At 62.8% G+C, this 224,871-nt stretch carries 210 protein-coding genes, 1 tRNA gene and 1 pseudogene (1 of these 212 cut by a window edge); 101 read left to right on the top strand and 111 right to left on the bottom strand.

Annotation, left to right across the window (positions count from 1 at the left end; translation table 11 throughout):
- Positions 1–41 precede the first annotated feature (41 nt).
- Entirely contained in the window at positions 42–803 is a 762-nt protein-coding gene (locus M1R55_RS13500) for a DUF4388 domain-containing protein (protein WP_249392259.1), read from the top strand.
- A 171-nt stretch (positions 804–974) separates the two neighbouring features.
- Here M1R55_RS13500 and M1R55_RS13495 read toward each other — a convergent pair whose 3' ends face one another.
- Positions 975–1,850, bottom strand: coding sequence for a prephenate dehydratase (locus tag M1R55_RS13495; RefSeq protein ID WP_249392258.1), 876 nt, complete (start codon positions 1,848–1,850; stop codon positions 975–977).
- A 145-nt stretch (positions 1,851–1,995) separates the two neighbouring features.
- On the opposite strand from M1R55_RS13495, the gene M1R55_RS13490 reads away from it, so the two are divergent.
- The 3 genes from M1R55_RS13490 to M1R55_RS13480 all read left to right on the top strand — a co-directional run bounded on the left by M1R55_RS13490 (position 1,996) and on the right by M1R55_RS13480 (position 4,076).
- Complete coding sequence (locus M1R55_RS13490) at positions 1,996–3,462, top strand: amidase family protein (RefSeq protein WP_249392257.1); 1,467 nt, start codon at positions 1,996–1,998, stop codon at positions 3,460–3,462.
- Positions 3,463–3,528: 66 nt separating this feature from the next.
- Positions 3,529–3,603: transfer RNA gene (locus M1R55_RS13485), tRNA-Val, on the top strand.
- Between the two features lie 269 nt (positions 3,604–3,872).
- On the top strand, positions 3,873–4,076 hold the full coding sequence (locus M1R55_RS13480; RefSeq protein WP_249392256.1) for a hypothetical protein: 204 nt from the start codon (positions 3,873–3,875) through the stop codon (positions 4,074–4,076).
- Between the two features lie 133 nt (positions 4,077–4,209).
- Here M1R55_RS13480 and M1R55_RS13475 read toward each other — a convergent pair whose 3' ends face one another.
- Positions 4,210–4,749, bottom strand: a complete 540-nt coding sequence (locus tag M1R55_RS13475; protein ID WP_249392255.1) for a metal-binding protein — start codon at positions 4,747–4,749, stop codon at positions 4,210–4,212.
- A gap of 116 nt (positions 4,750–4,865) precedes the next feature.
- Between M1R55_RS13475 and M1R55_RS13470 the strand changes: the two genes are divergently transcribed.
- Complete coding sequence (locus tag M1R55_RS13470) at positions 4,866–7,046, top strand: S8 family serine peptidase (protein WP_249392254.1); 2,181 nt, start codon at positions 4,866–4,868, stop codon at positions 7,044–7,046.
- 114 nt (positions 7,047–7,160) lie between these two features.
- Here the strand turns inward: M1R55_RS13470 and M1R55_RS13465 are convergent, their stop codons facing one another.
- Both M1R55_RS13465 and M1R55_RS13460 read right to left on the bottom strand, forming a co-directional pair.
- Positions 7,161–8,183, bottom strand: coding sequence for an MDR family oxidoreductase (locus M1R55_RS13465; protein WP_305880266.1), 1,023 nt, complete (start codon positions 8,181–8,183; stop codon positions 7,161–7,163).
- A gap of 264 nt (positions 8,184–8,447) precedes the next feature.
- Entirely contained in the window at positions 8,448–9,599 is a 1,152-nt protein-coding gene (locus tag M1R55_RS13460; RefSeq protein ID WP_249392253.1) for an ATP-binding protein, read from the bottom strand.
- Between the two features lie 194 nt (positions 9,600–9,793).
- Between M1R55_RS13460 and M1R55_RS13455 the strand changes: the two genes are divergently transcribed.
- A complete protein-coding gene (locus M1R55_RS13455; RefSeq protein ID WP_249392252.1) occupies positions 9,794–10,318 on the top strand; it encodes a hypothetical protein in 525 nt (174 codons plus the stop codon).
- 53 nt (positions 10,319–10,371) lie between these two features.
- Here M1R55_RS13455 and M1R55_RS13450 read toward each other — a convergent pair whose 3' ends face one another.
- A complete protein-coding gene (locus M1R55_RS13450; protein WP_249392251.1) occupies positions 10,372–11,322 on the bottom strand; it encodes a ring-cleaving dioxygenase in 951 nt (316 codons plus the stop codon).
- Positions 11,323–11,497: 175 nt separating this feature from the next.
- Entirely contained in the window at positions 11,498–12,679 is a 1,182-nt protein-coding gene (locus tag M1R55_RS13445; RefSeq protein WP_249392250.1) for an acetyl-CoA C-acyltransferase, read from the bottom strand.
- A gap of 318 nt (positions 12,680–12,997) precedes the next feature.
- On the opposite strand from M1R55_RS13445, the gene M1R55_RS13440 reads away from it, so the two are divergent.
- The gene (locus M1R55_RS13440) at positions 12,998–14,359 is read left to right on the top strand and encodes a glycosyltransferase family 2 protein (RefSeq protein WP_249392249.1); all 1,362 of its coding nucleotides are present in this window, start codon (positions 12,998–13,000) and stop codon (positions 14,357–14,359) included.
- A gap of 223 nt (positions 14,360–14,582) precedes the next feature.
- Here the strand turns inward: M1R55_RS13440 and glgP are convergent, their stop codons facing one another.
- Entirely contained in the window at positions 14,583–17,099 is a 2,517-nt protein-coding gene (gene glgP / locus M1R55_RS13435) for an alpha-glucan family phosphorylase (protein ID WP_249392248.1), read from the bottom strand.
- Positions 17,100–17,440: 341 nt separating this feature from the next.
- Here glgP and M1R55_RS13430 point away from each other — a divergent pair, with 341 nt between their 5' ends.
- Positions 17,441–17,899 carry a hypothetical protein gene (locus M1R55_RS13430; RefSeq protein ID WP_249392247.1) on the top strand — a complete coding sequence of 153 codons (459 nt, stop codon included), beginning with the start codon at positions 17,441–17,443 and terminating at the stop codon, positions 17,897–17,899.
- 134 nt (positions 17,900–18,033) lie between these two features.
- On the opposite strand, the gene M1R55_RS13425 is transcribed toward M1R55_RS13430, so the two are convergent.
- From M1R55_RS13425 to M1R55_RS13400, 6 genes are all read right to left on the bottom strand, one after another.
- Positions 18,034–19,722 carry a bifunctional UDP-sugar hydrolase/5'-nucleotidase gene (locus M1R55_RS13425; RefSeq protein WP_249392246.1) on the bottom strand — a complete coding sequence of 563 codons (1,689 nt, stop codon included), beginning with the start codon at positions 19,720–19,722 and terminating at the stop codon, positions 18,034–18,036.
- Positions 19,723–19,815: 93 nt separating this feature from the next.
- Positions 19,816–20,316: a DUF99 family protein gene (locus M1R55_RS13420; RefSeq protein WP_249392245.1), complete on the bottom strand. Its 501-nt coding sequence runs from the start codon at positions 20,314–20,316 to the stop codon at positions 19,816–19,818.
- 188 nt (positions 20,317–20,504) lie between these two features.
- Entirely contained in the window at positions 20,505–21,725 is a 1,221-nt protein-coding gene (locus M1R55_RS13415; RefSeq protein ID WP_249392244.1) for a PLP-dependent aspartate aminotransferase family protein, read from the bottom strand.
- Positions 21,726–21,837: 112 nt separating this feature from the next.
- The gene (locus M1R55_RS13410; RefSeq protein ID WP_249392243.1) at positions 21,838–22,938 is read right to left on the bottom strand and encodes a M23 family metallopeptidase; all 1,101 of its coding nucleotides are present in this window, start codon (positions 22,936–22,938) and stop codon (positions 21,838–21,840) included.
- Between the two features lie 64 nt (positions 22,939–23,002).
- Complete coding sequence (gene dtd, locus M1R55_RS13405; protein ID WP_249392242.1) at positions 23,003–23,461, bottom strand: D-aminoacyl-tRNA deacylase; 459 nt, start codon at positions 23,459–23,461, stop codon at positions 23,003–23,005.
- The gene (locus M1R55_RS13400; protein ID WP_064014509.1) at positions 23,461–23,772 is read right to left on the bottom strand and encodes a DUF1844 domain-containing protein; all 312 of its coding nucleotides are present in this window, start codon (positions 23,770–23,772) and stop codon (positions 23,461–23,463) included. Before M1R55_RS13400 ends, dtd begins: the two co-directional genes overlap by 1 nt.
- A 189-nt stretch (positions 23,773–23,961) precedes the next feature.
- On the opposite strand from M1R55_RS13400, the gene M1R55_RS13395 reads away from it, so the two are divergent.
- The 6 genes from M1R55_RS13395 (at position 23,962) to M1R55_RS13370 (ending at position 29,675) form a co-directional block, all read left to right on the top strand.
- Positions 23,962–24,729 carry a molybdenum cofactor biosynthesis protein B gene (locus M1R55_RS13395; protein WP_249392241.1) on the top strand — a complete coding sequence of 256 codons (768 nt, stop codon included), beginning with the start codon at positions 23,962–23,964 and terminating at the stop codon, positions 24,727–24,729.
- Positions 24,719–25,513: a hypothetical protein gene (locus tag M1R55_RS13390; protein ID WP_249392240.1), complete on the top strand. Its 795-nt coding sequence runs from the start codon at positions 24,719–24,721 to the stop codon at positions 25,511–25,513. Before M1R55_RS13395 ends, M1R55_RS13390 begins: the two co-directional genes overlap by 11 nt.
- A gap of 221 nt (positions 25,514–25,734) precedes the next feature.
- Entirely contained in the window at positions 25,735–26,829 is a 1,095-nt protein-coding gene (gene truD / locus M1R55_RS13385; protein WP_249394216.1) for a tRNA pseudouridine(13) synthase TruD, read from the top strand.
- A complete protein-coding gene (locus tag M1R55_RS13380) occupies positions 26,826–27,194 on the top strand; it encodes a hypothetical protein (protein WP_249392239.1) in 369 nt (122 codons plus the stop codon). Before truD ends, M1R55_RS13380 begins: the two co-directional genes overlap by 4 nt.
- Complete coding sequence (locus M1R55_RS13375; RefSeq protein ID WP_249392238.1) at positions 27,191–27,739, top strand: DUF3293 domain-containing protein; 549 nt, start codon at positions 27,191–27,193, stop codon at positions 27,737–27,739. The genes M1R55_RS13380 and M1R55_RS13375 overlap by 4 nt, the downstream gene beginning before the upstream one ends.
- Positions 27,740–27,812: 73 nt before the next feature.
- Complete coding sequence (locus M1R55_RS13370; protein ID WP_249392237.1) at positions 27,813–29,675, top strand: helix-turn-helix domain-containing protein; 1,863 nt, start codon at positions 27,813–27,815, stop codon at positions 29,673–29,675.
- An 8-nt stretch (positions 29,676–29,683) separates the two neighbouring features.
- Here the strand turns inward: M1R55_RS13370 and M1R55_RS13365 are convergent, their stop codons facing one another.
- On the bottom strand, positions 29,684–30,466 hold the full coding sequence (locus tag M1R55_RS13365) for a methyltransferase domain-containing protein (protein WP_249392236.1): 783 nt from the start codon (positions 30,464–30,466) through the stop codon (positions 29,684–29,686).
- 207 nt (positions 30,467–30,673) lie between these two features.
- On the opposite strand from M1R55_RS13365, the gene M1R55_RS13360 reads away from it, so the two are divergent.
- The 8 genes from M1R55_RS13360 (at position 30,674) to M1R55_RS13325 (ending at position 37,538) form a co-directional block, all read left to right on the top strand.
- The gene (locus M1R55_RS13360) at positions 30,674–31,528 is read left to right on the top strand and encodes a CoA ester lyase (protein ID WP_371827193.1); all 855 of its coding nucleotides are present in this window, start codon (positions 30,674–30,676) and stop codon (positions 31,526–31,528) included.
- The gene (locus M1R55_RS13355; protein WP_249392234.1) at positions 31,521–31,994 is read left to right on the top strand and encodes a MaoC family dehydratase; all 474 of its coding nucleotides are present in this window, start codon (positions 31,521–31,523) and stop codon (positions 31,992–31,994) included. Before M1R55_RS13360 ends, M1R55_RS13355 begins: the two co-directional genes overlap by 8 nt.
- 176 nt (positions 31,995–32,170) lie before the next feature.
- Positions 32,171–32,782 (top strand): NADPH-dependent FMN reductase, encoded by a 612-nt coding sequence (locus M1R55_RS13350; RefSeq protein WP_249392233.1) that lies wholly within the window; start codon positions 32,171–32,173, stop codon positions 32,780–32,782.
- Positions 32,779–33,549, top strand: coding sequence for an RluA family pseudouridine synthase (locus M1R55_RS13345; RefSeq protein WP_249392232.1), 771 nt, complete (start codon positions 32,779–32,781; stop codon positions 33,547–33,549). Before M1R55_RS13350 ends, M1R55_RS13345 begins: the two co-directional genes overlap by 4 nt.
- A gap of 133 nt (positions 33,550–33,682) precedes the next feature.
- Positions 33,683–34,561 (top strand): alpha/beta fold hydrolase, encoded by an 879-nt coding sequence (locus M1R55_RS13340; RefSeq protein ID WP_249392231.1) that lies wholly within the window; start codon positions 33,683–33,685, stop codon positions 34,559–34,561.
- Positions 34,562–34,777: 216 nt separating this feature from the next.
- On the top strand, positions 34,778–35,326 hold the full coding sequence (locus M1R55_RS13335) for a hypothetical protein (RefSeq protein WP_249392230.1): 549 nt from the start codon (positions 34,778–34,780) through the stop codon (positions 35,324–35,326).
- 207 nt (positions 35,327–35,533) lie between these two features.
- Positions 35,534–36,211, top strand: coding sequence for a response regulator (locus M1R55_RS13330; RefSeq protein ID WP_249392229.1), 678 nt, complete (start codon positions 35,534–35,536; stop codon positions 36,209–36,211).
- Positions 36,212–36,365: 154 nt separating this feature from the next.
- On the top strand, positions 36,366–37,538 hold the full coding sequence (locus tag M1R55_RS13325; RefSeq protein ID WP_249392228.1) for an ATP-binding protein: 1,173 nt from the start codon (positions 36,366–36,368) through the stop codon (positions 37,536–37,538).
- A 16-nt stretch (positions 37,539–37,554) separates the two neighbouring features.
- On the opposite strand, the gene M1R55_RS13320 is transcribed toward M1R55_RS13325, so the two are convergent.
- On the bottom strand, positions 37,555–39,123 hold the full coding sequence (locus M1R55_RS13320; RefSeq protein ID WP_249392227.1) for an NFACT family protein: 1,569 nt from the start codon (positions 39,121–39,123) through the stop codon (positions 37,555–37,557).
- 255 nt (positions 39,124–39,378) lie between these two features.
- The gene (locus M1R55_RS13315; RefSeq protein ID WP_249392226.1) at positions 39,379–42,003 is read right to left on the bottom strand and encodes an outer membrane protein assembly factor; all 2,625 of its coding nucleotides are present in this window, start codon (positions 42,001–42,003) and stop codon (positions 39,379–39,381) included.
- Between the two features lie 290 nt (positions 42,004–42,293).
- Between M1R55_RS13315 and M1R55_RS13310 the strand changes: the two genes are divergently transcribed.
- The 3 genes from M1R55_RS13310 to M1R55_RS13300 all read left to right on the top strand — a co-directional run bounded on the left by M1R55_RS13310 (position 42,294) and on the right by M1R55_RS13300 (position 45,236).
- Positions 42,294–42,932, top strand: coding sequence for a YggS family pyridoxal phosphate-dependent enzyme (locus tag M1R55_RS13310; RefSeq protein ID WP_249392225.1), 639 nt, complete (start codon positions 42,294–42,296; stop codon positions 42,930–42,932).
- Between the two features lie 55 nt (positions 42,933–42,987).
- Complete coding sequence (locus M1R55_RS13305) at positions 42,988–43,737, top strand: DivIVA domain-containing protein (RefSeq protein WP_249392224.1); 750 nt, start codon at positions 42,988–42,990, stop codon at positions 43,735–43,737.
- Between the two features lie 242 nt (positions 43,738–43,979).
- Positions 43,980–45,236, top strand: coding sequence for a cytochrome P450 (locus M1R55_RS13300; RefSeq protein ID WP_249392223.1), 1,257 nt, complete (start codon positions 43,980–43,982; stop codon positions 45,234–45,236).
- On the opposite strand, the gene M1R55_RS13295 is transcribed toward M1R55_RS13300, so the two are convergent.
- The 3 genes from M1R55_RS13295 to M1R55_RS13285 form a co-directional block, all read right to left on the bottom strand.
- Positions 45,196–45,924 (bottom strand): hypothetical protein, encoded by a 729-nt coding sequence (locus tag M1R55_RS13295; RefSeq protein ID WP_249392222.1) that lies wholly within the window; start codon positions 45,922–45,924, stop codon positions 45,196–45,198. The genes M1R55_RS13300 and M1R55_RS13295 overlap by 41 nt on opposite strands.
- Positions 45,921–46,718 (bottom strand): alpha/beta hydrolase, encoded by a 798-nt coding sequence (locus tag M1R55_RS13290; RefSeq protein WP_249392221.1) that lies wholly within the window; start codon positions 46,716–46,718, stop codon positions 45,921–45,923. The genes M1R55_RS13295 and M1R55_RS13290 overlap by 4 nt, the downstream gene beginning before the upstream one ends.
- 119 nt (positions 46,719–46,837) lie before the next feature.
- A complete protein-coding gene (locus M1R55_RS13285) occupies positions 46,838–47,041 on the bottom strand; it encodes a helix-turn-helix domain-containing protein (RefSeq protein WP_136366549.1) in 204 nt (67 codons plus the stop codon).
- A gap of 360 nt (positions 47,042–47,401) precedes the next feature.
- On the opposite strand from M1R55_RS13285, the gene M1R55_RS13280 reads away from it, so the two are divergent.
- Positions 47,402–48,175: a DUF554 domain-containing protein gene (locus M1R55_RS13280; RefSeq protein ID WP_249392220.1), complete on the top strand. Its 774-nt coding sequence runs from the start codon at positions 47,402–47,404 to the stop codon at positions 48,173–48,175.
- Between the two features lie 169 nt (positions 48,176–48,344).
- On the opposite strand, the gene M1R55_RS13275 is transcribed toward M1R55_RS13280, so the two are convergent.
- Positions 48,345–48,758 carry a hypothetical protein gene (locus M1R55_RS13275; protein ID WP_249392219.1) on the bottom strand — a complete coding sequence of 138 codons (414 nt, stop codon included), beginning with the start codon at positions 48,756–48,758 and terminating at the stop codon, positions 48,345–48,347.
- Positions 48,759–49,012: 254 nt separating this feature from the next.
- Here M1R55_RS13275 and M1R55_RS13270 point away from each other — a divergent pair, with 254 nt between their 5' ends.
- Positions 49,013–50,293, top strand: coding sequence for a DUF4384 domain-containing protein (locus tag M1R55_RS13270; protein WP_249392218.1), 1,281 nt, complete (start codon positions 49,013–49,015; stop codon positions 50,291–50,293).
- Between the two features lie 393 nt (positions 50,294–50,686).
- On the opposite strand, the gene nspC is transcribed toward M1R55_RS13270, so the two are convergent.
- The 4 genes from nspC to M1R55_RS13250 form a co-directional block, all read right to left on the bottom strand.
- A complete protein-coding gene (gene nspC, locus M1R55_RS13265) occupies positions 50,687–51,892 on the bottom strand; it encodes a carboxynorspermidine decarboxylase (RefSeq protein WP_249392217.1) in 1,206 nt (401 codons plus the stop codon).
- Positions 51,893–51,948: 56 nt separating this feature from the next.
- Positions 51,949–52,674, bottom strand: coding sequence for a 2-phosphosulfolactate phosphatase (locus tag M1R55_RS13260; protein ID WP_249392216.1), 726 nt, complete (start codon positions 52,672–52,674; stop codon positions 51,949–51,951).
- Positions 52,671–53,357 carry a ribulose-phosphate 3-epimerase gene (rpe, locus tag M1R55_RS13255; RefSeq protein WP_249392215.1) on the bottom strand — a complete coding sequence of 229 codons (687 nt, stop codon included), beginning with the start codon at positions 53,355–53,357 and terminating at the stop codon, positions 52,671–52,673. The genes M1R55_RS13260 and rpe overlap by 4 nt, the downstream gene beginning before the upstream one ends.
- A gap of 126 nt (positions 53,358–53,483) precedes the next feature.
- Positions 53,484–54,149, bottom strand: a complete 666-nt coding sequence (locus M1R55_RS13250; protein WP_249392214.1) for a YbhB/YbcL family Raf kinase inhibitor-like protein — start codon at positions 54,147–54,149, stop codon at positions 53,484–53,486.
- Between the two features lie 234 nt (positions 54,150–54,383).
- On the opposite strand from M1R55_RS13250, the gene scpA reads away from it, so the two are divergent.
- From scpA to meaB (M1R55_RS13235), 3 genes are all read left to right on the top strand, one after another.
- Positions 54,384–56,534: a methylmalonyl-CoA mutase gene (scpA, locus tag M1R55_RS13245; RefSeq protein ID WP_249392213.1), complete on the top strand. Its 2,151-nt coding sequence runs from the start codon at positions 54,384–54,386 to the stop codon at positions 56,532–56,534.
- 76 nt (positions 56,535–56,610) lie between these two features.
- Positions 56,611–57,135: a hypothetical protein gene (locus tag M1R55_RS13240; RefSeq protein ID WP_249392212.1), complete on the top strand. Its 525-nt coding sequence runs from the start codon at positions 56,611–56,613 to the stop codon at positions 57,133–57,135.
- A gap of 55 nt (positions 57,136–57,190) precedes the next feature.
- The gene (meaB, locus tag M1R55_RS13235; protein ID WP_249392211.1) at positions 57,191–58,156 is read left to right on the top strand and encodes a methylmalonyl Co-A mutase-associated GTPase MeaB; all 966 of its coding nucleotides are present in this window, start codon (positions 57,191–57,193) and stop codon (positions 58,154–58,156) included.
- Here the strand turns inward: meaB (M1R55_RS13235) and M1R55_RS13230 are convergent.
- The 3 genes from M1R55_RS13230 to M1R55_RS13220 all read right to left on the bottom strand — a co-directional run bounded on the left by M1R55_RS13230 (position 58,119) and on the right by M1R55_RS13220 (position 61,961).
- The gene (locus M1R55_RS13230) at positions 58,119–59,069 is read right to left on the bottom strand and encodes an adenylyltransferase/cytidyltransferase family protein (RefSeq protein ID WP_249392210.1); all 951 of its coding nucleotides are present in this window, start codon (positions 59,067–59,069) and stop codon (positions 58,119–58,121) included. The genes meaB (M1R55_RS13235) and M1R55_RS13230 overlap by 38 nt on opposite strands.
- A complete protein-coding gene (locus M1R55_RS13225) occupies positions 59,066–60,508 on the bottom strand; it encodes a nicotinate phosphoribosyltransferase (RefSeq protein WP_249394215.1) in 1,443 nt (480 codons plus the stop codon). The genes M1R55_RS13230 and M1R55_RS13225 overlap by 4 nt, the downstream gene beginning before the upstream one ends.
- Positions 60,509–60,587: 79 nt before the next feature.
- A complete protein-coding gene (locus M1R55_RS13220) occupies positions 60,588–61,961 on the bottom strand; it encodes an MFS transporter (protein WP_249392209.1) in 1,374 nt (457 codons plus the stop codon).
- A gap of 326 nt (positions 61,962–62,287) precedes the next feature.
- Here M1R55_RS13220 and nadE point away from each other — a divergent pair, with 326 nt between their 5' ends.
- Positions 62,288–63,127, top strand: a complete 840-nt coding sequence (nadE, locus tag M1R55_RS13215) for an ammonia-dependent NAD(+) synthetase (RefSeq protein ID WP_305880265.1) — start codon at positions 62,288–62,290, stop codon at positions 63,125–63,127.
- A gap of 50 nt (positions 63,128–63,177) precedes the next feature.
- Here the strand turns inward: nadE and M1R55_RS13210 are convergent, their stop codons facing one another.
- Both M1R55_RS13210 and M1R55_RS13205 read right to left on the bottom strand, forming a co-directional pair.
- On the bottom strand, positions 63,178–64,194 hold the full coding sequence (locus tag M1R55_RS13210; protein WP_249392208.1) for an SDR family oxidoreductase: 1,017 nt from the start codon (positions 64,192–64,194) through the stop codon (positions 63,178–63,180).
- 205 nt (positions 64,195–64,399) lie between these two features.
- Positions 64,400–65,323, bottom strand: coding sequence for a ferritin-like domain-containing protein (locus tag M1R55_RS13205; RefSeq protein ID WP_249392207.1), 924 nt, complete (start codon positions 65,321–65,323; stop codon positions 64,400–64,402).
- Positions 65,324–65,532: 209 nt separating this feature from the next.
- On the opposite strand from M1R55_RS13205, the gene M1R55_RS13200 reads away from it, so the two are divergent.
- Both M1R55_RS13200 and M1R55_RS13195 read left to right on the top strand, forming a co-directional pair.
- Positions 65,533–65,880 (top strand): histidine triad nucleotide-binding protein, encoded by a 348-nt coding sequence (locus tag M1R55_RS13200; protein ID WP_249392206.1) that lies wholly within the window; start codon positions 65,533–65,535, stop codon positions 65,878–65,880.
- 121 nt (positions 65,881–66,001) lie between these two features.
- Positions 66,002–66,685 carry an HAD family phosphatase gene (locus tag M1R55_RS13195; RefSeq protein WP_249392205.1) on the top strand — a complete coding sequence of 228 codons (684 nt, stop codon included), beginning with the start codon at positions 66,002–66,004 and terminating at the stop codon, positions 66,683–66,685.
- A gap of 3 nt (positions 66,686–66,688) precedes the next feature.
- On the opposite strand, the gene M1R55_RS13190 is transcribed toward M1R55_RS13195, so the two are convergent.
- On the bottom strand, positions 66,689–67,495 hold the full coding sequence (locus M1R55_RS13190) for a class I SAM-dependent methyltransferase (RefSeq protein WP_249392204.1): 807 nt from the start codon (positions 67,493–67,495) through the stop codon (positions 66,689–66,691).
- A 71-nt stretch (positions 67,496–67,566) separates the two neighbouring features.
- On the opposite strand from M1R55_RS13190, the gene M1R55_RS13185 reads away from it, so the two are divergent.
- Both M1R55_RS13185 and M1R55_RS13180 read left to right on the top strand, forming a co-directional pair.
- Complete coding sequence (locus tag M1R55_RS13185; protein ID WP_249392203.1) at positions 67,567–67,878, top strand: PadR family transcriptional regulator; 312 nt, start codon at positions 67,567–67,569, stop codon at positions 67,876–67,878.
- Entirely contained in the window at positions 67,875–68,441 is a 567-nt protein-coding gene (locus tag M1R55_RS13180; protein WP_249392202.1) for a hypothetical protein, read from the top strand. The genes M1R55_RS13185 and M1R55_RS13180 overlap by 4 nt, the downstream gene beginning before the upstream one ends.
- A 9-nt stretch (positions 68,442–68,450) precedes the next feature.
- Here the strand turns inward: M1R55_RS13180 and sdaAA are convergent, their stop codons facing one another.
- From sdaAA to M1R55_RS13165, 3 genes are all read right to left on the bottom strand, one after another.
- Positions 68,451–69,341, bottom strand: a complete 891-nt coding sequence (sdaAA, locus tag M1R55_RS13175; protein ID WP_249392201.1) for an L-serine ammonia-lyase, iron-sulfur-dependent, subunit alpha — start codon at positions 69,339–69,341, stop codon at positions 68,451–68,453.
- Between the two features lie 135 nt (positions 69,342–69,476).
- Positions 69,477–70,142: an L-serine ammonia-lyase, iron-sulfur-dependent subunit beta gene (gene sdaAB / locus M1R55_RS13170; RefSeq protein WP_249392200.1), complete on the bottom strand. Its 666-nt coding sequence runs from the start codon at positions 70,140–70,142 to the stop codon at positions 69,477–69,479.
- A gap of 431 nt (positions 70,143–70,573) precedes the next feature.
- Positions 70,574–71,356 carry a WecB/TagA/CpsF family glycosyltransferase gene (locus tag M1R55_RS13165; protein ID WP_249392199.1) on the bottom strand — a complete coding sequence of 261 codons (783 nt, stop codon included), beginning with the start codon at positions 71,354–71,356 and terminating at the stop codon, positions 70,574–70,576.
- Between the two features lie 102 nt (positions 71,357–71,458).
- Here M1R55_RS13165 and M1R55_RS13160 point away from each other — a divergent pair, with 102 nt between their 5' ends.
- Both M1R55_RS13160 and bshC read left to right on the top strand, forming a co-directional pair.
- Positions 71,459–72,133 carry a Crp/Fnr family transcriptional regulator gene (locus M1R55_RS13160; protein WP_064014464.1) on the top strand — a complete coding sequence of 225 codons (675 nt, stop codon included), beginning with the start codon at positions 71,459–71,461 and terminating at the stop codon, positions 72,131–72,133.
- A gap of 280 nt (positions 72,134–72,413) precedes the next feature.
- Positions 72,414–73,970 carry a bacillithiol biosynthesis cysteine-adding enzyme BshC gene (gene bshC, locus M1R55_RS13155; RefSeq protein ID WP_249392198.1) on the top strand — a complete coding sequence of 519 codons (1,557 nt, stop codon included), beginning with the start codon at positions 72,414–72,416 and terminating at the stop codon, positions 73,968–73,970.
- A 143-nt stretch (positions 73,971–74,113) separates the two neighbouring features.
- On the opposite strand, the gene M1R55_RS13150 is transcribed toward bshC, so the two are convergent.
- The 7 genes from M1R55_RS13150 to M1R55_RS13120 all read right to left on the bottom strand — a co-directional run bounded on the left by M1R55_RS13150 (position 74,114) and on the right by M1R55_RS13120 (position 80,833).
- The gene (locus M1R55_RS13150) at positions 74,114–74,674 is read right to left on the bottom strand and encodes a cyclin-dependent kinase inhibitor 3 family protein (protein WP_249392197.1); all 561 of its coding nucleotides are present in this window, start codon (positions 74,672–74,674) and stop codon (positions 74,114–74,116) included.
- Positions 74,671–75,681 carry a porphobilinogen synthase gene (hemB, locus tag M1R55_RS13145; protein WP_249392196.1) on the bottom strand — a complete coding sequence of 337 codons (1,011 nt, stop codon included), beginning with the start codon at positions 75,679–75,681 and terminating at the stop codon, positions 74,671–74,673. Before hemB ends, M1R55_RS13150 begins: the two co-directional genes overlap by 4 nt.
- A 63-nt stretch (positions 75,682–75,744) precedes the next feature.
- Positions 75,745–76,428, bottom strand: coding sequence for an NUDIX hydrolase (locus M1R55_RS13140; protein WP_249392195.1), 684 nt, complete (start codon positions 76,426–76,428; stop codon positions 75,745–75,747).
- Between the two features lie 58 nt (positions 76,429–76,486).
- A complete protein-coding gene (locus M1R55_RS13135) occupies positions 76,487–77,086 on the bottom strand; it encodes a transcriptional regulator (protein WP_249392194.1) in 600 nt (199 codons plus the stop codon).
- On the bottom strand, positions 77,083–77,295 hold the full coding sequence (locus M1R55_RS13130) for a hypothetical protein (RefSeq protein WP_249392193.1): 213 nt from the start codon (positions 77,293–77,295) through the stop codon (positions 77,083–77,085). The genes M1R55_RS13135 and M1R55_RS13130 overlap by 4 nt, the downstream gene beginning before the upstream one ends.
- Positions 77,296–77,310: 15 nt before the next feature.
- Positions 77,311–77,700, bottom strand: coding sequence for a DUF3208 domain-containing protein (locus M1R55_RS13125; RefSeq protein ID WP_136363998.1), 390 nt, complete (start codon positions 77,698–77,700; stop codon positions 77,311–77,313).
- 37 nt (positions 77,701–77,737) lie between these two features.
- Entirely contained in the window at positions 77,738–80,833 is a 3,096-nt protein-coding gene (locus tag M1R55_RS13120; protein ID WP_249392192.1) for an AAA family ATPase, read from the bottom strand.
- A gap of 268 nt (positions 80,834–81,101) precedes the next feature.
- Here M1R55_RS13120 and M1R55_RS13115 point away from each other — a divergent pair, with 268 nt between their 5' ends.
- Positions 81,102–81,827 (top strand): tetratricopeptide repeat protein, encoded by a 726-nt coding sequence (locus M1R55_RS13115; RefSeq protein WP_249392191.1) that lies wholly within the window; start codon positions 81,102–81,104, stop codon positions 81,825–81,827.
- Positions 81,828–81,916: 89 nt separating this feature from the next.
- On the opposite strand, the gene M1R55_RS13110 is transcribed toward M1R55_RS13115, so the two are convergent.
- A complete protein-coding gene (locus M1R55_RS13110; RefSeq protein ID WP_249392190.1) occupies positions 81,917–82,858 on the bottom strand; it encodes a diacylglycerol kinase family protein in 942 nt (313 codons plus the stop codon).
- Positions 82,859–82,954: 96 nt separating this feature from the next.
- Here M1R55_RS13110 and M1R55_RS13105 point away from each other — a divergent pair, with 96 nt between their 5' ends.
- Entirely contained in the window at positions 82,955–83,479 is a 525-nt protein-coding gene (locus M1R55_RS13105; RefSeq protein ID WP_249392189.1) for a VIT family protein, read from the top strand.
- Positions 83,480–83,623: 144 nt separating this feature from the next.
- Here M1R55_RS13105 and M1R55_RS13100 read toward each other — a convergent pair whose 3' ends face one another.
- Positions 83,624–84,829 carry an MFS transporter gene (locus tag M1R55_RS13100; protein WP_249392188.1) on the bottom strand — a complete coding sequence of 402 codons (1,206 nt, stop codon included), beginning with the start codon at positions 84,827–84,829 and terminating at the stop codon, positions 83,624–83,626.
- A 191-nt stretch (positions 84,830–85,020) separates the two neighbouring features.
- Here M1R55_RS13100 and M1R55_RS13095 point away from each other — a divergent pair, with 191 nt between their 5' ends.
- The gene (locus M1R55_RS13095) at positions 85,021–85,533 is read left to right on the top strand and encodes a hypothetical protein (protein WP_249392187.1); all 513 of its coding nucleotides are present in this window, start codon (positions 85,021–85,023) and stop codon (positions 85,531–85,533) included.
- A 91-nt stretch (positions 85,534–85,624) separates the two neighbouring features.
- On the opposite strand, the gene M1R55_RS13090 is transcribed toward M1R55_RS13095, so the two are convergent.
- From M1R55_RS13090 to M1R55_RS13070, 5 genes are all read right to left on the bottom strand, one after another.
- Complete coding sequence (locus M1R55_RS13090; RefSeq protein WP_249392186.1) at positions 85,625–86,155, bottom strand: isoprenylcysteine carboxyl methyltransferase family protein; 531 nt, start codon at positions 86,153–86,155, stop codon at positions 85,625–85,627.
- Positions 86,152–87,162: a methylmalonyl Co-A mutase-associated GTPase MeaB gene (gene meaB / locus M1R55_RS13085; protein ID WP_249392185.1), complete on the bottom strand. Its 1,011-nt coding sequence runs from the start codon at positions 87,160–87,162 to the stop codon at positions 86,152–86,154. Before meaB (M1R55_RS13085) ends, M1R55_RS13090 begins: the two co-directional genes overlap by 4 nt.
- Before the next feature lie 67 nt (positions 87,163–87,229).
- Complete coding sequence (locus tag M1R55_RS13080; RefSeq protein WP_249392184.1) at positions 87,230–87,958, bottom strand: histidine phosphatase family protein; 729 nt, start codon at positions 87,956–87,958, stop codon at positions 87,230–87,232.
- Positions 87,955–89,049, bottom strand: a complete 1,095-nt coding sequence (purM, locus tag M1R55_RS13075) for a phosphoribosylformylglycinamidine cyclo-ligase (protein ID WP_249392183.1) — start codon at positions 89,047–89,049, stop codon at positions 87,955–87,957. The genes M1R55_RS13080 and purM overlap by 4 nt, the downstream gene beginning before the upstream one ends.
- A 97-nt stretch (positions 89,050–89,146) precedes the next feature.
- Positions 89,147–89,881 carry a TVP38/TMEM64 family protein gene (locus M1R55_RS13070; RefSeq protein ID WP_249392182.1) on the bottom strand — a complete coding sequence of 245 codons (735 nt, stop codon included), beginning with the start codon at positions 89,879–89,881 and terminating at the stop codon, positions 89,147–89,149.
- A gap of 125 nt (positions 89,882–90,006) precedes the next feature.
- Here M1R55_RS13070 and M1R55_RS13065 point away from each other — a divergent pair, with 125 nt between their 5' ends.
- Entirely contained in the window at positions 90,007–90,996 is a 990-nt protein-coding gene (locus M1R55_RS13065) for a polyprenyl synthetase family protein (protein ID WP_249392181.1), read from the top strand.
- 363 nt (positions 90,997–91,359) lie between these two features.
- On the opposite strand, the gene M1R55_RS13060 is transcribed toward M1R55_RS13065, so the two are convergent.
- Positions 91,360–92,145 (bottom strand): N-formylglutamate amidohydrolase, encoded by a 786-nt coding sequence (locus M1R55_RS13060; protein WP_249392180.1) that lies wholly within the window; start codon positions 92,143–92,145, stop codon positions 91,360–91,362.
- Positions 92,146–92,227: 82 nt separating this feature from the next.
- Between M1R55_RS13060 and recF the strand changes: the two genes are divergently transcribed.
- Together recF and M1R55_RS13050 are read left to right on the top strand one after the other, a co-directional pair.
- The gene (recF, locus tag M1R55_RS13055; protein ID WP_249392179.1) at positions 92,228–93,307 is read left to right on the top strand and encodes a DNA replication and repair protein RecF; all 1,080 of its coding nucleotides are present in this window, start codon (positions 92,228–92,230) and stop codon (positions 93,305–93,307) included.
- Entirely contained in the window at positions 93,304–94,182 is an 879-nt protein-coding gene (locus M1R55_RS13050) for a DUF721 domain-containing protein (RefSeq protein WP_249392178.1), read from the top strand. Before recF ends, M1R55_RS13050 begins: the two co-directional genes overlap by 4 nt.
- Positions 94,183–94,505: 323 nt before the next feature.
- Here M1R55_RS13050 and M1R55_RS13045 read toward each other — a convergent pair whose 3' ends face one another.
- The gene (locus M1R55_RS13045) at positions 94,506–95,216 is read right to left on the bottom strand and encodes a uracil-DNA glycosylase (protein WP_249392177.1); all 711 of its coding nucleotides are present in this window, start codon (positions 95,214–95,216) and stop codon (positions 94,506–94,508) included.
- Positions 95,217–95,280: 64 nt separating this feature from the next.
- Positions 95,281–95,715: a hypothetical protein gene (locus M1R55_RS13040; RefSeq protein WP_249392176.1), complete on the bottom strand. Its 435-nt coding sequence runs from the start codon at positions 95,713–95,715 to the stop codon at positions 95,281–95,283.
- A gap of 368 nt (positions 95,716–96,083) precedes the next feature.
- Here M1R55_RS13040 and M1R55_RS13035 point away from each other — a divergent pair, with 368 nt between their 5' ends.
- Complete coding sequence (locus M1R55_RS13035; RefSeq protein ID WP_249392175.1) at positions 96,084–96,719, top strand: C40 family peptidase; 636 nt, start codon at positions 96,084–96,086, stop codon at positions 96,717–96,719.
- A 241-nt stretch (positions 96,720–96,960) separates the two neighbouring features.
- Here the strand turns inward: M1R55_RS13035 and M1R55_RS13030 are convergent, their stop codons facing one another.
- Both M1R55_RS13030 and M1R55_RS13025 read right to left on the bottom strand, forming a co-directional pair.
- Complete coding sequence (locus M1R55_RS13030; protein WP_249392174.1) at positions 96,961–97,626, bottom strand: outer membrane lipoprotein carrier protein LolA; 666 nt, start codon at positions 97,624–97,626, stop codon at positions 96,961–96,963.
- 98 nt (positions 97,627–97,724) lie between these two features.
- Positions 97,725–98,834 (bottom strand): hypothetical protein, encoded by a 1,110-nt coding sequence (locus M1R55_RS13025; RefSeq protein ID WP_249392173.1) that lies wholly within the window; start codon positions 98,832–98,834, stop codon positions 97,725–97,727.
- Between the two features lie 102 nt (positions 98,835–98,936).
- Between M1R55_RS13025 and M1R55_RS13020 the strand changes: the two genes are divergently transcribed.
- From M1R55_RS13020 to miaB, 6 genes are all read left to right on the top strand, one after another.
- Complete coding sequence (locus tag M1R55_RS13020) at positions 98,937–99,422, top strand: LEA type 2 family protein (protein ID WP_249392172.1); 486 nt, start codon at positions 98,937–98,939, stop codon at positions 99,420–99,422.
- 46 nt (positions 99,423–99,468) lie between these two features.
- Positions 99,469–100,689, top strand: a complete 1,221-nt coding sequence (locus M1R55_RS13015; protein WP_249392171.1) for an amidase — start codon at positions 99,469–99,471, stop codon at positions 100,687–100,689.
- 60 nt (positions 100,690–100,749) lie between these two features.
- Positions 100,750–101,589, top strand: a complete 840-nt coding sequence (locus M1R55_RS13010; RefSeq protein ID WP_249392170.1) for a hypothetical protein — start codon at positions 100,750–100,752, stop codon at positions 101,587–101,589.
- 14 nt (positions 101,590–101,603) lie between these two features.
- Positions 101,604–101,831, top strand: a complete 228-nt coding sequence (locus M1R55_RS13005) for a hypothetical protein (RefSeq protein WP_249392169.1) — start codon at positions 101,604–101,606, stop codon at positions 101,829–101,831.
- Positions 101,828–102,013, top strand: a complete 186-nt coding sequence (locus M1R55_RS13000) for a hypothetical protein (protein WP_249392168.1) — start codon at positions 101,828–101,830, stop codon at positions 102,011–102,013. Before M1R55_RS13005 ends, M1R55_RS13000 begins: the two co-directional genes overlap by 4 nt.
- Positions 102,014–102,464: 451 nt before the next feature.
- Entirely contained in the window at positions 102,465–103,844 is a 1,380-nt protein-coding gene (miaB, locus tag M1R55_RS12995) for a tRNA (N6-isopentenyl adenosine(37)-C2)-methylthiotransferase MiaB (protein WP_249392167.1), read from the top strand.
- A 244-nt stretch (positions 103,845–104,088) separates the two neighbouring features.
- On the opposite strand, the gene M1R55_RS12990 is transcribed toward miaB, so the two are convergent.
- From M1R55_RS12990 to M1R55_RS12960, 7 genes are all read right to left on the bottom strand, one after another.
- Positions 104,089–104,955: a carbohydrate ABC transporter permease gene (locus tag M1R55_RS12990; protein WP_249392166.1), complete on the bottom strand. Its 867-nt coding sequence runs from the start codon at positions 104,953–104,955 to the stop codon at positions 104,089–104,091.
- Complete coding sequence (locus tag M1R55_RS12985) at positions 104,955–106,076, bottom strand: carbohydrate ABC transporter permease (RefSeq protein ID WP_249392165.1); 1,122 nt, start codon at positions 106,074–106,076, stop codon at positions 104,955–104,957. The genes M1R55_RS12990 and M1R55_RS12985 overlap by 1 nt, the downstream gene beginning before the upstream one ends.
- A 158-nt stretch (positions 106,077–106,234) precedes the next feature.
- Positions 106,235–107,485: an ABC transporter substrate-binding protein gene (locus tag M1R55_RS12980; protein WP_249392164.1), complete on the bottom strand. Its 1,251-nt coding sequence runs from the start codon at positions 107,483–107,485 to the stop codon at positions 106,235–106,237.
- Positions 107,486–107,543: 58 nt separating this feature from the next.
- Positions 107,544–108,968 (bottom strand): ROK family transcriptional regulator, encoded by a 1,425-nt coding sequence (locus M1R55_RS12975; protein ID WP_249392163.1) that lies wholly within the window; start codon positions 108,966–108,968, stop codon positions 107,544–107,546.
- A 346-nt stretch (positions 108,969–109,314) separates the two neighbouring features.
- Positions 109,315–110,856, bottom strand: a complete 1,542-nt coding sequence (lysS, locus tag M1R55_RS12970) for a lysine--tRNA ligase (RefSeq protein ID WP_249392162.1) — start codon at positions 110,854–110,856, stop codon at positions 109,315–109,317.
- 296 nt (positions 110,857–111,152) lie between these two features.
- Positions 111,153–111,644: a GreA/GreB family elongation factor gene (locus M1R55_RS12965; protein WP_249392161.1), complete on the bottom strand. Its 492-nt coding sequence runs from the start codon at positions 111,642–111,644 to the stop codon at positions 111,153–111,155.
- A gap of 192 nt (positions 111,645–111,836) precedes the next feature.
- The gene (locus M1R55_RS12960) at positions 111,837–112,997 is read right to left on the bottom strand and encodes a sugar MFS transporter (protein ID WP_249392160.1); all 1,161 of its coding nucleotides are present in this window, start codon (positions 112,995–112,997) and stop codon (positions 111,837–111,839) included.
- A gap of 165 nt (positions 112,998–113,162) precedes the next feature.
- Between M1R55_RS12960 and M1R55_RS12955 the strand changes: the two genes are divergently transcribed.
- The gene (locus tag M1R55_RS12955; protein WP_249392159.1) at positions 113,163–113,330 is read left to right on the top strand and encodes a hypothetical protein; all 168 of its coding nucleotides are present in this window, start codon (positions 113,163–113,165) and stop codon (positions 113,328–113,330) included.
- A gap of 66 nt (positions 113,331–113,396) precedes the next feature.
- Here the strand turns inward: M1R55_RS12955 and M1R55_RS12950 are convergent, their stop codons facing one another.
- The 3 genes from M1R55_RS12950 to M1R55_RS12940 form a co-directional block, all read right to left on the bottom strand.
- On the bottom strand, positions 113,397–114,425 hold the full coding sequence (locus M1R55_RS12950; RefSeq protein ID WP_249392158.1) for a hypothetical protein: 1,029 nt from the start codon (positions 114,423–114,425) through the stop codon (positions 113,397–113,399).
- An 87-nt stretch (positions 114,426–114,512) separates the two neighbouring features.
- Positions 114,513–116,798, bottom strand: a complete 2,286-nt coding sequence (locus M1R55_RS12945; protein ID WP_249392157.1) for an endonuclease MutS2 — start codon at positions 116,796–116,798, stop codon at positions 114,513–114,515.
- 216 nt (positions 116,799–117,014) lie between these two features.
- Positions 117,015–119,297 carry a bifunctional (p)ppGpp synthetase/guanosine-3',5'-bis(diphosphate) 3'-pyrophosphohydrolase gene (locus M1R55_RS12940; protein ID WP_249394213.1) on the bottom strand — a complete coding sequence of 761 codons (2,283 nt, stop codon included), beginning with the start codon at positions 119,295–119,297 and terminating at the stop codon, positions 117,015–117,017.
- Between the two features lie 722 nt (positions 119,298–120,019).
- Here M1R55_RS12940 and M1R55_RS12935 point away from each other — a divergent pair.
- Positions 120,020–120,877 carry a glucodextranase DOMON-like domain-containing protein gene (locus tag M1R55_RS12935; protein ID WP_249392156.1) on the top strand — a complete coding sequence of 286 codons (858 nt, stop codon included), beginning with the start codon at positions 120,020–120,022 and terminating at the stop codon, positions 120,875–120,877.
- A 1-nt stretch (position 120,878) separates the two neighbouring features.
- Complete coding sequence (locus M1R55_RS12930; RefSeq protein ID WP_249392155.1) at positions 120,879–121,769, top strand: DMT family transporter; 891 nt, start codon at positions 120,879–120,881, stop codon at positions 121,767–121,769.
- A gap of 35 nt (positions 121,770–121,804) precedes the next feature.
- Here M1R55_RS12930 and M1R55_RS12925 read toward each other — a convergent pair whose 3' ends face one another.
- Positions 121,805–123,073: a DUF4127 family protein gene (locus M1R55_RS12925; RefSeq protein WP_249392154.1), complete on the bottom strand. Its 1,269-nt coding sequence runs from the start codon at positions 123,071–123,073 to the stop codon at positions 121,805–121,807.
- 260 nt (positions 123,074–123,333) lie between these two features.
- On the opposite strand from M1R55_RS12925, the gene M1R55_RS12920 reads away from it, so the two are divergent.
- Together M1R55_RS12920 and M1R55_RS12915 are read left to right on the top strand one after the other, a co-directional pair.
- Positions 123,334–124,494: an ABC transporter permease gene (locus M1R55_RS12920; RefSeq protein WP_249394212.1), complete on the top strand. Its 1,161-nt coding sequence runs from the start codon at positions 123,334–123,336 to the stop codon at positions 124,492–124,494.
- Entirely contained in the window at positions 124,491–125,204 is a 714-nt protein-coding gene (locus M1R55_RS12915; RefSeq protein WP_249392153.1) for an ABC transporter ATP-binding protein, read from the top strand. Before M1R55_RS12920 ends, M1R55_RS12915 begins: the two co-directional genes overlap by 4 nt.
- Before the next feature lie 103 nt (positions 125,205–125,307).
- Here M1R55_RS12915 and M1R55_RS12910 read toward each other — a convergent pair whose 3' ends face one another.
- From M1R55_RS12910 to M1R55_RS12900, 3 genes and pseudogenes are all read right to left on the bottom strand, one after another.
- A complete protein-coding gene (locus tag M1R55_RS12910; RefSeq protein ID WP_249392152.1) occupies positions 125,308–126,801 on the bottom strand; it encodes a tripartite tricarboxylate transporter permease in 1,494 nt (497 codons plus the stop codon).
- Positions 126,801–127,328 carry a tripartite tricarboxylate transporter TctB family protein gene (locus M1R55_RS12905; RefSeq protein WP_249392151.1) on the bottom strand — a complete coding sequence of 176 codons (528 nt, stop codon included), beginning with the start codon at positions 127,326–127,328 and terminating at the stop codon, positions 126,801–126,803. Before M1R55_RS12905 ends, M1R55_RS12910 begins: the two co-directional genes overlap by 1 nt.
- A 104-nt stretch (positions 127,329–127,432) precedes the next feature.
- Positions 127,433–128,396, bottom strand: a pseudogene (locus M1R55_RS12900) (Bug family tripartite tricarboxylate transporter substrate binding protein).
- 362 nt (positions 128,397–128,758) lie between these two features.
- Between M1R55_RS12900 and M1R55_RS12895 the strand changes: the two are divergent.
- Both M1R55_RS12895 and M1R55_RS12890 read left to right on the top strand, forming a co-directional pair.
- Positions 128,759–130,345, top strand: coding sequence for a sensor histidine kinase (locus M1R55_RS12895; RefSeq protein ID WP_249394211.1), 1,587 nt, complete (start codon positions 128,759–128,761; stop codon positions 130,343–130,345).
- Positions 130,342–131,052: a response regulator gene (locus tag M1R55_RS12890; RefSeq protein ID WP_249392150.1), complete on the top strand. Its 711-nt coding sequence runs from the start codon at positions 130,342–130,344 to the stop codon at positions 131,050–131,052. The genes M1R55_RS12895 and M1R55_RS12890 overlap by 4 nt, the downstream gene beginning before the upstream one ends.
- Before the next feature lie 1,052 nt (positions 131,053–132,104).
- Here M1R55_RS12890 and M1R55_RS12885 read toward each other — a convergent pair.
- From M1R55_RS12885 to M1R55_RS12875, 3 genes are all read right to left on the bottom strand, one after another.
- Positions 132,105–132,542 carry an inorganic diphosphatase gene (locus M1R55_RS12885; RefSeq protein WP_249392149.1) on the bottom strand — a complete coding sequence of 146 codons (438 nt, stop codon included), beginning with the start codon at positions 132,540–132,542 and terminating at the stop codon, positions 132,105–132,107.
- Positions 132,539–132,922: a hypothetical protein gene (locus M1R55_RS12880; protein WP_249392148.1), complete on the bottom strand. Its 384-nt coding sequence runs from the start codon at positions 132,920–132,922 to the stop codon at positions 132,539–132,541. Before M1R55_RS12880 ends, M1R55_RS12885 begins: the two co-directional genes overlap by 4 nt.
- Before the next feature lie 122 nt (positions 132,923–133,044).
- The gene (locus tag M1R55_RS12875; RefSeq protein ID WP_064014413.1) at positions 133,045–133,551 is read right to left on the bottom strand and encodes a hypothetical protein; all 507 of its coding nucleotides are present in this window, start codon (positions 133,549–133,551) and stop codon (positions 133,045–133,047) included.
- Positions 133,552–134,118: 567 nt separating this feature from the next.
- Here M1R55_RS12875 and M1R55_RS12870 point away from each other — a divergent pair.
- The 5 genes from M1R55_RS12870 to M1R55_RS12850 are packed head-to-tail and all read left to right on the top strand — an operon-like array spanning position 134,119 to position 137,166.
- Positions 134,119–134,475, top strand: a complete 357-nt coding sequence (locus M1R55_RS12870; protein ID WP_249392147.1) for a hypothetical protein — start codon at positions 134,119–134,121, stop codon at positions 134,473–134,475.
- 29 nt (positions 134,476–134,504) lie between these two features.
- Positions 134,505–134,930, top strand: coding sequence for a hypothetical protein (locus M1R55_RS12865; protein ID WP_249392146.1), 426 nt, complete (start codon positions 134,505–134,507; stop codon positions 134,928–134,930).
- Positions 134,931–134,932: 2 nt separating this feature from the next.
- Positions 134,933–135,145, top strand: a complete 213-nt coding sequence (locus tag M1R55_RS12860; RefSeq protein WP_249392145.1) for a helix-turn-helix transcriptional regulator — start codon at positions 134,933–134,935, stop codon at positions 135,143–135,145.
- Positions 135,138–135,884, top strand: coding sequence for an ATP-binding cassette domain-containing protein (locus tag M1R55_RS12855; protein WP_249392144.1), 747 nt, complete (start codon positions 135,138–135,140; stop codon positions 135,882–135,884). The genes M1R55_RS12860 and M1R55_RS12855 overlap by 8 nt, the downstream gene beginning before the upstream one ends.
- A 43-nt stretch (positions 135,885–135,927) precedes the next feature.
- Positions 135,928–137,166 (top strand): ABC transporter permease, encoded by a 1,239-nt coding sequence (locus tag M1R55_RS12850; protein ID WP_249394210.1) that lies wholly within the window; start codon positions 135,928–135,930, stop codon positions 137,164–137,166.
- 110 nt (positions 137,167–137,276) lie between these two features.
- Here M1R55_RS12850 and M1R55_RS12845 read toward each other — a convergent pair whose 3' ends face one another.
- Positions 137,277–138,980, bottom strand: a complete 1,704-nt coding sequence (locus tag M1R55_RS12845) for a PRC-barrel domain-containing protein (RefSeq protein ID WP_249392143.1) — start codon at positions 138,978–138,980, stop codon at positions 137,277–137,279.
- A gap of 101 nt (positions 138,981–139,081) precedes the next feature.
- Positions 139,082–139,216, bottom strand: a complete 135-nt coding sequence (locus tag M1R55_RS31750; protein ID WP_256566001.1) for a hypothetical protein — start codon at positions 139,214–139,216, stop codon at positions 139,082–139,084.
- Positions 139,217–139,352: 136 nt separating this feature from the next.
- Between M1R55_RS31750 and M1R55_RS12840 the strand changes: the two genes are divergently transcribed.
- The 4 genes from M1R55_RS12840 (at position 139,353) to M1R55_RS12825 (ending at position 142,252) form a co-directional block, all read left to right on the top strand.
- Positions 139,353–140,150 carry an AAA family ATPase gene (locus M1R55_RS12840; RefSeq protein ID WP_249392142.1) on the top strand — a complete coding sequence of 266 codons (798 nt, stop codon included), beginning with the start codon at positions 139,353–139,355 and terminating at the stop codon, positions 140,148–140,150.
- Positions 140,147–141,241: an enolase C-terminal domain-like protein gene (locus M1R55_RS12835; RefSeq protein WP_371827110.1), complete on the top strand. Its 1,095-nt coding sequence runs from the start codon at positions 140,147–140,149 to the stop codon at positions 141,239–141,241. Before M1R55_RS12840 ends, M1R55_RS12835 begins: the two co-directional genes overlap by 4 nt.
- Positions 141,242–141,335: 94 nt before the next feature.
- Complete coding sequence (locus M1R55_RS12830; RefSeq protein ID WP_249392141.1) at positions 141,336–141,611, top strand: hypothetical protein; 276 nt, start codon at positions 141,336–141,338, stop codon at positions 141,609–141,611.
- Positions 141,612–141,697: 86 nt separating this feature from the next.
- The gene (locus M1R55_RS12825) at positions 141,698–142,252 is read left to right on the top strand and encodes a Uma2 family endonuclease (RefSeq protein WP_249392140.1); all 555 of its coding nucleotides are present in this window, start codon (positions 141,698–141,700) and stop codon (positions 142,250–142,252) included.
- Positions 142,253–142,333: 81 nt separating this feature from the next.
- On the opposite strand, the gene acnA is transcribed toward M1R55_RS12825, so the two are convergent.
- Complete coding sequence (gene acnA / locus M1R55_RS12820) at positions 142,334–145,042, bottom strand: aconitate hydratase AcnA (protein ID WP_249392139.1); 2,709 nt, start codon at positions 145,040–145,042, stop codon at positions 142,334–142,336.
- A 302-nt stretch (positions 145,043–145,344) separates the two neighbouring features.
- On the opposite strand from acnA, the gene M1R55_RS12815 reads away from it, so the two are divergent.
- On the top strand, positions 145,345–145,527 hold the full coding sequence (locus M1R55_RS12815) for a hypothetical protein (protein WP_249392138.1): 183 nt from the start codon (positions 145,345–145,347) through the stop codon (positions 145,525–145,527).
- A gap of 104 nt (positions 145,528–145,631) precedes the next feature.
- Here the strand turns inward: M1R55_RS12815 and M1R55_RS12810 are convergent, their stop codons facing one another.
- The 3 genes from M1R55_RS12810 to gatC all read right to left on the bottom strand — a co-directional run bounded on the left by M1R55_RS12810 (position 145,632) and on the right by gatC (position 148,337).
- Positions 145,632–146,687, bottom strand: coding sequence for a type III polyketide synthase (locus M1R55_RS12810; protein ID WP_249392137.1), 1,056 nt, complete (start codon positions 146,685–146,687; stop codon positions 145,632–145,634).
- Positions 146,688–146,754: 67 nt separating this feature from the next.
- The gene (gene serS / locus M1R55_RS12805; protein ID WP_249392136.1) at positions 146,755–148,047 is read right to left on the bottom strand and encodes a serine--tRNA ligase; all 1,293 of its coding nucleotides are present in this window, start codon (positions 148,045–148,047) and stop codon (positions 146,755–146,757) included.
- Positions 148,047–148,337 carry an Asp-tRNA(Asn)/Glu-tRNA(Gln) amidotransferase subunit GatC gene (gene gatC / locus M1R55_RS12800; RefSeq protein ID WP_249392135.1) on the bottom strand — a complete coding sequence of 97 codons (291 nt, stop codon included), beginning with the start codon at positions 148,335–148,337 and terminating at the stop codon, positions 148,047–148,049. The genes serS and gatC overlap by 1 nt, the downstream gene beginning before the upstream one ends.
- A 79-nt stretch (positions 148,338–148,416) precedes the next feature.
- Here gatC and M1R55_RS12795 point away from each other — a divergent pair, with 79 nt between their 5' ends.
- The 3 genes from M1R55_RS12795 (at position 148,417) to M1R55_RS12785 (ending at position 150,804) form a co-directional block, all read left to right on the top strand.
- Positions 148,417–148,737, top strand: coding sequence for a barstar family protein (locus tag M1R55_RS12795; RefSeq protein ID WP_249392134.1), 321 nt, complete (start codon positions 148,417–148,419; stop codon positions 148,735–148,737).
- A gap of 93 nt (positions 148,738–148,830) precedes the next feature.
- Positions 148,831–149,439: a hypothetical protein gene (locus tag M1R55_RS12790; protein ID WP_249392133.1), complete on the top strand. Its 609-nt coding sequence runs from the start codon at positions 148,831–148,833 to the stop codon at positions 149,437–149,439.
- 141 nt (positions 149,440–149,580) lie between these two features.
- A complete protein-coding gene (locus tag M1R55_RS12785) occupies positions 149,581–150,804 on the top strand; it encodes a toxic anion resistance protein (RefSeq protein ID WP_249392132.1) in 1,224 nt (407 codons plus the stop codon).
- Between the two features lies 1 nt (position 150,805).
- Here the strand turns inward: M1R55_RS12785 and M1R55_RS12780 are convergent, their stop codons facing one another.
- Entirely contained in the window at positions 150,806–151,369 is a 564-nt protein-coding gene (locus tag M1R55_RS12780) for a hypothetical protein (protein ID WP_249392131.1), read from the bottom strand.
- 102 nt (positions 151,370–151,471) lie between these two features.
- Here M1R55_RS12780 and M1R55_RS12775 point away from each other — a divergent pair, with 102 nt between their 5' ends.
- Complete coding sequence (locus M1R55_RS12775; RefSeq protein WP_249392130.1) at positions 151,472–151,759, top strand: hypothetical protein; 288 nt, start codon at positions 151,472–151,474, stop codon at positions 151,757–151,759.
- A gap of 12 nt (positions 151,760–151,771) precedes the next feature.
- Here M1R55_RS12775 and abc-f read toward each other — a convergent pair whose 3' ends face one another.
- The gene (gene abc-f / locus M1R55_RS12770; protein WP_249392129.1) at positions 151,772–153,658 is read right to left on the bottom strand and encodes a ribosomal protection-like ABC-F family protein; all 1,887 of its coding nucleotides are present in this window, start codon (positions 153,656–153,658) and stop codon (positions 151,772–151,774) included.
- A gap of 118 nt (positions 153,659–153,776) precedes the next feature.
- On the opposite strand from abc-f, the gene M1R55_RS12765 reads away from it, so the two are divergent.
- Both M1R55_RS12765 and M1R55_RS12760 read left to right on the top strand, forming a co-directional pair.
- Entirely contained in the window at positions 153,777–155,393 is a 1,617-nt protein-coding gene (locus M1R55_RS12765; protein ID WP_249392128.1) for a FecR domain-containing protein, read from the top strand.
- The gene (locus M1R55_RS12760) at positions 155,377–156,873 is read left to right on the top strand and encodes a CHASE2 domain-containing protein (RefSeq protein WP_249392127.1); all 1,497 of its coding nucleotides are present in this window, start codon (positions 155,377–155,379) and stop codon (positions 156,871–156,873) included. Before M1R55_RS12765 ends, M1R55_RS12760 begins: the two co-directional genes overlap by 17 nt.
- A 165-nt stretch (positions 156,874–157,038) precedes the next feature.
- Here the strand turns inward: M1R55_RS12760 and M1R55_RS12755 are convergent, their stop codons facing one another.
- From M1R55_RS12755 to M1R55_RS12680, 16 genes are all read right to left on the bottom strand, one after another.
- Positions 157,039–158,499, bottom strand: coding sequence for an NADH-quinone oxidoreductase subunit N (locus M1R55_RS12755; RefSeq protein ID WP_249392126.1), 1,461 nt, complete (start codon positions 158,497–158,499; stop codon positions 157,039–157,041).
- Positions 158,500–159,924: an NADH-quinone oxidoreductase subunit M gene (locus tag M1R55_RS12750; protein WP_249392125.1), complete on the bottom strand. Its 1,425-nt coding sequence runs from the start codon at positions 159,922–159,924 to the stop codon at positions 158,500–158,502.
- Positions 159,925–160,078: 154 nt separating this feature from the next.
- The gene (gene nuoL, locus M1R55_RS12745) at positions 160,079–162,010 is read right to left on the bottom strand and encodes an NADH-quinone oxidoreductase subunit L (protein ID WP_249392124.1); all 1,932 of its coding nucleotides are present in this window, start codon (positions 162,008–162,010) and stop codon (positions 160,079–160,081) included.
- Positions 162,011–162,018: 8 nt separating this feature from the next.
- Positions 162,019–162,321 (bottom strand): NADH-quinone oxidoreductase subunit NuoK, encoded by a 303-nt coding sequence (gene nuoK, locus M1R55_RS12740; protein ID WP_249392123.1) that lies wholly within the window; start codon positions 162,319–162,321, stop codon positions 162,019–162,021.
- Positions 162,321–162,950, bottom strand: coding sequence for an NADH-quinone oxidoreductase subunit J (locus tag M1R55_RS12735; RefSeq protein WP_249392122.1), 630 nt, complete (start codon positions 162,948–162,950; stop codon positions 162,321–162,323). Before M1R55_RS12735 ends, nuoK begins: the two co-directional genes overlap by 1 nt.
- Positions 162,947–163,486 carry an NADH-quinone oxidoreductase subunit NuoI gene (gene nuoI / locus M1R55_RS12730; protein WP_249392121.1) on the bottom strand — a complete coding sequence of 180 codons (540 nt, stop codon included), beginning with the start codon at positions 163,484–163,486 and terminating at the stop codon, positions 162,947–162,949. Before nuoI ends, M1R55_RS12735 begins: the two co-directional genes overlap by 4 nt.
- A 72-nt stretch (positions 163,487–163,558) precedes the next feature.
- Positions 163,559–164,137 carry a DUF1963 domain-containing protein gene (locus M1R55_RS12725; protein WP_249394208.1) on the bottom strand — a complete coding sequence of 193 codons (579 nt, stop codon included), beginning with the start codon at positions 164,135–164,137 and terminating at the stop codon, positions 163,559–163,561.
- A gap of 90 nt (positions 164,138–164,227) precedes the next feature.
- Positions 164,228–165,400: an NADH-quinone oxidoreductase subunit NuoH gene (gene nuoH, locus M1R55_RS12720; protein WP_249392120.1), complete on the bottom strand. Its 1,173-nt coding sequence runs from the start codon at positions 165,398–165,400 to the stop codon at positions 164,228–164,230.
- The gene (nuoG, locus tag M1R55_RS12715) at positions 165,400–167,610 is read right to left on the bottom strand and encodes an NADH-quinone oxidoreductase subunit NuoG (RefSeq protein WP_249392119.1); all 2,211 of its coding nucleotides are present in this window, start codon (positions 167,608–167,610) and stop codon (positions 165,400–165,402) included. The genes nuoH and nuoG overlap by 1 nt, the downstream gene beginning before the upstream one ends.
- Positions 167,607–168,947 (bottom strand): NADH-quinone oxidoreductase subunit NuoF, encoded by a 1,341-nt coding sequence (gene nuoF / locus M1R55_RS12710; RefSeq protein ID WP_249392118.1) that lies wholly within the window; start codon positions 168,945–168,947, stop codon positions 167,607–167,609. Before nuoF ends, nuoG begins: the two co-directional genes overlap by 4 nt.
- Positions 168,944–169,558, bottom strand: coding sequence for an NADH-quinone oxidoreductase subunit NuoE (gene nuoE / locus M1R55_RS12705; RefSeq protein WP_249392117.1), 615 nt, complete (start codon positions 169,556–169,558; stop codon positions 168,944–168,946). The genes nuoF and nuoE overlap by 4 nt, the downstream gene beginning before the upstream one ends.
- A gap of 440 nt (positions 169,559–169,998) precedes the next feature.
- Positions 169,999–171,234, bottom strand: a complete 1,236-nt coding sequence (gene nuoD / locus M1R55_RS12700) for an NADH dehydrogenase (quinone) subunit D (protein WP_249392116.1) — start codon at positions 171,232–171,234, stop codon at positions 169,999–170,001.
- A 106-nt stretch (positions 171,235–171,340) separates the two neighbouring features.
- Entirely contained in the window at positions 171,341–172,123 is a 783-nt protein-coding gene (locus M1R55_RS12695) for an NADH-quinone oxidoreductase subunit C (RefSeq protein ID WP_371827109.1), read from the bottom strand.
- Entirely contained in the window at positions 172,111–172,647 is a 537-nt protein-coding gene (locus M1R55_RS12690) for an NADH-quinone oxidoreductase subunit B family protein (protein ID WP_064014384.1), read from the bottom strand. Before M1R55_RS12690 ends, M1R55_RS12695 begins: the two co-directional genes overlap by 13 nt.
- A 151-nt stretch (positions 172,648–172,798) precedes the next feature.
- Positions 172,799–173,131, bottom strand: a complete 333-nt coding sequence (locus tag M1R55_RS12685) for an NADH-quinone oxidoreductase subunit A (RefSeq protein WP_249392115.1) — start codon at positions 173,129–173,131, stop codon at positions 172,799–172,801.
- A gap of 408 nt (positions 173,132–173,539) precedes the next feature.
- Positions 173,540–173,998, bottom strand: a complete 459-nt coding sequence (locus M1R55_RS12680) for a hypothetical protein (RefSeq protein WP_249392114.1) — start codon at positions 173,996–173,998, stop codon at positions 173,540–173,542.
- An 85-nt stretch (positions 173,999–174,083) separates the two neighbouring features.
- On the opposite strand from M1R55_RS12680, the gene M1R55_RS12675 reads away from it, so the two are divergent.
- The 5 genes from M1R55_RS12675 to M1R55_RS12655 all read left to right on the top strand — a co-directional run bounded on the left by M1R55_RS12675 (position 174,084) and on the right by M1R55_RS12655 (position 181,710).
- Positions 174,084–174,746 carry a carbohydrate kinase family protein gene (locus tag M1R55_RS12675; RefSeq protein ID WP_249392113.1) on the top strand — a complete coding sequence of 221 codons (663 nt, stop codon included), beginning with the start codon at positions 174,084–174,086 and terminating at the stop codon, positions 174,744–174,746.
- An 86-nt stretch (positions 174,747–174,832) separates the two neighbouring features.
- On the top strand, positions 174,833–175,978 hold the full coding sequence (locus M1R55_RS12670) for an acyl-CoA dehydrogenase family protein (protein WP_249392112.1): 1,146 nt from the start codon (positions 174,833–174,835) through the stop codon (positions 175,976–175,978).
- Between the two features lie 162 nt (positions 175,979–176,140).
- Positions 176,141–178,384, top strand: coding sequence for a phospholipase D-like domain-containing protein (locus M1R55_RS12665; RefSeq protein WP_249392111.1), 2,244 nt, complete (start codon positions 176,141–176,143; stop codon positions 178,382–178,384).
- A 255-nt stretch (positions 178,385–178,639) separates the two neighbouring features.
- On the top strand, positions 178,640–179,812 hold the full coding sequence (locus tag M1R55_RS12660) for an LCP family protein (protein WP_371827108.1): 1,173 nt from the start codon (positions 178,640–178,642) through the stop codon (positions 179,810–179,812).
- Positions 179,813–180,090: 278 nt separating this feature from the next.
- The gene (locus M1R55_RS12655) at positions 180,091–181,710 is read left to right on the top strand and encodes an alpha-amylase family glycosyl hydrolase (RefSeq protein ID WP_249392109.1); all 1,620 of its coding nucleotides are present in this window, start codon (positions 180,091–180,093) and stop codon (positions 181,708–181,710) included.
- Positions 181,711–181,856: 146 nt separating this feature from the next.
- On the opposite strand, the gene M1R55_RS12650 is transcribed toward M1R55_RS12655, so the two are convergent.
- On the bottom strand, positions 181,857–182,609 hold the full coding sequence (locus tag M1R55_RS12650) for a serine/threonine-protein kinase (protein ID WP_249392108.1): 753 nt from the start codon (positions 182,607–182,609) through the stop codon (positions 181,857–181,859).
- A 165-nt stretch (positions 182,610–182,774) separates the two neighbouring features.
- Between M1R55_RS12650 and M1R55_RS12645 the strand changes: the two genes are divergently transcribed.
- Both M1R55_RS12645 and lepB read left to right on the top strand, forming a co-directional pair.
- A complete protein-coding gene (locus M1R55_RS12645; RefSeq protein WP_249392107.1) occupies positions 182,775–183,587 on the top strand; it encodes a patatin-like phospholipase family protein in 813 nt (270 codons plus the stop codon).
- A 246-nt stretch (positions 183,588–183,833) separates the two neighbouring features.
- Positions 183,834–184,610, top strand: coding sequence for a signal peptidase I (gene lepB / locus M1R55_RS12640; RefSeq protein ID WP_249392106.1), 777 nt, complete (start codon positions 183,834–183,836; stop codon positions 184,608–184,610).
- A 100-nt stretch (positions 184,611–184,710) separates the two neighbouring features.
- Here the strand turns inward: lepB and M1R55_RS12635 are convergent, their stop codons facing one another.
- The 5 genes from M1R55_RS12635 to M1R55_RS12615 form a co-directional block, all read right to left on the bottom strand.
- Positions 184,711–185,040, bottom strand: a complete 330-nt coding sequence (locus M1R55_RS12635) for a DUF503 domain-containing protein (RefSeq protein ID WP_249392105.1) — start codon at positions 185,038–185,040, stop codon at positions 184,711–184,713.
- Positions 185,041–185,045: 5 nt separating this feature from the next.
- Positions 185,046–185,261 (bottom strand): heavy-metal-associated domain-containing protein, encoded by a 216-nt coding sequence (locus M1R55_RS12630; RefSeq protein WP_249392104.1) that lies wholly within the window; start codon positions 185,259–185,261, stop codon positions 185,046–185,048.
- A 19-nt stretch (positions 185,262–185,280) separates the two neighbouring features.
- Positions 185,281–185,787: a DUF1999 domain-containing protein gene (locus M1R55_RS12625; RefSeq protein ID WP_249392103.1), complete on the bottom strand. Its 507-nt coding sequence runs from the start codon at positions 185,785–185,787 to the stop codon at positions 185,281–185,283.
- A gap of 101 nt (positions 185,788–185,888) precedes the next feature.
- Entirely contained in the window at positions 185,889–186,794 is a 906-nt protein-coding gene (locus tag M1R55_RS12620; protein WP_249392102.1) for a ribokinase, read from the bottom strand.
- Positions 186,795–186,812: 18 nt separating this feature from the next.
- Positions 186,813–187,397 (bottom strand): nucleoside deaminase, encoded by a 585-nt coding sequence (locus tag M1R55_RS12615; RefSeq protein WP_249392101.1) that lies wholly within the window; start codon positions 187,395–187,397, stop codon positions 186,813–186,815.
- Positions 187,398–187,692: 295 nt separating this feature from the next.
- Between M1R55_RS12615 and M1R55_RS12610 the strand changes: the two genes are divergently transcribed.
- From M1R55_RS12610 to M1R55_RS12540, 15 genes are all read left to right on the top strand, one after another.
- On the top strand, positions 187,693–189,420 hold the full coding sequence (locus M1R55_RS12610) for a long-chain fatty acid--CoA ligase (RefSeq protein WP_249392100.1): 1,728 nt from the start codon (positions 187,693–187,695) through the stop codon (positions 189,418–189,420).
- A gap of 143 nt (positions 189,421–189,563) precedes the next feature.
- A complete protein-coding gene (locus tag M1R55_RS12605; protein WP_064014365.1) occupies positions 189,564–189,950 on the top strand; it encodes a PleD family two-component system response regulator in 387 nt (128 codons plus the stop codon).
- 220 nt (positions 189,951–190,170) lie between these two features.
- Positions 190,171–192,522, top strand: a complete 2,352-nt coding sequence (locus tag M1R55_RS12600; protein WP_249392099.1) for a transglycosylase domain-containing protein — start codon at positions 190,171–190,173, stop codon at positions 192,520–192,522.
- 100 nt (positions 192,523–192,622) lie between these two features.
- Positions 192,623–193,009: a penicillin-binding protein gene (locus tag M1R55_RS12595; protein WP_249392098.1), complete on the top strand. Its 387-nt coding sequence runs from the start codon at positions 192,623–192,625 to the stop codon at positions 193,007–193,009.
- A 220-nt stretch (positions 193,010–193,229) separates the two neighbouring features.
- Entirely contained in the window at positions 193,230–193,916 is a 687-nt protein-coding gene (locus M1R55_RS12590) for a cytochrome c biogenesis CcdA family protein (protein ID WP_249392097.1), read from the top strand.
- 87 nt (positions 193,917–194,003) lie between these two features.
- Positions 194,004–194,693, top strand: coding sequence for an ABC transporter ATP-binding protein (locus M1R55_RS12585; protein WP_249392096.1), 690 nt, complete (start codon positions 194,004–194,006; stop codon positions 194,691–194,693).
- Positions 194,683–195,456, top strand: a complete 774-nt coding sequence (locus M1R55_RS12580; RefSeq protein WP_249392095.1) for a heme exporter protein CcmB — start codon at positions 194,683–194,685, stop codon at positions 195,454–195,456. The genes M1R55_RS12585 and M1R55_RS12580 overlap by 11 nt, the downstream gene beginning before the upstream one ends.
- Positions 195,457–195,581: 125 nt before the next feature.
- Positions 195,582–196,187 carry a tRNA (adenosine(37)-N6)-threonylcarbamoyltransferase complex dimerization subunit type 1 TsaB gene (gene tsaB / locus M1R55_RS12575; RefSeq protein WP_371827107.1) on the top strand — a complete coding sequence of 202 codons (606 nt, stop codon included), beginning with the start codon at positions 195,582–195,584 and terminating at the stop codon, positions 196,185–196,187.
- A gap of 279 nt (positions 196,188–196,466) precedes the next feature.
- The gene (locus M1R55_RS12570; RefSeq protein WP_249392094.1) at positions 196,467–197,711 is read left to right on the top strand and encodes an ABC transporter substrate-binding protein; all 1,245 of its coding nucleotides are present in this window, start codon (positions 196,467–196,469) and stop codon (positions 197,709–197,711) included.
- A 234-nt stretch (positions 197,712–197,945) separates the two neighbouring features.
- A complete protein-coding gene (locus M1R55_RS12565) occupies positions 197,946–198,878 on the top strand; it encodes a carbohydrate ABC transporter permease (protein WP_249392093.1) in 933 nt (310 codons plus the stop codon).
- A gap of 1 nt (position 198,879) precedes the next feature.
- Positions 198,880–199,725 (top strand): carbohydrate ABC transporter permease, encoded by an 846-nt coding sequence (locus M1R55_RS12560; protein ID WP_249392092.1) that lies wholly within the window; start codon positions 198,880–198,882, stop codon positions 199,723–199,725.
- 137 nt (positions 199,726–199,862) lie between these two features.
- On the top strand, positions 199,863–200,990 hold the full coding sequence (locus M1R55_RS12555; protein ID WP_249392091.1) for an LLM class flavin-dependent oxidoreductase: 1,128 nt from the start codon (positions 199,863–199,865) through the stop codon (positions 200,988–200,990).
- 285 nt (positions 200,991–201,275) lie between these two features.
- Positions 201,276–202,850 (top strand): ABC transporter ATP-binding protein, encoded by a 1,575-nt coding sequence (locus M1R55_RS12550; RefSeq protein ID WP_249392090.1) that lies wholly within the window; start codon positions 201,276–201,278, stop codon positions 202,848–202,850.
- A complete protein-coding gene (locus M1R55_RS12545; protein WP_249392089.1) occupies positions 202,847–203,929 on the top strand; it encodes an ABC transporter permease in 1,083 nt (360 codons plus the stop codon). Before M1R55_RS12550 ends, M1R55_RS12545 begins: the two co-directional genes overlap by 4 nt.
- Positions 203,922–204,812 carry an ABC transporter permease gene (locus M1R55_RS12540; protein ID WP_249392088.1) on the top strand — a complete coding sequence of 297 codons (891 nt, stop codon included), beginning with the start codon at positions 203,922–203,924 and terminating at the stop codon, positions 204,810–204,812. Before M1R55_RS12545 ends, M1R55_RS12540 begins: the two co-directional genes overlap by 8 nt.
- Before the next feature lie 23 nt (positions 204,813–204,835).
- Here the strand turns inward: M1R55_RS12540 and M1R55_RS32120 are convergent, their stop codons facing one another.
- The 3 genes from M1R55_RS32120 to M1R55_RS12530 are packed head-to-tail and all read right to left on the bottom strand — an operon-like array spanning position 204,836 to position 205,721.
- Positions 204,836–205,018: a transposase gene (locus M1R55_RS32120; RefSeq protein ID WP_371827091.1), complete on the bottom strand. Its 183-nt coding sequence runs from the start codon at positions 205,016–205,018 to the stop codon at positions 204,836–204,838.
- Positions 205,019–205,059: 41 nt separating this feature from the next.
- Positions 205,060–205,317, bottom strand: a complete 258-nt coding sequence (locus M1R55_RS32115) for a hypothetical protein (protein ID WP_371827192.1) — start codon at positions 205,315–205,317, stop codon at positions 205,060–205,062.
- Positions 205,317–205,721, bottom strand: coding sequence for a transposase (locus M1R55_RS12530; RefSeq protein ID WP_249392087.1), 405 nt, complete (start codon positions 205,719–205,721; stop codon positions 205,317–205,319). Before M1R55_RS12530 ends, M1R55_RS32115 begins: the two co-directional genes overlap by 1 nt.
- Positions 205,722–205,900: 179 nt before the next feature.
- Between M1R55_RS12530 and M1R55_RS12525 the strand changes: the two genes are divergently transcribed.
- Complete coding sequence (locus M1R55_RS12525; RefSeq protein WP_249392086.1) at positions 205,901–206,764, top strand: transposase; 864 nt, start codon at positions 205,901–205,903, stop codon at positions 206,762–206,764.
- A gap of 725 nt (positions 206,765–207,489) precedes the next feature.
- Here M1R55_RS12525 and M1R55_RS12520 read toward each other — a convergent pair.
- Both M1R55_RS12520 and msrP read right to left on the bottom strand, forming a co-directional pair.
- Complete coding sequence (locus tag M1R55_RS12520; protein ID WP_249392085.1) at positions 207,490–208,170, bottom strand: sulfite oxidase heme-binding subunit YedZ; 681 nt, start codon at positions 208,168–208,170, stop codon at positions 207,490–207,492.
- Between the two features lie 28 nt (positions 208,171–208,198).
- On the bottom strand, positions 208,199–209,215 hold the full coding sequence (gene msrP, locus M1R55_RS12515; RefSeq protein WP_249392084.1) for a protein-methionine-sulfoxide reductase catalytic subunit MsrP: 1,017 nt from the start codon (positions 209,213–209,215) through the stop codon (positions 208,199–208,201).
- A gap of 446 nt (positions 209,216–209,661) precedes the next feature.
- Between msrP and guaA the strand changes: the two genes are divergently transcribed.
- Both guaA and M1R55_RS12505 read left to right on the top strand, forming a co-directional pair.
- On the top strand, positions 209,662–211,194 hold the full coding sequence (gene guaA / locus M1R55_RS12510; protein ID WP_249392083.1) for a glutamine-hydrolyzing GMP synthase: 1,533 nt from the start codon (positions 209,662–209,664) through the stop codon (positions 211,192–211,194).
- A 63-nt stretch (positions 211,195–211,257) separates the two neighbouring features.
- Positions 211,258–211,932, top strand: coding sequence for an MBL fold metallo-hydrolase (locus M1R55_RS12505; RefSeq protein ID WP_249392082.1), 675 nt, complete (start codon positions 211,258–211,260; stop codon positions 211,930–211,932).
- An 83-nt stretch (positions 211,933–212,015) separates the two neighbouring features.
- Here M1R55_RS12505 and M1R55_RS12500 read toward each other — a convergent pair whose 3' ends face one another.
- The 4 genes from M1R55_RS12500 to M1R55_RS12485 all read right to left on the bottom strand — a co-directional run bounded on the left by M1R55_RS12500 (position 212,016) and on the right by M1R55_RS12485 (position 217,768).
- Complete coding sequence (locus M1R55_RS12500; RefSeq protein ID WP_249392081.1) at positions 212,016–213,200, bottom strand: BMP family ABC transporter substrate-binding protein; 1,185 nt, start codon at positions 213,198–213,200, stop codon at positions 212,016–212,018.
- 213 nt (positions 213,201–213,413) lie between these two features.
- Positions 213,414–215,387, bottom strand: a complete 1,974-nt coding sequence (locus M1R55_RS12495; protein WP_249392080.1) for a hypothetical protein — start codon at positions 215,385–215,387, stop codon at positions 213,414–213,416.
- A 300-nt stretch (positions 215,388–215,687) separates the two neighbouring features.
- The gene (locus tag M1R55_RS12490; RefSeq protein ID WP_249392079.1) at positions 215,688–216,797 is read right to left on the bottom strand and encodes a phosphohydrolase; all 1,110 of its coding nucleotides are present in this window, start codon (positions 216,795–216,797) and stop codon (positions 215,688–215,690) included.
- Between the two features lie 173 nt (positions 216,798–216,970).
- Complete coding sequence (locus M1R55_RS12485) at positions 216,971–217,768, bottom strand: enoyl-CoA hydratase-related protein (protein ID WP_249392078.1); 798 nt, start codon at positions 217,766–217,768, stop codon at positions 216,971–216,973.
- Between the two features lie 359 nt (positions 217,769–218,127).
- On the opposite strand from M1R55_RS12485, the gene M1R55_RS12480 reads away from it, so the two are divergent.
- From M1R55_RS12480 to M1R55_RS12470, 3 genes are all read left to right on the top strand, one after another.
- Complete coding sequence (locus M1R55_RS12480) at positions 218,128–218,508, top strand: hypothetical protein (protein WP_249392077.1); 381 nt, start codon at positions 218,128–218,130, stop codon at positions 218,506–218,508.
- Positions 218,509–218,615: 107 nt separating this feature from the next.
- Positions 218,616–219,668 (top strand): MerR family transcriptional regulator, encoded by a 1,053-nt coding sequence (locus M1R55_RS12475; RefSeq protein WP_249392076.1) that lies wholly within the window; start codon positions 218,616–218,618, stop codon positions 219,666–219,668.
- On the top strand, positions 219,665–220,597 hold the full coding sequence (locus M1R55_RS12470; protein WP_249392075.1) for a complex I NDUFA9 subunit family protein: 933 nt from the start codon (positions 219,665–219,667) through the stop codon (positions 220,595–220,597). The genes M1R55_RS12475 and M1R55_RS12470 overlap by 4 nt, the downstream gene beginning before the upstream one ends.
- Before the next feature lie 536 nt (positions 220,598–221,133).
- On the opposite strand, the gene M1R55_RS12465 is transcribed toward M1R55_RS12470, so the two are convergent.
- The 3 genes from M1R55_RS12465 to M1R55_RS12455 all read right to left on the bottom strand — a co-directional run.
- The gene (locus tag M1R55_RS12465) at positions 221,134–222,561 is read right to left on the bottom strand and encodes an MATE family efflux transporter (protein ID WP_249392074.1); all 1,428 of its coding nucleotides are present in this window, start codon (positions 222,559–222,561) and stop codon (positions 221,134–221,136) included.
- A gap of 254 nt (positions 222,562–222,815) precedes the next feature.
- Positions 222,816–224,165 (bottom strand): aminotransferase class III-fold pyridoxal phosphate-dependent enzyme, encoded by a 1,350-nt coding sequence (locus M1R55_RS12460; RefSeq protein WP_249392073.1) that lies wholly within the window; start codon positions 224,163–224,165, stop codon positions 222,816–222,818.
- A 119-nt stretch (positions 224,166–224,284) separates the two neighbouring features.
- Positions 224,285–224,871, bottom strand: partial view of a pyridoxamine 5'-phosphate oxidase family protein gene (locus M1R55_RS12455; protein ID WP_249392072.1) — the 3' portion only. 37 nt of this gene lie beyond the right edge of the window; 587 of the gene's 624 nt are visible here — the last part of the coding sequence; its start codon lies beyond the right edge, outside the window; it ends in the stop codon at positions 224,285–224,287.

Below are 224,871 nucleotides of genomic sequence, written 5' to 3'. Positions count from 1 at the left end.
AAACCTGTGAAAGTCTCTGTTAGGCTTCACCCTGCGCATCTATGACCAAATCTACATCCAGCCTTGAAACCTTTGACTTTTTGGAATTGCTGTATATGCTTTCCGAAAGCAGCAAAACAGGCGCTCTTTCTGTGCATCGGCCAGATGGTCTTTTTCAGTGCTGGCTCGAACAAGGGCGGGTGCGCCACCTCGAATTTGAAGGTGTCGAGGGCGTGCCCGCCTTGGTCAACTTGCTGCTTGACGCACAGGGGCGATTTCATTTCGATGACGGCCTGACCCACCCTGCGCCCCGCCTGGACGCCACACTGGACGAGGTGGCGTTTGAAGCGCTGGATGGTTCGCCAGAACACACGCCGCTCTTTGATGGCCCCGCCCGCCTGCCCTCACCGCAGCGCGTGGCCGCCATGCGCTGGACACTGCAAGAACAGGACGTGTTGCGCCAGGTCGAGGCCCAGCGCCCCCTGTCCGACCTGACAACCGACCCCGCCGCCCGCCGGATGCTGGCAAAGTTGATCAGGATGGGCCTTCTCACGCCGCGCAAATCCCGCGTGGCCCGCCTGAACGTGACGGTCACCCGTGAAGTCCGCGGCGTGGTCGTGATCGACGACCTGATCCTGAAGCGCTGGAAGGATGACCTGGTGCGCCCTCCGCAACACATCGCTATTCGCGACGACACTGGAAAAATCCACACGTTGCCTGTGCGTGGCGGCCTCGATCTGGGCGCACAACTCCTGATTCCCACCGATCTTCTCATGAGAACCGGGCTGCGGGCCGGAGACAGCGTGCTGGTGCGCCCTGTCTGATTCGGCCTAAGAGCAGGTTGAATAGGGGTTCGGGCAGTGGTTCTCCGGAAATCGACCTGAAAAACTTACTGTCGGGATTCAACCGGAGTCTATAGGAGTAGAGCTAAACCTGTTCTACACGCCACCCGGGAATGTATTCGACCCTTTGAAAACAGACTCCAAGTTTGGAACTTACCCCACCGTATGTTGCGCTACCGGGTAACTGCCGATAATCCGGGCATAACTGGCCTTCCGCAGCACCCCGGCCAGCGCCTGAGCCACTTTCGGATCACGGGCGTCGCCCTCGATGTCTATGTACATCAGGTAGCTCCAGGCCCGGTCACGGCGCGGGCGCGACTCGATGCGCGAGAGGTTGAGGCCGCGCAATTCGTTCAGGGTTTCTACCAGAAAACCGGGTGTGTGGCGTACTGCGAAAATCAGGCTGGTTTTGTGTGGCACGTCCGAAATTTCGCCCTCATGCCGGGACAGGATCATGAATCGCGTGTAGTTGAACGATTCGTCCTCGATTTCGCGGGCCAAGATATTCAGGCCGTACAACTCGGCGGCGCGGGCCGAGGCGATCACGGCTTCATCGCGTGCCCCCCGTGCAGCCAGGTCTTTGGCGCTGCCCGCCGTGTCGTGGGCAGCCACGGGCTGAAGGTTGTGCTTGCGAATCAGCCCCGTGCATTGATCAAGCGCGGGCTGCTGCGACGATACGCGCCGCACGTCCTCCAGTGCTACGCCCGGCAGCGCCATCAGGCAGTGGCTCACGCGCACCACCACTTCACCGATCACGTGCAGTTCGGTATCCGAGAGCAGGTCTATGGCCTGATGAATGGCCCCCATTAGGCTATTTTCGACAGGCAGCACGCCAAAGTCGGCCTCGCCCGATTCCACGGCGCGGGCCACCTCATGAAAGGTAGGATAGCCGCGAGTGTGCGCCGTGTTGGGGACGGCATTCAGCGCCGCAATTTCGCCGTATGCGCCGGGATTGCCCTGAAAAGCCACCATAACGCCCTGCGGTGCTTCAGTAGGTTCAGAAGTGTGACCGATCTCGCCGTGACTCATGCCTGCGAGGCTAGCGCACAGACCGCCGCCGTGCCGAAAGTGGTCTGGAATTGGGCCAGAGGTGAGACTCTAAGGTGAAGACCGCTCGGCCCCAACTTCTTCATTCAGTACACAATCATTCTGGCTCCGGTCTACACTTTTACCCGTGTCCCTAACTTCCCTTTTGCCCGATCCGATCCTAGATCTCGACGTGTGTGCGTTGGCCGCCGCCACGCGCCGGGGCGACTTGACCGCCAGCGAGGTAACAAGGGCCTATCTCTCGCGCCTGAATGCACACAATCCGCGCCTACACGCGGTCATTACTGTAAATCCACAGGCCGAAGCCGACGCCGCGAAACTGGATACCTTGCCGGAAGCCAAGCGTGGGCCGCTGCACGGCGTGCCGCTGCTGATCAAAGACAACATTGACGTGGCGGGCCTGCCGACCACCGCCGGAAGCCTGCTGATGCTGGCGCACATTCCGCCCACCGACGCGCCGCTGGTGGCACGGTTGCGGGCGGCGGGCGCGGTGTTTCTGGGCAAAGCCAACCTGACAGAGTGGGCCAACTTCATGACGCTGGGGATGCCCAACGGGTTTAGTGGCGCGGGCGGCCAAACGGTGAACCCGTGGAACGAGGTGCTGCCGGGCGGCGGCGTGCGCGATACGGGCGGAAGCTCCAGCGGCAGCGGCGTGGCAGTGGCGGCCCGGCTGTGTGCGGCGGCCATCGGCACCGAAACCAGCGGCAGCATCGTCAGTCCAGCGCACCAGAGCGGCGTGGTGGGCGTCAAACCCACCGTAGGGCTGGTGCCGCGTACAGGCGTGGTGCCCATCAGTTCCAGTCAGGATACGGCTGGCCCGCTGACCCGCTCGGTGCGCGACGCGGCGCTGCTGCTGTCGGTGATGGCTGGCCCCGACGAACAGGACGCCGCCAGCCGCCGCCTGCCTGTGCCCGACATGGTTCTTGCCAGCAATGCCCTAGAAGGCGCCCACATCGGCATTATTCGGGATGAGCCGCACCTGACGCCTGAAGAAACGGCGGCCTTGGCGGTGGCCGAAACCCACCTGAAGGCGGCAGGCGCGACCCTGCACGACCTCAACTTCCCCACCCGCGCCGAGGTGGCGGGCTGGCATCTGGAGGTGCTGGAATACGAGTTCAAGGCGACCCTGAATGCCTACCTGAGCGGCGTGCAGCACGGCCCGCACTCCATGGCTGACCTATTGGATCAGATTGATGAAGACCCGGCCCGCCTCGCCCCCTACGGCCAAACGCTGCTGCATGCGGCCAACGGCACACGCGGCGACCTCAGCGAACGCAGCTACGCGCACGCCCGCCAGCGCGACCTTGACCTGAGTGCGACACGCGGCCTGGACGCCCTGTATGCCGAGGGTCTGGACGCCATCGTGTTCCCCGGTATTCACGGCTACGGGATCGTCGCCAAAGCGGGCTATCCCAGCCTCGCGCTGCCCGTGCCGCTGCAAGGCGCGCCCCCCTGCGGCATCCTGCTGACCAGTCCCGCCGGAAGCGACGCCCGCCTGATGGCCTTGGCGGCCCACCTGAATACGGCCCTTGGCGGCGTGCAATTCCCGCCCGATCCCGCTCTCCCCACTGCAACGCCCCAGCCCACCGCTTGACGTTTTGCGCCGCAGTCCCTACCATGTGGGGCCGGATGATCCTGAAAAGGGGAGTCCAGTCGGGTGGGGCGGTTAGCTCAGCGGTAGAGCTTTCGCTTTACACGCGACGGGTCGGGGGTTCGAATCCCTCACCGCCCACCACAAAACCTCGCTTCTGGCGGGGTTTTTTCGTTTGGTCATAAGATTCTGGCGTAACGCGTGCGTAACCGGTGGCCGTTTCCAGCGCACCGTACTAGGAAGCCTCTTCACTTTGTGCTCCACCATCAATATTACTCACCAAAATAAAGACTCGATAAATGACCCTTTATGGAGAAAAGTCTGTTGAGGCGGGACTTTAAGGTCAGGGATAGCCTCAATCGGGCTGGGAACTTGCGCTTTGTCCTCAAAAAAGGTTTAGAATGTCTGAACACATGACACATCTGAAGCTTGAAGAGTTGGTTTCTTACTTCGTGCTGGCGCAACCAAAAGGCTATAACCTCTTGAGCGAACGTGATTTTGTGAGATTGATCGAAGACATCGGACTGGAAGACGCCAACGAATTCAGGCAGATCATCGTGCGCCAACTGCATGAGGGCCGCAATATTCACGTCATTTCAGCCATACTCGCTGCCTGAGCCTGCCCACACATTGCCATTCACGCCGCCCGGAGAGGGCGGTTTTTTTGGCCTGAATGGCAGAGCTCAGTTTGTGGAGAAAAGCCAGCATAAGTCGGTTTTTTCAGGCACAAATTTCTCTCAGCGTCCGCCCCTAAAAACGCTTGCGAATCTTCCTCATGCTGTGCCGCATCCCATGATCGGGGCGCACGCCATCGGCCATCAGGTGCAGCCATTGACTGAGGTAATAGCCGAGCAGCAGCGGCCACAGCGCAGGCCAGAGTTCTGCGACGTTCAGGGTTTGCGGGAAGGTGGGCAGGCGCACACCGGGAAAGACCAGCGAGATCAGGCCGACCCCGATGCCCACCATGATGGCGAGGTAGGCCAGCCGGGTCAGCGGCCCCACCACCCACGTATGAGAGATACCCCGGTGACTGAAGATCATGCCGTAAGGGGCCCACAAAAAGCCCAGCACGCCCCAATAGCGTTTGCTGTTCACGTGGCCCTCGGCCAAATCCAGATCGGGCGAGAGCAGGAAGGTTCCGGCGGCGTAGGCCAGCGAGAAATACACGGCTTGCGTGGGCGAAACAGCCACGACGTTTTGGGCCGAAGCCAGCAAAACGCCGCCCGCCAACACGGAATACGCGGCAACATTGATCAGATTATGAACTCGTCCACTGGGCACGCCGCCCATGATGCATGCTGAGGCACAGGTTTGTCCGTGCAGATTCGGAGGTCGGCGCGCATGTTGCCGGGCTATGGTGCGATTTTGTCAGTCTGGCGTAACACCAATATGCGAATCTAGGGGCAATGAACCGCTCTGTGCCTCTGCGTTTGCCTCTGGCTGCCCTGCTGACCCTGTCGCTGATGGCCTGCACATCCGATCCAGCCCCAGTGGTGCCTCCGCCCGTGGTGGTCGTGCCGCCCGAAGTGCCCGTGACTCCGGCTCCCGGCCCCAGCCGACTCAGCAACCAGACGGTGAACCTTGGTACGGCGCTGTCGGGCACAGCCACGCAGAGCTTTAGCGGCACCTGGAATGTTCGGAATGTTCCCGATTGGCTAGCGGTCTCGGCAACAGCGGGCACCGGAGACGTGAATCTGACCGTAACCGCAGACCGCGTGCAGATGGCGGCGGTGGCGGCCAATGTGCCCACTCTCAGCGGCGATCTGATCCTCAGTTGGGCAGCGGGCACGGCCAGCGGCACCGTGACCTGGAGGGTGACGGCAGACAACTACACCCTGACAGGCCGCGTGCTGGACGGCGCGGCGGCCCAAAGCCTGAGCGTGAGTGGAGCCGATATTCAACTGGGCGAAAAAGAGATAGAGACTCCGGCATTGACCGATGCACGGGGCGTAATCGTCAAGTACCGGGCCACCACCGCCCACAACGCCGTGTTAGACGGCAAGACTCTGAATGCTCAGACCCTCGGAACGCAGCTATCTCCGGGGCAGTTCCAGGGCTTGCAACGCTCTGCTGACCTGCTGAACCGCTTGGGAATCTCGCCCGCCCAGCGCCGGAATCTGGGTGGCCGCGAACTCCTGCTTCAGACGGCTGAAGTTGCGCCTGCGCTCGCTGCACTCCGGGCCGATCCGAATGTGGAATACGCTGTGCCCAATGCCGTGTTGCGCCAGCAGGCCGCCGCGCCCGTGATTCCCAGCGACCAGTACGCGGGCTTGCAGTGGGCCTATCCGCTGATGGGCTACGGGGCCGTGTGGCGCGACATGCAGGGCGGCGCGTACACCCGGCCCATTACGGTGGCGGTCATCGATTCCGGCGTGCGCTTTGATCATCCAGATCTGGCGGGGCAACTGTGGCAACCGGGCGAAGGTGCGCTGGACGTGCTGAGCGAAGCAGGCAACGGCGACGGCAACGGTCTGGACACCGATCCTACCGACCCCAGCACACCGGAGCGGGTACAGAATAGGGCGGTAGACAGCCACGGCACCCATGTGACCGGAATCATCGCCGCTCGCTGGGGCACGATTGCGCCGGTGGGCTGCCCCGCGTGCAGCACCAGCGGCGTGGTCGGTGCGTCGTATCTCGCGCCCATCAAAGTGCTGCCGATCCGGGCCATCGACGTGAACGGCGACATTACACTGGCCGACGTGACCCTCTCGGTGCGCTACGCGGCGGGCCTGAGCGTGCCTGCAATCACCACCAACCCTCACCCGGCACAGGTCATCAATCTGAGCCTCGGCGGAGAGATCAGTGCTGCCGATGCCGCGCCCATGTGTGACGCCATTGCCGAAGCCCGCACTGCCGGGGCGTTGGTGGTGGCCGCAGCGGGCAACGGCGGCAACACCGTGCCTACCTATCCCGCCGCGTGTTCGGCAGCCGTTTCGGTGGGCAGCGTGTCGCTTTCGGGGGCCAGTGCGCCAGAGCACGCGCCCTACAGCAGCGCCTACGACGCCGTGCAACTCAGTGCGCCCGGAGGCACCGACCCCAACAGCCCTACCTCTTTCAATGGCGGCACGTTCAACGGAGCCGCCTTCCCCGACATGATCCTGTCTACGGGTTGGGATTATGGCCGCAATCAGCCCGCCTACATGGCCGAAGCAGGCACGAGTCAGGCCGCGCCGCAGGTGGCTGCCCTGGCCGCCCTACTGCTCAGCAAAGGCGTGACCACGTCGCCCGCCGATACCCTGGCCCGCCTGAACGCCACCGCCACCGACCTCGGCGCAGCAGGACGCGATCCCCAATTCGGCTCCGGCATGATCAACGCCGCCGCTGCCCTGAACGCGCCCGCCACCAGCAACAGTGTGGGCTTGCGCCTGCAAGACTCGCTGGGCAACTCCTATCAGCCTGTGCTGGACAGCCTGGGCCGCTTTACCGCCCTGCTCCCCGACGGCACCTTTCGGGTGGTGGCAGGCCGCGACCTGAACAGCAACGGCGTGTACGGCGAAGTGGGCGAAGCCAAGCAGGAACGCAGCGGGAACCTTGGCCCGAACACGCCCACTACCGATGTGGGAACGCTGACGGTGGGGAACTGAAGCGGGGGTGGCCTAGCAGCCTAAGGAGCTAAAGATGAGGGTCTAAGGTGTTGGGGCGGAAGCGTTTGCCCTTCCTTAGACCCTTTACCCTTAGACCGCCCGAAACTTATCTTCTCAGCCCCCGACCTCGATGACCACGCGCCCGCGCACCTGTCCGGCCAGAATCTGCTGGGCCAGCGCGGGCACGTCTTCTAGCGGGTGAATCTGGGTCATGGCCTGCAACTGTTCGGCGGGCAGGTCGCGGGCCAGGCGTTCCCATGCAGCCTGGCGGCGGGGCATGGGGCAAGTCACCGAATCTATTCCGATCAGCATGACGCCGCGCAAAATGAAGGGAAACACGCTGGTCGGAAGGTCGCTGCCGCCCGCCAAGCCGCAGGCCGCCACTGCGCCGTGCGTACGCGTCGAGGCGATGGCTCCGGCCAGCGTTGCGCCGCCCACGCTGTCTATGACGCCTGCCCAGCGCTCCTTTTCCAGCGGGCGTTTCAGGGCAGGCAAGTCCTCGCGCCCGATAACGTTGGCGGCCCCCAGGCTCCGCAAATAGTCGGCCTCGGCGGGTCGGCCTGTGCTGGCCGTCACAGTAAAACCTGCGGCGGCCAGGAGTGCGACGGCCACGCTGCCTAAGCCGCCTGCCGCGCCCGTGACCAGCACCTCTCCCCTGTCCGGCGTCACGCAGTGATCTTCGAGGGCCAATACCGCCAGCATGGCTGTAAAACCCGCCGTGCCCACGCTCATGGCCCACTGGGGGGTGGTTCCGGGTGGCAGAGGCACCAACCATTCGGAGCGCACCCGCGCCCGCTGAGCATAGCCGCCATCGGTGCGCTCGCCCTGGCCCCAGCCCGTCAGAATCACAGCGTCGCCCGGTTGCCACTGGCCCGATTCGCAGGAGATGACCTTGCCGACCAGATCGATGCCCGGAGTCATCGGGTAACTGCGGAGCACGCCGGGTTTGCCTGCCACCGCCAGCCCGTCTTTGTAGTTCAGGCTGGAATACTGCACCTGTACCAACGTGTCTGCTTCAGGCAGGGCCGACAACGGCAGAGTTTGAAACTCGGCCCGAATGCCCGCCTCATCTTTCACCATCCGCAGGGCGCGGAATCCTTGGTTCGCATCTTCAATCGTGGCTCCAACTTGGGTCATAAATGCTGTCTCCTTGGGTAGAGGATCAGCCTAACGCGCCGCCGCCCCAAACGCGAAGAACCGTATGGAGAAGGTAAAAACGGGGGCGCAGTGGAGCCGTCTTCCACCCTGCAGCCCTATTTCCCTTCTCCATACAGGCCTAGAGCAGCCCTCCGAATTACGCCACCGGAAAAACAGACTTCCGGTCGCTCCATTCTCCGTACTGCTCGTCTAAATTCACTCGCTCCGCTCGGTCATAAAGAAGGTCTCTTTATGACAAATGCTCTAATTCAGCAATTCGGCAAAATCCTCGTCGTCGCCGTCCTGAGCCAGTGGCAGCGTAAAGGTAAAGGTCGCGCCCTTGCCCCGCTCGGATTCCACAAAAATGGTGCCGCCGTGTTCCTCAATCGCCAGCTTGCAAAAGGCCAAACCCATCCCGGTATCAAAGCGCCCATGCAGCGTCAGGCGGCTCTGCTCGAAAGCGGCGAACAGGTTGGGAATATCGTCGGCGGGAATGCCCTCGCCATCGTCGCGGATCACGAATTGCACGTCCTCTTTGCCCTGCCGCACGATCAGGGTAATCACGCCGCCTGTGGTGGTGTGCTTCATGGCATTGCTGATCAGGTTAGCCATCACGCGGCGCAGAATTTCGGGGTCTGCGCTGGCGGGGCTGAGGCCAGGTTCCACTTCTACCCGCACATGACGGTCACGCAGGCCGCTGCCCACATCGCCGCGCGAGAGTTCGATGACTTCCAAAAACATCGGGCTGAACATCAGTTCGCGGCGCAGGTTCATCTTTCCGGCCTGAATCTTGCGGACATCCAACATATTCACGGCGAGGTGCAGCAAATGCTGGGTTTCGTCGCGGGCCACTTTAATCAGGTCGCGGGAATCGTCGGGCACACGGGAATCGTCTTCTACAACTTCCAGCAGGCCCATCACGGCGGCAATCGGGTTCTTCAGGTCGTGCACCAGCATATGCACCAGCTGATCCCGAATCCGTTCCTCGTGTTCCCAGGTATCCATGCGGCGCTGCAACTGCGCTACCCGCTCTTGGGTTTCGTGGTGCTGCTGTGCCCGCCACAGCATCGTTTTCACCTGCGTGGCGACTGCCTCTACTGGCGTTGTATCGCTGATCAGGGCGTCGGCTCCGGCGACCAACAGCGCCCCCAGCCCCTGCGTGCCCACTGCCAGCCAGTGTGTGCCCGCCAACTCTGCCCGTTGCCGCAGGAGCGGGAGCACCTGCGCCAGCGGCACACCGGGCGTATCGGTGTACAGCAGCACCACATGAGGCGGCCTCACATGCGCTTCACGTAGAAGGGTCTCGGCATCACTGATGTAAATCACCTGGGCAACAGGCAATGCAGAAGCGAGAAGTGACGCACGGGAACGATCCCGCGAGACGACGAAAACAACTTGAGAATCAACGGAAGCCATGCTTAGGCGCAAGTGTAGCGCGGCTTTCCCTGATGTGGGGCATGAGGGAAGACTTAAGAGGCCATAAATGACGGCTTGTTCACGTGGTACGCTGAAGATGTCAAGATTGCTCACACACCCGCGCCCCTAGAGAGTCTCAAGAGGCCTTAAGGACACATCACGTCCACATCAGCTTGATGCGTGACAGTAGGGGTATGAAGAAATTGTTGCTGGGACTGGTCGGATTGAGCGCAGCGTTGGCAAGTTGCGGTGTGACAGTTGATGTAGGTGGGCCAGTAACGATCACTGCCCTGAATTCTTATACGACTGATTGGTATCGCAATGTCGCCGACGGAAACGGCGGTACGAAGCCTGAGTACGTCATCTGTGATAATCGGAATACAACTGTGCTTATGGACGTAAGTTGGGTTGGCACATTGGCCCAGTTGGATGTTAGATTTGAAGGTTCTCAGGGTGGCGTCCTTCCCAAGTCCACTGGACAGTTTTCTCCTGACTCCTCTGGCAATGACGTATTCAGCTATGTGTTTGGGCCAAATATGGCTCCATTGAGTTTCAAAAAATCTGGACTTTCGGCTCAGGCACTCAAAGCTCAGGCCATCATTGTTAACCCCGTCAACAAAGGAACTACATTTGTAACCATCTCTGGATACACTCCCAGTGGGATTATGAGTAACGAACTCAAAGCTCCACAAGGTATCCCGGTAGTTGATTGTCTATAAGCTCGTTTAAACAAGGCCGCCTCTAATCGGGGCGGCCTTTCTCTATTTCCAATTCACCCGACAGGCTTTAACCCAGCTTCGATCTGCGCCCGCTTAGGCTCCAGAAAGGGGGCCAGCACGAGCTTTTCTCCCAATTTATCGGCGTCCTCGTCTACGCCAAAGCCGGGGCCATCGGTGGCAAGCTCGATCAGAATGCCCTGCGGCTCGCGGTAGTAGATGGACTGGAACCAATGGCGGTCTACTTCCCCACTGGTGCGGAGGCCCAAGCTGCCTAATTTGGCGTTCCAGTCGTGGTATTGGTCATCGTGAACGCGCAGGGCAATGTGATGCACGCCGCCTGCACCGGGCCGCGCCGGGGCCAAATCGGGCCGAATCTGCACATGAAGCTCGGCGTGTGGGCCGCCCTCTGCCATCTGGTACACGTGAATGGTATGGGCTGGATTGGCCGGATCGGGATACGTGCCAGCGGCGGTCAAGCCATACACACGGGTCAGCACACGGTCGGTGGGAAAAAGGCTGGGCAGGGTCAGTTCGCTGGGGCCGAGACCAGCAATCTGATGGGCGGCGGGAATGACGCTGGCAGCCCACGTTTGCCCGCTGGGGCCACCTTCCAGAAGGCTGAGGCGTTGGCCTTCGGGGTCGGTAAAATCGAGGCTCGCGCGGCCTGCGCGTTGGCTGTGGGTCGTGTTTATGCCCTGTGCCGCCAAGTAGTCGGCCCACCATGTCAGGCTGCCGTCTGGCACACGCAAACTGGTTCTGGAAATAGAATTGTTGCCCGGCGTTTCCGGCGGTACAGGCCACTCGAAAAACGTCAGGTCGCTGCCGGGATTGCCTGCACCATCGGCAAAAAACAGGTGGTAGGCGCTGGGGTCGTCCTGATTTACAGTCTTTTTGACCATGCGCATGCCCAGAACGCCCACATAAAAGGCGTGATTGGCAGGTGCGTTGGCAGTAACGGCCGTGACGTGATGCATACCGTGTGGAATGAGAGAAAAGGCAGTCATGCCCTCAGTATAAACCGTTTGATGTTAAGCGATTGTAGTGGAGTAGCGAGAAGAGAAGTCTAAAGGTTCAGGGTCTAAGGTCTGAGAAGAGGGGGTTGGGCCGCCAAGCCGAACGCAAAGCAGGCACAGAAAAAGGCGGAAAGCACTTGGCCTTCCGCCCTTATCCGTCAGAGGGTTACAGCACTTCGAACAGACCCGCTGCGCCCATGCCGCCGCCCACACACATGGTCACCACGACATGCTTTGCGCCCCGGCGTTTGCCTTCGATCAGGGCGTGCCCGGTCAGGCGTGCGCCGCTCATGCCGTAGGGGTGGCCCACGCTGATGCTGCCGCCATCGACGTTGTAAATTTCGGGGTCGATGCCCAGTTGATCGCGGCAATAGATGCCCTGCACCGCAAAAGCCTCGTTCAGTTCCCAGAGATCAATGTCGCCAATGCTGAGGCCGTGGCGCTTGAGCAGCTTGGGCACGGCGAAGATAGGGCCGATGCCCATTTCGTCGGGCTCGCACCCATGCACCGCAAAGCCTTTAAACAGTCCGAGTGGTTGCAGGCCACGTTCGCGGGCAAGGTCGCCGCTCATCACCACACAGGCCGAAGCGCCGTCGCTGAGCTGCGAGGCGTTGCCCGCCGTGATCACGCCGCCCTCGATGACGGGCTTCAGCTTGGACAGCCCTTCCAGCGTGGTGTCGGGGCGGTTGCCTTCATCCTGCGTCACGGTCACTTCACGGCTGGAAATCTCGCCGGTGGCCTTGTCCTGCACCTTCATAGAGGCGGTCATGGGTACGATTTCGGCGTCGAATCGGCCTTCACGCTGCGCCGCTGCCGTGCGCTGCTGGCTCATAAAACCGTATTCATCCTGCGCCTCGCGGGAAATGCCGTAGCGTTTGGCAACCACTTCGGCGGTTTGAAGCATGGGCATGTAAATATCGGGCTTGTGCTCTTTCAGCCACTCACCGATCAGGCGATATTTGTTGGCGTGTTCGTTTTGCGTCAGGCTGATGCTTTCCATGCCGCCCGCCACGTACACGTCGCCCTGTCCGGCCATGACGTGATTGGCCGCCAGCGCGATGGTTTGCAGGCCGCTGGAGCAAAAGCGGTTGACCGTCACACCCGACACGCCCACCGGAAAGCCGGAGCGCAGCACGATCTGTCGGGCGATGTTGCTGCCCGTTGCGCCTTCGGGGTTACCCACCCCAAAAATCAGGTCTTCGATTTCGGCAGGGTCAATTCCGGCCCGCGTGACAGCGTGCGTGACCGCGTGTGCGCCGATGTCCGAACCGTGCGTGTCGTTCAGGTAGCCCCGGTAAGCTTTGCCGATGGGCGTGCGGGCCGTAGAAACAATGACGGCTTCTGGCATGGTGAAACTCCTTGAAAGTGGGCCGGGCAGATTGCCCGTGAGGGGCGAAAAATGGATTTGGACTGAGTACAGTCTAGAGGATTGGCAGACCAGACGTGATGGCTTCTGCATCAAACCCGGCTACCCGGCCTGTATTTCTGATCAGCCCACCAAGCCTATGGGGTCAAGACTTGCAACCACTCCTCATGTGCAGGCGGTAAAACACGTCCCAAAGCTTCTTTCACGCTTACACCCCCGCTTATGCCCTAGTCATCGCCCAACAAAATTGAGATAGTGTGCCGTGCCCGCGATGTCTTGCCTCGCCCGGAGTTTGCCCTGATGAATCCTCTGTTTTTGATTGATATTGCTGGCCTGTTGCTGTTTTTGATGTACGCGGTTCACCAGACCGTCAGTGCGCTGCGGCCCCGGCCCAGGCCGCCTGTGGCCGAACGCGGTGTGACCCTGACCTTCCTGATTCCGGCCATGAACGAAGAAGCGGTGATTGCGGCTACCCTGCAAAATCTGCGTTCTACCGTACCCGAAGCGCGCGTAATGGTTATTGACGACGCCAGTGCCGACGCCACCGCTGCCATCGTGGAGCAGTACAGCCGAACCGACCCGATGATTGCACTGCTGCGGCGGGTGGCCCCCGAAGCGCAGGAGAACAAAGGCCGCGCCCTGAATTGGGCGGTGGCACGGCTGATGCAGGCGCCCTGGCTGGCGGGCCAAGACCTGAGTCAGCATGTGGTGGTGGTGCTGGACGCCGATGGCCGCGTCAGCAGCGATTTCGCCCCCCAAGTTCGCGGAGCTTTCCAGAACCCCGACGTGATGGCGGCCCAAGGCTGGATGCGTTTCCGACCTGTAGAGGTCAAAGACGGCGGCGTGCGCGGGCTGATTTCCAAAATGCTGATTTTTCAGCAAGACCTGGAAACCTTTATCGTCGGTCATATTCAGCGGCTGCGGGCCAGTGGCGGCGTGGCCTCGCTGACCGGCAACGGCCAGTGCATGCGCCTGAGTTACCTCAGCCATCAGCTTGGGCAGGGCAAAACCCCCTGGCCCGACGTGCTGCTCGAAGACTTTGGCAGCGTCATGGAAATCGTGTTGGACAACCCCCGGCATAGGGTGGCGCTCCTGCCCGCCCACATCATGCAGCAGGGCATTCTCGATCCCCGCGCCTTTGTCAAGCAGCGTGCCCGCTGGACTCAGGGCGCGTTGCAATGTCTGCCGTACCTCACGCGGCTCTGGAAGTCGGGCGCAAGTCCGATCACGCGGCTTGATTTCACCTACTTCATCCTGTCGCCGTGGCTGAACATCGTGCTGATCGTGAGTATCGCCAGTCAGCTTCTTCGCCGCGTTTTCGGCTGGCAGGGCCTGTTGCTGCCCGAATGGATGGGCGTCATTCTGACTGTCGTGCCGCTGATGATTCAACTGAACTGGGCCGTGCGCTTCCGCAACGAAAAGGGACTGTCCTGGTGGAGCCTACCCTACGCCCTGATCAGTTTGCCGGTGTACGGCGCAGCCCTGCTGTGTAGCCTGCCGCTGGCCTACTCCAACTATCTGCGCCGCCAAAATACCTGGTTTAAAGGCACGCGTTATGTGGAGCAGGAGCCAACGCCGACGCCGCACATCAGCAGCAGGCCACACCACACGGCCCCCCACACGTCAGATCAGCCCCAACGGAGCCTGAGTTCCGGCGACTGAGGGCAGATTGGGGAATACGGAAGGCGGGCCAGAGAATCTACTCTGGCCCGCCTTCCGTTTGCTTTGAGCGCATAAATGTGACGGATTTTGTGGGAGGCTGGGAAGCTGTCAGACGAACTCTGCCTCAGAACATGTCCGAGGGACTATCTATCCAGCGCATGAAAACCAGAGCGGCAGGCCACCTCGCCCACCGCTCCAGATTGTTGCTGCTCTAGCTGCTAACTCAGGCCCATTTAATCAGGCCCAGCTCCAGCTCGTTGCTCAGGCCCGCAATTTCGGGCACCATCCGCACGCCGATGGAATACAGGCCGCTGTCGTTCAGAGGCACCTGCGCCGTGTAGGTGTTGTTCTGATTGTAGGTCAGCGGCACGCGGGTACGGAGTTCGCCACGCGACAGCACGGCTTCCACCTTCAGTTCCTCGGGGTTGATGCCTGCTGGATTCACGTTGGCCGTGACAGTCACGAGTTGGCCGGGCTGCGCGGTGGTGGGCAGATTGGCGCTGGCCGTGATCTGGGTGTGGGGCCACTGCTGGCGCACCCAGGTTTTCCATCCGGCAATCTGGCGGGCGCTGGCGCTGTCGTCGGCGGCCAATGCCTCGCCGCGCACGCTGAGGGGAATGTAGAACTGGCGCACGTAATCGATGACCTGACGCTGCATAGAAAAGCGCGGGCTACAGGTTTCGATGGCGCGGCGAACGGTGTGCGCCCAGGAGTCGGCTCCGGCCAATTCGCCGTAATAGCGGGGCACGATGTCGTTCTCCAGGTGGCTGTACAGGCTATAGGCGTCGGCGTCGTCTTGCAGGTTCAGGTCGGCGTATTCGCGCTCGTCGCCAATCGGCCAGCCGTTGGTGTTGTCGTAGCCTTCGCGCCACCAACCGTCCAGCACGCTGAAATTGGGACTGCCGTTAAAGCTGGCCTTCATGCCGCTGGTACCCGAGGCTTCCAGCGGGCGGCGCGGATTGTTCAGCCAGATGTCCACGCCCTGCACGAGGTGGCGGGCCACGTTCATATCGTAGTTTTCCAGAATCACGATCTTGCCCCGGAATTCGGGTTCCTGCGACACGCGGTAGATTTCCTGAATAAAGGCCTTACCGGGGTTATCGGCGGGGTGGGCCTTGCCCGCAAACACGAACTGCACAGGCCGCTCCGGGTTGTTGATGATGGCGTTCAGGCGGGCCTTGTCGCGGAACAGCAGGGTGGCCCGCTTGTAGGTCGCAAAGCGGCGGGCAAAGCCGATGGTCAGGGCGTTTTCGGAGAGCAGGTGATCGGTGGCGGCCACATCTGCGGCGCTGGCCCCGTTTCTGGTCATCTGCTCGCGCTGGCGGCTCCGCACGAAGCCCACCATTTCGCGCTTCATGGTGCGCTGCACGTCGCTGAGCTGAGAATCGGTGAGGTTGTCCACGGCCTTCCACATGTCCTCGTCTTCAAGGCGCTCCGTCCAGTCGGCGGGCAGCACCGTGCCCAGCAGGTCGCGCATGGCCTGAGACGTAAAGGTCAGGTTGTGCGCCCCGTTGGTGACGTGGCCGATGGGCACTTCTTCGGGGGTCGCGCCTTCGTACAGGAAGTTCCACATTTTGCGGCTGACTTCGCCGTGCAGTTCCGAAACCCCGTTGGCGGCGCGGCTCATGTTCAGGGCGAACACGGTCATAGAGAAACTGGGAACCCAGTGGCCGTCCCAGAATTGATCGTGGCGGGCCAGGCCGTACAGGTCGTCGCGGCTGGCATTCATCAGCGCGGGCCACTTGCCGATGTACTTGTCCATCAGTTCATAGGTAAAGGCGTCGTTTCCGGCGGGTACGGGCGTGTGGGTGGTAAACAGCGTGCTGCTCGCCACCGTTTCTACGGCGCTGCGGAAATCGAGGCCGCCTGCCACGTATTCGCGCACGCGCTCCAGGCCCATCAGGGCGGCGTGGCCCTCGTTCATGTGGTACACGCTGCCGGGGATGTTCAGCACGCGCAGGGCACGGATGCCCGCCACGCCCAACAACACGTACTGCTGCACCCGGAGTTCCTGATTGCCGCCGTACAAGCGGGCCGTCAGCTTGCGGTCGTCCTCGCTGTTTTCGGGCACGTTGGTATCCAGCAAAATCACGCGGATTCGGCCAATTTGCAGGTTCCAGAGGCGCACATGCACGTCACGGCTGCCAATTCGCACCTTCACGCGGGCCTGAACGCCGTCGGTTCCCAGCGCGGGCGTGATGGGCAACGTGGTCAGGTCAAGTTCGTCGTAGGCTTCTTCTTGCCAGCCGTCCTTGTTAAACAGCTGCCGGAAGTAGCCCTGATGAAACAGCATGCCGATGGCGGTAAAGGGCAAGCCCAAATCGGAGGCACTCTTGCAGTGGTCGCCCGCCAGCACACCGAGGCCGCCCGAATAGATGGGCAGCGACTCGTGGTAGGCGTACTCCATGCTGAAATAAGCCACCGGCTTCAGGTGCCCAGCGTTTTTGCTCGCCCACGTGTCTTTTTTGTTCATGTACGCATCAAAATCGGCCATGACCTGCGTGTAGCGGGCCACATACGCAGGGTCGGCGGCGACGGCCAACAGGCGCTCCTGCGGCACTTCCAGCATGGTGCGAACCGGGTTGCGGTGGAAACGCTCCCAAATTTCGGAATTCAGTTCGGAATACAGGGCCTGGGCGTGCGGAGTCCAAGACCAGTACAGGTTGTAGGCGAGTTCTGAAAGCCGTGCGATGGCCTCCGGCAATTGAGGCAAGACGGTCACTTTCCCGATAACGTTCATACCCCCTGAGCTTACACCATTCCCGCCCGTTCACCTGTTTGGACAAATGCCGTATCAGACGCATAAAATACACGCTGTCCATACATCTTGGCTTGCGTAAGCGAGTGAACAGGGTGTGAATATTATCACACAGCAGGAATGGACAACCCTGACTGTTCATCATCTGGGCCGCGTCGTCTGCCCAATTATCCCTCTGGTCATCACCTGGCAAGCTGCTGTCGCCTTTGGCTGCCCCAGTTTGCTACCTTGGACAAAATGCCGCGTTCTCTAATCATTCAGGGCGAAAGTGGGTGGGTTCATCTGGATCACCAGACAGTAGAACCATCCACACCGGTGGGTGCATGACCCCAGACCCCCAAGCCGCCCTGATGCAGGAAGGCGACCGATTGGCCCAACAGTTGACGCAAACGTTGCGAATTCAGAACGGCGATCAGGAGCGGGTGCTGCTGCTGGGCCGAAGCCTAGCGGTGAACCTGATTCAGTCTCTGATTCCGACCATCGAACAGATTACGCGCCATGCGGGAAAGCCGATCCATGCGGTGCTGACCACCGATGAGCGGGGCCGGGCGATGGTACAGACGGTGACCCCAGACGGCGAAATCCGCGCCCGCTTGCCCGCCGAAGACCTGTTAGAAGACCTGCTGTACACGCGGGGCCGCCTGCATCCGGTGGTTCAGGCCCACCTTCAAGACGCCCTGACCGGCAGCGAGCATCACGCCACCCGCGCCCTTGCCGATGCCCTGAGAAGCAAGGTGGTGCTGGAAGCGTTGCGGCGCACGTTGACGCGGCTGATGGGGTGAGAAAAGCAGTCTAAGGGTCGAGGGTCTAAGGGCAGGTTGAGGGCGATCCCGTTGGCCCGCTTTCAACGCACCAAAAAAGGAGAACGGAGGCCTAAGCCCCCGCCCCGCTCAACTGTGAATCTTAGGAATCAAGCTCAGTTCAGGCGCGTGATGCGGCCCACGGTGGGGGCGCTGATGGTGGCGCTCTGAAGGTAGGTGCGGAAGGCGTCGATATCGAGGTCGCCGCCGATCAGGTCTTTGCCCTGACGGAAGGTGGTGAAGCCGTCGCCGCCATCGGCCAAAAAGTTGTTGAGGGCAATGCGGTAGTTGGCGGCAGGATCAATCGGCGTGCCGTTCAGCACCAGCGCACTGACTTTTTCACCCTTGGGCTTGCTGTTATCCCAGGTGTAGGTAAAGCCCTGGCTGACCTGCAAAATCCGGTTCTGTCCGGCGGCGGGGTTGTCGAACTGCTGCTCCAGCACGGCCTTGAGCTGCGCGCCCGTGAGGGTCAGCACCGACAGGATGTTGCCGAAGGGCTGCACCGTGAAGGCGTCGCCGTAGGTCACTTTCTTGTCGGGGTTGGGCACGTTCACGGGCAGGTCGGCACGGATGCCGCCGGGATTCATCAGGGCAATAACGGCCCCGCCCTTGTCGGCGGCGCGGGTGGCGGCCAGTTGCGAATCGGCGATGACGTTGCCCAGCGCACTTTCTCCAGCGGTGTTTTGGACGCGGGTAATCTGCTCCACGCCCAACGTGCCCACAGGCTGCTGCGCCAGCGGATCGGTCAAGGCCTTAGCCTTCTGCACGATGGCGGTCATGGCCGCGTCTTTGGGAGTCGTGGCGGCGTTGACCACCACGTTGCTGGATTTCAGGGCCAGCACCTTGTTGGCACGGGTGTCGATGGTGAGGTCGAGGCGCTGAAGCAGGTGGCCGTAGGAATCGCCCTGAATGACCGTGCGGTTTGCACCGTCGGGGCCGGGGACGAGGCAGTTGTAGCCCCGGTGGGTATGTCCGGTCATGACGGCAGAAATCGAGGAGTCCAGCTTCTTGGCAATGTCCACGATAGGGCCGGTGAGGGTCTTGCAGTCCACAATGTCGAAGGCGTCGGGGCTGGCTCCGCCCTGGTGAACGAGCGCGATAATGGCGTCGGCTCCGTTGCGCTTAATTTCGGGAATCGCAGCGTTGATCGAAGCCACTTCGTCCTCGAAACGCAGCCCAGCTACGCCTGCCGGAGTGACCACCGTCGGGGTTTCTTTGAGCACTGCGCCCACAAAGGCGATCTTCGCGCCGCCCACCGTAATCATTTTATAGGCGGGCAACACAGTTTTGCCGGTCTTTTCATCGACCACGTTGGCGGCAATGTAGGTAAAGTTTGCGCCCGCGAAGGTGTTGTCGTATTTGCAAGCTTTGGCCACGTCGTTGCTGTTGCAGCCGCCTTTCTGGTAACGCTGCAATTCGGCAAAGCCGTAGTCAAACTCGTGGTTGCCCACCACGTTCACGGCCATGCCCAGCTTGTTCAGGGCGTCGATAGAAGGCTCGTCGCGCAGCAGGCCGCTGATCAGGGGACTGGCTCCGGTCATGTCGCCCACACCCACGAACACGGTGTTGGGGTTGGCCTTGCGGGCCTCGGCCAGCACGCCGCCGATGGCTTCGACGCCGCCTGCCTGCACGGTCAGCGTTTTGGTGCGGTCGGCAGGATCAGGCACCCGGAAACTGGTGGGCATGATGTTGCCGTGAAAGTCGTTTACGCCAATGATGGTCACACTGGTTTGAGCCGGGCCAAACAGCATGGAACAGCTGCTCAGGGTAAGGGCTGCGCCGATCAGCATCAGATTCGTTTTCATTCGTTGCCCAGAATACCCCGTTTTGGGTCAGTGGGCGGTCAGGTTTTGGGGGCGTCCAGCCTCCCCGAACTCTGAAGCGGACTTCGCCATTGGTTACACCCGCTGCCCGCCGCTGCTGCCCCGTGTCACGCCGCCTGCGATCAGGTGCGCGGCCCGCAAGGGTTCGGGAATGCGGCCCGTAAAGGTCAGTGCGCCCAGCGCGGCTTCGGCTTCCAGCAAGCTCAGGCCCACGCGCTGTACCTGCACGCCCCGGCAAGGCTCCATTGGGCCAAGCGCTTCTATCAGCCGCCATTTGCGTGCGCCGCCCGGCACCTGGGTCAGCAGGGCGGCGCGAATGCGGGCCAGGTTGGGCGGCTTTCGGGCCACGATCAGCACGGGGAGTCCGGTGGCCGCGTGCAGGGTGGGTGCGTCGACCACATTAAATCCGGCCAGCGCCACGCCTTGCAGCAAGATCAGGTGAAGGTGTTTCGCAGCGCCGCTGACCGCTACCAGCCGGGTCAGTTCGGAGGTGCTGTTGCGCCCGTCGCGCCGCACCCGCCCACTGACCACCGCGTGCAAGTCCCGGCGGGCAAAGACGGTGCCGAACACCGCCACGTTTCCCCGGTGGGCCCGCTCAAACGGCGCGTCGTCAAAGCCGATGGCGTGTGAAAAGTGTCTGATACCAAATTGCGATGATTCCTGAACATCATCCGAGCGGAACGAGTGGCAATGAGTACGGGCTGGCGGCGATGGACGAACATCCGATGCCTTTGCGGATGTTCGGGAATCAAAGCAAGTCCGTATTACGCCTCTCCCCCGTCCAGCGCGAATTCGAGGTCGCCCAGTAGGTCGCCAATGTCTTCTATGCCGATGCTCAGGCGCAGGAGGTTGGGCGTAATGCCGAGGCGGCGTCGTTCGGGTTCGGGCAGGGCACGGTGCGAGGTACCCCACGGCCAGGACAGGGTCGAGATCACATCGGCCAGACTGGGGGCCAGCAGAATCCGGCCCGCCAGCGAGCGCACGAAGGCGGGGGCGTCGTCTATATCGGCGCTGAGCATGCCTCCAAAGCCGTTGGGGTACAAGTCCATAGCCAGGTGAAACTGAGGGTGATCCGACAGACCCGGATGGTACACGGCACGCACACGGGGATGGTTGACCAGCACGTCTGCGACCGCCTGCGCGTTGCCGCTGTGGGCACGCATTCTCAGGCCCAGGGTTTTCAGGCCTTGCAGCGTCATCCAGGCATCGAAGGCGCTCATGCTGCCGCCGTAGCGCAACAAACGGGTGCGGGCGGCGGCCACCAAGTCGGCGCGGCCACACACCACGCCGCCCATCGCGTTGCTGTGCCCGCTGAGGTATTTGCTGACACTGTGCGTGATCAGGTCTGCGCCGTGCTGGGCTGGCCGGAACACAGCGGGGCTGGCAAAGGTATTATCGACGCTCAGGAGTGCGCCGCGTGCGTGTGCCAAGCGTGCCAGTGCGGGCACATCGGGCACCGTCATGAGGGGATTGGTCAGGCTCTCCACGTGCAAGAGCCGGGTTTCGGGCCGGAAGGCGGCTTCCACTTCCTCCAGATTGCAGGCGTCTACAAACGAGACGGCAATGCCGAGGCGCGGGAATTCTTCGGCCAGCAGCGCGTAGGTGACGCCGTACACGCGGGAATCGGTAATCACATGGTCGCCCGTTTTGAGCACGCCCAAGAATGCGGAGCTGATGGCCGCCATGCCGCTGGCCGCCACCAACGCCGCTTCCGTACCTTCCAACATCGCCAGCGCCCGCTCCAGCGTGGCCCCGTTGGGCGTGCCGTTGCGGTAATAGAACGCGCTGGGTTCCGCGCCGCTCATGGCTGCTTCCAGCGCCTCCAGGTCGGGGTAGGCGTACACGGTGGACTGGTAAATAGGTTCCACCAGCGCAACACTGCCGTTGGGCCGCGCCACCTCTCCCGCACGGGCGGCCAGCGTGGTGGTGTCGTAGGTGGGATGGGGAGCGGGCGGCTGTGTTGGCGGCTGGGCGGGGTCGGTCATGGGAGAGAGTGTAGAGGCTGGCGCGTGATGGGCTGGCGCGTCAGAGATTTTGGCTTAGAAGTTCAGCCCCCATCCTAGAGACGCAGTTCACATCCCTACGCCCCACATCTCCCTATCTGGGCCACAGACGATTCATCCAGCCCGACGGATTGGTTGCCTCGCCGCGCACCCTGACTTCGAGATGTAAGTGCGGCCCGGCACTCAGACCTGTCGTGCCCACTTCTCCAATTTTCTCGCCCCGCGTGACTTTCTGGCCTACCTTTGCCAGCACCCGGCTCTGGTGAAAGTACATGCTGACCACGCCCGCGCCGTGATCGACGACCACGAGGCCGCCGCGCACCGGGTATTTTCCGGCAATGACGACTGTTCCGTCGTTGACCGCCAGAATCGGCGTGCCGCTGGGGGCAGGGAAATCGGTGCCGTAGTGGTAGGCCACCGGGCCGCCCGCCTTGTAGGTGCGCGGCTGCCCAAAACCCGAACTTGTGCCCCGCGCCGTTGCCAATGCCGGGGCAAAAGGCCGTGACCAGACCTGCGGCGTGCGGCGGGCGTAGGCTTTTTCTACGGCGGCTTCCTCGGCGGCGCGGGCGGGGTCTTGCAGCTTGTTGGTCACGCTGTTGGGCAAGTTCAGGTGTTGAATCGGCTGGTCGAGGGCCGTGACCGGAATCCGTCCGCGCATCAGGTCGCCGCCCACACTGACTTCGTATACGACGGGCGTGGTTTTGCCCAGCACCACCCGCCCCGGCACCACAAATTCACCCGCCGCGCCTACCGGTTTAAGAACCTCGGCAGGGCGGCGCACATCTTCGCCGAGTTCGCTGGGAAAGCGCACAGTAGCCTGCCCGGCCCGCGCCCCACTGAGCCGCAGCGTAAAGCCTTCGCCCATTCTGAGGCTGGCGGGAACGCGCACCGTGACCCCTTGCAGGCTGGATGTTCCGGTGCTGGGCTGTGCGGGTGTGATCGGGGCAGGCGTGACAACAGCGGGCGCACTGGGCACACGACTGGGCGCACTCCCCGGCAGCGTCAGTACTTGCCCGATTTCTAGCGTGGTTCCGGTCAGGCGGTTTACGCGGGTCAGTTCGGCCACCGTGGTGCTGTTGGCGCGGGCCACCGAATACAGCGTATCGCCCGCTTTGACCGTATACGAAGCGGCTCCGGCAGCGCCGAGCAGCAGCAGGGAAACGAGGATGGCGCGGCGAAACACACGGCGGGTCATGCCTGCATGTTAGGGGGGAAGGGTGAGTGCGGTGTGGAAGACATGAGAATGTGGGGTGAGGTGTTTACTCTGCCGTGTCCAGAATCAGGGTGACCGGGCCGTCGTTGGTCAGGTCGAGTACCATATGCGCCCCGAATACGCCCTCCTGCACGTCCACGCCGCAGCCGCGCAGAGCCGCGTTGAATTCGGCGTAGAGGATGCGGGCGTGGTCGGGCGCGGCGGCTCCGCCGAAGCCCGGACGGTTGCCCCGGCGCGTATCGGCGTACAGCGTGAACTGACTGATGCTGAGAACCGCGCCTGCTCCAGTGGGGCCGCCCGCATCGGCCAACGCCAGATTCATCTTGCCCGCCGCGTCGTTGAACACCCGCAGCTTCACAATTTTCTGGGCCAAGGCTATCGCCATTGCCGCTGTGTCGCCGGGGGCCACGCCCAGCAGCACCATAAATCCGGCCCCGATGGCGCCCGTGATCTGGCCGTCTACCGTGCAGGTCGCCCGCGTGACCCGTTGCAGGACGGCCCGCATCAATTCCCGCTGTTGGGGCCACCAAACATCGGCAATTCGGTAGGCGGTGCGGGTTGCTCGTCCAGCCGGGCGCGGAGGCTGCCGATGGCTCCGGTCAGGAGGTCGGCTTCAGTGAAATCCAGATTGCCACGGGTTTTTTCGGCCAGCATGGTCAGCAGTTTCAGGCTGCGTTCGGCGGTCTGTCGGGCGCGACTCTGGTCGAGCAGGCCGTCGCGGGCGGCGCTGGCAGTAGCGGCATTCAGGTCGCCCAGCGCGGCTTCGGCGGTGGCCTGCAAGGTATTCACGAGGCCGACGAATTCGGGGTGAGGCATAACGGGCAGTGTAAAGCATGGGGAAAAGGCGGGTTCTGGTGAACAGGCCGGAGTAGGCGCCCTTCCTCAGACCCTTTGACTTTAGATACGCCCACCCCCACCTCCTTCCCCCAGCCTAGGCAAAAAGACTGAACCAAGCGTAAGCCTGTGCCTGTGCGGGCAGGCGGGCCGGGAAGTATCGTAGGAGGTATGTCGGATTCGAGCCGCCCTCCCACTTCTTCCTCTCTGACCGGATCGGCTGCCGACGTGTCCTCCAGTCAGGGGTCAACGCCATTGGGAATGGTCTCTGTTGCCAAAACCGCCCACCACGTCGCGGCGGCATCTGTGCCCGTGCGGGTGGCCGTGCTGATCATCAGCGATACCCGCACACCCGACACCGACACCAGCGGCCAATACCTGCTGGCCGAATTACAGGCGCAGGGGCATCAGGTCACGTCCTACCGAATCGTGAAGGACGACGCCGTAGAAATCCGTGCCGCATTGGTGGCCTTTGTGCGCGAGGCGACCATCGTGATCAGCAGTGGCGGCACGGGCATCACCGGGCGCGACGTGACCATTCCGGTGGTGGAATCGCTGATTACCAAGCCTATTCCGGGTTTCGGGGAACTGTTCCGGATGCTGTCTTATGCACAGGTGGGCGGCGCGGCCATGCTGTCGCGGGCGGTGGCGGGCCTGTGCCGGGGCGCGGTGATTTTTGCCCTGCCCGGCAGCCTGAATGCCGTGACCACCGCCTGGGAAGGCCTGCTGAAATCCGAATTGCCGCATCTGGCCTTTGAAGTCACGCGGCACGGACAGCCTGGAGTCACGGATCTGGGCGGGGCAAGGCCAGCGGGGAATTTTGCCTCGCCTCCGCCAGTAGCCCCGGCTGGAACCACGAACAATCTGACCGGCAAACCTGCTGCGGCCAAAGCGCCCGAACTGGGCAGGCACAAACCCGGGAGCGGCAATGGCAGCTGAATTTGCGGTGTTCGAAGGTTTGACTCCCCTGACGCGGGTGTCGGGACTGTTTGCCGTCGTTATTGGCTTGCTGGCCGCCTACTGGCTGCTGCGGGTGGGGCGAGAAGCGCGGCTGGGCTGGGTACCCCGCGTGGCGTGGTGGAGCGTGCCAGGGCTGGCGCTGCTGCTGTTCGCGCCTGTGCTGGACGTGCCCGCGGTGTTCGGCATCGGCGCAGCCCTGCTGCTCATCGCCGAATATTGGCCTGGCGCGTTTGCTCCTGCCCGCCAAAAACCCAGCCCGGCCTGGCCGCTGGTGGGCGTGGCCCTCGGCGCGGTGCTGACCATTTCCATCGTGCGTGCGCCGGAAGTGAGCAGCTTGGCCGTCGGTGCGGCGCTGATCTTGCTGCTGTTGGGCACAGGCGGCCTGCTCGCCTCGGTGTTGTATCCGGTGTCCACGCGGCTTCCCGGCTTCGGCGTGCGCTGGCAAACCGCGCAGTCGCCCGAACTGCCTGACCTGACCGTGACCCTCACCGAACACGGCGCACAACTGAGGAACGTGTCGCGCCGTACCCTGAATCTGGCCGGATGGTCACCCGCCAGCGTCAACGGTTGGCTGCGCCTGCGGGATGAAGGCGGGCGTCCCCTGAACACTTTGCGGGTCGGCCAAACGGCCTTTTTGCCGCTAGACGGCCAGGAGTCCGGTGTGCGGGTCTGGTACGTGGCAGGCAGCACCTCCGCGATGCCCCTGCTGTTCCGGGCCGACTGGACCCCCAGGGTTCGTGCCGATTACCGGGTGCTGAACTGAGGGTGTGGGATCTAGGGCAACTCGAGCAACCAGGTCTTCACGGCGTCCAAGTTCAACGGAGAATGAGCAACGGAATCGTCCCCTCTCCCACCTGATCCCTGAGCTCAGCCGTGAAGGGCCAGCTAACCGGGATTTCTCACATGGTAGCCCCCACTATGGGCTGGACGTTCCCCCACCGTTCTCATAACTGCACGTCGGGCGGCGCGTATGGTGGGCCAATCGTGAGTTTGGTGTTTGACTGGTCGGCGCTCGCCGCTTCTACGGCAGGGCAAGGCACGGGGGGGACGCTCCGCCGCGTGCCAGAAGACTTCCGTGTCGATGAAGTGCCTGCTTATCTGCCATCGGGCGAGGGCGAACACCTGTTTGTGAGGCTGGAAAAAACGGGCCACACCACGTCTCACATGTTGCGCGAACTGACAGCGCATCTGGGCGTGCGTGACCGCGATGTGGGGGTGGCCGGACTCAAAGACCGCCACGCCGTCACTTCGCAGTGGATCAGCCTGCCAGGGAAAGTGGAGCGGCGGCTGGAATCGTTTGCCATGGACGGCGTGCGCGTGCTGGAAACGGCACGGCACGGCAATAAACTGGCGATGGGCCACCTGCACGGCAACCGCTTTGTGGTGCGGGTGCGGGACGCACAAGGCACAGCAGCCGAAGCCGAAGCCACCCTCAACCAGTTGGCCCGGGTGGGCGTGCCCAACTATTTTGGCCCGCAACGCTTTGGACTGGGCGGCCTGAACGCGGAAGAAGGCTTACTGGTGCTGCGCGGCGAATCCAAAATTAAAGACCCCCGCGTGCGCCGTTTTCTGACCACCAGCGTGCAGAGTATGGTCTTCAACCGTTTTCTGAGTTTGCGGCTGGAGCGCGGGCTGTTTGCGGCCCTGATCGCGGGCGATATGGCCAAAAAGCACGACACGGGCGGTGTGTTTTTGGTCGAAGACGCCGACGCCGAGGGAGGCCGCGCCGAAGCAGGCGAAGTGAGCGCCACCGGAACCCTGTTCGGCAAGAAGGTCAAACCATTGACCATGGCGGCCGGAGAGCTGGAAGCCGAAGCGTTGGCCGCCTTTGCCCTCACGCCCGACGTATTCGCCTCGCGCAGGGGGGATCGCCGACTGACACGGGTATTTTTGCAAGAACCACAGCTGATCCCCGAAGAAGACGGCTTTACGGTGTCGTTCACGTTGCCCAAAGGCAGCTTTGCCACCAGCGTGCTGCGCGAAATAATGAAAGTCGACATCGATACATCAGAGTTACCTGAAGACGCTGCCGACGAAACGGGTTCAGAAGGCGGCCCAGCACACGAGGGAGAGGCATGAAATTCACGGTCTTGATGTTGGTACTCCTGATGGGATTGGCCTTGGCCCTGCAACTGCCCAATGCAACCCTCAGCCTGCGCCCCTCGTTTGCTGGCGCAGTGCTGGAAGGCCGGATTACCTCGGCCCGTGCCGACGAATTGCTGGGCGTGTGGAGTGGTGCTGGCCGGGGCCGCCTGCTCAAATGTGCGCCCCGCTGCACAGTCGTCAGCACCATTCCTGTCAGCGGAACCGTGCTGGTAAATGCTCATTCTGCCTACCGGGTGGCGCTGGGCGGTTCGTTCAAACCCGGCCAGAAACTTATTCTGGTACTCAAATTCCGTGATCAAAAAGTTCTGAACGTGAACGCCACCGTTGCGCGGCAATGAGCGAGGAGTTCAGGCCCATTAAGTTTTTGGCCCCTGAGCCAGATCAGACGCTCAGGGCAGCCTTTTTGGGCACCACCTACGGCCCGGTCTGGCACCGCTTTCACCTCGGCACCGTACTGCTGAGCCGCCCCGAAGATGAATATTCGGAGGAGTTGGGGCCAGAGTGGGCCATTGGCCTGCGCTCCTGGGTGATCGTTACGGCGTGGAATCCGCATGGTCAGGCTCAATCGGAGTGGGCCAACGCCGAAGCGCACCAACGCCTGCTGGCCCGCGTGAGCCGCGCTGGAATGGTGCCGACCCTGGCCCTCAATGGCGACGGCGAGTGGCGCGAAACCGCCCTGATTTTGCCCGGAGCCAGCCTGCGCGACGGCATCCGGCTGGGCCGCGAATTTGCTCAGGTGGCGGTGCTGTACGGCGTGGGCAGGCGGGTGGCCCTGGTCTGGCTGAGTGTAGACCGCAGAAAAGTAGACCGGGGCGGCGTAGACCGGAGAAGTGGGGAGCGTTGCCGTGTGGAGCGGTTCTGGGTACAGGACACTCCGCTGTAGATGGGGCGCAGCGCATGACAAGCTGTACTCCACTGTGGCTCCCCTGCCCCGCCGCCGCGTATACTCTGCGTTTGTGACTGCCGACAGCGGGGCCAACACGGCCCAAAATGCCATTTCTCCGCTTGGGGTGCTGCCGCCGCCGGGGCCGTCCTGCGTGCATTTGCCTCTGAATGTGACGCCGCAGGAGCTGGCGCGGTATGCCGTGGGCCTCGCCAACGCACGGGGCGGCACGCTGCTGGTGGGCGTGGACGCGCTGACTGGCGGGGAGTCCGTTCGGGATGCAGGCGAACTGCACCCCCTGATGGTGACGCACGCGATTTTTGAACTGTCGGGTGGGCGGCTAACCGTGAATGTGCAGCATCACCGCCTGCCGGGTGGAGCGCGGGTGCTGGCCGTATTCGTGCTGCAAGCGCCGTACGTGCTGGCCGCGCCCGATGGAGCCGTGATCGCCTGGGACGGCGCACATCTGGTGCCCGTAACCCCTGCCGAAGCCGAACCCGTGGCCGATCAGGATTACACCGCCACCGTGCCGCCCGATGCCAGCTTGGCCGACCTTGACCCAGCAGAAGTGGCCCGTCTGCGGGGGTTGGGACGGCGGGGCAGCGCGTCCAACCTGCCTGATCTGGACTTTTTGCAGGAACTGGGACTGCTGATTCCCAGCGGCGGAGCGCTGCGACCCACGCTGGCCGGAATTTTGCTGGCAGGCACGCCTTCTGCTTTGCGGGCGCACATGCCTCAGGCCGAGGTTTGCTTTTACCACCACGCCACCACCGACGTCGAATTCCAGTTTCGGGAAGACCTGCTGCGGCCCATTCCGGCGCTGCTGACCCGGCTGGCCGAGCTGATTCAGGCCCGCAACCGCTTTACGCCCGTGCAGGTGGGCCTGTTCCGAATAGAAGTCTGGGATCAGGATGAGTCGGTGTACCGCGAGGCGCTGCTGAACGCCCTGACCCACCGCGACTACACCCTGCGCGACGCCGTGCATGTGCACCATTACCCTGACCGTCTGGAAATCATGAATCCGGGCGGGCTGCCGGGGGGAATTACGCCGGGCAATATTCTGCGGCATCAGCCCAAGCGCCGCAATCCGCTGCTGGCCGAAGTTCTGGCGAAACTGGGCCTCGTGGAGCGGGCGGGCGTGGGCGTAGACAAGATGTACGGCCTGATGCTGCGGCACGGCAAAGAGCCGCCGGAGTTCACGACCTACCCCGACGCCGTGACGCTGGCACTGCACTCACCGGGCTTCGACGCCGATTTTGTGCGTTTTGTGGCCCGCAAACAGGAAGACATGCAGACCCTGTCGCTGGACATGCTGATCGTGCTGAGCCTGCTGGCCCGCGAGGGCGAGGCCACCCGCGCCACACTGGCCCGCGCCCTGCAACTGGCCGAAGACCGCACGCCGAGGCTGCTGCGCGGCATGGAAGAACACAACCTGATCGAGCGGGCGGGCGTGGGGCGCGGCATCGCCTATATCCTCAGCGCCGAGGTTCGGGCCGCGCTGGGTAAGCCTGTGCTGGTTCAAACTGCACCCGTTAGAGAAGTCGCGCAGCCTGAAGTGGCGACAGTTGAATCTGAAGTTGGGCCGGATGTGGAGGAAGCTCAGGGGTGGGCCGAAGCTCCAGCCGTAGCGGTCAGAGCCGCCGCGCCTGCCGAGTTACGCGAACCCGAAGACCAACCTCTCCCCCACGCCGCGCCCGCTGCACGCCCCGCCCGCGCCCCCAAACCCGCCCAGATCGACGGCCCTTCCGCTGCCGAAGTGCGGGCGGTGGCCCTCGCGTTGGCGCGGGAACAGGGCAGTGTGCGAAATGTGGAACTCCGCGCCGCGTGCGCTCTGACGCCCCAGCAATCGTGGCGCGTGCTACGGCGCCTGGTGCAGGACGGCCTGCTGCTAAAGCGCGGGGTGGGCAAGCGGGACGCCGCTTACGTGTTGGCCTGAGATCAGGGTTAGCTCGAACGTTGAGCCACCACAAATACCCGCCGAAATGGAAAGGGCGTGCCGTAGCTTTGGGCCAGATAATCCCGCGCCAATTCCGCCCCGTACTCGGCCAGAAATTCAGTGGTATCTGAAGCATTTAATTGTGCCAGCACGGGCCTCAGCGCCGTTCCCTTGACCCATTCCAGCACCGCGTTCGCGCCGTCTGCGGGCACAGGAAGGAGATGCAGATAGGTGGTTTCCCAGGCGTTGACCGTGAAGCCAAGTGGGGCGAGAAGCGCGGCGTATTCGGCGGGGCCAAACGCGCCTAACGTGGCCTTATCACGGGCCTCGGCCTGAAGCTGTTTCCAACGCGGGCGGGCCAACACTTCGGCCAAGAGCATATGGCTGGGCGCATCAAAATTGCCCGGCACCTGAAAGGCAAACGTGCCGCCCGCCGCCACGTATCCGGCCAAACGCGGAATAAGTTGGGCGTGACCGTCCGCCCACTGCAATGCGGCGTTGCTGATCAGCAGATCCAGCGATGCTTCCGGCTGCCACTCGCGCAGATCGGCCTGCTGAAAGGTCAGGTTGGGGGCGGCATAGGCGGCGGCTTTGTCCAGCATTTCGGCACTGCTGTCGAGGCCCAACACTCTTGCTCCCGACCAGCGTTCAGTCAGAGCAGCAGTGAGGTGGCCCGTGCCGCAGCCCAGATCAGCCACCGTTCTTGGTTGCCCGTGCACCTGCGCCAGCAGGTCAGAAAAGGGCCGATCCCGCTCCTGCTGAAACTGAAGGTATTGCTGTGGATTCCACATGGCCTGAGCTTAGGATTCTAAAGAGAAGATTGAGTGGTACTACTCTAGAGACAACAACAGAGATGCGGTGCTTGGTGGCTACCGCTTTACACTGGCTGATATGTCAAGCCCAACAGACGTTCGTTCCTCTATTCCAGAGGCCCGGTGAATCCGGCTCTGACCCGCCCACGCAGCGTGCTGTTCGCTCCCGGCAACCGCGCTGACCTGATGGCAAAATTGCCCCGCAGTGGGCCGGACGCGGTGGTACTCGACCTCGAAGATGCTGTGCCCAACACCCCCCAAGCCAAAGCTGAGGCCCGGATCATCACGCGGGATGCGGCGCGGGAGTTGGTGGCGGCCCACCCCAAACTGAATGTATTTGTGCGGATCAACGCGCCCCACTCGCCCTATTTTGCCGACGATCTGCACGCCCTGACGCCCGAATTGGCGGGGGTGGTCGTGCCCAAGCTGGAATCAGGGGCCGACACTCTGGCTGTGGCGGCGGCGTTGGCCGAATACGGGCTGAGCCTGCCGATCATGGCGGGGTTGGAAACGGCATTGGGCGTCTGGCACGCACACGACATCATGGCCGTACCTGCGGTGGCGTGGGCCTATTTCGGGGCCGAGGACTACACCACCGACCTGGGGGGCACACGTCTGTCGGAGCTGTCTGGGACACCCAATCTGGAAGTTCTCTACGCCCGCTCACGGGTGGCCCTTGCTGCGCGGGTGGCAGGCGTTCCGGCATTGGATATCGTGGTGACGCGCCTGAACGACGACGCGGGCTTTTTGCTGGACGCCGCGCAGGGCCGGGCGCTGGGATATGCGGGCAAACTGTGCATTCACCCGGCGCAGGTGGCGCTGTGTCACGGCACATTTGGCCCCACACCCGCCGATACCGCCCGCGCCCGCCGATTGCTGGACGCTGCCCACGCCGCAGCCGAGACCGGACGGGGCGTGATGACCTTCGAGGGCCAGATGATAGACGAACCGATGCTCGCCAAAGCTAGAGCTTTGCTTGCACAGGCCGAAGCTGAACCTACGCAAGCGGAAGCTGAGGCACAATCAGGCCACCATGAATGAAGACCTGAACCGCCCGCAGGGCCGTTATTTCGAGGAACTAGCCCCCGGCACCCTCATTCGGCACCGCGTCACGCGCACGATTACCGAAGCTGACAACGTGTTTTTTACGACCATGACGATGAATCCCCAGCCGCTCCATCTCGATCACGAATACGCGGCGGGCACAGAATTTGGGCGGCCCCTTGTCAATAGCCTGCTGACGTTGAGCCTGCTCGTCGGCCTGAGCGTGCACGAGTTGACCCTGGGCACCCTCATCGCCAACCTGGGCCTGACCGACGTGGTATTTCCGCGCCCCGTGTTTCACGGCGATACCATCCACGCCGAGTCGGAAGTGCTGGAAGCGCGGGCCAGTGGCAGCCGCCCCGACGCCGGAATCGTGACGGTAGAACACCGGGCCATCAACCAGCGCGGCGAGGTGGTGGCCCGGTGCAAACGGACGGCGCTGATGCAGAGGAAGGGCGTCTGAGAGCGTGTTTATAAACTCAGCGACGTATAAAGGCGTCTCAGGGTCGAGAGTCGAAGGGTTTAAGAACCCCACACAGTTCTGGAGGCAGAGCGGCCCAGCACCTCAGACCCTTAGACAAAGCACCCCGCCGCCCCGACCAATACGCACTGACCCCCGCCCCTGCTACCCTGCCCCCCATGTCCGACCCGTCCTGGCCCCCGTCCCACCCGCTAAACTTCACGCTGATTTCGACCAGCCTCGATCCCGATAGCCGCAGCGCCTGGATGATCCAACTTGCGGCGGCGCAGCTGCGGGCGGCAGGCCACGCAGTCACGCAGCTCGATTTGCGCGAAACGCCCCTGCCTATGTTCGACAACGCCAGCAGTTACGCGCAGCCCAACGCAGCCCTGTATCACGCGGCCATTGCGGGGGCCGATGGCGTGCTGCTGGGTGTGCCCGTGTATAACTGGGGCATAGGCGCAGGGGCCAAATCGCTGGTAGAGCTGACGGGCAGCACCGACGAGGCGCGGAGACTGCACGGCGCGTGGTTCGACAAACCCGTCACGTTTCTGGTGTCGGGCGGGCTGGCGCACGGCTACCTCAGTCACGGCGCGTTTGCCTTTGGCCTAATGGTGGACTTCAAGTGCGTGGTGAACCCGCATTTCGTGTATGCCACAGGGGCGGAGTGGGCCGCAGATGGCGTACCCGACGAATGGCTGGCAACACGGCTGGCCCGCACAGTAGACCGGGCCGTAGATTTGTCGGCGCGTCTGGCAGACCGCCTGTACAAAAGCGTGTGGGAAGTATGACCGCGCCCTTTTTAACCCCCACCGAGAAACCCCGAATCATCACCGAGCATCCTGATTTTTATGTGGTGCACAAGCCCGCGCTGTGGCTGACTCATCCGGTGCGGGCGCGGGTGGAAGTACCCGACGTGCTGACTTTTATGCAGGCGGCCACCGGCGAAAGCATCCTCGCGCCGCCGCACCGCCTGGACAGGGAAACCAGCGGCGCACAACTGCTGACCCGCGACACCGACGCCGCCCGCAAGTTCTTTACGCTGTTCAAGACGCATTTGGTGGGCAAAACCTACCTGGCTATCGTGCACGGCACGCCTGATTGGGAACGGCGAACGGTGGACGCCCCGTTGGGCGAACTGGGACTGGGAGGCCGAAATAAAATCGTGATTCGGCAGGCGGTGATACCAGACGGCAGGCCCGCCATCACCGATTTCCGTGTGGTGGGACAGCGCGGAGGCCACGGTCTGATCGAGGCGTACCCGCGTTCGGGGCGGCTTCACCAGATCCGGGCGCACCTGTCCTATCTGGGCCTGCCAATGGTGGGCGACAAGATTTACGGCCGCGATCCAGACGCCTTTTTAGAGTTTATGGAAACCGGGCAAACGCCAGAGCTGACGGCACGGTTGGGGCTGGCCCGCCAGGCGCTCCACGCCGCCCGCATCGCCTTTCCGTGGGATGGAGCGCAGTTCAGCGCCGATATTCCGCTGGCCGCCGACCTGCAAGCGTACTGGGAGGCTCTGCCCAACTCAGCGTCTAAATCATTTGACATCGAATAACCCTCCGGGCAGCTTGACCGTCACTTGAGAGTGCCTAGAGCGGGCATTGGGTGGGGCAACAGGCTTCCTTGAACCTCGGCAATAGGCGTGGGGAGCAGTCCTAGAGTGCGTCCATACCAACGGAGGTACTCACATGAACCGGAAGATCAAAACCATGCTCGCGTTAACGACTGCCCTTGCCATCGCTGCCCCCGCCGGAGCGCAGGCTATTGCCAACAGGGGAACCGTGAACGTGAACGGTGCAAAAGTGTTCTATAAGGCCACTGGCAGCGGCCAACCCCTGATCCTGATTCACGGCTATCCCCTCAGCGGCGAACTGTTCAAGAACAACCGCGCTGCCCTTGCCAAAAACTTCCGGGTGATTACGGTGGATTTGCCTGGATTCGGCAACAGTACCACCCCCAGCCGAAGCGCCAGCATCGAGAATTACGCCAAAACCATGCTGGCGTTTATGGACGCTATGAAGATCGACAAGGCGATTGTGGGCGGCATGAGCATGGGCGGCATGACCCTGCTGCAAATGTACAAACAGGCTCCGGAACGCTTTAAGGGCCTGATTTTTATTGATACCACCGCCGACGCCGCCGCACCCGCCGAAGCCGGCAGCTGGCGCGGTACGGCGCAGCAGGCCGAAATGATGGGCGTGTCCAGCCTCGTGCCCACGCTGCTGCCCCGCATGCTGACCGGCAAAAGCCGCATGGAAATGCCCAATCAGGTGGAATTTCTGGGGGGTCTGGTCAAGCAGGCCAGCCTGAACGGAGCCATCGGCGGCGCAAATGCACTAGCCGCCCGGCCCGACGCCAACCCCATCTTGCCCACCATTGGCGTGCCCACGCTGCTGATCTTTGGCGTGGAGGACAACGTAACGCCCATCGAACTGGCCATGAAAATGCAAAAAGGCATTGTGGGCAGCAAGTTGGTGCTGATTCCCGGCGCAGGCCACGCGGCCACCTTTGAGAAGGCCGCCGCCGCTTCTGCCGCCATGCTGGACTGGGCCAAGACGATCCGCTAAAGAATCTGTGCTGGAAGGGCTGGAGTGCTTTGGCGCTCTGGCTTTTTTTTGTGATTTACAGATCCCAACAGATCCACAGCCTCCGGTTCGATTCACACCGCATTCACATTCGCTCCGCCTGCGCTTCACGCGCTCAGCCGTACCTTCTATTCACGCAAGGGGACAGGCCCCACGCACCACCCGGAAGGACGCGCACAGGCGCAGGGAGCAACACACATGGACGTCATCATCAACAACGCTACACCCGCACAGATCACCGCACAGCCCCTTATGACACAGCCCGCCCAGACCTACGCCCCCATTCAGGGCGTGCCATACGGCTACGGCCCACAGGGATACCAGCAACACGGAGACCGCGACGGCCCCGGATTCGGCTTCTTCGCACTGCTCGGCCTCGGCATCTTCTTGTTTGCCCGTGCTCGCCGCAAGCGCCAGATGTGGCGGCACCGCATGGGCAGGAATGGAATGGGCAGCGGCAGCCCGCAGCAACCCCTGGCCGGAGCAGGCGCAGATTGGGGCCGGGGCGGGCCAGACATGGACAAGTCCGAGATGGCCGACGAATGGCGCGAGAACTTCCGGCGCGGCAAGCAGAAGTTTTTCACCGACGGCTCATTGAGTATTGCCCGCGAACGCTACGCCAAGGGAGAGATCAACGCCGACGAGTACCAAAGCCTGACCAAAACCCTGATGGGCGACGGCGGCGCGGCAGACAAGGGAGCAGACAAAGCGGCTGAGCCGAAAGCTGATGCGGATAAGCTGATCTGAGAACTGCGGGGTAGGGTAGGTTGACGGAGCACAACAGGTCTAAGGGTCGAGGGTCTGAGGGTCTAAGAACCCCACGACTCTTGGCCCGTCAACGCTGATTGACGGTGAATGACCTTCAGCGATTGCCCTTCCTTAGACCCTTGACCTTTAGACCCTTAGACTGCCCTCCACGTCCACCGCCCCTACCCGCCGCAAAGGAGCCACGCCATGTCCAGCACCATATTGATCGTCGAAGATGAAGTGCGGCTGGCCGACATTCTGGAGGAATATTTGCGGCGGGAGGGCTTTCATACCGAACGGGCGGCAACGGGGCCGCGCGCGCTGGAACTGTGGCGTTCGGCGCGGCCTGCGCTGATGCTGCTTGACCTGATGCTGCCGGGAATGGACGGTCTGGAGGTGGCGCGGCGGGTGCGGGCCGAATCGAATCTGCCCATCATTATGCTGACGGCGCGGGATGAGGAAGTAGACCGGCTGGTGGGGCTGGGCATCGGCGCGGACGATTACGTGGTCAAGCCATACAGCCCGCGTGAAGTGGTGGCGCGGGTGCGGGCGGTGCTGCGGCGGGCTGGGGGCGGGGTGGACGTGCCCACGCTGCTGCACACTGGCCCCCTCAGCGTGGATACAGCGGCCTTTGAAGTCCGGCTGGACGGCACCCTACTGGAAGTTACGGTTGCCGAGGTGCGTCTGCTGGCGGCCCTGGCGCGTGAACCGGGCGTGGTCAGGTCTCGCACTGAACTTTTGGCAGCGCTGGGCGGCCTGGACCGGGGTACCGACGAACGGGCCGTAGATGCCCACGTGAAGAATCTGCGGCGCAAGCTTGGGGAACGCGAAGGCTTGCTGGACACCGTGCGGGGCGTCGGCTACCGCCTGAGGGCTGAGGGGTAGGGGCGGGATGAAGCGGCGGGAAACACAAGAGCAAGTTGTACAGGAGCGAGCCACACGAGAAAAACAGCGACCACCCATCCCGAAGACTCGGCCCATAACACCCAAGGGCCGCAGGCCACACGATTCAAGAAAACGCAAACGTAACCGCAGCGGCTTGCGTGCCCGCCTCACGCGCAGCTTTGCATTGGTGGCGGTGTTAGCCGTCGTGCTGACCACCTTTGCCACCGTAGATGCAGCCTTTCAGGTCATCTCCAAACTGAACCCTGAATTGGGCCTGATGTCGGCAGATGAGGGCGGCGATCCCATCGGTTTCGAGTGGTCGTGGCCCGAAGTCAATCCAGCCACCGGAGCACCTGGCCTGACCGATGCAGAGGCGTCTACGCTGGCCCAGCGGCGAGAACTCGTTCGTGAGGCTTCTGCCGAAATTACGCGCAGTGCCGTCAGGTCTGCGTTTCTGAGTGCGCTGCTGGCCGTTATCGTGGCAGCCTTCATGACGCGGCAACTGACCCGGCCACTGGGGAGGCTGGTGGTGGGCGCACAGCGGCTTCAGGCCGGAGAACGGGAGTTGCAATTGCCCGTGCCGCGCCGTCAGGACGAGCTGCGTGACCTGACGGCAGCCTTCAATGACCTGACCACCAGTTTGGCCCGGCAAGAAGCGTGGCGGCGTGGCCTGATTGCCGACGTGGCCCATGATCTCCGCACCCCCCTAGCCGTATTGCGCTCCGAGATAGAGGCCATGCAGGACGGCGTGCAGCCCACCGACGCCGCCGCGCTGACCCGGCTGCACAGCGAAGTCCTGTTGCTGGCCCGGCTGGTGACTGACCTGCGCCTGCTGTCGTTGGCCGAAAGTGGGGCGCTAAGCCTGAAACCCGTGATGCTGGACGGGGGCCACATGCTGCACGCGCTGGCCGACGCCTACGCCACCCGTGCAGCGGGCGCGGGCGTGACGTTGGAAGTGCTGGCCCCCCGCCCGACCCCTCTGCTGGCCGATCCAGACCGCCTGACCCAAACTTTACGCAACATTCTGGACAATGCCCTGCGGTATGCCGCGCCCGGTGCAGTCACACTAAGTTCCCACTACGACGGTCAACACACCCGCCTGACCATCCGCGATCATGGCCCCGGCTTTCGCCCCGACGATCTCTCGCGGGCCTTCGAGCGCTTTTACCGCGCCGATGCCAGCCGTACCCGCGATCCGCAGGGCCGCGCCAGCAGCGGTTTAGGCCTCGCCATTGCCCGCGCCCTCACCGAAGCGCAGGGTGGGCAAATCGAGGCCCGCAACCATCCGGGGGGCGGCGCAGAGTTTACGCTGACTTTTCCGATATGAAGTCTTCAGGCTTGATTTACCCCTCTTCTGGCATCGTTCCTTCCACCCACACCGTTTTCTGATCGGTGTAATGCACCTGTCCGGCGGGCGCACCTTTGGGCCGCCACACGTACTTGATGCGGGTGTAATCTACCGCCACGTTGCCGCCCCCACGTGCCTTGCTGTGGGCTGCGGCGAGACGGGCGGCGTACAGAATGTCGGGCAGATCCAGTTCGCGCCCGCCACTTCTGACCAAAACGTGGCTGCCGGGGTAGCCCTGCACATGAAACCAGAAATCCATGCTGCGGCCCAGGCGGTGTGTCAGGGCGGCGTTTTCCTTGTTGTTGCGGCCAATCAGCACTTCTAGGCCGCTGGGAGTCGTGTAACGCGAACCATAGGGACTGCGTTCGGGTTTCTCACTTTGCAGGGTGGCGCTCAGGGTTTCCAACTCTTCCAGCGATGCACCGTCCAGTTGCGCGACCCGCTCTGTGGCGGCTTCAAGCTCGGCACGGAGCATGGGCTCGCGTTCGGCCAGGCGTTCATATACATCTTCGCGGCGGCGAGCGCGGGTATAGCGTTTTTCGGCGTTCTGCACGGCACTCAGTTGGGATTCAAGGGCCACTGGAACCTCACCGCTGCCGTCGAAGGCTGGTAACAGGGCGCTGGCTGTGCCCGCAGGCACGGTGTGGGCGTAAGCCATCAGCAGGTCGGCCTCGGTGCGGTCTTGGGCGGCCACATCCAGCCCAGCTTCGGCGCGGGTCACGTCGGCCAGTTGGTGGGTCAGCAGGGTCACGCGCTTATCCAGCGGCTCGCGCAACACTTTGCGAAGGGCGGCGGCCTTGTCGCTGCGGGCGGCCTCGCGTGCGCCGCCCTGCATCACGCCCTCGCTGACGGTGGGATCGGCCACGATAGAAGCCAACGCTGCCAACGCCTCCGGCAACTGCTGTCCGCCGGGAGCCTGATCCAGCGGCAACCCGGCGCGGCGGGCCAGTTCTGCGCCCAGCAGCAGGCCCAAGCCGTCTATCTTGTCTCGCCATTTGCCGATAGGCACGCTGGCGAGGCTGGCGGCCTCTTCATCAGACAGGGCACGCGGGTCGAGTTTCTGGTAGGGCGGCGGCGGCGTGTAACTGCCCCCGGTGCGAACGGTGCGAAAGCGGTTACGGCTGTTGGTGATTTCGCGGGCGGCCAGCACGATTCGGCCCTCAAACGGCTCCCCCCCTTCCGGCGCGGCGTCCAGCACCAGCAGGTTGGCATTCCGCCCCGTGACTTCAAACAGCAGGCGGCTGGGCACCTGATCCACAAAGCCCGACTCTCCCGAAAAATGCAGCACCAGCACGCGGTCTAGTTTCAGTTGCTCTGCACCCAGCAGGTCGCCGCGCACCCGGTTCGCCAGAAAGCGCTGAAAGCCGTTGCGGGGATCGCCGCGCAGGCGTTCCTTGCTGACGAACACCACAGGCTGCGGCGGGCGGTAGGACAGCACCAGATTGCCCACGCCCTCCAGCAGCAGGGCCGCTGTCGTTTCGTCGGGAAAGGCCCATCCCAGCGTCCTCAGCGGCAATTTGGGCGCAAGCTCGCGTAGCACCCGCGCCAGCATCAGCCCTTCCACGGTAAGCCCCCCCAGAAGTAAGTCAGGTCAGAGAAAATGGGGGAAATAATCATGGGGGCCATGCTAGCGCCCAGCACGCGGGGAACCTATCGGCCAAGAGGCTCAGTGGGGTGGGCAGGCTGGAGAGAGGGGCAATACAACAGGCACAAGCCGGAGCCTGTGCCTGGGCATACGGGGGCAGGTAAATTAACCGCCCCCGCGTTGATGCGCTCCCGGAGAGGAGGCTCAACTTTCCTGTTTAACCAACTCTACTGTCTAGAAGAAGTTGCCGATGCGGAAGTAGAACGCGCCCTTGTTGTTCTGGGGGCTGTACCCGTAATCGAAGCGCAGGTTGGCGAGGCGTGCCCCGTTAAAGCCCACGTTGACTTGCACGCCCGCACCGATACCGTAGTTCAGGCTAAAGGATTCCCCTGTACTCCAGGCGTCGCCCGCGTCGGCAAACAGGACGCCGTACACGCCCTCGGTCACGGCGGTATTCAGGTTGAAGTCGTAGCGGTATTCGCCGCTGGCCGTGAAGTAATTGGTGCCGAATTCCGAGCCATCGGCAATGCCGCGAATCTGCTTGGAGGCAATCGGGGTGCTGCCGCCGCCCACCGTAAAGCCCGTACCAGTCGGGGCTGCGCCGAACAGCGTTCCCGCGTTGGCCCGGACTGCAACCACCGAACGGGCCCCTCTCACGCCGTTGCCCTTATCGATCGTGCCGCCCACCCCAAAGTAGGTGCTGGCTCCTGTTTCCACGTCTGTCCAGCCCACCGGATTTTCCCCGGAGCGCCCAAAAGAGTAGGCCGGGTCAAGGTTGGCCCGCACGCCGCTGCTGGGGAATTCGGGGTTGTTGGTGGTGTCGTAGCGCAGCCCCAAATTCACGCGGGTGGTGAGGTTGGTGGGAGACAAAAGAGGTGTAGCCGCATTGTCGGAATAGGTACTGGCTTCGTCTTTTTGCAGCGGCTCCAGGAAGTAGGTACGGTAGTTCAGACCTACGCCCGCGCTGATGGCGAGCGCCTGAGTGATGTTGCGGCCCGCCGACACGCTAAAGCCCGTGGTGCGCACGGTGTAATCCCGGTCGGTGTCATAACTCTTGGCTTCCAGAGCAGGGTTAGACTTATCGACGAGGGTATTGTTGCCCGCTACACTCGTGCCGATATTGGCCGAAACGCTGGTGCGGTTGGTGCGGAAGTCGGCAAAGTCGAGGTCGAGCCAGGGAATGGTGTAGGACACGTTGCCCACGAGGTTTTGGCCCGCCTGGTTTTGCTGGGCACCCGCCGACACACTGAAGTTGTGACCGAGACCGAATACGTTGGGATTGCTGTAAGAGGCGTCGCCTGCCAGACCCGACACGGTGTCGTAGGCCAGGCCCAGGCTCACGGGGATGCCGCTGCTGGCTTCGGCCAGGGTCAGCACATAGGTGATGTTTTCGGGCGTCTGGGGATCGCTGGTGGCCGATTCGCTGACGATGGTGACGTATCCCAGACGGCTGATGTTGCCGAGCGCCTGACGAATTTCGGGCAGTGAGAAGGGACGATTCACGGCGGGCAGTTCGCGCAGAATCACGCGGTCTTGGGTGCGCTTGTTGCCCTGCCACTTCAGGTCGTAGCCCACGATTCTCACTTCACGGGTATTGAAGGTCAGCGTGCCGTTTTCAAAGGTCACGGCGTCACGGGTGCTGATTTCATAGCCGGCCTTGCGGTAGGCGTCGCGCAGGGCGAGGAAATCTTGCTGGGCCAGTTGCGGGCTGTACACGTCGCCCACTTTGGTGTTGATGGCCGCCTGAAGCGTGGCGGTGGGCACCAGCGTATTGCCCGCAAACGCGATGGCCTTCACAGGGCCGCTGGCAATGTCCGCCGCCCCGAACAGCACGGTCACGCGGGAAGGATCGGCGGGGTCGGGTTGCAGGCCAAAGCCCACCGGCTTGCCTGTCTGGTTAGACAGGGTGCGCACATCGGCCTGAATGCCTGCCAGCGTGAGGGGCTGGCCCACGCGGGACTGGAGCGTCACTTTCGGGTCGCCCAGATCGCTGAGATCAAGGGCAGAAATCCGGCCTTCCACAGCGCGGATTTTCAGGACGCCGTTCTCCAGGCTGCTGCCCTGCACGTCCGCGCCCGCTTGCAGGTACCCGGCAGCGTCGTAAGCCTGTTGAAGCTGCTGAATGGCCGCAAAATAGGCCGCAGGCGTAAAGCGTTTCGCGTCGTACAGGGGCTTGAAGATGTTGGTGACGGTGGCGGCGGGCAGCAGAGATACGTTCTCTACTTCCACGCGGGTAATCGGCGCGGTTTCATCGACGACGAAGGTCAGGGCCACCGTGTTGTCGGCGTTTACCTTCTGGGTCACGCTGATGCTGGGGGCAAACGGGTAGCCTTCGCTGCTGTAGTTCTGGGCCAGGGCTTCTTTGGCCTGATCGAGCCGCTGAGAGTTCAGCGTCGCGCCGGGAGCCACGTTCAGCAGGTCGGCCACGCTTGCCTTGAAACCGTCGGCGGGCAGGAAGGTCAGGCCCGTGGTTTCGACAGTAGAGATGGTGGGGTTGGGCGTCACGGTAATGGCAAGCGTGTCGCGCCCGCTCACGGTGCGGAGTTCGGCCACCGCAGACTTGAAGTAGCCGCTGGCGACCACTTCCTGTTCCACTTGACGCAGGTTGACGGTAGACAGGGCCACGCCAGGCTGAACAGTCAGGGTGGCCCGCACAAAGTTGGCAAGCAGTTCGGTGGTGCCCACGACGGTAATGTCCTGCACGGTTCCGGCCCGTTGGGTCGGTGCAGCCGTGGTTGGGGCTGGGGTGGTCTGTGCCGGAGCAGTTTGGGCGGGAGTGGTGGGCGCTTGTTGGGCGTGGGCCACTGCCGGAGCAGCCAGCAGCATTGTGGTCACGGCGAGGGTCATGGGGTGTCGCATTCTTCTCCTAGTGTCGCACAGGCCCGCTAGAGTCCGCCCTGTACAATGAGAATCCTCTAAACGTATGCATCAGGGACAGATTCATTGCAACGGGCCATAGGCCTGACGACGCACTGAGCTACACCTTCCCGGTTGCGGCGCTGAGAAGCGTGAAGATTCCTTGACGGGAAGATCAGGAACTGGGGCGGATACTTTCCGGTGTGACGACGTGGACTTGAGCAGGCGGCCCGAACAGGCCAGAATACGCGTGTGAAACAAGTGAAGACGAGGGTCAGCCTGCCGGGATCAGCATGAGCGTTCCGGAGGTGCTGGCCCATTTGCGGGCGCTGGAAGCCGAAGCCGGACGGTCACCGGGCAGCGTGCGCCTGGTCGCTGTCACCAAAGGGCAGCCCATAGAGGCCATTCGGGAGCGGGTACTGGCCTACGGCGAACACGTGCTGGGAGAGGGCCGCGCCCAGGAACTGCGGGATAAGGCGGCGCAACTGACCGACCCGCATACCGAGTGGCACTTTATAGGCACGTTGCAGCGCAACAAAATCAAGTACCTGAAACCCGTGACGCTGGTACACGGCATAGAGGAAGTCTGGCAGGCCGAGGCTATCGCGCAGGCGGCGCAGGGCTGGGGCCGCGCTCCCGATCTGCTTTTACAGCTTCATAATGGAGAGGAACAAAAACACGGTGTCAGGCCAGAGCAATTGCCCGACGTTTACCATCAGGTGATGCAGACTGGACTGAAGGTACGCGGGCTGATGGTCATGGCCCCCGACGATGCCGACGAGGGGGCCACCCTGCGCCTGTTCGAGGACACCGCCCGCCGCGCCCATGACCTGGGCCTGCCGGAACTCAGCATGGGCATGAGCGGCGATTATCCGTTGGCAGTGCGTGCCGGGGCCACGTTGGTCAGGGTCGGCAGGAAATTATTTCTATGACGAGGTGCTTGCGATGAGGCCAGTACTATGAGGTTCCACCAATGAGGTTACGCCTATGAAGTTATCTCCACTCGATATCCGTCACCGTGAGTTTCCGGGCAAGTTCGGCGGCTATGACCGCCTCAGCGTGCGCCAGTTTTTGACCGATGTGGCCGAGGAATTGGAAGGCGTGTTGCAGGAGCGTCAGGCCATGCAGGAGCGCACGCAGGAACTGGAACGCCGCATAGAGGAAATGAAGCAGCAGGAAGACGAGATTCGCCGGACGCTGGTGGCTGCCGAACGCATGGGCCACGACCTGCGCGAAACGGCGGCCCGTGAAAGCGAGGTCATTCTGGCACAGGCCAACGTGTTCCGCGACGCTATTCACAACGACGCGCAGGCCCGCAACACCGAACTGGAAGCCGCGCACCAGAGCCGCATCAGTGCGCTGGAACTGGCCTTCCGGGGCCGCTTTGCCGACCTGGAGAGGGAGCAGCACCAGCTGATTCTGGAGCGTGAGCGGGCGCAGGCCGAACGAATGGCCGACCTGGAGCGCATCTTCTCGGATCGCCACAGCGACCTGACGGCGCGGTTGGCGAGTGCCCGGCAGGAATACGCCCAGTTTCTCAGCGGCTACCGCGCCCTCGTGTCGTCGTTTGGCGAACTCTCGGCCCGCCATATCCTGCCCGAAGAATCGGCCCCTCTGGAGCGCCCACCACTGCCCACAACGCCGCTGCCGACCATCGAACCCGGTCTGCCGGACGTACCTGACGCTATGCCGGAAGCGCATGAGCCCCCGCGCATTGAGGAACAACAGTTTTTGTAGGGGTTGTGGAGTTTGGATTGTGGAAAATGGGAAGGCGGAAGGGCAATCTCGTTGCTCATTTACCCCTTCTCCTGCGGAGCTTTTCGAGCCAAGGGTGATGAGCAAACAGCAGATGGGTCTAGCTGTTGACCTCTCCCCTTGCGGGACTCGCAGAGTTGCGGAGCAGAGGGGACAGGTCATCGGCGCACCCGCCCCAATACCCTTGACCCTCAGACCGCCCCGCACCCGCTACCCTGACACCCATGCCCCTGCCCACATTGGCACTCCCGCTCACCGACGCCGAATTCGTGCGCGACCCCTACCCGCTGCTGGCCGAGGTGCGCGAGCAGACGCCCGCCTTCCGCGACCCGCATCTGAACCGCGTGTTCCTGACCCGGCACGCGGATATTTCGGCGGTGCTGAGGGACAAACGCTTTGGCCGCAGCGTGCTGCACCGCTATTCCCGCGACGAATTGGGCTGGCCGCTGCCCGATCCCAAACAGGCGAACTTTGACGCCTTCAACGGGAATCACATGCTGGACAGCGAAGGGGAAAAACACGCCCGGCTGCGCTCTTTGGTGGGTATGGCCTTTACTCCCCGGCGTGTGGAGAACCTGACTGGACGCATAGAAACGCTGCTCGCCGCGCAACTGGAAGGGCTACGGGCGGGTGGGCCATTCGATCTGGTGTCGTCCTACGCCGAGCCGCTGCCCGTGACCGTGATTGCCGAACTGCTGGGCGTACCGGAAGCCGAACGCGGCGGTCTGCGCCCCTGGTCGGCGGCCATCGTGCGCCTGTACGAACCCACCCACACGCCGGGGGATCAGGCCGGGGCGGAGCGGGCGGTGCTGGAATTTGGGGCGTTGTTGCGCGACCTAGCCGCCCAACGCCGCCGCAACCCGCACGATGACCTGATTACGGCGCTGGTGCAGGCCGAGCAGGACGGGGATCGCCTGACCGAGCAGGAATTGGTAGACACCTGTATTTTGCTGCTGAATGCAGGCCACGAAGCCAGCGTCAACGGCCTGTCGGCGGGCGTGCTGGCCCTCATGCGCGATCAAGAAGCGGGCGGCGACCTGTGGTCAACGTTGGTGCAGGCTGCCCCGCATGAAGGCAGTTTGCCCCTCTTTCGCCGTGCCGTAGAAGAACTCCTGCGCTATGACACGCCGCTGCCCATGTTCGAGCGGTTTGCGCTGGAAGACACCGTGCTGCACGGCGAATCACTGAAAGCGGGGGAGAAGGTGGCCCTGCTCTACGCCAGCGGCAATCGCGACCCGCGCCGTTTTGACGTCCCCGACAGCCTGAACCTGAACCGCGACCCCAATCCGCATCTGACCTTCGGGCTGGGCAGCCATTATTGCCTCGGTGCCCCGCTGGCCCGCCTGGAACTGGCGCTGAGTCTGCGGGCGCTGTGCCGCGCACTGCCGGGGCTGCATCTGACCGATGCCGCTGCGCCCGCCGAGTACGTAGGCGGGTTCGTTATTCGCGGTCTGGCGCGGTTAGATGTGACAGCCCCATAAACGGAGTCAGCCAACGTCCGTCCAACTCGCCTGCGGAGGCTTCGGCATGGGCCTGCTCTGAACGGCCCAACGCCAGCAACGCCACCACGCGGGCAGGACTGCGCGGCGCAGCGCGGGCCAAGGCTTTTTCGGCGGTGCGGCGCGCTTTTTCGGCTCCGCCTACGGCGGCCTGTACGTGCGCCAATACCGCCAGCAAATGCGCGTCGGCGGCCTCGCCTGCCATCTCTGCCACCTTCAGACCCTCGGCCAGAGTGCGGAGGGCGGCGCGGGCATCGGTGGGCAACAGGAGTTCTCCCAATAGCGTAGCGGCGGCGGTGAGTGCTCCAGCATCGCCCTCGGCACGGGCCAGAGCGCGGGCATAGGTGGCCTGTGTCACAGCTTGGGGCACCGCATCGGCCTGATGTTCTAGGGCCAGCAATCGGGCCAGAAGCAGTGCCACACGCGGCGAGTCGGGCAACGGGGCAAGGGTCTGGCGGGCGGCTTCGGTGTGGCCCAAGCGCAGTAACGCCGCCGCACGGGTCAGAGGATCGGTGGCCCACTGCGCTGCCAAGCTGGGCCTTCCCAAATGCAGGGCCAACACCGCGCAGGCTTGAGCTTCGGCAGATGCGGGCTGGAAGTTAGCCAGAACAGCCAACGCCGCCACGTCATCGCCCGCATTCACGGCAGCTTGCAAGGCGGTAAGTGTCACGCCTCTCCCCCATTAGCATGAGGATTGGCATGAGTCCAGAAGGCGTCCAGCACGGCGAGCAGGTGCGAGGCCCATGTGGATTCATGATGAATTCTGCCGGGAAGAATGCTGATCGTGGCCTGTGCGCCCGCCTGCAACAAAGCTGCGTGCAGGGCGCGGGTTTCGGCCACCTGCGCGGCGCTGCCCTCTGCGGTCTGGCCCTCCCGATCGCCCGTGCTGACGGCGTAGTGCTGCTCTGAGCGCAAGAAAGCTGCCGCCACATCCTTCAGAACCGCCCGGTCTGACCACCACATGCTGGGCGACAGCACACCCAGAAAGCCGAAGGTTTGCGGATGCCCTAGCCCGCTGTACAGCGCCAGCAATCCGCCCAAGCTGCTGCCGATCAAGGCCGTGCCAGCCGCATCCGTTCGAGTCCCGTAGCGCGAATCGACCAGAGGCTTCAGGAGGTCAATAATCCGGGCCAACGTCGCTGCACCCTCTCCGCCGCCGTGTTCCGGGTCAGGCTGTAGGGTGTATTCAGCAATCCGGTTCGGGCCGTGTGGGACGGCCACCAAGACCAACCGCTTGCCCTGCTCAGCCAGTGCGGAGGCGGTTTGCACCCCACGCCAAGACCCCGGCCAGCCCCGCTCCGACACATCCTCATCGGCCAGAAACACGTTTTGACCGTCTAGCATGTAAGCGACAGGTAACCGCTCGGATGGTTGGAAGTCAGGCGGCGTCCAGATCAGGGCGTGATCGAATCCACCCGTACCAATCAGCAGGGGCAGCACTTCGGGAAGCAGAATGGGAGACATCTCCGGGCCAGAATAGCCGCGCAGACGGACGCAGTCCCTCAAGAGAGTCTGTAAAAGCTTTTGTAGTGGATTAAGGCGCAGACTATACGTCCACCAGGCCTCTTCCACCAATGAATCATCTAGGCGCTGAGCGCCAAATCCAGACCCAGGAACCGCCACAGGGCGCGGCGCGATACACGCAAACCGCTCGGATGCTCTAGCGCCACCAATCGCCCGTCCCGGATCCAGCGGCGCACGGTGCGCTCGTGGGTACTCGTAAAATCGGCCACTTCACTGATTTTCAGGAGCTTGGGCAGGTTCTCGAACTGGTTAGAGAGAGTCAAGGTACGCCTCCAAAAAGCAGGCGGGGCCACCAGAAGGCAGCCCCGCACAACAATTTATGATTTTGAATTCCTGCACGCCTACTTCACCGGAGTCGGCAGCCTCACCTAAGAGGCCCGCCGCGCCGCCCGCGCCCCAACCGCCACCCTTTGAGGGTGCAGTGGGCTTAGGCCCAAGCCAACGAACAGGAATCCGTTTCAACTTGCGGGAACTTTACCACAGCCCAAGTCAGGGCAGCGTCAACGTTCAGCGAATTTAAAGGGGTTACCTGATGGGGGTAAAAGGAGGCAGATAGACAACGTGCGCGGGGCCCCGGCAAGCGCCCGGTCGCCTGCTGGTCAAATGCTCTACAGTGCAGCCGAATGTCTCTTTTTACTCAACTGTCCGGCACTTTTATCAACGTGGGCGCAGTGCTGGTGGGCACACTGCTGGGGCTACTGTTGGGGGGCCGCCTGCCCGAACGCACCCAGCGCACGCTGCTGCAAACGCTGAGTCTGGTCACCCTGTTTATTGCGCTGGACATGGCGGGCAGCCTGAACCGGGTCAGTGGCGGAGCCGTACCAGGCGTTATCCTGGCGTTGGTCAGCCTTGCGGTGGGCGCAGTGATCGGAGAGGCGCTGGGCATAGAAGAAGGCCTGGCCCGGCTGGGGGACTCCCTCAAACGGCGCTTTAAGGGGGGTGGCCGCTTTACCGAGGGCTTCGTGGCGGCCAGCCTGCTGTTCTGTATTGGCCCGATGACGGTGGTGGGGGGCCTGCAAAACGGTCTGACGGGCGACAATTCCACCTATGTCCTCAAAAGCACGCTGGACGGCATCGCGGCGGTGGCTTTAGCGGGCGCTTACGGCATCGGCGTGGGCTTTTCGGCCATTACGGTGCTGCTGCTTCAGGGCGGCCTGAGTTTGGCGGCGGGCGGATTTGCCGCCGGGCTACTGGGCGGGGCCAGTCCCGAGATTCTCAAGACCAATGCCTATGTACTGCTGATTACGGGAGCGGGCGGCCTGATGATCGCGGGTATTTCGTGGAATCTGATGCTGGCTGGGCTGGGCTGGGAAGATCGCCGCGTGCGGGTCGGCAGCATGCTTCCTGCACTGCTGATCGCGCCACTGGCCCTCTGGATTGCGACGCGGCTGGGGTAAGAGTTTGGATAGGAAGGCGTATAAGGGTCTAAGGAAAGGCGCAAGGTCAATCCTCTCAACTTCCCCCTCTCCTGCGGAGCTGTATCAGTCAAGGGTAAGGAGCTAAAAGCTCAAAGGTTCAGCAGTTACCGGGGACATTCGGCAACGCACTCGACCCAGACTTCTTTCCCTACCGCGCCGCACTGACCTCTGCACGCCACCACGTTCTGACCCAGCCCCGAAAGCTGCTGTACTTGCCCGCCAAACTCAGGCGCACTTTGCGGTCTTTTTCGGCAGACAGGCGGGCGATTTTGGCGTTGAGGGCAGTGGCCTCGTCGCGCCCAAAGACTTGACGGCCCGCCTGTGCTGCGGCCGCCTCACCACGCGCCAAGCGCCGGAGTTCGGCGGTTTGGGCGGGGGTCAGGCGGAGTTCCCGGCTCAGACGCTCACTATCGGCGCGGCCAGAGGGGAGTACAAAAAGTCGCGTCAAAACGGCGCTGCTGGGCCAGGGATCGGCGGGGCGGGTCGCCGAAGCCTGCGCCTGCACCGCAGTCAAGGCCAATCCAACGGCACTGACAACCAACAAGGTTCGGAAGGGGTTCATCTCAGCAGCCTAACTGCAGATCATGTTGAGCTTCAATGCCGCAGATGTGCATGCCGTCACGTTTGAGTCAGGCCCAACTCATCTATTCACCACATCTGCCGAATGTTCTTAGGGTGACGTTCATAGGTGACTGGTACACCGTTTAGGGTTGTCTGGGGGTCAGTGCTTCATCAGGTTCGCGCCCTACCTTGCTCCCACCAGAAGGCCAACATTCCGCCCCATCAACGCCCTTTCTTATTTCCGGAGGTTTCCAGATGAACACCAACATGACCACCAAAAGCCTGACCATGATGACCCTCTTGCTCGGCCTCGGCGCAGCGACTCTTGCCAGCGCCAGCCCCGCCAAGATCAGCGCCCAGAGCATTATCGTGAACCCAGTCGAAACCAAGCTGAATGTCCAGGTGTGGGTCAACAAGGACGCCAGCGGCAACCAGAACCCGGTCTACCGCAAGGGCGAAAAAGTCAGCGTGGGTATCAAGACCAACGGCGACGCCTACGTGTACCTGTTCAATGTGAACGCCAACGGCCAGATCGACCTGTTCTTCCCCAACAACTACGAAGAGAGCAACTTTGTACAGGCGGGCGTGACGCGGGTGTTTCCGGCACAGGCCGCCAAATACACCCTGACGGTGGCTGGCCCCAACGGACAAGACCGTCTGTTGGCCCTCGCCAGCAAGAAAGAGCTGAATCTGGACGACGTAGCCCGCTTTGTGGGAGATGAAGGCTTTGCACAGGTGCGTGTGCGGGGTCAGGAGAATCTGGCCCGTGCGCTGAGCATCGTGGTGAACCCGCTGCCCGCCGATTCCTGGGTGACCGATGTGGCGACCTTCCGTGTGGGTCAGGGCACAGCTGGACAAAACGGCGGCAACGCAGGCAATCAGGGCGGCGCAACCGGAACAGTGACGGTCACGCCGGGAACGCCTGCCCAGCCCAACCCCCAACCTACGCCCGAGCCTCAGCCCACGGCACAGATTCAGCCCGGACAGAAGCAGGACGGCGCCTTTGATCAGGCGATGGTCGAAGCCTATGACCGCCTGAAGGGCAACGAGTCTCTGGGCAACGCCACCACCTACGCCGTGCCCTGGAGCGACGGCCTGTGGCAGAAGTTTAATGGCGTGGGCGCTTACGGCGACGCCGCCCTGCTGCACGCCAACGGCAGCAGCCGCTCCTACGCGGTGCATGGCCGTCTGCTGGAACGTTACCTGGCGCTGGCCAAAGCTGAAAACGGCGCGACCCGCCCGCCCACGCGCCTCGGCTGGGCTGCTGGCGATGAGAAAGTCATTCCCCGCAACACCTACGGCACCAGTGGTCTCTACGGATTCTTCCAGAACGGCGCACTGTACGGCACCGAAAAATACGGCACGTTCTGGCTGGTCGGCAACGTCCTGAAAACCTATCAGGGCCTCGGCGGCAGCGGCTCGTTCCTCGGCTTTCCCACCCGCGACCAGTACCTCATCGGCGGCGCGTGGGCGGCAGACTTTGAAGGCGGCACCATCCGCACAGTCAACGGTGTGGTGAAGGTCTACCGCAAGTAAGTGGCTTCCGGTTAGGGGCCGTGTATCTCGGCCTCTAGCCCGACCACCCTGAGAAGTTTCCCTCCTCTCGCACTCCCCCGGAACCGGGCAGGACTGATTTCCCATATCCCCTGCTCGGCCCTTTTTCTCCCGTTTTTCCGGTGGCTGCCTTTGCTGGAACGGGTCTGAATGACGGCGCTGGCGCGGACTGAACACCCCGCCTCAGCACAGACAAATCACCCACCCCTTGAGTTGAAATCAGAAGCGTTGAGATCAGAAGACGCGCCCGCACCGGAAGTGGTGTCGGGCGCGTTTCTGTAGGTGGCCTGTTGGGTCAGGGCGTCTAAAGGTCTAGGGTCTGAAGGTATGAAGAAGGTCAGAAGCTTTTGACCCGAGTTGCCAACTGCTCCCGCTTCAGCTCAGTTTTGCCTTGAACTCCTCGTAGCCGAAGCTCTTGACCACTTCGTAGCGTCCACCCTCGTGCAGGATGCCGATATCGGGGTGCTTGACGCCGTTGAAGAAGGTGGTTTTGACCATTGTATAATGAATCATGTCGTCGAATACCACGCGGTCACCGACCTTCAGAGCCTGCGGGAAGGCGTACTCACCGATCACGTCGCCCGCCAGACAGGTCGTGCCACCGATGATGTACTCATGCCCAAAATCCCCCGGATCGCCTGCACCCAAGATGCGGGGCCGGTAAGGCATTTCCAGTACGTCGGGCATGTGGGCGCTGACCGAAATATCGAGCAGGGCAGCCTGTTTCACGTTCTGCACCACGTCCAGCACGCTGCTGACCAGCCAGCCGGTTTGCCAGCCAAAGGCGCTGCCGGGTTCCAGGATCACATGCACGCCGTAGCGTTCGCGGAAGCTGCGAATCACGCGGATCAGGCGGGGAATGTCGTAGCCTTCGCGGGTCATCAGGTGGCCGCCGCCAAAGTTGACCCACTTCATACGGGGCAGAAATTCGCCAAATTTTTCCTCAAAGGCTTGTAGCGTTCGCTCCAACGTGGTGGAATCGTTTTCGCAGAGGCTATGGAAGTGCAGGCCGTCCACGCCGTCCAGCAGGTCTTCGCGGAACTCGCGGCGGGTCACACCAAGGCGGGAAAAAGGGCCCGCCGGATTGTAGAGGTCAGTTTCGACTTCGCCGTATTCGTGATTTACGCGGATGCCCACATGCACGACCTGTCCGGCGGCGCGGGCGGCCTGAACCTGCGGCTTAAAGCGCTCCCACTGCGAAAAAGAATTGAACACCAGATGATCGGCCAGCGCCAGAATCTGCGGGAATTCGCTGTCGCTGTAGGCGGGCGCGTAGACGTGTACCTCGCCCTTCATTTCTTCGGATGCCAAACGGGCCTCGTTCAGGCTGCTGGCGGTGGCTCCGGTAATGCCATACTCGCGCAGCATCGGGAAGGCGCTCCACATGGAAAAACCCTTGAAGGCCACGATGATCTGGGCGCCACTTTCCTGCTGCACCCGCGAAATCAGGGTCAGGTTGCGCCGCAGCCGCGATTCGTCCAGCACGAAGGCGGGGCTGGGAATGGCCGCCCAATCCACGGAGTCTAGGGGCGTCACGTCAGGCAGGGCAAAGGGCAGGGAGAGGGAATCTGGAGCCGTCATGGGAAACAGGGTAACGGGTCTGGGCGCGGGGAAGGGTCAGCAGACCCTCAGTCGGGTCAGCCTGCCACGAACCGCAATGCGCCTTCCAGGTCGCTGCTGTCGGCCAGCGTGGGCACCAGCGTACTGGTGCTGAGTTGCGCGGCGTAGCGCACATCTTCGCCTAGGCCGAGGCTGGCCAGCCGCGCTCCGTGTCCGGCACTGCCCAGCGCCTCTATCGGGTTTCCAGCGTTGCGGCGCATGGTCAGGGCAATGCGTGCGCCGTCGTCTATGGTGAATTCACCCATAGCCAGCAGATATTCGGCCAGCACTCCCGCTGCATACACGTCTTCCAGACTCACGCGTTCGTCGGTTCCGGCGCACACCAGCGCAATTTCCTCGGTGGCAATGGCGCGGGCGCGGCGGGCGGCGGCGTGGGCATTGGTCAGGGCCGCCAGCAAGATGTGCTTGCCTGTCTGGGCAGCGGTGTGGGCGGCTCCGGTGCCGTTGGTGGTGTTCATGACCACCGTTTTGCCCGTAAAGTTCTGCGCCGCTGCCTCGACGGGGCTGTTGCCGAAATCGAAACCGGGAATAGGCAGACCGCCCCGTTCGCCCCCTAGGAGCAGGCCGGAATCTGCCTGTTCGGAGCGCAAGTTCAGGGCCACTTCGGGTGAGGAAGTGAGCAGCAGGGCATCTGCACCACGTTCCAGATAAGCGACGGCGGTAGTGGTGGCCCGCAGCACATCAATGACCAGCACCACATCGGGGTAATTGCCGTGTGGCAACAGATCTACACGCAGCCTCATATCAGGGCCGCCCGCAGGCGTTCCAGGCCCGCCGCGCCGCCGTCTGGCCCAAACACGGCGCTTCCGGCCACCAGCACCGTTGCGCCCGCCTCAGCCAGAGCGCGGGCATTGGCCGGAGTCACACCACCGTCCACTTCTATTTCTGCGTCGCTCCCCAGTTCATCCAACCAGTGGCGCAGGGTTCGCACCCGTTCCAGGCTGGCCGACAGGAATTTCTGACCGCCAAAGCCCGGATTCACGCTCATGACCAACACCAGATCTACGTCGGCCAGCACGGGGCGAACGGCTTCCAGCGGCGTACCGGGATTGAGGGTCACGCCCGCCCGCTTGCCCAGTTCGCGGATAGATTGCAGGGTGCGGTGAATATGCTGGGTGGCCTCCACATGCACCGTGATACCGTCGGCTCCCGCTTCGGCAAAGTCGCGCAAATAGCGTTCAGGACGCTCGATCATCAGGTGAACATCCATATACAGGGGGCTGGAACGCCGCGCCGCTGCCAGAATGGGCAGGCCAAAGCTGATGTTGGGCACGAACGCGCCGTCCATCACGTCCACATGGGCGTAATCGGCCCCGGAAATAGCCGAGAGTTCCTCTCCCAGCCGGGAAAAATCGCAGGATAGGATGCTGGGGGCCAGCTTGACGGCACGGGAAGGAATGGAATCAGGTTGGGCGGGAACACTCACGCCGCCTAGTCTAACATTCCTCACCTTCGCGGGGAACAGAACACCCAGTACAATTTAGATTCAGGCAGAATCAGGGGCAAGGAGGCAACCCCTCCCAACGCTGGAAGGGGCCGAAGTCAAGCCTGTTTAGCGGCTGTAAAAAGCAGTGATACTGGCTTTGGCGAGCGTGATCCCGTTCAGATTGAAGCCGAGGAACGCGGGGCTGGCGGTGGCGGGCACATCCAGCGTTTTGCTGAGGGCGTACAGCGTAAAAACGTAGCGGTGGGGCTTGTCGCCCACGGGTGGGCAGGCTCCCACGAAGCCGGGTGCGCCGCCATCATGGTTCAGTTGCAGCGCCCCGGCAGGCAGCGTGCCGCCCGTGTTGCCTGAACCCGCCGCGAGTCCGGTGGCAGTGGCGGGAATGTTGTACACGCTCCAGTGCCAGAAGCCACTGCCTGTAGGTGCGTCAGGATCGTACTTGGTCAGCACGAGGCTCTGGGTTCCGGCGGGCACACCCGTCCAGTTCAGCGCGGGGCTGGTATTGGGGCCAGTACAGCCAAAGCCGTTGGCGACATGCTCGCCGGGATACACGCCGCCATTGGTAAACGTCGGGCTGGTCAGGGTCAGGCCGCCCGCGACAGCGGTGGGGCTGGGCTGGGCCACGGTCAGGCGCTGCAAGCTGTTCAGGCCAGCGTTGATGTCAGGGGCGGCGGGCGTGGTGGCGGGCGTGCCCATCATGCTGGGGGCGCAACTGGCGAGGGTCAGGGAAATGGCGGCGAGAGCGGCAAAACGCAAAGAATAGGATTTCAACATGGCAAAACCTCCGGGGCAGAACATTAGGCAGGCTGTTCATAGAGAAGCAGCCAAACGCCTGATGAGATCGTCTGCCATTAGCCGTTGAAGCATTGGCGTCGGCTTAGTGAAATCCCACAATGTAAATGTTTGAACAATAGGTAGGGCGGCTCGACTTCTCCCCTGTTCCCTGCTTCATCCCAAACGCCCGTTAGGTTCCGCGTGGCATCATGTCTGCATACGGAGGCTTCCACCATGACCACCCCCACCGATTCCAGCACCGATCTAGGGGCGTGGAAGGCAATGGCCCGCAAGGATTTGCGCGGCGCAGACCCCGACACGCTGAACCGCACGACTGCCGAAGGATTGGTTCTCAAACCGCTGTATACGCGGGCCGACTTACCGAATGGCGCAGACACCTTGCCCGGACTGCCGCCCTACACCCGTGGCCCCCGCGCCACCATGTACGCCCAGCGCCCGTGGACGATTCGGCAATACGCGGGCTTTTCCACCGCCGAGGAATCGAACGCCTTCTACCGCCGCAATCTGGCCGCCGGACAGAAGGGCCTGAGCGTGGCCTTCGACCTAGCCACCCACCGGGGCTACGACTCCGACCACCTGCGCGTGGTGGGCGACGTGGGCAAGGCGGGCGTGGCCATAGACAGCGTGGAAGACATGAAGATTCTGTTTGACGGCATTCCGCTGAATGAAATGTCGGTCAGCATGACCATGAACGGGGCTGTCCTACCTGTGCTGGCCGCCTTCATCGTGACGGGTGAGGAACAGGGCGTGCCGCGTGCCCAGCTCTCGGGCACCATCCAGAACGACATTCTCAAAGAATTTATGGTGCGGAATACCTACATCTATCCGCCCACGCCCAGTATGCGAATCGTGGCCGACATCATTGCGTTTACCGCCCGCGAGATGCCCAAGTTCAACTCTATTTCTATCAGTGGCTACCACTTGCAGGAGGCCGGGGCCAATGCCGCGCTGGAACTGGCCTACACGCTGGCCGACGGGCTGGAATACGTGCGGGCCGCTCTAGCAAAAGGGCTGGACGTAGACGAATTCGCGCCGCGCCTGAGCTTCTTTTTTGCAATTGGCATGAATTTTTACGTGGAGGTGGCCAAGTTGCGGGCCGCCCGCCTGCTCTGGGACGAAATTATGGCCGGATTTGCGCCCAAAAACCCCATGAGCCGCGCCCTGCGAACCCACTGCCAGACGAGTGGCTGGAGCCTCAGCGAGCAAGACCCCTACAACAACGTGGTTCGCACGACCATAGAGGCGATGGCGGCGGTGTTTGGCGGCACGCAGAGCCTGCACACCAACGCCTTTGACGAGGCGATTGGCCTGCCCACGGACTTTTCGGCCCGCATTGCCCGCAATACGCAACTGGTATTACAGGAGGAAACGGGCATTCCCGACGTAGTCGACCCCTGGGGCGGCAGCTACCTGATGGAGCGACTGACGGTGGATTTGGCCGACAAAGCGCGGGAATTGATGCGCGAGGTGGAAGAGTTGGGCGGCATGGCGAAGGCCATCGAATCGGGCGTGCCCAAGCTGAGAATTGAGGAATCGGCGGCCCGCAAACAGGCCCGCATAGACCGGGGCGAGGACGTGATCGTGGGCGTGAACAAGTACCGCCCCAGCGAACCCACCCCCGTAGACGTGCTGAACATAGACAACGCTGCCGTGCGCCTGTCTCAGATTGCGCGGCTGGAGCGGGTGCGGGCGCAGCGGGATGCAGCAGGCGTGCAGACCGCGCTGGACGCATTGGAAGACGCCGCACGCACGGGCGAGGGCAACCTGCTGGCCCTCAGTGTGACCGCCATGGAGGCACGCGCCACCGTGGGCGAGGTCAGTGATGCACTGGAGCGGGTCTGGGGCCGCCACGCCGCCGAAGTTCGTACCCTGTCGGGCGTATACGCGCAGGGCTACGCCGGAGACGAGGGCTTTGCCGCCCTACAAGGCGAAATTGAAGCCTTTGCCGAAGCCGAGGGCCGCCGCCCAAGAATGCTGGTGGTCAAAATGGGGCAGGACGGCCATGACCGGGGCGCGAAGGTGATCGCCACGGGCTTTGCGGACTTGGGCTTTGACGTAGACGTCGGCCCGCTGTTTCAGACGCCGGAGGAAGCCGCGCGGCAGGCCATTGAAAATGACGTGCATGTGGTGGGCGTCAGTTCTCAGGCAGCGGGCCACCTGACGCTGATTCCGCACCTGATCGCCGCCCTGAAGGCCGAGGGCGCGGGCGATATTCAGGTCATTGCGGGCGGCGTGATTCCCCAGCAGGATTACGCGGCGCTGCGGGCGGCAGGCGTGGCGGGCATCTTCGGCCCCGGCACCCCGATCCTGACCAGTGCGCGGGAAGTCCTGCGGCTGATTCGGGCCGCTGAAAGTGGGGGTTAGGGTGCCCTCCCCTGAGCTAAACCCACACTCAGCCAAGCTCAGCCCTACCCTCACTCCGGCAGGATAAAACCAGAGCATGATCCGGCCTCTTGCGTTTGCGCTCACGGCCTGCGTGATGGCTGCCGTCGCCACTGCCGCCACAACTCCAACCAAAACGGCCCAGTCTTCTGCCCAACAGACGGCCCAGAACGCAGCGCGTGTGGCAGTGGCCCGTGAAACGGCGCAGGTGCGGCAGCTTCAGCGAAGTGGCGGCCTGAAAGCGGTGAAGGTGACGGGAAGTTGTGCAGGACGCGACAGTATTCCCATGCTGAAAGTCTGGGCCGACACCAAAGGCACGCCGAGGCTGGTGCAGTATCAGCGCTTCTATCCAGACAATTCCCAGAGTTTTACCGGCTACTACGACGCGGTGGGGCGGTTGCGCTTTGCCAAAGCCAGTGCCAGCGGATTTATCGGCCTGCTATACAACGTGACCACCGAATACGACGCGGCGGGCCGTCAGGTGGCCGAATCCGGTACGCGCCGCCCCGGTTGGAATCAGGAGTTGCAGAGGTTGCCAGGACTGAATCCCGATTTGTTGAAACGAGGGATCTGCACGCGGTAGAGGTCGGAGTTCAGATCTAATTCCCAGCGTCCCACACGCCCTATACTCTGCCCCTATGCCGCCCGCCGCCCATCCCCTGACCGCGCCCTTGTTGGCTGGAAATCGGCGGGCGTTGGCACAGGCTATTACGCTGGCCGAAAGCACGCGCCCCGAGCACGAGGCGCAGGCGCAACAGCTTTTGGCCGAGGTCGCAGAGCAGGCCAAACAGACCGTGCGCGTGGGTCTGACCGGGGTGCCGGGCGTGGGCAAAAGCACCTTTATAGAGGCGCTGGGCGTGCAACTGGCCGATGCGGGCCACCGGGTCGCCGTGCTGGCCGTAGACCCCAGCAGCGCCCGTACGGGCGGGAGCATCATGGGCGACAAGACCCGGATGCCGCGCCTGACGGTGCATCCGAATGCCTTTATTCGGCCAAGCCCCAGCGGGGGCACATTGGGCGGGGTGACGCGGCGCACGCGGGAAGCCCTGCTGCTGTGCGAGGCGGCGGGCTACGGCGTGGTACTCGTGGAAACGGTGGGCGTGGGCCAATCCGAGACGCAGGTGGCCGCCATGACCGACCTGTTCGTGCTGCTAACCCTACCCAATGCCGGGGATGAATTGCAGGGCATCAAACGCGGAATTATGGAACTGGCCGACGTGTGCGTGGTGAACAAGGCCGACACAGACCCGAAGGCCGCCAACCGCGCCCAGTCGGAATTGACGGCGGCCCTGAGTCTGCTGACGCCCCACAGCGCCGTATGGCAACCCCGCGTCGTGCAGGCCTCGGCACTGACTGGAGCAGGCGTGGACAGCGTGTGGGAAGCGGTGCAGGCCTACACGTCTACGGTAGACATTGCCGCCAAACGCCGCACCCAGACCGCTTCATGGTTTGACGACCTGCTGCGCGAAGTGGCGTGGCGCAACTTTTTGAGGCAGACGGACGGCGCAGCGCTGGCACGGTTGCGGGCCGAAGTCTTGGGCGGAAAGCTGACGCCTGTACAGGGTGTCAGAAGTCTGCGTCCTCCAGAAACCGGCCCAGAATAACGTGATGATCCTCAAAAAAGCGTCGTGGGCGGGCCAAAGCAGTGGTCAGGGGAACCGGACGCGAGGCGGCGTAGCGTGGTTCGGGCGGCGGATCGGCCCGGTAGACGTGGGCGGTGGTGTGCGCCACCAGTGACCGGGCCGGGTGATCAAACACAGCGTCGGCCACGGCCCCCAGCTGAACCCCCGGCGAAAGCACCCGCCCCGGCAACTCCCACAGGCCGCGCCCAATCGCCTGAGTGCGGGTCTGAAGCCAGATGTGCTGGGCGGTCAGGCGCACCCAGCGCTCCTCGTGCAAGTACGCCCCGACTGGCAGGGCCGCCTGAAGTTGCCGGACAGCCTGCCATTCGGCGTGCAGGCGGGCAAAGGCCGGGGTGAGGGCGAATCTGGTCAGGAAAGCCCGCACCGATTCGGGAAGACTGGGGGGCAGGGGCAAGCCCTCAAACAGGGCGGCGCGAGTATCGGTGGCGTTCAGACCCGGCACTTCGGGCACGGGCAGACGCGACCAACCGGGAAACCAGCGCAGATAGGCGGTGCTCGCATCCTTTTCAAAGCCGACCAGCGCCACAGCCTGAGCCGGGCCGAACTCCTGCGCAGCCTGCCAGCGCACATCGGCGGCCCAGCGATCTGCATCAAAGTGGTCTGACAAGGCGCGGAACGTGACCTGACAGGGATCGGCTCCCGCTTCCCTGAGGGCCGCGCGCAGCATCTGGGCACGTTCGGGGGCGCTGAAGGGGTTGCGGATGCTGCGGGCCAGATTGGCGCTGCCCACCAACACCAGCACTCGTGGCGCTTGCCCCAGCGCCTGAACGATGGTGGCGACATGTGCGGCGTGCGGCGGCTGAAACCGGCCCACGAAGACGGCAGGCACTCCAGCATTTACCTTGCTGATGACACGCGGGCCATCGGCACTCATTGGCCCAGATGACCGCGCAGGCCTTCCGCGACCTGATCCCGCAGGGCCGCCACATCGCCGCCCAGGCTGACGCGGTAGGTGTGTGGATTCAGCGGGCGGCGCGTGCCCGCAGGCAGACAGGCCAGTTCGGCCTGGGCACGCGCCTGCACGGCCCGCAGCGACTCAGGTGCGAAGGTGCGCCGACCGTCCCGCATGACCACCTCACGGGCATTGGCCCACTGCACACTGGCCTCCAGAACCGTTGCTCGCAGCGGGTTGGTGGGATCGCTGACCCGCTGACCCACTTGCGGCTTCTCTCCAAGCGTCAGCACATCCAGCATCAGGGTGCCTGCCTCATCGGTGGCCCGCCAGACGTGCTTCGACCCCGGCAGACTGGACTTGGCCGGGTCGCCCGTCAGCTTCATTTTGGGAACGCCTTGCAGCGCTGCCAGTTTGAACACGCCGCCCAGCGCGCCGCCGCCTCTGCCGCCCGCCGTCGCCAGTTGCGTTCCCACGCCGTACACATCGATTCGGCCCCCCTCGGCAATCACTCCGGCGATCACCGACTCCGACAGATCGTTGCTGGCCACAATCTGCACCCCTCCAAACCCCGCCTCGTCCAGCGCCGCCCGGATGTGGCGCGACAGATAAGCCAGATCGCCGCTGTCCAGCCGCACGCCGCGCAACTCGTGGCCCTGTTCGCGCAGTTCACGGGCCACGGTCAGGGCGTTGGGCAGGCCGCTGCGGAGGGTATCCACAGTATCGAGCAGCAGGGTGGTGCTGTCTGGATAAAGGCTGGCATAGGCGCGGAAAGCAGCGAGTTCGGTGGGAAAGCTTTCGACCCAGGCGTGGGCATGGGTGCCTGTGACGGGCAGCCCGAATTGCCGCCCCGCCTCCACGTTGCTGGTTCCAGTCGCGCCGCCCACAAAGGCCGCCCGCGCCGCGCTGACCGCGCCATCCGGCCCCTGCGCCCGCCTCGCGCCGAATTCCACCACCTGACCGCCGTAGGGGCTGGCCTGCGCCGCCTGCACGCAGCGGGCCGCTTTCGTCGCCACCAACGTCTGAAAATTCAGGGTGTTGAGCAGCATGGTTTCGATCAATTGCGCTTCCCAGAGGGGCGCGGTCACGGTCAGCAGAGGTTCGTGCGCAAACACCACCCGGCCCTCGCGGAAAGCCTCGATCTGCCCACTGAAGCGCCAGCCCCGCAAGGCGGACAGAAAAGCGGGGGAAAACAGGTTCAGCGTGTCCAGGTAGGCCAGATCGGCTTCGGCAAAACGCAGGTCTTGCAGCGTATCCATCAGGGGTTCCAATCCGGCCCAGACCGCGTACCCGCCCTCGAAGGGCAGGCGGCGGAAATACAGATCGAACACCGCCTCGTGGGTGTGCAGCCCGTGATGGTGGTAGCCCTGCATCATGTTCAGCTGGTACAGGTCGGTCAGCAACGGCGACAGAGAAGGCATGACAGAACCCATCATGACAGGCCTTCCTTTCTGGGGCAGGTTGCGGCTACACGGCGGTTTGCGGTCATACGACTTTTGGTCATACCACGGCTTCCGGCAGGCGCTGACCCCGCGTTTCTACCCCGATGGCCCAGGCACAGATGGCAGCCAGCGCAAAACAGACGGCGAACAGGGTCAGGGCCACGCTCAGATTCCCGGTCAGAAGCATGGCCCCCACGCTGGGCGACAGCACACTGGCCAACCGGGCCATGCCGCTGACAAAACCCATGCCCGTGGTTCGCAGCGGCGTGGGAAACAGTTCGGGGGTATAGGCGTACAGCGCACCCCAAGCGCCCAGCAGCGCAAACGACAGGGCGGCAGAAGTCGCCAGCACCGCTCCCGGTGTGCCCGCCAGCAAAAACAGGTAAGCCCCAACTGCACTTGCGGCCAGATAGCCGACCAGGGTGGCGCGGCGGCCAATCCGCTCGACGAGGTAAGCGGCCAGCACATAACCCGGAATCTGGGCCAGGGCCAGCAGAAGCGATGTGCGGTAGACCGCGCCCAGATCGAGACCCTGTGCCCGCAGGAAACTGGGCAGCCACGAAAAAATACCGTAATACCCCAGACTCAGGCCAAACCAGACGAGCGCCAGCAGGACGGTGCGGCGGCGCATGGCTCCCCGGAACAGCGCGGCAGGCGTGACCGGGGGCGCAGGCGGTGGAGCCAGCAACGGCACATCGGGCAACACGGCCCCGTTGACCTGGGCCACCCGCATCAGAGCGGCCCGGGCTTCGGCGGGCTTGCCCCGGCTCAGCAGCGAGCGCGGGGAATCGGGGATGCCGAAGCGGGCCACCAGACCGATCAGTCCCGGCAGGGCAGCGGCGGCCAGCAGCCAGCGCCACGCCTCCTGAGGAGGAAACACGGTGCTAAGCCACCATGCCAGCGCCGCCACCAGCACCGTGCCCAGCGCCCAGAACGACTCCAGATACACCAAAAATCGCCCGCGCCAGGCTGTCGGCACAAATTCAGCCATCATCGAATAGTCCACGGGCAGCGTGCCCCCGATGGCAAATCCGGTGAGAAAGCGGGCCACGACCAGCAGGGCCACGGTGGGCGACACTGCGCCGAGCAGTCCAAAGACCACGCCCAGCATGACCGTGATCAGAAATACGGTGCGCCGCCCGATCCGGTCGGCCAACCAGCCCCAGAACAGGGCGCCCACCAGCATTCCCGCAAACGTGGCGGTCAGCAACATCGTGGCGTCTGCCGAACCCCGCGCCAACCCGAATTCCACACTAATGCCGGGCAGCGCGAAGCCCATCAGCAGCACTTCCATGGCGTCGGCGGCCCAGGTCAGGCCACAGATCAGCAGCAGTCTCCACTGGAATCGGCCCAGGCCAAGCTGGTCTAGAGCGGCGTCTACCGCCACAGCCGGGGGAGCGGCTACAGGCGAACGAGCTGAGGGTTGGGTCATAGCCTGAAAAGTGTAGAGGGCCGATCGTGGTAATTGTGACGCTTTTCTCAATTTTTCGTTCACTTGGCCGTGGGCAGACCAAAAGTCCGTCAGAACAGAGACTTCTGAGGCGGGCATTTTGCCCAGCACGCACAGGCACTTCCTCCGTTCGGTCAGCACTAGAGCAGCGCGGAAAATTCACTCACTTTGTTCGGACAGAAGAACAGGAAAATGGCACCTGTCCTTCTGTCAAATGCACTAGATACCACTCTCTGAACCGGGCAAGTCCTACGGTTTGCTCAACATGCGGTGGGCCAGGAATCTGCCTGACATGGCATACTCCGCCCATGCCCGACACCCTGTCCCGGCAACGCCACATTGCGCGTGAACTTCACGTTCAGTCCGGCATCGACCCCGCTGCGGAAGTCCAGCGCCGTGTAGATTTTATGGCCGCCTATCTGAACAGCTCCGGGGCGTTCGGCTTCGTGCTGGGCATCAGCGGCGGGCAGGACAGCACCCTGGCGGGCCGTCTGTGCCAACTGGCCGCCGAGCAGGTTCGGGCGGCGGGCGGCACCTGCTCTTTTCTGGCCGTGCGGCTGCCCTACGGCGTGCAGGCCGATGAAGCCGACGCCCAGACCTCGCTGAATTTTATTCGGCCTGACCGCTGCGTGACCGTGAATATCCAGCCCGCAGCAGAGGCCAGCGCCCAGGCCGCCGCCGACGCTCTGGGGCTGCCCCTGCGGGACTTTGTTCGCGGCAACATCAAGGCCCGCGAACGCATGACCGCGCAGTACGCGCTGGCTGGGCAGGAAGGACTGTTGGTGGTGGGGACCGACCACGCCGCCGAAGCTGTGACCGGGTTTTTTACCAAGTACGGCGACGGCGGCGTAGACCTGACGCCCCTCACCGGGCTGACCAAACGGCAGGGAGCCGCGCTGCTTCAGCATTTAGGCGCACCGGAAAGCACCTGGCGCAAGGTGCCGACTGCGGATCTGGAGGATGACCGCCCCGGTCTGCCCGACGAGGTGGCGCTGGGCCTCACCTACACCCAGATCGACGATTATCTGGAGGGCCACGAAGTGGGGGGGGACGTGTCGGCCAAATTAGAGCGCCTGTACAGGCAAACCGGGCACAAGCGCACCGTGCCTGTAACCCCGTTTGACCATTGGTGGCGGGCGCAGGAGTAACAGCGGGATTGAGGACGGAGAGCCAGAGTTTCGGCCCAGACGGCGCTCCCCTACTCGTTAAATTCGGCCTCTGCCGCCCGCTTGATCGGGTTCTTCTGGGTGATCTGGCTCTCGGCATGTTTGCCCATCACACCCCGGTCACTGGGCGTAGGCCGGGGCAAAAAACGGTTGCCCAGAGCCATCAGATCGGCGGTGAGTTGCGGAGCAATGGCCTGCGCGGTTCGCAGCAGCACGGCTGGCCCACCGATCATGGCTTCAGCGTCGCCGCGCACGGTGGCATTCACCATGCGGCGGGCGGCTTCGGGGGCGGCCATAGAGATCACGGGTAAGTTGTCCAGAGTGGCAAACAGAGCGTATTCGCGGGCGTGCTGGCCCTTCACGGTGGCGTTGCGGGCGCTTCCGGTCTGCATCAGGCCGGGGCAGACGGTGGTTACGGTGATGCCTTCCTGTGCCAGTTCTGCCCGCAACACCTGCCCCAGTCCTACCAGCGCAAACTTGCTGACCGAATACGGCGCGAGGTGCGGAATGCCCACCTTGCCGCCCACCGAGGCCACCAGCAGCACCCGCCCCCGCACGGCCCGGAGCAAGGGCAGCGCGGCGCGGGTCATTTTCAGCGGCCCAAAAGTATTGATTTCCATGATCTCGCGGAAATCGGCCTCGGTCATGTTCGCCAGCGGCCCGGTCTGGATGATGCCTGCCACATTCGCCAGCACGTCCAGCCGTCCGTATTCGGCTTCGGCGGCGTCCAGAGCGCGGGCAATGTCGGCGTCTACCGTCACGTCTCCCACCACCGTGATCACGCGGGCACCCCGGCCCCTCAGGTCGGCGGCGGCGCGGTCGAGCTCTAAGGCGTCGCGGGCCATCAAGGTCAGGTGTGCGCCCCGTGCGGCAAATTCGCGGCCCAGCGCCAGCCCCAGCCCCCGCGATCCGCCCGTGATCAGCACCGATTTTCCGGTCAGGTCTGCGGGCGTGTTCAGGGCGCGGCGACCCACCAGGGCAGCCAGCCCAGCGACCAAGAGCAACCGCCTGGGCAAGAGTCGTTTGAGGGAAGTCTTCTTGCGGCTCATGCCCAGAGTTTGCCGTGAACGGGCCGGGACAAGGCGGCGCATGAGGGAAGTGCAAAGGCGGGAAGGCTGAACCACAAGGCGGGCCGCCCCAGTGATGGAACGGCCCAGAGTGGACAGATTTGGTTTAGGCTTGGCGCTCTGGCTGAGTCTTCAGCTCTGGGGTTTGCACCCTATTAGGCCAGCGCAATCCTCACCCCTTCCAACCTTACTTGATGCTGCCGTTCAGACCATTGGGGAAGAAGCCACCCTTGCTGGCGTTGGGCGCGAGGTACACGATGTTCAGCACTTCGCGGGTGCTGCGGGCATAAGCCACAGCGTTCTTGTCGGTGGGCGCGATGATGGCTCCTCTCGCGTCGCTGAGGCCCGCATCCTTGCCGCCGCCGACCTTGCCGCGCAGATTGCTGATGGCCCCCACGACCTGCCCCACGTACAGGCCCGCCGCCGCCGTGACCTGACGCTGTTGGTACAGCAGGGCGCGAATGGCTCCGGCGTGGTAGGCCTCCACGGCCAAGATTCCGGCAGCGGCCTGAAGGAAGGAAGGGTTGGTGATGAGCGTGGCCGCGCCGTTGTAGGCCGTGACGCCCACATCTTCAAAAATAAACGCGCCGTGCAGGAAAAACAGATCGTTGGCGTAGGGGTTGAAGCCCTTGATGGCCCCACCACTGGCGGCCTGCCCAGCGGCATTGAAGGCGGCGCTCAGGTCGAGGACGGGGCGGCGGACGGCTCCCTTGCCCAAGGCTCCGTACAGCAGTTTGACGTGGGCCAGTTCGTCTTCGGCAATATCACGCGCAAAGGCCTGCACGGTGGAATCCTTGAACTGCATTCCGGTGGTGCGGTCTAGGCCAGCGGGCAGCCGGATTTCGGCGTCTCCGCCGATGGCACGCAGTTCGTTGATGCGGCCCACGGCGGCCAGATAGAACGCGGCTTCGAGGTATTCGAGGTTCAGCGCAAAGTTCAGCACGTCGGCGTCTATGTTTTTGGCGGGCGCGGCGAGGCTGGTCGAACCCAGCGCCCCAAATGCGGCAGCGCCCAATCCGGCCTTGCCCAACGCTCCGAGCAGGCTGCGGCGGTTCATAGAGGTCTGGTCGGCGGCGGGAATCTGTTCGGTCTGAAGGTCAAGGTGGGTCATGGCAGTTTCTCCTAGAAAGGGGCGCAAAAGCACCTGCTGGACGCCTGAGCTATGAGGCTCGGAGCGTTCAGGAAGTGAGGATTGCGGAAAGGGCGTTCCACCGGGGGTGGCGTTCTGTTCTCGTAGGGCTATATGCGCCTGGACTGCTTTTGGATCACTCGGCAACAGACGGCATGACGCCCCCGGCCCCAGCCCGCTAAGCTAGCCACATGACCGCCAACCGTGGACGCACCATTTTTGAGCGAATTATTGACCGCGAGATTCCGGCGGAAATCGTGTTCGAGGACGAAGATTTTATTGCCATTCGGGATATTGCGCCCAAAGCGCCGATTCATCTGTTGGTGATTCCCAAGCGGCATACCGAGCGCGTGGACGACATTACCGACGCCGCCGAAATGGGCCGCCTGTGGCTGACGGCGGTGAAGGTGGCCCGCGAGCAGGCCGACGATTACCGCTTCGTGGTGAACTGCGGCGAGGGCGGCGGGCAGGTGGTGTTTCATACCCACATTCACATTCTGGCGGGCTGGCAAACCGGGCCAGAGAGCGACACCGAATGAGAATAAATTGCGATGAGTCGAAGACGAATCCGATTGGAAGGAGAAGCAAAAAGGACAGAATGGTGCAGATGGACGACTTTTCGGTGCTTTTCCGGAAAGTTGGGAAGCGGAGCAAGTCCGTATGAAGCCCGAAATCGACGCCGTGCTATTCGATCTGGACGGCGTGCTGGTAGACAGCGAACTGTTGGCCGCCAACGTCTGGGTCGATCTGCTGGCCGAGCATGGCCTGACCATGAACCGCGAGAACTTTATGGCGCGGGCGGTGGGCACCACGCATGCCGCCCTCTTTGATTGGCTGTCCACCGATCACGGCTGGCAGCGCCCCGACACCTTTACAGACGTGATGGATGCGCGGTTGGCGGCGGCGTTTCAGGCCGTGCCCGCCATAGAGGGAGCGCGGGAAACGCTGGACGCCCTGAACGCGGCGGGGCTGCCTTTTGCCGTTGCCAGCAACAGCGAACGCACCCGCCTGCATCTGAAATTGGCGTCGGCGGGACTAGCCGAATTGGTGGGCCAGCACGCCTATGACCCGGCCAGCGTGGGCGGACGCGGCAAGCCCCAGCCAGATTTGTACTTGCACGCCGCCGCACAGTTAGGCGTAACGCCAGAACGTTGCGTGGTGATAGAAGACAGCGCCACAGGTGTACTGGCCGGAGTCGCGGCGGGCGCAGCAGTCTGGGGCCTGTTGGCGGGCGGCCATGCTCACCCCAGCGGCGCGGCGGCCCTGACCGCAGCGGGGGCCAGCCGGATTCTGCACACGCACCAGGAGTTGCGGGCGGCGTTGGGGTTGGGAGCCTCCGTCTAAGAACTATTTGCTGGCACGCAGAAACACCAACGTTTTAGACACTCGCCAGCCGCTATCTTGCAGCAGGGGCCGCAGCACCTGGCCCAGTGCCGCCCGCCCGCGCTCCTGCTCGGGCCCGGATAGGTTGTGCCATGACGGAAGCGAGGCCAAGTAATCCAGCACAGGTTGAGCGTCTGGAAACACCAGCGCACTGTGCGAAAAACTGACTCCGATATGGCCGAACGTATCCTGTACCAACGCTTCCCCGTTCAGTTCCGAAAAGGCCGCCGCGAAACTGCCCCGACTGGCCCGCACTGCCTCCAGCGACGGTTCGGACAGGGCCGCTTCGGCCACCGCCGCCCACAATTCGGATAGGTAGGTGCTGGCGTTGGTGACAGCCAGAAAGCGGCCACCCGGCTTCAGCACGCGCCGGAATTCTGTCAGGACAGCGGCCACATTCGGCACGTGGTAGAGCATGTGGCGGGCCGTGACCACATCAAACGTGGCGTCAGCAAAGGGCAACGCATCGGCGCTGGCCTGCACGAATTCCACACCGGGCTGATGGGCGCTGGCCTGTTCCACCATGCCCGCCGACAAATCCACGCCTACCAGTCGGCCTCGATGCCCCTGCGCCCGCAACCTTCCCGGAAACTCCCCCGGCCCCGTGCCCACGTCCAGCAAGGCTTCTTGCCCATTCAGCCGCAGCAATTCATCCAAGCTGGCTTCCAGATCGGGGCCGACGGTGTAACGCCGATGGGTCTCGATCCGGGTTCGTAAATGCTGTTCGGTGGCGTAGTGGGCGGCAACTTCGGCGGGATGGTTGGCGGTCATGCTGGGTACTGTAAAGCAGTCGGCAGGCCAATATGACCAAAGGTACAGGGACTCGACTTCAAACTCTACATATGTTGATATACGATATGCCCCGCTCTCCCAACTCCAGCCCTCATACCCGCGCCGTGCTGCAGACGCTGTTGCACACGCACCCCGCACCCATGCACGGCTACGATCTCAGCAAAGCCACCGACCTCAAAAGTGGCACGCTGTACCCGATCTTGAAACGGCTGCATGAGCAGGGGCACCTGAACGCCGAATGGGAAGCCTCGCCGCATCCCGGCAAACCGCCCCGGCACATCTACACCCTGACCGCCAGCGGAATAAGCCTTGCGCAGGAGCAGCCGGAGGGGGCAGCCTCTTTCAAAGGAGCGTTGACATGAAGCCTAAAGCTTGGAAGGACGCCATGCACAACGAAGCCGAAGCGGTGAGTGATCCCGAGTGGGCGCGAGAGACTCAGCAGGCGGCGCAGTTATTTGCTTGGCGGGAACATCTGCCGGGGTTTTTAGTGGCCTTGGCGTGTGCAGCAGCCTTTAGCGGCTTATTTACGCTGATTGGAATATTGGCAAGCCGAGTCAGTATGCACGTCGACACCAACGCAGTGGGCACATTTATTCGGACTTATACACCACTGTATTTTTCTGGCGTAGTCGCGCTATGGCTCCTGATTGGTTTCGGAGCTGGACGCGCCCGCATAGCACCGTTGGCTATCGCGCTGGCTTTTCTTATGCTCCCGCTGCTGGATACGGTTTGGGCGGCCCTCATCTCCGCTCCGGCAGCCGTTGAATTTGATGGGCCGTGGGGAGTCTCCCCACCTATCACCCTGGATTTGACCGCAACCCAGTTCAATCTTTGGATGCTTCTGGAATCCGCTTTGACCGCCGCCCTCACTTACACCGGAGCCTTGCTCGGCCAACGCTCAAGCCGCCGCGCCCGCACCGCTTAACCCTCTCCCCTATGCCATCGGGAGTTCGATCATGCCGCCGCCCTCGTCAGGTTGGCGGCCTTCCATTCGGGCAGTTACGGCCAACCCAGTGGGCGTCTGGGCCAGGCCACCTTCCGCCGTTTCGCGCAGTTGGGCGGGCATCATTCGGCCAACTTGGGCCATCGCACCCACCACTTCATCGGGCGGAATGAAGGATTCCAGTTGCGCCAACGCCAACTGCGCCGCACTGACGGCGTGAACGGCAAAAAAGGCATTCCGGCTCACGCAGGGCACTTCTACATAGCCACCTACCGGGTCGCATACGAGGCCGATGGTATTCATCAGGGCGAGGCTGGCCGCGTGGATGCAGGCGCGGGGACTGCCGCCCAAGAGTTCGGTCACTGCCGCCGCTGCCATTGCCGCACTGGAGCCGATTTCGGCCTGACACCCACCCGCCGCACCCGAAATGAACATGCGTTTACTGATGGCTTTGCCCACGCCTGCTGCCAGAATCATGGGGTCTACCAACCGTTCATCGGGAATGCCCAGATGGTCGGCCACGCCCAGCAAAGCACCGGGAATGGTTCCGGCACTTCCGGCGGTGGGGGCGGCGACGATGCGGCCCATGCGGGCGTTTTCCTCGTTCACGGCCATCGCGTAGGCCTGCACCCGGCGAATCAGCGGGGCGTTCAGGGCGTCGGGTGCGTCCCACAGCCCCTTGGCATTCCAGCCCACCATGCCCGTAATGCTTTTGGCGTCGCTGCTCAGCCCCCGCTCTATGCTGGCCCGCATTTCGCCAATTCGCCGGGCCATTTCGGCACGAATATCAGCCGGGTCAAGCCCCGTTTCCTCGCAGTCTTGCGCCAAAACCCAGCCGGAAGCGGGGGCCGGGGCGTTCATCAGGTCGGTGAGGGTCAGCATTAGGGAAACTCCTTCGGAGGGAACGTGGTGCGTGGATTGTGGAACGGGGGAATGGCGCAGTTGGGCAGAGAAATTAGGGGTTTTGAACTCTGGAATCAAAGACAGAGATTCATTTCACATCTCCACGAGCCGTTCCTACCCATCCATCAGCTTCGGCAGCATCCGCGTCCAAGCCATACCCGACCAAGCCCGCACAAAGTTCAGGGCAGGATCACTGAGGGGCTGATCGAGTTCGATTGCTAAGAGTGCGTCTCCGCCCCGTTTTTCGCGGGCGCAGGTCAGGGCGGCGATGTTGGCTCCATCGGCGGCAAGGGTGGTGGCAACGCGGGCAATTACGCCGATGGTGTCCACGTAACGCAGCAAGAGCGTGGGCTGAGAGGCGTCGAAATCCACCTTGAAGCCCTGCACACTGCCGACCCGGATGATGCCGCCGCCTGTGCTACTGCCGATCACCGTCACGCTCCCGGTGTCGCCCTTCAGGTCAATTTGGGCCGTGTTGGGATGCACGTCGCCCAAGTCCACATCATGAAACTCGGCCTTCAAACCCGCTTTCTCGGCTTCGGCAAAGGCGTCGGGCAGGCGCGAATCGTCGGGCAGGAATCCCAACAGGCCGGCCACCAACGCCAGATGTGTGCCGTGACCGCGCCCCGTTTTGGCAAAGCTGGCGTGCAGGCCAATGCGGGCGGTGCGTGGAGCCTCGCCCAATAGGTGGTGTGCCACCAAGCCGAGGCGACAAGCGCCAGCGGTATGGCTGCTGCTCGGCCCGATCATCACGGGGCCGATCATGTCGAGTAGGGACATGGGGGCAGTATAGGCAACTTGGAACGGGCCTGTCCGTGAGGTGAGGACGGGGGAAGGGGGCTCTAAGGGTCGAGGGTCTAAGGTGCTGGGGCGGAGGCGTTGCAGAATCGCCCCCTCCCCCTCTGCTTCGCAGCGGCCAGGCGTCCTCATGGGGAGGAATGGCTTGCTCATGCGAGTCCGTTTGTGACGACAGTCCGTTCTGACCAAGAAGCGCTGCGAGCCACCACGCTGTTTTCCAGCGCCCCTCTCTGCGGTGCAGCTCTACGAGTCCCACAAGGGGCGAGGGCTAACGGCAAAGGGCTGGAAGTGTTGTTTAACTCCTCACCCCTGACTGGTACAGCCCGGAGGAAAGTGGGAGGGGGTGTCAGCGATTGCCGTTCCTCAGACCCTCGACCCTGAGACGCCCTTCGCGCTCAGCCCCACCAAGCGCCTTACCGTCCCAACCGCTTCTTCTCAGCCCGCACCAGCCGCACGAATTGCGCCAACCGAGGCGCACGGTTCCAGCGTTTGCGGTCTCCCACCACGCGCCAGATCCATTCCACGCCCATTCGGCGCGTCCATGCGGGGGCAAGGTCAGCGGTTCCGGCCAGCACGTCAATCACGCCGCCGCAACCGATCAGCACAGGCGCATTGAGCACCTGCCGCCAGTATTGGTTGAAGGTTTCCTGCCGCCCGCCGCCCATCGCGGTCAGAACTAAATGGGCGTTGCTGGCCCCCACCAAGTCGGCCACGCGCTGGTCTTCGGGCAGATCAAAATAGCCGTGATGGACGCCTGCCACCGTAATCCCGTAGTCGCGGGCGGCATTCTGGGCGGCCACTTCCGCCACACCGGGTTTTGCACCGAGGAAGAACACCCGCAGGTCGGCCCCGTGCCGTTTCATCAGGCCTGCCACGATGTCGAACCCGGGCGCACGCGGTACTTCTACGCCGTGCAGTTGGCGGGCCGCGTACACGATGCCCACGCCGTCTGCGGTCACCAGATCAGCGATCTGCACCGCGCCTGCAAATTCGGGGTGGCTGCGCGACTGCACGATCAATTCAGGGTTCAGCGTGACCACGGTGTGCGGGGCGCGGGACTGCGTGAACATCCACTCGCCCAACAAATCCAAGGTGGCGTCCAGAGAAATCACGTCCAGCGGCAACCCGAACAGATCCAAACGAGCGGAATCGGCGGGGGTGGGCGTGGAGGGTTCGGCGGGGCGGGCGTTGGTCATGCTGGGCAGATTGTAAAGGGCGCAGCTGGCGAGTGACCAATTTGGGCGGCCCCCCAGATACCCCCGGCAACTTCCGGCCCCGCTTGCGTCATACTGCGGGGCATGTTGCCCGGTGTTTTTGGAGTTTTGCCCGCAGACGCTCAGGCGCAGATGGTGGCAGCAGGACGGGTAGGGCGCTGGGCGCGGGGCGGTTTGCTGTTTCATCCCGAAGACCCCGCCGAAACGCTGCACCTGCTGACGCGCGGCACGGTCAGGTTGTACCGCCTTGGTTCCGGCGCACGCGAGGTCACGCTGGACGTCCACGGCGCGGGCGCATTGCTCGGAGCCTCTACTCTGCTGCACAACGAACGCTACGGCGTATATGCCGAGGCGATGGACGACACCGAAACCCTAATGATCGGCCAGGAAACCTTATCTCGCCTGACCCGTACCTACCCGCCCGTGGGCGTGGCCCTTACCGAACAGGTCACGCGCCAGACACGGGGCGTGCAGGAACGGCTGGCCGGATTGGTGTTTCTGGAAGTGTCGCAGCGGTTGGCGTTGGCCCTGCTGAATCTCGCCGAGCGCGAAGGCCCCTGGCCCGAAGGCGGTACGCTGGCTCTGCGCGAGCGCGTGTCTCATCAAGATCTGGCCCATGTGGTCGGCAGCACCCGTGAAACGATTACCAAGTTGCTGGGCGACTTCCGCACCCGTGGGCTGCTGGATTTGGGCTACCGCCGAATTATCCTGACTGACCGCACTGGCTTGCAGCAGGCCACGCGAGAGCCGTTGCGTTAGGCCGGGTCAAGGGATTTCAAAGCAAAGAATTCATACTCTTGAACAGGTTCTATCCTCGCTGAGTGGGTAGATTCTGCTCCCTCACGTCGACGCCCCTCCCCCGCACCCTTGACCCAACACAGATCACTCTCCTGCCGTTTGTTGCTTTAAGTTTTGCGGTGCTTTAACGTGCATGGGTTGACCTTGTGCCGCTCCTTGCGGTGCCGGGTCTAAATTCAAGATTCTTCCGTCTGGCAGGCATCATCTTGGCCCGAACGGTGAAAAGGAAGAGGCGGAGCGGATGGCGGCAGACTTGGCAACAGCTTACCGGGCAGGCGAATTGGCAGAATTTATCCGGCTGCGGGCGGGCGATACGGCGGCGGCACTGGCACAGACGCGGCCCGAGCTAGACCGTGCGGCACTGGCGGCGGCGCTGCGGGCCTATCACCAAGATTTGGGCACGCTGGACGCCCATGCAGAGGCGGCCCTGACGCACCTGGCGCACCCCGCTTCCCGCGTGGTCGTAACCGGACAGCAAGCCGGACTGCTGACCGGGCCAGCCTACAGCGTGCATAAGGGCGCAGACGCGGCACTCTTGGCCCGCCAACTACATACCGAAACCGTGCCTGTGGTGGCCGTGTATTGGATTGCCAGCCAGGATCACGACGCGGCAGAAGTGGCCTCTACGACGCTGCTGGATCATTCCGAGCGCCTGCACCACCTGACACTGGATGTGCCGGAAGGCGTGCCCGTGGGCCGTATTCCGTGGCGGGCCGAATGGACAGTACAGGTCATGGCCCTGCTGGACGCTTTCGACGCGCCGCCGGAATACAGGGCTGCTGTGCAGGGAAGGATCGAACGGGCATTGGCGGCTGGCGGCAGTTACGCCGACGTATTTGCCCGCCTGATTCACGGCCTGTTGGCCCCGGCTGGCCTGCTGGTACTTGACCCTCTGCACCCCGCGCTGGCCCGCCTGATGGCCCCCACGCTGGCCCGTGAACTGGAGCGCCCGCTGGAAGGTTCGGCCCGGATAGAGGCTGCCGCCGCCGCGCTGGAACGCCGGGGCTTCGTGCCGCAACTGCGCCGCCCGGCGGGGGCCACCAACCTGTTCCTAGAGGAAGACGACGGCCAACGCCGACTGCTGAAGCTAGAAGGCAAAACCTTCTCTACCGATACCCGCAGCTACACCAAAGCCGACTTGCTGGCCGTGCTGGACGCCGACCCCTCGCGCCTGACCCCCGCCGCAGGGCTGAGGCCCACCGTACAGGACGCGCTCCTGCCCACTGCGGCCTTCGTGGTCGGCCCCGGCGAAATCGCGTATGGGGCACAACTGAAAGAGATCTATCCGCTGCACGGGCTTCAGCAACCGCTGCTGTGGCCCCGCCTGAGCGTGACGTGGCTGGAACCCAATGTGGCGCGGCTGCTGCGCCGTCTGAATGCCAGTGCCGCACAGGTGCAGGCTGACCCAGAAGGTGTGTTGGGCCGCTCGTTGGCGCAGGAACGCCAGGCCGGAGCCGTGACCGCCGAACGCCTCAGCGCCCTCGATGCCGACTTGCACGCCCTGGCTGCCGAAATTGCGGCCCTCGATCCCACGCTGGAGGGAGCCGCCGAACGCACGCGCACGCGCACCACCGCCCGGATCGCCCACCTGCAAACGCTGGCGACCCGCGCTCTGGCAAGGCAAGAAAATGACCGCAGCGGCCAGCTCACCCGCTTAAAAGACCATCTATTGCCCAATGGCACGCCACAGGAACGCGAGATGAACTTTCTGACCTACCTCCTGAAGCACGGCGAAACCCCGCTAAAGCTGCTGCTGGAGCGGCCTGCGGGGTGGCGGGGGGAAGTGGAGATTCCGTGACGGGAATAGGTTGTAGGGAGTGGGATGTAGGAACAGCGGAGGTGGGGGGTGGTTGTGGAGTTTTCGGGTGATCTATGAGGAAACCCTAGAGATTTGCCACCCTGCTCGCCTTCCCCACTGACTACTCACCGCGTGTCAGCCCTTCACCGCCCAAATTCTTCTACGAACCGTTCCTGCACCGCCGTCTCTACCGCATTCCGGCTCCGGGTCGCCCGTACCAGCGCGATGGCCTCCCTCGGCGGCATTCCGCCCTGCACCAACAGGCAGGCGGCTACCAGTCCAGCCCGGCCCAATCCGCCCCGGCAATGCACGACCACACTGCGGCCATCCAGCAGATAGGTCATCAGTTCGTCGATGTAGGCGGCAAAAGCGGCGCGGTCAGTGGGGGCCTGCTGATCCACGATCGGGCAGGCGGCGATCAGAATGCTGCGGGCTTCGGCTTCGGCGTGGTAGCCGTCCATGCCCAACATGTCAAACTCAACATCTTCGATCAGCGGGGCCAACACCTGCACGCCGTCACGGGCCAGCGTGTGCATATCTTCGGCTACGTCGCGGGCATGGGTCACGCCATTCTGGTAGATGCTGCCGCCCTTTTTGCCGGGCGCAAAGGTCAGGCCGAGGCGTCCCGGCCAGATTCCGGTGGGAATCCAGTCCACGCGTATGGGGTCGTTGATGCTGTTCTGCTCTTTGGTGGCCTGAGTCATAGATATTCTCCCAGCCAGCGGGCGGCGTCCAGCGCGTGATAGGTGATGATGGCGTCGGCCCCGGCGCGGCGCATTCCGGTCAGAGTTTCCAGCACGGTGCGGCGCTCATCCATAAAACCAAGCTGGGCGGCGGCCTTGATCAACGCGTATTCGCCGCTGACATTGTAGGTGACCAACGGGAGATCAAAATTGTCCCGCAGGAGCTTGATGACGTCGAGATACGCCAGCGCGGGCTTGACCATCAGGTAATCGGCACCCTGAGCCACGTCTAATTTCGCTTCACGCAGGGCCTCGCGGTAACCGCCCGCCGGATCCATCTGGTAGGAGGCCCGGTCGCCCACGCTGGGCGTGCTGCCCGCCGCGTCGCGGAAGGGGCCGTAGTAGGCGCTGGCGTACTTCACGGCGTAACTCATGACCGGAACATGAGAGAAGCCCGCCGCGTCCAACGCTGCCCGGATCGCCGCCACCTGACCGTCCATCATGGCGCTGGGAGCCACGATATCGGCCCCCGCCCGCGCCTGAGACACCGCCGTTTTTGCCAACAATTCCAGCGAGGGATCGTTGTCCACCGTCCATTCGTCGGGCCGGATTTCGCACAGCGGGCCGCAATGCCCGTGATCGGTGTACTCGCACAGGCAGGTGTCGGCAATGACGGTCAGGTCAGGATGGGCCGCTTTAATCGCCCGCGCCGCCCGCTGAATGATGCCCTCATCGGCGTAAGCCCCCGTGCCCAGCGCGTCTTTGTGGCCCGGAATGCCGAACAGGATGACCGAACGGATGCCGAGCGCCAACGCCTCTCCCGCCTGGGCTACGGCGCTGCTCAGGCTGTGGCGGCTTACACCGGGCATGGTGGCAATCGGCGTGTCGGAGGCTTCTTCGTGTACGAACATGGGGTGGATCAGGTGCGCCGGGGCCAGCGTGACTTCACGGGTCAGCGCCCGCAAGGCCGGAGAACGCCGCAACCGCCGGGGACGGTCGATAGGGATGGGGAGAACAGAATCGGACATGCCCTCAGGCTAGCGCGGGGTCGGCGGGTCAAATGGGAAACTGAGTCGGGACTAGGCTCAGCATCAAGGTGAAGACAAAAGCTCAATCAGCGGCCCGCGCAAAGGATCTAAAGACGGCTCCTGCCCACTGAGAATCACCGAAACTGTGCCCCACATGGCCTGCAAATGCGTGACTTGCTGCGTGGACTGGGTATGCTGCGCGTCTGCTCGGGCCGCCCGGAACCACTCCAAAAAGGGCACCCGTCTGACCCGGACTTGTTCATTTGGGTCGAGATGCTGTGGGCCTATACATTGGGCATCCAGACCCAAAAATGAATGCGTGCGGCTGGACATGGTGCCCGTGCTGATGAAGCTAGACGACACTTGAATCAGACGCGAACAGCCGTACCCCGTCTCTTCCAGGAATTCCCGGCGGGCCGCCTGGGCAGGGTCGGTGTCTTCCCCGCTCTCGCTGCTGCCGCCGGGGATTCCAGCCAGCACCAAACCCACGCCATGCCGGTATTCCTCGGCCAGCACGACTTCAAACTGCGGTGTCAGCGCCAGCACGTTCACCCAATCCAAAGCTTCTATGACGTGATAGGTGGGCACAACGACTCCGGCGGGCGTCAGGCATTGGTCGGTGCGAACCTTCAGAAAACGGTCTTGGTACGAAATGGTAGAGCCAGTCACTTGCCAGGGTTGTGGAGTGGTATCAGGAGCAGCACTGACAGCAGGGGAAGGCTCGGCTAGAACCGGTCTATCGGTCATTCCTCTCAGTCTACCCCGCCCAAAATCTCACCGCCCCGGCACTTTAGACCCTTGACGCTTAGACGCTCAGACCGTCCCAGCCCAACCGCTCCGCTGCTTCCCGCGCTGCTGCCTCGCCCCACACCGCCCCGGCCACCGCCAACGCTGCATACATGGCCGGAAATCCGCCCGGAGTGGTGGTCAGGTGGGCGTCGGTCAAGACCTGACCGGGACGCACGTCGGCAGGAGAAAAGCCCCACAGGAGGTCGGTCAGGTCGGCGGGGCCACCCAGAATGCGGCCCTCCAGCATTCCAGCCTCGCCCGCCAGCAACACGCCACTGCCGCTGATTCCGGTGGGCAATCCGGCGTGGGCTGCCAGAAAGCCCCGCAGCAACGGATCGCGGGCGGCTTTGGCGGCTCCGGGGCCACCGGGAAGAAGCAGGGCGGCGGGTTCGGGTAGGGCGGCGTACATGACGTGCGGCGTGCTGACCAAGCCCCCCGCCGTGAGAATGCTGACGCGGGAGCGGTGCAGCGTGCGGGTCGCGCCTTCGCCCCCGCACAGGCGGCACACGGCCACCATAATCCCCAGTTCCAATTCGCTGACGCCCGCGTACACCGGAATGGCGACAACGGAACCTTCCGTGTGGGTCGCCAGAACTGCCGATTTGGGTTCGGTCACGAGGGAACAGACGACGGCAGCGGCATGGCCCGCACCTGATATTCGCGGCGGGCCAGCGGTGGGCCGACTTCGCCCAATTCGATCAAGTGCTGGGCGGCTTCCGGACTCAGGCGCTCCACACGGGTCAAGTAGACCAATAATGTATTGGGGCTATCGAACCGGCGGGGATGCTGGTCGCCTTCGGCCAAGAGGTCAAGCCAAGCAATCATAGGCAACCCCTCACGTCATAGCTCCCGCAGATCTTCCCAGAGTTGCCAACCTACTCCGTCCGGCGTGCCGTCCAGCAGCGGATTCAGCGCCTGGCTGGCGGCTTCGGCGTCGCCGTGCAGGGCTTCGTTGCTGGGGCGGTCATCGTACACACGCAGCACCGTAAATTGATAAAAAGTCTGGGCCGCCGTCGGTTCGCCGTTTTCAAAAAAGGCGAAGGGAGGCGACACCATGTCCCACAGCACATGGGCGTCGTCCTCGTCGGCTGCGCCCGGAGACTTGGGCAGATCTAGCTCGCGGGGAAGGTAGTGCTCTAGGTCTACGTCGGCGCTCTGAGGATGCCACACGTAGCCTTGCAGCAGTCGGATGGCGGCGCGGCCTCCGGCCTGCGAATCGGTGATGCTCACGCCCCTAGCATACCCGATAACCCCGCCCCCTGAATTCTTAATCTTGACGCCCCGTCTCAGATTCCAAGACCCACAGGCGGTCACGGACGCGCAAGGCGTCTACGCGGGCCAGACTGGGCGCTGGATAGACCCTCTGCAACACGTCTTCTGCGGCAGAATGATGGGTTTCCAGGGCCCGGCCCGCCTCGCGCCATACGCCCGCCCGGAAGGGATGGAGGGCCGGGTCTTGCAGGGCCGTTCGCAGCCACAGCAACGTACCCGCACCCTCCTCGATGGTTGCCCGTACCTCTAGTGCCAGCAGTTGTGCGGCCAACCCCGGATCGGCGGCATGTGTATCAGGGAGAGGGCCGGAGCCGCCCACACCCAACGACACCCGGCGCAGCAGGGCGTGGGCGCGGTTGATGTCGGCCAACGCCAGGCCAATCTGATGGGCCCGCAAGTGCGCTTCGGCGCGGATAGCATGCGCCTGAGCCGCCGCGTAAGGATGATCGGTCATCGCCAGAGCACGCTCGGCAAAGTGGAGGGCAGCGGCAGGCAGGGGGTCGGCCAGCGCCCGCGTCAGCAAGATGTCGAAGGTCAAGACCTGTTCCCGGTCTGGTTCGGGCGTGTCAGACGACCCAGAGGCAGGGCGCAACAAGCTGTCCAGCAACGTGCGTGCCTGCTGTAAATCGGGATGATCGCGGCGTGGGCCACAAAACGGATAGAGGTACGGCAACCCGATGCCCCGCGTCAGGTACGCCAGGGAGAGGCGGTACTGGGTGCGGCGCAGGCGGTATTCAGCTTCGGCCTGACGTGCCCCCGGCTCATTCCGGAGCGGCACGGTCAGCAGTCCCGTAAGCAGACTCAGGGCCGCAGAAGCCTGAGCCAACGCCTCATCAGGGCGGCCCAGCGCCAGCAAAATCGGCAATCCCTCCGAGAGCAGGCGGGCGCGGGGCAGGGCGTCTTCACGGGGGCGAGGGTCGGCTGCACGCGGGGCAGAGTCAGTGGCCGAGAGCAGCCCCAGCGCACGCTGAAGCAACGCCAGCCCCTCTGCCGGATGCCCCAGTCGGCGCTGGGCGGTGGCGGCGCGGGCCAGCACACGGGCGGTTTCCTCGGCGCTTCCGCCTGCGCGGGGCAAGCGTTCGGCGGCGTCCTGAAGGGCGTGCAGGGCGGCGGCGGGTTGGCCCAGCCTCAGCCGTAGATCGCCTTCCTGGTAGCGGGCGCGGGCCGACAGGAGTGGGCTAGAAGGGGGCACGCTTTGCAGGGCGCTCAGGGCCTCGGGCCAGTATCCCGCATCTTTGGCAATCAGGCCACGCCACAGCGCCGCACGCGGGCCACCTTGCGCGGTGCGGGGGTCGCCAGCAGCGCGGGTCGCGGCCTCCAAATCTCCGCTCCAGCGGGCCAACGCCGCCTGCACCAGCAGCGCATCGGCCTGCGCCGCCACCGTCCATGAAGAGATGGGCCAGGATGAAGTTAGCGAAGGCTCTGACAGCAAATTGCTCAGGTCGGGGTGGGCCAGTTGCCCGCGTGCGGCCTCAAAGTTTCCGGCGTCCACACTGCTTTCGGCCAGCTTGACCCTGGCCCACGCCCGCACCGGATCGCGGGGGGATTCCAGCAGGGTAAACAGCGCGTCGCGGGCGCGGGGATCGCCGTATTCGCCCCGTCCGGCGTGGTGGGTCGCCAGCGCACGGGCAAGGATTTCTAAGGCTTCTGTCGATGCACCATCCTTCTCTTTCCTCCCCCGAATGGCGGCCCACAGCGGCGGCAAGTGGCGGGCATCGTCCGGGCGGCGGCTGATCTGTGCGGCGAGGGCGGGCCAGTCTTGCAGCAGGGTCAGGGCAGCCAGTGCATATCCAGACAGTGCAAAACCGGACAGTTCGGCAGCAGATTCGTCTCCCAGCTCCTCAAACACGGCCACCAGACGGCGGGCGGCGGCCTGGGCTTCGGTGGCGGGAATCAGCGGCAGGGCGGCCCGCAGCACGTCGGCAGGTGTCCAACCCAGGTCAGAGGAACCGGACAGCAGGGCGCGGGCGTGGGTCGGCAGGCGGGCGGGCGAGAACCCAAGAGCAGCCCAGAGAACGGCGTCAGGAATCACGGCAGGCAGCGCCACTACCGACAGGCCTGCCAAAGCCACTGTCAGAGAACGAATCTCCGGATCGGCCACCAGCCGCGCCGCGCCACTTTCGCCCTGTCCTGCCTCGCCCCGGCCCACGCTCGCCAGCAGGGTGAGGCGGTCTAGGTTGCGGCCCGTTTCGCGCACCAGAGCGTCGGCGGCGGCGCGGCCAATGCCGAGGCGGGCCATCAGGTAGGCGCGGGCCTCGGCGGGCGTGGGGGGGTGCAGTTCGATGACTTCTGCCCCGCCCGTGGGCAAGTGGGCTTTTAATTCTGCCGCATCTTCCAGGGCCAGCAACACGGCCAGGCCTGCCGGAGCGCGGCGCAGCAGATGTTCGGTGGCCCAGAGCGCCGCCGAAACGGGCGTGCCATCGGGCAAGCGGGGCGGGTCTCCGGCCCAGTTCAGATCGGCTGTGACACGGGCCAGCAGCACCCCTGCCCCATCTGATCCCGCCCGGCCCAGCAACGCAGCGCGGGCGGCTTCGGCCTGAGCCGCCGCCAACGCTGCAAAAGAACGTCCAGCAGCGGGGGAAGCGGGCAACTGCTCGGAAGCGTCACCCGCCAGCGAGAGCCGTAACACCGCCCTATGCTCGGCAGCCAACGCCGACGCCACATGATCCAGCAGCACCGTTTTGCCTGCCCCCTGCCGCCCGGTCACGATCATTCGGGGCGTCCTTCCCGCCCGCACCCCGGCCAAAAACTGCTTGTAAGCCCGCTTTTTGCTGCGGCCCAGGAGTTCCAGTTCATCGGGCAGGGGGGTGGGGGCACGGGGCAACGAGGCAGTAGGTAAGGGACGGCCTGCTTCCCGCGCCAAGTCCGTGAGAATGCCTGCCAGCGCTGATTTGTCGGCGGGCGTGCCTATATCGCGGTAAACAATATTCCGCACCGACGCCGGATTTGCGCCGCGCGCCCGCATTTCTGATTCCAGCCAGCGCAGGCTGCCGCGTACTGCTCCCGCCGTGCCGGGTGTGGGCGGCAGATGGGCACGCAAATCGGCCAACATGCCGCGCCAGTCGAGCGGCGCAGCGTCAGGCCCGCCCATACCCGCCCGCACAGGAAGGAGAACGGCACATGCAGTCCAGAAACGACGGAATCAAGGTGGCCTGAGCCTACCACCCCAGCCCGGAGCCGTTGCACCCGGTTCATAACGACCTGTGCAGACCGTTCCTGACGTATCCATCAGACTTTCGGGGTACGGATGTGTATACTCGGTACAGCTTTTTAACTTGCAAGGGGTTCCGGCGGTCATCTGATGTCTGTCGGCTGAACTCACCTCATTACCCACCACCCACTGTCCCGGAGGAATTACCATGCGCCTAGCTCTATCGAAACGCCCCCTGTTGACCTTCGCCCTGACCCTGACTGCCGTTTCGGGCGTGGCCCACGCGCAGTCTCAGCAGGCTGCCAAAGCCCTGTACGACTCCGGCAAATGGCAAGAAGCCGCCACCGCTGCCGTCGCCCTGAACACCAGCAACGGCTTTGCGCTGGCCGCTGAAGCCACGACGGGCGGAGCAGCCCTGAGCGCCGACAACGCCAAAAAAGCCTTATTCGAGAAGGCCCAGAACTACGCGAAGCAGGCCATCAAGCTTGACCCCAACAACGCCGAAGCCTACTTCGAGTTGGCCCGCGCTCAGGGCCGCCTCGCGCAGTACAGCGGCGTATTTCAGAGCCTCCCCCTCGGCCAGGACATGAAGAAAAATCTGGATCAGGCCAGCAAGCTGAACCCCAAATTGGCGGGCGTGTACGTGGCGTTGGGTCTGTGGCACGCCAACTTGGACGTCGGCGGCCTGAAAGGTGTGGCCGGACGCGCCATCGGCGGCAGCAAGTCGCAAATTACGCCCAACTTCGAGAAGGCCATCGCCCTCGAACCCAACGTAGCCGTTCACCGCATCGAGTACGCCAACGCCCTGCTGAGCCAGAACAACAAGGCCGCCGCCGCCGTGCAACTGGAAAAAGCCGTGACCATCGCCGCCGACACGTTCTGGCAAAAGCGTGATCTGGACGCCGCCAAAGCCAAACTTGCGACGCTGAAGTAAGGCACTCTGGAACGTGGATCGTAGATCGTGGGAGAAATCAAACCACGTTCCACGATCCACGTTCTTTACTCCCCACACCCGGCAACCCACTACCCGTTCAGCAACGTCACCGCGCCCGCTAGCACCCGCACCTGAATTTCCCTGACTTCGCCCGACAGGTCGCCGTCGAGGTGCAGGTGGGTGGGCGCGGCCCAGCGAATGGTCACGGCCTGCCCGGTGGCGTGGTAGACGCGGGGCTGGCCCAGATGCGTGCCGCGCAGCACCCGTCCCATCAGGCCAAGCAGTTGCGGGCGGGTCACGGGGCCGCTGGCCAGGGCATTCAGTTTGCCGTCATGCGCGTCCGACTGTGGGCTGATCAGAAAACCGCCGCCGTAGCGGGTGCCGTTCATAACAGCAGCCAGGCAACTGGGGCCGGAATACACTGTCTGGCCGTCTACGCTCAGGGTCAGGTCAGTGAGTTGAAGGTCGCGCAGGGCAGCCAACGCGCCCCACAGGTAGCGGCCAAAGCCGGTCAGGCGGGCGGGGGCGCGGAGCATGGTGGCGGCCACCTGTGCGTCGAAACCCATGCCGAGGCCGTTCAGGAGCAGCCGGGGCACACCCGCGCCCGCGCCTTCGGTCACGGTGGCTTCCAGCGCATCCACCCGGCGCGGCGTGTAGCTCAGGCGATCCAGGGCTTCTCCGAACTGGCCCGCTTTCAGGCCCAACATTCCGGCGTAATCGTTGCCACTGCCCAGCGGCACAATCGCCAGGGGCCGCGCCCCGTTGCCGATCAATGCGGGCAACAGTGCGCCCACCGTGCCGTCTCCACCGACAGCCAGCACCGCCACATCTGCGGGCAGCGCCTGCACGCGGGCCAATGCGTCGTCCCCCGACCCCGCCGAAATCAGTTCGAAGTCGAAGCGGCGGGCCTGTAACTCTCCTTCCAACCGGGGCCACTCGCGCGAGGCGAGGCCGCGCCCCGCGTGAGGATTGAGCACCACAGCGTAACGGCGCTGGGCAGACGGTGCGGGCGGAAAAGGTGCAGAAGTCACGGTTAGTTCAGGATACGGCGGGAAGAGGAGATAGGCTTCACAGGGCTCTATCAATCTCCTTATTGAGAATAATTCCTATTAAGGCTAGACTGTCTTATGCCCGACGCCTTGCCTACTCCCCCCGCTACCCGGCCCCCCGCACACGATCAGGCCTTTATTTTGCAAAAGGTGCAGCCTGCTCTGCTCGGCCTGATGGACGGCAGCGTCAGCACTCTGGCCCCGATCTTTGCCACCGCTGGACTGACCGGAAATCCAATGGACGCCTTCTGGGTTGGCTTTGCGGCCAGCGTGGGTGCGGGCATCAGCATGGGCCTGGCCGAGGCCCTCAGTGACGACGGCCTGGTCAGCGGGCGCGGCAAACCCTTTGCACGCGGCGTCATTACGGGCGCGGCTACCATTTTGGGTGGCATGCTGCACACACTTCCCTTCCTGATTCCCGACCTGCAAACCGCGCTGACGCTGGCCTACGTGGTGGTTATCGTCGAACTGCTGATTATCGCGCTGATCCGCTGGCGCTATATGCACAGCCCGTTGCGCCAGACCATTGTTCAGGTGATCGTGGGCGGCGCAGTGGTATTTGGCGTGGGCGTGTGGCTGGGCAAATTGGGCGCGGGCGGGTGAACAGGGGCGGGGGGCTCAGTTTCCGGGGGCTTGGTCTGAGGGGGGAGGATCTGAAAGTCTAAGGAAGGTCAGGGGCAAACGCTGGGGCTTCTCAAGCCCGTGCTTTTGCCCCTTTTACTTTCTGCCCACCACTGACCGCCCTTCTTAGTTGAAGGCCGCCCGCTGCGGTTCCGGCAACCTGTAGGCAATCAGGGCGCTGGGAATCAGCAGGCTCAGGCTGACCAACGCCGCTGTTGTCGGGCTGGTGACATCGGCCAACGCGCCCACCAAGAAAATCAGGATGCCGGCAAAGCCCCACGAAAAACCCATCATGATAGAACTTGCCACCGCCACATGACCGGGCGCGTATTCCTGCGCGGCGACCACACCCACTGGAATACTGGCGTTCACGGCGGCCCCAACCACGAAGGTCAGGGGGTAATACCACCAATTGGCCGGACTGCTGAGAATCAGGACGGCAAAAAACGGAATGGTGGTGAGGATAGCCGCCCGCAGCACGGGAACCCGCCCGCGCTTATCGCTGATTCGCCCACCCACGATGCCGCCGATGGCGCTGGCAACAGCGTACACGCCCAGTGTCAGGGCCACTTCCCGCGCTCCGAACCCACGCGCCAGCAGCATAAACGGCAACATGGCGTTGTAGCCCATGCTGGCCAGAGAGCGCAGCACCGCCATGCCCCACAGCCACACGATTGGCCCCCGGAAGATTCGCAGATATTCGGCAGCCCCTACGCGCTTGCTGCTCTGCTTGCCGGAAGGCGTAACGGCGAAAGTAATGGCAGCAATGACCGCCCCGATCAGGGCGAACCACGGCAGATGCGTGAGGCCCACGCCCGCAAACACTGGCCCAAGCGCCATGCCGCCTGTGCCGCCTGCACTAAAAATGCTGGCCCACAGGCCGCGCTTGTCGGGTGGGCTGTTTTGGGCCACATAAGCTGCCCCCGCCGGATGAAAAAAGCCGCTGCCGAAGCCCGCGACCGCCACCAGCAGCACCAGTGCGCCGAACCAGGGCACAAAGCCCATCAAGGTGAGTCCAATTCCGGTCATCAGGGGGCCGAGCGCGGCGGCGTAACGGCGATCCAGCCGTTCTCCGACGACGCCCAACAGAGGCTGCATTACGCTGCTGGTGAGGGAGAATACGCTGGACAACAGCGTGACGGCGGCGATGCTGACCCCAAATTTGCTCTGGAGTGCCGGAGTCAGGGGCGTGAGCATGGCCCCATACGCGTCGTTGATAAAGTGCCCCGCCGTAACGGCCAACGCGACGGCAGTGGCCTGCCGGGTGACGGTGTGGGCAGTTATGGCCTGATTGGGGGCCTGCGCCGACGAAGGAGAAACGGGAGCCTGCATGGTCTGCACCCTACTCCCCTTGTTGCGGCCTGCGTGCGGCACCCACCCATGCCGTGTCCAGTAGTGCGGGCCAGTGCTCAGACCCTCGCCTTGATATTCACCCCGGTCATTCCACCGATGTTTGAAACGTTTGAACTGAGTTCAGGTCAGCTTTCCGACGAATGAAGGCTTTAGCAGCGTAGTCTAGGGCTGTGATGCTGAAGTTCCGGGAAGTGATCGCCACCGCTCTGCCTTCTGAAGAAGGGGTTCGGACACGTCTGGCAGGATTACAGACCCATGACTGGACAGAAGTAGCAAGCCGTTTTGGAGCCCTGCTCCCGGAATTTGATGGGGTGGTCGCCCTTCCCGCCGCACAGCAGCTGGCACAGTCGCTGGCCCGAGCACGCGGCCTTCCCGCCCTACACACAGCCAGAAGCATCTCCACGGGCCACTGGACGCTTCTGGATACTGGAGATGCGAGCGGAGAAGTGGTGATCGTGACCGAGCAGTTGACAGACGGGTTGGCCGAGTTGGAAATAATGTTGCTGTGCGCCGAGAAAGGGATGAATGTAATTTCGGTGTTGGCCGCCGTAGAGCGCACCAACGCCGCTGGCCGCATTCGACTGGAACTGCACAACGTAACAGTCTTGTCGGCGGTTCAACTGGCCGATACCCCGGTGGGCCTGGTCTTCGAGCGCCGAACGCCCCAGAGCATGGCCCGCTGAGCATAACCGGCAGAGACCATTACCGCTCAGGCGCTCCTATGGGCTATGAATCCTAACCTTGGGCCACGCGATTCAAACTCCACAATTCCGCTCAAGCTGGCGAGGTCTGATCAACCCTGTAACCTCTCAGCGCGGCATTCTCTGCAGGCAGGCGCACCAGCAGCAGCAGGGCAGCATTGAGCACCGTGTAAGCAAGTGCGGTTCGCCACGCGCCGACAGCGAGCGGTGCGGCGGCGATTTCCAGGGCCACCACAGCATAGTTTGGATGCGGTAGAAGGCGGAATGGCCCACCTGTGACGCGCTTTCCACCCGGCACGATCAGAATGCGGGTATTCCAGTAACGCCCCAGCGTGCGAATGACCCAGTAGCGCAGCGGTTGCGCCAGCACGAACAGCGCCAGTATCGGCCAATGCACGCGCCCACCCCTCTTGCGTCCTTCTAGCAGCAGGGCCAGCATCCAGGTGGGGTGCAGAATAAAAAACAGCGGGTAATGGGCCTGGCCATATTCCACTGCGCCCTGCTGCCGCGCCCAGCGTTCGTTGGCGCGTGCCAGCCGCAGTTCGAGGAGCCGCTGCACGATCAGGAAGGCGAAGAGAATGGGGGCGAGTTGGCGGGCGGTCAAAGCTGACTTCCCAGCAAAGCATCAGCCGCAGCATCGGCGTCCAGTTCTCCGCGTGCCACACGGGCATAAAGGTCGGCGCTGGTATCACGGGCGCGGCGCAGCAACCGCTCCTGCACCAGCGAGCGAACCTCGAATTCGGCGCGGCGGGTGCGGCGCCCGGTCAGACCTGCCGCGCCGAGATGGACACGGTGGGCCAGTACAGCGGCGACCAATCCGGCAATTCCTGTCGGCTCCAACCCCTGTCCTGTGCTGCCCTGCTCCAGTCTGCCCTGCCCTGCACCCGCCACCGTTTTTTGAACGGGTGCAAACCAGGTGTGTTCGTCGTGTGCGCCGAGGCCCTGCGCAGCCACCAGTTCGCGCACGGTTCGGTCGGCACCCGGCAAATCAGCCTTGTTCACGGCGATCACATCGGCAATTTCCATAATGCCCGCCTTGAACGCCTGCACACCGTCGCCGCCCGCCGGGGTCAGAACGAGCAGTGTATGGTCGCAGGCCGAGGCCACATCCACCTCCGATTGGCCCACACCCACCGTTTCCAGAATCACCCAGTCGAAACCCGCGCCTTCCAGCAGCGCCAGCACTTGCATCGTGCGTGCAGACAGGCCGCCCAACGCTCCCCGGCTCGCCAGAGAGCGCACGAACACGCCCGCGTCGGCGTGGTGGCGCAGCATCCGGATGCGGTCTCCGAGAATCGCGCCGCCCGAATAGGGGCTGCTGGGGTCGACGGCCACCACCGCCACCCGCTGCCCCAACCCGCGCAGGTGGGCAATCAGGGCGTCGGTGAGGGTGCTTTTGCCGCTGCCGGGGCTGCCCGTAATGCCCAGTACGATGCCGGGCTTGCGGGCTGCTTGCTCGCGTGCCACACGCAATAAAGGCCGGGCGGCGGGCAAGCCAGCCTCGGCCAACGTGAGGGCGCGGGAGAGCGCACGCAGGTCGCCGGAGCGGAAGCGGGATTCGAGAGAGGGTTGTGTGCTGTGGACTGTGGGCTGTGGATCGGGGGCCGTCATGCTCAGATTCCCGACAGGCCAGTGGTACGAATCACGTTCCAGGTTCTCTCCACCATGCTCCAGCCCCTCACTGCGCCTGCCCCAGCACGTCGTCGGCTTCCGTCGCCTCGATCAAGTCTTCCAGGTGCGCGTCGTCGTTGAAACCCAGCAACGTCCCGCTGTTTTCTCCGAGCAGCACGCGGGTTAGGCTGGTATTGGTAACGCTGAGACGTGCCCAGGCGTTGGCAGGCACACCGCCCAGAGCCAGGCCCACCGCCACACGCACGACGCCGCCGTGAGTAAACACCAGCACGCGTCCGCCGGGATGCCGCACCCGCAGGCGGTCAAAGGCCGCCCCGCAGCGGGCAAACAGGTCTTCCATGCTCTCGCCGCCGGGTCTGCGGGTGGCCCACGGTTCCCGGATCAGGGTGCTCAGGTAGTCGGGAAAGCGGGCGCGAATATCAGCAATGACGAGGCCCGACAACTCGCCCACGTCTATTTCACGCAGGCCGGGGTCGGCTTGCACAGGCGGGTTGCCCAGCAGGCGTTCGGCCACCGCGTCTGCCGTTTGCGAGGCCCGCACGAGGTCGCTGGTGTACACGGCGTCAAAGTGAAGTCCGGTCAGGCGCTCGGCCAGGCTGGCGGCCTGCAAAATCCCGATATGACTCAGGGGCACATCGGTCTGGCCCTGATACCGGCCATCGGCATTCCAAGTACTTTCACCGTGCCGCACCACCCAGAATTCGGTGGCGGTGGCGCGGTCTGGGGGCGTAAAACCAAAAGGCGCGAGGCGTTTGCGGGGTGCGTCGGAACTCAAGAACTCACCCCTTCTCGCTGGGGCGTGAACTGCACGCCGCTGCCTTCGGTCATTTCACCGATAATCCAGGGGCTTTCCCCGGCGGCTTGCAGGGCGTTCAGGGCCGCTTCAGCTTGCTCGGCAGACACGATAAACAGGAATCCCACACCCATATTCAGGGCACGGAAGCCTTCAGCGCGGGCCACATTGCCGCGTTCCAGGATCAGTTCGAACAGGGGCGGTACTGTCCAGGACGCAGTATTGATCCGCATGCCCACGCCTTCCGGAAAGATGCGCGGGGGATTGTCGACCAAGCCGCCGCCCGTGATGTGGGCCATGCCGCGCACATCCACCTCAGCGGCGGTAAGGGCATCGAAGGCCGGGCCATAAGCGCGGTGCGGAATCGGCAGCACTTCTGTCAACGATTTCCCACCCAAGTCGGCGCGGGCCTGTTGCCAATCCAGACCATCGAGTGCCATGCGGGCAAGGCTGAAGCCGTTGGTATGCAGGCCGCTGCTGGGCAGGCCGATCACGGCGTCACCGGCCCGGATGCGCGAGCCGTCTATCAGCTTGGGCCGGTCCACGACGCCCACAATCGTGCCCACGATGTCCAGTTCTCCCTCTACGTACACACCAGGCATTTCGGCAGTTTCGCCGCCCAGCAGGGCCACGCCCAGCGCCTCACATGCCTCTGCCGCACCCGTGACCACATCGGCTACCGCTTCGGGCCGCAAGACCCCCATCGCCACGTAATCCAGGAAAAACAGGGGCCGTGCGCCCTGCACCAGAATATCGTTGGCGCAGTGGTTCACGATGTCTGCGCCGAGTCCCTTGAACTGGCCCGCCCGCACCGCGACCTTGGTTTTGGTACCGACGCCATCGGTAGAAGCCACCAGCACCGGATCGGTCATTGGGCTACCGTCTGTGCCCGTAAACTGCGCCCGGAACAGCCCGCCAAAGCCGCCGATGCCGCCCAGAACTGCGGGCGTATGCGTGCGTGCCACGGCATATTTCATCAGGGCCACAGCCCGGTGTCCGGCGTCTATGCTTACTCCTGCCCGTTCGTATGCGGAGCCTCCGGCCTGCTTGCCCGCTTGCGTGTCTTCCGTCATGATCCTCCCGCCCGCGCCACCGCCCGCTTGCCTTCCGGCTTTGGGTGGACGGCGCAACCGTGAGGCAGTCTACCTGACAGGAGAATGACCGGGCGGTTTAGGAGTCGGGCGTCTGGTCAGGTGAAGGAGTCGAACTTGACCGCGCTGCCCGCCGCCTGCCCATCCAGGTGCGCCAGCCTGCCACCGCCGCCACCAGCAGCGACAGCACGCCCAGGCCCCACACCATGCGTGACGTAGACCCAGACAGCCAGATGACCAACAACGTGACCGGAAACGCGCCCGCCGCCGTTGCCAGCATGAAGGGGCGAAACGGCATCCGGGCCGCGCCCGCCACCAGATTCATCACGTCGGCGCTGAGAATGGGCATCAGGCGCACCATCAACACGCCCTGAACGCCGTGTTTGCGGGCAAAATCTTCGGCCCGCTTGCGGGTGCGCTCGCCTGCCAGCATCCTGACCAACTGGTCTCCGACGCCGCGCCCCAGCCAGTAGCCCGCCACCGCGCCCAACAACGTGCCGATATATACGATGAAGAAGCCCTCCACGGGGCCGTAAGCGCGGGCAGTGACGGCGGTCATGACCAGCGCGGGCAGCACCGGAATAACGGCCTGAGCCACGAACGCCGCGATCAGGGCCAGCGGGCCAGCCCAGCCCAGGCCATCGACCCAGGCGTGCGTGACCCCCGGATCGGAGGAGCGCAGGGCCGCAGCCCCAGCCGCGAAAAAAGCCCGGACGTCGGGAATGAGGAACAGGATGCCCAGCAGGGCCAACACGCCGCCCAACAGCAGATACCGCAAGTAGGCAGGCGCACGGGCAGAAGTGGCAGACGACATCTGAGGCCAGTTTAGACAAGGCATGTGAGGAATGCGCGGGACGAAAGCTGGAGACGTGTTGGACTTTCCCCTCTGCATCTTCACTCTTTCCCTTCCCACCGCCCGCCGCTCTACACTGTCGCTCCATGCGCCCCGAACTACTAGAACGCGCCCTCTCGCTGCTGCCCACCGCTGCCTCTCATCCTGAATTGGCCCGCTACTTTGCCATGCTGCGCGACTACCCGATACGCGGCGGCAAAGGCATTCGCAGCGAACTGCTGCTGGCGAGTGCTGGGGCGCACGGTGTACAAAGGGGTACGGAGGCCTGGGAACGCGCCCTGTGGCTGGCAACCGCTTTGGAACTCTTCCAGAACTGGGTGCTGATTCACGACGACATAGAAGACGACTCCGAGGAACGCCGGGGTCAGCCCGCCTTGCACCGACTGCACGGGGTAGCACTCGCCATCAACGCCGGAGACGCGCTGCACGCCTATATGTGGGCCGCTGTTCACCGCGCGGGCGTGCCGGGGGCGATGGAAGAATTCTTGGCGATGATTCACCGCACCGCAGAGGGCCAGCACCTTGATCTGGCATGGGTGGAGCGCCGCGAATGGACGCTGAAAGAGGCCGACTACCTGCACATGGTGAGCCTGAAAACCGCCCACTACACGGTGATCGTGCCGCTGAGACTGGGCGCACTGGCCGCAGGTTTGGCCCCCGACGAACGCTTTACGGCGGCCGGGCTGGCCCTCGGCGCGGCCTTCCAGATTCGGGATGATGTACTGAACCTGCTGGGCGACCCGGCCAAATACGGCAAGGAAATCGGCGGCGACCTGTTGGAAGGCAAGCGCACCCTAATCGTGCTGCACTGGCTCCAGACCGCCTCGGCACAGCAAAAGGACATCTTCTTGGAACAGATGCACCTGGATCGCCCCGCCAAAGACGCCACCACCATTGCCGACATTCACCGCTGGTTGCTGGACAGCGGCAGCGTGGCCTACGCACAGGCCTATGCCTATGCACAGGCTAGGGAAGGAATTGAGCTATTAGAACAGGCGTTGCAAGACGCGCCGGATCAGACAGCCGCCGCACGCTTGGTGGGCGCGGTGCGGGAATTGGCGAGCCGGGAGGCCTAGGGGTGGGGGAAGGAGCAAGGGTTTAAGGGGTGAGGCAGGGCAATTACGTTGCTCCCAACCTCCCCCCTCTCCTGCAGAGCTGTACCAGCCAAGGGGGAAGGGCTAAAAACAAACATCACATCGTCGCCGCCCAACTCCGTGTGAGGCCCCAAGGTGCGTGCAACGCGCGGGCCAATTCCAATGTCAAGACGACTGGCAATTCCGCTTCAAGTGAGCGAACAAGCTAACTCAAAACGCGACAAGATGAATCCTCCCGAGCGGACTCGCAGAGCTGCGAAGCAGAGCGCTTCGCTCCCCCTATCCGGTGGGGTAAGGGGCTGGGGGGTGGGGCAAAGCGTAGGACAAGCCCAACCACCCCTCACTTCAAACCAACGCCAAAGCCCCCGCTGCAAACTGCCTGAAGGCCCCATTCAGCGCCCGAATTGCCCCATCCTGCCCCTCCCCATCCCGCAAGTACAGGCCCGCATTGACCTCTATTCCAAACGCGGGAACGCCCGTGCGCCGCTGATGGTTCAGGCTCAGCGTGTCGGTGTCCCACGGATCGCCAATCGCCACGCGGGTAAATTCTCCGGTGAGCAGCGGCGCAAACGCTTCGGCGCAGACGGATTGCAGGGCGTCCCACTGGGCAAGCGGAAAGGTAGGCGTTTTGGCACTCCCCAGCATGAGCGTGATGCCAGGGCGCGGCACGCCGGGGGTGGGGCTGAGGGCGGGGCCATACGGAGCCATGCTGTGGCCCACGATCATCAGGCGCTTGCCCGCCAGTTCGGCCTGTACCTGTGCATCAAAGGCGTCCCACAGGCGGCGCAAGCGGCTTTCGCGGGCAGCGGGTGATAAGGCAAAGTCAGCCGGATACAGCGGCGAACGGTCAAAATCAATGACCTTGATGACGCCGTTGTCGGCGGTGTCGTTCCGGTCACGGTTGAGGTCTACGGCAAAGCGGCTCCACGCGGCCTGCACATGCCCCGCCCCCGGCACCAGGTAGATCAGGTCGGTGAAGGGATCGCCTTCCAGAAACACCCGGCGCAGGAAGGCGGCACGCTTGGCACTGTCGAAGGCGTCGTCGCCCAACATGTCGTGCAGCACGTCGGCGGGGAGCTGGCCGGAAGGGTGGGGCGTGACGATCAGCAGGTCAGAAAGGGAACCGGACATTGAGAAAGCATAAGCCCAAGCTTCTCCTCCATCCCACGTCTCACAACCCACACCCCATTTCTTTCCTGCCGCCGAACGTAGAATGGGGGGCGTGCATCTGGAGTCCCTGTCTACCCTGAATTACCGCAACCTCGCACCCGATACGTTGCATTTCCCGGCGGGCGTGACGGGCGTGTACGGGGAAAACGGCGCGGGCAAGACCAATCTGCTGGAAGCGGCGTATCTGGCCCTGACCGGCCTGACCGACGTGAACCGCCTGGAGCAACTGGTGCAGTCGGGCGAAAAAGAGGCCTATGTGCGGGCGGATTTGCAGCAGGGCGGCAGCCTGAGCGTGCAGGAAGTGGGGCTGGGGCGCGGGCGGCGGCAACTGAAGGTAGACGGCGTGCGCGTGAAGACCGGAGACCTGCCGCGTGGCAGCGCCGTGTGGATTAGGCCCGAAGACAGCGAACTGGTGTTCGGCCCCCCTGCTGGAAGGCGGGCGTATCTGGACGCGCTCCTCTCGCGCATCAGCGCCCGCTACGCCGAGCAACTGGCCCGCTATGAGCGCACGGTGTCGCAGCGCAATGCAGCCCTCAAAGGCGGCGAAGAATGGGCCATGCACGTCTGGGACGACCCCCTGCTGAAACTCGGCGGAGACATCATGTTGTTTCGCCGCCGCGCCCTGACCCGGCTGGACGAACTGGCAGGCGAGGCCAACGCCGCGCTGGGCAGCCGCAAACCGCTGAAGCTGACCCTGACCGAATCCACCACCCCCGAACACTACGCCCGCGACCTCAGCGCCCGCCGGGGCGAGGAGCTGGCACGCGGAGCCACCGTGACCGGGCCGCACCGCGACGACCTCACCCTGACGCTGGGCGACTTTTCGGCCTCCGAATATGCCAGCCGGGGCGAGGGCCGCACCGTCGCTCTGGCCCTGCGCCGCGCCGAACTGGAACTGTTATCGGAAAAATTTGGAGAAAAGCCGGTGCTGCTGATCGACGACTTTAGCGCCGAACTTGACCCGACCCGCCGCGCCTTCCTGCTGGACTTGGCCGCCAGTGTGCCGCAGGCCATCGTGACCGGAACGGAAAGGGCGCCGGGAGCCGTGCTGACCTTGCGGGCGCACGCGGGCCGCTTTATGCCCGAAGACCAACAACAGGCTCCCCTAGAGGCCAGCGCATGAGCAAAACCCGGCGCTGGGGCGGCACTCTGGGCATTGCCGAACTGATGGGCGCGACGCTGGGCACGGCCCGGATTGCCAAGGGCGTGCAGCGGGCGCGGGCCATTCTGGCCTGGCCGCAGGCGGTGGGGCCAGAGATCGCCAAACTCACGCGGCCCCGGTCTCAGCAGGGTTCTACGCTGTTTGTAGAGGTGCGCGACAGTGCCACCGCTCACCACCTCAGCATGCAGCGCCACCATTTTTTGAAGGCGCTGAATGCCCTGCTGGGCGATTATCCGATCAATGAAATCCGATTTAGCGTGGGCACGATTCGCAGCACCACCAAAGCGGCGGCCCCCACGCCTGCACCGCTGCCCGCACCCGATCTCGAACGCGCTCAGGCGTTGGTGAAAGGCATAGAGGGCGACCTGAAACCCGCCGCGCTGCGGGCCGCCGAAGCTATCACGCGGGCCAGAAAATGGCGTGAGCAGCAGGGGTGGCGGCCCTGTCCGGTCTGCAATGAGGCCAGCAAGGAACAGCCCTGCCGCGCCTGCGCCCTCTCCTTGGAAGACCCCAACGTAAAACGCGCCGCTAAGTTGCTGATGCGCCTGCCGGAGAGATTGCCCACGCTGTCTGGGCCACTGGGAGACAGCGGCATGAACGCGGCCCGCACGTTGGCGCTGGAGGAACTGAAAAGCCAACTGGATTTGCTGGCGCTGGAATGCGTCCGCAGTGGGCCGAAGCCGGATTCAATAGGCCAAGGCTACCGCGAGTTCTTGCTTCAGCAGGCCGAAATCTTTTTGTCGCTGACCTTCCGCAAACCGCGTGTGCAACTACTGCCGTCCGAACGTGCCGCCCTGCCCGAACGAACGAGAAATGTGCTGAATTCGGGGCGGTGAGGGAGAGGGAAGGTCTAAGGGTCTAAGGGCAGGTGAAGGGCAATCGCTGACGCTCACTTACCCCCTGCCCCGCTTAGGGCAAGGGAAACAACAATCCCCACACCGCCACCCTAAACCGTTCCCACCCGAATGCGTGTGAGGCCGTCGTCCACGCAGTGGGCGGGCCAATTCCATTTTGGAATGAACTGGAAATTCCGCTTCAGATAGACGAAGAAGGCGAGTTGTAACGCGACAAGATCAATCCTCCACAGCGGACTCGCAGAGCTGCGAAGCTGGGGAATCCAACGTAGGACAAGCCCAATACGTCAAAATCTCAACCTAAATCAGAACAGCCCCGGCTGCCCCACCATATCCGCAGGCTCCGGCTTCACCAGCCCTTCCGGCTCCTTTTCCCCGCGCAGTACGGCGGCCACCTCCCGAATATCACGCCACGTCAGGCTCTTTGGCCCCCCCGCCGCACGGCTTTCATTTCTCAGCAGGTAGGCGGGGTGAAACATAGGCATGAGGAGGGCGTCATGGGTCCACGTGTCGCGCCGGAAGGGGTGCCAAGAGCCGCGAATACGGGTAATCCCCTGCCGGGTGCCCAGCAAGTACTGCGTAGGCGTGTTGCCCAAACTCAGGATGATCTGTGGGCGCAACAGGGCCAACTGCGGCTCCAGCCACAGCTCGGTGCAAATCTGGGTTTCGTCGGGTTCGGGGGCGCGGTTTCCCGGCGGACGGCATTTGACGATATTGGTGATGTAGGTGTCGGCCCGCGTGAGGTTCACTGCGGCCAGAATCTTGTCCATCAGTTGTCCGGCGCGGCCCACGAACGGGCGACCCAACCGGTCTTCGTCGCCCCCCGGCCCCTCCCCGATGATGACCAGACGGGCCTGCGGATTTCCGTCGGCCACCACGACCTGCGTGCAGCCGGGCCGCAATTTGCAGGCCGTACAGCCCTTGGCCCGCAGTTCCAGAGCTTGCAGGGCGGCGGCATCGGCCAACGCCAGAGTTGCCGAGGCTGGATCGGGGGAAAACGGGTGGGGGGCCGTCATGCCTCAACCATAACGCGCCGCGCTCCTGCACAGCGGAACGCAAATGACGGTTGGAAAGGAGTCCTTAGCCGGAGGTCAGTTCGCTGGGAGTATCGCTCGTGGGCACAGGTGCAACCGGAGCGGCTTCTTCTTTAGGACTGTCCATCTTGGGGCGGCGGCTGCGGGCCTCGCGACGGGTCTTGGGGTCGAGGCCCACCAGCAAAAAGAAGTTCTCTAGGGCGTTCTCGCGGCCCTTGAGGTCAGGATATTCGTGTTCAGCCGTGCCCGTGGAAAAGGGAATGGCCTGATACAACTCCAGCGCGTGGGCCACGACGTCGGAGGGAGCGTGCTTTTCAGCGTGCGTGCCGAGGTCGACATAGAGGGCGCGGCGGCTTTCGGCGTGGGCCAAAAATGCGTCCGGGTGGGGCGTTTCGGGGGCACGCAGCATGTCCTGACGGGCAATACGGCGGTAGTGTTTCAGGCCTTGCAACATCTGTTCGGTACTCATCGGTTCTTTCATCAAGCCTCCAGCGTAGGCAGCGGGTCAGGGGCGGAGAAAACGGGCACGCAGAAAAGCGGCGATTGGCGAGAGTATAAGCGCGGGCCGGGGCAGCCGTGACCAGGTCATCTGAACTGTGAAGCCCGTTTTTCATCATGAGAACCCTGAGAAAACGACTTTTTGGCATTGGCTCTAAACCCGCCCAGCATCACACCTTAAGCTTGAAATCAGAAATGAGCCGCTTTCTGAGAACATTGAGATAAAGGCGCATGAACAGGCACAATATGAATTTTTGAGTGCGCATAGAGACCGTATAGGCGCATAAAACACCGGTTTTACCCAGTGGATTAAGGCCAAATAAATAAAGATGGGATAAACTTCAGGGGTCGATGAATGCCTTCCGAGTCCTAATGATTGCCGCCGCGTTGAGCACTTCCAGCTCCTTGGCCGCCACCTACACCGTTAAATCTGGCGATACTTTGTATTCCATCGCGCGTGCTACCCGCGTGGACGCTCCCACGCTGATGAAGCTCAACCGTCTGAACAGCACCACCATTCAGGTTGGTCAGCGCCTGAATATTGGCGGCAGTGCGGCCCCTGTGGTCAACCGTCCCGCCGCGCCCCAGCCCCAGGCCGCCGCTGCTCCGTCGCGTGGCGGCGTGTTCGTTCGCAGCGCCGCCAACCGCTGGCTGGGCATCCGCTACGTGCTGGGCGGCACAGGCGGCGGCGGCATCGATTGCAGCGCCTTCACCATGAATGTGTTCCGCTCGCTGGGCATCAACTTGCCCCGTACCGCCGCTGCCCAGTGGCGTAGCGGGAGCCCTGTCAGCCGCCGCGACCTGCGTGCAGGCGACCTCGTCTTCTTCAACACGATGGGCCGCACCGCCAGCCACGTCGGGCTGTATGTAGGCGACGGCATGATGGCCAATGCCAACAGCTACCGGGGCCGCACCGTCGTCGAGCCACTGTTCAGCAATGTCTACTGGGCCAGCCGCTACAACGGCGCACGCCGCGTTCTGAACTGAACCCAAACCAAGAAAGGCATTCACCGACCAGCCCCTGCCAACACGCGGGGGCTTTTGCTTTGCTTTTTGCGAAGGACGAAGGGCATCCGAGGAGCTAAGCCCGGCTATCAGCGCTCTTTAACGGTTGTTGCTGCTTGCACCAATGTAATCAGCCGACCTCAACTCCAGCCAAAAAGGAGAAGGTGGCACGTGGCCCCTTCTCCTCCATTTGAATCTGATGATATTTGATTCTGTTTGGCCGTTACTGACGAATGATTTCGGCGTCTTTGGGCAGGGCACGCAGTTTGGCTGCTGTCAGGCCCGCATTGATCTTGTAGCTGGACACGTTCAGGTCGGCCAGAACTTTGTTGCCGCTGCTGACAAGTTGCAGGCGCGTGGGCCTCCAGCCTGCCTCGGTAATCCAGACGCGGGCCTTGTCGGTGCTACCCGTACCTTTGGGGGTGGCTTCCAACTGGAACAGACGGTTGCCTGCCGCGCCAGTCGTGCCCAGCAGCTTCACGCTGTACTGACTGAGCAGGGTCGCCGCGTTGCTGAGTTGCGTGAAATCCAGCCCACCGAAGCCTGCCGAGTTCGCGGCCTTCTTGACCGGAGTGACCGTGATCTGGTTGGTCAGAAACAGGTACTGACGCACCTCGTTCTTGTCGGCCACCACCACGTTATCGGCCAGAGCATCGGGCGCGAGAAATTGCAGGCGGGCCACGCTCTGTGCTGGAATGCTTTTCACGGTCAGGTCGATTTTCTGGGCAGAGGTTTCGAGGCTGGCCGTTCCGCTGAGGCGAAAGGACACGTCTTTGGCGGATTTCTGGGCGCTGTCTACGCGGTTGAGGATGTCTTGGGCAGTCTGAGCACCCGCGCCCGAGGACAGGGCCGCCAGCGCCAGCACAGAGAGGGTCAACAGATTCTTCATGCGGGCAGTATCTCGTCTGCTCTCATGAGAAGGAACCGCACGGGCTGATGGCTGGTTTAGTTGCCGGGTGTGCATCTTTGGAAGGACGCTGAAATGGTTCAGGGCGTGCTGTCCTGGGGAGAATCAGCGTCACCTGACTGACCCCCACCCAGCGGCAGGCGGTAGCCCACGCGTGCGCCGAAGCCTGCCGTGCCGCTGGGATTACGCCCACCGCGCACGTCGAGGCTCAGTTCGCCGGGGCCGATGGGCAAGCTGGCTTCTGCACCCACCCGCAGGGGAGCGCTAGCCGTGCGCCAAGGCTCGTAGGCCGAATACAGCCGGATGCTGCTCCCCTCGCCCAGCAAGTCGGGTGCCGTGACGCTGGCGGTCAGGCCGTAGGTGAGGCCCGTTACCATTAAACCTGTGCTGCCCGGATCGGTTTGTCCGCGCCCAACCAGTGCGTCCAGGCCGAGGCTCAGGCCTTCTTCGGTGGCGTAGGTGACGCCGCCCGTAACGCCCAGAATCCCCTGCCCAGCGCGTGCGCCTGCCCGGAAGGTCAGGCTTCCGGTGCGCTCGGTGGCTGGCTCTAAGGTGGGATCGTCGCCTTCACTGGGAGCAAGCACACGGGTCAGGTCGCGGCGGGATTCTATACCTACAAAACCCTGATTCTGTGCGCCAAATTCTCCGCCGAGCACAGCCACCAGCGTCCGGCTCAGGCGGTAGCGGGCGGCCACGTCAGCCGTATATCCCCGGTTCCGCAGATCAGTCGGGGCGAATGTCCACGCAGCCAGCGGGTCTACAGCGGTGGCCGACGTGGTGAAGAAACTGGCCCCCGCGTTCAGCGCCACTGGGCCTGCCGTACCCGTGGCGCGGGAAGACAGGCGCAGGCCACCCTGCCAAGTTACCGCCAGATCAGTGCGGGAACTGACGGCCCCCAGTGGCGGCAACGACAACCCCAGCGCGTAACCCACGTCTACGGCCCGGTTGGACACGCCTGCCGACAACGTTCCCGCGAAGGGAGTGCCGCCCAGCACACTGAAATTGGACACGCCGACGCGGGTGGTGGTTTGTTGCCAAAACTTGCCCCCACCCACTGTTTCCGTTCCCGTGCGGCCTGTGTCTACCTGATAGGCGACACCAAAATCCAGATCTACCGCGCCCGCCGTGCTGCCCAGCAAGGCCGCACCCAGCGCCATGCCCCTGATCTTGCCTGCCCGAATCTGCTTCATGCGGGTCAGGGTAGCAGGCGGGGAGGGGCAGGGAAGGGGCGGCAACAAGCCGCATTCAGAAACGGGTCAGGCATCCACCCAGTCAGCACGCTAGCCTAGGCTATGCGCCCCCTCCTGTTGCCCCTTGCCGCCGTTTCTGCCGCCCTCGTGGGGTGCGCCCCCCTGCAACAGGCAGTGCAGTTGCCCACCTTCGAGGTTCAGAGTGTGCGCCTGAACAGCCTGACGCTACTTGGCACCCCCACCGCCAACATCACTCTCCGCGTAAAAGTGGGCAATCCCAACGGCGTGCCCGTGCGCCTTGCCAACATTGCCACCCGCCTGATTCTGGATGGACAGGACGTGGGAACCATCGATCTGCCCAACGTGAACTTGCCTGCTCGCGGCGAAGCGGTGCAGGACGCCAACCTCAGCCTCCCCCTCACGGTCAGCACTGGCGCGACTTTCCTGAAGATTGCGCGTGGGCAGGAAACCAGCTACCGCCTAGACGGTACCTTCGCGGCTGATCTGGGTCTCTTGGGGCAGCCTACTTTCGGGCCGTTTACGCTTGCTCAGGGCGTCTGGAAACAGCCCGCGATTTTGCCGTTTTGAGGGCTGCGGGCGGTGTGGTGTGGGACGTGGGTTGTAGGCTGTGGGGATGATTTCCGACGGTTCCAGCCTGCCCGGTTCCCCCGACTTCTCTGACACACAACGGGCTTGGGCATATGTTCCCTCTCAGCCGATAGAAGGGCAGTCGGGCGGGCCGTTGTCGGGCCTTAGCTTCAGCGTCAAAGACCTCTACGGTGTGGCGGGCTGGCCGCTGACTGCCAGCACCCGCGCCCCCGTGCCCGATCCGGGCGAGAGCGTGCTGGTACGACGTTTGCTGGAACTTGGAGCCTCGGCGGTGGGCAAAACACACCTGCACGAAATCGCGCTGGGTATTACGGGCATGAACGGCTACGGCGGCACCGAGCACCCCACCTTGCCGGGGCACAGTCCAGGCGGCAGCAGCAGCGGGGCAGCGGTCAGTGTGGCGCTGAAGCAGGTGGACTTCGCACTGGGAACTGATACCGGCGGCAGCATCCGCGTTCCGGCGGCGTGGTGCGGCGTGGCAGGCTTCAAGCCCAGCAAGGATCACCCCGATTATTCGCGGGCGGGCGTGTTGCCTCTCAGCCCCACCTGCGATCATGCGGGGCCTCTGGCGCGGAATGTGGCAACGCTGGCCTGCGTCCACGCCGCACTCACCGGAACGCAGATCAAGGCCCAACCTTGGTCAGGCCTGCGCGTGGGCCTGTGGCTGCCGGAAGGCTGGACAGATCGCCCGGTGCGGGAAGCGGTAGAGGCGTTCGCGGCACAGTTGGAGGGCCTGGGGGCCAGCCTTTCCCCCGCCGTGCTGCCCGAAATGCTGGATGCCTACACCCCCATTGTGCTAAGTGAAGCGGCGCAGGTTCACCGGGAAGCGTTGCGGCAAGATGACCCCGGTTTCACGGCGTTTACGCTGGGCTTGCTGCGGCAGGGGGCGGCCCTCACGGCAGCAGAGGTGGAGGCCGCCCACGCCCGACGCGCCGAATACCGGGAGATTCTGGACGCCCTCTGGAGCAGGTTCGATGTGCTGCTGGCTCCCGCCGTGCCCACGCCGCCGCCGCTGATCGGGCAAGAAACCGCAGAGTTGGAAGGCGGCCCGCTGGCCCTGCGCCGCGCCGTGCTGCGCCTGACCGCCCCGTTTAGTCTGCTGGGGGTTCCGGCGTTGGCCCTGCCCACACAAGCTGAAGGTGTGGGCGTGCAACTGATGATGCGGCAAGGCCACGATGACCGCCTGCTGGGGCTGGGCCTCGCGCTCGAAACGGGCGCTGGCTCTGATGCTGGCTCTGAGGTTTGAAATGGGGGGGATGACTGGAAACGGCCCCCCACACTCACCCTTTCGGCATACCCTAGGGTCATGAATCTCCGCCCTGGGTGTCTTGCCCTTGCTTTGGCCCTGTCCCCGGTTGTTGCTCCCGCTCTGGCGCAGGCCGCGACTCCGCCCACGCCCACTGCATGGGGTGCACTGACCCTCAAGCTCACACGCGCGTCCATGACCGACAACAGCATGCCCACCGCCAAACTGACCCTCAGCAACGGCTCACGCACTATTTTCACGGTCACTGACTTCGACATAGGTGTGCGGTTGGTACAGCTGCGTCCCGGCGGAATGCCTGAACTGGTGGTCAGCACGTTTTCGGGCGGTGCGCACTGCTGCCTCACCGCGCACATTTTTACGCAGGACACGGGCAGCGTGCAAAACATCGGGATTCTGGATGCAGGCAACTACGGTTTCCTACCCGTAGATTTCAATAAAGACGGCACGTCCGAACTGCTGGTGGGCCTCGATTCGCTGGCCTACTATGATTATTCGTATGCCGACAGCCCCGGCCTGAATGCCGTGATCGGCTGGGACGGTATTCGACTGGTTGACCGCACCCGCGCCTACGCCTACGTGCCCGCCCAGGCCGCCGCCCGCGAACTGAAGGATTTGCAAGACCGAATGGTGAACTACCCTGAGCTGGAAAACCTGAAGCCCCGCATCAGCGGCTACTACGGCAACATGATCTTGGCAGGCAAGGGTGCAGAAGCCGAGCGCGTGCTGGCAACGGCGCTGGCGAAATCGCCCCCGGCCAAAGCGTGGTTTACCGCCAACCGCACGGGCCTGATCAGCGCCCTGTACGGCGAACCCGACCGACGCCTCAAGATCGTGAACAGCCTCGTCTACCCGGTTCCTGTTCCAGACCAAGAGTTTTGAAGCAGGCGTTGTTCATGCTGCCGCTGATGCTGGCGGCCTGTGCGCCCACTGCCCAGCCTCAATCCGTACAGGTCTTCGAGGGACAGGCCACTGTGCTGCTGCGCCCGCAACAGTACCGCCTGACCGTGACGGTGAATCCGCTGATCTACGACGCAAAGGGGGTGATGGAAAACCGCACCAGCGGAGACCGTTTTTCGGCGGCTGGCACGATACTGCCCACCCGGACGGCAGCCAGGAATTGACCATCAAGCTGGCTGCCAACGCTGGCCCCAGCGCCCGCTTCAGCATTCTGGGCTTCGGTCTGGACGGCCTGAGCGCCAAGTCGGCCGCCTTCCTGAGTGGCACGGTCAAGGGTGATCTGCTGGCCGGACGCCTGCGAGTAAATGCGCTGAGTTATCCGGTGACGCTGCGGCGGGTGCGGTAGAGGGCGGAGAGTTGAAAGGTCTAGGGTCTAAGGAAGGGCAATAGCTGGCGCTCACTCACCCCTCTCACGCAAGGGCAGCAAGTGCCACCACACCGCCACCCTCAACCTTCCCCGCCCCATCCGTGTGAGGCCCCAAGGTGCGTGCAATGCGCCGGCCAATTCCAGTTTAAAGACGATTGGCGATTCCGCTTCAGGTGAACGATTGAGCCGAGTGTGGACGCGACAAGATCAATGCTGCCGAGCGCAGCGACAACTCCCCTGACTCCTTTGGGGGTGGGGGGTGGGGGAAATCGTGGGACAAATTCAAAAACTTAATTTCAACCTCTTCCTCAACCCAACGCCAAAGCCCCCGCCGCACCCCCTCTTACGCTAAACTGCCCCTTCCTGCCCGGCAAAATCGGGCAAATTTCGGCCCCGGAATCCCTCCGGCAAGCCCCAAGGACGTGATCGAATGAAGGCCCACCTTATTACCTACGGCTGCCAGATGAACGAGTACGACACCCATCTGGTGCAGTCCCAACTGGTCAGCTTCGGCGCTCAGATCGTAGACAGCGTGGACGAAGCCGATTTTGTGCTGATCAATACCTGTGCTGTGCGCGGCAAACCCGTAGACAAGGTTCGCAGCGTGCTGGGCACGCTCCGCAAACTGAAGGCCGAGCGCCCGCTGGTCATCGGCATGATGGGCTGCCTGGCACAACTGGAAGAGGGGCAGCAGATTGCCCGCAAATTTGAGGTGGATGTGCTGCTCGGCCCCGGCAGCCTGCTCGATATCGGCAAGGCGCTGGAGAGCAACGAGCGGTTCTGGGGCCTGCAATTTAAGGACGAGTTGCACGATCATATTCCGCCGCCGCCTGTGGGCAAATTGCAGGCGCACCTGACCATCATGCGCGGCTGCGACCACCACTGCACCTACTGCATCGTGCCGACCACACGCGGCCCGCAGGTGAGTCGCCACCCCGACCAGATTTTGCGCGAGCTGGACATGCAACTGGCCGCAGGCGTGCAGGAAGTGACCCTGCTGGGCCAGAACGTGAACGCCTACGGGGTAGACGGCGGCGCGAAATTGGCCGGGTTTCCCAGCTTTGCCAACCTGCTGAGAATGGTGGGGCGAAGTGGCATCCGGCGCATCAAATTTACGACCAGCCACCCCATGAACTTTACGGAGGACGTGGCCGCAGCAATGGCCGAAACGCCCGCCGTCTGCGAGTTCGTGCATTTGCCGGTGCAAAGTGGCAGCAACCGCGTGCTTCGGCGCATGGCCCGCGAGTATACCCGCGAGGAATATTTGCACCACATCGCCAATATTCGCAAGCACATTCCAAACGCGGTCTTGGCAACAGACATCATCGTGGGCTTTCCCGGCGAAACCGAGGCCGACTTTGAGGAAACGCTGAGTCTCTACGACGAGGTGGGCTACGACAGCGCCTATATGTTCGCGTATTCAGCCCGGCCCGGCACACCCAGTTACAAGCACTTTGAAGACCTGCCGCGTGAACTGAAAGTGGAACGCCTGACCCGCCTGATTGCCAAGCAAAAAGAATGGAGCGCCCGCAAAAACGCCGCCCACGTGGGCAGTATTCAGGAAGTGTTGCTGCGCGGCGATGCCTTTAGCGAGGGTTTTCTGGAAGGCCATACGCGGGGCAATCACCCCACCGTTGTACCCAAGGTGCTGGGGATCACAGGCGCGGGTGTCCACCGGGTTCGAATTAATCAGGCCACCCCGCACATGATGTACGGCACGCTGATTGACGCCAACGGCAACGATTTACCCGAACTGCCGCGCTTTGCCCCGGAAGCGGCAGCGATGGTCAGTCCTTTGCAGATGGCATAACTGGCGTGTGGGTTGTCGGCTGTGATACGTGGGAACGGCGTCTAAGGGTCGAAGGGTCTAAGAAAAGGCCAGAACCTCAACTTAAGGTTTTTTCCCTCTCCAGCTGTGGTATTGGGACAGCTCAAAGAGAGGGGCGCTGCGAAGTAGAGGGGGCCACCGGGGAAGCGTGCCCGCCCCAAAACAAGAAGGCCAGAGCGTTAACATTCGCTCTGGCCTTCGTCTTAACTTGTATACCGGGGAAACTTCAGCCCTTCACGCTTCCGGCCAGCAGGCCGCGCACGAAGTAGCGGCCCAGCAGGATGTACACCAGCAGCGTGGGCAACGCGGCCAGAATCGCGCCTGCCATCGGCAGATTCCACGACACCGCCTGCCCGCCCGACAACTGGGACAGGGCGTAAGTGACGGGTTGCGCGGCGGTGTTGGTCAGCGTGGCCGCAAACAGGAATTCATTCCAGACCTGCGTGAATTCCCAGATGATGACCACCACGAAGCCCGGAATGCTGATCGGGAAGATAACGCGGCGGTAGATCTGCCAGAAGCCTGCGCCGTCGATGGTGGCGGCTTCGACCAGAGCGTCGGGCACATCGGCGTAGAAGTTGCGGAAAATGAGGGTGGTGATGGGCAGACCGTACACCACATGGGCCAAGATCAGGCCCCAGATCGTGCCGTACAGCCCCAGCGCCTTGATGAACTGGAACAGCGGAATCAGCACGGCCTGATAGGGAATGAACATGCCGAACAGCATCAGCGCGAAGACAGTGTTTGCGCCCCGGAACTTCCATTTGGCGAGGGCGTACCCGTTGAGGCTGCCCATCATGGCGGCCAGAATGGTGGCAACGACGGCCAAAAACAGGCTGTTGCCCAGGTTGCCGCCGATTTTGGCCCACGCCTCGGAGAAACTGGCCCAATTCAGCGCAGCGGGCCAGCGCCAGGTGGTCGCCAGATTAATCGCGTCGGGTGACTTGAGGGCGGTGGCAAACAGCAGGTAAATGGGCAGCAGGAAAAACAGCGCGGCCACGATGAGGACGATATACAAACCGGGCCGCCCCAAGCTTTTGCGGGGCGCGGTAGCAGGCGGTTTGGAGGTGGCAGCGGCAGGAATGGTGGTCATCAGTGGCTTTCCTCGGTGCGGAACTGGGAAGACAGGTAAGGCACGATGATGAATGCGACCAGAATCAGCAAGATGGTGCCGATGGCCGCCCCCAGCGCAAACTGGTTCTGGCGGAAGCTGGTCAGGTACATGTTCAGCGCCGGAACACTGGTAAAGGTGTTGTCGGGGCCAGCCATCGCGTACACGAGGTCAAAAATCTTGAGGCTGATGTGACCCAGAATAATCATGGCGCTGAGGGTGATGGGCGACAGCAAGGGGAACACGACGCGGCGGTACATGTCGATTTCGTTTGCGCCGTCCACGCGGGCCGCCTCGCGCAGTTCTTCGGGAATACCGCGCAGTCCGGCCAGATACAGCGCCATGGTGTAGCCGCTCATTTGCCACACCGCCGCAATGATGATGCCGATGAGGGCGAGATTGAAGCCGTGCAGTTCGGGCGCGGGCAGCATTTTGAGGTTAGGCGCAATGAAGATGGCCCACAGCAGCAATACGGCGGTACTGGCCGCGGCCACAAGCATCCGGGTGCGCTGGCCGCTGGCGTAAGCACGGTAAGCCACCACGCCCATGACGAGGGCCACGACCACAGCCGTGATGATCGGGAGCAGATTCCAGTCAAATTTCCAGATGGAATCGGTGGAGCTGAGCCACCCGAAGGTGCTGGCAGGTGCGCCCACTGCTGTCGGAAACTGGTTGACGCCGCCCTGAGGTTGCAGCATCCAGCGCCAGATGGTGCCCGTGACAATAAAGCTGAGGCTCATGGGGAACAAGAAAATGGTGCGCCACAGCGCCTCACCCTTGGGATTGCGGTCAAGCGCGAGCGCCAACCCTAGGCCCAGGCCCAGGCAACCCAAGATGAAAAATACCGTGAAGAAGATCGTGCTGACCAACTCCTGGCGGAAGCGGCCTTGCAGGAACCCGGTAAACAGTTCCTGATAGTTGGCAAACCCCACCCAACGAATGATAGGGTCGAGGGCCAACGCCTGCGCCGGATCGTTGCCCCAGTCGGTAAAGCTGACGTACACGGTACGGGCGATAAAGCCGTAGACGAAAATGCCCAGCAAGATGAGACTGGGGGTCAGGACGGCAATGGCCCAGAGGCGGTCTTTGGTCAGGCCTTTCAAAATGTGGCCTCCTTGGGAACGTGAATCATGAACTGAAGTGCGGGGAAAACAGCGGCACGGCGAGGGTGAGACTCAACGAACATGAGAACCAAAATGAAGGGGGTGAAGCTGAACCGTGAACACCACGATCCACGCTCCACCCCCCACGCTCAGGGCTTTTACTTGCCGAATCCAGCCCGCACGGCCAACTGCTGGGCAGCGGCGGCGGCTCCGGCACTGTTCCGGCTGGCCGAGTACTGGTCGATGATGGCTCCGAAGGCGCTCATGAAGCTTTCGGGGGCGACAGCTCCGTGCGCCATGCTGCCCACGATCTTGCTGTTCTTCCAGTCGGTGGCGGCGCTTCTGGAGTAGGTGTTGTACTTGCTCAGGTCGCTGTCAATTCGGGCGGCGATGCTGCCCTTCAGGGGGTTGAAGGCGTCCTGTCCGGCCTTGCTGCCCAGCACTTTCAGCCAGTTGGTGGCTTCGGTGCGGTTCTTGGCACCCTTGGGCAACCCGAAGGAATCGGCCAGCATCACGAAGACTTTGCTGGTTCCGGGGGCGGTGGCCCAGCCGAAGCCCGTGCCGGGGGCCAGTTTCTTGGTGGTCGTGAAGTATCCGGCAGCCCAGTCACCCATGATGTTAAAGGCGCTGGTGCCGTCTACGATCCGGTCACTGGCCTGCTGCCAGCTCAGGCCGCTGGCGTCCTTGTTGGCGCAGTCCATGACCTTGCCGAAGGTGGTGAAGGCTCCGACGACGCGGGCATCGGTGAACTTGATCTTGCCGCTGAACAGGTCTTGCCAACCCTGTGCGCCCAGCGTGCCGATCATGACGTTTTCCCAGAGGTGCTGCTGCGTCCAGTTTTCGCCCATGACCAGCGGCGCGGCCACGCCCTTACGCTTCAAAGTAGCGCAGGTCGTGATGAATTCGGGCCAGGTTTTGGGCACGGTAACGCCCCAAGCCTTCAATTTGGCTGGGTTGTACCACATGACGTTGCTGCGGTGAACGTTGACAGGCACGCTCCAGATGCCGCCTTTGCTGGAAATCAGGGCCGTCAGGTCTTTGGGGAAGGCCTTATCCCAGCCTTCGGACTTGAACAGGGCGCTCAGGTCTTCCATGCGGTTGGCGACGACCCAGGTACCGATCAGTTCTTGTCCGGCGTGGGCCTGGAAGGAGTCAGGGGGCGTGCCGCCCAGCATGCGGGTCTTCAGTACGGCTTTGGCGTTGGTGCCTGCGCCGCCCGACACGGTGGCGTTGTCGATAGCCACGGCGGGGTACTTCTGCTTGTACAGCTTCACGAGGGCTTCCAGTGCGGGGCCTTCATCGCCCGACCACCACGAAAAGATTTCGAGTTTGCCCGCAGCAGAGGCAGACGTGGTGACAGCGAGGGCGGCAGCGACAAGAAGGGCGTTCTTTAAAGAAACTTTACGCATGAGGATTCCTCCAGAAGGAATAGAAGTGGGCTAGTTGAGGTGCGCCATTTTGGAGCGGCTAAAGGTGGCCGGGTGGAGCGCGGGATACGGGATGGGCGTCTGCACGAACCTCTGGTGGAGCGCGGCTCGCGGCGGTGGAAACCGTGACCGGAGGGAGGGGGGCTTGAGAAGTGGGGTCTTGCACATTCAGAACCGGATGCGCGGCCGCCTGGGCCGTAGCATGGGCCGCGTTCTGAGCCACTGTATAGGCAGAAATGGCGTACAGATGCCGCAATCCCTGCGGCGTAAACAGATGATCGAGCAGCATCGCCCCGGCCCCCAATACGCCCGCCTCACTGCCCAGCGTGCTGAGTTCGATGCGGGTGCGCTCGGCATTGATCCGCATGGTGCGGCTCAGGGCGCTGCGCTGCACGGCGTTCAGGAATACTTCTCCAGCCTGAGACAGCCGCCCGCCGATGACCACCGCTTCGGGATTGAACAGGTTCAGTGCCGTACTGACCGCTACACCCAGATGATGCCCGCAGTCTTCCCAGACGGCACGGGCCAGGGGATCGGTGTTGGCGTGCGCCAACAGGTCGGACAGCGTGGCGGGATCGGGCAAGGTAGTGGGTATTCCTCCGGCCCGCAAAGTGGCAGCCAAGGCCACTACGACTCTAGCCGCCGCGTAACTTTCGAGGTCGCCGCGACTCTCTGGAGGGCTGCCCCCAGCCTCCTGCGCCGCTTGCTCATTGATGCTGATATGCCCGATTTCGCCCGCGCCGCCCCGCACGCCCCGGTGCAAGCGCCCACCCAGCAGTACGCCCGCGCCGATGCCTGTGGCGACTTTCACGTAGATCAGGTCTACCGCGCCCCGGTGTGCCCCAAACCTTGCTTCGGCCAACGCGCCCAAATTGGCGTCGTTGTCGACTTGAACGCCCACGCCCAACACGCCTTCCAATCTGGCCCGCACGTTTTCGCCGTCCCAACTGTGCATATTGGGGGGCTGCACCATTTGGCCCGTGCTCTGGTCGACCGGGCCGGGTACGCCTACACCCGCCAGCGCCACCACGTCCCGCGTCAGGCCCGCATCTTGGATCACACCTGCGCTCAGGTGGGCCAGCAGCGCACACGTGGCCGCTGGGCCAAGGCCGATATCATGCGGCACTTGCCGGGTCGCCAGCGTGCGGCAACGCAAATCCAGCAAGTCTACGCGGGCGTGGCTTTTGCCCAGATCAATTGCCAAGAGGCAAGCGGCCCGGTCGTTCAGTGCCAACAGTGTTGCTCGCCGCCCCGCCGTGGCCGACCCACGTGTGCCGACTTCCTGCACCAGCCCGACCGCCATCAGTTCGCTGACCATAGAACTGATCGCGCTGCGCGACAATCCCAGCTCGCGGGCAATATCTACCCGCGCACGCTCGCCTTGCCACAGCAGTCCCAGCAGCAGCAACGTATGCTGTGCGCGGATAGCCGCAAGGTCAAGGGTGGCGTGAACAGGTTCAGACATTCAGAAACTCCGTTTGGATCATAGAAACATGGAACGCGCAGCCGCAGCAGGCGTCAGGAAAAGCGGGGTGAAGCTCAGCGTCGGCAGCAGAGAAAGGGCATCGGGTTTCCTACAGAGCGCAGGAGTGGATGAATCTGGAATGAAGCTATCTTGCATCTTCAGTATTTTGTTTGTCAAATGAACGAATTAATTAAACCGGTTACAGTTGCCCTTTACCCCTATCACGTGAGAAACTTAACAGGTCTATCCGCTTCATCCATTGAGAACGGCCCACAAGCAACAAAAATGACCGAGAATTCAATCTCGGTCAAGATTCATTCTTGTTAAATTTGACGTTCTAACAATCTTACCCTTCGCCCCCATCCACTTGAACTGCCCCGCCCCCTACTTCTGGCCGCAGCAACGGGAACAGCAGCACGTCGCGGATAGAGTCGCGGTCGGTGAGCAGCATGGTCAGGCGGTCTATGCCCATGCCCATGCCCGCAGTCGGCGGCATACCGTATTCCAGCGCCAGCAAAAAGTCCTCGTCCTGCTCGTGGGCCTCGTCGTCACCAGCGTCGCGGCGGGCAGTCTGGGCCTCAAAGCGGGCACGTTGATCGAGCGCGTCATTCAGCTCGGAATAAATCGGGGCCAACTCGAACCCGGCGATGTACAGGTCGGCACGTTCGGCCACGCCGGGGCGCTCGCGGTGGGCCTTGACCAGTGGGCTGATCACCAGCGGCATATTGGTCAGGAACGTGGGGTTGATCAGGCCCGGTTCCACATACTCGCCGCCCAACTTGTCCAGCAACTTGTAACCGGGTACCTTGCGGAATTCGGGGTGCTTGGCATCGCTCCACTCGCGCAGTTTCACCAAGTCCAGCGGATCGAAGTCCAGGTTTGCCGCGTCGGTGAGTGCGGTCACGAAATCCAGACGCTTAAAAGGCAGGCTGAAATCTACGGTTTTGCCCTGATATTCGATGACGGGAATGCCGCGCAGTTCCATGACCAGGCCGTGCAACATGGTTTCTACCAATTTCATCATGTCTTCGTAGTCGCCGTAAGCAAAGTAGGCTTCCAGCATCGTGAATTCCGGGTTGTGGGTGCGGTCTATGCCCTCGTTGCGGTAATTGCGCCCAATTTCATATACTCGCTCGAAGCCGCCGACCAACAGCCGTTTCAGATACAGTTCGAGGCTGATTCGCATAGAAAACTCGTGTCCGAGAGCATTGTGGAAGGTCTTAAACGGCTTGGCTTCCGTGCCGCCCGCCACCACTTGCAGGGTCGGCCCTTCCACTTCCATAAAGTTCTGATCGTCCAGAAAATGCCGGATAGCCCGCACGATGCGCGAGCGGGTGCGGTACACCTCGCGGCTTTCCGGGTTGATCATCAAATCGACGTAGCGGCGGCGGGCACGCAATTCCTCGTCTTGCAGGCCGTAAAACTTGCTGGGCAAGGGGTGCAGGCTCTTCACCAGCGGTTGCCACGCCTGAGCTTCCAGCGTCACCTGTCCGGTTTTGGTTACGAACGGAAAGCCGCGCACGCCGATGATGTCGCCCAGATCAATCTTTTTGGTAGCGGCAAATTCTTCGGTCGTTTTCTTGCCAAAGTAGACTTGCAAGGTACCACTTTCATCCTGCACATCGGCAAACGCCGCGCCGCCCATGTGCCTGAACTGCATCACACGGCCTGCCAAACTGTAGGTTTCGTCTTCCCACTTCTCGCCCACCTCGCCGGAAGGGTGCGCCTTCAGTACATCGGCAGCGTGATGCGTTTGCGGGTAGCTGTAGGGAAAGGCCTCGAAGCCCGCTTCGCGCAGGGCGTCTAGATTGTTCAGGCGACTGATGGTCTGTTCGTGCAGGCCGTCGCGACGCGGAGGAATGGGTTCAGGGGTGGGCAATTCCGACATAAGCTTGAGTATAGGGCGGGGGCCGCAATCAGGCAGGCCAACAGAACACAGGCCAGAGGCTTGAGCATGGCGCTCTCCTCTGGCCTGTAAGTGGCGGAGACTGGGTCGACGCTGACTTGAATGGGGGGCAGGAACGGTTGCTCGGTGGCCCCCTCACCTCTTGCTTTGCAACGCCCTCTCCTGCGTAGCTCTGCGAGTTCCACAAGGGGGAGGGGATAAAAACTAATCGAACGCTCTTCTTAGACCCTTAGACGCCCGTCCTTCGTGCCACAGCCGAAAATCTACGCCCCACACCCTCAATAGTCGATAGCCTTCACCTTGTATTTCATCTGCTTGCCGTTGTCCAGATTCACCACAAAGGCGTCACCTTTTTTGCGGCCCATCAGTTCCTTCCCAACGGGGCTGTCTTCGCTGATGCGGGGCAGACTTCCGCCCAGTACAGCGGCTTCGGGGGCGCTGACCACCTGCACGCGCATCTCTTTTTTGGTGGCGTCAATGATCAGTGTGACCAGTGCGCCGAGTTCTACCCGGCCTTCGTTTTCATGCTCGGCAATGATGGTGGCGCGACCCAGCGTGTCTTCGAGTTCGTCAATCCGCGCTTCGATATTCATCTTTTCGCGCTTGGCGTCTTCCAGGCCGGTGTCTTCGTTGTCGGCGCTGGTCTCCATCTGCTCTTGCAAAATGCGTGTGGCTTCTGCAAGGCGGTTTTGCTCCTGCAACAGGGTCTTCTGAAGGCGCTCGAAGCCTTCGGGGGTCAGTCTGATCTGCTTGGTTGCCTGTGACGTCACTCTTGCCTCCGGTTGCGCCGTGTTGCTTTCCGCTACCAAACGCCTGTCTCTACAAGCCCGTATTCGGTGTCAGGGAAAAATCACGGCAGGGATGGATGGGGGATGAATTTGCCCCGGTGCGGGGACTGACAGGTTGACTGGGATTCCGGGCGCATTCTGTCATATGCGCGGGGTTCAGGCAAAGGTGGGGGGTCAGCAGCCAGCCGGAGCCGCAGGACGCAGCCGGGTCAGGCGGGCAGTGGCCGCCACCAACGCTACCAACACCGCGCCTAACACCGCCAACGCCGCAGGTACCGCAGCCGGGCCACTGCGCGAATACAGTATGCCCAGCAGAATCGGCATCAGGATTCCACCCGCCGAACCCGCCACCAGCAGGAACGGAATCAGGCGGGCGGGCAGGGTGTGGGTCATCCACGCGAGCGTGGTGCCAAAAATTGGGCCGAGGCCAAGGCCTGCCAGCAGGTAAGCGAAGGGGGCAAGGGTGGTGCTGCTGGCCCCCAGCGCACACAGGGCCACCAGCACGGCGCTCGCCAGTACCAGCCGGGGCGGAGACACCCGCGCTCCCACTGCCCCAGTAATAATGCGTCCCAGCGTCAGGCCCGCCCAGAATCCGCTGAGGATAAAGGCCGAGCCCGCCAGACCGACGCCGTCCAGATGCCGCGCCAGCCAAGCACCGAAGCCTGCTTCCAGGCCCACATAAGCCGCGATCAGGGCCGCGAACAATCCGAACTGCACTCCCGGACGCGCCGCGACTGCCTGTGCAGGAGCCACCTGCATGGCGGGCACACCCCACAGCCGCACCAGCCCCAGCGTGAGGGCCGAGAGTGCGGCCACCACTAAAAACGGCAGGGCCAGGCTGCGCGGAGCCAAGCCCGCCACCACCAACGGCGCGGCGATGCTGCCCAACCCAAACACAGCATTCACCAGATTTACGGCGCGGGTGCCCACGCTGGCATAGGCGGCATTCAGTGCGGCGCTGACGGTGCCGAGGCCCAATCCGCCCACCAGTGCCCCCGCCAGAGCCAGGTTCCAGAGCGGTGCAAAACCGACCAAGCTGACCCCTGCGGCCAGAATCAGCAGGCCGGATACCACCACGCGGCGCAGGCTAAAGCGCGTCAGGGCCACGCCTGTCAGCGGCGGAGCGAGGGCCGATCCCAAAAAATGCACGCTGGCAATCCAGCCTACCGCTGCCGTGCCGACATCAAAACGGGTCTGAAAAAAAGCGAATGCAGGGCCGTACATGGCCTGAATGACGCCCAGAGTAAAAAACGCCGCCGCCCCTGCACCCAGCAGAGGCAGTGACAATCGCACCGATTTTGCGGCTCCGGGCAGGGCAGTTTCAGACACACTCACGGCTGGGAAGCGTAGCACGCGGGTCTCAGGTCAGTATGAACGCAGGCCAGAGCACCGGCACACAGGGGACAGAGCACAGGGACAGCAGCGGCGAAGCCCCACCGAAAGCAGCATTCTAAAGAAAAGCCAGCATGCACGGCCTTCGCCTCTCCCCTACTCTGTCCTATGACCCACAAGACCTCAGACCGCGAACACCGCCAGGCCGACGAACAGGCCCAGCAGCACCCCGAAGGCAACGTGCTGCAGGCTACCGATATGCCCAAACAAGGCGTATTCGTAGAGAACGGCGAACCCAGCACGCAACCGCCTGCGCCGGAAGTCGAGCAGGAATGACGTGAAAGCCCGCGCAGCAGAACTGGCGGGCTTTGATATTTAAAAGACTTTTTTGAGAAACAGGCTCTACTTGCTCATCACGACCAGCGCATACAGCATTTGGCTGGTGCTGCCGTCTTTGGCTGGCCCCCACTGGTAGCCGATGCTGGGCCCAATCAGGAACGGCAGGGCTTTGATGTTCAGCAAGACGTCGTTGCGGAGGTAGGTGTAATCGCTCGTCCAGTTGCGGGTTCCGCGCACCCGCAGCGCACCCAGCCCAAATTCAGGCGTGCCCGGAATGCGGTAGGTAATGGTGGCGTTAGATTCCTCGTAGCGGCCAAGGTTGAGGCTGGGCAAGGCCACTTCGCCGCCCGCAAAGCGTTCCAGATGCGACAGATTTAGGGTCACGCCAGCGCCGGGCCGGTATTCCAGCGAGGGCGAGATGTCCACGCTCCACTGCGCCTTGTCATTCAGCGGAAAGGTGTACAGGCGGGCGGTGCTGTCTACTCGCCAGTTGAATTGTTGGCCGATAGGCTCGCCGTAGCCGCCATTGACCTGGGAAAAGGTGTAAGGTACAAAATTTGAAGGCTCTGCACCGATACCCACTGTATTAAGAATGCGAATTCGGTCTTGCCAAACCGTAGAGGCGTAGCCCACATTAAAACGGGCGATATAGGGATTTCCCTGATACCCCTGAATAGATGCGCCGTATTGAATGCCTTTAAATGGGTCGTGCGTGACTTCAACTTTGGCAATTCCAGCCGGAGAATCACCGTTGTTCACGATTCCGGCCAGCAGCGTCGTGTCTTTGATGCGGGTACTAATGTTGTATTCCCAGTATTTATTGTGTTTGACCAACGCCACGCGTACATCTTGCAGGGTGGGTAAAGGGAAAGAGCGGACGCCAAATGCATTGACTTTATCGATATCTGCACCGAAATCTAAGACACCTTCGATGCCTCCCAGACGGCCCACGTACCCTGCTGGAAACTGAAACCGGAAGGGTTCGGGGGCAGCAGACTGCGCCTGAGCGGGCATCACTGCCGTGAGGGCCAGACCGGCAAAACCAATTTTGCCAATCAAGGTCTTGTGAAGTGAAAACAAAGGATTAGACACTAGGGCATCCTGCCGTTTTTCAAGATGAAATACGTGATTCGACTTACACTCGAGCCTAAGACAATGGAAGCAGCTTTTGTCTGAGGCTCAGCGCTTCACATTCACAATCGTCACGCCGTGCCCGCCCTGGTTGGTTTCGGCGTCATGGAAGGATTCCACCCGCTTGTCGTTTTTCAGGTATTCGCGCAGGAGGCGGCGCAACACGCCCTGGCCCTTGCCGTGAACCACCCGCAGTGGGCTTTCCTTGAGGGCGTGGGCCTCCAGAATGGCCGTTCTGAGTTCTTCCACGGCTTCCTCTACGCCCATGCCGCGCAGTTGCAGTTCGTTCTGAAAGGTACTTTTGGTGGTGCCCACAAAAGTACGTGGTGCCTTGGCTTTGACTTCCTGCTTCACGCGCACGTCACGGCGCTTCACGCCCACCTTCATCACGCCGAGCTGCACCACCAAATCGTCGCCGCGCAGTTCCAGCACCTGCCCGGTGGCGTTGTACGCGGGAACATCCACGTTGCTGCCCACCCGGATCGGGTCGCCACGTTCCTCGCGGGGGGCGGGGGGCGCGGGGCGGGCCTTTTGCGCGGCGGTTCGCAGGTCGCGGAGTTCCTGCATCACGCGGGGGCGGGCCACGTCTTCCTGGGCGCGGGCACGCAGCGTTCGTACCCGTTCTATGGCATCGGCATACAGCGTTTCGGCCTTCTGCGCGGCTTCGGCCAGCATCTCGTTGCGCCTCTGCTCCAGCGTTTCGCGTTCATGACGCACGCGGGCCAGTTCGGTTTCGGTGTCGCGGCGGGCCGACACGGCGGCGGCCAACTGTTCTGCGAGGTCGGCCCGCTCATGCTCCAGCCCTTCCAGCATCCGTTCCATCAGGCCCGCGTTGGGACCGAGCAGGGTTTCGGCCCGCACCAGCACGTCTTCGGGAAGGCCCATGCGGCGGGCAATTGCCAGCGCGTAGCTGCGTCCGGGCTGCCCGACTTGCAGGTGGTAGGTGGGCGCGAGGGTCGCCAGATCGAAGCCCATGCTGGCATTCCGTAACCCAGGGGTTTCCAGCGCAAACTGCTTCAGGGGCGACAGGTGAGAGGTGATGATGCCCCGCGCATTTTGCCCCAGCAGTTGCTCGATCAGGGCCTGCGAGAGTGCCGCGCCCTCGTCCGGGTCGGTGCCGCTGCCCAACTCGTCAATGAGAACCAGCGTATCGGGGGCCGCATGCCGAAGCACGAAACGCAGGTGCTTGAGGTGGCTGGCAAAGGTAGACAGGCTGGCCTCAATGCTCTGCTCGTCTCCTATGTCTACCAAGACGTCGCGCACGACGGGTAGTTTGGCACTGGCCGCCGCCACGTACATCCCGCACTGGTGCATGAGGACGGCCAGCCCCAGCGTTTTGAGGGTGGCCGTCTTGCCGCCCATGTTCGGCCCGGTAATCAGCAGCAGCTTGATGTCCCCAAGCCGGATGTCGTTGGGCACCGGGTTTTCGATCAGGGGATGACGGGCCTCGCGCAGATCGTAGGCGTTGTCTGTCACGGGTTCGGGGCGGTTCAGTCGCCAGTCGCGGGCCAGCCGGGCTTTGGCGGCGATCAGGTCGAGCGTGCCGATAGTCGAGAGGGTCAGCGGCACGTCGGGGTCGGCGGCCAGCAGGCCCGACAACTCGGTCAGAATCCGGCGCACCTCGGCCTCTTCATCAAGGATCAGGCGGGCCAATTCGTTGTTGAGGGGCGTCACGGTGGCGGGTTCTACAAAATAGGTCTGCCCGGTGGCCGAAGCGTCCACGATGATGCCCTGCACCTGCCCGACGCGGCTGGCCTGCACGGGCAACACGTAGCGGTCACGCCGAATGGTTACGATATTTTCCTGCAACACGTCGGCCCAGCGTTCCAGCGTGTTTGATAGGCGTTCACGGATCCGGCTCCGCAGCGGTTCTATTCGCTTGCGGAGGTCGCGCAGGCGGGGGCTGGCGTCGTCGCGCACCTGTCCGTCGCGGTCAAGTGCGCCCAGCACGCGCCGCACCAGTTCGCTGTGGTCGGCCAGCCCATGCGCCACTTCTCGCAGCGGCCCCCGAGAATTGGCCCCAATCGCCCGCTTCACGGTCATCGCGCCGTCCAGCGAATAGGCCGCCGTCAGCAGGTCGCTGCCCGACAATACCCGGCCTTCTATGGCCCGCCCGTGCAGGTCGCGGATATCCTGAATCCCGCCGAGGCTCAGGCTCACGCCGAACATGGCGTCCTCGACCTCGTTCAGTTCGCGGGCAATCCGGCCTCCATCTGCCGAAGGCTCCAGCGCCTGCGCCCGCTCCACCCCCAACGAGGTGGCGCTGCGCTCGGCCAACGCTTGGCGGATACGGGGAAAATCTAGGGCAGACAGGGCGCGGGCATCGAACGACATCGCCTGTGAGCATAACAACGTCGGGGGGTATTAATCGTGCGCTGTGTGGCTTAGAGAAAATTTGGGAATGGGAGTTGGTGGCTGACTTGGAAGGTGAACCTCCCCGTTGCTGGCGCAACGCCCCCCTTAGAGATGGGGACTAAAAGCTGTTGTGCTCCCCTTAAGGGGAGTTGACTGCAAAGCAGACTCGGGGGGGTCACCCATAGTCCCATCCCCCTACGCGCTCATCCCATTCTTTCGCGTCCCAGTCTTCCCACGACCCGCCCGCACGATGTCCTGCACACCCTGCACGCGCAAAATAGCCGTGCGTACCAGCTCCAGATCGGCGTTGCCTGTCACGGCCATTCGCAGGTGAATATGGGCGGTGTTGTCGGCATTCACGCCCGCCTCAATCTTCATGGGGCTGCGTTTTTCGGCGCTCAGAACACCCAGAATGTCGGCCAACAGGCCCGGACGATCCGGCGCGATCACGTCCAAATCCACAATCGTTCCGCCCGGTGTGCCCGCGTCCCAACTGGCGGCGATGCAGCGTTCGGGTTCGTCTTTCAGCAGCCGGATCATGTTGGGACAGTCGATCCGGTGAACGCTGACGCCCCGGCCCCGCGTCAGGTATCCCATGATCTGATCGCCGCGAATGGGGTTACAGCACTGAGACAATTTGCTGGAGGTGGTCAGTCCCTCCACGTACACGCCGCCGGGTTCGGGCGTGCGGGGCGTGACCGGGCCGCGTTTGCTGGGGCCAGTCGGAGCCTGCTCCTGCGCCAGACTGGGCGACAAAATCCGGGCCACCACACTCGGCGTCGTTTTGCCCGAGTGCAGAGCAAAATACAGATCGTCGGGGTTGCGCGTGCCCATCAGCTTGTGGGCCGCGTCTTCCAACAATTGCGTTCTCATCAGCTGGCGCACGGCCAGTTGCCGCTTCCGCAAATAGCGTTCCAGCAGGTCGTGCCCATGCTTGAGCGCCTCGTCGCGCTCCTGCGTGCGGAAGTGGTGGCGGATTTTGGAGCGGGCGCTACGGGTGATCGTAAAGTTCAGCCAGTCGCGGCTGGGGTGGCCGTTCTTGCTGGTCACGATCTGCACCATATCGCCGTTGCCCAGCTTATGAGACAGCGGCACGATCGACCCGTTGACCCGCGCCCCCACCGTCGTTTCCCCGATCCGGGTGTGAATGTGGTAGGCGAAATCCACGGCGGTGCTGCCTACCGGCAAACTGATCGCCAACCCTTTGGGCGTAAACACCCGCACGCGCTGACTCAGGATGTCGGTTTTCACGGCGTCCATGTAATCGCTGGCGTCGTTGATCTCGTTTTGCAACTCGCGCAACTGGGTAATCCAGTTTTCGCGGTCACGCTGCGCCAACTGTGCGCCCTGCTTGTACATCCAGTGCGCCGCCACGCCGTATTCGGCCACTTCATGCATGCGGAGGCTGCGAATCTGCACTTCTATCGGCTGCCCACTCTGGGTAATGACGGTGGTATGCAGGCTCTGGTAGCCGTTGGGTTTGGACACGGCGATGTAGTCCTTGAAGCGCCCCGGCAGCGGCGTCCACATCGAATGCACGATAGACACCGTGTGGTAGCAAATGCGTTTCTCGCGGGTCTGCTCGGCCCGTTCGCGGCGCTTTTCGTCGGTTCCGGGCGGCACGATCAGGTCTTTGGGCTTCAGGATCACGCGGATCGCCAGCAGATCAAAAATCTGTTCCAGCGCCTTCCCCTCTTTTTGCATCTTGTTGTGAATGCTCCAGAGGTGCTTGCTGCGGCCCGAAATATCGATGTCGCTGACCCATTCCGGCAATTCCAGATCGTCGATCAGGGATTCTTGCAACTGCGCCACCGCACTCTGAATCAGGGCGTCACGCTCCTCCTGCTTGGTTCGCAGGCGGGTTTGCAGGTATTCGTAGGCGTCGGGTTGCAGGTAGCGGAAGCTGAGGTCTTCGAGTTCCCACTTGATCTGCCCGATGCCGAGGCGGTGCGCCAGCGGAGCAAAAATCTCCATCGTTTCGCGGGCGATGCGCTGCTGCTTTTCGGGCCTCATGCTGCCCAAAGTCCTCATATTGTGCAGGCGGTCAGCCAGTTTCACTACAATAATTCGGATGTCGGCGGTCATGGCGATCAGCATTTGCCGCAGATTTTCGGCCTGCATATCGCGCCCGGCGTCCTTCACCTCGGCCACCTGGCTGCCCTGCTTGCTCAGTTTGCTGACCTTGGTTTCGCCCTCAACGATCCGCCGCACGTCAGGGCCAAACTCGGATTCGATCAGTTCGAAGGTGATGCCGTCCACGTCCTCTACCGTGTCGTGCAGCAGGCCCGCCATCAGGCTGTCGGTGTCCATGCCCAGCCGTGCCAGAATGACCGCCACCGCCACCGGATGCGTGATGTACGGCTCGCCGCTCTTGCGGTTCACGCCGTCGTGAGCGTCACGGGAAAAAATGTAGGCTTTTTCTACCCGCACCCGCTCGGCTTCGGGCCGTTCGGAAACCAGCACCCGCAGTTCGGCCATGCCGTGATCGTCGGCGCGGGCGTCCTCTGGCTGGGCATGTGCAGATGAGGCGGCAAGGGTGGCGTCTGGCTCCGGTAAATGAAGGTCAGTAGGCAGGTCGGACGGGTTGGTGTTTGGCGGGCCGGACACGCGGGGCAGCATAGCGCGGCGGTGGCCCGGACACGGGGAGTCAGGTCACGGGAACGTCAGGGCTACACGGCAAGAACGCCGCAACAAGGATGCCACAGCAAAAGCGCCTACCCGCAAGTAAGCGCCTAGAGTTCAGTTTTGGGTCAACCACAGAGAGAAGTGAGGGAGATGATCCTCAGCGGCGTTCGCGGACGCGCACGGGAATCGGGACGGGTTGCAACTGACGGGGAGGCTGGACAGCGCCCTTCAGCGTTTCGCGCAACCAATCTATGAACTCGCGTAAGCCCTTCACCCCCATAGTTTAAACCCCGTTTTGTGGAACAAATGCGGGCAAGCTGACCGTGGCTTTACGTTCGGCGGGAGGAGCGTTCGGGAATGGCAATACGGCGTGGGAGTGCCTGCTCAGACAGGTTGTTGCAGTGGCCAGAAAGACCGACTGGCACACGTGCAGGCCAATCCTATTATCATGAGGGGTTCTGACCGATTGTAGATCAAGGCCACATGAATGCCCCAATACGGTGGGGATGTGAGGGCATGAATAAGCTCGACCTCATCACCTGTCCTTCACGCGGCCCTGACCTATACTTGCGGGCGTGCTGTTGCCCGTTTCGCTCCTCTCTGCGCCGATGCTGTCTGTGCCCATGCTGTTCGCGGCCCTCTTTTCCTACCCAGACCCGGCGGGCGATGCACGCGGCGACGGCGGCTACGTGCTGCCCACCCGCCCAGCCATCAGTGGCGACGCCCTAGACCTGCGCGAATTCCGGGCCGAAGCGTTGGGCAACACGGCCAAGAAAACGCTGCCACTGCTTCAGGGCACGGCTAAACCATCGACGGGAATGCGCTTTACGGTGGGGCTGGGACGCATCGAAAACCCCTGGGGCTTGCCTTCCGGCTTTTCGGCCAGTGTGGTTGACATTTTTGTGAAATCACCGCTGGGCACAGTACGCACACTGGGGAATCTGGGCCTGAACGTGCGCGGGGCGGGCGGCTGGCAATACCATGTACGCGTCACCGGGGCCGGGGCCACATTGGAAGGTCTACCCACCGGACAGGAGGGCGCCTCGTCCAGCCTGAACCAGAAACCTGTGCCGATGGCGGCCCCCACGGTCAGCATAGAAGGCACCAATCTGGTCATCGATACGGCCATTCCATCCGGCCAGTACGCCTATTGGGTCACGAGCAGCGTGTATTCGCCCCTGAGTGCCGACGGCATTTTGCGTCCAAGCACCGGGCCGGATACTTCGGCGCTGCAAGCCAGCCGCGCCAGTGCGCCCGCCCCGGTAGACGTGCTGGCCGCACCCGACGATACGGCGGTGTACACGCTGGACACGCTGGCCCCGGTGGGAGAAACCCGCGACAGCCGCACGCTACTCCTGGCCGCAGTGGGCGGCGTGGGCCTGCTGCTGACCGTTGGCGCGACGGTGCTGGTCTGGCGCAGACGGAGCTTCTGAGATGACCGACGCCCCTACGGCGCAGGCGCAGGCCGCTGGCTGGAGCCGCAACATTCCCGCCCCGCTGCTGATTCTGACGGCGGCGTTTCTGTGGGGACTACTAGGCATTTTTGGCAAGAATGTGCAGGTAGCGGGCGTGGGGCCATTGGAAGTGGCCTTCTGGCGGGCGGTGTTGGGCGGCGGCCTGTTTGCAGCACACGCCGCGCTGATTCGTGCGCCCTTGCCACGTGGACGCGATTTCTGGATCACGGCGGCGTTCGGCATCGCGGGCGTCAGTATTTTCTACGGCTCCTATCAACTGGCGGTACGGGCAGGCGGCGCAAGTTTGGCGAGTGTGCTGCTGTACACGGCCCCGGCGTTTGTGGCCCTGTTCGGCTGGGCGGTCTTGCGCGAGCGGCTGGGCAGGCGCGACGTGCTGGCAGTGGCCGGAACACTGGCGGGCATCGCCCTGATCAGCCTCGGCGGCGGGCGGGGCGTCACCGTGTCGGCGGCGGCGCTGGCGTTTGGGCTAGTCGCCGGATTCACTTACAGCCTGTATTACCTGTATGGAAAGGCGTTTTTTGGCCGCTACTCACCGCCCGCGCTGCTGGCTGTGGCCTTGCCCATAGGCGCATTGGGCCTGCTACCCTTCGTAGAGTTCAGCGCCAAAACACCCGCTGCGTGGAGTGGGCTGGGGGCCATCGCCTTCCTGTCTACGTACCTCGCCTATACCGCCTATAGCCTCGGCCTGCCGCGCCTGCCCGCCACCCGCGCCAGCGTGATTGCCAGCCTGGAGCCGGTGGTGGCCGCAGCCCTAGCCGCGTGGCTGTTTGCCGAACGCCTGTCGGTCACGGCGTTACTGGGCGCGGCATTGGTTATTGGGGCGGCGTTGCTGCTGAGTTTGAAGGAGTAGGGCCGAGTATTCCCCCGCCCTTCAACTCCTCTCCCTCACCACCCGCCCTTCAAGTCAAAGTTCCATTCGAAGCTGCGGCCCCAGGGCAAATCGGCGGCGTCAAGGGTATAGGTCTGGCCCAAGCGCAACGGAAAATACTCGGCGGCCAGCTTAAGCAGGGCGGCCTGACCCTGCGGCGTGTTCAGTTGATCTTCAGGCAAAGCTTTCCGGAGGGCGGCCCGCAAGTCAGCGCTGTAAATGATGTCGTTGGCGTATTCACGGGCCAGCAACGCGTCCTGGCGCACTGCGTTCACACCGCCCAGAGTGAGCTTAGCATGGGCCAGAGCCGTGCCCAGGTTGTTGCCGGGCGTGCCCCATGCCGCGAGCGAGCGCAAGTTGGCAGGCTGGCGCAACACCGCCAGATCTGACCAGAGGCGCGTATTGCCCAGATTCACCTTTTCCACGTCGGCCACCGCCACCGGGCCAACCCGCAGCAGGGTGCTGATTCGCACGGCAGCGCGGCGCGGGTCTCCCCCATTGAACACGTACAGCGTCAGGTCTGCGGGGCCAGAAGCCACTACCCGGTAGCCGCTGCCCTCGGCATGATTCAGGGCGCTCTGGGTCAGAGGAATGCCCTCGTAGCGGATCACGGCCTCTGCCGCTTTGGGGTCGCTGTATTCCACGCGCACGGTTTTGGGGGCGGGAGCCAGAGTGCGGGCCGCCAGCATAGACAGCACCTCGTCGGCTCCGGGGTACACGCGCACATTGGCCGGGGCATTCTGCGCCAGCGCCGCACCCTCTGCCGGAGCAGGACTGCCCGCCAGGGCATCATCCCAGGCGATGTGCAGTTCGGCAAATACACCTTCGCGTGCCCACTCCACCATGCGGCGCGTCACGTTCAGATTGCGCTCCCGGTGGGTGGCGTCCGGCTCGCGGGGCAGCGTGATGAAGGCGTAGATGGGCTGCCCGGTGCGGGTTTTCCAGTCTCTCAACGGGGCCAGGCGGGCCAGCGCCTCATCGGTGGTCAGTGGGCTGGTGCGCGACTGCACAAGGCCGCCGTAAGCGAGGGCGTCCAGAGCAACGACGAGAGGGCCGCCCACCGGTTGAGCATTCAGCCACGCCGTCAGGGCTGCCGGGTCTGCGCCGCGTGTGGCATTGCCCAGCAGTTCGGCAGGCACCACCTGTATTTCACGCCCGCTGAGGCCCGCGATCAGGGCTGGCAATACCCGCGTGGCAGGCCGGGAATCCAGCGGAATAAAGGTCTGTGCACCCGCCTGGAGCAGGCCCGCAGACAGGAAGGAGAGAAGAAAAGCAGGCTTGAGCATGGGCTTCAGGCTAGAGGCAACGCGTGAGGCACGGCAGCGGGAAAGATGAGAGCGGGGCGGGGGAATCTTCTGAGGCTGTGGGTAAACCCCCCGTTGCCCCGCAACGCCCCCCCTAAGGAGGGGAATTATACCTGGCCGTTCTTTGCCCTCAGCCCCTTCGACCCTAAAGCCTTAGACCAAGCACCCGTATCCCGTGCGTCTCCACTCCGCAACACTTCCCGTCTTTTGTCCTGACGTTTCGGCGTACCTTACATCTCATGATGTCTTGGGGAGATTTGTGGGCGCTGGCGTGGCGAGGACTCACGCGGCGGCCTGTGCGCACGCTGCTGACGGCGCTGGGCATTACGGTGGCCGTTGCCAGCATGGTGGTTTTTCTTTCTCTGGGCGAGGGAATTCGCAAGGTATTCACCAGCGAACTCGGCGGTATCGGGCCAGATGTGCAGGTCAGCCTCAGCGGGTTTACACAGGGCTTTGCGCCGCAGCCCAATCTGCCCGAAACGGCGGTGGCCGACATTCAAAAGCTGGCGGCGGAACTGGGGATCACCTCGGTGACGCCGGTGGTCATGAGCGTCAGAAGCAGTCTGGACGTATCGCAGAGTGTGGTGCTGTACGGCCTGCCCGCCGCGCAGGGCATCAGCACGGTGTTTCCCAAAATCGTGCCCGCCACAGGCCGCGCCCTGATTGCTGGCGATGAAGGCCAAAAAGTGGCGGTGGTGGGGGCCAAAGCCGCTGAAAACCTGCGCCTGAAGGTGGGCAGCACGCTGAATCTCACACGCCGGACTTCGGTCAAGGTAATCGGCGTGCTGGCGCAAGAATCAGGGCTGGTAGATTCTTTTATTTTTCTACCGCTGCGAACCCTGCAAGACGCCGAGGGAGCCACAGGCCGGGTGTCGCTGGTGGCCCTGAAATTGGAGAATCCCCGTGATTCCCGCGCCGTCGCCACCACTCTCGCCAAGCGGCTGAATCTGGAAGCCTCGACCCAATCGGATTTCCTGAGCTTTGTGGAACGTGCCCTGCGAATCAGTGACGCCGTGCGCTTCGGCATCAGCCTGATCGCGCTGATCGTGGGCGGGCTGGCCGTCGCCAACACCGTGATGATGGGCGTGTTCGAGCGTACCCGCGAATTTGGAACCCTACGGGCCATCGGCGCACGCCCCGGCTTCGTGCGGGCGCTGGTGCTGACCGAATCGCTGCTGCTGGCGCTGGCAGGCGGCGTGGGCGGCATCATTCTGGGACTGGCGGGCATCTGGGGCGTGAATCTGTACACCCAAAACTTGGCCGGAATAGACGCGGCGGCCCTGACCCCGCGCCTGACCCTGCTCGCGCTGGGCATCAGCATTTTGCTGGGGCTGCTGTCGGGGCTGCTCCCCTCGCGCAGTGCCAGCCGCCTGAGTATTACCGACGCACTGGGGCGCGTATGACCTCGCCTGTAGTGGTGGACGGAAAGGTGGCCCCCGACGCCTCCCGCCCCGCCCTCGTAACCCAGGATTTATCGCGCATCTACCCCAGCGGTGAAGGCTCCGTGACGGCGCTGGCCCCGTTTACCCACACCTTCCCGCAAGGGCTGACTGCCGTGGTGGGGCCGAGCGGCAGCGGCAAAAGCACCCTGCTGAATCTGCTGGCGGGCTTCGATACCCCCAGTTCCGGGCGCGTGGTGGTGGGCGGCACCGATCTGCACAGCCTCTCGGAAGCGGGCCGCGCCGACTTCAGGCTCAAGCATTACGGGTTCGTGTTCCAGAACCACAACCTCGTGACCATTCTGAGTGCGCTGGAAAACGTGGAATTCCCGCTGACCTTGGCCGGAATGAAGCCCAAGGAACGCCGCGAACGCGCCCGACAACTGCTGGAGCGCGTGGGATTAGGCAACCGCGCCACGCACCTTCCAGGCCAGTTGTCGGGCGGAGAGGCGCAGCGGGTAGCGATTGCCCGCGCCCTGGCCTGCGACCCCGCCGTGCTGCTGGCCGACGAACCCACCGGAAATCTGGACACCCGCACGGGCCAGAAGGTGCTGGATTTGCTGACCGCACAGGCGCAGGGGGGCCGGACGGTGGTGCTGATTACCCATGACCGGGATGTGGCAGCGCTGGCAAGCCATACGCTGCGGGTGCGGGATGGAGTGGTGAGCAGCTAAATCGGCAGTGGAACTCAGACAGTCAAATGGAACGTAGATCGTGGTGAAGCTCTAACCACGATCTACGTTCCATTGTCCACCCGTTAGATCAACCCAGCCTAGATCAACTCACTACTGACGGCTTCCTCGCCTTCAACACCGCCGGAACAATGAGTGCCAGCGCAACGATAAACAGGATGAACGCGCTGAGCGGCTGGCGAACGAAGGTGCTGTAATCGCCGTTGCTTTGTTGCAGGGCCGTGCGGAAAAAGCTTTCGGCGGTTGGCCCCAGAATGACGCCGATGATGGCAGGGGTGATGGGGAAATCGAAGCGGCGCATGCCATAGCCGATGATGCCGAACAGGGCCAGCAAGAACAGATCAAACACACTATTGTTGAGGCTGTAGACGCCCACCGTCGAAAACACGAGGATTCCGGCATACAGAAACGGACGCGGAATCAACAGTAGCTTGGCCCACACGGGCGCGAGGGGAAGGTTCAGCGCCAGCAGCATCACGTTGCCGATGTACAGGCTGGCAATCAGGCCCCAGACGAGTTCCGGGCTGGTCACGAACAGCAGCGGCCCCGGCTGAAGCCCGTACTGCTGAAAGGCGGCCAGCAAGATGGCGGCGGTGGCGCTGGTGGGTAGCCCCAGCGTCAGCAGCGGCACCAGCACTCCGGCAGCGGCGGCGTTGTTGGCGGCTTCGGGGCCAGCCACGCCTTCAATTGCACCCTTGCCGAACTCTTCGGGGTGCTTGCTCAGCTTCTTTTCCAGCGTGTAGCTCAGGAAGGTAGGAATTTCTGCGCCGCCTGCTGGAATTGCGCCGAAGGGAAAGCCCAACGCCGTGCCGCGCAGCCAGGGTTTCCAACTGCGCCGCCAGTCTTCGCGGGTCATGCGGGCGTTGCCCTCCAACTTGATGACGCTGGCCTTGTCTTTGCGCAGGCGGGAGGCCACAAACAGCGTTTCCCCGATGGCAAACAGGCCGATAACCACCGTGACGAACTCGATGCCGTCCAGCAGTTCGGGGCGGCCCAGCGTGAACCGGGCCTGCCCACTTTGCAGGTCGGTGCCTACCAGCCCGATGCACAGGCCAAAAAACAGGCTGATCAGGCCGCGCAGGGGGCTACCGCCAAAGGTGGCGCTGATGGTCACGAACGCCAGCATGATCAGCGAAAACTTGGCTTCGGGGCGAATCTGCACAGCGATTTCGGCAATGGCAGGTGCAGCAAACGTGAGCAGCATGGTGCCGATGGTTCCGGCCACGAACGACCCGATAGCGGCAGTCGCCAGAGCAGCGGCGGCGCGGCCTTTGCGGGCCATTTTATTGCCTTCCAGCGCGGTAATGATAGAACTGGATTCGCCGGGGGTATTCAGCAAAATAGAGGTGGTAGAGCCGCCGAACATGCCGCCGTAATAGATGCCCGCGAACATGATGAAGGCGCTGACGGGGGGCAATTTGGCGGTGACGGGCAGCAGCAGCGCCACCGTCAGGGCTGGCCCGATGCCCGGCAGCACGCCCACCAGCGTACCCAGCGTGACACCCACCAGCGCCCACAGCAGGTTAATGGGCGTCAGGGCTGTTTCAAATCCGGCGAACAGGGCGGTGATGGCGTCCATCAGATCACACCCTTGAGGAGGCCGGGGGGCAGGGTCAGGCCCAGCCCACGCGTGAACAGCAAGTAGGTGATGAGCGCGACGATGAGTGCCACGCCCGCCATCAGGCCGTACCGCCGCTCACCGAAGGCGTAAGCCACCGTGAAATACATGATGGCCGTGCCAAACACGAAACCCAGCGGTTGCAGCAGCAGCGTGCCCAGCAGGAACCCGCCCAGAATAAGGCCTGGAGACGCCAGATTCACGGGCACATTGGGGTCGGTGTCTTCCTCGGTGGCAGGTTCGGCGCGGTGGCCCCGCAAGGCCCCAACAGTCAGCAGCACGCCCAGACCCAGCGTGCCGATACTGACGATCAACGGGAAGACTCTCGGCCCCACCACCGTATTCATGCCTGAAGCGGCAATCTGGTTGGTGCCGATCAGCATCAGCAGGCCCAGCACCACCACGCCGAGGGCAATCAGCAGGTCGGGCACGCTGATGGGGCGGCGGGAGGGAGAGAGAGAAATAGGGGGTGGCACGGGATCGGGCATGGGAACCTCTGGGAAATGAGAAAGGGGTTGATCTTGGGGCGGTCTTGCCATGAAACGGGGCGAAGTGGCTCTCGTGCTTCCACTCCGCCCCCTGGTGCTCCGGCTTACTTCACGAGGCCGATGTCTTGCAAGATACCTTTAGTCCGCACGGCTTCCAGTTTCAGGAACACGTCGAACTTGCTGCCGCTCATGTACAGGTCTGTCCAGTTGCGGGTCTTCAGGGTGTCTTTCCAAGCTTTGGATTTGTGCATCTTGTCCAGCGCTGCCACCAGCGCCGATTTCTCGCTGGCGCTGATGCCGGGAGGAGCCACGATGCCGCGCCAGTTGGCCAGATCAATGTTGTAGCCCTGAGATTTAAGCGTGGGTACAGCAATTCCGGCCTGAGCTTTGGGCGCACTGATGCCGATGGCCCGCAATTTTCCGGCCTTGATCTGGGCCTCGAACTCGCCGTAGCCTGCCACGCCTGCCGCGACCTGATTGCCCAGCAAGGCTGCCAGGGTTTCGCCGCCGCCACTGAAGGGCACATAGTTCATCTTTGGGGTCTACGCCCGCCGCCCGCGCCAGCAGGCCCACCAGCATATGGTCGGTGCCGCCCGCGCTGCCGCCTGCGAAGGCTACTGCGCCGGGGTTGGCCTTCCAAGCGGCGACCAGGTCGGCGGTGTTTTTATACGGGCTGCTGGCAGGCACCACCAGCACCTCATATTCCCCGGTCAGGCGGGCAATCGGGGTCACACGGCTCAGGTCGACTTTAGAGTTGTTGGTCTGGATCGCGCCGACCATCACGAGGCCCATGGTCATCAGCAGGTTGCCGTCGCCCTTGGCGTTGTACAGCTGCGCCAGACCAATCGTGCCGCCCGCGCCGGGAACGTTGAACACCTGCACGGGCTTGACCACACCTTCGTCTTGCAGAACGGTTTGCAGCGAGCGGCTGGTCTGATCCCAGCCACCGCCAGGGGCAGCCGGGGCCATGATGCGCAGGTTGTTGATGCCCTGAGCGTGTGTGACAGGCGCGGCCAGCAGCAAGGCGGAGAGGGTCAGAGCAGCGTTTTTCGTGATTTTTACAGACATGGGGTGCCTCCGGGGGCAGGCCGCGCCGGGAAGTGGGCGGCAGAGCAGGGTGAGATTGTGGTTGTGGTTCACCCTACGCTCACGCCAACGCCAACACAAGGGGTTTTGTACGTCTGACACAGCATTTTTGGTGACCACAATGCACAACCGTGAACACAATGCACGCAAGGCCCGCCTCGCTTTCCCGCCGCGCCTAGAATGACCCTTGATCCCCCGTGACCCGGCCCACACCGCCTTCCCATCTGACCGCAACGCCCGTGCCTGCGTTACCCCTGCCTGCGCTGTTCCGCCCACCCCCTTTCCTGCGGCGGCAGGGCATTCAGGGCCGCCTGGTGTGGCTGCATCTGCTGGTGCTGTGCGCCATGACTGCGCTGCTGGTGCTGGTGCAAACGTGGCAACTGTACGGCGAGGCCAGAGAACGCATAGGCGAACGGGCCATGACCACCAGCCGGATCGTGTCGCGCTTACCCAACATCGTGTCAGGTGCAGAAGCAGGCGTGCAAAACGCGGCCCTGAATCTTCAGGTGAACGAAATTCGCGCCCAGGCCGAGGCCGATTTTATCGTGGTGGGCAACCGCGCAGGCATCCGGCTGGCGCACCCGCTGCCTGACCGCTTGGGGCAACCGATGGAAGGCGGCGACAACATAGAACCGTTTGCAGGCCGTGAAATTATCAGCGTGGCGCGGGGCAGCCTCGGCGTCAGCGTACGCGGCAAAGTGCCAGTCAAAAATGCGGCGGGCGTGGTGGTGGGCGTCGTCAGCACGGGCTACCTGATGCCCGCCGCCTGGCACCTGGTGGTGGGGGCGCTGATCAGTTTGGCTCCGTGGTTCGTGCTGGCGCTGGGGCTGGGCACGGCGGGCGCGATGTTGGTAGCCCGGCGACTGCGGGCCGATATTCTGAATCTGGAACCCGAACAGATTGCCGCGCTGGTGGGCCAACAGCGGGCGGTGCTGGCCGCCCTGCGCGAAGGCGTGATTGCTGTAGACGGACAGGGCCGGGTGACGCTGGTCAATGACCGCGCCGCCGAGATGCTGGGGCCGCAGACGGTGAGGCCGCAGACAGTGAGGCCACAGTCGACGCCCGCGCCTCTGGCCGATTACTGGCCGGAATTGGCCCTCCTCACCCGCCCGGTGCAGCAGCCGTTGTCGCGCCAACAAAACCTGGAAGTGATGCTGAAGGGCCAACCCATTCTGGTCAACATAGAACCGCTAGGACAGTCTGGGGCTGATGGAGGTGGGTTCGTGGCAGGATTCAGGGACCGGGCCGAAGCGGTGGCCCTGGCTGACGAACTGACCCATGCACGCGGGTTTGTGGATGTGCTGCGTGCCCAAACACACGAGTACCAGAACCGCCTGCATGTGCTGTCAGGGCTGTTGCAACTGGGCCGCCCCGCCGAAGCCCTGCGTGTGCTGAACGCCGAAATCGAGCAGGGCGCGCAGTTCCGGCAACTGCTGAGGGATGTGCAGGTTCCCCGTTTGGTGGCGCTGCTGGCCGGAAAACGTGAGCGGGCGCAGGAACTCGGGATCGATTTTCAGGTGGCCGAGGGGAGCAATCTATCGGCCCTGTGGGAACGGCACGCCGATACGCTGGTGACAGCAGTGGGTAACCTGACCGAAAATGCGTTCGAGGCGCTGGCCGGGCAACCGGGAACCGTCACCGTGCTGATTGGCGAAGACCCGGAAGGCGCACAGGTGGAGGTGGAAGACAGCGGCCCCGGCGTGGCGGCGGGCGTGGCGGCCCGGCTCTTTACACGCGGCGCGAGCAGCAAGGGCGAGGGCCGGGGCTACGGGCTGGCAGGCGTGCTGGGGCGAGTGCAGGCGCTCGGCGGGCAAATCAAGCACACGCGGCGCGGCGGGCATACGGTGTTTCAGGTCAGCCTGCCTGCGCCGGCAAGCACTGTACTGGCCACCTCTTCTCCAGAAAATAGTGCGCCGAGGCGTCCGGCATGAGTACACGGGTGCGGGTGCTGCTGGTAGAAGACGATTTGCGGGTGGCCCGCGTGAACCGGGATTTGCTGGAACGCGACCCCGACGTGCATGTGGTGGGGAGCGCGGCCACCTGTGCCCAGGGCGACGCGCTGGCACAGGCTCTGGCCCCCGATCTGATTTTGCTGGACATTCATTTGCCTGATGGCAGCGGTTTGGGCCTGCTGAGGCACTGGCGCACGCAGGGCCGCACCACCGATGTGGCCCTGATTACTGCTGCCGACGATGAATTCAGCGTTCGCACGGCGCTGGCACACGGGGCCTTCGATTACCTGATCAAGCCGTTTACGGGCGCGAGGTTGGCCGAATTGGTGGCCCGTCACCGCGCCCGCCATACGCCCAGCACTCCCAATGCCGCACCCCGGCTGGATCAGGCCAGCCTAGACCGCTTGCTGGGCATCAGTGCCAGCGCCGCCGAAGCTTTGCCACGCGGCATCGACCCGCATACGCTGGAGCGGGTGTATCTGTCGCTCGACGATATGGGCCGCCCGACGAGTGCCGAAGAGATTGGCGACCGCGTGGCCCTGAGCCGGGTAACTGCCTGGCGCTACCTGGAACATCTGGTGCGGGTGGGCCGCGCCCAGTTGGATCATCAGTACGGGTTGGCGGGGCGGCCTGCCAAGCTGTACCGGGCGCGGGGTGAGCAGGCGGCTGAGTCGGGCGAGAGTTGACGGTGGGTGCAGGAATTGGGCTGTAGGTAGGGGATCCAGGGGTCTAGGGGCCAAGAACAGATGACAGGTTTCACTCCGCTTCCTAGCCCCCTTGCCCGTGCAAACGGGGGCTGAGCAGTGAATCTGGCCCAAATCAATTCCGCCTGACCCCCGCGTGACCCGGTTGCTCTTAAACTGAACCCGAATGTCTGCCCTTTACCGTCTTTTTCCCTTCTTTTTTATTTTGTTGACCGGCTGTGCCCCCGTTACGGTGCAGCCGGGGCGGAGTGCGGCGCTGAATCTGGCTGGCCCCCCGCCCGACGTGGTTCTTCTGAGCGTGTCGGGGCGTTGTGGGCCGCCCTGCGTGGCTCCGCGAGACAACTGGGACTACCTGAGTTCACGGGGAACGGTAGACGCGGTGGCCGATGAGATCGCGGCGGCGGGCCTGATGGTGCAGGTGGCCGGATATGCCAGTAACGCGGCGGCGCAGGTTAACTCGTTGCAGGTGCAGGCTCCCCAGCGTGGCTTCGGCTCTCTCCTGGCCGACTTCGAGCGCCTGAACAACGGCTGGCTGAAGGGGCCGAACCCGCCGCGTCTGGTGCTGCTGGGCCATTCGCAGGGGGCCACCTGGCTGCACTACCTCACCCGCCTCTCCCCAGACATCCCGTTCGCCCTTCAAATTGATCTGGACGGCATTTGCACGGCTTGGCGGGCCGATCATGCAGCGGGAATACGCGGGCTTCCCACACCGCAAGGCGGCCTGCCCAGCGCTCTGAACGCCTGCGACAGCCTGAGCGTGCCGGGTGCGCCCCTGCTGACACGCGGATCGATGAGCCTGAAAGACGTGGTGTGGCCCAACGTCGCCGCCAATCTGGAAGTGCAGAGCAAGCGCCTGCCCTCCCGCACCAACGGCAACGGCCTGCTGATCAACTATTTGTTTGATCCGGCCCGCAATGCCCGGTTAGACGGCAGCGCGGCGGGCATTCAGACCTACGTTTCGGCCCGCGAGGATCACAGCGCCGTGTCGTATCCGGGCAGCGACGCGCTGCGGTGGGTACGGGGCCAGATTCGCCTTATCGTGCAGGAGTGGAAGGCCCAGGGTTTGAAGGTACAGCCGCCAACGACTCTAGCCACGCCTGAGCCTGCTCCGGCCCCAGCAACCTTGCCCCCCGGCTGGCCGGAAACCACGCCAGCAGGGCCATAGCTTCGCCCTGTACATCGCCAAAAATAACCTTATGGTCGCCGTCGGCCAGATGAAGCAGGCCCGCTGGCCGCGCCGTGATCTGTGTGCCCGCCGCCAGAAGAACCCCTAACCACACGGCGTCCACTTCGGCAGCGTCGGCGGGGTTGAGTGTGCCCGGCAAGCAGCCGTAATTGACGGGGGCGGGTAAGGCTTCGGTGCGGTAGGGTTCCAGCCTTCCGCCGTTTTGCTGTTCACCCCGCCAGATCAGGCGTTCGCGGGTGCCTGCGCTCCATTCCACCACGCCCACCCAGCTCTCCGGCTCACTCACGGCTGCACTTCATACAACTCGACTTGCCGCAGCACATTGCCGCCAAAAGACAGCAGCGCCCGGTATGCGCCCGGAGTGGCGGCGGTCAGGGTAAAGCTGGCCTTCCGGGTTTCAGCGTCCAGATAAACGCTGTCCCGGCCCAGTTCACGGCCTCCATCAAACCAGACCACACTCAGATAACCGGGGTCAAAGCGGCCATCGAGCGCCGCCTGCAAGGTCAACGCGTCGCCGCTGCGGGTCAGGGCGGCCCCAACGATCCGCGCCGGGAAATCTACCTTGACTTCGGGCGGAATGAGGGGCACGAAGTTGTAGCGGCAACCGCTGAGGGCCGGGGCCAACAGCGTTAGCGTGGCGGCGAGCACGAGGGAACGGGGAAGCATAGAGCCAGTGTAGGGGGAGACTGTGAACGGGTCTGAGCAAACCACACAGCAACCCACACTCAGCGAACCAAAAAACCGCCGCGCCTCCAGACTCGGAGAACGCGGCGATGGGCAAACTTGATTTACGCGACTTGCTTTTTCTTGGTGGTGGGGGCGGGCACAGCCTGCTCCTGTCCCAATGCCTGCGTTTCCTTGAGCCGGAAGATCACGAGGCTGCCCACGAAGGTGCAGGTGATCATGCCGTGTGCGTTGAGCAGACTCAGGGCCGTCATCACGTCTTCACGGGTCATGCGGAGTTGGTCGCTCATGTACAGGGCGCTGTCGGCGCGGCCTTCAAGGTAGTCACGCACTTTTTTGGCGTCACCAGTCAGGGGCGTTGCAGGCACATCGGCCAGACCGGGGTCAGCCAGACCGTACACGGCGCGGGTTCCGGTACCGGGCAAGCGGCGTACGCGGCCCTGATCGAGCAAGCTGGCAAGCGCGGCGCGGAGGTGAGACAGCGCCAGGCTGGTGGTTTTCGCCAGTTCGGTTTCGACCCATTCGGGCTTGCTTTCCAAGGCTTTCAGCACCAGCTTTTCGTTGGCGCGGCGGGTTTCTTGCAGGTCTTCGAGGGTAGGGGGGTTAAACATGCACTCTCCTCCAGAGATACTGCGGAAATCGCCGCAGCAGGGAAGCAATTTCTGAAAACTGCTCTTCAACGATGAATGGCGTTAAAATGAAAACTGAGTAGGCGGACTGACTGATCTGAAACCACGGCTCAACGGAGAAAAACGCGTGAGAGTTGAGCCAGAGAATGAAGCGGTTTGGCAATAGTCTTGAACCCGGCAGCCTTGAACTCAGTACAAATCTGCCACCAAGCTCAACTTTCCCATTGTAACAGATCTGCTCTCATCTTGGATGAGCGAGGGGGAAGCACGCCTTCAGCATCGGCACACGCCGGGAATGGCACGCACAGAAGGTGGCGCATCTTAAACGGTTTACGTGACCACTAAAGGTGTGTCATCTCGCCTTTTCACGCGACCTGACCCAACGCTTAACAAATGCACAACCTCGGTTCTTATGTAAAAGAGGCTTGACATCAGGTCAAGCTCCCTTTACTCTCGGTGTCAAGGAGGCTTGACATGAAGTGGAGAGAATCTCAATCACGGTCTGTTCCTACGGCCCGTGAACACCGAGTCAACAGACTGAGTTTGTGGATGGGGATAGGTGGAGGGAGCGTCGCCGTGTTGGGCGCGGTGGCTGTCGCCCTTGGACGGATGCAAAACATTCCTGCCTTCAACAACTTGGGTGCGGGCATCCTGGCTGCATTGCCGCTGTTTTTCGCCGTCATGACCGTACTCGGCATTCGGCAAATGGATGAATATGGGCGGCAACTGCACGCCCGCGCCGCCAGCATCGCCTTTCTGGTGGTCATGCTGCTGGCTGGAACGCTGATTTCCCTGGAGGCGATACTGGACTTCCATACGCCGCCTTGGGTGCTGTATGTGGCCGGAATGGGCGTATGGGGAACCGTTGGCTGCGTGTTGGCCGCCCGCGACGGACGGATGAAATGAATCCAGCCTCTTCCCCCAATCCACGCCCCATGCCAACGCGCCCCGTACCGCGTGAACATCAAATGCGCCGCACGCAATGGGTGGAGATTGCGCTGACCCTGCTGGTCTTGGTGGGCATGGCAGTGCTGTTTCGCTGGCCTGCGTGGATTCCACTCTTTCTGGCCCTGATGCTGCCACTCGCCCTCGGCCTGATGCTGTGGCAGTACCGCACCATGGACGAATTTCGCCGCGCCCGCTACCTGAAGGCGTGGGCCGCCTCGGGCATCATGGGTACCTTCGCCCTGACTGGCCTGCTCATGTGGGGCGTTTTTAGTGGTCTATCACCCTCATTTGCCAAAACGCCTCTGCCGGGAGTTCAGCTCTCGGTATGGCTTCTGTACATTCCCTGGGGCCTAAGCCTCCTCACGTTTTACGCCGTCACCGCCTTCTTGTACCGCCGCGATACAGGCGGGTAGGCATGGACAACCGAATCAGGGTGCTGCGGGCCGAGCGCCAGTGGACTCAGGCCGACCTCGCCGCCGCGCTAGACGTGAGCCGCCAGACCGTGAACGCACTGGAAACGGGCCGTTACGACCCCAGCTTGCCGCTGGCCTTCCGCTTGGCACGGGTGTTTGGGCGGCCTATAGAGGAGATTTTCAGCGATCCAGAAGGAGTGCAGGAACATGCTTGAAATTCAGAATCTCACCAAGACATACGGAAAACACACAGCACTCTCGGAGGTGACTCTTTCTGCCCATGACGGCGAAGTGTTTGGGCTGCTGGGGCCGAACGGCGCGGGCAAAACGACGCTGCTGCGGCTGCTGGCGACCCTTCTGACACCCACTTCCGGCACGGCAACCGTGGCAGGCCATGACGTGCAGCGCGACCCGGAAGCAGTGCGGCGCGTGGTGGGCGTGGTCAACGGCGGCATGGGCCTGCCTGCCCGCCTGACCGGGCGCGAGGTGCTGCGTTCCTTTGCTGGGTTTTACGGTATGAGCCGCAGCCAGACCGATACGCGCATTGCCGACCTTGATGCGCGGCTGGAACTGGGCCGCACGCTGGATGTCCGGGCGGGCGAATACAGCACCGGAATGCGTCAAAAAGTCGTGATTGCCCGCGCCGTCATTCACGATCCCGCCGTGCTGATCCTCGATGAAGCGTCCAGCGGCCTCGATATTTTTGCGCGGCGTACTCTGCTTGATTTTGTGGCCGCCACCCGCGCTCCAGGCCGCCTGACGGTGTATTCCACTCACGTGATGAGCGAGGCCGAGGAGGTCTGTGACCGCATGGCGATTTTGCATGAAGGAAAACTGGTCACGGTAGACACCCTGCAAGGCATCCTGAGCCGCACCGGGGAACGCAATCTGGAACGGGCTTTTTTTGCGCTGCTGCGCGGCACACCCAGAGGAGAGGCCGCCCATGTCGTCTAACCCCCGTCCGTCTAAACGCAACTCCGAAGCCCTGCGCCCCGGCATGGTGTGGCGCGTGGCCGTGCGCGACTTGCTGGCTACCCTGCGAGACCGCCGCACGCTGATCGGTACGATCCTTATTCCGCTGCTGCTAATTCCGCTCTTTACGCTGGGGCTGCCGCAATTGCTGGGCCAATTTGTGGGCGGCCAACAACAGGAACGCCAGAAGGTGGGCGTAGTCGGGACATTGCCTGCAACCCTCCGTGCGGCCCTGGAGCGCGACGAAAAAGCCCCTGATGGCTCGGTTCTGCGGGCGGGCGTGACCCTCGTGGCCGTCACTGACCCCCGCGCCGCAGTGGCAGACGGCAATGTAGAAGCCGCGCTGCGTGCCCCTGCCGCCCTGCCTACCCGCGCTGGCGACGGCACAGGCACGCTGGAGGTCTACGCCAAACTGACCAGCTTGCGTGCCCAGACCGGGGCGTATGACAAAGTAGAAGACACCATCGACGCCTACAACCGCACGCTGACGCTGGAGCGCCTGACCACGCTGGGGCTGAACGCCGACACCCTCACGCCCATTCGGATTAAACCCGTAGATGCCAGCCCGCCCCAGCAGCAGCGCAGCGGCCAACTGGCCTTCCTGATTCCTTTGCTGATGTTGAACTTTATTCTGACAGGCGCGATGGCAACGGCGCTGGACGCCACTGCAGGCGAAAAGGAGCGCGGCACGCTGGAAAGTTTGCTGGTCTCCCCTGTGCGGCGCGGCGAGGTGGTGGCCGGAAAACTGCTGGCGACCACCCTGACGGCCCTGACCAGCGCGTGCTTCAGCATCATCGGATTCCTTGCCAGTGGCGTGGTCGCCACCTGGTTGCAGCGCGGGCAGTCGGCCAGCAGCGCGGAATTGTCGCAGGCGTTCGGGGGCCAACTCAGCCTCGGCTTCGGCGCGGCAGTGGCCCTGATCGGTGCAGCCATCAGCGCGGCCCTGCTCATCAGCGCCATCCTGATCGCCCTCAGCATCTACGCCCGCTCTTACAAGGAAGCGCAGACCTACGTCACGCCGCTCAGCCTCGCCATTGTGATTCCCGCCGTGCTGCTGCAATTCAGCGACTTTCTGAGCACCGGGCCAGCCCTGTATGCCATTCCGCTGTTCGGCTCCATGCTCGCCATTCTGGACACGGTGCGCGGCACAGTCACTGCCCCAAACGTGCTGATCGCCATTGCCGCCAACTTGCTGGGCGCGTTCGTGCTGGCGCTCGTGGCGCGGCGTTCCTTTGGCCGTGAGGAAGTCATTTTCAGGAATTGAGAGCCGCCAAACTACGGCATATAAAAGAACAGAGACAGCCAATCCTGAGGCTGTCTCTGTTCTTTTCAATATTGATGTTGAGGGTTGATCACCCAACCCTCAATGCCCGTTTACATAGGGCGGTGAGGATCGTTCGCGTTGGCGGGGACGTTGGGCGTGTCGCCCAAATCGCTCTGGCCTTCCAGTGCCGCCGAACCCGTTTCGTGGGGCCGGACGCTCAGGGGATCGATGGTCACGGTTTCCTTGCTGATGCTGTCCAGCAAGATGTCCAGCACATCGCCGCTGCGGGCAGACTCGACAGCCTTATGCGTCACGATTTCACCGATGTTCAGGATGATGGAATCGTCGGGAGCCAGGATCACACGGTTCACGGGGCGGCCAAGTGCGTCGCGGATCTTCTGTTCCTGCGCTTCCTGCTGGCGGTTCTCAAGGGCTTCTTCGGTCTGCTCGCGCTTCTCGCCGAACCAGCTCTTGGCCTTGTCCAGCAAGTTGCTTGCGCCTTCACTGACGCTGGCGACACCGCCCGCCAAAGCTGCGGTTGCGCCAGCACCACTCGCGCCGTCACTGGACGCAGGTTTGGTTCCGGTGGTGGCGGCGATCAGGGCGGCTTCAGCGTTCAGGTGGCGGGCGCGGTCTGCCAGGGCAGGCGTCACGATCTGGCCCTGCGCCGCCACGAGACTTCCGCTGGGCGCACGGACATCGCTCTTGACGCGGCGGCCCACCGTGGCTTCCAGCGAGTTGGGATCCAGCTCACGGCGCTCACGGATGTCCTGCACGCTGTCGGAGATAGAGCCGCCCGTGGCTGCTGCGGTCAGTGCGGCCAATTTGCCGGTCTGCTGAGCGCGTTCGGCCTGGAAGGGGGTGATAGTCACGCCCTTATGCACGATCACTTCGCCCGTATCGGTGGTCACGTCGCTGCCTGCGGTCTTGCCCACCACGTAGGTCATCTGGCGGTCTGCGCTGGCGGTTTTCATGTCTTCCATGCCGCCCTGCACGCGCTCTTTGGCCGAGTCGTAGGCTCCGGCCAGTACGCCGCCCGTCGCTGCGGTGGCGAGTGCACCCAGTTTGCCCGCACCTTCGGCGGCAGTCACCTGTTCTTCGGTAATGGTGTCGCCCTTATGCACGATCACGGTGCCGTCTTCCAGCGTGATGTCGCCGCCAGCGGTCTTGCCCACCGAGTACTCTTTCTGGCGCTCTTTGGTGGCTTCGGAAATGTTCTCGTAGGCGCCCTTCACGCCTTCGGCGGCACTCTGGTACGCCCCGCTGATGCTCTGACCTGCGGAGTGTAAGGCTCCCTGAATCCCACCCGCTTCACTTTCCTGCATGGCTGCCGCCACACTCACGGGTACGATGGCCGCGTCGGTGCCGATCTGCACGCTTTCGGGGGTAGGAATAAAGGTACGCCCGCTGCTCATGTCGGAGAATAAGCCGCCTGTGGCCTCATAGCCTTCCACATAGCCGGTGCTTTCATCAAAAAACACGTCTGCAATTTTGCCGAGGTTCTGGCCGTCGGTGGTCAGCAGAGTCATGCCGATGAGGCTTACATCGCTGCTCAGGGCTTCCGAGAGGCGGCCATCTTCGCGCGTCCCCGTCACGTCTTCGGGGTCACCGATCATGATCACGTCTTCGCCGAACGAGCGGATTTTCTCGAAGGGCACGACTTTGGCGGCGTGAAACCAACCGCCCTCGTCGACGAGCAGGCCCAAGACCTGATTGCCCTGATGATCAAAAATGACGTCGCGCACGCTTTCCACGCGCTCGCCGGTGCTGATGGCGACAATATTGCGCCCCAGAATTTCTTTGCCTTTAATCATGATGAACTCCTAAAAATGTTGCTATGAGAGGGGCAAGAGTGAGAACTTGAAACGGCGGCAGGGTCAGCCTGAACCTGTCAGGCCAACCCTAAATTTATGCCTTAAAAGCCGAGATCTAAGATGCCCTGAGGTTTCAGGTACAGGAAATAGGCCAGCAGGAACAGTGCCACCAAAATCAAGATGATGAGCAGAATGGTGCCGCCGCCCCCACCTTTTTCGCCTTGTAATCGCGCCATAGTCGCCTCCGATTCAGAGTCTAGGAAGGAAAAAGATCAGCTGTGCATGGTGGACACTTACGGCCACTTGACACAATCTTGTGCCAGTCTTTACATCGGCGGGGGTCGGGGCCAACGAAAACGCTAGCCTGACCCGGTGAATGTGCCAGTCAACAGAGCTGTGACCCTGCCCTTTTTGCGTGCTTCTGCCGATGCGGCACCCCACGAATCGCCGCTCTCCAGTCTCCCGCTGACGGTGCTGGTAGGTGTGACAGGCGTGGGCAAGAGTACTGCGCTGGCGGCTCTGCAATCGGCAAACGCTGCCATGCGGGTGCTCCCGGATCGCCGCGAAATCACCGACGCCGTGATGATCTGGCCCCGCGCAGGCGGTCCCGTAACTGACCGCGAAGAACGCTTTCGCCACACTGCCGAGTACCGAGCCGGACATTCCGGCGGTATGGCTTACGCGCTGAGTACGCTGTTGGCCGACACCCGGCACTGGGGCCGTCAGCCTGTATTTGACGGCTTGCGTGGGCTAGAGGAAGTGGAATATGCGGCGACGCACTTTCCGGCATGGCGCTTTGTGGCCCTGGGTGCGCCCGATGAGGTGCGTGTGCGCCGCTTGTTGGGCCGCGCCGATGCCTTTGATCAGGTGAGTGAGGGGACGGGAGAAGACTTGCGGCAAGCTCTGGCCGAATTGAAAGGCGTGCAGAACGTATTTCCGCCCGCCGAATTGGACGCACTGGCCTCTCTTACTGCTCGAGGCTTTACCGCCACCGAGATTCTCGCCAAAGTCAGAATTGTGGTGTCCGAGCGGCGCAACTATGACCCGCAGGCCGCCGAGAGTTTTTTACGGACGCTGCCGCCCGCGCGTGCGCTGGTGCTGGATACCGTGGAATTGAATCCGGCGGGCGTGGCCGCCCGGGTTTCAGCTTGGGCAGGTGAGCGGGCATGATGGGTACAGCCAAAATCGTCCGGATCGAAGGGATTCCTTACCGTCTGCCCCTCACTTCGGCCCTAGCGTGGGGCGTACACTCGGCCCTGACTGCCGCCGAGCATGTGCTGGTGCGGGTCACGCTGGATGACGGCGCAGTGGGCATCGCCGAAGCGCCGCCCCGTCCCACCATCTATGGCGAAACAGCGGCAAGCGTCGTGGCAATCCTGACCCACCTTGCGCCTGCACTTATCGGGCTGCCGATTACCGATGCCGAGGCCCTGAACCGGGTCAGAAACAGTGTTGCCAACAACCACACCGCACGCGGCGCACTGGATATGGCGCTGTGGGATGCACGGGCGAGGGCAGGCGGCCAAACCTTATTCGATACGCTACTGGGGCCGAACACCCGTGTGCGCGTCAGTTTTATTTTGGGTATAGACACGCCCGCCGGAATGCTGGCCGAGGCCGAGCGGGTGGTGGCGGCGGGCGTGCGCTGCCTGAAGGTGAAGGTGGGCCGCAACCATGCCCGCGATCTAGGCGTGATTCGGGACTTGCGGGCCACATTCGGAGAAGCGGTGCAACTGTACGCCGACAGCAACGAAACCCTGACGCCTGCAGAAGCCCCCGCCGCGCTGGACGCCATGCGCGAGGCGGGCCTGATGTACGTGGAGGAGCCGTTGCCCGCACGTGACCTGAAGGCGCGGGTAGCCTTGCATGCCCGCCAACTCCTGCCCATCGTGGCCGACGATTCCTGTTTCCTGCCCACCGATCTGGCACGCGAACTGGATTTCGACACCTTCGATATTCTGAACGTGAAGACGGCCCGGAACGGCTTTACCGATGGTCTGGCGATGTTGCAGACGGCAGCAGCGGCAGGCAAAGGCGGCATGGTGGGATCGCAGGCCAGCACAGGCTTAGGCACGGTTCATGCTGCGTTGCTGTCTACCCAGGCTGAAGTGACCGAACCCTGCGAACTGAGCTTTGTACTGAAGTTGCAAGATGATTTGTTAGATGAGCCGATCACCTTCAAAGACGGCTGGTTGGATGTGGCTTCTCTCCGACACCACACGCTAGAACTGCAGAAGCTAAGGCACTATCAGTTGATGTGATCTCATGAATAAAGCGGATCGCGCATTAAGGAGTTGTCTACAAAAGCTGGCTTTTTGTGACGTTCGTGCAACAGGAAACGGAGCAAAATGAGGCATGGATCAAGAGATGCTTAATGCCCTCGCACTGCCCTTGATGTTTGGAGTGCTAGGCGGAGTTTATGCCTACACCCGCTTTCCTGAACGCCGCCCCCGCGTCCTGCTGGTACTGATTCTGATGCAGCTTGTGGGCGCTTATGCCCACGCCACCGAGCCCGGAATGCCGCTGTTTATTTTGCTCGGACTGTTTAGTCTCGTGGTACTGGGTATGATGCTGCACTGGTTCCAGACTCCCCAGCCGGAACACGCCACAGAGCGCGTGCGGAAGGGCTAAAGACTACGAATAGAACGCCGCTTCCCGGACATGGAGGCGGCGTTTTTTGATGTGTTGTGGGTCTGGAGTAGGCGTACCATAGGGGCATGAGCGATCCCGCCCTCAGAACATTGACCGAAGAAGAATATCTGCGGACTGAGGAAGAGAGCCCGGTGCGCCGCGAATATGTGGACGGCTTCGTGTATGCACAGGCCGGGGCTACCAACGCCCACAATCTGATTACCAGTAACATTCACGTCTCACTGTACCGTCCTGCACGCGACTCCAGTTGCCGCGTCTACCAGAGTGATATGAAGGTTCATGTCCAGCGCATAGACACCAAACGTTTTTACTATCCCGATCTGGTCGTCAGTTGCGAAGAGCTCAGCAATAAGGCCACCGCTTTGGAAGAGCCGTGCCTAATTGTGGAAATTTTGAGTGCTGGAACGCGCCAAGTAGACATGACCTACAAAGTTAAGGATTATTTGGGTCTGCCTAGTTTGCAAGGCTACCTAATGGTAGACAGTGAAAACCAGGCCGCTGAAATTTATAGACGGCTGCCCAACGGCTGGACACAGGAGACGGTACAAAGTCGGGTCAAGCTGCCCTGTGTCAACGTAGAACTGAGCCTGGATGAAATCTACGAGGGTGTGAATCTGTAGCTTTGCTGTCATCCTGACAAAATAAGGGGGCCGATTCACTTACCAAATCGGCCCCCTGCTTAACTGTGTTGATTTCTAGGCTTACGCCTGAGCTACTTCACCCTTAGCCAAGATGCTCCGGAGGACGGTTTGCAGGATGCCACCGTTCTTGTAGTAGTCGATCTCGACGGGCGTATCGATGCGGCACTGCACAGTCACGATGCGGCTCTGGCCGTCTTTGGTCACGCGCAGGCTCACGTCCTGGCGAGGTTTCAGGTCGCCGGGGAGCAGCACATCAAAGGTTTCGTCGCCCGTGATGCCCAGGCTTTCAGCGGACTCTCCGTTCTTGTACTGAAGAGGCAGCACGCCCATGCCTACCAGGTTGGAGCGGTGAATACGCTCGAAGCTCTCGGCCAGCACGGCTTTCACGCCCAACAGGAAGGTGCCTTTGGCGGCCCAGTCACGGCTGGAACCCATGCCGTAATCCTTGCCTGCCAGCACCATCAGAGGAATATTGCTGGCCTTGTAGTTCTGAGCAGCGTCGTAGATGAAGCTGACCTGCCCGGTAGTGTAGTCGGTGGTGTAGCCGCCTTCGGTGCCGGGGGCCAACTGGTTCTTCAGGCGAATGTTGGCAAAGGTGCCGCGCGTCATCACGCGGTCATTGCCCCGGCGCGAACCGTAGGAGTTGAAATCCTTGGGCGCAATTCCGTTTTCGATCAGAAACTTGCCAGCGGGCGTATCGGCCTTGAAGCTGCCTGCGGGGCTGATGTGATCGGTGGTCACGGAGTCGCCCACTTTCACGAGTGCACGCGCACCCTCGATACTCACGACTTCGCTGGGGCCGCCCGCCAGATTCTCGAAGAAGGGCGGATTCTGGATGTAGGTGGAATCGGCGTTCCAGTCGTACAACGCGCCCTCGCTAACCGGAATGGCGTTCCAGTCGGCGTTGCTCTTCTCGATGCCGTCGTAGACCTTCTTGAACATCTCGGCGTTGATGGCCCTGTCCATGATGGCCTGAATTTCGGCGTTGCTGGGCCAGATGTCGCGGAGGTACACGGGCTGTCCCTGCTGATCGGTGCCGATGGCGTCGTTCACGATGTCGTTGACCACGGTTCCGGCCAGCGCATACGCCACCACCAGCGGGGGCGAGGCGAGGTAGTTGGCGCGGATATGCGGGTTCACTCGGCCCTCAAAGTTGCGGTTGCCCGACAGCACCGACGCCACCACCAGATCGCCCTCGGTAATGGCCTGCACCACGGGTTCGGGCAGCGGGCCAGAGTTACCGATACAGGTCATGCAGCCGTAACCCACCGTGTTGAAGCCGATCTGGTCGAGGTAGGTTTGCAGGCCTGCCATTTCCAGATATTCGGTGACCACGCGGCTGCCGGGAGCCAGAGAGGTCTTGACCCAGGGCTTGGATTTCAGGCCCTTTTCCACGGCCTTTTTGGCGACCAGTCCGGCAGCGATGAGCACGCTGGGGTTGCTGGTGTTGGTGCAGGACGTGATGGACGCCAGTGTGACCGCGCCGTGACCGATCTTAATATCGGTGCCAGCGATGGTGCCCTGTGCGCTCAGTTGGGTTTCGGTGAGTTCAAAGCCACGTGACTTAACGGGCGCAGTCAGGGCTTCGGCAAATACGGTGTGCATGCCGTCCAGGTTTACGCGGTCTTGCGGGCGCTTGGGGCCTGCCAGACTCGGAACGATGGTGCCGAGGTCGAGTTCGATGTTGCTGGTAAAGGTCGGATCGGGCGTTTCGTCGGTGCGGAACATGCCCTGAGCCTTGTAGTACATCTCCACCAGTTCGATCTCGTCTTCCAGGCGTCCGGTGCGGCGCAGGTAACGCAGAGCTTCGTCGTCTACCGGGAAAAAGCCCATGGTCGCGCCGTATTCGGGGGCCATGTTGGCAATCGTGGCGCGGTCAGGCAGCGTCATGTTGCTCAGGCCGGGGCCAAAGAACTCCACGAATTTACCCACCACGCCCGCTGCACGCAGCATCTCGGTCACGCGCAGGGCCAGATCGGTGGCGGTCGCGCCTTCGGGCATCGCGCCCGTAACCTTAAAGCCCACCACTTCAGGCATCAGCATGTAAATCGGCTGGCCCAGCATCACGGCTTCGGCCTCTATCCCGCCCACGCCCCAGCCCACGATGCCGAGGCCGTTGATCATGGTGGTGTGGGAATCGGTGCCCACCAGAGAATCGGGGTACACGACAATTCCGTCGTCTTCGGGACGGCTCTGCACGCCTTTGGCGAGGTATTCGAGGTTGACCTGGTGAACGATGCCCGATGCAGGCGGCACCACACCGAAGTTGTCGAAAGCCTGCTGGCCCCAGCGCAGGAACTCGTAGCGTTCGCGGTTGCGCTCGAATTCCAGCGCCATGTTATTGGCGAGAGCAAACTCGGTGCCGAATTCATCGACCTGCACCGAGTGGTCGATGACCAGATCGACCGGAATCAGCGGGTTGATCTTGTTGGGATCGCCGCCGAGGGCCACCATCGCGCTCCGCATGGCCGCTAGATCCACGACGGCAGGCACGCCCGTGAAGTCCTGGAGGATCACGCGGGCGGGCTTGAAGGGAATTTCCACTTCTTCGTTGATGGCCTTCCAGCCTGCCACGGTGCGCACGTCTTCCTGACGCACATCGTAGTCGTTGGCTTCGCGCAGCACGCTTTCCAGCAGCACCTTCACGCTGACCGGAAGCTTGCTGATATCAAAGCCCTGATCCTGCAATTTGTTGAGGTTGTAAAAGTAGAGTTTTTGCCCAGCCCGTGTGGCCAGCGTGTCCCGCGCACCGAAAAGATTCATCGCCATGCTCGCATCTCCTCCTAAAAAACCCCGTTCAACACTGTGTTTGGGGCCAAGTCCATCTTGCACGCCCGGCGTTGCGCCCGGCAGGTCATCTTGACGCCTCCTATCATAGTCTCCCCCGCGCAGCACGGCACCCGTTCCCCGCACAGAGACGCCGTTACCCCTTTAGAGACAACACTTTGAGACGACATCAGAAAAGTGCATTTGAAAGCTCTTGAGCAGACCTTGGCGAAGCGGCAGATGGCGGCCAGAAGCGCGTAAGCTGAACAGACCGACATCTATTCATCTCTTCAGGAGGTCTGTTTATGAGCGACGATCACACCAAGCCCGCCCGCCACCCGGAAGGTGGCCGCAAAGACACCTCTGATCTGCACGATATTAAGAAGGTGCAGGACACGGGCATGGCCGAAAAAGCCAAGCAAGTAGACCAGTTGCCGGATGATGTGACCAACACGAACAATACGGTGTTGCCGCAACAGAACCGCTGAGTTGAGGCACTGGGGGCTACTGCGTGTGGCCCCTTTTGCTACGCGCTGGTTCAGGTTCCTTGGTGGGCGACGGCCGTAAGCGAGAGCTTGTGTTTCAGTGCAATCTAGAATTCCAGCAGCACATGCTCGGCGCTGAATCCCGGCCCCATCGCACTGAGTAGGCCGCGTCCGGTGGGATTGGCTTTCAGCACTTCCTCCAACACGAACAGTACGGTGACGCTACTCATGTTGCCGTGCGCGGCCAGCACGCGGCGGCTGGCGTCCAGCGTGCCTGCGCCGAGGCTGAGGGCTTCCTCGTAGGCGGCCACCACCTTGACTCCGCCGGGGTGGACGACATAGGTCAGATTGTCGGCAGTCCAGCCCTGGGTGGCCAAGGCTTCGGCTACGTTCTGGCGCATCATGGAGCGAACCAACGCCGGAATATCTCGGCTGAAGCGCACTTTCAGGCCTTCATCGATCACGTCCCACCCCATGATGTCGGCGGAATCTTCGATCAGGGTGGAATATGCGCCGGGGAGGGCCACCAAAGGTTCAGGGCCGGGCACGTCTGCCGCCGTGACCACCAACGCCGCGCCACCATCGGCAAACAGGGCCGTGCCCACGAAATTACTCTGGGACTCGTCGCCGCGCACCAGCGTCAGGCTGCACAGTTCGACGGCCACCAGCAGCACACGCCGGAAACCTGCCCGCACCAGATCGGCGGCCCGCGCCAATCCCGCTGCCCCGCCCGCACAGCCCAGCCCCCATATGGGCAACCTCACGGCATGGCGATTTAGGCCCAGAGTGTCGATCAGGTGGGCATCCAGACTGGGCGTACTCAGGCCGCTGGTATTGACGATCAGCACGGCGTCCACCTCGGACGGAGCAACTTCGGCACGGGCCAGAGCTTCCCGCGTCAGCCGAACAATCAGGGCACGGGCTTCCTCGATAAACACGGCGTTTTTTTCGCCCAGGCCACGTGGCTGCAAGTACCAGTCCAGCGGACGAGCAATGGCCCGTGAATCAATTTGCGCGTTGCTGAACACGTCCAACATGCCCCGGCGGGCCACCATACGCGGAAAGAGGGTGCGGGCGGCTTCACGAATCTCGGTTTGCGACACGCGGTAGGGCGGATGCCCCGTGACCAGAGAACGGAGGACAGGAGCGGGGGCGTCTTGCATCAGCCGCATTCTGCCCCCTGCGTGCAGTTGTTGTCGTGCCCAGAGTGACGGTTAGGCGGAGTGGCCCTTAGGAAGCCGTGACTGCCGCTGCCACTTGCCCCAGCACCTCGCGGCCGCCCAGGTAAGGGCGCAGAGCGGCAGGCACACGAATAGTTCCATCGGCCTGCTGGTGGTTTTCGAGCAGGGGAACCAGAATGCGCGGCGAGGCAATGCCGGTATTGTTCAGCGTATGGGCGAACACCAATTTGCCGTGTTCATCGCGGTAACGCAGTCCGGTGCGGCGGGCCTGCCAGTCTCCCAGATACGAGCAGGAATGCGTTTCGCGGTAAATCTGCTCGCTGGGCACCCAGGTTTCTATGTCGTACATCAGCACTTTGCCCGCGCCCATGTCGCCCGTGCAGTTCTGCACCACGCGGTAGGGCAGTTCCAGCGCTTGCAGCAGGGCTTCGGCGTTCGCCAGAATCGCCTCAAACCAGCGCATCGCCTCGGCTTCCTCGGCGCGGCACAGCACGTACTGTTCGACTTTGCGGAACTCGTGGACGCGGATCAGGCCACGGACATCCCGGCCCGCGCTGCCCGCCTCACTGCGAAAAGCGGCGCTGAGGGCGGCAAACGCCATCGGCAGGGCTTCCAGCGGCAGTTGCTCGCCCGCATACAGGCTATTCACGGGCACTTCGGCGGTTCCAGCCAGCATCAATTCGCTGCCTTCTATCTTGTAGACCTGATCTTCTCCACCCGGAAAATGCCCGCTGCCTACAAAGGTTTCGGGCCGCACGAGGGCGCTGGTGGTCAGGGGCATGAACCCTCTGGCGGCCAGAAAATTCATGGTAAAGGTCAACACGGCCATTTCCAGCATTGCCGCGTCGCCCTTCAGCAGATAGCTGCGGCTACCGCTGACGCGGGCCACGCGCTCGGCGTCGGCCCAGCCGTGCTTTTCCAGCAACTCCACATGATCCAGCGGCGTGAAGTCGAAGTGCGGCAACGTTCCCTCGCGGCGCAGTTCCACGTTCTCGGAATCGTCGCGGCCCACTGGCACCGACTCGTGCGGAATGTTGGGCACGCGCAACAACAATTGCCGCAGCATGTCCTCGTTGGCGCGGAGTTGGGGTTCCAAGCTTTTCAGTTCCTCGCCCAAGTCCTTGCCCTTCTGAATCAGCGTGGGGCGCTCGTCGGGCGTGGCCTTGGGCACCAACTTGGCGTTGGCGTTGCGCTCGGCCTGCATCGCCTCCACCCGCTGCTTCAGCTCCAGCAGTTCGCGGTCAACTTGCAACAGATCATCCAGATCCAGCGTCACGCCCTTCACGGCAATGGCGTGCTTCACGGCTCCGGCGTTCTCACGGATAAATTTCAGGTCAAGCATCAGTCGGCCTCTACGGTGCGCGGCACACGGATAAAATTGTCCTGCATTTCAGGGGCGAGGGCAGCCACCACCGACACATTGAAGGCTTCTGCGGGTACGTCGTCGCGCAGCACGTTCACCAGAGTTACGGGGCGCTGCATTTCGGCCACGCCTTCGGTGTGCACGGCGCTCAATTGCTCAAAGTAACCGAGGATGGAGTTCAGGTCGTCCTGCATGGTCTGGCGTTCTTCGGGGGTCAGTTGCAAGCGGGCAAGCTGCGCGAGGTGGTCTATCTGGGCCGCGTCGATCATGCCCCGGAGTATACGGGGGCAGAGGATTGGGGCGGCATCGGCAGGGTGGCGTAAGGCCACTGCCCGCTAAGATGACCGGATGGCTGAAGTCGAATTGGAAACTTCTAGAATTTTTGATTGGGACACGTTCCATGACGTGTGCAGTGAAGTGTTCGGATTCCCAGAGTTCTATGGCCGAAACATGAACGCGTGGATTGATTGCCTGACCTATTTGGACGATGGCATGACAAAATTCACTCTGGGAGCTGGAGAGTTGTTGCTGATTCGCGTTACAGAGTTTAAGACTTTTTCTGCCAGCTATCCAGAACTTGCCTCAACGTTCCTTGAGTGCGTAGCCTTCGTCAATCGCCGCGCTCTTGACTGTGGAGAACCGCCCCAACTCGCGCTCGTTTTGTGTTGAGCCAAGCTCTCCAATAGAGTCTTCGTCTCAAATCTGACCGCCACGTTTACCCAGCCTCACCCACAATCAGGCGGCAGGGTGCAAGGTAAAGCTATGTCTAAGAGAACACCCGTGAAGTTGCTGACCATGCTGGCCCTCTCGTGCGCCGTGCTGAGTGCCGGAATGGGGCAGGCCATCGATATCAAGGATATTCCGGCCCTGCCGCCCACCCGCACCGCGGCTCCTGCACCCGCGCCGACCACCCCAGTTACTCCCACGCCCAGCACACCGACGACGCCCACTGTCAGCGCCCCCACCACTCTGCCCACCACTGGCAACCCGCTGGTGCAACCCCACCGCGCCGTCCTGGCTGGCCCCAGCACCCTGACCCCCGGCGGCGCACCCGGTGTCTGGACGTTGCAACTGACCAACACAGGCACGAGTGAAATCAGCATCGATCACGGGGCCTGCGATCTGCGGTTCGAGGTGGTGAACGCGGCAGGCGAGATCGTCCGCCCTGACCCGAAAAACGGTATCTGCACCATGCAACTGATCATGACCCGCGCCGCAGCAGGCGAAACCGCCAATGTACTGAAGATCAACTGGGACGGCAAAAATGGCGCAGGCCAGGCGCTCCCCGCAGGCCAGTACACCATTCGCTCGGCCTTCAAGGGTCAGGGCTTTCTGATCCGTCCTGCCGATGTGCGGGTCAGGCTGAACTAAAAACAGATGGGATTCAGGGCGGGTGCGAGAGGGCGTTTCCTCTTCCCTGCCCTCTGCTTTGCTATGGCATAAGCTCTGGCCCCTGCGCCTCCACCTTTCGCCCGATGCAACCCACACCCATCTGGGTGCGTACTGGGGAGCATGAGCGATAAATCTGGCCCCCTCTCGCCGCTGACCCCACCCGAAGGTCTGAACGTGCCCGCATCTGTGCCTCAAGTCGGTGCGGGCGACGCTTCCAACATGGTGCCGCTCTCTGCCGAAGACCGCGCCCGGCTGGACACGCTGGCCCGAGCTTTTGTGGAAGATGTGCTGTCGGCGGGCACGCACAGCGACACCTTCAAGCGCAAACTGGACGCCGTACACGAGTTGGGCGCACAGGAGCAGCGGGCAGCGGCACAGGTATCGAGCCGCATGATGGAACGCCCGCTGCGGGCCTCTAAAGCCGGGGCGTTGGCCGAGGGCAGCGACATTTTGCGCGGCCTGACCGACCTGCGGCGCACCGTGGAAGACCTTGATCCTTCCCGCACGCCCACCGTGCGCGGGTTTCTGGGCAAGCTGCCGGGTGGACGCAAGGCGCAGAACGCGATGGACAGGTATCAGAGCGCCCAGTCGCATCTGAACGCGATTCTTGAGGCGCTGTACCGCTCTCAGGATGAACTGCGGCGCGACAATGCCAGCATTGAAACCGAGAAGGTACACCTGTGGGAAACCATGCAAAAGCTGCGGCAATACGCGCATGTGGGGAAATCGGTGGATGAGGCCCTGACCGCCCGCCTGACCACGTTGCAAGCCACTGACCCCGACAAGGCCCGTATTGTGCGCGAGGAATTGCTGTTTGCGGTGCGCCAACGTGTGACCGACTTGCTCACACAGTTGGCAGTAGGAATTCAGGGCTACCTCGCGCTGGATCTGGTGCGCCGCAACAACATGGAACTGATTAAAGGTGTAGACCGCGCCAGCACCACCACCGTTAGTGCGCTGCGAACCGCGATCATGGTGGCGCAGGCGCTGGGCACGCAACAGGCCGTGCTGGGACAGGTGACCGCGCTGAACGACACCACCGGGCGAATGATCGGCAGCACCGCGTCTCTCCTCAAGCAGCAATCCACCGAGATTCAGAAACAGGCGGGCAGCGCCACTGTAGACCCGCAGATTATTCAGGCCGCCTTCCGCGATGTGTACGGCGCACTGGACGCCATCAGCACCTACCGCACGCAGGCGCTAGAGCGCTTTAAGGACACCATTTCGGTGCTTGACCAAGAGGTGAGCCACGCTCAGACGTACCTAGACCGGGAACGTCAGCAAGCGTCACGGGACGTAGCGTTGGGGCTGAACGTGACGGAGAAGGGGGATTTGAAGCTGTAGGTCAGCGGCGTTCCTGCCCATTCCAATTCGTTTTAAGCTTGCCCGTCACAAGGTTGGTGGTTGGCCCTTTGCCGTTTTCGTCGCGCAAGGCCAGATGAGGCACATCGTAATAAGCCCATTTGATCCTAAATCCAGCCATGAGAAATGGCTCGCCTAGCAGATAGCAGGCACGACAATCTGCTGGCTTAGGCACAAGCTGATCGAAACTGTAATTGGCGAGTACTTGACCCTTGAGGCCATAGATGACAAGGGCATTTTTGGGCTGACCGTAGCCTGCGTGGTTGTCTATCGTCACCACCTGCCCCCCTGAATTTAGCATCACTTTCGCAGGAAGGTTAGCCAACTGACGTTTCCAAACCGTCTTTAGCGTGCCATTGGGTGACATCTGCACCAGTTCGCCATAGGCGGTACGGGCAGAGGCAGTGGGCTGATCCACATTCTGTGGCAAGAGTTTAAAAGCGTAATTGCCGTAATCTGAGCCAATGAGCATCGGCTGTGGTGGCAGCCATGAAGTTGCAGAGGCTGTCAGACTCAGGCCCAACACAAGCGGAATTAGGCGGCGCATACCGTAGCTTAACAGTCGGTCACTGACGCCCCGCTGATGCTCCCAATCCATTTCAAGAGTCCCTAAAGGCCGCCCACCCTGCCCCTGCGCCAGACTGCGCCCATGAATCTCCAAGACGTTGTGAGCGCATTTGAAACTGCCTACACTCCCGACCCCCGCGAAGGCCTGAGCGTGACGCATGTGATGGACGGCAAATTGCAAATCGAGGTGCGCCACCAGGATCAGGACGCCCTGCGCGGGTTTGACGTAGTGGCCGAGCCACTGGAAACGGAGCAGCGCAACGCCGCCGATCTGGGCCGCGACATGGCCGAGGTGGTGGCCCGCGAGTTGGCGTATGGGCAATTGTCGGCGGTGGACGAAGAAGGGAACTTTAAGCGGATAGTGGTTTAAAGGGCGTAGAGCTTACCCGCCCTTCTCTTCAACTTCGGCTTGCTTGTCACTCCACTCGGCCACTTTCGCTTCCAGTTCGGCCTCCAGATCGTGCGCGGCCTGTCCTAGTGCGGCGTAATCGGCCCCTGCACCTGCTGCATGTAGGGCGTTCTGGGCGTCCATCAGGTGTGCTTCCAGGCGGGCAACTTCGGCTTCCAGCACTTCCACCTGCCGCTTGAGATGCCACAGGCCTTTGCCTTTGGCTGGCGCGGGTTTCGGAGCAGTCACCACCGCCGGAACATTGGGCAGCACAGGCTTGTGCTTGGCTTTGTAGTCGGCCCAGCCGGGATATTCATAGAACAGGCCGTCCTCGATCAGCCAGATTCGGTCAGCCAGCCCCTCAATAAAGGCGCGGTCGTGGCTGACCATGATCAGGGTGCCTGTAAACGCAGTCAGCGCTTCTTCCAGCGATTCCACCATTTCCATATCGAGGTGGTTGGTCGGCTCGTCCATCACCAGCAGGTTGTGGTCTTCCTGTGCCAGTTTCAGCATAGCCAGTCGCGCCCGTTCGCCGCCCGACAGAATCTTGGCCTGCTTGTCGTGCTGATCGTAAGGAAACATGAAGGTTCCCAGCAGGTCGTGGGCTTCCGGGTCTTTGGAGACGTACTCGCGGGCCACGTCGTACAGCGTTTGGCTGGGGTCTACGCCGCGCAGCGCCTGATCGTAGTAGCCCACCGTGACTCTTGCCCCAGTAAGGACGCGGGCGCGGGGGTCGTTGCTGGGTTCCAGCCCCAACAAGGCCTTCAGCAGCGTGGTTTTGCCTGCCCCGTTGCGGCCAATGATCGCCACTCGCTCGCCCCGGCGCAGTTGCACGTTCACATCCTCGAACAGGGTGCGCGGGCCGTGCCTGCCCTCTATTCGGCGCGTCACATGGCGGGCGTCCAGCACCACGTCTCCGCTTTCCGGGGCGTGAAACACGATGCGGGTGGTGCGCTCGGCGGCGGGCGGGGCGGCGGTGGCGCGGGCCTGCATGCGGTCTACGCGGGCCTGCATCGCTTTGGCGCGGCGGGCCAGCTTACTCATGCCCAGCCCCCAGATCTTCATGCGGTCGGCGCTACTTTGCAGGGCGGCCACCTGTTTGGCATCCTGCGCGGCAGCAGTAGCCTGCCGTTCCAGTTCGGCGTCCAGATTTTCGCGGAAAATGGTGTACCCGCCCGCGTATACCTTCAGGCCGCCACCGCGCAGATACGCCGTTTCGCGGGTCACTGTATCCAGAAAAGTCCGGTCGTGGCTGATGACCAACACTGCGCCGGGGTAACGCGATAAAAAACTTTCCAGCCATTCCACCATCACGATGTCGAGGTGGTTGGTCGGCTCGTCCAGCAATAGGACATCGGGGTTTTCCACCAGCAACGCCGCCAGCCCCAGCCGGGTGCGTTCGCCGCCACTGAGCGCCGATACCAGATCGGTTTCACGGCCCCGGAAGCCGAACGCCAGTGTTACGGCATCTTTGCGGCTGCGGCGTTCGTAGCCCCCACGCCTCACGTAATGCTCCAGTACCTCTTCATGGTGCATTACGCTTTCGGGGGTACCGCTGCTCATGGCCGCCGCCGCCGTTTCCAGTTCAGCTTCCAGTGCGTCCAAATCATGGAAGGCCGCGTCCAGAATGCTGTCTACCGTAGAGCCGTCTGCAAACACCGGATCTTGGCGCAGTGCCCGCACCCTCACCCCCGGAGAACGCCGCACCGTCCCTCCGTCCGGGGCAATTTCACCCGTCAGCAGGCGCAACAGCGTGCTTTTGCCCGCGCCGTTGCGTCCCACCAGCCCCACGCGGTCGCCGGGTTGAACGGCAAAAGTGACCTCTGAAAGCACGGTCAACGGCCCATATTCTTTGATGGCATCCTGCACAGCAACAAGCACGCCCTGTACTATACCGCCCAGCACTCGGCTTCTCTCCCGGCACGCTCCCATATATCTTGGTGTCAAATTTCTGGCAGTCAGATGTATATTTGTCAGATTCTTCGCTTAGACTAGAAGTGTGAAGTTGTCTGCTCAGGTTTCTACTCCCCAAATTCTTCAAGTCCAGGCTCCCCTGAAGAGCGGTCTGTCGGCTGGACTTTTGGGAATGAGCCTATGGGTGGGCGCTTTGGGCCTCGGTCAGGCCAGTGCACAGGCGGCGTTCCTCACTGTGCGCGAGGCAGCGAGCCGAGTAGAAATTCAGGAAGCGGGCAATGTCTGGCGCACGCAGGCCGGAATATCCAGTGTTGCGCTGGGCCTCCGCACAGGCACAGGCCGCGCCGTCCTTCAAAGTGGGACAGGTCAGGTCGTGGTCGGCAGCGCCTCCAGGCTCAGAACCTACCTGCAAGAGGCCGATTTGCTGGAAGGCCAGTTCCTGCTGCGGGGCCCAGTAGAGGTGCATGTTCAGGGCAACCACCTGTTTATAGACGGAACCGGGCAAGTGCGGGTTGACCTCGCTCCCGGCGGTTCCACGCTGCGGGTGGCCGTCATCAGTGGTTCCAGCCGTCTGGCGATAGGCGCACGTATTACCACTGTGCGGGCAGGTCAGCAGATTGCCCTCAAGACCGGGCAAATCAGCGACTTCCGTGAAACCGATCCCTGGTATGCGGCCCAGTTCAGGGGAGCCGGAACCGCCACCATCGAGGCCACTCGCGGCGGTGTGAAGTTGTTCCGGGGTGGGGCTGCGTCTGTGAATGCCGCTGTGGGCGACGATTTGGCCGCAGGCGAGCGCCTGACCACCGACACCAATACCTGGGCCGAAGTGGGCTTTACAGGCGGCGGCTACCTGCGCCTGACCGAGCAGAGCGAACTGAGCGTGATCGCCATAGACAAGACCGCGCAGGGCCGGGAAGTGACCCTACAACTTCTGCGCGGCAGTGCCTGCAACGTGGTGCAAAAGGGGCAGGGCGGCTACAAGATCACCACGCCTGTGGTCAGTACGGCGGTACGCGGAACCGTCTTCCGGGTCGATGCCAACGGCCTCGTAAAAGTGTTCGAGGGGCAGGTAGCTCTGGCCAGCGATGAGGATGTCACCGTGTCGGAAGGCGAGCAGCGGCAGCAAGGCGGCCAACTTCAGCCCCTGACGCCTGACGCCCTCGACGCCTTTAATATTGCGCGTGACGCGGAACGGGCGCGGCCTCTGGTCTTTAAGCTCGACCCGACGCCCAGCAGCCTGCGGGAGTTGGCCCTGTCTGCCCGCAGCCTGCAGGGCGCCACCGTGACCGCCACCATTGCCGGACGCACCGTCAACCTCAGTGCCGCGGAGGGGACAGAAGGGCTGTTCCGGTTAGAACGCTTGCAAGACACGCTGCCAGAAGGAGAGTACGCCGTGCAGGTGACAGCCACCCGCTTTGGACAGACAGTCACGCAAACGCGCCAGATTCGCCTCGACCGCACCGCGCCTGTCGTCAGCAACCTCAGAGCCAGCGTCGAGGGCCGCATTCTGACCCTGACCGGACAGGTGGCCGACGCGGGTACGACTCAGCCCCTTCTGACCGTCACTTTGGGCGACCTCAGCTACACCTGGCGCGTGCAGGGCAACTTTAGTGTGCTGCTGCCCGCACCTACATCTGCCGTTCCCATCCGGGTCAGCGTGCAGGACGGGGCCGGAAACGAGAGTTATGCTGCTCTCCCCTGAACGCTCGCTGGCCCGCTATACCGTGCCGGCGGCGGCGGTCTTGGCAGCGGCCCTGGCCCTGCTGGTGCCCGACAATGTGCGGCTGCACGACGCCCTGAACCGCGCTTTACCCAGTCCTGCCGACCAACGCGTCGTGGTGATCGGCATCGATGACGCCAGCCTGCGCGATTACGGACGGCTGGACAGTTGGCCCCGCGAGCTGTACGGCCAAGCACTGAACACGCTGGATGAGGCGGGGGCGCGGGCCATCGGCATAGACGTGATCCTCAGCGATCCGGCGCAGAACGACCAACGTCTGGCCGACGCCTTTAGCCGCCCCAACGTGGTGCTGGCAACCGCCCCCGGCGAGGACACCACCGCCGCCCACCCCGATTGGCGCTCCCCCACCGGAGTCAGTGCCCTGAACATCGCCTCCGACGGCTTGGTGCGTTCTTTTCAGGCGGCATACCGTGAAAACGACATGGCCTCTGCCCAAAGCAAACTCGTTCCGAGCTTGGCCCGGCAGGTGGCCGTGATCGCGGGCCGCGACGTGCCGCTGAACACTACACCGCGTGTGCTGCGCTATACCCGGCCCGATCTGGAACGTCTGCCCGTCCTGTCTTTCCGAGATGTGGTCAACGGCAATGTGCGCTACAGCGATCTTCAGGGCCGGGTGGTGCTGATTGGCCTGACGGCGACTGGGCTAGGCAACGGCGGTCTGGGCGGTCAAACCCTGCGCGACGTGACGGGCGAAGTGGTGTCCGGCGCACTGCTTCAGGCACGGGCCGTGTCCAGCCTTCTCAGTCCGCCGTTTCAGCAGATTCCACTGTGGCTCACCGTCTTGCTGTGCGTGCTGGCGGCCAGTGCTGCGGTGCTGGCGCGGGGGCTGTGGGGCTTCGGGATTGCGCTGCTGGCGCTGTCTCTGGCCGTCCCACTGTGGCTCGCCAATATCCTCTTACCGGGCGTCACGATTTCGCTGGCAGCCATTCTGGGCACGGCGTTGGTGGCATTGGAACGCTGGTGGAATTTACGAAATATCGGCACGCTCGACCCGCTGACCGGATTGGGCAACCGATTGGCCTTTACCCGCGCCGTGGAACACCGTTGGGCCGCCCGCGCCGAACGCCCGCTGGGGCTGCTGCTGGTCGATCTGAGTGGCTTCCGGAAGGTCAACGATACGTATGGCCGCAGCGCTGGAGACGAACTGCTGCGTGACCTCGCGGCCCGGATTCAGACCCACAAGCGCCGAGGTGACGTGATCTTCCGTTGGGGCGCAGACGAGTTCGCCGTGCTGCTCGACAATACCGACGATCTAGACTTGGCCGTGATCACCGAACGAGTGCAGCGCACCCTCGACGCCATTTCCTTCCGGGACATCCCGCTGCGGGCCAGCGTGGGCGCGGCCACCACCACCCCCGATATCCGCACACCCGTAGAACTGATCGAAGCTGCCAGCCGCAGCCGCTACCGCATGAAGTACCAGCGGGAGCAGAGGGAGTAGGGACGGCGGGAAGGAAGATCGCAGAGAAAAACGATAAAGCAGTGAGGCCGCCCAAGTTGGACGGCCTTCTTTGTTGTACTTACTTTGGTTTACTCAGCAGCTTGGTTGTGAATACAGTCCGCAGAAGTGGGGGGCGACCACGAACGATCTACCCCCCACCCTCCCTTACCTTCCTGCCAGGAACAGCCAGATCGCCGGATTCTGTACCCAACCATACCAGATATTGGGCAAGACGCCCAGCACCGTGACGCCCAATACTCCCAATACGACGGCAAAATTGGTGGGCGTGCGCTGGCCGTTCGGGTATTCGCGGGCAGGCGTGCGGTCGGGCATGAACATCAGCATGGCGGGGCGCAGATAGTAGATGAGCGCGGCCACGCTGGTGAGGGCGGCCAGCACGCTGATCCACACGTACCCATTCTGGAAGGCCGCCTGAAACGCCAGATACTTACCGAAAAATCCGGCGAAGGGGGGCAGACCCGCCAGCGACGCGAGGCACACGGCCAGCGCCACCGCGTAGGCCGGATGGCGGTAATACAGGCCGCGCAGATCATCAATTTCCATGCCCGTTTCATCGCGCTGGAGGGCAGCGACTACGGCCAAGGCTGCTGCCGTCATCAGGGTGTACACGAGCAGGTAGTAGCCCAGTGCCGCGCCGCCTGCTTGGGGGGTACCCAGCAGGCACATGGCGAGGAATCCCGTATGGGCCACCGCCGAATAGGCCAGCATCCGCTTAAAGTTGCGCTGCAACAGGGCCGCCGTATTGCCGATGATCAGAGTAGCCGCCGTGAGGATTTGCAGTACCGAGGCCCAACCGGGCGCGTCGGCCAGTGCGCCGCCAAACACGCGCAGCATTCCGGCAAAGGCGGCGACCTTCACCACCGTACTCAGGAACAGACTGACGCTGGTGGGCGCTCCGCCGTACACATCCGGCGTCCACTGGTGAAAGGGAGCCAGCGCGACTTTGAAGGCAAACCCCGCCAACATCAGGAGTGCGCCGCCGACCAGAATACCCACGTTGGCAGGCGTGAGGCCGCTGGCTTTGGCAGCAATTCCGGCGTAACTGAGGCTGCCGGTTGCGCCGTACACGAAGGCGATGCCGTAAATGAGGATAGCGCTGCCCACCGCGCCCAGCAGGAAATACTTCAGGCCCGATTCTTCGGCGCGGCGCGAGGCTTGCAGTGTTGCCAGCACATACCCGCTGAGACTCATGATTTCCAGCCCGATCAGCATCACGATCAGGTCGCCGGAAAAGGCAATGAGCAGCGTGCCTGTGATGGCGTACATCAGCATGGCGTCGAATTCGGGAAACGACACGCGGGCGCGGTAGGCCGTATCGAGGCTGACCAGTAGCGTCATGATGCTGCCTACAAGAATGGTGAGGCCCAGCAAAATGGCGGCGTTGTCGGCTTGCAGGCCGCCGCCGAAGGCAGTTGCGCCGCTGTCCCAGAGCGTGACCATGCTGACGCCCGACAAGACCAACATGACCAGATTGATGATGGTCAGGGCGCGGCGCGGGAGGTTGAAGCCCAGAACCGTGCTGGCAATGGCTCCGGCCAGCACAATCAGGATGGGCAGCATGGCCGCCAGTTTCACATCAGGAATTTGCAGTGCGGATTCAGGCATTTAATTGGCTCCCAGCGCAGCAAGAACGGTTTTGACCGCTGGTTGGATCAGGTTGATGGCCGGGGCCGAATACACCCCGAAGAAGAGGGCCACAGCCAGCGGCAGCCCCAGCACCAGCCATTCGGTGCCGTGCAGGTCGGCCACTTTGATTCCACCCAGCGGGCGGCCCTGCCAGAAGGTGGTCTGGAAGGCACTCAGGGCGTACACAGCGGCGGCAATGGTGGTCAGGCCTGCCACGAAAGTAATCCACGGCTGCACCTGATACGCGCCCAACAGGATGCTGAATTCTCCGACGAATCCGGCAAAACCGGGCACGGCGATAGAGGCGAACCACAGCGCCATCGTGAGGCCGCCCAGCGCACCCGCCTGATTCATCACGCCGCCCACGCGGGTATCGAGGCTGCCGATGCGCTCCTGAAGCATCCCGACGGCCAGGAACAGCGCCCCGGTATACACGTTCTGGAAGGCCAGCAGATACATTGCCCCAATCACGGCAGTTTCGTTGAGACTGAACACGCCCAGCGCCACGAACCCCATGTGAGACAGACCCGCGTAGGCCAACAGGCGTTTCCAGTTGGTTTGCCGGAAGGCGATCCACGCGGCGTACAGGGCCGTGAATGCGGCCAGTCCCATCAGGATGGGGCGCAGTTGCTCGGAGGCATCGGGGAACAGTTCTATGCCGAAGCGGAAGATGCCGTAACCGCCCACCTTGTATAGCGTGCCCATCAGATCGGGAATGCCGCTGTCGTGGTTCTGCTCGTGGAAATCGGGGAGCCAGGCGTGCAGCGGCCAGAGCGGAAGCTTGACCGCCATCGCCGCGAGGAACCCCAGATACAGCCACGTCTGGGCCGGGCCAGTGACCGTGTTGGCCGCCAGATCCACCAGCGCAAAGGTGGGGCTCCCCCCCAGCGACTTGATGCCAATAATAGAAACCAGCATCAGCAGGCTGCCAAACAGCGTGTAGGCCGCGAATTTGACCAGCGCCCGCATCCGGTGCGATTTGCCGTAGATCGCCAGCATCAGCAGGGCGGGCAGCAGGGCATCCTCGAAGAACACATAAAAGAGGATCAGGTCGCGAGCGGCGAAAATGCCGATCAGACCCGTTTCCATAGCCAGAATCAAGGCCAGCATCGTGCCAGGATTCGCCACCCGCCGCGAGGCGTACAGAATGGCAATCAGGGTCATGAAAGCCGTGACCAGTGCCAGTGTGAGGCTCACACCGTCCAGCGCGACCGAGTAGGTGATGCCCAGCGACGGCACCCAGTTGATGCTGAACAGGTCTGCGCCGCCCGCCCGCCAGATGCCGATGCCGAGGCCCAGCGTGGCGGCGGCGAAGAATCCGGCCACCTCCTCACGCCAACGCACGGGGGTAATCAGCAGCAGCAGCGACCCCAGCAGCGGCAGGAAAATCATGAAGTGGATCATTGGGGGCCTCTAAGGGTTGTGGGATGTGGCACGTGAGATGTGGGGAGGGCGTTGGAATGTAGGGAAAGATCGTGGCGATTGAGGAGTTCACCGGTCTGGATCGCCATGAGGCGAAAACGACAGCCCACAGCTCTTGACCTTCCTAGAATTCCACTCACGCCCCACTTCCAATCGTCTTCAGTGCCCAGTAGCCCAGCATCAGCGCCGTGCCCAACAGCATGGACACCGCGTAGGCCCGCACGAAGCCGCTTTGCCAGCGGGTAAACAGGACTCCCGGCGCTCCAGCGTTGCGGGCAATGCCGTTCACCAAACCATCGGTGCCCCGGTCAAGGCTGTCGAAGGCTCCGGCGAGGGCGCGGCTGGGAGCGCTGACAGTGTTGTCGTAGAGGGCGTCCAGATACAGCGCGTTGGTACTCAGTGCGCCCAGTGGCCCATCGGCCAGGCTGCGGCGGCGGTGTTCGGCGGCGGCCCACAGCAGCCCGATGATGCCTGCAGCGACGGCCAGAGCAGTCAGCAGCCACTCGGTACTGACCGGGATCTCGTGTTCGTGCAGCGGAATGGCGCGGCCAATGTAGTTGTCGAAGGCGTGGTTGCCGCCCAAGAAGGTGGGAATGTTAAGCAGTCCGCCAAAGGTGGCGAGTGCAGCCAACACGCCCAGAGGTACTTTCATCGTCATGTCGGCTTCGTGCGGGTGGGCCACATTACCCCGGTAGTCTCCGCGCCACACCAGGAAATACCAGCGTCCCATGTAGAAGGCAGTGAGCAGAGCCACGCCCAGCCCGATCACGTACAGCATGGGGTTGGCTTCGTAGGCAGAGGCCAAGATCGCATCCTTGGAAAAGAAGCCGCTCCAGATCGGAATGCCCGAAATAGCCAGCACGCCCGCCAGAGAAACGATGTGGGTAAAGGGCATGAACTTCCGCATGCCGCCCATCTGCCGCACGTCTTGCTGATCGTGCAGCGCGTGAATAACTGCGCCCGCCGCGAGGAACAGCAGAGCTTTGAAGAAAGCGTGGGTGAGCAGGTGGAAGACGCCCGCCGAATACGCGTGCAGGCCCACCGCCATGAACATGTAGCCCAGTTGCGACACGGTGGAATAGGCCAGAATCTTTTTGATGTCATGCTGGTTGAGGGCCGAGAGCGCACCATACAGCGCCGTCAGGCCGCCGATCCATGCCACCCACAGCGACGCATTGGGGGCCAGATCGTACAGGAAGTGGCTGCGGGCCACCAGATACACGCCCGCCGTGACCATCGTGGCCGCGTGAATCAGGGCCGACACCGGGGTGGGGCCAGCCATCGCGTCGGGAAGCCAGGTGGTGAGGGGCAACTGGCCGCTTTTACCGATGGCGCCCACCAACAGGAACAGACAGGCCAGTTCTATTCCGGCCACCGCCACCCGCGTGGATTCGGCACGTTCGGCCAGTTCGGGAATAGACAGCGTGCCGTACAGCTTGTAGATCAGGAACATGCCCAGCATGAAGCCCAGATCGCCGATGCGGTTCATGATGAAGGCTTTGCGGGCGGCGTTGGAATTGCTGATGCCCTCGCGGTTGCTCTCATCGGCCAGTTGGGGATTGGTGGTGGTGGCGTGGCGTCCGGCGTACCAGAACCCGATGAGCAGATAGGACGCCGTGCCCACGCCTTCCCAGCCCACGAACATGAGGGGGTAGGAGTCGGCCAAGACCAGAATCAGCATCATCGCCACGAAGAAATTCAGGAACGCGAAAAAGCGCGTGAACTTGGGATCGTGGCTCATGTAGCTGAGGGAATAGACGTGAATCAGGAAACCGACGCCCGTGATGATCAGGGCCATCAGGGCGCTCAGTTGATCCAGATAAAAGCCGACGCTGAGGTTGGCGTTCAGGGCCATATTGGGCAGCCACGTCCACAGGATTTCGTGGGAGGGCGTGTCGGTTTGGCCGAGGAAGCGCACCAACGCGACTAAAAAGCTGGCGAAAACGGCAGCCGAACCCAGCAGGCCGCCGGACTTGCCGGGAAACAGGCGCGGCAGGCAGATCAGCAGGGCGAAGCCGAGGAGCGGAAACAGCGGAAGGAGGTAGAGGGGCACCGAAGACAAGGACATACTGCCACTCAGCCTTTGAGGGTCGCGAGATCATCCACGTTGGTGGTTTCGCGCTTGCGGAAGATGGCGATGATGATGGCGAGGCCGATGGCGACTTCGGCGGCGGCCAGCGTCATGACGATGAACACGGCGGTTTGGCCGGTCAGGTCGCCCCACGAGCGGGCAAAGGCGACGAGCGCGATGTTGGACGCATTCAGCATCAGTTCGACGCTCAGGAACACCATGATGGCGGTGCGGCGCGTCAGCACGCCGATCATGCCCAGTGCGAACAGGATGCCGGACAGGGCGATGTAATACGTGGTGGGAACCATCAGGCACGCCCCCCTTCTTTCAGTAGAGCGTCTTTGAGGGCAGGTTCCTGCGCGGTAGATTCAAAAATCAGGCCCTGACCGGACACGGGAAGGCCAGCGGGCTCGGTGTCGGGCACGCCGTCGGGCTGAGGGACGGGCCGCTGCACCAACGCCACTGCGCCCACGATGGCAACCAGCAATAGCACACTGACCGCCTCGAACGGGAGCAAAAAGCGGGTCAGCAGGGTTTCGCCCACTGCGCCTGCCGTGCCGTCGCGCAGCAGCGCCGCCGATTCGGTGAGGGGGCGGGGGTCTTCGTAGGTAAAGGCCAGAACCACGAATGCCCCGGCCAGCAGCGTGCCGCCAATTCCAGCCAGTTCGCGCACAAAGGGCACAGGATCGCGCCCGGTCACGGGCTGATTGGCATTGAGGAGCATGATGACGAACAGGAACAGCACCATGATCGCCCCGGCGTACACGATGACCTGTGTGGCCGCCAAAAACGAGGCATTCATGGTGGCGAACAGGCCGCCCACACACAGCAACGTGGCGACAAGGCCCAGCGCGGCGTGAACGGCATTGCGGGCCGCGATGGTAATGACGCCGCCCACGAGGGAAAGTGCGCCGAGGATGATAAACGCGAGCATCATAGAGGGTAAGTCACCCCCTCCAATTCGGCTCTTGGACCGCCTTCCACCTTGAAGCCGAGGCGCACTGGCTGACCCTTGCGGGCGGCCTCGCGCCGCTGGGGCAGGCTGCCTTCCACGCCTACCAGCATGTCTTCTTTGGCGTACACGAAGTCGCCGTATCGGTAATCGGCCATTTCGAATTCATTGCCCATCACGACAGCTCCGGTGGGGCAGGCTTCCTCGCACATGCCGCAAAAAATGCAGCGCAGCATGTTGATCTCGTACACGCTGGCGTAGCGTTCGCCGGGGCTGGTGGGGTTGGCGGGGTCGTTTTCGGCGGCCTCTACATAAATGGCGTAGGCGGGGCAGGCGGCGGCGCACAGGCTACAGCCGATGCATTTTTCCAGGTTGGTACCGGGGTGCCGGGTCAGCACATGCCGCCCACGAAAACGGGGTTGCAGGGTGGCCCGCTGTTCGGGGTAGCTGACAGTTACGGGCTTTTGAAACAGTTTGCCGAGCGTGATGCCCATGCCCTTGGCGATCTCAAGGACGCCCATAGTTGCCTCCGGCAGTAAAACGAGTGAGTCGTGAGTGAGTCGTGGTCGGTAGGAAAAATGGGGGCGAGAGTCTCAATTGCTCATCCATGCAAATCGCGCCTCCTTTTTATTCTTGCTGAGCAGAAACCAACCTGTTCCACCATCGCCGTAATCCATAACAAAAGGGACGTTGTCGGGATTGTCGCTGTCCAGCTCATGCTCCGGCAGTTGCAATAGGAGTTGCCAGCCTGCCTCTGATCCAGCGGGCAAGGAAATTTCTTCCGGCGCTATGGGCGTACCGCCCAATTTGGGGCCACCAAAAGCGGTGGTATGGGCTTCAAAATCTTCGTCTGATCCTTCAAATGCCGTGGAATGCCGCTCAGACATTTCTGCCCAATCGGGTTCGTTCACAACTTTGCCGTCTAGCAGCCATTCCTGTTCAGTGGCAACTGGGCCAACTGGCCCCCCCATGCCGATACTGAGGCGAGGTTGCAAGATGACCGCAAAATTTTCTTCGTAGTATTTATCGTCCTGTTGGTCGTAGATTTCGACAAAGAGGTAAGCCATCGTCGGATCATTCAAACCAAGTCCGGGCTGAGTCAGATCAATCTGCCCAATAAACCGGAGCGGCCTTGCAGTGGCTTTGCTGAGGGGCCACTGGGTGTCCTTCATCCAGAGGGGCTGTCCGCCGAATTTAGTGATCGGCCCACGGAGAGGAGCAGACGCCGGAACAAAACTGGTGATTTTAAATGCCTCAGGCATTCAGTCTCCCCCAGCAGGCCGCGCAGGAGACAGGTTGGCGTCTTCACGCCGTACGGTGGGAGCCGTCCACAGCACGCGCATCCGGTCGCTGAAGCCGATAAGCAGGGCCACACCTGTAACGCCCAACAGAACGAGGAGCAGGACGCGCACCCGGCCCGTGGAAAAGGCGATAATGGCCGCCGTCAGCACCGTATTGGCAAGGGCCACCGGCAGCAGCAGCTTCCAGCCAAAGCGCATCAGCTGGTCGTAGCGCAGGCGGGGCAGGGTAGCGCGCACCCAGATGAACAGGAACAGGAACGCGGCGATCTTGGCGAACAGCCAGATAAAGGGCCAACTGGCGATGCCGGGGATCAGGCCCTCCAGGAACGCTGGCCCCCGGTAGCCGCCGAAAAACAGGGTCGCCATGACTGCCGACGCCGTGATCATGTTCACGTATTCGGCCATCTGAAACAGCGCCCACTTGATCGCGCTGTACTCGGTCAGGTAGCCCGCCACGATTTCCTGCTCGGCTTCCGGCAGGTCAAAGGGCGTGCGGTTGGTTTCGGCAAACGAACTGATCAGGAACAGTACAAAGGCCGTGAGCTGAAACATGATCAGCCAGCCGCTGTTGGCCTGCCAGTTGGTGATGGCGTGAAAGGACGTGGAGCCGACGAGCATCAGCAGGCCAAGGACGCTGAGGCCCATGCCGAGTTCGTAGGAAATCATCTGGGCGCTGGAGCGCAGGCCGCCCAAAATTGGGTATTTGCTGCCCGACGCCCAGCCGCCGAGGAAGATGCCGTACACGCCCATAGACGTGATCGCCAGCAGCGCCAGCAGTCCGGCATCGAGGTTGTACACCCACGGATCGGCCCCGAACAGGCTTCCGGCAGGGCCAGCGGGCAGGCCACCAAACGCGGTCAGCGCACACCCGATGGCAATAATCGGCGCGAGGGTGTACACCAGCTTGTCGGCCAGCGTCACCGTCAGGTCTTCCTTAAAAATGCTTTTGATGGCGTCAGCGAGGGGCTGCAAGAGTCCCATCGGGCCGACGCGGTTTGGCCCCAGCCGAATCTGCATGCGGGCCAACAGCCGCCGCTCGATCAGGGTCATGTAGGCGAAGGTGGTCAGCAGACCGAGTGCCACGCCCACACCCTTAAGCAGCGTAATCAGCAGTTGAATAATCCAATCTGGCATCAGTCATCGCCCCCAGTCACGCTAGACTCAGTCACGCTAGTCCCAGTCCCAGCCATCGGCAGTTCCCACTTGTTGTCCACCAGACTCTCGATGCGGTCTACCCAGGTGGCCTTCCACGGATCGGGCTTCAGGGTCATGCGCTCTGTCCAGAGTTGCGGGCGGTGCGTTTGTCCGGTGGGCGCGTCGTACACGGGGCCAAGGGGCCGAATGGCTCCGGCTTCGGGGAGGTCGGTCACGTCCACGCCGAGGCGGGTCTGAAGGAGGGCCTGTGCCGATTTCAGGCCACGAATGCGGGTGCGGAGGCCCAAAGCTTCGGCCAATGCCGCCAGCGTGCGGGTCAGGTCGGCGGCCTCGCCTGCGTTCAGGGCAGCCTGTTGCAGGGGCAATAGGCGGCCTTCTACATTCACGGTGGTGCCGCGTTTTTCGTAGTTGGTGACGGCGGGCAGCACCACGTCGGCGGCCTGCGCGGTGGCCGTCAGGTGCGTGTCGTGGACGATGGTAAAGCCGCCCAAGCTCTGGCCTGTTGCCACTGGGTCGAGACGGGAAATGAAGGCCGCCCGCGTGTGATTGATGGCAGAGTAGCCCTGCCCCCCACTGCGCGGTACAAGGTTCAGATGTGCGAGTCCACTGCTGTTGGCGGCGGCTGGAATCGCCATGACTTTGGCCCCGGTGCGGGCCATGAGGTCGCTCAGTTGGGTGGCAAACGCGCCCGCAGAAGCCCCGTTCAGCACGTCGGCTCCCAGGATCAGCACTGGATTTTTGGCACTGTTCAGCAGATTCAGGGCGGCCCGTGCGCCCTCGGAATCGGGGCGAATCAGGGTCAGCAGGTCAACGTTGGCAGCCTCCACGAAGGTTCCGGCATTGCCCGACAAGCGGGACGCGGAACCGATAACGGCCAGCTTTTCCGGCTTCCGCGCAGGCCGTTCGACCAGTCGCAGATCGGCAATGGCCGTGCCGTGCGCGTATTCGGGGGGCAAGATGCCGCCGCGGAGCATTTCCAGCACACGCAGTTCCACAATCGGGGCTTCTTCGCCTAAATCTGCACCCAGCACCACCACAGCGTCGGCAGTGGCAATGTCGTTCAGGGTGGCGTTCGACAGAATTTCGGCGGGGTAGCGGGGCCAGTGATCCACCGAATTCGTGCCCGTCAGCGCGGCCAGGGCTTCCAGCGCCGCGCCTTCTTCCAGCGTGGAGTCGGCGTGCAGGAACAGGGCGAGATCGGCGGTGTTCATGCCGCCCAAGCCCGCACGGATGGCGGCGATGGCTTCATCCCAGCCCGTTTCCACCAGTTCGCCGTTGACGCGCACCAGCGGCCTGGTTAGGCGGGCCTCGGAGGCGAAGACGTGCCCGAAACGGCCCGCGTCGCAAATCCAGGCCTCGTTGACTTCCCGGTTTTCGCGGGCCACCACGCGCTCCAGGCGACCATTGCGGGCGTCGGCAGTAATCGAGCATCCGGCGGGGCAGAGGGTACAGGTCGTGGGCGTGTGGTCGTATTCCCAGTTGCGGCCCCGGAAGCGGGCCACGTTGTCCAGCAGCGCTCCCACCGGGCAAATATCGGTGATGTTGCCCTGGAACCCGGTGGGCAGGCCACCCTCCTCGGTGTCGATGAAGGTATGCCCGCCGCGCTCGATAAAGTCCAGCACCTCCTGCCCCGGCACTTCCTCGAAGTAGCGCACGCAGCGTTTGCAGTGAATGCAGCGCTCCTGATCCAGAATCACAAAGTCGGAGAGGGGGTAATGCTTGTCAGCGTGGCGGCGGTCAAAGCCGAAGCGGCTTGCGCCGTAGCCGTACTCGAAGGCCCGGTCTTGCAGCTCGCACGCGCCGCCCTTGTCGCAGGTGGGGCAGTCCAACGGGTGGTTCAGCAGCGTGAATTCCATCATGCCCGCCTGCGCTTTGGCAACCACATCGGACGTGGCGGCGGTGCGAATGTGCATCCCCTCGGTGGCCTGCATGGTGCAGGACGCCATCGGTTTGGGGAACCAGAAAATCTTGGGGGTGGCGGCGTCGCCTTCCCCTTCCATCACAAAGGAGCCGTCCGGGTTTTTGCGTGGGCTGCCCGATTCGATCAGGCACATCCGGCACGCGCCCACAGGCGACAGGTAGGAGTGGGCGCAGAAAAACGGCACATCCTGCCCCGCGTGGAACACGGCGTCGATGGCCGATGTTCCCGCAGGCAGTTCGACTTGGACGCCATCAATGGTGACTTTCATGTCTCTTTCCACCTTTTGCGCGACCCATACAGCGGCGTTTGCGTATTCGCCAGCGCGTCATATTCTTCCCTGAACAGTTTGATGCTGCTCAGCACCGGGCCGAGGCAGGCATCTGCCAACGCGCAAAAGCTGCGGCCACCGATATTTTCGGACATATCAAGAATCAGTTGCACGTCGCCGGGTTGTCCGTGACCGCGCACCTGTTTTTCGTACATCCTGACCATCCAACTGGAGATTCCCTCGCGGCAGGGCGTGCATTTGCCGCAGGATTCGTGGGCGTAAAAGCGCACCATGTTCCAAGTGGCGTTGACGATGCAGTCGGCCTTCGGAATCAGCGTGACGCCGCCTGTGCCCAACATGCTTCCAGCAGCGGCGATGGCCTCGTAATCCATCGGCGTATCCAGCGTTTTGTCCTCGTAGGGCAGCATGGGGCAACTGGAACCGCCCGGAATCACGGCCTTGATCTCTTCGAGGGGGCCACCCGCCCAGTCAAAAATCAGTTCGCGGAAGGTGGTTCCCAGCGGCAACTCGTACACGCCGGGCCGCGCCACGGGGCCGCTGATCTGAAACAGCTTCATGCCCTTGCTCTTTTCGGTGCCCATGCCCGCATGCCAATCGGGGCCAAATTTCAGGATCTGGGTGGCGGCGCAGAAGGTTTCCACGTTATTGATAGTGGTGGGCAGTCCGTATAGACCAGCGGCGGCAGGAAACGGCGGCTTGAGGCGCGGATTGGCCCGCAGTCCCTCCAGGGAGTTCATCAGCGCGGTTTCTTCGCCGCAGATGTACGCACCCGCGCCCCGATGCAGGTGAATCTGGAAATCGAAGCCGCTGCCCAGAATGTTCTGGCCCAGCAGCCCGGCATCCCGCGCCTCGTGAATGGCGGCCCAGATGCGCTCGGCGGCGTGCACGTACTCGCCCCGGATGTAGATGTAGCCCACACTGGCCCGCATCGCAAACGCGGCGATAATCATGCCCTCAATCAGCTGGTGCGGGTCTTCGGAGAGCAGGTAGCGGTCTTTGAAGGAACCGGGTTCGGACTCGTCGGCGTTGCAGATGATGTAGTGCGGTTTGCCGTCGTTGAGGGGCATAAACGACCACTTGAGGCCAGTGGCAAAACCTGCGCCGCCGCGTCCGCGCAGGCCGGATTTCTTGACCTCATCAATAACCGCGTCGTTGCCGATGGCAAAGGCCCGCGTGACGGCCTGATAGCCCCCGTGCTGGCGGTAATACTCCAGCGTCCAGCTCTGATCCTGGCCCACATGGGCGTAGAGCGTGGGCGCAAAGCGGGGGTCTTTGCCGCTGGTGATGGGCTTAGGCGGCGTCAGGGTGGCGGTCATGCGGCGCCTCCGGTCAGGGGAGAAAGGCCGCCGATGCTGGCCCCGACCATTTCTCCGTTGGCCAGCGTTTGCCGCCCCTCGGCGTTCACGGTCACGGGCACCAGATTGTCGGGCGCGGGCGGCGCGTCGGCGTGCAGGGCGGCCAGAATGCGGGCGCACTTGCTAGGCGTCACGTTTTCGTAGTAGCCCTCATCGCCGATCTGCATCATGGGGGCCGTGCCACAGGAGCCGAGGCATTCCACCTTCTGCACGCTAAATCGGCCATCGGGCGACACTTCACCAGGTTGCACATCCAGCGTCTCTACAAGTTGATCCCACAGTTCGTCGCTGCCCGCCAAGGAACACATCAGCGTGGAGCAGACTTGCAGATGATATTTGCCCGTAGGAACCGTGTGGTAGGTCGAATAGAAGCTCATGACGCTGCGAACTTCGGTGGCCGTCGTGCCACACAGGGCAGCAATTTCAGCCATCTGCGGCTCGGACACGTAGCCGTGCGCGTTCTGTACCTCACGCAGCAGCGGCATCAGCGCCGAGCGGCGGCCCTGCGGCGAGGCCGGATAGCGGCTGAAAATATCGGCCACGAGGGGTTGTTTGTCTGCAAAGTAACTCAAAAGAGCCTCCATTCACTCGATCTCGGCATGTAAAAACTGACCGTCAGTACCGTACCAACCACTTACACTGAAAACGTCAAATAATGGGGTGTGGTATGAAACTATAAAGCTCCAGAAATTTTCGGTGGCGTCAGAATAAATAACGCACTTCAAAGTCATCGATTCAAGCATCGCACCTATTGACGGTTGGACTACATTACAGAATTCCGCCCACTTGTCATCTACCAGGACATCTTTTACTATCTCTGAACGACAATCAAACTCGTGTTTCTGCACGTGGCTCAAAAAATTCGTGATTGTTAAAGCCTGCGGGTCTGAAAGGTTCTCGACACGAATGTCGAAAGGTACAGTCCAACCCGATATATCAATTTCTTGCCGCCATATCCGACGACTGACTTGTATATGCTCAGGAAAAAATGGATGTACTGTTGAGCCGGTTGTCACCGATCCACGTCCCCCAGCACTGGGTCAATCGTTGCCAGAATGGTGATCAAGTCGGCGAATTGGCTGCCCACGCAGGCATATTCCAACGCCTGCAAATTCACGAAGCTGGGGGCGCGGATTTTCACTCGGTAGGGCATAGAACCGCCGTCCGACACGATGTAATACCCCACTTCTCCGCGTGCGCTTTCTACGGGCACGTACACTTCCCCCACAGGCGGGTGAAAGCCTTCCGTGACCAGTTTGAAATGATGAATGACCGCTTCCATGCTGGTTTCAAGCTCGTGGCGTGGCGGCAAGCTGATCTTGCGGTTGGGGTCTTTCACTGGCCCCGGCTTCAGCATTTTCAGGGCCTGCCGCACGATTTTGGCACTCTCGCGAAATTCCATCAGGCGCAACTGGAAACGGGCGAGGCTGTCTCCGGCGGTGCTGACGGGCACATCGAATTGGTAGTTTTCGTAACCGCAGTACGGGTTGGCCTTGCGGTGATCGAGCGCCACGCCGCTGGCCCGCAAGTTTGGCCCGGTCAGGCCCAGATCCAGCGCCACATCACGCGGAATGACGCCGACGCCCGTAGCGCGGTCCAGGAAAATCGGGTTCTTGGCGAACAGGTTCTCGTACTCGGTCACGCCCTTTTCAAACTGCTCGAGGAACACCGACACGCGGGCAGGCCAGTCTTCGGGAATATCGCGGGACAGGCCGCCCACGCGGAAATAGCCCTGATTCATGCGGTAGCCGCAGACCGACTCGAACAGGTCTTGCAGGGCTTCCTTTTCGCGGAAGGCGTAGAAGAAGGGCGTCAACGCTCCCAAGTCCAGCATGCCCGTGCCCACGAACACCAAGTGGCTGTGAATCCGGCCCAGTTCGTGCAGGATGACCCGGACGATGGTGGCCCGCTCCGGCACCTCGGCTTGCAGCAGTTTTTCCACGCCCAGCACGTAGGCCAGCTCGTGCCCAAAGCAGTGCAGGTAATCGGTGCGCGGCGCGTAGGTCACGCCCTGCTGGTAGGTGCGGTTCTCGAATGTTTTCTCGAAACCCGTGTGCAGGTAGCCCATGTGCGGCGTCACCTTGATCACGTATTCGCCGTCCATGTCGACCACCAACCGCAAGACGCCGTGCGTACTGGGATGCTGCGGCCCCACGTTCAGGCTCATGATCTCGGTGTGCATCAGTGCGCCCGAAGTTTCGATGTCGCGCTCCACTGCAACGGGCTTTTTAGGCTGTGTAACGGTCATACACTTCCCTCCGGCTGAGGTCCAAGGTGCTGGTGCGTCGGCATCTGGGTTTGCTTTGTCCTTGGACCCTTAGACGCCCTTCGCGCCGTCCCACTCACAATCCCGCTCACTTCGGCCCACCTTCCGGCATCACCGGCGGCATCCGGTCTTCGCCCTGGCCCCGGCGCAGTTCTCCCCGGTAGCCGGTCAGGCCGCGTTGCTGCCCGCTCAGGCCCGCGCGGAAGGTGGCTGGATCGAGGAAACGGCCTTCCCGGAACAGCGTCGGCGTTTCGCCCAGCGGAAAATCCTTGCGGAGCGGGTGGCCTTCAAGATCATCCGGCGTCAGCACTTTGCGGAGGTCGGGGTGGCCCACGAATTCCACGCCCATCAGGTCATAGACCTCGCGCTCCAGATAGTTGGCTGCCTTCCAGACCGGATACAGGCTGTCCAGCGGTTCGCTGTCGTGCAGCCACACCCGCAAAAACAGCCGGCGGTGGTCATCGGGGTGATAGACGTTGTGTAGCACGGCAAAACGCTTGGGCCGGGGGCTGGTGTAGGCGCTGTAATCGATGCCCACCGTGTCCATCAGCATGAAGCCGCGAGCTTTGAGTTGCATGGCGACTTCGCGCAGTTGCTCGGCGGGCACGATAGCGGTGGGTTCGGCAGCGTCGTCTTCGGTCAGGCCCAGCGCGGCCATCAGCGGTTTCACGTCGCGTGGGTCGGTGGGATTGAGGCCCTGCGCGGCCAGCGAATGCCGTCCCACACTGGGGTCGTCGGTGGGCGCGGGCCGAGATTCTGCCACAGGCCGCACCGGTTGGCTCTGAGAACTCTGCATGCTCGCGTTGCGCCCGGTCAGTTTTTCGCTGTTGCCGCCGCCGGAGCCATCGTTGCCGCCCGTCACCGCGTCCACGCATCCACCATCGGCAACTGGTGGCCCAATTGGTCAAAGGCTTCGCCGCGCACTTTCTTCTGAAGCTGCATCACGGCGTAGATCAGGGCTTCGGGGCGGGGCGGGCAACCGGGCACAAAGATGTCGACGGGCACCACGCTGTCTACGTTTTGTACGATGGCGTAGTTGTTGAACATGCCGCCCGAGCTGGCGCACGCGCCCATGCTGATCACCCACTTGGGGTCGGGCATCTGGTCGTACACCCGCCGCATAATCGGGGCCATTTTCTTGCTGAGGCGTCCGGCCACGATCATCACGTCGGCCTGCCGGGGCGAGGCGCGGAACACTTCGGAGCCGAAGCGGGCAAGGTCGTTGCGCCCATCGGTGCTGCTCATCATTTCGATGGCGCAGCAGGCGAGGCCGAAAGTGGCGGGCCACATGGAGTTGCTGCGGCCCCACGCCACCAATTTTTCCAGGCTGGAAAACAGGACGCCTTCGGATTCCAGTTCCTGCCAGTCGCGTTCAAATAATTCCTTGAGTGGCATACGTGTACCTCTGGTACGGATCTAGGGTGCTTGTCTAAGGGACTAAAGGTCTGGGCCTGAGCATCAAGAGTGTGGGATTGCCAGAGCCGTGTGCTGTTCTCAGACTCTTAGAGGTGTGTTATGCGGCGCAGCACTCACTGCCGGGCCGCCGTTACGCCCACTCCAGCACCCCTTTTCGCAGGATGTAGTAGTAGCCCACCAGCAGCAAAAGCACGAAGGCCAGCGCCTCGAAGAAGGCGAAGGGAATCAGCTTCTGGTAGGCCACCGCCAACGGGTAAAAGAAGGCGGTTTCGATGTCGAAGATGATGAACAGCATGGCGACGAGGTAGAAGTGAACCGGAAAGCGCTGGCCCGTGCCCACGCCGCCTTCGGGATCGTTGCCGCTCTCGTAGGCCATCAGTTTGGCGCGGCTGGCTTTTTTCGGCCCAAGGATGGCGCTGACCACGACGGCCAGCACGCCAATCCCGACAGCGATCAGCAGCATGATGACAAAATTCGCGTATTCGATAAGACTGCCCTCCTAGGGTCCCAAACTCTCCTGTATTCGTGCAAGCTCGTGAAAAACAGCACGAGCATCAGGAAAAAAAGAGAGGGGCCAAACGAACTTGCCGTACAACCTGTGCGGAAATTGAGCTGTGATACGCCCCTAGTTTTATCACGAACCTCGGCGGCAGGGGCGGCATAAAGGCACAGGATGCCGGGCCAAGCAGAGCACGAAAATGTCATGCCGCATCCCCCAAATTGGCAGGATGCGGCGGGCGTGGCTTGCCCCGAGCTATAGGTTATGAACCCCAGGTGTTCTGACGACTATTCTCAACATTCCCAGCCCCAAGCCCAAATCCCACGTCCACCACGCCCTTCCCACGCACCACTTGCCAGCCTGGTCTTCACCCTAAAGATCGCCAAATTCAGTCACGGCCCGCGCCAGAGCGTCCGTCGTGGTGGCCTGATGCCCCGCCCACGCCAGCCAGAGCGTGTGCAGGGCGCGTTCGGTGGCCATCAGCGCGGCCTTGACGCCAGGTGTGGCCTCGTCACCTGCTGCGGCCAGGGCCAAAGTCAGGTGCAACTTGGCGTGCAGGTAACGGTTTTGCTCGGTGCGGAAGCCGTCGTAGATGTACACCACGCCTTCCCACGCTGGCGAAAAGGAATGCCAGATCAGGTGCGTCACCGCCTCATGGCTGCCGATACACAATTGCGCGGCGGGGATGCCGTCGGGCGTCAGCAGTTGGCGCTCGAAGCAGTGCTGGGCCGCGAGGCCGCTCACATCGCTGTCCACACTGGCGCGGAAGCGGGCCTGAATGACGCGGCGGGCGGAGTCTCTGGCCGTGGAGTCACGCGGAGTGTAGGACATAGTGAGGCTAGTATATTCTGTTTTGGGCTAAGTGTCATGGGGGTGGGAAAAGGCCCAGGCTGCCAAGCCCGCGCTAGCCTAAGCCATGTCCAGTTCCCCTCCCCTGCGTGTGCTGGTGGCGGGAAATACCAACGCAGAGTTTCATCTAGAGGCCCCTGTCTTGCCGCTGCCCGACGTTGAAAACACCGCCTATTCGCACGGCCTCACGCTTGGCGTCAGCGGGGTGGGGTTCAACGTGGCGCACGCTCTGGCACGGCTGGGGGCCGATCCGGGCCTGCTGACCTTTGCCGGAAATGATCCCGCCGGGGAACTGTTACGTGCGACACTGGCATTCGCGTTTGTGTGCTGGACGCGCCCACTATTGCCATTGGCGCGTGAAGCGGGCGTGCCCATCGTAACCGATTTGCAGGCCACTCCCGGCCCCGCGCACCCCTATGACCAACCCTTTTTGGCCCATGCCGACGTACTTTTGCTGAGTGCCGAATACCTGACCATGCCCCCCCTAGACGCGCTCCGGGCCTACCGCCAGAGGTGTGACCCGGCCATTATCGTAATTTCGTTAGGCGCAGAGGGAGCATTGATGTCGGAACGGGGGCAGGCTCCGCACCATCAGCTTGTTGTGCCGACCCGCCCTGTCGTTTCCACTAACGGCGCAGGCGACACCCTACTTTCGGCGTTTGTGTGGGCCTATTTTGGTGGATATTCGGCGCGGGAAGCGTTGCGGCTGGCCTGCACCTTCGCCTCCTAGAAGTGTGGCGAGGCAGGCCATCTGTCTGGAAAAGAACTGTCGGAACTGTGCCTGACGGGATAGCTTGCCGTGTGACAACTTGGCCTGTGACTGCCTCCACCCTCTCCCCCACCGCCGACCTGACCGCCGAGCAGCAAGCCGTGACTGGGCGGGCGGCACAGGCGATTGCCCAATACGCCGACGAGTGCGAGGCCACGCAGGACGTAACCGGGGGCGCTGCCGAAGCCTTACGCCGCAGCGGATACGCCCGCCTGACCCTGCCTGCTGCAGAGGGTGGTTTGGGCGCGAGCCTCACGCAATTTGCGGCGGCACAGGCGACGTTGGGCGAAGCGGGCGCGGGACTGGCTCTGATTCTGGCGATGCACGGGCATATCGTGGGTGCGGCGTTTGGGGGGCGCACCCTGCCCGACGAACTGCTGAACGCTTTGGCCGACGCCAGCCTTGCCGGAAAGCTGCTGAATGCGCTGGCCAGCGAACCCGAACTGGGCAGCCCTTCTCGCGGAGGCTTGCCACGCACCGCCGCCACGTCCGACCCAGCGGGCGGCTGGCAAATCAGTGGGCGCAAAACCTGGGCCACCGGAGCGCGGGCGCTGGACTTTGCATTGGTGAACGCCGCCACCCCCGATGGGCAGGTCGGGCGCTTTTTGGTAGACCTGAAGGGGGCGGGCGTGACGATAGAGCCGACGTGGACGGGTGCTTTGGCCCTCCGCGGCAGCGGCAGCCATGATGTGGTATTTGACGGCGCGGCGGCCCGCTTGCATGCCCCTCCCAGCAGCGGGCATCCAGCCAGTGCCGCGTGGTTCTGGACAGCCATCGCCGCGACCTATCTGGGTGTAGGATTCGCCGCCCTGCACGCGCTGACCGCCTACGCCCACCAGCGCACGCCCACCGCGCTGGGTGCGCCGATTGCCACGCTGCCCCGTGTGCAGGAAAATATAGGCCGAATCGCGGCTGACCTGCATGCCGCCCGCGCCTTCTTGCATGCCGCCACGCAGCAGTGGGACGCTCAGCCAGACGGCGCCGCTGTGCCTCTGATCGGTGCGGCCAAAGCCTATGCCACCAATGCCGCCGTGAGCGCCACCGACCTGGCCGTGCGGACGGCTGGGGGCGCGGCCCTGACGCCTGCGCTACCGCTGGAACGCCTGCTGAGGGACGCCCGCGCAGGGCTGACGCACCCGCCGAGCGACGAAGCGGCGTATACGGCGTATGGGCTGAGTTTGCTGGGGAGTTGAGGCGTTTTAGAGAAGAAAGGCGTCTAGGAGTCAAGGGTCTAAGAACTCCAAAGAAAAGCGCTTACAGGAAGCCGCATCAAAACTGTTGGTATTCAGGGTCTACAGTCCAGAGCGCAAGGCGCATTGAATCCCACCCGACCCACTCCCGTATTCTGGCCCCTGATGCGCCTGTTGCCCCGCTTCAACCCTTGGTCTGTGGTGGCCCGCCTGAGCATTTCGGCGGTGCTGGGCGTGCTGGTGGGGGCGCTGCTGGCACGGGGCGCGGTGTCTTTGGTACTGGCGCTGGTTCCGGCAGGACAGCCGTATGTGCGCGGCGTAGCGGGCACATTGGCCGCCATCCTCAGCGTGATGGTGGGCTTTGGGCTGTCTGGGGCGCTGTCTACGCGGGCGCTTCCGATTGCCCGTCTGGGCCTCACGCGGGCACAGGCACGCATACGCGGCGGCATTGCGGCGGGGGCCACCGCTGGCCTTCTGATCGTGCCAGTCGGCGCTTTGATGGGTCTGGCGGGCATTTACCGGGGAGGCCTGCTGGGAGACAGCTTCGGCGCGGGCCAACTGACCGCCGGACTGGGCTTGGTGGCGGCGCTGTACGGCCTGTTGTCGGGCGGGCTTATGGGCCTGCTGACCCTACGGGCGCGGCTGGCCTGGCGTCCGGCGGTGGCGGGCCTGCTGGGATTCGGTGCGGTGGGGTTGCTGGCGGGCGCGGCACTGGGCGCGGTGGGCGTGCCAAGTGTGCTGGGCGGTGGGGGCTGGGGACTGTTGGCAGTACTGGCAAGTGTGCTGGCGCTGGGGCAGGTGGTGGGCGACCTGCTCATTGCCGCCAGCATAGACGCCGCCTCTGACCGGGGCGAGCAAGACCGGGCGCATTCCGGCCAAGTTGCAAGCACGCTGTTGGTGCTGGTGCTGGCGCTGCTGGGAATCTGGGCAGTGGCGCGTGCGGGCGTAAATTTTGTGCAGTCGCGGCCTTCCAATCCGGTGGCCCTAGCTGTACCCCAACGCCAGAGCCTGGGCGACAGCCTGGGTTGCGCGGCCCCTACCGACCCGCTGGAACTGGCCGCATGGCGCGTGACCACGCGGGAAGGCCGCCCTGACTTCTCGTGCGGCAATACCTTTTTGGGTTTTCTGCATACGCCCAATCCCGATCCGGCATTCAGCAGTGTTCCCACCACCCCACACGGCGGTTTTGACGGCCTGGCCACGCAAATGGCAGGTGCAAAACGGGAAGTCCTGTTTGCCGTGATGGAATGGCACGACGAGCCGGGGCGCGGGCCGGGGGCGGTGCTGGCCGGCGGAATAGCGCAATTGTATGAACGGGTGCGGGGCAATCCTGCCGCTTACCCAGACGGCATTACGCTGCGGATTGCGCTGGGGAATTTTCCGGTTCCCGTGAATCTGGAATGGGGGCCACAAGTGTACGCGGCGGCCCGCGACCTGCTGGCGGCGGGCGTGCCTCTGGCAGATCCGGCCCGCAAGTGGCGCGTAGAAGTCGCCAACTACATCGGCACTTTTCCCCACAGTCACGCCAAATTGCTGGTCACCGACGGCGTAGACCTGACCGTGATGGGCTTCAACGTGGGGCCGCTGCATCTGGATTCTGCCCGGAACGACGGCCACGGCGGCAACGTGCGTGACCTTGGCGTGCGGGTGCGCGGCCCCGTTGCCGCCGATGGCCTGAACGTCTTCGATGACCTCTGGACACGCAGCCGTCTGCTGAACTGCGCCCCGGACGTAACTGCCGCCACCGTACAGCGGGCCTGCCGACTGGGAGAAGTCGCCAAAGCCACGCATCCGCAAGGCACAGACGAGCTTCGGATCGGCGTGAAAGGCTGGGAGCGCGTGTTCAGCCTGTACCGCCGCGAGGGCTTCCGCGCCGCCGACGACGCCACTGTGGGTATGATCGGCGCGGCCACGCAAACCATCGACCTGATGCACGTGTCGTTCAGCATGAGCGTGGGCTGCAATCTGGCGCTGCTGAATCCGGGCCTGTGCACCTTCGGCGACGCCCTGCCGTGGATGAAAGCATTGGCCGACGCTGCGGGCCGGGGCGTACAGATCCGCGCCCTGCTGTACGAACACGGCTTTTTGGGGCTGGAAAACCGGGTGGGACTGGCCGTGCTGCGCCGCGAACTGGAACGGCGGGGGTTGGCAGACCGGCTGGAAGCCCGCTGGTATCCGGGGGCCGTCCACGCCAAAACCATGCTGCTCGATGGGCGCATGCTGACGGTCGGTTCTCAAAACCTGCACTATTCCTCGTGGACGCCGCGTGGCCTGAACGAATACACGCTGGCGACCACCGCCCCCGCCGCCGCTGCCGGGTATGCCCGCGAATTCGCCTTCTTTTGGAGCAAGGCTGAGCCTGCAGAATTGCCGGGCTGGTTGGGCGGGGATGGCGGGGAAGCGGATTGAAGAGTGTGGAATTTGGGTCGGCGTGGGCGAGGCGTCTAAGGGTCTAAAGGTCGAGGGTCTAAGGTGCTGGGGCGTCGGAGGTTGTAGGTGAACCCCCCGTTACTTTGCAACGCCCCCTTAGAGGGGAGGACAACAGCTGGGGTTTCATGTCGTTCTTAGACCCTTCGACCCTCGACCCTTAGACATTCACCACGCGGCCCGAGAAACTCACACTCCAACTGACCGACATTCCCCCTACAGCACTGCATCTTTGGGATGTTGGCGCGGCGGCCCTGCGCCCGCTACACTCGCCCTGTGCGCTTTGGTGTGGTTGTTCTTGTTGCTCTGGCGGGGGCTGTGGCCCTCTGCTCTCCGGCTTTTCCGGCCCTTGCCCGTTACGGCGCTTTGCCCAGCAGCGCCGACGCCCCGGTGACCGTGCTGCTGGCAGGCGTTACACCCAATTATCCGCCCAGCGCAGTGTGGCCCTACCCCGCCGCGCCCGAAGATTACAGTGGCCTGACCGATACGCTGCTGCTGGCCCAACTTCGGCCCGATGGAACCACCAACCTGCTGAGCATTCCGCGTGATACGTGGATGACTATTCCGCGTTGGGGCAACGGCAAAATTAACGGCGCAAACGTACACGGCGGCCCAGACATGCTGGTGTCGGCGGTAGAAAGCTTGACTGGGGTGAATGTAGACGCCTACGCCCTGCTGAGTCTCCACGCGGTACGCTCGATGACCGACGCGGCAGGCGGCGTGACTCTGGATGTGGCCCAGCGCATGAAATACAACGATACGGCGGGCAAACTGCACATCGATCTGCAACCGGGGCGGCAACACCTGAACGGTGAGCAAGCCGAGGGCTACCTGCGCTTCCGCAAGGATGGAATGGGCGATATCGGGCGTGTGGCGCGGCAACAGACCTTCCTGACCGCCTTTACGGGCAAGCTGAAAAACCCGTTGAATGTGTGGCGCATGCCGGGCATCGTAGGTGCGCTCAATTCCAACGTGAAATCCAACCTGTCGCGGGCACAGGTCGGGGCGCTGCTGGGCGGCATACTGAGAGGGCCAACCCTGACCATGCACACAGTTCCCGGCGACTTTGGCGGCGGCGGCACGTGGATTCCCAACCGCAGTGCCCTGAACGCCACTATCGCCAAGCATTTCCGCGACCCCAACGACCCGCGCACCCTGAATATCGCTGTAGTCAACGTGGCTGCGCCCGACGGCAGCGCCCGCCGCCTGAAGGAAAAGCTGGAGGGCATGGGCTACCAGAACGTCAGTATCTCCTCGGCACTGGGGAGCGCGGCCACGACGACAGCGTCGGGCGCAGCGGCGGCGCGGGTGTTGCAGGATGTGGGCTACGGACAGGTCGCAGCCAACTCGCAGGGTGCAGGCGGCGCAGACGTGACGGTGCGGCTGGGAAGCGATACGCCGGGGGAATGAGGGGGGAGGCTGGCGCTTGTGGGACGTAAGAAAAATGTCTAAGAGTCGAGGGAATGAGGGTCTAAGAAACCCAGCTTCACGCCTTTGCTTTGGCCTGCTACCGAACTCGAACACCCGTGAACCACAGGGGCGAAGTCAGCGCAGTGGGTTGCCCTTGACCCGCCTTTGACCCTAGACTCTTGAACCTGGCCCCGCCTATCTCAACCAGCACGCTGCCCTGTCTAGACCTCCTTTCTGAAACGATTCAGACTGCCCGCCATTCCTGCTAGCATTTGCGTATGACACAAGTTCCGCAGGCGGGCGCGGCTACCCTGACGGGTGAACTGAAGTGGTGGCAACACGGCATCATCTACCAGATCTACCCCCGCTCCTATCAGGACAGCAACGGCGACGGCGTGGGCGATCTGCCCGGCATCACGGCGCGGCTGCCCTACATTGCCAGCCTGGGGGTAGAGGCCGTGTGGCTGTCGCCGATTTTTACCAGCCCCATGCGCGATTTTGGCTACGATGTGGCCGACTACTGCGACATAGACCCGTTGTTTGGCACGTTGGCTGACTTTGACGCGCTGGTGGCCGAGGCACACCGTTTGGGCCTGAAAATCATGCTGGACTACGTGCCCAACCACAGCAGTTCCGATCATGTCTGGTTTCAGGAAGCCATTTCCAGCTCCGACAACCCCAAGCGGGATTGGTACGTATGGCAAAACCCCGCGCCAGACGGCGGCCCGCCCAACAACTGGAAGTCTTTTTTTGCTGGCCCCGCGTGGACACTGGATGAAGCCAGCGGTCAGTATTATCTGCACCAGTTTCTGCCCAGCCAGCCCGACCTGAACTGGCGCAATCCCGATGTGCGGGCCGCCATGTTCGATGTGCTGCGCTTCTGGATGCGGCGCGGCGTGGACGGCTTCCGGGTAGACGTGATCTGGCTCTTGGCCGAAGACGAGCGTTACCTTGACGAGCCGGAAAACCCGAACTGGCAGCCCGGCCAGCCCGATCACTGGCGCTTGGAACATCCTTACACCCAGGATCAGCCCGAGACGCACGAGTACATCCGCGAGATGCGCCGCGTGCTGGACGAGTTCGATGACCGCATGATGGTGGGCGAAATCTACCTGCCCATAGACCGCCTGCTGCCCTATTCCGGCACGCCCGACGCCCAGATGGTGCATCTACCCTTCAACTTTCACCTGATTTTGCTGCCGTGGACTGCGAATGAGGTGCGGGCCTTTGCAGACAGCTACGACGCGGCCAGCATCGCTGCGGGCGCGTGGCCCAACTGGGTACTCGGCAACCACGACCAGCACCGCTTCAAGTCGCGTGTGGGGGAGACCCAGTACCGCGTGGCCCAGACCCTGCTGCTGACCCTGCGCGGCACGCCCACCGTATACTACGGCGATGAACTCGGCATGGAAAACGTGGCGATTCCGTTAGAGCAGATGGTCGACCCGGCGGGCCTGCAACAGCCCGATGTGCCCAGCGCCAGCCGCGACCCAGAGCGCACCCCCATGCAGTGGCAAGCTGGCCCGAATGCCGGATTTGCCCCCGCAGGCGTGACGCCCTGGCTGCCCCTCGCCCCCGATGCCGACACGATAAACGTGCAGGCCCAGCAAGACGACCCACACAGTGACCTGAACTATTTCCGCGCCCTGACCAAGCTGCGGCGTGACTATCCGGTGCTGCTGGGCGGCGATTACCGCAGCCTGGACACCGCCCACGACGATGTCTTTGCCTTTGAACGCACCGATGGAAGCCAGCGCCTGACCGTGCTGCTGAACTTTGGCGCAGAAACGCGGGAAGTGGCGGGACTGGGCGGCCAAACTGTGTTGAGCAGCCTCAGCGACCTGCCGGACAGCGCGGCAGCCCTGCGCCCCAACGAAGCACGAATCATTCTGAACTGAGGATTAAATACGAAAGAGGAAGACAAGTCGTTTGGGCTTGTCTTCTCTCTTTTTGGCTTTGAGACCCCAAGCAGAGGCGTAATTCGCCTTTGACCTTCCTCAGACCCTTAGACCAAGTACCTCGGCACCCACCTGTCCCATACCCCTCAGTACGGCAAGCCCGCCAACGCCAGCAACTCCGTTCGCGCCCACAACGCATTGTTCGGACGGCTAGCGGCGTCGCGGCGGGTCAGGATGATATGCAGATGCGACAGGGGATCACCGCTGTGGGGCGGCATTTCGCCCGGTTCCAGCACCGAGCCGTGCAGCCCCCAGCCCAGCAGCACGCCCACGCCGTACAGGTCGCTTTCTGGCCCCAGCGGTTCTCCCCGGTAGGCCTCCGGACTCTGAAAAGCTGCCGTGCCCATGCGTGTAGGCGCGGTCAGGACTTCGTGTACCGGCCCCGACAGGTCAAAATCCACCAGTTTGGCGCTGCCGTCGGGTTCGGCCACGATATTTTCGGGCTTGATGTCGCGGTGAACCATGCCGCGTGCGTGCAGGTAAGCCAAAGCGTCCAGCAGATGCACCAGGGTCAGCAAAAAGGCCCGGCGTTCTTCGGTCAGGGCGGGGCGGGCGGAGTAGCGGTCAAACAGGGTTTCGCCGCGTGCCAGGGTGACTACCAGCGCAGGCTGATTCAGGACGGTGGTGCGCTCCAGCACCCGCACCAGGCGGGGATGATCGAGGGGCGCGGCGTTCTCGTATTCGCGGTCTGCGTAAGCCGCCAGATGGAGCGGGAATATTTTGACGGCGCAGGGCGTTCCTTCCTTGGACACCGCAAAATAAACCACGCTGTGCGAGCCACGCCCGACGGGACGAATCAATCGCACCCCATCGCCCACAAGTTGACCCGCCAAAGGCATCGGCCTCACGCTAGCGCACGAGTAGCCCCGTTGGGTAGACACCCCAACCAGATGAAGGGGCGTGCAGCTCGGCAGTGACATAGGCAGTCGGCGTCCAAAGCGCGTCTGCCGAGGCCGCACATCTGCCCTGTGGCCCATAGAATCGCCCCATATGACAGGGAACAGATGACGGCCTACGGATTGGTCTTGGGCGGCGGCGGGGCGCGGGGGCTGGCGCACATCGGTGTGTGGCGGGTACTGGAAGAAGCGGGAATCAAGCCTACTGTGCTGGCCGGAACCAGCATGGGCGGGCTGGTGGGCGCATTTATCGCGGCCGGTTATTCGGGCGCTGAACTGGAAAAAATATCGGCGTCGGTATCGTGGCGGCGCTTGGTGGATTGGCGGCCCGGCACTGGCCTGATCCGGGTGTCGGCCTTCGAGTCGTGGCTGTCTCAGCATTTGCCTGCCACCTTTGAAGAACTGCCTCTGCCGCTCGCGGTCACGGCCACCGATGTCCTGACTGGCCGGGGCGTGTACCTCTCGCGGGGCAACCTGCTGACGGCGCTCCGGGCCACTACCGCCTATCCGGGGGCGCTCGACCCTGTGCCACTCGATGAAATGCTGCTGTCGGACGGCGGCGTGCTGAATCAGGTTCCGGTAGATGCCGCGCTGTTTCTGGGCGTGCGGAAGGTGCTGGCCGTAGACGTGACCGCGGCCAGTCCGCTGGAACTGCACGGGCGGCGCGTGCTGCTGTGGCGGCGAGAAGCGCATTTGGGGCCAGTGCAAGCGCTCCGGCGGGCCGTGGAAATCATGCAGGCTCAACTGACCGACGCCCGCCTGAGTTTGTACCGCCCTGATATTTTACTGCGGCCCGTGCTGGGCGACGTAGACCTACAAAATTTCAACCGTTCGGCGCAGGCCATCGAGGCGGGGCGAACGGCGGCACTGGCCGAATTGCCGCGTATTCAGACGTTGTTGGGAAGTCCCGGCACCGGCTGATACGGATTCCGTATGATTGCTGTACAGTCGGCCCTGCTTATCAACACAGCCACCGCCTGTCCGTCCATCTCTGCTGCGCAGCTTTACAAGTCCCGGAATCCGTACTTTCTCCCACTCGCTCCGCTCGGATTGAAAGCCCAAATGTACGGCTTTCAGTCGAAGTCCCTATGAACACACCCGCCGCGTGAAGCTGGGGTTGACCCCACTCGCCGTTCCTCACCCACTATCCGCTATTCTGCGCGGTGCATGACCAGATTGCTCAAGTCCGCCCCCGGCCCCCTTCAAAAACTGTGGAAAGAACTCCTGGAACCCATCGTCTTCGCGGTGGTCATTACGCAGTTTGTGGCCACATTGGTCGGTGTAGACGGCGTCAGCATGATGCCCAACCTCCGCAACCGCGAGCGCGTGTTCGTGCCCAAATACGAAACGTGGCTGCATAAAGCAGGCATCGGAGAATTCAAACGCGGCGACATCCTGATCTTTAAACCGCCCCGCGCCGCCGCCAACGCCATCCCGGAGCTGAACAGAAGCGCCCCGCTGAACCTCTGGACATACCGCCCCTTTCTGATCAAGCGCCTGATCGGGCTACCCGGCGACAAAATCAGCATCAGCGGCGGCGAGGTGACCCTCAACGGCACCAAGCTGGATTCCAGCTGGACAACCGACTACTGGCGCGAGCAGGGCTGCTGGGACACCCAGAGCGACCTGGCGAATCTGGCCGCCTCTAGCCGCAGCAGATACTTGACAGATCAGCCTGAAATTACGGTGCCCGCAGGCCAGTATTTTGTAATGGGCGACAACCGCACCCCGGAAGGCAGCGAAGATTCACGCTTGTTTGGCCCGGTGCCCAAGCGCGATATCGCAGGCCGCGCCGCCGCCGTGATCTGGCCGATCATGCGGAAAACCAACATCAAATACGACTGTGCCGCCAATGCGGTCGCCGCCGACGGACTGAGCGGAGAAAACGTGCTGAACTGGCGCGTGCTGACCCGCCCGGAAGGGTTCAGCACTTTCAATAAATAGCTGAATAAATGGGCTGAAGCCGCCCAAAAAACAGAAGGGAGCCAGTCACGTAGACGGCTCCCTCTGTTGCTTTGGAGTTGATGGACGGCGGACAGTTGACCTAGTCGTCTTCCTGCTCGTCCTCGTCATTCTCGCCGAGCACGGTGATTTCGGTGGTTTCCCACGCCACACGGTACTCGCCCTCACGGGCAATGTAGTCGGCGGCCATGCGCAGTGTTTCTTCGACCCACACGTAATCGTTGCTGAGGGTCGCCACACCGATGATCTCCCAATCGTGGGCATCCAGACCGTCGAGGCGGGCCACCGTGAGGGGGTAACGGGCCTTCAGACGCTCTACGACAGGCCGCACCAGCGCCCGTTTCTCCTTGAGGTTACTGACCCACGGCATCTCTACACGTATGGTCAGTACACCCACGTAGCCCAGCGCCACCGCGTCTAGAGCATTCCGGCAAGGAAGCCCTGCCCGCGCACTGCGCGAACCAAGTCCATCACCGTCAGTTGAGAGGGGTCGTAATGCACTTCGATTTGGCCGTCGTCGGGCATGGCACGGACGACGCCGGGCAGCGCCAGAAGCGCCCCAGCCACTTTGTCGCCTGCCTCGCGGTTCATGCCGCGCACACCGAGCAGGACGCGGGTTGCAGATTTCGTCATAGGCAGCAGTATAGAGGCTCTACCGGCCCAGTTCGGGCAACTCTGACGGCCCCAACTTCTGACCCGGCGCAGTGTCGGCCCGCGTGCCCAAATGCCGCACCGCGTAACGCCCCAACACATGTGCGCCTTCGGCAAGGGCGGCGGCCTCCAGCGCGGGCGTCACAGCAAAATGCACCTCGTACACGGCGGTGTCGTAGGCACTCTTGACGGTGGCGTGCAGCAATCCTTCGGCGGTGGCGGCCTGGGCATGGGGCGCGAGGGCCACCGTACGGACCAGCACCACCGGGCGGTCGCCTTGCCACACGCTCTGGGCAAAAATAAAGCCGTGCAGCACGCCGTCGTCTTCGGCCACAAAGGAATGCTCACTGCGTTCGTAAAATTTGAGCGCAGGCAGCGTGGTACAAATCCGGCCTTCGCGTTCGCGGGGCGGCAAGGTGTCAAAGGCAGGGTCGGTATGGCGCAGGGCGGCAAGATCGAGCGCGTGCAGGGCGTCGTAATCGTGTTCGGTGGGGACTCGGTAACGCATAGGCGAAGGCTATCAAAGGACAGCAGAGCAGGCAGGCAGGGGCGGCACAGGAACACGTCCCTCTGTGTGGTTGCCAGCCGTAATGACAGATCTACCCAGTGTCAGCGCAGTTTCTCGGCTTCCACCACCTCTGCCCAACTTGGCATGCTGTCCTGTGCGCCGGGACGGGTGCAGGCCAAACCCGCTGCCAAGCCCGCCCAGTGCAACGCTTGGGGCAAAGGGTCGCCACCGGATAGCCGCGCTGCCAGCACGCCACAAAACGTGTCGCCCGCTCCGGTGGTGTCTATGACCTGCACCGAATGGGCCGGAAGGCGGTAAACCATATCAGGGGTTACGGTCAGGCTGCCCTGTGCGCCTAACGTGACCGTAACCGCCCCCGGCCCAAGCTTCAGCAGCGACTGTGCGGCGACAGCCAGTTCGTCCTGGTCAACAGTTCGCCCCACCAGCGCCGCCAATTCGTGTTCGTTCACGATCAGATGGTGGGTGTGGGCCAGTAATGCGGCATCCATCTCGCGGGCAGGCGCAGCATTCAGGATCACGGTCAGTCCGGCCGCATGGGCGCGGCGGGCGGCTTCGCGTGTGACGGCAGGCGCAAGCTCTTGCTGAAGCAGCAGATGGGTCAGGCCGCTCCAGTCGGCGGGCAGATGCTCTGGCCCAAAGCGGGCATTTGCGCCGCTGGCAACGGTAATTGCGTTTTCTCCGCCTGCCGCCACCGTAATCAGGGCCAGCCCGGTAGGAGCGTCGAGCGTGTGCAGAAGCGACAATTCTACGTCCGCACGCTTCAGTCCCGCCAACGCCGGGAGCCGGAACGGATCGGACTGGCTGCCCACCGCCCCACACAGGGCGACATGTGCGCCTGCCAGAGCGGCGGCCACGGCCTGATTCGCGCCCTTCCCCCCCGCCGACACGCGGGCGTCGCCGCCCAGTACTGTTTCGCCGGGGGCCGGAATGCGGGCAGCCTGCACGGTCAGGTCAGCATTCACGCTGCCAATGACAAGAATGGTCATGGGCTGAGGCTAGAGCATTCAGTCCTTCCCGTCTTCCCCACTCTCTTCAACTTCTGCCGTTTCTGCCGGATAGCGCCCGCGCCACAACTCCCACCCCTCATCCGGGAAGGCCCGCTTGGCTTCGGGGGCAAACAGGCGTGCGCCCTCGGTCTCCAGATCGGGGTAGGGGCAGGCCATGACTTCGGTGGACTGCATGGCGGGATGATCGGCCCACTTGATCAGGCGGCCCGAACCTCCCCAGGCGTCGTCGGTGGCCCACACCACGCGGCCCACGCCCAAGAGCGAGGACGCGCCGCCGCACATCAGGCAGGGTTCGAGGCTGGAGTACAGAGTCAGCTTGCCGGGGTTTTTCAATTTACCCAGCGCAAAAAACACGTCCATTTCGGCGTGGGCCACACTCGCTCCGCCCACACGTTCGGCAGTCTGATCTTCGCCCACACGGTTTCGGCCTGTCGCCACCACTTCATCTTGCTCGTTGACCAGCACGGCCCCCACCGGAGAACTGCCCGCCGCCACTGCCTCGCGGGCCATCTGAAGTGCCGTTTGCAGGTGCGCCCGGTGGCTGAGAGTGATCGGCGGGGGGCCAGGAGGCTGGTCAGACATGTTGTGCAGTGTGCCAGAAGACGTGTGAGAGCAGCTTGAGGCGACCTTGAGTCGGCCCATTCAGCCTGGTGGGGGTGTGCTGGCGAGGGCATGAAGGTTTTGTTATACTCAGTTCAATTACACAGTGTTTGCTCCAAAGTGGTTGTGTGTCTCGTGGGTGCTTTCCTGCCATTTGGCCGCCGTTCCCCGCCCCCGTTGCCGATCCCTGCTTTTGCCTGCGCTGAGGCCTTCTCTCTTTACCCCGGCTGTACGCCCAAGAGTTCACAGAGTTTCCTAAAGGAGCGTGTCTGCGCCCATGACTGCACCCCAATCCCCTGCCGCAAGCCCCCTGCCCCGCCCGTGGCTGGCCCACTATGAAAAGGGCGTGCCGCACGACTTTACGCCCAGTGCCGACACCGTGCCGATGCTGCTGGAGCAGGCCGCCGCCAAATTTCCAGACCGGCCTGCTCTAACGTTTGTGGGCGCGTCTATGACTTACAAAGAAGTGTGGCAAGACGCCCAAAGATTCGCCACTGCCCTGCAAAAATCGGGCGTGGCTCCCGGCGACCGGGTGTCGATCATGCTGCCCAACTGCCCCCAATTCGTGGTGGGCTTTTATGGGGCGCTTCTGGCCGGCGCGGTGGTGGTCAATACCAGCCCGCTGTACACGCCCAAAGAGCTGGAACACCAACTGACCGACAGCGGCAGTGAAACGCTGATCATTTTGGATACGTTTTACCCGCGCTTTGCTGAGATTGAGGCCCGCGTGGGCGTGCGGCGCGTGATCGTGACCGGCATTCAAGACGCGCTGCCGTTTCCCAAAAATCTGCTGTATCCGGTGAAGGCGCGGCGTGAAGGAACCTGGGTCAGTATTAAGGCCAGTGGAAAAGTGCTGCCCTTCAAGGCCTTGGTCAAATCGCAGCCGCCCACGCCCAGCAAAGTACGGATAGAGCCGGACGATGTGGCGCTGCTGCAGTACACGGGCGGTACCACCGGCGTGCCCAAGGGAGCCATGCTGACCCACCGCAACCTGGTCGCCAACTGCGAGCAGGCCCGCGCGTGGATGACCGATTTGCGGGAGGGCCAAGAAGTGACGCTGGCCGCCATTCCGTTTTTTCATGTGTACGGCATGACCGTTGCCATGAATTTAAGCGTGCTGGTGGGCGCGACAATGGCCCTCGTGCCCAATCCCCGCGACATCAAGATGGTGCTGGGCGCAATTACGGCCAGCAAAGCTACGTTGTTTCCGGGCGTACCCACGCTGTACAACGCCATCAACAACCACCCCGACACGCCCAAGCACGACCTGACCAGTATCCGCGCCTGCATCAGCGGCAGCGCACCGTTGCTGCTGGAAACCTCGCGCAAGTTCCGCGAAATTACGGGCGGCGCGAACCTGGTCGAAGGGTATGGCCTCACCGAAGCCAGCCCGATTACCCACACCAATCCGATTTTCAGCGGCCAGCGCGAAGGCAGCATCGGACTGCCGATGCCCGGCGTGGACGCGGTGGTCGTGGGCGAAGACGGCCAGCCTGTGCCTCACGGCGAGGTTGGAGAGTTGTGGGTGGCTGGCCCCATGATCATGAAAGGCTACTGGCAACGCCCCGACGAAACCGCAAAAACGATGCGTGAAGCGTTCGGGCGCACGTGGCTGATGACCGGCGACATGAGTGTCATGGGCGAAGACGGCTACTTCAGTATCGTAGACCGCAAAAAAGACCTGATCATCGCAGGCGGCTTCAACATCTACCCGCGTGAAGTGGAAGAGGTGCTGATGGGTCATCCGGCGGTGCTGGAAGCCGCCGCCGTGGGTCTGCCCGACGCCTACCGGGGTGAAAACGTACATGCGGTGGTGGCCCTGAAACCCGGCATGAACGCCACCGAAGCCGAAATCATCGCCCACTGCAAAAAAGACCTGAGCGCTTATAAAGTGCCCCGCAGCGTGGAATTCCGCACCGAACTGCCCAAAACCGCCGCCATGAAAATTCTGCGCCGTCAGCTGGCACAGGAGGCAAGGGAAGCGCAGGCGGTGGGCAAGGGCTGAACAAATGAGTCCCGTACTGCTGTAATGAAGCCCTGTATTTCGCTTCAAACGGCGCACCCCCGCCTGACCCCCGCCATTGTGTGGGGGTTTCTCACGTGATTTATGCACAGGTGACGTTTCTTACAGGGCCGCGCTGCACTATCATGGGGCTTATGGCGTATACCATCCTCGTCGCTGATGACGAACCGGCCATCCGGACTATGCTGGAGGTCATTCTGTCGGCAGACGGGCACGAAATCGTGGCTGTTCAGGACGGCAAGACTGCACTGGATTATCTTCGTGACCACACTCCCGACGCAATGCTGCTCGACGTCAAAATGCCGCATATGGACGGCTTCGAAATCTGCTCCCGTGTCAAGCGCATCAAACGGTTACGCAACACCCCCGTGCTGCTGCTCACCGGCTTCGACGATGATCAGACCCGCGACCACGCCAAATTGGTGGGCGCAGACGACATCGTGTACAAACCCCTGTCTGGCAAAAATTTGCGTGGCCGCGTGAACCAATTGATCGAGGCCCGCCGCCGCTGAGCGGGGAGACACGGCTTGGTAGGCCGCTGAGTGATGTAGCGCTTGCTCCTATACGGAGAACCTTATTCACACAGCTTGGCGCACAGTGTTCTATAGACGTGTTTGACACACATGTTTGATACATAGGCTTGATACACACTGGTGAACAGGGGCCGCTTGACCAACAGTGTCCAGAGCTGAGAGCGCCACACTTGCAAGAGCCGCACCAGAGGAGAGAGGCTTGATTTTCGTACTGAGGTTCTTAAAATTTCTGACTTCCCTGATGATCGCGGCGCTGGTGGCCGGGGCAGGCGTGGCGGCGACCTATGCCAGCAAATGGGCACGCGAACTGCCCGATTACCGTCAACTCGATTCTCTGACCCGTTCTCTCGGTGCAGAAACACGGGTGTTTGCCCGCGACAACACCTCGCTGGGCAGCCTGATTCCCAAAATTGGTGAGCAGGCCATCAGCCGAACTCTCGTTACGCTGGATGAAATTAGCCCGTTTATGGTGGCCGCCCTGATCAGCAACGAGGATCGGCGGTTTTTTGAGCATTACGGCCTTGATCCATATGGTCTGGCGCGGCAATTCCAACGGCTGGCACGGGGCGACGAGGTACAGGGCGGCAGCACGCTGACCAACCAACTCGTCAAGAACACGCTGCTGCTGGAGGAATACAATCAGGCCCGCACCCCTGACCGCAAGCTGAAAGAATGGATGCTGAGCGTGCAGGTCGAGCGCAGCTTTACCAAGGAAGAAATTCTTCAGAACTACCTGAATACGATTTATTGGGGCGACGGTGGCCCCGTGGAGTTGTACGGCATCTACGCGGCGTCTCAGGCATACTTCCGCACCACGCCCAAGCGCCTGACGCTGGCCCAGAGCGTGTACCTGACGGTTCTGGTGCCCAGCGCAGGCCGTTACTTCGACTACGCACAGGTTCGCCCGCTGATGAAACTGGTGCTGGCCCGAATGGTGGAAGACCAGTGGGTCACGCAGACTCAGGCCGACGCCGCGTGGCAAGAGAAGCTGCAACCGCGTGGCTGGCAAGTGGTGTACGCCGCGTCCGGCGACATCAAAACGGCCCAACTCGTAGACCGCACGGCCAAAGAACTGAAAGCCGTAACCACCACCCGCGCCCCGCACTTTATGGGTCAGGTGGAGGGCGAACTCGTGCGCCGATTTGGCCGCGAGAAGGTGTACGGCAGCGGCGGCCTGCGCGTGTATACCACCCTCGATCCCAAGGTTCAGAACGCTGTGGAAACTGCCAGCCGTGAGGCCACCGGATTGCCCCCCGGCGCGACGTTGGGCGCAACCATCCTCGACCCCTATACCAGCGAGGTACTGGGGATGATCGGCCAGAAGCTTGTCGGCAACGCGCCGCCCGACGACTGGAACAACGCTGCGCAGGGCCAGCGCCAGATCGGATCCACCATCAAGCCGCTGCTGTATACCACGGCCCTGAGCACCGGACTGACCCAGGATCACCGCGAAGACGACAAGCCGGTGTCCTATCCGTGCATCGGCTGTAAAGACGGCGTGTATGAACCGGAAAACTTCGAGGGCGCGACCACTTACCGCAGCATGACCATTCGGGAAGCCCTTGACCGCTCTCTGAACCTGGTCACGGTGCGCCTTGCAGACCGTATCGGCCTTCAGACCTTTTTTGGCAAGTTGCGCGAATTGGGTGTGCCGCCCAACGACGGAACCGGGCTGGCTGCCGCGCTGGGCGCAGTAGAAACCACGCCGGTAAAAATGGCGGCGGCCTACTCCCCCTTCGTGAACGGTGGCCTGTACCGTGCGCCGCGCTACCTGACCCGCGTGACCACTGCACGCGGCGAAGTGCTGTACGACGCCGGAACGACCCCCGTCAAACCCAAGCGGGTCTGGACACCACAAGTGGCGTATCTGGGCCTGAACATGATTCAGGGCGTGGTGAACGACCTCACCGAGCGCCAAGGTGGGCTGGCGACCAAAGCCAAGTTCGGGGAGTGGCCGGTGGCGGGCAAAACCGGTACCAGTAACGGCCCCAAGGATTTTTGGTTCGTGGGGACGACCCCCCTGTACACCGGAGCCGTCTGGGTAGGCAAGCAGCAGGGCGGTGAAATGCCCATCAACTTCTTTTCCGGCTACGTGAACGCCCCAATCTGGCGGCGCATGATGGAAGTGGCCCACGCGGGCAAAACCGTCACGCAATTCACGGAACCCCCCGGCATTTTGACGGCAGATGCCCCCGACCAGGGTTACTTGCCCGGCGTCAAGATTGCTCTGCTTGACCCCCAGTACCGCGACGCCGCCAATACTCAGATTCAACCCGACGCGCCCTTGCCTACCGTGTACCGCGAAACCACCTACACACCGGGCAGCGAAGACCCCCGCACCGTGATGATCGACATTGACCGCACGACGGGGCGGCTTGCCACCGAATTCACGCCCCCAAATAACATTGTTCAGCGGCGCGTGTACATAGAGGAACTCCCCGGCTACGCGCCCGACCCCAACCCGGCCCCCCTGCGCGATGAGAAGCCCGACCCGGCGGCCCTGAAAGCCGTGAAAGCTCAGTCCAGCACGCTCACACCTACCACACCCTGATTCCTCTCCCCATTGGCGGCCCCCGGATGCACGGTGGGCCGCCTTCATCGCTTGCGGCTCTCATGGCCCGGTCACGCAACGGCAGCGTAGGCGGCGCATCATGGCTCCCATGCGTCACGCCCCCCTACTGACTTTGCTCTTGACTCTGGGGGCAGGCCAGGCCGACGCCCGCGTAAGATTGGGCGACCCGCTCCCGCCTCATCCCTGGACAAGTGCCGCTGACCGTGAAGTGGTCGTGGTCTATTCGCACGACTGCGGCGACTTGGGCGACCTGTGGCAGGCTGTGCTGGACAGCGGATTACCTGTAAGGGCCGTGAACGCCGAAGACATCCCCGCCCCAGCCCCCGCAGGAATCAACCCCTGGCGCGGCGCGGAAGCCACCACCTTTGCCCGCAAGTTGAAAGTCGGAGCCTATCCGACGGTGCTGCTGGTGCAGGGCGGGCGCGTGCTGAATGCCTGGGAGGGGACGTTCCGGGGCGAGTGGTAGAACACTTTGGGATGGAAACTGGGCGATGTAAAAGCGTATAAGGGTCTAGGGTCTGAGGGACTAAGAAGGGCAAAGGCTGTGCCAGATGGAGTTCGCTGAACACAACGCCCGGCCAGAATCTCACCGCACCTCCACCTTAGACCCCTAAACTTGCCCCACTGCCACCCCAACACCCCATGCCGGGACGCCCTGCCCACCCCTTGCCCGTTAAACTGGCCCTATGTTGACTTCCGGCCTGTCTGCCCCAACGGTAGCGGTGGCATTTCTGGCAGGGCTGTTTTCGTTTCTCAGCCCATGCGTGCTGCCGCTGGTGCCCAGTTATCTGGGGGTTATCGGCGGGGCACGCTCTCCGCTGCTGCGGGCGCTGGGGTTCATTCTGGGCTTTGGTCTGGTATTTATGGCGCTGGGAGCGACAGCCAGTAGCCTCGGCGCAGTGCTGGCCCCCCACAAATTCTTGCTGGGGCAGGTGGCCGCTGTGCTCATCATCTTTTTTGGTCTGGTGATGCTGGGCGTCGTGCGCCTGCCCTTCCTGATGCGTGACACCCGCGCCCTGGCCGATGCGGGCGGGTACGGCCCGGTGGCGCTGGGCGCGGCGTTTGCCTTTGGCTGGAGCCCCTGCCTCGGCCCCGCGCTGGGCAGCATTCTGGGCCTCGCCGCCAGCACAGCCAGCCTCGGCCAGGGCGTGGGCTTACTGGCCGCCTACACGCTGGGCCTCGCCGTGCCGTTCCTGCTGGCCGCCCTGCTCTGGAACCGCCTGAACCTGCGCCGCCTGAACCGCTATTCCGGGATTTTTGAGCGCGTGGGCGGCGGTATTCTGGTGGCAGTGGGCCTGCTGATGATCACAGGGCAATTTACGCGGTTGGCCGCATTTTTTTACGGAGTGACGCCGGAATGGCTGAGGATGTAGGGCCAGGGTTGGTGGTGGGTGGATCGTGGATCGTAGGAACAGATGTGAGGCTGTTGGAGTTCTGGACGGCGCCTACACGGATGCAGAATGTCTAGCCCCGCCCCATTCACGATTCACGATTCACCTTCTGCCCTTCCCCACGCCGTTCAGTTGCGCGGAATCTGGCTGCGCCTGGGCCGCGAGGTCATTCTGCGGGGGCTGGATCTGGACATCCCCGCCGGAAGTGGCGTGACCCTGCTGGGCGAAAACGGGGCGGGCAAAACCACGCTGCTGCGCCTGATTTCGTCTGGTCTGAAACCCACACGCGGAGAAGGCCGGGTGCTGGGCTTCGACCTGCGTGATGGGCGTGCTGTGCGCGATTGCGTGCACCTGATGCCTGTAGACGCGGGCCTGTACCCTGACCTGACCGGTGAGGAAAACCTGAATTTTGCCCTCCAGATGCATGCGCTGAAGGGCGACGCAGCCTCGGCCCTGCGCCGGGTGGGGCTGGAGCGGGCGGCGGCGCGGCGGGTGCGCTTCCTGTCGGCGGGAATGCGCAAGAGGCTGGCATTGGCCCGCGCCCATCTGTTGGCCCGCCCGATCACCCTGGTCGACGAACCTTTCGCCAATCTGGACGACGCCGGACGCCAGTTGACGGTAGACCTGTTGGGCGATTTGTCGGGGCGCGGCGTGACCCTGCTGATCGCCGCCCACGAACCGCACTTGGCGCGCCAGGTGGCTCCCCGTGCGCTCCGACTGTCAATGGGCGTACTGAGCGAGGACGATCATGGCGCGTGAGCCGAGCATGGAACGTGGCATGTGGAACGCGATAGAAGAGAGGTCGAATAAGCCCCACACGCCACGATCTGCCCTGGAAACCGTGCTGACGGTGGCAGCCAAAGACCTGCGCGTGGCGGGCCGCACCCGTGACGCGCTGCTGGCGACTGGGTTTTTTGCCGGACTGGTGCTGCTGGTGCTGGGGCTGGCCCTTACTGGGGGCGTGACGCGTTCCGACGATGACGCGGCGGCGTTGGCCTCGGGCGCGGTCTGGACGGCCCTCGCGTTGGCCGCCGCCGTGGGCGCTCAGCGGGCCTTTGCACAGGAGCAGGAAGCCGGGGCGCTGGAGCAACTGACCCTCTACCCGGGGGCGCACGGGGCGCTGTATCTAGGCAAGTTGCTGGGCGTGCTGGGGCCGCTGCTGCTGGTGGCGGCGCTGGCCGTACCGATGGGCCTGATTCTGTTCGGCGCGGCGGGCGCGGGGCGGGCCGTACCCTGGCCTGCGCTGGCGCTCCTGACGGTGTTGGGCGTGCTGGGATTTGCCGCCGGAACCACGTTTTACGGCAGCATCACAGTCAGCCTGCGGGCGCGTGAAGCCCTGCTGCCTGCGCTGGCCTTCCCCATTCTGGTGCCGGTGGTCATTTCTACCGTGAAGGCCACCACCCTGCTACTGCAAACGGGCTGGACGCCGGAAGTAACGGCGTGGGTGGGCTTCTTGGCAGCGTTCGATGTGGGCACGGTGATTCTGGCGACGCTGCTTTTTCCGTATGCGGTGGAGGGATAGGGAGGGTGTGCACCGGGCACTGGTCAGTGGAAAACGAATCCGCCCCAACGCCCTAGACCTTTAGACCCTTAGACAATCCACCCACGATCCTCAACTCCCTGTCCCAGCGCCCTACAATTCCACCCGTGACCCTCTCCGCTGCTTCTATCGACACTGCTTCTACCGACGCCGCCCCCGTAACGCTGGCCCTTGATACTGCCACTCCATTCCTAACGTTGGCGCTGGCGTGGCCGGGCGGCGTGCGTATCTGGTCTGCCGAGGTGGGCCGCGCCCATGCCGAGCGGGTGGCAGGCGCGGTAGCCGAACTTTTTGAAGAGGCGGGCTTGCCGCTGCGGGCAGAGCGAATTGTGATTGGTACGGGGCCGGGATCCTATACGGGCGTGCGGGTGGGTGCAAGTTACGCGCTGGGGCTGGCGCGGGTATGGGGCGCAGAGGTGGTGGGCGTGCCCACGCTAGAGGGGCTGGTGCGCGGGCCAGACGGCGTGAAGCTGTCGGGCGGGGTGGCCGTATCGCTGGATGCCCGGCGCGGCAACGTGTACGGCGCGGTCTACCGATTAGAGGCAGGCGGGGTGGCCGAAGTCCTTCACGCGCCCGAAAAGCAGAGCATGGAAGACTTTCAGAGTCGGGCAGTGGGTCTGCCTCACTTTCATGACGGCGCACCCAGCGGCGAAGCTTTGCTGAGGGCTGGACTGGCGCACGGGCGGACAGACTGGGCCTTGGCCTACCTCTGAATCACACCCGGTACACTGTCCCCGACGCTTTATATTGGCGGCCCTGTAAGTACCGATGTGATATAGATTCCTCAACCTTACTTCTACAATCCCGCCCGAACCTTGGAGAGGTTTCTGACCCGTTGGCTCTGTGCCAGCCCGTCTTTTTGGCAACCGCTTTTACCGGAACAGCGGGGAGGGCAGTGGGGGAGGCGGCATCATCTGACCCATCCTATGAACTGTTGATAGGATTGGTCATCTGTTCTGGGGTTAACCCTGACCCGTTTTGGAGGCTTGACTATGCGAACCACTCTGCGAACCCGTCTTGTTCTGACCACCGCCCTGCTGCTGAGTTCTGCCGCCAGTGCCGCCACCACCACCCTGAATGTCTTCATGGGCAGCCAGCAACGGCCCGAAATCTTTCAACCGCTGTTTGACCGATTTCAGAAGCAAAATCCGAATATTCGAATCAAGATCGAAACGGGCGGGGCCACCAGTGAGGCGCAAAACCAATACCTGACCACCGTGCTGGCCGCCAAAGACAACACGCTGGATATTTTCCTGATCGATGTGGTACGTACCGCGACTTTTGCTGCCGCAGGGTGGGCTGAACCCCTTGACGCCTACGTGCCCAACAAAGACGTGTACCTGAAGGCGTTCCTGGCTGGCCCGGTCAACGCCGCCAGCGTGGGCGGCAAGTTGTACGCCATGCCTGCCTTTACCGACGCGCAATTCCTGTATTACCGCAAGGATTTGTTGGCAAAATACAACGCCAAAGCCCCCAAAACATGGGATGAGCTCGCCGCCACCGCCGCCCGCATTCAGAAGGCCGAGGGCGGCAACTTGCAGGGTTTCAACTTTCAGGGTGCACCCATTGAAGGGACGGTCTGTAACTTTCTGGAAATGACCTGGACGGGCGGCGGCAACGTGAACGACGTGACCAGCCCCGCCGCCAAGCAGGGCCTCGGCTTCTTGGTGAACGCCGTGAAAACCAAGCTGGCCCCCGCCGCCTCCAGCGAAATGAAAACCGACGACAGCCGCCAGCAGTTTCAGGCCGGAAACGTGTTGTTTGGCCTGAACTGGAGCTACGCCTGGGCGCACTTTCAGGGCAGCAGCCCCCAGCCCACCAAAGTCAAGGGGGATGTGGGCGTGACCGCCATTCCCGCCTTCGGCAAAAACAGCACCGCCACCTGCACGGGCGGCTGGCAATGGGCCGTGAGCGCGTACAGCCGCAACAAGGCCGCGAGTGCCAAACTGCTGCAATTTATGGCCAGCAGCGACATCCAGAAGGAAATGGCGATTAAAGGCGCGTACCTGCCCATTCGCAAGAGCCTGTACAACGATGCTGGAGTGGTGGCCGCCAACCCGCATTTCAAGAGCCTGTTCTCCATCGTAACCAAGGCTCGCCCCCGCCCCATTACTGCCAACTACCCCCGCGTCAGCGAGATTATTCGCAACAACGTGTCGGCTGCGGTGGCCGGAAGCAAGACCGTGGACGCTGCGCTGGCCGATATGCAGCGGGATCTGGAGCCACTCCTCAAATAAGGGCGCTTGTCTAAGGATCGAGGGTCTAAGGGACTAAGAAGAGATGCTTCTGGGGGCGGTTGAAGTTGGCGTTGCAAGGTGAACCCCCCGTTGCTCCGCAACGCCTCCCCTTAAGGGGAGGACAACTGCCCCCTGTTTTACCCTTAGACCCTCGACTCTTAGACCTCGAGACCCTTAGACGCCCCACCAAGCAATCTAAATCGATTTACCTCCACCTTAAAGCGAGGTCTGTGTATGGCTCTCCCCTCTCAATCCACCTCGCTTCCAGCCAAGCCTCACCGTTTTCGCCGGGAGCCTTCAGAGGGCTGGCTGGCCGTGATGTTGCTGGCCCCCGCTGCGCTGCTGCTGTGCGGCATCCTGCTGTTCCCCATGATCACCACCCTGCGCGACAGCCTGTTCGTGAACAAACTGACCGAACCGGGACTGGGCACGCCGTTTGTAGGTTTCCAGCAATACGTGCAGATGTTCGGTGATCCCCGCTTTGGGCAGGCGCTCCGCAACACCCTGTTTTTCGGCGTTCTGACCGTCGTCGGTTCCTTTCTAGTGGGCATTCCGATGGCATTGGCCGCCCATACGCCCAGCCGGTTGCGTGGGCTGGCGCGGGTGGCCTTGCTGCTGCCCTGGGCCATGCCACCCGTGATTACCGGTCTGATTTTCGCGTGGTTGTTCAACGGTCAATACGGCGTGTTCAACGACCTGTTGGTTCGCACAGGCATCATTCAGGAACCGCTGCGCTGGCTGTCTACGCCGGGGCTGGCGGTAGCAGCGATGGTCATCACGATTGTCTGGAAAACCAGTTCCTTCGTGGCCCTGATCGTGCTGGGCGGCCTGCAGGGCATTCCCCGCGAACTCACCGAGGCCGCCGATGTAGACGGCGCGACGCGGGTGCAGTCGTTCTTCCGCATCATTTTGCCCATGCTGGCCCCCAGCCTCGCGGTGGCCTTCATCTTCCGGTCTATCAGCGCCGTGCAGGTCTTCGATATTCCCTACACCTTCATTCAGCAGGCTCCGGCGCAGGGCTTGTTGGAAACATTGGGCGTGTATATCTACCGCACCTCTATCGAGTTCTTGGACTTCGGCTATGCGGCGACCCTGAGCGTGGCGCTGTTTGCCGTGAGTTTGGCCGTAACTGCCGTGTACGTGCGCTTTGTGCGCGGGGGGGACTGAGATGGAAGACGCACCCCCACGCCTGACCCCACTGGAACGGGCGGGCCGCTGGCTGGGCCTCAGCGCCCTGATCATCGGCGGGTTTTTTCCCTTCATCTGGATGGTACTGACGTCCATTAAAACCGAAGGTGAGTTGCAGAAATTCCCGGTGCAATATCTGCCAAGTGCACTGAATTTCGCCAATTACGCGCAGGTCTTTACCGAGCAGCCCTTCGCCCGCTTTTTCTTCAATTCCCTGACCGTCAGTTTGCTCAGTACCGTGCTGGCCATCGTGGTGGCCGCGCCCGCCGCCTACGCCTTATCCCGCCTGAATATCCGAGGCCGGGGCGTGCTGCTGACTGTCGTGGTGGCCTTTTCCATGTTTCCGGTGGTCAGTCTGCTGGTGCCCCTCTTCCGCCTGATGCGCGGCGCATCGCTGCTCAACTCGTATCCAGCGCTGATTTTGCCCTACGCGGCGCTGAGCCTGCCCGTAGCCATTCTGACGCTGGTGGCCTTCTTCAGTTCCATTCCCCGTGACCTCGAAGCGGCGGCGATGGTGGACGGTTCCACCCGTTTTGGCGCACTGACCCGCGTGGTGCTGCCCCTTTCGGCTCCCGGTGTCGTTACTGCCGCGCTGCTGGTCTTCGTCAATTCCTGGAATGAATTTCTGCTGGCCCTCAGCTTCAACACCCGCCTGAGCATGCGAACCGTGTCGGTGGGCGTCACGCTGTATCAGGGCGAATTCGCCTTTCCGTGGCCGCTGATCGCCGCCGCTGTGGTCATTGCCACTGTGCCCATCGTGGTGCTGATCGCCGTGTTCCAGAAACGCTTTGTGGCCGGGTTGACGGCGGGCGGGGTAAAGGCCTGAAGCAGTCATAGACGGGAAATGGGAAGGAGAAGGACACAACAGCAGTTGATTCTCTTTTCCCTCCTCTGGTTTACTCTGATCAATCCATAGCCTGACTTGCCTGTTCCGGCCACCACTTTCTAGTCACCGAGGTGCCCATGACCCAACCTTCCCAGTCCGAATTCCTGTGGTTTCTGCAACTCTCACGCGACGGCGAATTTATAGGCACCCGCGAGAAGCCGCCACGTAAGCCCACGCTGCCCTACATTTCCAGCTTGATCGAGACGGCGGGTGAGGCCGGGTTCGACGCTCTGCTGACCGCCACCAACTACCACTCCGAGCATGAAAACTACACGGCGGCAGTGGCAGCATTGGCCCGAACTGCTGCCACCGATCCGGCGCTCCTGATCGCGGTGCGGCCCGGTATGTTTCATCCGGCCATGTACGCCAAGATGCTGGCGACCCTGCAAAACCTGTTTCCGGGGCGGGTGCGCCTGAACATCGTGACCGGAAGTAGTCCCGCCGAAAATGCCATGTACGGCGACAATGAGAATCACGCCCGCCGCTATGAGCGCACCCGCGAATTTATGACGATCTTGCGCCAGTTGTGGACGCAGCTGCCGCCGCAGTCGTTCACATCCGACCTGTATTCCTTTGAGAAGGCCGTCCTAGACCCCGCCCCCGTGCAGCCGATTCCGCTGTATTTTGGCGGCGCGTCTCCGGTGGCGCAGAGAATTGCCGCCGATCTGGCCGACGTGTACCTGATGTGGGGCGAGCGAGAAGACATGCTGGCCGAGCGTATGACGCAGATGCGGGCGCTGGAGGAACAGACCGGACGCAAACTTCGCTACGGCCTGCGAACCCACGTGATCGTGAGGGAAACCGAGGCCGAGGCCCGCGCCGCCGCCGAACGCCTGATCAGCCGGGTTGACCCAGCGGTGCGGGCAGCGTTCGTGGCGAGTTATGCCCATGTAGACGGCGTGGGTCAGCAGCGCCAGATAGAAATGCTGTCGGGCGTGGGCGACGACTTGATGGTGGAACCGGGTCTGTGGGCCGGCGTGGGCATGGCCCGCAGCGGTGTTGGCGTGGCCCTGATCGGCAGCCCGGAACAGGTGGCCGCCAAAATCCGCCGCTACGAGGACATGGGCTTCAGCTCGTTTATTTTCAGCGGGTATCCGCACTTAGAGGAATCCCGGCGCTTCGGCGAACTGGTGATGCCGCTGCTGAAGGGCAGGGCCGAAGAACTGCGCGTGATTCATAGCGACGAGGTTGCGCCTGTAGCGTAGGAAAACTGGCAGCAAAAACGGCGGTGGCTAAGGCTTCCGCCGTTTTCATGTCCCTTCCAAGCGCCTTGCATTTGCTTAGACGCCGTACTACTATGCAAGACAACTCACAATCTTCGGCTTGGGCTGACCGGACTGAACCGCCAGTGGTCTGACTCTGCCCGCACAGAGTGCAAACGAGTCGGTATAGGCTCTGGCTGTGCTGTTCCATCACACTCAAGGCAGTCTGAAATTCTTGCCGCCACACCATCCACCTGCGCCCTCTCCCCCTTCTTCTGGACGGTGACTGTGACCCAGACCAACACTTCTTCTGCCGCTTCCCTTTCCTCTGCCCCGCCGGCGCTGCGGTTACGCGGTATCACCAAGCGGTTTCCGGGCGTGGTCGCCAACGACAGCGTAGACCTGACCGTAGACGCGGGCGAAGTCCTGGCCCTGCTCGGCGAGAACGGCGCGGGCAAAAGCACCCTGATCTCCATTCTGTACGGCCTCTATCAGCCCGATGAAGGCACGGTGGAACTGCGCGGACAGCCCGTGCGCGTGACCAGTCCGGCGCAGGCGCTGAAGCTGGGGATTGGTTTGGTGCCGCAACATCCGCTGCTCGTGGCGCGGCATACGGTGGCCGAAAACCTGGCGCTCGGCGGGGGCAGCGGCCTGTTTCCGGCGCGGGGAGTGGCCGGGCGGGTGCGCGAACTGTCGGGCAAGTACGGGCTGGAAGTGAATCCGCAGGCCCGCGTGTCCGACCTGTCGCCCGGAGAAAAACAGCGGGTAGAAATCGTGCGGGCGCTGATGCGGGGGGCGCAAGTCCTGATTCTGGACGAGCCGACCAGCGTCCTGACCCCGCAGGAAGCCGACGCCCTCTTCCGCGTCATGCGCGAACTGAAGGCCGATGGGCGCAGCCTGATTTTCATCTCTCATAAGCTGGATGAAGTGCTGGCGGTGGCCGACCGCGTAACCGTGCTGCGGCGCGGCAAAGTGGTGGGTGGGCGCGATACGGCGGGCGCGACCCGCGAGGACTTGGCCGAGATGATGGTGGGCCGCAGCGTGGACTTTACCCGTAAACGCATGGTTGGTACGAAGCTGGAAACGCCGTTGCTGACGGTGCGGAACCTCACGGCAATGGGCGCACGCGGCCTGCCCGCCCTGCGTGGCGTGAGCTTTGAGTTACGGGTGGGCGAGGTGCTGGGCGTGGCTGGAATCGCGGGCAACGGCCAGAGCGAACTGGTGGAGGTGCTGGCCGGACTGCACGCCTCGGCGGGAGAGGTGACGCTGGCGGGGCACCCCCTGACCGGAAACGCCGACGAGCGCTTTCGCGGCGGCGTGGCCCACATCCCCGAAGACCGGATTCATTCCGGCACCGTGCCCACCATGACAGTGGCCGAGAATCTGGCCCTGCGCGATTATGCGCGTGCGCCACTGGCAAGGGGACTGGCCCGCGACCTCGCCGCCACCGATGCACGGGCGCGGCAGGATGTGGAAGCCTACGCGGTGGCGACTCCCGGCATTCACACCCCCAGCCGACTCCTCAGTGGCGGCAACATCCAGAAGCTGATTTTGGCGCGGGAACTGAACGGTTCGCCCAAGCTGATTCTGGCGGTTCACCCGACCTATGGGCTGGACATCGGGGCCACCGATCAGGTACACCGCGTGCTGCTGGAACGCACCGAGGGCGGCGCGGGCGTGCTGCTGGTCAGCGAGGATTTGGATGAATTGCTGAGCCTGTCTGACCGAATCGGTGTGATGGTGGGCGGCGAGTTGCGCGGGCCGTTCCCGGTGGCCGAAGTGACGCGGGAATCGTTGGGCCTAATGATGGGCGGGGCGCATCCAACGGTGATTCCGGGTGCAGATCAGGGAGTCGTGGCGTGAGATTTACGGCCCTGTCTGCCCCGTCTGCCGCCCGCGCCGCGTGGGTCACGTTGGCCGCCGTCGTCGTGGCGCTGCTGCTGTGCGCTCTGATTTTCGTGTTTTACGGCGTCAGCCCCGGCACGGTCTACGGCACCATGCTGCGCGGCACGCTGGGCGATTCCACCGGGCTGGCCGAGGTTGCCCGTCGCACCATTCCCCTGCTGCTGATCGGGTCTGGGCTGGCACTGGCCTTCCGCGCCCAATTCTTCAACATCGGGGCAGAAGGGCAGGTGCTGTTGGGCGCGGTCTTCGCGGCAGGCACGGGGCTATTTGTGCCCTTGCCAGGAGTCTTATTGCTGCCCGCCATGTTCATCATGGGCGCGGTGGGCGGCGGGCTGTGGGCCGGAATCGCCGCGTGGCTGCGCCGCCTGAACGTAAACGAGATTCTGAGTACCCTGATGCTGAATTACATCGCCGTCGCGGTGGTGACGTACCTGATCGCGGGGCCGTGGAAGGGCAAAGAGGTTCGCGGCTACATCTATACCGACCTGTTTCCCGAAAACGGATTTCTGGCCGTGGTTCCCGGCACGCAGGTGCATTGGCCCACGCTGGTATTGGGCGTGGCGGGCGCACTGGCGCTGCAATGGGTGCTGAGCCGCTCTACGTTCGGCTACGCGCTGCGCGTGGTGGGCGAAAACCCCGGCGCGGCGCGGTACGCGGGCCTGAGTGCGGGCCGGGTGGCAACCACGGTGGCCCTGATCACGGGCGGTATGGCGGGCCTGGCAGGTGCGGGAGAGGTGGCGGGCATCCATCACCGCCTGCTGGAAGCCGGACAGATCAGCCTCGGCTACGGCTTTACCGCCGTCATCGTGGCGTGGCTGGCACGTGGCAACCCGGCACTGTGCCTGATTACCGCGCCTGTGATGGCCATTATTCTGGCGGGCGGTGACCTGCTCAAGATTGACCTGAATATGCCCTTCCGGGTGGTGGACGTGTTCAGCGGCGTGATTTTGCTGTGCCTGATCAGTTCCGAGGTGTTTATTCGCAACCGGGTGACGTGGGGAACGGGCCGGACTGTGGGGAGGAAAGCCAATGGATAACGTATTTATAGAAGCGCTGGTGCGGGCGCTGGCAGTGGGTACGCCGCTGCTGCTTGCCAGCCTCGGCGCCATTCTGAACGAGCGGGGCGGCGTGGTGAACCTCGGCGTGGAAGGCATGATGGCGGTAGGCGCACTGGCGGCCTTCGCGGTGGCCGTCGCGCCGGGGGGGAACCTGTGGCTGGCCGTGCTGGCGGCGGCGGCGGCGGGTGCACTATTGGCCTCGCTGCATGCCTTTGCCACCGTGACCTTGCGGGCCAACCAGTTTGTGAGCGGGCTGGCACTGGCCCTGCTGGGCACAGGCGCGGCGGGCTTGCTGGGCAAACGCTACGAGGGCGCGCCCCTGTTCAACAAAGTTCCCGACTGGAATCTGGCCGGATTCGTCATCAGCCCATTTACGGTCTTCGCCTTGCTGCTGGCGGGTGCTTTGGCCTTTTACCTCAACTCCACTCGCTCCGGCCTCACGCTGCGTTCGGTGGGAGAAAACCCTGCCGCCGCCGACGTGTTGGGAGTGAACGTGGGCCGGGTTCGCACAGGAGCGGTGCTGGCCGGGGGCGCGTTGGCGGGCGTGGCCGGAGCTTTTCTGGCCCTCAGCTACCGCGCGTCGTGGGCCGACAACATGACCGCGGGGTTGGGCTGGATCGCTGTCGCATTGGTGATTTTTGTGGGCTGGCGACCTCTGCGCGCCATCCTGGGAGCCCTGTTTTTCGGCGTGCTGTACTATCTGCAATTCCGGCTTCAGGGCAACAGCCCCATTCCCACTGAGGTCTTTTCGGCCATGCCCTTCGTGTTGGTGCTGGTGGTGCTGGCGTTGGCAGGCCTGCGCGGGCAACAGGGCGATGCTCCGGCAGGGCTGGGGCGGGCGTATGTGCGGGGAGAAAGGTAAGAGACTGTCTGGAAAGGCAGGGATCAGAGAGAAACTGCGGTTGGCTGGGCAAAAACAGTGAGTCTGCGAATCATACAACGAATGAAAGCCAGGAAAATAAAGGCTTCGGTGGTCTGGGGCAGCAGGTCATATTCACGGTTGAGTCGACGGTCAAAGGACAGCCAGGCGAAGCTGCGCTCCACGACCCAACGCTTCTTGATGACCACGAAGCCACGGTGGCCACGAAAAGTTTTGATCTGCTCCTCCGTCAGTTTCTGCCCCTCTGGGAGCCAATACCCCCGGGTATTGGCATCGGAGCGCTGAGAAGGTCTCTACGGTGTCGCCGAGGGTCGTTTTGACCCAGCCCTCCCATTTGCCTGTGATCTCCACCGTCGGCGAACAGATGGAGCTTCATCTGGGGCTGGTTCTGGCGCAACTCCTGCAGGAGTTGCTGGCTGCCTTCCCGATCGGTGATCTTCGCGGGCAAGACCTTGACCCCCAGCAGCACGCCCTGAGGATCAACGATCAGGTGATGCTTTCGTCCGTTGACTTTCTTGCCCCCGTCGTACCCTCGGACCCCCCTTGTTGCGAGGTCTTCACGCTCCTCGAATCGACGATCCCCGCTGTGGGCACCGCATGGCGTCCCACAGCCTCTCGCGTGCGGACGCGGAGCGTGTCATGGACGCGCGCCCACAGGCCATTTTTGTTCCACTGTTGAACATAATCGTAGACCGTTTTCCAGTGCGGGAAGTCGGCGGGCAACATGCGCCACGACACGCCACCGCGTTTCACGTACAAGATGGCGTCGACGATGTCACGGCGAGCGAGGTGAGCAGGCCGTCCGCCAAGTCGTGGGGCAGGGATCAGTGGGCCGAGAATGACCCACTCTTCATCGCTGGTGTCGCTGGGGTAGGTGGGTCGCCGCGTCATTAAAAAAGAGTATCCTACAGGCCATTCCCCAACCAGCACGCTTTCCAGACAGTCTCTAACAGCAGGATCGTGAAGTATGGAACGTGGATCGTGGGGCAACAGCCAAACCACGATCCACGTTCTACGATCACACCTTTTTTTCTACGGTGGCAAAATCGACTTGCTAGAATCCAGTCATCATGGCTCGCCAACACCGTCGTCATGCACCAGACCGAGAGGAAACGCTTCACCGATTGACTCCAGTGTGCCCGGTCTGCGGCGCCGCTGCGCCGCTAGATTACCACAACAGTCGGTCGGTGGTGGGGATGCAGGAGCAGGTGAGGTACACCCTCAAAATTCGCCGCTGTCGGAATGAGGCATGTGAGTGGTTCCGCAAACCCCTGCGCCCTGAAGCGGAAGGGCGTCTGGCCCTCCCATACAGCGAGTACGGTTTTGATGTCCTGACATTTATTGGGCGGGAACGCTTCGCGTTCCACCGCACTGTCCCAGAAATCCATACCCTGTTGTCGCAGCAGCGGGTGGAGATCAGTCAACGTCAGGTCACTCATCTGATCGCCCGGTACGAGGAATTGCTGGCGTCCAAACTGATGGATCCGAATCACTGGCAGGCCAAGCGACAACAGCAAGGTCGGGTGATCCTCAGCCTCGATGGGTTACAGCCTGATGTCGGTCACGACGTGCTGTGGCTGATCCGGGAGGTGCTTTCAGGAGAAATTCTGTTGGCTCGTCCCCTGGTGACGAGTTCGGAAGACGACCTCGCGGCGCTGCTGACGGAAGTCAAGGAGGCGCTCGGTGAGCGTCTCCCGGTCGTTGGCGTCATCAGCGATGGACAGCGAGCGATTCGCCTGGCGATCCAACGGGTCTTTCCAGGGGTTCCCCATCAGTTGTGTCAGTTCCATTCGTTGCGAGAGGCCGCCCGGCCTCTCCTGGACGTCGACCGTCATGCCAAAGTACAACTGAAAAAGCGTCTGCGAGGGATCAAAAAGATTGAATCTGCACTGGAAGCGCGCCAAGACCCCCAGGCACGAGTGCGGCTCAACTAGGCCCTGACCGTCAGAAGCGCCTTGACGGATGACGGGCGTCCGCCCTTGGTCGCCAGCGGGTTGCGGCTCCAAGAACGAATCCGTCACATTCACAACTCGCTGGAGCGCCTTGAACAGGCGCCCCAGAAAAAAGGGGGCGTCAAACCGACCAAGACCTGAGTCGTCTGAAGCGACATCTTCAGCAGGCTCTTCAGGAAGAGGGTCAACCTTGGGAGGCCCTCAGTCAAGCGCATAACGGAGTTATGCGTGTGGCACAAGTCCTTCAAAATCTCGGTGAAGACGAGGCACACATCGTTCAGCAACAGTTTCAACGCGTGCTCTCCCACATCCAATGTCAGCAACACACTCTGCCTCAGGTCTCGAATGCGCTGGCACACTTTGTCAAGGTGTTGAAGGCTCAACAGGACTGGCTCTTTCATTGCTACCGTGTGCCGGGATTGCCCCGAACGAACAATGCCCTCAAACAGTATTTTGGCTCGTCCAAGCGCTACGAACGCCGTGTCAGTGGCCAGAAATCAGCTTCACCGAGTCTGGTGATTCGTGGACACGTCCGCAAGACCTTCAACCGACGAAGGTGGAACAGTGGCGTGCAGTACGTCGAGAACTGGAACGCCGTCACGAAACCCGCCGGCTGCAGTCACGGTTTCGGCGAACGCCCCAGACTTGCCTTGCTCAACTTGAGGCCGACTGGAACAAGCTGATTTCGCCACCGTAGTTTTTTTTCGCTACCCACTAACCCCTGACCGCCGCGCCTTTTTCCTGCCCAGCAACCGCAGTGCAAACAGCCCCGCAATGACCAACGCAGCAATCAGCGGCGGCGTGTGATCCTGCTTCACGCCCCACCAGTAATGCAGCGCTCCCAAACTCACGGCTCCATACGCAAGCTGATGCAGACGCGTCCAGCGGGCAAAGCCCAGGCGCTTCACCGATCTGGGCGTGCTGGTCAGAGCCAATGGCACCATCAGCAGCAGGGCGGTAAAGCCTGCGGTCACGAAGGGACGCTTGACCACATCCTCAGCCACCGTGGACAGCGTGAAGCCCTGATCGAACAGGTAGATCAGGAAGTGCAGGACACCGTAGCCGAACGCCAGCAGGCCCAGGCTTTTGCGAATGCGGGCGGGCCACGTCCAGCCCTTGCCGCCTGCCACCCCCAGCCGCGCCGTGACCAAGCGCAGAGGCGTTGTAGCCAGCGATAAGATCAGCAAAACCAGACACAGCAGCCCGGTTTGCAGTTCGGCCCGCTGCACGGGGTTTGCGCCCAGTGCACCCGTGTAGGCATCCCAGATCAGGACGGCAAGTGGGAGTGCGCTGCCCAACGTGACGGCGGGAACCAGCCATCCCAGGGGCTTGGATGTGATGCGTTTGGACGAAGTGCGCCGGGCTGGGGTTGTGGAGGGTTCAGACATAGGTTTGCTCACGCCTCGCCCTGCGGCATCAGTAGAACTTCTTCAAATCCATGCCCTTGTACAGGCCCGCCACCTGCTCGGCGTACCCATTGAAGGGCAGGGTTTTGCGGCGGCTCAGGTCGCCAATCCGGCGCTCGGTGGCCTGACTCCAGCGGGGGTGCGGCACGGCGGGATTCACGTTGGCAAAAAAGCCGTATTCGTCGGGCGCGGCGATGCTCCAGGTGGTCTTGGGCTGCTTTTCCGTCAGCGTAATCCGTACGATGGACTTGATGCTCTTGAAGCCGTACTTCCACGGCACGGCCAGCCGCAGCGGTGCACCGTTTTGACCGGGCAGCACGCGGCCTTGCAGCCCCACCGCCATAAATGCCAGGGGATGCAGGGCTTCGTCCAGCCGCAGGCCCTCTACATAGGGCCAGTCTAGGACGCGGGTGCGCTGGCCGGGAAACTGCTTGGGGTCGTTCAGGGCCGTGAACTGCACGTATTTGGCCTTGCCCGTCGGCTCCATGCGCCGGATCAGGGCGGCCAGCGGAAAGCCCAGCCACGGCATCACCATCGACCAGCCTTCCACGCAGCGCATCCGGTAAATGCGGTCTTCGAGGGGGAACCACGATTGCAAGGTGTCTATATCCACGGTCTGCGGCTTGCGAACCTCACCGTCTATTTTGACTGTCCACGGGCGCACTTTCAGCGATCCGGCGAGGCGGGCGGGATCGGCCTTGTCGGTGCCGAATTCGTAAAAGTTGTTGTAGCTGGTGGCCTGCGCGTAGGGCGTGACGGGTTCGCTGGTGTCGTAGGGGCCGAGTGGACGGCGCACCTGCCCCTGTGCCAAATCCCCGAACTCGCCGGGAGCAGCCTCGGCAGCGGCTCCGGGCCTGCGCGTCAGCAATTCCAGGCCGCCGCCCAACGCTGCCGCCGTGCCCGTAAACAACGCCGCAGACCGCAAAAACTCCCGGCGCGGGTTGACGATGCGGGACGGGCTTTCTGGGGGGGATTGATCGTCGTTGGGCAGGTCGTCACGGTTATGGTCGGGGGGCAAGATGGTCATAAATTCTCCTTGGGTGGGCACAGTGTTGGGGGCAATGACAGGCTTACTCAGCTATACGCAATCTGAGCGCAAACGGTTCACTTTTCCGCAGGATCGGCGGGAATTGGGTGCAGGTTCGGGCGGCGGGAAGTGAGTCGTGAACTCTACACAGTTTGAGCTGCCGCTACTCAAGCACTTGTCACAAGGTCAAAGCGATGATCGTGGTTCTGGTTATTCGCTCCCCTTAAGGGGGCTGGCTGCTAAGCAGACTGGGGGTTTACACGCGGCATTGGAAGGCGAACCCCCCCGTTGCTCTCGCAACGAATCCCCCCTTGGAGGGGAGAACAAAAAATTTGCGCTCACCTTGACTGATACAGCCCCCAGTCTGCCGGCTAGCTTGGCCGCGTCCAGACCCTATCTGCCCCACCCCGCCACCCCCACCGCCGCGCCGTGAAACAATCGGGCACGTGAGCGTTGTCATCTTGGATTTCGGCAGTCAATTTACCCGCCTGATCGCGCGGCGATTCCGTGAGCTGGGGGCGTATTCGGTCATCTTGCCCGGTACGGCCAGCCTAGAGCGGATCGCGCAGGAGAACCCGCAGGGCATCGTGCTGTCGGGCGGCCCCAGCAGCGTGTACGACGAGGCGGCTCCCCGTCCGGCGGCGGGCGTGCTTGACCTGCCTGTGCCCATTTTAGGCGTGTGTTACGGCATGCAGTTTTTGGCGCAGCAGGCGGGCGGCACGGTGGCGCGGGCGGGCAGACGTGAGTACGGCAAGGCCGATCTGACCCGCTACGGCGGCCAACTGTTCGAGGGGATCGCGGGCGAATTCGTGGCGTGGATGAGCCACAGCGACTCGGTCACGGCGCTGCCCGCTGGCTACGAGGTGGTGGCCGAAACGCTGGATACTCCCGTTACCGCCATCGAGAACAATGAAACTCGGCGCTACGGCGTGCAGTTTCACCCCGAAGTCGTGCATACGCCCAAAGGCGGGCAATTGCTGGCCAACTTCCTCAGCATTTGCGGAATTAAGCGTGACTGGAACGCCGAACACATCGTGGAAGACCTGATTGACGGTGTACGGGCGCAGGTAGGCGACGGGCGGGTGCTGCTGGCGATCAGCGGCGGTGTGGATTCCAGCACGCTGGGACTGCTGCTGGCGCGGGCGGTGGGCGAGAAGCTGACGGCGGTGTTTATCGATCATGGCCTGCTGCGATTGGGCGAGCGCGAACAGGTGGAAGCCGCGCTGCTGCCTCTCGGCGTGAACCTGATTACCGTGGATGCCCGTACCGAATTTATGGGCGCACTGCACGGCGTCTCTGACCCGGAGCAAAAGCGCAAGATCATTGGCCGCGAATTTATCCGGGCCTTCGAGCGTGAAGCCCGCATTCACGGTCCCTTCGACTACTTGGCGCAGGGAACTCTATATCCCGACGTGATCGAGAGCGCGGGCGGCCTGCATTCCGAGAAATCGGGCGCGGCCAACATCAAGAGCCATCACAACGTGGGCGGCCTGCCCGACGATCTGGCCTTCAAGCTGGTAGAACCCTTCCGCACGCTGTTCAAGGACGAAGTGCGCGAAATTGCCCGCCTGCTGGGGCTGCCCGAACACATCCGCATGCGTCACCCCTTCCCCGGCCCCGGCCTCGCCATCCGCGTCATCGGGGCAATTACCGAAGAAAAGCTGGACATTTTGCGGCGCGTGGATGACATCTTTATTTCTGGCCTGCGCGAATTTGGGCTGTACGACGGCTGCTCTCAGGCGCTCGCCATCCTGACGCCGATTCAGTCGGTGGGCGTGATGGGCGACGAGCGCACCTACAGCTACACGGCGGCGCTTCGGGCCGTGACCACCGACGACTTTATGACCGCCGAGTGGGCCCGCCTGCCCTACGACTTTCTGGCCACCATGAGCAACCGCATCGTGAACCACGTCCATGAGATCAACCGCGTGGTGTACGACATTACGGGCAAGCCGCCCGCGACCATCGAATGGGAATGAGGCTGTCCGAAGCCACACGAGGTTGACTTTGTCGCCCTGCTGGATATGCCATTATCCGGCCTTGTGACGGCTCTTTCCGCAGACCTCCTCTCCCGTGAAGGCGTACAGATCAGGCGCATGTACGCCAACGTGTTTTTGCTTTCCAGCCCTCAGGGACGGGTGATAGTAGATAGCGGGGCGCTGCCTTACGCCCCAGCCTATGCCCGTCTCCTGCGCCAATTTCGGCCCGATGCAGTGCTGGTCACCCATGCCCATGTAGACCACGCAGGCGGGGCATTTGTGGCGGCGCGGTCAGGTCTACCTGTACTGGCGCATCCGCTGGAACACGCCCAACTGACTGGCCAGCGCCACGAACTACCCTATCCAGCGGGCAATCCGCAGCTGGGGGCCATCATTTCGCGGCTACATCCCAAAGTGCCCGCCCATGCGCTGACTGCCGTGGATGCAGGTCAAGACGTTCTAGGCTGGGAAGTGTTGCACCTGCCTGGACATTCGCACGGCCAGATTGGGCTGCTCAGAAACGGCGTGCTGATCGCCGCCGACGCCGTTTTATCGGCGCCCGATGGCAGGGGCGGCATGCGGGCGGCCCTGCCCCACGCGCCCTACAACGCCGATCATGCACAGGCACTCCAGACCATCAAACATATTGCAGACATGGACTTGCGGCTCATCCTGCCGGGGCACGGCGGGCCGCTGACGCCGGAGCAGGTGCGGGAGAGGGCGGAGAGGCCTACCTAGACCGTGGCAAAAGAGCGGGTGGGAGACAGCATCAAAGCCTCCCACCCGCTCTTTTAAGTTGTCCTAGTGTCTAGCGCTTAGGCTCACTTCGGCTCGTCGGCCACCTGACCCGCCACGCCGGGGGCCACCCAGCTCATGTTGTTCAGTTCTCCAATGGTACTGACTTTGCCTGCTTTTACGCGCACAACGCCGTTGCGGTCTTTAATGGGGCCAGTAAAGGGGTCGAATTTGCCGCCCTTCTCCATGTCGGCTTTCAGGGCCATCACGCGGTCGTACACGCTGACCTGTTTGCCGTTCACGGTCATCTTGGCGGCCTTCAGCTGGGGCACCCACTTGGGATTGATCGCCATGCCGTCCTGTGCGCCGAGTTCCACCGAGCCGCCGCGCAGGAGGTTCCAGTAGTCCACGTTCTGAAGGTTCTTGGTGGTGTAAGTTTTATTCCGCACTTTGGTCAGGAAGTCGATGTAAATGCGCTCCCAGTGAACGAGTTGGCCGCTGACCACGTAATCGGGGGCGAACTTGTACATGGGGCTGTAGTGTCCAAACGAAGGCACTTTGCGTGAGGCGGCAGTCTGCACCACCGTCGCAGTGTCTTCGGTAAAGGCCAGTGCGTCGTTGCCCTCGCTGATCAGGGCTTCGGCGGCTTCGCGGGCCTTGTTCGGGTCGACCCACGCATTGATCCACTTCACGTTGACGACCGCGCGGGGGTTGACTGCGCGTGCGCCGAGGGCAAAGGCGCTGATATGGCGCTTGAGTTCCGGAATGGGGAACGCGGCCACGTAGCCGAGTTTGCCCGTTTTGCTCAGGGCAGCGGCCATCATGCCGTTCAGGTAATAAATCTGGTAAAAGTCGGCCATGTAGGTCGCCATGTTGGGCGCACGCTTAAAGCCGCTGGTGTGGGCAAAAATCACGTTGGGATACTTCTTGGCCGCTTCCAGGGTCTGATCCATAAAGCCGAAGCTGGTGGTGAAAATGACCTGACACTTGTCCTTCACGAGACGGTCTATGACGGGCGTGGCCTGGCCCTCTGGCACACTTTCCACGTACTTGGTTTCCAGCCAGGGCAACGCCTTTTCGGTCTTTTTGCGGGCCTCGTCGTGCGCGTAGCTCCAGCCGATGTCGCCCACTGGCCCCACGTAGATAAAGCAGGCCTTGAGTTTGGCCGCAGTCTGGGCCTGTGCAGCGGGGCTGGCTGCCGTGCCGAGCAGGGCCAACGTCACGGGAACAGTGGCGGCCAGCATGGACAGTTTCAGTATGGGTTTCTTCATGAACATCCTCCGGGGAAGGGGCGCGCGGTGATCTGAGGACAGCAGTAATCTGAGGAAAACACAGCGGAATGGAGCGGGGAGGCAACCTGACGCAGGTTCAACCGAGAAATCTTAAATCTGCCTTCATTCTATGCAAATTGTCAGGGCGTGGTCTGACGCCTGACTCACAGACCTCTGACTCTGGGCAGGTTGATGAAGCGGCGGCAAGAACGCTCAAGGCCCCAAATCGATGCGGACAGGTTGCGAAGTAGGGGCAGTCACGCTGAGGGTGCCGGGCGCGTAGCCATCGGCGGCCACGCGCAGGCGATACATACCGCGCACAGGCAGATTGACCGGGCCGGGAGCCACGCCCACGTCCTGTCCGGGCGTCAGGTTCGCCCCGTCCGGCGCTTCTAACACCGTGAGGCGGGCGGTGACTCCGGCTGCGCCCTGCACAGTAAAACGCACGGTGCAGCAGGGAACTTCGGCGGCAGGTTGGTCGGCATTCGGGAGGGTCAGGAAGGCCCAGACTGCGCCGCCCAGGAGCACAATGGCCGCCAGCAAGGGCAGCAGCCAACGTGGAGCCAGAGCACGGGAGCGGGCCTGGGCCGCTTTGCCGGGCGCTCTCACCACGCGCCAGGAGTCGTCCTCGGCCCAGCCAATTCGGATCGGTTCGCCCTGAGTGCGGCGGCCGGGCAGGCGGCCCACTTCCTGTGTTGTCCGTGGCTGCCCCGCCCTGTGCTCTGGCTCCTCCGGGGACTCGGGGGGCAACGGCGCACGGCGCATAGAGGCTGGCACCCTTTCTACATTTACGGAAGTAGGAAAACGCGGCCCCGTGCCCTCGGTGGGCTGGCTTGCGGCCACTGCATTCGGCAGGTTCGGCAGATCATCAAACTCGATTTGCACCACCGCAGGCTGCGCCGCTTCTCGCTCTCGGCGGGCGGCAGCTTTGCGCTCAGCGGCGGCCCGGCTGTCCTGCATGGCCTGTGCGCGGCGTTCGTCGTTCTGGCGTTTGCGGCGTTCCTGAGGCGTTTCTGCCACACCGGGAGGCGCGTTGGAGTAAGCCGATACAGGCGACACAGCAGGCAGACTGGGGGGCGATTCCGGGGGAGCAGCGGGCCGCACCGCTATAATGGTGACGCCAGAGTCGGGGACATCCGAACTGTCGGAACTGGGCTGGCCCAGACTCGGCTGGGTGAGGTCAATCTGGATGACCGGAACGCGCGGCTCTGGTGAAGTGGGAGCGGCTTGACTGGGGTTTGGCTGACTAGTATTTGGCTGACTTGCCACTGGCTGGGGCCTGGGTTGTTCGGCAGGTTCCGGAGTGTTGCCCGGCTCTGGGCCGACTTGCACGGGCACATCGGGCAGATGCGGAAACGCCACATCGACTGCCGCCCCTTCCATCTTGCCCCAGGACGTAGCCGAATCAGTCTCGTTGGGTGCAGGAATGATGTCAGCATCAGCCACTCCCAGGACAATGGGCGTGCCGTCATGGGGCGCGGGTAGACCAGCTTGCTCTGCATCAACTTGCTCTGCTGCGGCCTGTGCGGGCAATGTTTGGGCTGAGGAAGCATGGACGGGTGCGGCAGCCTGACCTGAATTGACCTGACCCGAACCCCCTGAACTGCCAGACGCTGCACTTGCTTGCAACCGCGCCAGAGCCGCCAGAGCCGTGAGGGTGCCGGGGCTGTCCTGTAGAGCCCGCAGCGGTTCGGGCACGCCGCCCAGCTGCGCCAGAGCGTCAGCCAAGGCCCGCAAATCGTCGTCGGGCGATCCCGGCCCCTCTGACCAGGGGAGGCCCGCGCCTGCCAGGGCCACACGCCCGTCTACACTCCAGAGTTGCGAGGTACTGACGCCGCCGTGAATCAGGCCCGTGCTGTGCAGGGCCGCCAGGCCCGCCAATGCCCCCCGGGCCGCCAGCACTGGGTCAGAGGCCAACACCGCGTGCAGAGGCAATTCCGTGACCAAATAGGCGTCTTCGCCGTCCATACCCTCGTCGGAGTAGGGCAGCAGGGCCGGATGATCGGGCAACTGCGGCACAGGCAGCGCGGCGGGCAAGACATGCACCAGTACGGGCATTCCGGTCAGGCGGTCGGTGGCCCGCAGCGTGCGCACCTGTGCTGGGCTAACCGCAGCTGCTGCTGTGCCCGGAGCCACGGCCCGGCCCGGCAGTTCCCGTGCTGCCACGTACACACCAATCGGCTTCATTGTGGGCAAGTATACGGCGCAGTAGAGCAAGTGTCAGAGGAAACGGAGGCCGCAAGGGATCAAGCGGGCCTTTAAAGGACAACGTCTGCCCATGATCATCGGTGGGCCGATCAATCTCACCGAATAGAAGTGAGGCTTGAGGTACACCAAATAAAGAAGACGCCTGATAAAGGCAAGAGAGGCCGCCGCACGCCAAAATACAGAGCCTTGGCGATGTTCTCAACCCTCAAGTCCATGAGACGGGGCGTATTGAGCAAGAATTTGACCAGTCTTGTTAGGAACAGCAGACGAGACCGAGTCTCAGCGGTTTTGCACGCCCATTCCCAAATTCTGGGTTACGGCGTCCTGCATTTTCTTCTGGCTGTCCTGCACTTCTACGGCCACCGTTTCGCCACTTTCCAGATCCATCACGAAGTGGTCGCCGTCCAGCCGTACCCGCGATAAAATCTGCTCGTCTCCCTGCGGGCGCGTGGTGGCGCGGAGTTCTACGTACTTGCGCATGGGCGTGCGGATCACTTTGGGGGCCAGGACTTCTTCCACCTGAAAAATACCGCCGGAGTTGTTCATGGTCACGCTGATCAGGACGGGCATATTGCGGCCCCGCTCGATGACCACCTGATCGACGGCCAGCGCACTGATGGAATGAATATCGACGCTGCCCAGATTGAACGCCTTGCGGCCCCGGCCTTTGGTGATGTCGGTGCCGTCGGCCACAGCCACGATGCCGCCCTCTAAGGTCAGCGGAGCCGGATTGAGGTCGTGGGAATTGATGGCCCCCAGAATAAAAGCCCGAACCTTGGTGCGCTTGAACGGATCGGCGTACAGCGGCCCCATGATGCGGTCGAGAATCGGAAGGGCCAGTGCCACCCCGTGCGCCTCGTGGCCCACCCGGTGAACCTGATTGCCGATATCGTGCAGCATCGTGCCCAAAATGATGGTCAGGAATACGTCTTCGGCGTCGCCCACCCCCGATTCCATAATGTCGGTCTTCACGCCAGCGTCCAGCAGCAGTTCGGTAATGGCGAGGCTGGCGGCCCCGGTAATAAAGGCGTGCACGCGCCCGTGATCGTTGTAACCGAGCTTTCTCATGGTGATGTAATTCGCCATGTCCCAGTGCGCCAACGCCTCTGGGTCGCTGCGGAGGGCGTTGTAGGCGGCCAACGCTCTGGGATACGGCTCCAGGTCGAGCCGGATGGCCTGATTCGCTTCCTCGATCAGCTTCACACGGGGCGTGGAATATTCGACGACCCGCCCCGGCTGTTTGCCTTCCACGTCCTGCACCTTGCCGCCCGACACACTCAGGGTAAATTTGGCGTCGCCTGCGCCCGATTCGGTCTGTTCCGGTTCAGATTGCTCTGATGTTGCCTCAAGAGCAGCGCTCTGGATGGGCAATTTGGAATCGTCGTTCATGTCTGTTCTCCCCTGCTGGCACTCATCCCTTGCCCAGCCAACCCAATCCACAGCGTGTCGCACACGAGTCGAAAAGAAAACGGCCCGGCCTGAACCGGGCGCTCATTTCATCACAAGTGGTCTGACAAGACCTTGAATGCTGATTTATTGAGGCTGAACCTAGTGAGGTTAACCTACTCGCCCTGAAAGTCTGCCGGACGTTTGGCCAGGAAAGCCGCCGTGCCTTCGCGGAAATCTTTGGTGGCGGTGGTCATGCCGAACAGGTCGGCTTCGATTTCCATGCCGCCCTCCAGGGTGGTGTCCAGCCCGCGCCGCACCGCTTCTTTGACCAACGACAGAGCAATCGGCGCGTTGTTCAGGATCTGCTCGGCCACTTCGCGGGCTTTCATCAGGGGATCGTCGGCCACGTAGTTCACGAGGCCCATCATCAGGGCTTCTTCGGCCTTGACCTGGCGGGCGGTGAGCATCATGTCCAGCGCCCGGCCCATGCCGATCAGGCGCGAAAGCCGCTGCGTGCCGCCAAAACCGGGAATCAGGCCCAGCGAGACTTCGGGCAGGCCCAGACGGGCCAAGGGTGACGCCACCCGAATATCGCAGGCCAGCGCCAATTCCAGCCCGCCGCCCAGCGCGAAGCCGTTAATGGCGGCGATGACCGGAATGGGCAGGCTGCTGATCTGGTGCATCACGTCTTGCCCCGACAGGGACAGTTCGCGGCCCGCGTACACGCCGTCTATGTTGGAAAACTCGGCAATGTCGGCCCCGGCCACAAACGCCCTATCGCCGCTGCCCGTGATGATCAGGGCGCCGATTTCAGCGTTTTCGATCATCAGGTCGAGGGCCTGCGAAATCTCGCTGAAGGTGTCGCCGTTGAGGGCGTTCAGGGCCTTGGGCCGCGAGATAGTCAGCACGGCAATGGGGCCATGCTGGTCAAGTTGCACGTTCTGGAAATCGTATTCGTCGATCATCGTCATGGTGCCTATCCTGACACGGGCGCAAAGGGCGGTCATAAGGCCGAGGGGCAGAGCATGTTTAGAGTGGGCGGCCAGTTTCGGCAAACGGCGTGCACCACAGCATTCGCCTTGTCGCACTCTCCTTCCCTGACCGGCTCGCTCGCAGCCGCCCAAATTCCCCACACGGGCACAGAGAACGCCTGCCTCAACAGCGTGAAAGAACCGGAATCTTGTGAGCGCACGCTCTGAGAGAACGGTAACGTTAGACTCCCTTCTTCCGCAAAGTTGTTGAAGCTCACAGGAACGTTGCCAGCCCACCTCCTCAGATTTCATCAAGGCCCACTCAGCGCCCGCCCACTCGCCCGGACTAGCCTGCACGCATGACCCAGCGCGACGACGATTCCACCAACGCCCAGAATGCCCAGACCGACGACATGTCCAGAGAAGCCCGCCAGTCTGCAGAGACTCGCGGCGAACTGGTCGATGAAGGCACGACGGGCGAACTTCTGCAAGACAAGATGGCCGTAGAAAGCATCCTGCGGGCCGATGTAGACGACGACAGCCGCAATGCCAACGATCAGCCCGGCTTCGACGATGGACGCCTGGGCGGGAGCGACTTTGAAGACCGTCAGGGCACGCCCAACAACGATGGCGACAGCGATCTGGGCGGAGATGCAGAAGGCGGACTCGGTACCAGCCGCAGCGGAGGCGTAGACGGCGGCCCCATGCGGAGCAAACCGCTGCCCGGCACCGATAAATAACGCTCGTCGGAAGAACACTTTAATTGCCTTACTGGTCAGATCGACCTCATGATCAACTCAGCATTGCTTACGGTCAAGTGCCCCGAGAACGGTCAAGATAGGAGGCGATGAACGATTCCGGCGCTCCATTGAATTCGCCGGACCAGGACTCGACTGCCATGTTCACGGCGTCCGAAGTCTCTGCCCGCACGGGGGTGTTGGCCGTCACGCTGCGGCAGTGGGAGCGGCGCTACGGCTTTCCGTCGCCTGCCCGCAGCGAAAGTGGCTACCGCCTGTATTCACCCCAAGATCTGGCCCGCATCGAGGTGATGCAGGCCTTTTTGCGCGATGGCGTACCTGCGGGCCGTGCCGCCGAATTGACGGTACGCGGCTTTTTGCCAGGAGAAGGCCAACCCACCGATAACCCGTCTACGTCTCCTGCCGAGCGCGAACGGGCGGGTGAGGCATGGTCAGGGGCGCTGCTGCGTGCCCTGATGACACCCGACATGGCCGGGGCCAGCCGTATTCTGGCCGAGGCGCAACTGCATTTGTCTGTCGAGGACGTGTTGCTGGGCGTGATGGCCCCGGCGCTGGTAAATGTGGGCGACCTGTGGGCACGCGGCGAAATCACGATTGCCCACGAGCACCACGCCAGCGCCTTCCTGCGTTCCCGCATTACGGCGCTGCTGGACTCGGAGGGAGAAAGCACCACTGGGCCGCTGCTGGTGGCTGCGTGCGCTCCCGGCGAGCAGCACGAAATCGGGCTGATGATGCTGGTGCTGGTACTGCGCCGCCGGGGGGTGCGGGTCACGTACTTGGGGGCCAACACACCGCTGGGCGACCTGGCTATTTTTGCGCGGCAGGTGGGAGCACAGGGCGTATTGCTGGCCATGAACGGCGACTGGGCATTGGACGCCACGCGGGGCCAGTGGCCCGACCTGAACGATCTGGCGTTGCCCCTGTTTTTGGGCGGCGGCCTACTCAACGCCCGTCCCGAATTGGCAGAGACACTGGGCGGCATCTATGCTGGGCCAGATGCGGCGCAGGCCACGCAGATCATTCTGGCGCGGCTGTCTGGCACAGTGTCCAAGTCGGGCACGATATCCAAGTCATCCACGCCTGCGGCCCAGCAAGCGGCTGCACAACCCATCCAGACCAACACGACGGAGGAAAAAGCATGAGGGTACTGGTCACAGGTGCAACAGGATTTGTAGGCAAAGCAGTGGTGCGGGAATTGCAAGACCGGGGCCACGAGGTGTTTGCGGGCAGCCGCAGCGGCGCGGCGGGCAGTGGGGGCGCGGTGGGCCTGACACTGGACGTGACCGACCCCGGCAGCGTGTTGCGGGCCGTTGGGCAGGCCAACCCAGACGCCATCATTCATCTGGTGGGCATCATTACGCAGCAGGGCACGCAAACCTTTGAGCGGGTGCATGTGGAAGGTACGCGCAACGTCCTGGCCGCCCTGCCACGGGGCGCACGCTACGTGCATATGAGCGCCCTTGGTGCACGCGACAACAGCGACAGCCGCTACAGCACTTCCAAAGCGCGCGCCGAGGCATTGGTCAGGGCCAGCGGTACGGCCTTCACCATTTTTCAGCCCAGCCTGATTTTTGGCGTCGGTGACGACTTTTTTGGCCGGGTCTTGCGCGAACTCGTCAGCACCGCGCCTATCGTGCCGCAGATCGGCAACGGGCAATTCCCCTTCCGCCCGGTGAGTGTGCAGGATGTGTCGCGGGCCTTCGTGGGAGCGCTGGAACTGCCCGCCAGCGTGGGCCAGACTTACGCCCTCACCGGCCCCGACGAATTCACCTTTCGGGCCCTGCTGGAACTGGAACTGGCCGCGCTGGGCAAAAAGAAACCCATTGTGGCCGTGCCGCTGGCCCTGATGAATCTGGCCGTGCCTGCCATGCAAATTTTGCCCAAGCCGCCTATTACCGCCGACCAGTACGCCATGCTGAAGGAAGGTAACACCGCGCCCAACGAACCCGCCCGCAGCACCTTCAGCCTGCCCATGCTGAGGCTGCCCGACTATTTGCCCGACATTGTGCGGCAAGCGGTGGGTAAGGCGTCTGGGGCGGCGGGGGAAGGCGTCAAAGGGTCAAGAGTCTAAGAACAGAGGGGAAGCCAACTGATACGGACTGTGCTCTATTCCACCACAACCTGAGACAGCACTGATTGCGGCTCCATCGTCGTCAACGGACTCGCATGAGCAAGCCTCTCGTCCATGTCGCCGCAGGAAGAGGGGCTGTATGAGTGCATCCCTCTTGCGCTCGGCGTGCCCCTGTCGCGAGGATCAATGCTCGAAGCGTGAAGACCTCTTGAAAAATGGGGCAGAGGCTACAATGGCGGCAAAAAGATCACTGGACGCAAGCACCACTTGATCCTAGAGACCTTGAGTCTGTGACTCGCCGTCAACGTCTTGCCGGCCAACCTGAGTAATCGTGAGGGGGACTGCGACTCCGTGAAGAGATGCATCGAAGAGATGCATCACGAGCAGCCGTAACTGAAGCTGCCCGTGTTTGTCGATGGAGGCTATAAGGGCAAGTAGAAAGGCTGGATCAGGACGAAGACCGGCTCTACGGTCGAGATTGTCCACCGCTCCCACGCGCTTCCCACTGCCTCCAATCCACGCCTTAGATCCCCCAATCAGTGCCCGCTGACGACCTCTTTCCCCTGCTGCTCCTGTGCCAGCTTGGGCCAGTTGATGCGGCGGCGGCGGACTTCAAAGATGATGACCTTGACGATTTCTTCCAGGCCCCGTGCCAAAAACACGCCCCAGACGCCCAGCGGTGTGTAGAGACCCAGCCAGATCGCCAGCGGCAAGCCCACCACGAACGCGCCCACCACGTCGCCCAGAATCACGCCTTTGCCGTCGCCTGCGCTGGGCAGCACACCGCCGCCCACGATCATGTTGCGAACCTTGAAGACCTGAGTGGCCGCGTTGATCAGGATGCCGAAAAAGGCAATGTTGCGAACCTCCTGGCCGACTGCCGGAAACACCAGCGGTAACAACAGGGCGCTGAGAGCAAACAGGACGCCGAAGCCGAGGCCCGTGAGCAGGCCTGCACGTGTGATTCGGTGCAGCCAGGTCACGGCTCCGGGCGCGTCTCCGGCTCCCAACGAACGGCCAATCAGGACAGTGGCGGCGCTCATCAGGCCAAAGCTGCCCACGATGAAAATGCCCTCCAGGGTCAACACGATCTGGCTGGCGGCCAGCGCCACCGTGCCCACGCGGGCAAACACGGCGGCGTACATGAATCCGCCGAGACTCCACGCAAATTCAGTAAAAGCGAGCGGCGCGGCCACCGTGAGCAGCGGGCCAGCAATACCGCGCCAGGCGTTGCGGGCAGGCAGCACCAGCGCGGCCAAGTGGCGCGGCCCGTACACCTGATAGGCCAGCAGCAGCGCCTTCAACGTTTGAGCAATGACGATGGCCCACGCCGCGCCCACCACACCCAGAGTCGGCAGCGGCCCGACCCCGAACACCAGGCCATACGCGATGATGCTTTCGACCAGTACCGTAATCATGGTGGCGACCATCGGCGTGCGGGCGTGGCCCAAGGAGCGCAGCGCCCCGCTCAGAATCCAGCCCAGAACCCCCGGCACCAGCGCCAGCATGACCACCTGCATATACGGAATGGCTGTGGCCGTCACGTCTGCCGCGCCGCCCGCCAGACGCAGAAGGGGTGCTGCACCCAGCACGATGGGCACGGTCAGCAGGCCCGCCACCACCAAACTGACGCCCAATGCGACAGTCAGCGTGCCGTTCACGCCTGCCTGATCATTTGCCCCGGCCCGCCGCGCCACCAGAATGCTTGTTCCCGAACCCAGTGCGCCCAGCGTCACGAAGAACATAAAACTCACGCTTCCGGACAGGCCCACTGCGGCCACTGCCACTGCGCCCAACCGGCCCACGATGACCTGATTCACGAAGGTCAAGACCAATTGCAGCACCATCTCCAGGCTGACGGGTACGGCGATACTGGCCATCTCACGGGCGGGCGAAAGGGCTGGGGTGGGCGGCGGCAAAGAATTTTGAATCGATTCAGAAGGAGGGGAAGAGGTTACCGTCATAGCATTCACGCTACACGCTTGGGGCCTGATCAGCATCAGCACTTTGGCGGGGCAGGCAGACGTGAACCCGGCGGGTAACAGGTATGAAGGGAGCAAAAAGGATGCAGGACAGCGGGCCGGGGGGCGGGCTGTCCTGTGTGGAAGTTGGGGTTGGAAGGTGAATCCCCCCCTGTTGGTGCAACGCCCCCCTCATACTTGGAAAGCTCTGCTCCGCAGCTCTGCGAGTCTGCAGGAAAGAGGAGGACGAGGGTTGACTACTCGCTCTGCTTTTCCCCAGCCTGCTCCGCCAGTTGCGCCACACGCTCTGCACGGGGATTCACACTGTTCAGCACACGCTCGAAGGCAGCGACAACACTATCGATCTGCTCGGTGGTGATGACGACAGGCGGCAGGAACCGCACGACCAGTGGCGTCGCTTGCAGGGCCAACACGCCTTCCTGGTGCTCCAGCGCGTCGATGTAGGGCGCACTCTTCTCTTTAAGTTCCACGCCGATCATCAGGCCGAGGCCGCGCACTTCACGGATTTTGGTGGACTTGATGGCCCGCAGTTTCTCCATGAAGTAGTTGCCCTTCACTCGGGCCTGCTCGGCCATGCCTTCGTTCTTCATGGCGCGGATGGCAGCGACTCCGGCGGCCATGCTCAGGGGATTGCCGCCAAAGGTGGTGCCGTGTCCGCCCTTGGGCATCTTGTCGGCCACGTCGCCGGTCATGACGAACGCGCCGATGGGCACGCCGCCTGCCATCGCTTTGGCCAGCGTCATTCCGTCAGGCTTGACCAGACAATCGGAGGCCACGTTACAACCGCAGCGAATGCCGTCGGCGTCCTGGCAGGACTCGGCGCAGAAGTGTTCTACGGCAAACATTTTTCCGGTGCGGCAGAATCCGGTCTGGATTTCGTCCATGATCAGCAGCGCACCCTTTTCACGGGTAATCTGGCGTGCCGCACGAATAAACTCGGCGTTGGCGGGGCGCACGCCGCCTTCTCCCTGCACGGGTTCCAGAATCACGGCGGCGGTGTCTTCGGTAATGGCCGCCCGCAGTTCCTCGATGTTGCCATAGGTCACGAACGACACGTTTTTGTTGTCTACGGCGTCGCCAAACGGCTCACGGTACTTGGGTTCCCAGGTCAGGGCCAGGGCTCCCAGCGAGCGCCCGCTAAAGCCGCGTTTCATGCTCACGAAGTGCTGGCGGCCCGTGGCGGTAATAGCAAACTTCTTGGCCGCTTCCATCGCCTCGGTGCCGCTGTTGCACAGGAATACACGGTCCAGGCCTTCGGGCAGCACGCTCACCAGTTCGGTCAGAAATTCGGCCCGCTTGTCGTTGGGCAGGCTCTGGGGCATCACCAGCAGCGTATCGGCCTGATCGCGGATGGCCTGGACCACGTCGGGGTGGCTGTGGCCGATGGTGGCGACGCCGTAGCCGCCCACGCAGTCGATATATTCACGGCCACTTTCATCCCAGACGTTAGAGCCTTTACCGCGTACCATCACGACCTGATGCTTGTTATATACGCCGCTATCGTGCCGATTTTCGGCGCTGAGCCAGTGAGACGGGGCAGCGTTGGTTGCGGTCTGTTCAGTCTGAATAGGGTCTTGTACGGTCATGAGACCTCCTTGAAGGTTCCTGCTCTTCTTGTCGTTCAGTGTAGGACGGATGCTGGGCAAAGAGTGGACAAAGTTTAGGCTTAAGCCGGGCAGTGCTGGGTCGGCCAGTGCTCTGTCCGTCAGTCCTGTGCCGGATTCAGGCGGGCCAACTCCGATGACAGATCGGGCCACTCGTCGGTTTGGGCGGCGGCAGGTTGCCAGTTTTCCTTGCCGCTCCAGTGCGTGATGCTGAGGGCATACACACAGGTACGCGCCAGATCGTTGACCGAAATAGGCCGGGTATCGCGTCCGACCACAAGGCCCGGAAAGACCCGCTCGGACATGACGGTCAGCGCGGCGCGGGCCTCGCCTTCATCGGTAAGGATTCTGGCCGTGCCGAACGCGATGACGCTGCGGTACTGCACCGACAGTTCCAGCGGATCGTTGCTGGGCAGCAGCGCCCCCAATTCGGACGCCTCGAACGTGGTGCGGGCGGGGGCAGGCATACCCTGCTCTGTATTGGCCCGAAGCCGACCCGCAATATTGGTGTGGTACACGATGTCGTGTGTGTCGGGGCGGTAGGCAAAAGCCAGCGGCGTAATGAACGGGAAGGCTTCGCCGTCGTCGCCCACCCACACGCTGGAAATCCGGCCTACGCGCACACGGGCCAGGAGTGCCCGAATCCATTCATCGTCGCGGCGATTGTTGGGGCGGCGGCTGATGCTGG

The sequence above is a fragment of the Deinococcus sp. QL22 genome, from assembly GCF_023370075.1.
Lineage (GTDB): Bacteria > Deinococcota > Deinococci > Deinococcales > Deinococcaceae > Deinococcus.
Note: the sequence above shows the minus strand (reverse complement) of the source record. Positions and strands in the feature narration are given on the sequence as shown.

What these genes read in the sequence shown, in the direction of transcription:
- M1R55_RS13500 (WP_249392259.1), top strand. Translation starts at nt 42, where the DNA reads ATGACCAAATCTACATCCAGCCTTGAAACCTTTGACTTTTTGGAATTG.
- M1R55_RS13495 (WP_249392258.1), bottom strand. Translation starts at nt 1,850, where the DNA reads ATGAGTCACGGCGAGATCGGTCACACTTCTGAACCTACTGAAGCACCG.
- M1R55_RS13480 (WP_249392256.1), top strand. Translation starts at nt 3,873, where the DNA reads ATGACACATCTGAAGCTTGAAGAGTTGGTTTCTTACTTCGTGCTGGCG.
- M1R55_RS13475 (WP_249392255.1), bottom strand. Translation starts at nt 4,749, where the DNA reads ATGGGCGGCGTGCCCAGTGGACGAGTTCATAATCTGATCAATGTTGCC.
- M1R55_RS13470 (WP_249392254.1), top strand. Translation starts at nt 4,866, where the DNA reads ATGAACCGCTCTGTGCCTCTGCGTTTGCCTCTGGCTGCCCTGCTGACC.
- M1R55_RS13465 (WP_305880266.1), bottom strand. Translation starts at nt 8,183, where the DNA reads ATGACCCAAGTTGGAGCCACGATTGAAGATGCGAACCAAGGATTCCGC.
- M1R55_RS13460 (WP_249392253.1), bottom strand. Translation starts at nt 9,599, where the DNA reads ATGGCTTCCGTTGATTCTCAAGTTGTTTTCGTCGTCTCGCGGGATCGT.
- M1R55_RS13455 (WP_249392252.1), top strand. Translation starts at nt 9,794, where the DNA reads ATGAAGAAATTGTTGCTGGGACTGGTCGGATTGAGCGCAGCGTTGGCA.
- M1R55_RS13450 (WP_249392251.1), bottom strand. Translation starts at nt 11,322, where the DNA reads ATGACTGCCTTTTCTCTCATTCCACACGGTATGCATCACGTCACGGCC.
- M1R55_RS13445 (WP_249392250.1), bottom strand. Translation starts at nt 12,679, where the DNA reads ATGCCAGAAGCCGTCATTGTTTCTACGGCCCGCACGCCCATCGGCAAA.
- M1R55_RS13440 (WP_249392249.1), top strand. Translation starts at nt 12,998, where the DNA reads ATGAATCCTCTGTTTTTGATTGATATTGCTGGCCTGTTGCTGTTTTTG.
- glgP (WP_249392248.1), bottom strand. Translation starts at nt 17,099, where the DNA reads ATGAACGTTATCGGGAAAGTGACCGTCTTGCCTCAATTGCCGGAGGCC.
- M1R55_RS13430 (WP_249392247.1), top strand. Translation starts at nt 17,441, where the DNA reads ATGACCCCAGACCCCCAAGCCGCCCTGATGCAGGAAGGCGACCGATTG.
- M1R55_RS13425 (WP_249392246.1), bottom strand. Translation starts at nt 19,722, where the DNA reads ATGAAAACGAATCTGATGCTGATCGGCGCAGCCCTTACCCTGAGCAGC.
- M1R55_RS13415 (WP_249392244.1), bottom strand. Translation starts at nt 21,725, where the DNA reads ATGACCGACCCCGCCCAGCCGCCAACACAGCCGCCCGCTCCCCATCCC.
- M1R55_RS13410 (WP_249392243.1), bottom strand. Translation starts at nt 22,938, where the DNA reads ATGACCCGCCGTGTGTTTCGCCGCGCCATCCTCGTTTCCCTGCTGCTG.
- dtd (WP_249392242.1), bottom strand. Translation starts at nt 23,461, where the DNA reads ATGCGGGCCGTCCTGCAACGGGTCACGCGGGCGACCTGCACGGTAGAC.
- M1R55_RS13400 (WP_064014509.1), bottom strand. Translation starts at nt 23,772, where the DNA reads ATGCCTCACCCCGAATTCGTCGGCCTCGTGAATACCTTGCAGGCCACC.
- M1R55_RS13395 (WP_249392241.1), top strand. Translation starts at nt 23,962, where the DNA reads ATGTCGGATTCGAGCCGCCCTCCCACTTCTTCCTCTCTGACCGGATCG.
- M1R55_RS13390 (WP_249392240.1), top strand. Translation starts at nt 24,719, where the DNA reads ATGGCAGCTGAATTTGCGGTGTTCGAAGGTTTGACTCCCCTGACGCGG.
- M1R55_RS13380 (WP_249392239.1), top strand. Translation starts at nt 26,826, where the DNA reads ATGAAATTCACGGTCTTGATGTTGGTACTCCTGATGGGATTGGCCTTG.
- M1R55_RS13375 (WP_249392238.1), top strand. Translation starts at nt 27,191, where the DNA reads ATGAGCGAGGAGTTCAGGCCCATTAAGTTTTTGGCCCCTGAGCCAGAT.
- M1R55_RS13365 (WP_249392236.1), bottom strand. Translation starts at nt 30,466, where the DNA reads ATGTGGAATCCACAGCAATACCTTCAGTTTCAGCAGGAGCGGGATCGG.
- M1R55_RS13360 (WP_371827193.1), top strand. Translation starts at nt 30,674, where the DNA reads ATGGCAAAATTGCCCCGCAGTGGGCCGGACGCGGTGGTACTCGACCTC.
- M1R55_RS13355 (WP_249392234.1), top strand. Translation starts at nt 31,521, where the DNA reads ATGAATGAAGACCTGAACCGCCCGCAGGGCCGTTATTTCGAGGAACTA.
- M1R55_RS13350 (WP_249392233.1), top strand. Translation starts at nt 32,171, where the DNA reads ATGTCCGACCCGTCCTGGCCCCCGTCCCACCCGCTAAACTTCACGCTG.
- M1R55_RS13345 (WP_249392232.1), top strand. Translation starts at nt 32,779, where the DNA reads ATGACCGCGCCCTTTTTAACCCCCACCGAGAAACCCCGAATCATCACC.
- M1R55_RS13340 (WP_249392231.1), top strand. Translation starts at nt 33,683, where the DNA reads ATGAACCGGAAGATCAAAACCATGCTCGCGTTAACGACTGCCCTTGCC.
- M1R55_RS13335 (WP_249392230.1), top strand. Translation starts at nt 34,778, where the DNA reads ATGGACGTCATCATCAACAACGCTACACCCGCACAGATCACCGCACAG.
- M1R55_RS13330 (WP_249392229.1), top strand. Translation starts at nt 35,534, where the DNA reads ATGTCCAGCACCATATTGATCGTCGAAGATGAAGTGCGGCTGGCCGAC.
- M1R55_RS13315 (WP_249392226.1), bottom strand. Translation starts at nt 42,003, where the DNA reads ATGCGACACCCCATGACCCTCGCCGTGACCACAATGCTGCTGGCTGCT.
- M1R55_RS13310 (WP_249392225.1), top strand. Translation starts at nt 42,294, where the DNA reads ATGAGCGTTCCGGAGGTGCTGGCCCATTTGCGGGCGCTGGAAGCCGAA.
- M1R55_RS13305 (WP_249392224.1), top strand. Translation starts at nt 42,988, where the DNA reads ATGAAGTTATCTCCACTCGATATCCGTCACCGTGAGTTTCCGGGCAAG.
- M1R55_RS13300 (WP_249392223.1), top strand. Translation starts at nt 43,980, where the DNA reads ATGCCCCTGCCCACATTGGCACTCCCGCTCACCGACGCCGAATTCGTG.
- M1R55_RS13290 (WP_249392221.1), bottom strand. Translation starts at nt 46,718, where the DNA reads ATGTCTCCCATTCTGCTTCCCGAAGTGCTGCCCCTGCTGATTGGTACG.
- M1R55_RS13280 (WP_249392220.1), top strand. Translation starts at nt 47,402, where the DNA reads ATGTCTCTTTTTACTCAACTGTCCGGCACTTTTATCAACGTGGGCGCA.
- M1R55_RS13275 (WP_249392219.1), bottom strand. Translation starts at nt 48,758, where the DNA reads ATGAACCCCTTCCGAACCTTGTTGGTTGTCAGTGCCGTTGGATTGGCC.
- M1R55_RS13270 (WP_249392218.1), top strand. Translation starts at nt 49,013, where the DNA reads ATGAACACCAACATGACCACCAAAAGCCTGACCATGATGACCCTCTTG.
- nspC (WP_249392217.1), bottom strand. Translation starts at nt 51,892, where the DNA reads ATGACGGCTCCAGATTCCCTCTCCCTGCCCTTTGCCCTGCCTGACGTG.
- M1R55_RS13260 (WP_249392216.1), bottom strand. Translation starts at nt 52,674, where the DNA reads ATGAGGCTGCGTGTAGATCTGTTGCCACACGGCAATTACCCCGATGTG.
- M1R55_RS13250 (WP_249392214.1), bottom strand. Translation starts at nt 54,149, where the DNA reads ATGTTGAAATCCTATTCTTTGCGTTTTGCCGCTCTCGCCGCCATTTCC.
- scpA (WP_249392213.1), top strand. Translation starts at nt 54,384, where the DNA reads ATGACCACCCCCACCGATTCCAGCACCGATCTAGGGGCGTGGAAGGCA.
- M1R55_RS13240 (WP_249392212.1), top strand. Translation starts at nt 56,611, where the DNA reads ATGATCCGGCCTCTTGCGTTTGCGCTCACGGCCTGCGTGATGGCTGCC.
- meaB (WP_249392211.1), top strand. Translation starts at nt 57,191, where the DNA reads ATGCCGCCCGCCGCCCATCCCCTGACCGCGCCCTTGTTGGCTGGAAAT.
- M1R55_RS13230 (WP_249392210.1), bottom strand. Translation starts at nt 59,069, where the DNA reads ATGAGTGCCGATGGCCCGCGTGTCATCAGCAAGGTAAATGCTGGAGTG.
- M1R55_RS13225 (WP_249394215.1), bottom strand. Translation starts at nt 60,508, where the DNA reads ATGCCTTCTCTGTCGCCGTTGCTGACCGACCTGTACCAGCTGAACATG.
- M1R55_RS13220 (WP_249392209.1), bottom strand. Translation starts at nt 61,961, where the DNA reads ATGACCCAACCCTCAGCTCGTTCGCCTGTAGCCGCTCCCCCGGCTGTG.
- nadE (WP_305880265.1), top strand. Translation starts at nt 62,288, where the DNA reads ATGCCCGACACCCTGTCCCGGCAACGCCACATTGCGCGTGAACTTCAC.
- M1R55_RS13210 (WP_249392208.1), bottom strand. Translation starts at nt 64,194, where the DNA reads ATGAGCCGCAAGAAGACTTCCCTCAAACGACTCTTGCCCAGGCGGTTG.
- M1R55_RS13205 (WP_249392207.1), bottom strand. Translation starts at nt 65,323, where the DNA reads ATGACCCACCTTGACCTTCAGACCGAACAGATTCCCGCCGCCGACCAG.
- M1R55_RS13200 (WP_249392206.1), top strand. Translation starts at nt 65,533, where the DNA reads ATGACCGCCAACCGTGGACGCACCATTTTTGAGCGAATTATTGACCGC.
- M1R55_RS13195 (WP_249392205.1), top strand. Translation starts at nt 66,002, where the DNA reads ATGAAGCCCGAAATCGACGCCGTGCTATTCGATCTGGACGGCGTGCTG.
- M1R55_RS13190 (WP_249392204.1), bottom strand. Translation starts at nt 67,495, where the DNA reads ATGACCGCCAACCATCCCGCCGAAGTTGCCGCCCACTACGCCACCGAA.
- M1R55_RS13185 (WP_249392203.1), top strand. Translation starts at nt 67,567, where the DNA reads ATGTTGATATACGATATGCCCCGCTCTCCCAACTCCAGCCCTCATACC.
- M1R55_RS13180 (WP_249392202.1), top strand. Translation starts at nt 67,875, where the DNA reads ATGAAGCCTAAAGCTTGGAAGGACGCCATGCACAACGAAGCCGAAGCG.
- sdaAA (WP_249392201.1), bottom strand. Translation starts at nt 69,341, where the DNA reads ATGCTGACCCTCACCGACCTGATGAACGCCCCGGCCCCCGCTTCCGGC.
- sdaAB (WP_249392200.1), bottom strand. Translation starts at nt 70,142, where the DNA reads ATGTCCCTACTCGACATGATCGGCCCCGTGATGATCGGGCCGAGCAGC.
- M1R55_RS13165 (WP_249392199.1), bottom strand. Translation starts at nt 71,356, where the DNA reads ATGACCAACGCCCGCCCCGCCGAACCCTCCACGCCCACCCCCGCCGAT.
- M1R55_RS13160 (WP_064014464.1), top strand. Translation starts at nt 71,459, where the DNA reads ATGTTGCCCGGTGTTTTTGGAGTTTTGCCCGCAGACGCTCAGGCGCAG.
- bshC (WP_249392198.1), top strand. Translation starts at nt 72,414, where the DNA reads ATGGCGGCAGACTTGGCAACAGCTTACCGGGCAGGCGAATTGGCAGAA.
- M1R55_RS13150 (WP_249392197.1), bottom strand. Translation starts at nt 74,674, where the DNA reads ATGACTCAGGCCACCAAAGAGCAGAACAGCATCAACGACCCCATACGC.
- hemB (WP_249392196.1), bottom strand. Translation starts at nt 75,681, where the DNA reads ATGTCCGATTCTGTTCTCCCCATCCCTATCGACCGTCCCCGGCGGTTG.
- M1R55_RS13140 (WP_249392195.1), bottom strand. Translation starts at nt 76,428, where the DNA reads ATGACCGATAGACCGGTTCTAGCCGAGCCTTCCCCTGCTGTCAGTGCT.
- M1R55_RS13130 (WP_249392193.1), bottom strand. Translation starts at nt 77,295, where the DNA reads ATGATTGCTTGGCTTGACCTCTTGGCCGAAGGCGACCAGCATCCCCGC.
- M1R55_RS13120 (WP_249392192.1), bottom strand. Translation starts at nt 80,833, where the DNA reads ATGGGCGGGCCTGACGCTGCGCCGCTCGACTGGCGCGGCATGTTGGCC.
- M1R55_RS13115 (WP_249392191.1), top strand. Translation starts at nt 81,102, where the DNA reads ATGCGCCTAGCTCTATCGAAACGCCCCCTGTTGACCTTCGCCCTGACC.
- M1R55_RS13105 (WP_249392189.1), top strand. Translation starts at nt 82,955, where the DNA reads ATGCCCGACGCCTTGCCTACTCCCCCCGCTACCCGGCCCCCCGCACAC.
- M1R55_RS13100 (WP_249392188.1), bottom strand. Translation starts at nt 84,829, where the DNA reads ATGCAGGCTCCCGTTTCTCCTTCGTCGGCGCAGGCCCCCAATCAGGCC.
- meaB (WP_249392185.1), bottom strand. Translation starts at nt 87,162, where the DNA reads ATGACGGCCCCCGATCCACAGCCCACAGTCCACAGCACACAACCCTCT.
- purM (WP_249392183.1), bottom strand. Translation starts at nt 89,049, where the DNA reads ATGACGGAAGACACGCAAGCGGGCAAGCAGGCCGGAGGCTCCGCATAC.
- M1R55_RS13070 (WP_249392182.1), bottom strand. Translation starts at nt 89,881, where the DNA reads ATGTCGTCTGCCACTTCTGCCCGTGCGCCTGCCTACTTGCGGTATCTG.
- M1R55_RS13065 (WP_249392181.1), top strand. Translation starts at nt 90,007, where the DNA reads ATGCGCCCCGAACTACTAGAACGCGCCCTCTCGCTGCTGCCCACCGCT.
- M1R55_RS13060 (WP_249392180.1), bottom strand. Translation starts at nt 92,145, where the DNA reads ATGTCCGGTTCCCTTTCTGACCTGCTGATCGTCACGCCCCACCCTTCC.
- recF (WP_249392179.1), top strand. Translation starts at nt 92,228, where the DNA reads ATGGGGGGCGTGCATCTGGAGTCCCTGTCTACCCTGAATTACCGCAAC.
- M1R55_RS13050 (WP_249392178.1), top strand. Translation starts at nt 93,304, where the DNA reads ATGAGCAAAACCCGGCGCTGGGGCGGCACTCTGGGCATTGCCGAACTG.
- M1R55_RS13045 (WP_249392177.1), bottom strand. Translation starts at nt 95,216, where the DNA reads ATGACGGCCCCCCACCCGTTTTCCCCCGATCCAGCCTCGGCAACTCTG.
- M1R55_RS13040 (WP_249392176.1), bottom strand. Translation starts at nt 95,715, where the DNA reads ATGAAAGAACCGATGAGTACCGAACAGATGTTGCAAGGCCTGAAACAC.
- M1R55_RS13035 (WP_249392175.1), top strand. Translation starts at nt 96,084, where the DNA reads ATGAATGCCTTCCGAGTCCTAATGATTGCCGCCGCGTTGAGCACTTCC.
- M1R55_RS13030 (WP_249392174.1), bottom strand. Translation starts at nt 97,626, where the DNA reads ATGAAGAATCTGTTGACCCTCTCTGTGCTGGCGCTGGCGGCCCTGTCC.
- M1R55_RS13025 (WP_249392173.1), bottom strand. Translation starts at nt 98,834, where the DNA reads ATGAAGCAGATTCGGGCAGGCAAGATCAGGGGCATGGCGCTGGGTGCG.
- M1R55_RS13020 (WP_249392172.1), top strand. Translation starts at nt 98,937, where the DNA reads ATGCGCCCCCTCCTGTTGCCCCTTGCCGCCGTTTCTGCCGCCCTCGTG.
- M1R55_RS13015 (WP_249392171.1), top strand. Translation starts at nt 99,469, where the DNA reads ATGATTTCCGACGGTTCCAGCCTGCCCGGTTCCCCCGACTTCTCTGAC.
- M1R55_RS13010 (WP_249392170.1), top strand. Translation starts at nt 100,750, where the DNA reads ATGAATCTCCGCCCTGGGTGTCTTGCCCTTGCTTTGGCCCTGTCCCCG.
- M1R55_RS13005 (WP_249392169.1), top strand. Translation starts at nt 101,604, where the DNA reads ATGCTGCCGCTGATGCTGGCGGCCTGTGCGCCCACTGCCCAGCCTCAA.
- miaB (WP_249392167.1), top strand. Translation starts at nt 102,465, where the DNA reads ATGAAGGCCCACCTTATTACCTACGGCTGCCAGATGAACGAGTACGAC.
- M1R55_RS12990 (WP_249392166.1), bottom strand. Translation starts at nt 104,955, where the DNA reads ATGACCACCATTCCTGCCGCTGCCACCTCCAAACCGCCTGCTACCGCG.
- M1R55_RS12980 (WP_249392164.1), bottom strand. Translation starts at nt 107,485, where the DNA reads ATGCGTAAAGTTTCTTTAAAGAACGCCCTTCTTGTCGCTGCCGCCCTC.
- M1R55_RS12975 (WP_249392163.1), bottom strand. Translation starts at nt 108,968, where the DNA reads ATGTCTGAACCTGTTCACGCCACCCTTGACCTTGCGGCTATCCGCGCA.
- lysS (WP_249392162.1), bottom strand. Translation starts at nt 110,856, where the DNA reads ATGTCGGAATTGCCCACCCCTGAACCCATTCCTCCGCGTCGCGACGGC.
- M1R55_RS12955 (WP_249392159.1), top strand. Translation starts at nt 113,163, where the DNA reads ATGACCCACAAGACCTCAGACCGCGAACACCGCCAGGCCGACGAACAG.
- M1R55_RS12945 (WP_249392157.1), bottom strand. Translation starts at nt 116,798, where the DNA reads ATGTCGTTCGATGCCCGCGCCCTGTCTGCCCTAGATTTTCCCCGTATC.
- M1R55_RS12940 (WP_249394213.1), bottom strand. Translation starts at nt 119,297, where the DNA reads ATGGCCGAACTGCGGGTGCTGGTTTCCGAACGGCCCGAAGCCGAGCGG.
- M1R55_RS12930 (WP_249392155.1), top strand. Translation starts at nt 120,879, where the DNA reads ATGACCGACGCCCCTACGGCGCAGGCGCAGGCCGCTGGCTGGAGCCGC.
- M1R55_RS12925 (WP_249392154.1), bottom strand. Translation starts at nt 123,073, where the DNA reads ATGCTCAAGCCTGCTTTTCTTCTCTCCTTCCTGTCTGCGGGCCTGCTC.
- M1R55_RS12920 (WP_249394212.1), top strand. Translation starts at nt 123,334, where the DNA reads ATGTCTTGGGGAGATTTGTGGGCGCTGGCGTGGCGAGGACTCACGCGG.
- M1R55_RS12915 (WP_249392153.1), top strand. Translation starts at nt 124,491, where the DNA reads ATGACCTCGCCTGTAGTGGTGGACGGAAAGGTGGCCCCCGACGCCTCC.
- M1R55_RS12910 (WP_249392152.1), bottom strand. Translation starts at nt 126,801, where the DNA reads ATGGACGCCATCACCGCCCTGTTCGCCGGATTTGAAACAGCCCTGACG.
- M1R55_RS12905 (WP_249392151.1), bottom strand. Translation starts at nt 127,328, where the DNA reads ATGCCCGATCCCGTGCCACCCCCTATTTCTCTCTCTCCCTCCCGCCGC.
- M1R55_RS12895 (WP_249394211.1), top strand. Translation starts at nt 128,759, where the DNA reads ATGACTGCGCTGCTGGTGCTGGTGCAAACGTGGCAACTGTACGGCGAG.
- M1R55_RS12890 (WP_249392150.1), top strand. Translation starts at nt 130,342, where the DNA reads ATGAGTACACGGGTGCGGGTGCTGCTGGTAGAAGACGATTTGCGGGTG.
- M1R55_RS12880 (WP_249392148.1), bottom strand. Translation starts at nt 132,922, where the DNA reads ATGCTTCCCCGTTCCCTCGTGCTCGCCGCCACGCTAACGCTGTTGGCC.
- M1R55_RS12875 (WP_064014413.1), bottom strand. Translation starts at nt 133,551, where the DNA reads ATGTTTAACCCCCCTACCCTCGAAGACCTGCAAGAAACCCGCCGCGCC.
- M1R55_RS12870 (WP_249392147.1), top strand. Translation starts at nt 134,119, where the DNA reads ATGGGGATAGGTGGAGGGAGCGTCGCCGTGTTGGGCGCGGTGGCTGTC.
- M1R55_RS12865 (WP_249392146.1), top strand. Translation starts at nt 134,505, where the DNA reads ATGCCAACGCGCCCCGTACCGCGTGAACATCAAATGCGCCGCACGCAA.
- M1R55_RS12860 (WP_249392145.1), top strand. Translation starts at nt 134,933, where the DNA reads ATGGACAACCGAATCAGGGTGCTGCGGGCCGAGCGCCAGTGGACTCAG.
- M1R55_RS12855 (WP_249392144.1), top strand. Translation starts at nt 135,138, where the DNA reads ATGCTTGAAATTCAGAATCTCACCAAGACATACGGAAAACACACAGCA.
- M1R55_RS12850 (WP_249394210.1), top strand. Translation starts at nt 135,928, where the DNA reads ATGGTGTGGCGCGTGGCCGTGCGCGACTTGCTGGCTACCCTGCGAGAC.
- M1R55_RS12845 (WP_249392143.1), bottom strand. Translation starts at nt 138,980, where the DNA reads ATGATTAAAGGCAAAGAAATTCTGGGGCGCAATATTGTCGCCATCAGC.
- M1R55_RS31750 (WP_256566001.1), bottom strand. Translation starts at nt 139,216, where the DNA reads ATGGCGCGATTACAAGGCGAAAAAGGTGGGGGCGGCGGCACCATTCTG.
- M1R55_RS12835 (WP_371827110.1), top strand. Translation starts at nt 140,147, where the DNA reads ATGATGGGTACAGCCAAAATCGTCCGGATCGAAGGGATTCCTTACCGT.
- M1R55_RS12830 (WP_249392141.1), top strand. Translation starts at nt 141,336, where the DNA reads ATGGATCAAGAGATGCTTAATGCCCTCGCACTGCCCTTGATGTTTGGA.
- M1R55_RS12825 (WP_249392140.1), top strand. Translation starts at nt 141,698, where the DNA reads ATGAGCGATCCCGCCCTCAGAACATTGACCGAAGAAGAATATCTGCGG.
- acnA (WP_249392139.1), bottom strand. Translation starts at nt 145,042, where the DNA reads ATGGCGATGAATCTTTTCGGTGCGCGGGACACGCTGGCCACACGGGCT.
- M1R55_RS12815 (WP_249392138.1), top strand. Translation starts at nt 145,345, where the DNA reads ATGAGCGACGATCACACCAAGCCCGCCCGCCACCCGGAAGGTGGCCGC.
- M1R55_RS12810 (WP_249392137.1), bottom strand. Translation starts at nt 146,687, where the DNA reads ATGCAAGACGCCCCCGCTCCTGTCCTCCGTTCTCTGGTCACGGGGCAT.
- serS (WP_249392136.1), bottom strand. Translation starts at nt 148,047, where the DNA reads ATGCTTGACCTGAAATTTATCCGTGAGAACGCCGGAGCCGTGAAGCAC.
- gatC (WP_249392135.1), bottom strand. Translation starts at nt 148,337, where the DNA reads ATGATCGACGCGGCCCAGATAGACCACCTCGCGCAGCTTGCCCGCTTG.
- M1R55_RS12795 (WP_249392134.1), top strand. Translation starts at nt 148,417, where the DNA reads ATGGCTGAAGTCGAATTGGAAACTTCTAGAATTTTTGATTGGGACACG.
- M1R55_RS12790 (WP_249392133.1), top strand. Translation starts at nt 148,831, where the DNA reads ATGTCTAAGAGAACACCCGTGAAGTTGCTGACCATGCTGGCCCTCTCG.
- M1R55_RS12785 (WP_249392132.1), top strand. Translation starts at nt 149,581, where the DNA reads ATGAGCGATAAATCTGGCCCCCTCTCGCCGCTGACCCCACCCGAAGGT.
- M1R55_RS12780 (WP_249392131.1), bottom strand. Translation starts at nt 151,369, where the DNA reads ATGCGCCGCCTAATTCCGCTTGTGTTGGGCCTGAGTCTGACAGCCTCT.
- M1R55_RS12775 (WP_249392130.1), top strand. Translation starts at nt 151,472, where the DNA reads ATGAATCTCCAAGACGTTGTGAGCGCATTTGAAACTGCCTACACTCCC.
- M1R55_RS12760 (WP_249392127.1), top strand. Translation starts at nt 155,377, where the DNA reads ATGCTGCTCTCCCCTGAACGCTCGCTGGCCCGCTATACCGTGCCGGCG.
- M1R55_RS12755 (WP_249392126.1), bottom strand. Translation starts at nt 158,499, where the DNA reads ATGCCTGAATCCGCACTGCAAATTCCTGATGTGAAACTGGCGGCCATG.
- M1R55_RS12750 (WP_249392125.1), bottom strand. Translation starts at nt 159,924, where the DNA reads ATGATCCACTTCATGATTTTCCTGCCGCTGCTGGGGTCGCTGCTGCTG.
- nuoL (WP_249392124.1), bottom strand. Translation starts at nt 162,010, where the DNA reads ATGTCCTTGTCTTCGGTGCCCCTCTACCTCCTTCCGCTGTTTCCGCTC.
- nuoK (WP_249392123.1), bottom strand. Translation starts at nt 162,321, where the DNA reads ATGGTTCCCACCACGTATTACATCGCCCTGTCCGGCATCCTGTTCGCA.
- M1R55_RS12735 (WP_249392122.1), bottom strand. Translation starts at nt 162,950, where the DNA reads ATGATGCTCGCGTTTATCATCCTCGGCGCACTTTCCCTCGTGGGCGGC.
- nuoI (WP_249392121.1), bottom strand. Translation starts at nt 163,486, where the DNA reads ATGGGCGTCCTTGAGATCGCCAAGGGCATGGGCATCACGCTCGGCAAA.
- M1R55_RS12725 (WP_249394208.1), bottom strand. Translation starts at nt 164,137, where the DNA reads ATGAAGGACACCCAGTGGCCCCTCAGCAAAGCCACTGCAAGGCCGCTC.
- nuoH (WP_249392120.1), bottom strand. Translation starts at nt 165,400, where the DNA reads ATGCCAGATTGGATTATTCAACTGCTGATTACGCTGCTTAAGGGTGTG.
- nuoG (WP_249392119.1), bottom strand. Translation starts at nt 167,610, where the DNA reads ATGAAAGTCACCATTGATGGCGTCCAAGTCGAACTGCCTGCGGGAACA.
- nuoF (WP_249392118.1), bottom strand. Translation starts at nt 168,947, where the DNA reads ATGACCGCCACCCTGACGCCGCCTAAGCCCATCACCAGCGGCAAAGAC.
- nuoD (WP_249392116.1), bottom strand. Translation starts at nt 171,234, where the DNA reads ATGACCGTTACACAGCCTAAAAAGCCCGTTGCAGTGGAGCGCGACATC.
- M1R55_RS12690 (WP_064014384.1), bottom strand. Translation starts at nt 172,647, where the DNA reads ATGCCACTCAAGGAATTATTTGAACGCGACTGGCAGGAACTGGAATCC.
- M1R55_RS12685 (WP_249392115.1), bottom strand. Translation starts at nt 173,131, where the DNA reads ATGCTGCTGATCGCTGTCGGGATTGGCGTGCTGGCCGTCGTGGTCAGC.
- M1R55_RS12680 (WP_249392114.1), bottom strand. Translation starts at nt 173,998, where the DNA reads ATGTCCTACACTCCGCGTGACTCCACGGCCAGAGACTCCGCCCGCCGC.
- M1R55_RS12675 (WP_249392113.1), top strand. Translation starts at nt 174,084, where the DNA reads ATGTCCAGTTCCCCTCCCCTGCGTGTGCTGGTGGCGGGAAATACCAAC.
- M1R55_RS12665 (WP_249392111.1), top strand. Translation starts at nt 176,141, where the DNA reads ATGCGCCTGTTGCCCCGCTTCAACCCTTGGTCTGTGGTGGCCCGCCTG.
- M1R55_RS12660 (WP_371827108.1), top strand. Translation starts at nt 178,640, where the DNA reads ATGTTGGCGCGGCGGCCCTGCGCCCGCTACACTCGCCCTGTGCGCTTT.
- M1R55_RS12655 (WP_249392109.1), top strand. Translation starts at nt 180,091, where the DNA reads ATGACACAAGTTCCGCAGGCGGGCGCGGCTACCCTGACGGGTGAACTG.
- M1R55_RS12650 (WP_249392108.1), bottom strand. Translation starts at nt 182,609, where the DNA reads ATGCCTTTGGCGGGTCAACTTGTGGGCGATGGGGTGCGATTGATTCGT.
- M1R55_RS12645 (WP_249392107.1), top strand. Translation starts at nt 182,775, where the DNA reads ATGACGGCCTACGGATTGGTCTTGGGCGGCGGCGGGGCGCGGGGGCTG.
- lepB (WP_249392106.1), top strand. Translation starts at nt 183,834, where the DNA reads ATGACCAGATTGCTCAAGTCCGCCCCCGGCCCCCTTCAAAAACTGTGG.
- M1R55_RS12630 (WP_249392104.1), bottom strand. Translation starts at nt 185,261, where the DNA reads ATGACGAAATCTGCAACCCGCGTCCTGCTCGGTGTGCGCGGCATGAAC.
- M1R55_RS12625 (WP_249392103.1), bottom strand. Translation starts at nt 185,787, where the DNA reads ATGCGTTACCGAGTCCCCACCGAACACGATTACGACGCCCTGCACGCG.
- M1R55_RS12620 (WP_249392102.1), bottom strand. Translation starts at nt 186,794, where the DNA reads ATGACCATTCTTGTCATTGGCAGCGTGAATGCTGACCTGACCGTGCAG.
- M1R55_RS12615 (WP_249392101.1), bottom strand. Translation starts at nt 187,397, where the DNA reads ATGTCTGACCAGCCTCCTGGCCCCCCGCCGATCACTCTCAGCCACCGG.
- M1R55_RS12610 (WP_249392100.1), top strand. Translation starts at nt 187,693, where the DNA reads ATGACTGCACCCCAATCCCCTGCCGCAAGCCCCCTGCCCCGCCCGTGG.
- M1R55_RS12605 (WP_064014365.1), top strand. Translation starts at nt 189,564, where the DNA reads ATGGGGCTTATGGCGTATACCATCCTCGTCGCTGATGACGAACCGGCC.
- M1R55_RS12595 (WP_249392098.1), top strand. Translation starts at nt 192,623, where the DNA reads ATGGCTCCCATGCGTCACGCCCCCCTACTGACTTTGCTCTTGACTCTG.
- M1R55_RS12590 (WP_249392097.1), top strand. Translation starts at nt 193,230, where the DNA reads ATGTTGACTTCCGGCCTGTCTGCCCCAACGGTAGCGGTGGCATTTCTG.
- M1R55_RS12585 (WP_249392096.1), top strand. Translation starts at nt 194,004, where the DNA reads ATGTCTAGCCCCGCCCCATTCACGATTCACGATTCACCTTCTGCCCTT.
- M1R55_RS12580 (WP_249392095.1), top strand. Translation starts at nt 194,683, where the DNA reads ATGGCGCGTGAGCCGAGCATGGAACGTGGCATGTGGAACGCGATAGAA.
- M1R55_RS12570 (WP_249392094.1), top strand. Translation starts at nt 196,467, where the DNA reads ATGCGAACCACTCTGCGAACCCGTCTTGTTCTGACCACCGCCCTGCTG.
- M1R55_RS12565 (WP_249392093.1), top strand. Translation starts at nt 197,946, where the DNA reads ATGGCTCTCCCCTCTCAATCCACCTCGCTTCCAGCCAAGCCTCACCGT.
- M1R55_RS12560 (WP_249392092.1), top strand. Translation starts at nt 198,880, where the DNA reads ATGGAAGACGCACCCCCACGCCTGACCCCACTGGAACGGGCGGGCCGC.
- M1R55_RS12555 (WP_249392091.1), top strand. Translation starts at nt 199,863, where the DNA reads ATGACCCAACCTTCCCAGTCCGAATTCCTGTGGTTTCTGCAACTCTCA.
- M1R55_RS12540 (WP_249392088.1), top strand. Translation starts at nt 203,922, where the DNA reads ATGGATAACGTATTTATAGAAGCGCTGGTGCGGGCGCTGGCAGTGGGT.
- M1R55_RS12530 (WP_249392087.1), bottom strand. Translation starts at nt 205,721, where the DNA reads ATGACGCGGCGACCCACCTACCCCAGCGACACCAGCGATGAAGAGTGG.
- M1R55_RS12525 (WP_249392086.1), top strand. Translation starts at nt 205,901, where the DNA reads ATGGCTCGCCAACACCGTCGTCATGCACCAGACCGAGAGGAAACGCTT.
- M1R55_RS12520 (WP_249392085.1), bottom strand. Translation starts at nt 208,170, where the DNA reads ATGTCTGAACCCTCCACAACCCCAGCCCGGCGCACTTCGTCCAAACGC.
- msrP (WP_249392084.1), bottom strand. Translation starts at nt 209,215, where the DNA reads ATGACCATCTTGCCCCCCGACCATAACCGTGACGACCTGCCCAACGAC.
- M1R55_RS12500 (WP_249392081.1), bottom strand. Translation starts at nt 213,200, where the DNA reads ATGAAGAAACCCATACTGAAACTGTCCATGCTGGCCGCCACTGTTCCC.
- M1R55_RS12495 (WP_249392080.1), bottom strand. Translation starts at nt 215,387, where the DNA reads ATGAAGCCGATTGGTGTGTACGTGGCAGCACGGGAACTGCCGGGCCGG.
- M1R55_RS12490 (WP_249392079.1), bottom strand. Translation starts at nt 216,797, where the DNA reads ATGAACGACGATTCCAAATTGCCCATCCAGAGCGCTGCTCTTGAGGCA.
- M1R55_RS12485 (WP_249392078.1), bottom strand. Translation starts at nt 217,768, where the DNA reads ATGACGATGATCGACGAATACGATTTCCAGAACGTGCAACTTGACCAG.
- M1R55_RS12480 (WP_249392077.1), top strand. Translation starts at nt 218,128, where the DNA reads ATGACCCAGCGCGACGACGATTCCACCAACGCCCAGAATGCCCAGACC.
- M1R55_RS12475 (WP_249392076.1), top strand. Translation starts at nt 218,616, where the DNA reads ATGAACGATTCCGGCGCTCCATTGAATTCGCCGGACCAGGACTCGACT.
- M1R55_RS12470 (WP_249392075.1), top strand. Translation starts at nt 219,665, where the DNA reads ATGAGGGTACTGGTCACAGGTGCAACAGGATTTGTAGGCAAAGCAGTG.
- M1R55_RS12465 (WP_249392074.1), bottom strand. Translation starts at nt 222,561, where the DNA reads ATGACGGTAACCTCTTCCCCTCCTTCTGAATCGATTCAAAATTCTTTG.
- M1R55_RS12460 (WP_249392073.1), bottom strand. Translation starts at nt 224,165, where the DNA reads ATGACCGTACAAGACCCTATTCAGACTGAACAGACCGCAACCAACGCT.